The organism is Bradyrhizobium sp. CCBAU 11361, from assembly GCF_028128935.1.
GTDB lineage: Bacteria > Pseudomonadota > Alphaproteobacteria > Rhizobiales > Xanthobacteraceae > Bradyrhizobium > Bradyrhizobium niftali.
Genome location: NZ_LBJZ01000188.1, coordinates 1 through 170,574, shown reverse-complemented (window position 1 = coordinate 170,574; position 170,574 = coordinate 1). Strand labels below are relative to the sequence as shown.

The following is a 170,574-nucleotide window of genomic DNA, read 5'->3' as shown; positions in this document are numbered from 1 at the left end:
CGGCCTGCTGGATGTTGGCGACCGTGGTGCCCCAGGCGCCGGCTGCGCGCAGCGAGCGGGCGAGCTCCGGCGACATCGGGGTCTTGGCGTGCGGCGCGACGCTGACGCCGGCACTCGCGCACCATTTGAGGAAGAGGTCGCGGTTGGCCGCGAAGGCGGCCTCGTCGAGGGTGAGGGCGGGCAGGGCAAGATCGCCGCGCGAAGGTGACCAGCGCTGGTCGCCGATGTCTTCAGTGGCCAGGCCTTCGACCAGGGGAATGCCCCGAATCGTCGTCGAAAGGCGTTGGCTATCCCACCGGGACAAGAACTGCATCGTCGCTCCCTCGGCGGCCCTCGACCGCTGGGGGAACGATATGTTCGAATGACAACGTTGTCATTAGCCAAAATTGGCCAATATGGGGACAAGTTCGAGGCAATGAGGTATTTAGATAGGGATTTGTGCTCGCGAATTGAGCTAGTGCTCGCCGCCCATCTGGAGGAGGACTTCCTCGATATCGATGTCGACCTGGCCGGCGGCCCTGACGTGGCGGACCTCGAGACTGTCGCCCTGGAAGCGGTACTCGACGAGGCCGGTCTCCTTGATCGCGATCCGGTCCTGGCGTGAATCGTTGATCTTGAAACCGACCGACGGCGCCCAGACGTGGCGTGTATGACGGAACGTGAAGTCGCGGCGCTGGTGCACGTGGCCGCTGGCGATGAGGCGCAGATCGACGCGCGCAAACATCTCGATCAGCCGCGCCCGCGCCGGCTGCGGCACGTAGCGGATCGCGGTCTCCGCTGTCTCGGGATCGTCGGGCAGGTTGAGGAACACCGGCTTGTGCAGGAACAGCGCGACCGGCCTGCCGTTCGTGCGTGCAATCTCCTGGGTCAGCCAGTCGAACTGCTCGGCCTCGAACGCGAGGCCCGAATTCATCACCAGCGAGTTGAGGCCGATGAAGCACCAGCCCGCGGTCTCGAACGACCAATGGTCGTCGCCGACGATGTCGCGAAATTGCTGGCGGTGCGTCTCGCTGACCGGCGGCTTCGGCGCCGGCCCGATCGCGGTCGGATTGTCGCCGATGTCGTGATTGCCGGGGAGGTAACGGCAGGCAACGGGCAGGGCGTCGTGCAGGCCTTTGGCGAACACGACATCGTCGCGGCTGGTCGGCCCGTCGAAGGAGACGTCGCCGGTGTTGACGACGAGATCGGGCCTGTCAGCGTCGATGTGCTCGCAGACGCGGTGGAAGTTGGCGATCAGGCCGGGGAAGCGCCGGCCGAGATGGGTGTCGGAAATCTGCGTCAGGCGAAATGCGGACATGGGGCAAGGTGTAGCCCGGCGAAGCGTCGGAACGATGACGGCGCCTGCATCGCCCGCGATCGAACAAAGTTTAAAGCACGCGGTAGCGGATCGTGTAGGCGTCCTGCGGCGCGACGCTGCCCGCCAGCGGCGAGGCGATGCGGTCGGCGAGATGCCAGGGGCCGAACTGCTCGGAGCGATGCGGCTCGGCCGGAAGGCGGAGGCGGAATTCGAACGTGCCCTTGCCGGGAAGGCTCACGACCAGCACGCGGTCGGCCGTGCGGTGGTTGAGCGCCACCGCGCCGCGCAGCAGCGCGCGGCCGTCGGTGAGGTCGCGCACGCCGTCGACCAGCGCCAGCGTCTGGTTGCGGTCGGTGTGAAGCTCGATCTGGGAATCGGACACCGCCGTCAGCGTCTCCCTGGGCATGCGGATCTCGAACTCGACCGCGGGCTTGGACGGGTTGAGGCCGAGATAGGCGAGCGCGGCGTGGCGCATGTCGTAGGCGGCAAAGCCGAACAGGACGATGGCGGCGAGCGTGGCGAGGCCATGCCTGACGACGTCGCGCCAGGTCCGGTAGCTCATGCGGAAATACACCGTCATCGCCAACGCGACCGCGAGCGCCGCCGCGATGCCTGATAGCGCCGACATCAGAATGCCGAGCCGGCCGTCAGCGGATTCGGTCAAAAGGCTGAAGAGGGTGTTCATGGCGCTAGCTCGCCTTGGGCCCGAACGGGCCGAAATTGCTTTAACAATCGCTGGTTGGTCGCAAGAGCGGGAACACCGGTTCAACTCGTTGATTGTCAGCGCCAGCAGTCGCGGCTAATGACGGTCCGCGGTGTTCCGCCTTACGGGAAAGTTCCGATGTCTGCCCAAATGGTCCTGCTGCCTGTCTTCGTGCAGGTCGGTCTCACCTTCGCGCTCCTGATCGGCATGGCGCTGGCGCGCCGCCGCTCGCTGGTCTCGGGCGAGACCAAGATCCGCGACGTTGCGCTGGGCGAACCGAACTGGCCCAAGAGCGCCACGCAAATCGCCAATTGCTATCGCAACCAGTTCGAGCTGCCGGTGCTGTTCTACGCCCTGATCGCGCTGGCGCTCCCCTTGCGCCATGCCGATCTCTTCGTCGTGCTGATGTCCTGGGTATTCGTGGTGACGCGCTTTGCCCATGCCGGCGTGTTCGTCTCCTCGAACGATCTCGGCCGCCGCTCGACGATCTGGCTCGCCGGCGTGCTGGTGCTGCTCGCGATGTGGATCTACTTCGCGCTGAGGATGCTGTTGCTGATCTAGGCGCTTATCCGCCGATCCTGACCTGAAAGATTTTGAAATGACTCCCGCTGCCCGGCTGTCCGCAGCCATCGAACTGATCGACACCATCGAGAAGGACCGCGTGCCCGCGGCCAAGGCGCTGAAGGAGTGGGGCACCGCGCACCGCTTCGCCGGCTCCGGCGACCGCGCCGCGATTGCCGGCCTCGTCTGGGACGTGCTGCGCCGCTACGCCTCGAGCGCCTTCCTGATGGACGCCGACACCGCGCGTGCCAGGCTGATCGGCATGCTCCGCCTCGAGCGCAACATGGATGCGGCCACCATGGCCGCCTTGTTCGACGGCAGCCGGTTTGCGCCGGCGCCGCTGACCGAGGCCGAGCAGGCGGCGCTCAGCCATCGCTCCCTCGAGGACGCACCGGCCGCGATCGCCGGCGACTACCCCGAATGGCTCGATCCGCATCTTGCAAAAGTGTTCGGCGAGGATCGCGCCGCGGAAGCGGCCGCGATGGCGAGCCGGGCGCCGCTGGACTTGCGCGTCAACACGCTAAAATCCAACCGCGACAAGGTGCTAAAGGCGCTTGCTCATCTTCATGCGAAACCGACGCCGTGGTCCGCAACCGGCCTGCGCATCGAGCTTTCCGCCGACGCGCGCAACCCCGGCATCCAGGCCGAGGAGGATTTCATCAAGGGCGCCGTTGAAGTGCAGGATGAGGGATCGCAGCTTGCAGCCCAATTCACCGCGGCAAAACCCGGCGAGCAGGTGATCGATCTCTGCGCCGGCGCCGGTGGCAAGACGCTGGCGCTCGCCGCCATGATGCAGGGCAAGGGCCGGCTGATCGCCACCGACCGCGACAAGCGGCAGCTTGTGCCCATTCACGAACGCCTGTCGCGCGCCGGCGTCCACAATGCCGATATCCGCACGCCCAAGGGCGAGGCCGATCCGCTGGCCGACATCAGTGCCACGGCCGACCTCGTCGTGATCGACGCCCCCTGCACGGGAACCGGCACCTGGCGCCGCAACCCCGACGCCAAATGGCGGATGCGGCCGGGTGCGCTGGAGATCCGCCTGCGCGACCAGGCCGAGGTGCTGGAGCGCGCCGCACCGCTGGTGAAGCTAGGTGGCCGCATCGCCTACATCACCTGCTCGGTGCTGGCGGAAGAGAACGGCGAGCAGGTGAGGGCGTTCATTGGCCGCCATGGCGAGTTCGCCGTGGTGCCGCCGGAGCAGACCGCGAGCGTGCTCTGGGACAAGGCGGAGGATTTCGCAAAAGCCGCGCTGCAATCGCCCGAGGGCTGGCTGATGACGCCGCGCCTAACGCGGACGGACGGGTTCTTCGTCTCGGTGCTGAAGAAGACCGCCTGATCAACGTTGTCATTCCGGGGCGCCCGCAGGGCGAGCCCGGAATCCATGGCGCGGCAGTTTCTGCGGTCCCATGGATTCCGGGTTCTCGCTTCGCGAGCCCCGGAATGACGGAAGGGGCCAAAACAAAAAGCCCCGCAGACCGAATCCGGTCGCGGGGCTTTCTAGTTCTAGCGCTCTGCCGGTACGTCCGTGGTCAGAAGCGCCGGTGCGCGGGCGATTAGCCGACGCGGAGATTGTCAGCCGACGACTTGCCGCTGCGGCGGTCGGCGACGATGTCGAACGAGACCTTCTGACCCTCGTTGAGGGAGGAGAGGCCAGCGCGCTCGACGGCGCTGATGTGCACGAACACGTCCTTCTGGCCGTCGTCCGGCTGGATGAAACCATAACCCTTTTGGGTGTTGAACCACTTCACGGTGCCCATAGCCATGGGAATTTCCTTTAGTTAGTTAGAGAGGATACGCACGCGGACCGGAACGCAGCGCTGCGCCCATAGCCCTGATGAGTCGATGTTTTGGAGAAATCATCTGAAGCGTGCGCGCCTGTCTTAGACGAGGCGAAGCGGCCCAGTCGTTCGGCCAAGTATCGATGATCACAATATAGCGAGAATTTTGGGCCACTTCAAGGCATCACCCGCCGCCCGGTACCTCGCCCGGATTTTCTATTTTGCGGTGCAAATTAACCACTCCGGCGCGTCTCAATCGACGATGAACAGCGTCGCCCCGGTGGCCGTCGAGGACCGGTGCGCGGCGTCGCCGAAGTCCGAAACCTGGTAGCTCATCCCCGCCGTGAGCTTGAACTTGCGGCCGTCGCGCAGCTCTGAGTCGAGCTCGCCCTTCAGCACGTACAGCACGTGGCCGCGGTCGCACCAATGGTCGGCGAGATAGCCCGGCGAATACTCGACCATCCGCACCCGGAGATCGCCGATATTCAGCGTGCGCCACAGCGCCTGGCCGGTCTCCCCGGCATGCGTGGTCGGCTCGACCTTGCTCCAGTCGGTGACGGTGAAGGGGGAGGTGGGGAGTTTCATGGGGGGATCCTGTCTCAGAGCCGGCAATGCCGGTGTTAGCGTAGGCCGTTGCCCCAGTCTCCGTCATTGCGAGCGCAGCGAAGCAATCCAGAAATGCATCCGCGGAGGCCGTCTGGATCGCTTCCGCCTGCGCCAAGGTTTCGGCGGACAAGTCGCGGAGCTCGCAACGACGAGCTTGGGGCAAGAGCGTTCCGCCCTCTCGCTGTCATCGCCCGCGGAGGCGGGCGATCCAGTACGCCGAGACGGTCGTGATTGAATCGACAGCCCGCGGCGTACTGGATTCCCCGCCTGCCGCCTACGCTAAAGCTTCGGCGCCCCTGTACCTCGACCCCGGCGAAGCCTTGGCGTAGCCGGGTCGCGGGGAATGACAGTGGTGTTCGCGGGGAATGACAGCGGTGGGTGGGGCGGCACCGTTCAATACGCGTCACCCCACCAGATGGTTCGCCGACCCCTGCACGATCAGCCCGGCGTCATTCACCCGCAAATACTCGCAGATCCTCTTCCCCCGTTCGTTCGCGTAGAACACCACCATGCTGTCCGGGCTCACGAACACATCGATCAGCGTGAAATGCAGCTCCGGCACAAACCCGAGCGCCTTGCCCCAGTACGCCCGCAACGCGTCCTTGCCGCGCACGGTGCCGCTGGCGTCGAACCCCAGCGCGGGGATGCGGTCCGAGCTCATCACGGCGGTCTCGTCATAGAGCGTGAGCACGCGCTCGAGATCGCGCGTATTCCAGGCCTCGACCCAGGTCCGGCCGAGCGCGGCAAGCGATGATGGCTGATGGTGCTGTGGCATGGCATTCTCCCTGATCGGCCCCTGGTTGAAGGGTGGGGCAAGTTAGGTCAATAATACTTACCTATATCCGTTTGTCCATGCCCAAAGAAGAATGTGGGCGCGCAAACCTGCGCGGTTGCGGGTCGTCGCGCCGTCGCGTATCTGCTTGCCATGACAGCAGCACAGAACGACCGCTCCGCGTCGACGCCATCCGTGGCCTCGGCGCATGACAAGATTCTCATCGTCGACTTCGGCAGCCAGGTGACGCAGCTGATTGCGCGCCGCGTGCGCGAGGACGGCGTCTATTGCGAGATCGTCCCGTTCAACAAGGCCGAACAGGCTTTTCTGGAGATGAAGCCGAAGGCGGTGATCCTCTCCGGCGGGCCTGAATCGGTGCACGAGGCCGGCTCGCCCCGCGCCCCGCAAGCGATCTTCGCCTCCGGCGTTCCCGTGATGGGTATCTGCTACGGCCAGATGACCATGGCGGCCCAGCTTGGCGGGGAGGTCGAGGGCGGCCATCACCGCGAATTCGGCCGCGCCGACGTCGAGGTTAAGGCGCAGAGCAAGCTGTTCGAGGACGTCTGGTCGCTTGGCGGCAAGAACCAGGTCTGGATGAGCCATGGCGATCGCATCACCAAGATGCCGCCGGGCTTCTCGGTGGCCGGCACTTCGCCGAACGCGCCTTTCGCGATCATCCAGGACGAGAAGCGCAAGTACTACGGCCTGATGTTCCACCCCGAAGTGGTGCACACGCCCGACGGCGCCAAGCTGATCCGCAACTTCGTGCGCAAGATCGCCGGCCTCACCGGCGACTGGACCATGCGCGCCTTCCGCGAGGAGGAGATCCAGAAGATCCGCGCCCAGGTCGGCAAGGGCAAGGTGATCTGCGGCCTCTCCGGCGGCGTCGATTCGGCTGTCGCGGCGGTTCTGATCCACGAAGCCATCGGCGACCAGCTCACCTGCGTGTTCGTCGATCACGGCTTGATGCGCCTCAACGAGGCCGAGCAGGTCGTCGACCTGTTCCGCCACCACTACAACATCCCGCTCGTGCACGTGGACGCCTCCAAGCAGTTCCTCGGCGAGCTCGAAGGCGTCACCGACCCTGAAACCAAGCGCAAGACCATCGGCCGCCTCTTCATCGAGGTGTTCGAGGCCGAGGCCAAGAAGATCGGCGGCGCCGACTTCCTCGCGCAAGGCACGCTCTATCCTGATGTGATCGAGAGCGTCTCCTTCACCGGCGGCCCCTCGGTGACGATCAAGTCGCACCACAATGTCGGCGGTCTCCCCGAGCGCATGAACATGAAGCTGGTCGAGCCCTTGCGCGAGCTGTTCAAGGACGAGGTGCGCAAGCTCGGCCGCGAGCTGGGCCTCCCCGAAATCTTCGTCGGCCGCCACCCGTTCCCGGGCCCGGGCCTCGCCATCCGCTGCCCCGGCGACATCACCCGCGACAAGCTCGACATCCTGCGAAAGGCCGACGCCGTCTACATCGACCAGATCCGCAAGCATGGCCTCTATGACGACATCTGGCAGGCTTTTGCGGTGCTGCTCCCGGTCAAGACCGTCGGCGTCATGGGCGACGGCCGCACCTACGACTTCGTCGTGGGCCTCCGCGCCGTCACCTCAACCGACGGCATGACCGCTGACTTCTACCAGTTCGACATGAAATTCCTGGGCGAGACCGCCACGCGCATCATCAACGAGGTGAAGGGCGTGAACCGGGTGGTGTACGATGTGACCAGCAAGCCGCCGGGGACGATTGAGTGGGAGTGAGGGGGAGTACCGTGGAGTGGTATCGGTTAGCAGAGGACACTCGGGCGAATCCTAGGTCATCGATAGTAGCCGATAGATTCTAAGCGACCCGCAGATCTTCCGCTCCGTCGGGCGTCTCCCCGCTCTTCGAACGGCGCCGATACGCCGATTACTGCTCCTTCTTGAACAAATCCTGGAAGATGAGCTGGCCCCAGATGCGGTCGCGTGCGTGCACCAGCGCGCCACCCTCGTTGAGTTTTCCCAGCTTGACGGGTGCGAACCCGAGTTGTTTGGCCAAGGCCACCACGGGAGCGGTCGCTTCCTCGTCGTCGCTCGACAGAAAGACGACCCGGTGGCCACCCTCGACGATCGGATCGGTAGCCAGAGTGGCCGCGATCAGGTGATTGAAACCTTTCACGAGCTTGGCGCCGGTGAACGCCTTCGCGACAAAGGCGGAGGACGGGAGACCGTCCAGCTCCTCAGGGGAAACTAACGCGTTCATTGCGTCGATGGCCGTCTTGCCTTTCCAGCTCGGCAGGGCCTTCGCAACCTCGCGATGCTCCCCGAACGGGACCGCCAAGATGATTATGTCGGCCTCGAGTGCTTCCCGCAGCGACTTGGCGACGACCGTGGGGCCAATCGCCCGAACCTGCGGCGCCAACGCATCGGGCGGCCGGCGGCTCGCGACGGTGACGTCGATGTTCTTGCGGGCGAAGGCGTGGGCGAGGGCCTGGCCTATCTTGCCGAATCCTACAATTGCGTAGCTCATAATGCTTTTCCGATCCGTGTTGGTATTGATTACCCATCCTTCAACGGCGCTGGGTTATCCGTTTCGCTGCATGGCGACCTTCGCGAGAGCTTCGGGCCGCCACACCAGGCGATGCGCGTCATCGGTTCGAATTCCTGAATTGACGCGTAGACGTCCTGCCGTGAACGACTTCCGCGCGGCCGGAGGGTCAGCCACTTCCGGCGATCCGGCGCGAATTCAGATGGCCGAGAAGCCGCCGTCGACAGACAACTCCACCCCATTCACGAAGCTCGAATCGTCTGAAGCAAGAAACAGCGCGACCGCCGCAATTTCCTCAGGACGACCCATCTTTCCCCGCGGGATCAGAGATTCGAACATCCGCTTCGCCTCCTCGGTGAGAACTTGGTCCTGCATCGGTGTGGCGATCGGCCCCGGGCTCAGCACGTTCACGCGGATATTCCTGCCCTTCAGTTCGTTGAGCCAAGTGCGTGCGAATGAGCGCAACGCCGCCTTGCTCGCCGAATACACGCCGTAACCAGGAAAACCTTTCACCGAAGCAACTGACCCGGTCATGAAGATGGATCCGCCATCGTTGAACAGCGGCAACGCCTTCTGAACCGTAAACAGCGTGCCGCGCGTATTCAGGTTGAAGGTCGCATCGAAATGCTGCTCGGTAATCTCGCCCAGTGGGACGGCTTCGCCGATGCCGGCGCTCGCGTATAGGACGTCGATCCTGCCCTTTTCCCGCTTGACCGTGTCGAACAGACGATCGAGGTCGTCGAGATTGGCCGCGTCGCCGCGCACGCCGGTCACGTTCCGGCCGATCAGCCTGACGGCCTCGTCGAGCGTCTGCTGCCTCCGGCCCGTGATGAAGACATAGGCGCCTTCTTCGACGAACCGCCTGGCGCTCGCCAGCGCCATGCCGCTCGATCCACCCGTGACGACTGCAACCTTACTTTCAAGCTTTCCCATGACTTCTCCTTGAGACTCCGTCTTTGGCCGTTCGGGGCTGCCCCCGAGGATCTCGACATAGGTCTGCCGGCGTCAGGCGTTGAGTGCGGAAGCACGCACATCGGTGGTGCGAAATCGATCCGGCTGGACGACAGACGCCGGCGCGACGATCGGTGTCCGCCGTTCGGAGTCGGGCGCTTGTCGGCATGGGCTATGATAATTGCCCCGCACCACCCACGTACGAGATGCTGTTCGATGTGTTGGACACGGGCTTTGGAAGGCGCACCCCAGCGGTGCTAGATTGCACCATGATCGACTGGGATGACGTTCGCTACTTTCTTGCCGTCGCGCGTGGAGGCTCGGTGCGGGCCGCCGCCGAACGCCTCGGGGTGAACCACTCGACCGTGCTGCGACGCATCGCCCAGCTCGAGGAACGGCTCGGGGCGCTCATGTTCGAGAAGCTGCCTTCGGGTTACCGCCTGACGGCTGCGGGGGAGGAGGTCCTCGAGCTCGCGGAGCAGATGGAAGCGTCGTCGCACCAGCTGGAGACGCGCGTCTTCGGCCGCGACCAGAGTGTGCGCGGGCTTCTGCGGGTGACGCTGGCGCCGCCCCTCGCGACACACCTGCTGATGCCGGACTTCGCCGATTTCGCGCGTCTGCATCCGGACATCGAGATGGACATCCTGTCGTCCGGCGAGTTGGTAAATCTGACCAACCGGGAGGCCGACGTCGCGATCCGTGTCGTCTATGACCGCAAAACCCTGCCGCTCAATCTTCACGGCCTGAAGGGACCGGAGCTGTTCGGCGGCGTCTACATGTCCCGGGATCGGCTAGCCGCATGGCGTGCGGGCGCGCCTGATCCCGTCAGGTGGATCGTCATCAGCATTCATGGAATTCCGGATTGGGCCAGCGAGGGTGAGGTTCGCACCGCCGAGGTTCCTTTCAGGGTCACAGATGCCGGAGCGCAGATCGTTGCTGTACGGCAGGGGCTCGGAATGACGACACTGCCGTGCTTCGTCGGAGATGCCGACCCTCTGCTGGCGAGAGTACCAGGCACCGGCCTGCACATGTACGGAACGCTCTGGCTTCTCACGCAGGGGGAGACACGCAAGACGAAGCGCATGCGGCTCTTCACCGAGTTCCTATCCCGCAGGCTCGCCGCTTACGCGCCGCTTCTCGCGGGACTGTCCGTATCGCGCGACTGACGCGTGGCAGGTCGCCGGCGACACTTGCCGCAATCCGGTCGGAAGCTGACCCCATGTTACGGCTGGCAGGAGCGGTAGCGCTCACCCCGGCGCGCTGGTCGGGACTGCGCAGCCGGGGCGAACGCGGGCACGCTAGGCGCGATTCTTGAAGCGCCCAGCTCTCGTGGCCGGTCTCGACGATGTCCCAGTAGTGGGTGAGCCGATCGAGCAACGCCCTCGATCACATCTGCTCCGGGGGAGATCCAAGGCACGGGCCTTCGAGCGAACCAGGACAACGACAGAATGGCCTTTCGCTAGAGCGTCGCGGACGATCAGCCGTGTGTGAACGTCGCGGTTCACGCCGTCACGGCCTTCTGGGCCGCCGCAAAGACGTCGCGTGCGGACGTCGTACCCGCTACGTGCTCCGCACCCTCGACTCCGAGGTCCATCCATCCTGCATTCACGGCCTCAAACATTTCCTCGGCAGCTCCGGTGTGGCCCTTCGGGATGCCGAATTGCTCGAACGCTTCCGCCCACCCAGCACGCGGGACTGCAAAGGCTTTCACCTCGAGATTCAGGACTTCACCCAATTGCTCCGCGACTTCATCCGCGCTGACCATCGAACCAAGCTCGACGACGCGCTGCCCTGACCACGCTGGCCCGGTCAAAAGGGTTGCGACCTCCGCGCCGATGTCGTTGGTCGCGACCATGGTCGATTTCCGGTTTGTCGGATTGTAGTAGACCGGTAGCGTTCCGCCCTGGGCGACCTGCAAGCCGTAGAGGAAGTTTTCGAAGAATCCACCTGCGCGGACAAATGCGATTGGCGATATCAGGTCGCGAAAACCTTGCTCCAGAAGCGACATCGCCGTGATCATGCCAAGCCCGCTGGTCCTGTTCGCACCCATCGACGAAAGCGCTACCACCCGCGGCGGCGCTGTCTTGGTGAGCGCCTCGACATAGTTCGCAATCACGCCCTTGGCTTCTTTGTAATCGGGCGAGGGGGCCCAGACAGCCGGCAACATGACAAACGCGCCTTCGACGCCTTTGAGCGCCCGCTCGATGGCTGCCGAATCATTCCAATCACCGTCAACCAGTTCCACGCCCTTGTTCGCCCAGCTTGACGCCTTCTCGCGATTGCGGACGAGCGCGCGTACTTCCTTGCCGTGCGCCAACAGATGTTCTGCCGTTGCGCCGCCCACTTTTCCCGTGATTCCCATTACTAAAAACATGCGTTTTCTCCTGATCTTGAGGGACAGAGCACTGCCCCCGTTGGTTCACCGGATGAGCGGCAGAATGGCCCGGATTCGGGGATCGCGCGCGTAGAGGCCGCCCCATGTCATCGCGCCGAGAAGCAGGGAAATGATTTCCGGCGGCGCCCCCAACTCACCAATGCGGACATCGGCGCAGATGGCACCTCCCAAAAAGCCCGTCACCAGGATCGCGCCGAGAACGGCGGTGGCCGGGATGGCATAAAGGACGGCGCAGGCGAGTATGATCGGACCCACGACACGGGTCAGGTCCATCGCGAACCCGGTTTCCTGCAACATGCTCGCGATCTGTGCCGGCGCGAAAAGCTGAATAGTGCCGTCTGCCACCAGAGCGATAACGACAAACGCGCTCATTATCCGGCCGGCCCACAGGGCGCGATGCAAGGTCATAGTTTCAGGCACCTGATGCAGGTTCATGGTTTCGGGCACTTGTCATTCTCCGATGGGGGGATCCCATATTCGGAGCTTATTGTGTCTCTTGGGTATGATAAACACCGACAAAGTGAACACACTGTTCTCTCTGTGGCGAACAATGCCGAGGGACGAAAATGCAGAATCTCGAACCCATCCTGATTTTCATAACGGTAGCGGAAATGGGGAGCTTCACCCGCGCAGCCGATAGCCTGGGCATTCAGAAGGGAAGGGCCTCAACGGCGGTCCGGAAGCTGGAAGAAGACGTCGGTGTCAGGCTCCTCCACCGCACGACGCGCAGCGTGCAGTTAACGGAGGACGGACGCGCATTTCATGCCCGTGCCCGCGATCTGCTTGCTGAAGTCGATGACCTACACTCGATGTTCGCAGGCGATCGCGTGGCACTTCGCGGGCGTTTACGGGTCGATCTTCCGACCGAGGTGGCGCGCACAACGATCGTGCCGGCCTTGCCGGATTTCATGGCGACTCATCCCGAGTTGGAGCTGGAGGTGTCCAGTACGGATCGGCAAGTCGATCTGGTTCAAGAGGGGTTCGACTGTGTATTGCGGCTTGGACCCATAGGGGACGAGACGCTGATTGCCCGCCCACTGGGCCTGTTGCGCATGGTCAACGCTGCCAGTCCCGCCTATCTGGCGCGCTTTGGAGTCCCTCGATCGCTAGAAGATCTCCAACGTCAGAAACATCGGACAATTCATTTTTCGACGATGCTGGGCGCAAGACCCTATGGATGGGAATATCCGGACGGCGACAGCTACGCGACGCTTCAGTTGCCAGGGGCGCTACACGTCAACAGCGCGCAGACTTACGAAGCCGCTGCCCTCGCCGGCCTTGGCCTGATTCAGGCGCCACTCTTGGGGATTGGCCGATACTTAGAGAGTGGAGCGCTTGTGGAGATCATTCCCGATTTTCGTCGCCGGGCGCTCGCCGTGTCCCTCGTCGTAGCACATCGGCGCAACCTGTCGCGCCGAGTCCGCGCATTCATGAAATGGATCGAAAATGTACTCGCGCCTTATTTAGAATAGCGAAACGAATTGCTTCGTCCGGCCCTCGATGACTGAGAATAGTTGGCGGTATCAGGCGGAAATCGAGAGCAGCGAAGCGGCGGCCGTTCACACCGAGCACACGTCTACTTCGTCGATTGACTCCGATAGCTGCCGAAGCCGCAATTCCTCCGAGCGAAACAAATTTTCCTGTGAATTCAAGACCAAAAAGTTCGGGCGGGTATACCGTCGGGATTTGACCGTCAGCTTTGAGAATTTGTGCTTACAAATCAACGTGGAATTGTCGTCCTAAATGATTGAGTGGGAGTAGTGCTGCCCGCCGTCCTCGCGTAGTCTAGCGTATCTCGTCGAGTTGTTATCTCACTTCGTTCCTGTTGAGGAATCAGACCGGGCATGAGCTTGGCTTATCCCGGCAGAAGATCAAAACCCATCGTCTCTTCACTCGTAGAGTATTGCAGCGAGTTGGATCGTACAAAACGGCCGGGGACCAAGGTTCGTTCGCGCACCGGCAGGTCTTGGCCAAATCCCCCGAGGATTACTTCGACGAGATCCGAACGACAAAGTGACCCAGTATATGCTGGATGTCGCCAAACAGATGGTCGTGAGATAGGCGGGCCCGTTCGATCCTGGAAATTGGAGATCGCTACGAGGTGTGGCAGTCGATCCGTGAATTGAAGGCAGGCCAGCAAGTCGAACATGACGCAGCGACCCGCCGCAACCAAGGTAGTCGATTTGATGGAGGCTGGCTACGGGGCAGTGTCAGCGTTCACGTGCGCGAGCGTGGGGAGCAAAAACTACAGCCATCCGGCACAGTGCTTGGCTAACTCGGCCGGTAAAGGCGAGGATGGCGTCGCGGGCTTTCTGGAAGCAAGGTGCCCTCCAGTCGCGCTCGCCTTCGCACCGCAGGGCGCACAGTCGGCGAAGAGCCTACCGCCATTTGTCTGCGGTCGATTTTGCCTCCACCTCCGCAGGAGCGGGCGTGATGTACCGCGGATTAAAGGGACGGGATCGCCAGATTGGGCGAACGGACGGGTGTCGCTTCCCTAAACCTCAGCTATCCAAGCGGGTTCCCTTAATGGCCGCGATGCCAGCATGGAATTGGAGAGGCGAGATACCTCGTTAGATTCTGTACAAAATAATACACGAGCTGCTTCTGTCTCGGTGTTCTTTACAAGAGCTGGTCGACTTGACCAAAAGAACTCTCGCGACGATAGTCTCTTTTGCGGAGGGACGAATGGGGCGACCACCAGACGTGTCCGAGGTTGGGCAATTGGCTGCTAGCGCCGATGCTCAATCCCGCATTATTCCGCCCACTCTGACGTTGCCAAAGAGCGGTGGCTCCATTCGCGGGTTAGGAGAGAAGTTCGCAGCCAGTTCGGCGACAGGCACAGGTTCGATGACTGTGCCGCTTCCACTTAGCCCGGGTCGGCAAGGGCTCAGTCCTTCGTTGCAACTAGTATACGACTCTGGAACGGGTAACTCACCTTTCGGATTCGGATGGCAACTCAATCTGCCTTCGATTACGCGTAAGACAGACAAAGGCCTCCCTCGTTATGACGATGTCAGCGAGAGCGATGTGTTCATCTTGTCAAATACGGAAGACCTCGTTCCGATCGAAGATGACATACCTTCGCAGGATACGCGCTGGATCATTCGCCGTTATCGCCCCCGAGTCGAAAGGCTGTTTGCTCGCATTGAGAGGTGGACGAATAGCCACGATCCTACGGATGTCCATTGGCGCTCGATTTCTCCCGATAACGTACTAACAGTCTATGGCGACTCACCTTCGTGCCGCATCTGCAATCCAAGTGAGAACAAGGCGCAGCAAATTTTCTCTTGGCTCGTCGCTTGGTCCATCGACGATCGAGGGAATGCAGTCCTCTATCGGTACAAGCAGGAGAATGGCGACGGAGTTAAACTGGAAAGGCCGTCAGAGGCCAACCGAGGGCAGAAGAACGCGGATCTACGTAAAGCCAATCGCTACATCAAAAGCGTTCATTACGGCAATCGAGTACCGATGTTGGGTGACGATGGCCGACGTTGTCAGGAGTTCCCTGAGACTCAACAGATCGAAAGCGTGATTTCACGCAATTGGTTGTTTCAGGTGGTGTTCGACTATGGCGAGCACGCCTCTGAACCGCCAGCAGTTGAAGAGACGGCTGAGTGGACGTTTCGTGACGACAGTTTTTCCAGTCGACGATCGGGATTTGAGATCCGGATAAGCCGGCTATGCCAGCGCATTCTCATGTTTCATCGCTTCGACGAGCTTGAGGTCGGCAAGGACACGCTCGTTCGGTCCCTCACTCTTACTCACGACACAGGTCCCGATGAAGCCGGGCCTGGGTATTCGCTTGTCCGCTCCGTCACCCAGCGGGGATATCGGAAGCAAGAAAGCAAATTTGTGTCAGCCGATTTGCCGCCGTTGTGCTTTGAATACAGCGAGGCGAAGATCGATCCGCTTGTCCGGTCAATTTCTGCGGAGACGCTCGAGAATGCAGCCGGTGGACTCGGGTCAAACCACCGTCAATGGGTCGACATTGATGGTAGCGGCATCGCCGGGCTTCTGACGGAGGAAGCGGGCCTCTGGCTATTCCAGCAGAATTTGAGTCCGTTGCGCCACCGCTCGGTGGAACTCGCCCCCGTCCGGGTCGTGAGCAACCGTCCCTCGCATGGGATCCTCGATGGTTCGCTGATGGACCTTGAAGGAGATGGCCGACCGGACCTGGTCGTCTTGGCGGCTCCGATCACCGGCTTCTATGAAAACGAGGTCAAAACAGGTTGGAGTTCGTTCCGGTCCTTTCGCCACGGCCTCAATCGGAGTCTGGGGAATGCGGATGTCAACTTCATCGATCTCGATGGAGACGGTCGAGCGGACATCCTCGTTGCCGAGGACAACAAACTAACTTGGTATCCTTCCCTGGGTGAGGACGGCTTCGACGAGGCTCTCGCCGTCGACATCCCTCTCGATGGGGAGATGGGGCCGTGCGTCCTCAAGCGGAGTGAATTCGCATCCACTCATTTCGCCGACATGACGGGGGATGGTCTGTCCGACTTGGTCAGAGTAACGGCCCGGGAGGTCTGTTACTGGCCCAATCTTGGATATGGCCGGTTCGGGCCGAAGGTCACTATGGACAATTCGCCGCCACTCGACCTCGACGGCGGCTTTAAGCCGGATCGAGTCATTTTGTGTGACATCGATGGCTCAGGCACGTCCGATCTTGTTCACCTGACGACTTCAGGGCTCCGAACCTACTTCAATCGCTCCGGCAATGCGTGGAGCGGCTCCGACGAGCCGACAGTCCCTGGACTTCGGGCAAACAACCTCGGCAGTGTCGCGCCGATCGATCTTTTCGGCAACGGAACAACATGTTTAGTCTGGTCGTCGGAACTCGACCATGAGCCGCTCGGTTCGATGCGATACGTCGACCTCATGGGCGGCGCAAAACCGCACCTTCTTACGAAGGTCACGAACGGCATGGGGAGTGAAACGGAAATCAGCTATGCAAGTTCGACGCGCTTCTTTCTCGAAGATCAGCGCTCGGGACGCGGCTGGAGCACCAGCCTTCCATTCCCGGTGCATGTGGTGAGCCGCATCGTCAATCGCGAGCATGTGACGGGAAGCCGGTTTGTCTCTCGATTCGCTTATCACGATGGTTACTTTGATCCCTTTGAGCGGGAATTCCGTGGCTTCGGAATGGTCGAACAATGGGATACTGAAGACTATCCCACTGCGGAATCGGAGACGGATCAAAAGCGGGCACCGGACGAGCGGGCCGCTTCATTTGTTCCTCCGGTGCATACCAAGAGTTGGTTCCATACCGGCCACGCCAACGTCGTCGATCGAGGCCCGGAGACGCTGTCGGACGCTGTCAGTGCGACGCGGACCGCAGATTGGTATCGTGAGCCGGCCCATGAAGAGAGTGCTGCCGCAAGGATGCTTCCCGCGGCCCCGCCGCTCCCTGCGGGCCTCGATCAAAAGGGCAGGAGAGAGGCTTGCCGCGCGCTTCGTGGCCTCCTGTTGAGACAGGAGGTCTATGCCGACGACAAGTCGGACAGGGCGAAGGTGCCATACCTTGTCACGACGCACACATATGCGGTTCGCACGATCGAACGCCCAGCCGTGAAGCGTTACGGCATCTTCATGAACTCGATCTCCGAAACTCTGACCCTCCACTACGATCGCGATACTTCGGATCCACGCGCGTCACACCGGATTGTCATCGAGACGGACGACTACGGGAACGTCCTGAAAGCCTGTGACATTGCCTATGGGCGACGAGCGCGGATCTGGCGTCAGGACGAGGGGGCGTGGCGAGAGGTGCCCAATCCCGGGTTCGACCGGATGTCGGACTGGGACATCGGGCGTCAGCGGGCTGCCAGGATCATTTACAGCGAGCAGAAATACACAGATCCGCTATCCGGCGAGCTATCGTATCGTGGACCGATCGAATGCGAGGCCCGCCGATACGAAATCTTCGAGTTTGCGCCGAGTGCCTCGAGCGGACGTTATGAGGCGTCCGATTTCCGGTGGCCCGCGACCGGTGAGTTGGGCTACCTGCCAGACCTCGACTATTCCGAGCGAAACGGCGCGGCGAAGCAAAGACGTTTGATCGAAATGCGGAGAACGTTGTTCCGCAACGACGTGTTGAGTGGATACCTGCCGCTGGGACACTCGGGTGAACTTGCACTTGTGGGAGAAAGCTACAGGTTAACCTTGACTGGCAAACTGGCGAGCAGCGTCTACGTGCGGTCGAACGAGGGCCGCGAACCGGAAGCACTTCTGCCCGATGCCGAGGCGATCCTCTGTTCGATCGGGACCGGCGGTGCCGGATACGTATCGAGTGGATCGATGAAGCGGCTGGGACTGTTCCCCGCCGATGACGACGACCAGCTGTTCTGGGAGCATTCGGGCCGGTGCTTTTTTTCACCCTGTCCTGAAGACAGTGCGGGCGAAGAACTCTCGTTCGCCCGCTCGCATTTTTTCCAGATCCATCGCTGGACCGATGCTTTCGGCGCAACGTCTGTTGCCACGCTTGATGACCATGTGCTGCTCACGACGCGCGTCACCAACCCGGTCGGAAATTCGGTGCAGGCCATTCATGACTATCGCGTTCTGCTGCCGAGCTCGGTGTCCGACGCGAATGGAAATCGCGCGGAAGTGCGATTCGACGCACTCGGCCTGGTGGTCGCCACCATTGTTTGCGGTAAAGATGCGACTGAAGGGGATTCGTTTCAGGTTTTCAGGGACGATCTTTCGTTTCGTGAAGTTAGAGATTTCTTAAGCTCGCCCGATCCGACCGAGCTCGCCCGAAACTTTCTGGGTACCGCGAGCACGCGCCTGATCTACGACTTCTCGCAGGTCCCGGCGGTGATGGCATCCATTGCGCGAGAAATTCACGCGCCTGATCCCGATGGCTCTGCGACGCCGCTTCAGCTGAGCTTCTCCTACTTTGACGGGTTGGGACGGGAGGCTGGCTCGAAGAGTCAGGCCGAGCCAGGACCCGTGCCCGAGAGAGATTCGTCAGGCGCGATCGTGCTCGGCCCGCTTGGTCTTCCCCGGATGGGGACGTCCATCGTCGCGCGGCGTTGGACAGCACAGGGCTGGATCGTCAGGAACAACAAGGGTGAGACCGTACGACGGTATGAGCCGTGGTTCAGTAATACCCATAGATTTGAGCCCCGACAGCGTGTCGGAGTCAGCGCGGTGTTGTTTTTCGACCCGGTGGGTCGCGCGATTGGGACGCTTAGCCCGGATCACAGCTGGACGAAGGTTGAGTATACGGCTTGGAAGACAACCTTGCACGATTCAGTTGACACATTGGTGGCCGGCGACGGGTCGGATTGCGTAAACGACCCCGTTCTTGGCGCGCATTTCGAACGCCTGCAGCGCAACGAGTACACTCCGGCCTGGTATGCCCTTCGCACTGATCCCGCGTACGCGACCGAGTTTGACAAGCTGTACGCGTCGGCCGAGGAGCGCTTGCGCCAGACGCAGGCGGCTGAACAGGCGATGTCGCTTGCCGGTACTCCGACCGTCCATCATCTGGATTCGATGGGCAGGATATTCCTCAGCCTGTCGGATCTGGGTGGCCCGCCGGGCACGGAACATCGACGACTTCCCCATCGTGTGGAGCTCGACATCGAAGGCAACACACTTACGGCCCGCGACAGTCTCACGACCACGAAGGACGTCACGGGTAAGGAGACCTTTGATCCTCTGGGGCGCGTCGTAGAGCGGTCGCTCTATGACATGCTCGGGAACCGGCTTCGTCAGATCAGCATCGAGGCTGGAGAGCACTGGACCGTTCGGGATATCGCGGGCAATCCCCTGATCTCCTGGACTGGCAGAGGACATCGGGAGAGGTCGGAATACGACGCGATGAGGCGACTGGTGCGGAAACTGGTGGCGGATGACGATTCCGCCAATCATGCTCGGGAGGTTGTGATCGAGCGCACGATATATGGCGAAGAGGCGCCGGACCATGTCAAAAACCTCCGCGATCGAGTCTGGGTTCATCTCGACCAGTCCGGCATCACGGTCAACGAACAATTCGACTTCAAGGGAAATCTGACCCACAGCCGGCGGCGCCTTGTCGCGCGATCGGGATATCGTTCGACGGTTGATTGGAGCCGGGCGCCCATCGCTGGTGCTGCGGTGGAAGACAACGTCGCGGCCTTGCTGGAAGAAGCCTCTTGGTCGAGCAGTCAACTCTATGATGCGCTGAACCGTGTCGTTCAATATGTTCCTCCGTACCGCGACGGTGACGCGATCAGCGCCGTCGGCAAGGACTACAACGAGGCCAACCTCCTCCGCCGCACGCGCGTGTGGCTCAATCTTCGAGCCGTTCCTTTGCAACGCCTGAAGGAGGCGCCTACGATGGTGCCCATCCGCGATATTGTGTACGACGCCAAGGGACAGAAGCTCGTCGTTGAATTCGGGAGCGGGTATGGGCCGGGTCGGAAGGGCCTGACTGCGCAGTACCGATACGATCCGCTCACCTTCCGAACCACCGAGATCAGTGCGTCGCGAGACGTCGAACTGGTGCCGTCCGGCCAGCAGGCTGGCGGCGAGGGTGCCGGACAGCGCCGAGGGCTGCAACGTCTGCGGTACACCTACGATCCTGCAGGAAACATCTCTCATATCGCGGACGACGCGCAGCAGGCAATCTTCTTTCGCAATCGCCGTGTCGAGGCGGGCGCGCGATATTCCTACGATGCGCTATATCGTCTGGTCGAGGCGAGCGGTCGCGAGCATATTGGTCTGGCGCGCGCCGGCTCGCGATCGGCGAAGCCGTACGATTGGGACGATGGTGTCGGTGATGGAAGTCTAGGTGGCGGCACGCTGTTGCCCAGCGACGGGACGGCGCTGGCAAGCTATCGAGAGACCTATTCCTATGACGATGCCAGCAATCTGGTCGAGATGCGTCATTCCTCCAGCGACTCGCGTGTTGCAGGTTGGACGCGGAAGTTCGAGTACTCAGAACACAGCGCCATCGACGAGCCGGTCAGTAAGCCGTCCAACCGGTTGAGTGCGTCCACTGTCGGAAGCCTGCGCGTTAGCTACAACTACGATCCGAATGGCAATCTGCTGGCGATGCCGCATCTTCAAGAGATGCTTTGGAATCATCGCGACGAGCTTCAGATGTCGCGGCGCCAAGCGGTCGGTCAATCGATCGGCGAACGCACATTCTATGTGTACGACGCCGCGGGAACCCGCACACGCAAAGTGACTGAATTCGGCGATGGTCGCCTGAAGAATGAGCGCCTCTATTTCGGTGACCTGGAGGTGTATTGCCAGCACTCAGGCCCAACGGCCGGTTTGGAGCGGCGGACTCTTCATATTCACTTGGGAGATGATCGCGTGGCTTCGATCGAAATTCGTAACGCGGTCGATGATGGCAGCCCGCAACGACTCGTACGCTACACATTGTCGGATCATCTGGGTTCAAATCGAGTTGAACTCGACGAGTTGGCGCGTGTCATCAGCTACGAAGAATACACGCCGTACGGCAGCACCTCATATCGCGCTCCGCGACACAAGGGTTCTGCCCCAAGCCGCTACAGGTTCAACGGTAAGGAGAGGGACGATGAGACCGGTCTTTATTACTACGGTGACAGGTACTACGCTCCCTGGCTGGCGCGATGGATCAGCTGTGATCCAGAAGGCGTGGAAGAAACGCACAATCTGTATCTCTACGTCCGCGCAAATCCGGTCCGCAACGCCGACCCTAGCGGCGGTGGGTTCCTAGACAAGGTCAAGGCATCGGCTACAAATGCGCTCGCTCGCGCTGAAGCGGCTGTAAAACCTGGCGGCTCCGTGTTCGAGGCCGTCGATAATGCGTTCAATCCGCAGAAAAACGAAGTGAGCGCGGGTGTGCTCAACAACCTGGCCAATCGCGGAGAAGCGATGGTGCAGGGTACGATCAAGGAGGTCAAACAGGCAGGCAATGACGTTGGGGACGTCGCGTACTACTCAACTCACCCGACTGAAGCCGGAGCAATCAAGAAACTGTCCGCAGCGACAGATGGCCTCGCCAAGCAAATTCCCGGCGCGAGCGCGCAGCCTTATATTGACAAGGCAACGACCTTCGCCAATCAGGTTGAAACCGTCGGGAAGGCATTGGGCGACATTGCCTATTATGCGAAGAACAACAACGAGCATGGGGCGAATGGAAAGATAGCGAGCGCGATCACCGACATCGCGATCGATGGTCCCCAGATAGCGCTGACCATTGAAGGCGCGGCTAGGGGCGTAAAGGGCCTCGCGCCAAAGCCGGGTCTCAAATCCAAGGTCAAGGTCATGCCCGCGGCAAAGGAAATTGCGGCGCGCGATCTGAAGGCGCCTCGAGGAACGGCGAAGAACCCGATTCCGGTCCACGAATTGAAGACATACAAAATTAAAGTGGATGGTCGGAATTATCCGCCTGCGGTCGTGGAGGACATGCAGCAGAGAATGCAGGGCTACTACGGCAAGGATATGCACCAGGGCAGAAGCAAGACGCCCGGAACGACGTTCCAGGTGGGACATGCCGATACTCCACAGGTTTTTGCCAAGGATGGCACGGAAGTCAGGGTGCGCGCCGAACTTACCGAGATGAACCGAGCGTCAAGCGGTTCGATCAGGAAGGAGGCGGCTCGAGTGCGCAAGCTCAACAAGGTCTTGCCGCCTGACAAGCAAATCTACGTCCGTCCGCCGCAATAGAAATTCATAGTATTTTAAGGTCAAGGTTATGCACGTACCGTTATTTGCTCTTGTCGCACTCGCAATGAATTCTGTCGGAATGGCGGTCGTCCGTCTGCACCGGTTTCTCCTCGCGACACTGCAGCAGTCGGTCCCAAGCGCGGAGTCGCAGCAGCAACTCTACGGTTCTGGAACAGCGGAGCTTGTGGCGAAGCTTCAGGAGGAGATCGGCATTCGTCCCGCGCAGCGCGGCGTGCTGGATGCTGCAACGGCCGATGCGGTAAACCTCTTTTTATTCTCGAAACGGACCTTCAATCGCATCAAGGGACGGGTGACTGATCAATTCGGCCGGCCGGTCCCCTTTGTCGTTGTGCGGGTCACCGATAAGGACAATCTCGGCGGCAGTATCTGCGCGGAGACCGTCACCGACCGGACCGGCGCATACGAGGCTTACTATGACCCGTCATGGTATCAGAACGGAGAAGGCATACTGGTCCCGAAGGATGCCGTCGAACCGGTGGTCACGGCGCATGAACGGAACGGCCGGCAGATCGGGCGATCCGCTGCGCAAAGCACGGAGCGGGATATCGTCGTGGATTTTGTTGCGGGCGCGGCTCTGCCCGGTGAGGTCGTTGAACCCGCGGAGACGTTCGTCGTCCGGGGAACGGTGGTTGACGAGTTAGGCAGGGGAGTTAACGGGCTTTCGGTCCGGGTCGTGGATCGTGACGTGGGTTCGTTCGTTGACGAACTGGGTACGGTGGAAACGGCGGCCCGAAACGGAATCGATGGCGCGTTTCAGCTGTCTTATGATCAGGGCGCTTTTCATCGGGAGGAAGGGCCGATCGGCTCTTCAGCCGATCTGGTCTTCCACCTCGTCCGCGGCGACACGCCGATTGAACTCGTCGGGCTAATTCGGTTGCCCGCAACACCCAGCGACTTGATCGCCGCTCCACTGCCGGTGCCACTGGAAGATTTGTCGTTGGGTATTGTCGCGCGGCGTGACGAGCTGGTTCAGATCGTCGTCAACGGAATTCGCGGACAGGCGGGGATCACCGAGTATCAGCGACTGGTTTCCGCGCTAAAGCCGTTGACGGGGCGCGTTCCCCTTGCTGAATTCGACGAAGCGAAGACTCGCGACATCAGCTTCGCGGCGAGAGAAACCGGCGAGAGTTTCGATAGGATCAATGATATAGTCCAAGCCAACCTGCTCGCAGGCAGCATTGGAGGGGGAAAAGACCCTTCCGTCTTCTATGCTATCGCGCGGCATCTTGGATCGCGAACCAGTCGTGAGATCGGTTCTCGCTCGGTGGCCGAAATTGTGTCGTCAATTACTGCTGCCGTCGATGCCGCGACCATCCCGCCTGTCGAGCGGATCGACAAGGTGGCCGAGGATATCCACAGGGCCGCGGTTGCGGCAGCCATTCGGTCGAAACCGGCGAGCAACGTCGACAGCCTCGGCGATCTGCTGTCCACCGTCATTGATGACGAGCGCGTGCGTGATGAAATCGTTGTCAAGGCAAGGAATGCGGCAAATGCCACGCTGTTCTGGAACTCCGTTGAAGGTAGCGGGCTCGATCGGGATACCGTTGCCGACCTTCGATATACCCTTCAGCTGGGAACGCTGACGTCAAATAATGTCGCCCTCACCAACCAATTGAGGGCTGCGGCGCCTGCGGCAAGGTCCCTGAGGGAGCTAGCGCTTGTTGTCGGGCGTGAGAAGATTGCGGAGCTTGTGGCCGAGAATGGCCGTACGCCTCGGGGCGGCGAGGATGGCTTGGAGCTCTATGCAAATGAGATATCGGGTTTGCTGGAGGGCGCGCATCCAACCGCGGTTGTCGCGCGATTAGCGCGGGATTGGTCCGAGCGTCGGGCAGATGCGGTACTTGCGACCACGGCTGATCTGCTCGGCGCCGCGGTCCGGCAGACCTCGTTCGATATTGTCGTCGACAATCTCGACTCGATTGCCGATGCCAATCCTGGGATATTTCAGGGCATCAACAATCAAGCCGAGCAGGAAGCGGCACTTGAGGGCGCGCGTCGTCTTGTTCGCCTGTTCAAGATAAGCACTGATACGTCCACCTTTGAGAAGATGTCCCTCACTCGGATCAGGGACGGGCGCCTTTTGCGCGGCGCGATGGACGTCTCGCGCTTCAGCAAGAAGACGTTCGTCGATCTATTTCCGGAGGCGACGCCCGACGAGCAGCTTATGCTCGCTTTCGTGCACGACAAGTCGCGTGCCGTGGCGGACAGCGTTTCGACAATTGCGATCGGCGCATACCAGGATCAAAGCGACGTAGCCCCGGCGGGTGCCCTTGGGGCCATAACATCGGCGACAATTCCCTCGGATCCCGTTGAACGGCTACCGCCCCCAGCGGCAACTTCAATCATCGGGTGGGAGGACATGTTTGGCGGCGCCGGCACATGCGAATGCGATGACTGCCGTTCCGTTGTAGGGCCCGCTGCCTATTTGGTCGACCTTTTCGAATTTCTCGACAAGCGCTGCTCGCCGAATTCACTGGGAGTGACCCCGCTCGACGTTCTCATTGGCCATCCAACGAAGTCGCTGACAGTTGGAGGATCTCCCGGCATTACGGGTCGCCGCCCAGACCTCGCGCACATCAAGCTGAGCTGTGCAAATACCAACACCACAATCCCCACGATCGATCTCATAAACGAGATTTTGGAGAGCGTGGTGGCGACGGGGTCTCACGTTCCCCTTAAGCCCTTTGAATCAACACCGGGGATCAGTGGGCCAGAGCTGTCGGCTGCGCCCGAGAATGTGGTCGGCGACGCCTACAATATACTCAGCACATCATTCTATCCGATCTCGCTTCCTTACGATCGTCTGACTGCGACCGCACGTGTGCAATTCGTGCAGGCCGGCACATCGCGGGCCGAGATCATTCGAGCATTCGGTCAGGTTCCGGGAGACGCAGACGCGCAGGACCTTGCGTGGACGATGGAGCGCCTCGGCCTTTTGAGCAGAGACTATCAGGTGTTGGCGGGTGATCTGTCCGCAGTCAGCACCCGGGATTTGTTTGGAGGTGACCAGGGTTGGATCGGCCGCATCAACAAGGTCGGAGAGCTCCTGAAAGAACTGGATATTTCGTTTGAGCAGCTGATCGAACTTCTCCGCACCGCTTATGTGGGTGGAGAAGTTCCTAGCGGCGATCCGGCTGAGTTGATGTCCCGAATATTTCTGGACGTAGATCAGCTCAAGGAACTCAGTCGGCCAGGCTATGTCCCTCAGGTGGACGATCCGATCGGAAAGGCGCTCGAGCTTGGTAACCTCTCTGTCGATGACGTTCGCGGATGGTTGCGCGAGCGGGAAGGAGACCTATCCGAGATTATCGTCCTGCAGCCGCCAGTCGGGTGCGACCCTGAAGAGATGGTTCTGAAGCATCTCGACGGAAGCGCGCTGCTGAAAGAAGCCGAGTGGCGGGCGATACACTGCTTCGTGCGCCTGGCGAAGCGGATGAAGGTACAGTTTGCAGAGCTTGATACAGCCCTTCGTTCGTTGAAGGTCCAGCCGCGAGCAACTCTGAACGGCAAGGTGCTCGCTGATCTTGCGGAATTGGTCGAGCTCAGCAATCTGCTCAAAACCTCCCTCGCGGTGACGTCCGCTGTCGTCGCCGATATCGATACACGTGGTGCCTCGTCGCTTTACGATACGCTCTTCCCGCCGCTTGGGTTCGCCCGCGTCTACCAGGAATTTTCGCGCGGGGCGAATGGCAGTGTCTTCTGGCGGGCGCATGCCTTTCAGGACGGGGTGGCCGGACTGGCCGCGGCGTTCGAGACGGCGACGGATGCAATCGCTGCGATCGGCTCTGTGTTCGGCTTGACCGACCTCAATATCGGCTCCGTCTCCACGGTCTATCGCGTGTTGCTGCTGGCGAAAGCGGTACCATTGGAGCCTGTGGCATTCGCTGGCCTAGCCAGCCGCCCGGGGGAATGCTCGCTTTCGAGACCCGCCACGCTGACACCACGCAAGGTGCTGGATCTGGTCGACGGAATCCGTGCCCTCAAGACGATCGGGGCGACGCCGGCTCTGCTCAACATGCTCGAATGGAAGCCCGGTGTCTCGGCGGTGCTCCCCGATGACCACCTTTTAACACTACTGGACAGGCTGATTGCCGCCATGCAGCCGCTGCATGCAAAGGATGAGCATGAGGCGGCCAAGGCAGCGGGGATGCGTCTGGCGAGGCATGTCGCCGCGCGCGCGGCGGGTCTGGAAACCCCGCCTCGCGATGCCCAAGATGATGCAATGCGGCGTGACCAGAGCAGGCAGCGTCGGACGAGTGCCGCCGTGGCTTTTGTCGTTGATCAATTCGACTTGCCGATATCCATCGTCGAAAAATTGCTAATCAGCACCGAGGATGGTGGCGTCGCGCAACAGGCCCTGCTGACGACGAACTCGGCATCGTCGATCGACGTGCTGATTGCTCCAATCGACAGGGCGAATCCCGCGGCGGTAGCGACTGTTCTGTCAGTCCTTCGAAGCCTCGACCGGGTGAGCGCCGTCATAAAGGCAGCCCAACTTAATCCCGCCATCTTTTCGCTCGCCGCCGGTGATGCGGCGTGCCTGCCCGTTGGCGTGATCGCATCCGCGAAAAGCTCCCCGGATGGCCTGCGATCCATCGAGGCAATGCTGACGACATTGCCTGAGCTGCTGAATTTGGTCATCCGGACGAACAGAGCGAATGCGCTTCAGGCTGTCGTGCACTCGCTGGCTCAATCCGGCTGGTCGCAGGGCACTCTTGATGGCATAGCGGCATGGCTGGACGCGCGTGCAGAGGACGTCGCTTTGATTCCTCGAGACGACGTGCCGGTTCTGGCCGATGCCGCCGCGCGAAAAGCCCCCATTGTGGCGCTGGCATTTTTCTATGATCGGCTCCGTCTGATCCGTCGCGTTGGCGTATCAGTGAAGGCACTTCAAGGGCTCACTAAGGATCGGTTCGACACTGGGACATTGGCCGAACTTACCAGGGGCGTCGCAGCGTCGTTCGCTCGTTCAGCGTGGCTGGAGCTGTCCCGGCAGATGTCGGATCCGATCCGGGAACAAAGCCGGGATGCTTTGGTCGCCTTCCTTCTCCGGCGGGAGAAGCTATCGGTTGCAGAGGAGCTGTTCGACCGCTTCCTGATCGACACAGGCACCAATGCCTTCGTGCTCACGGCGCGTATTCGGCAGGCGATGTTTGCGGTGCAGATATTCGTTCAACGCTGTCTACTTGGGTTTGAGCGCGAGAATGGCGTATGGCCCAATCAGATTGACGCGGAAGAGTGGAAGGTCATTTCCCGTCATCAGGTTTGGGCAGCTCGCAACAAAACGCTCCTCTATCCTGAGGATCTGCTGGATCCGAGTTGGCGTGACAACAAATCTGCCGGTTTCAAGAGCTTCGAGTCCACCTTGCAGCAAGGGGACGCTACGCCGGCGAATGTCGAGCTAGCATTCCGCGGCTTTATGGACGATCTGGTCTCCATCTCTGCTTTAGAGGTCGTCGGGACCTTTCTTCAAGATCGTTTCGACGGAAGGGAGGCCCTTTATTTCAAGTCCGTTGTGCACGTCGTGGGCCGCACTCGCGGCGGGACTGCGCGGAAGTACTATTACCGTCGGCTTAATCGATACGAGCATCATGAGGAATGGACGACTTGGGAGCCGATCGGAGCCGACATCGAGGGTATCGAGCCGGACCGGCAAGGTTCGCGAGAGGAACAGACTGCGCCGGCTTTGCGGGAAGCCGGCGTTCACGTGCTGCCGGTTGTCTGGAAAGGGCAGGTTTATCTGTTCTGGCCGACCTTCATGCAGAAGCACGACAAGAAAGACCCCATGCCCGTCGAGGAGGGAACCTCGCCACGTCCGTCCGATCCTTACTGGGACATCAAGATCTGCTGGACGACCAAGCAGGCAGCCGGCTGGTCCGCGCGGCAACAGTCGGCAGCGCTGTTTGAAACCTGGTGGATCAAGGATGATGTGGTACCGCCAGAATGGGACGGCGTCGACAAGTATGTGCACGGCTGGTCTGATATCGTCGACATGCCACAGGCGCCCGACCCTGCAAATTTCTCGCTGAAGGCTGTTCTCGACGGCGACTCTCTATCCATCATTCTGGCAACACGAAAACGAGCCACCGGACCTTTCGCCCGCGCCCGATTTAGATTTTCCCGATCGGTCGCCGACGTGTCCGTCGAAGCTGCCGACGGTCCCATGGGCAATGATCATTTCCGAATGCTGGGCACCGGGGGGTCTCGCGCCTCCTTCATGGGCGTTGGGGCAAGCGGCGACATCAAGGCGATAACGACAGTCCGCAATCCGGACGGAGACCAGCTCTTCTCCACCGAACACGACATGCGAATCACAACTCTGAATCAGGGTTATCCGGCACCGTTCGTCGCGCCGATGTTCCTTGATCTCGCGGATCGGTCGTATTTTGCCCAGTCGAGTTTGGGCACGGGTATCGTTTGGGAGGAGATCAAGGAGAGCAACGTCCGGCCCGGACTAGGTGTCGAAGTCAATCCGTGGGAGCCCAATATCTTTATCTCGGTGCTGGTGGGAGGAAAAGGGCCTGCGAAAAATCCTTGGGTGGCCTGGCAGCGAGACCAGCTGCAGGCGCTTGCGATGTCGGCAATGACGACCCAGCCGTCGATGGGTCGCTTGGCCCGGTCTTCCGTCACGTCGTTCTTCGACCTGCCTACCCGACCACTCAGCGACCGCCTTGTGTCCGAGGCCTGGAAGAAAGGCATATCCGTCGGCTCCGGATTCCGGGCCGTTGACGTGCCCGCGCTCGATGTGAAAGTGACGTCGTTCTATCACCCGTTCGCCGAGCAGTTCTCGGAGGTCCTCCGGCGGGACGGAATGCAAGCCCTACTGACGCTGCCAATGCAGGCGAGTGAGGTTCCCAGTCAGTTCACGTTCCGGACGCTTGCCAACCCGCAGCCCTCTCGGGTTGACAGCCCTGAAAAGGAAAAGATCGATTTCAATCAATTCTCGTCGTTTGGCAACTACAATTGGGAGCTCTTCTTCCATGCGCCCGTCACGCTCGTGACCAAGCTCATGGACAACGGCCAGCACGACGCGGCAATCGAGCTGCTTCATCAGGCTATCTATACACCGTTCGCCGACAAGCCGGAAGACTGCTGGCGGTTCGAGGGACTCCGCGATATCGAGGCGCCGCGTCTTGATGTCATGCTGTCCTATCTGTCGCTGCCTGATGGCGATCCTCGAAAGGAAAACGTACGCGCACAAGTCGACGTGATGCGGCTTCATCCGTTCCAGGCTCATCGTATCGCAAGGCTACGGCCTCTCGCCTACAAGAAATGGGTGGTCGCGCTCGACGTGAAACTGCCCGTCGCGCTGGGTGACCGATATTTCAAACGCTTCACGCCCGAAGATGTGAACCAAGCCATTCAGTACTACATGATTGCCTATCGCGAGATGGGCAAGAAGCCGGAGGTGGTGCCGCCGCGAACGGTCATTCCTGACATGAGTTATGCCGAATTGCGCCCGAGGCTGGATGCGATGGGCAATGTGATGTTTGCCTTGGAATCGAAGCTGTCCGATGCGTCAGGTAGCAGCGCCAGCGGCACCGGTACATCGTCCCTCGGTATCGTGCAGCGCGGGACGATTGGGTATTTCGGCATACCACAAAACGAGAAGCTGCTTGCCCTATGGGATCTGGTCGACGATCGTCTGTCGAACATCCGCAACGGGCGAAATATCGATGGCGTGCAAATCCAGCTCCCTCTGTACGCCCCCAAGATCGATCCGGCCCTACTTGCAGAAGCGGTGGCCGCAGGCCTGGACATCTCGGCAGTGCTGGACGTCCTAGGGCAGCCTCTCCCCAGCCAGCGTTACGGCGTTATGTATCGGCGGGCCGTCGAATTGGCCGAGCATGTGGCGCGTCTCTGCGATGCGCTGCTGACGGCGCAGGAGAAGTCAAACAACGAAGCTCTCGCCCGCAAGCGCGCCGCGCATGAGAGGGAAGTAGCCACGCTCCTGAAGGAGACGCGACTGCTTCAGGTGACCGAAGCAGAAAAGCAGAGGGACGCTCTGATTCACGAGGAAGATGCTCTCAAGGACCGGTATTTCCATTTCGCCGATCTGCTGGACGCAAGACCGCAGGCGACGATTGCGTTCGTTCCCCAGAAAGTGGTTCCGGTCAGGCAACTGAATCTGGTTGACGCCGACAAGATCAGTTTCGACGCGCTCAACGTCATTCCCGACTTGGTCAAGGTCGGCGCGTTCTTATCCGGTGGCGCCGCTGGCTTTATCGCGACCGTCGCCGACGAGAATGCGCAAGGCGTGAAGTCCCTGACTACGGGCAAGGTGCTGGAAGCGGAGAAGATGGAGCTCGAGGCTTCCTTCGAGGCCGTGAAGGCAACCTTTGATGCCGCGATGCTCGATACCCTCGCGTCGATTTTGGGCCTCATTCCAAACTTTGAAGCGGCGGCGAAGCCGCTCGGCGCCGGTGTCGCTGTTCATCTGGGCGGTCAGTTCTTTGCTGCTGCGGCCGGAGCCAAGGCGCGGAACAAGCGGGCCGCTGGCGAGATGCATACATTCGTCGCCGGCGTTCACCGCAAGCAAGGCGAATTGATTCTGAGGGAGCGCAGCTGGGCGCAGGAAATGAACGATGCGGCGAGCGCGATCCTTCAGGTTCGCAGGCGTACCGTGGTTGCCGATATTCAGCTTGATCTCGCTCACAAGGCCGTTGAGGCCGTCGATCGAGATCTGGCTGCTGCGGAGGACGTCGAAGCATATCTGGTGGACAAATTCAGCTCGATGGAGCTCTATGACTGGAGCGAGAAACGTCTGCGCTCCCTATTCAAAGATGCCTTTGCCCTGGCTCTCGAGACGGCGCAGATGGCGGAGGCATGCTTCAATTTCGAGCGCGAACCCGCGAAGACGCCGTTCCTCAGAATGTCGCCGCCGGCCGACAAGCGGGAGGAACTGATGGCGGCGCACGAGCTAGTCGCCCGATTGCATGCGATGGACCGGGCCTACAATGAAGCACCTAGGCGCGCTGAATTCACCCGCACGGTCTCGCTTCGCCAGATCAATCCGTTCGCACTGGACGACCTTCGCGAGCAGGGCGAGGCGAAATTCCATGTTCCTGACGTTCTGTTTGACTTCGATCATCCGGGCTACTTTGATCGCCGGATAAAGTCGGTCGAGGTATCGATTCCCTGTGTTGCCGGTCCATATTCGCCGGTCACCGGGACGCTGACGCTCGCCGGCAGCAGGCGAAAGAAGAGGCAGAACGGATCGCTTGACGATGATCCGGTCACCGCTGCGTCGATCGGGCTGAGCTCGAGCAGGTCCGACTCCGGCCTGTTCGAACTTTCAATGCAGGACTCGCAGTACCTTCCGTTCGAGGGAATGGGACTCGACTCGAATTGGACGCTCTCGATGCCGGAGAAGGTCCGCAGCTTCGACTACTGGTCGATCGCCGATGTTGCGATCACCTTCAGATACACCGCCAAACGCGGGTCGGACGCGTATCGCAACGAAGTCGCCAACACGTTAAAAGCGGCACTGAATACGTTGGTCAAGGATGGCGATAAGGCCGGAGCCTATCAGCTTGTGAGCGTGCGGCACGATCTTCCGGACGCGTGGCAGGCATTTAAGACAGCGCAGGGCCTCAATATTACGCTGACTGCTGACATGCTCCCCTACATAGTGAAGCAATTGGAGCCTTCACTGAAATCTGTGCGTGGCCGTGTGCGGCTTAGGGGGCAAGATGGCGCGACGGATATTGCGTTTAAAACGCCATCGGGCAATGCAGATGACGGATGGAAAGTCGATTTAGTGAATCCGTCATCCGATGCTCTAGCAACTCCTAAGAACGTCGCGGACATACTGCTTTTTGCTCAGTTCGATGTAGCTTCATAGGCAAAACGGCGAGCGCTAAAAGTGCGCTGCGACTCCTAAGAGATAGTTGCCTAATTTCGGTATGGCCGGTACACACAGCATTGGGAGTTGGGGCGCCGTTCCCAAGGTGCTTTTCTGATCTCTGACGTTATCGAAGGCGCTGCGCCAGTCGGAGCTATGTCAGTCTTATTTGTTCATGCGGCGCGCCATTCCAATCGATGGATCCCGATAGGTAGTAGAACGGCCAACGTTTCGTGAGGAGCAATTTTTCCTCTGGATACAAAGTCTGAAAAAAGTGGCGGATATGCCGTCGGCAGTTGTCCGTCGGATTTGAAAACTTGTGCTTGCGAAACAACGGCGAAAGGTCGTTCGAAATGATCGAGTGGGAGTAGGGCTAGCGGCGGCCTTCGCGTAGTTTGGCGTATTTTGGGGCGCGTTCTCGTTCTCTTTTTTCGACGTCGAGGTGGTCGGCCGGAGTTGCATGCTTCGATTTAATCCGGCCGAAGCCGATATCCCAGTGTTCTTACGCGGACGGCGTACTGCTGCGCATTTTAGCGTGCGGAAAGGCGAGCGCGTCTTCATCGCGAACTCGATCTCGTCACAGACATCGCGCTAGCTTTGGACAGGGCGTAGCCGCATTCGTTGCGTCCATGTGCCTCAGACGCGAAACCTGGCCTGTCAGACTGGTCTTTTTGCTCATCGACCATGGGTTTCCTCGGGGATGTCGAGGACGACGTTTCCTACGACATCTCCGCTTTCTATCATGTCGTGGGCTTCGGCGATCGCTTCGAGTGGCAAGTGGCGCGCTATGGCGTGGACCAACCGTCCTTCGCTCAGGATCTTGGTCAATTCGGCGATGCCGGCCAGTCGATCCGCGTCAGAAATGTCATAGATCAGAAACAGGCGCAGCGTGATCGAGTTCTGCATCAGCCAGAGGCTGGGCAGAGCCGACTCGTTGGCCGACATGCCATACACCACGACCGTGCCGTGTGGACGAAGCAGTATGGGATACAGCTTCGCGTTCGACGTCAGGTCGAGCTCAATGATTGTGTCGACGCCGCGCCCCTGGGTGATGTCTCTGACGCGCGCGCCAACATCCTCGGTCTTGTAGTTGACGACGTGATCCGCGCCGCCGCGCTTTGCATGCTCCGCCTTGGCGTCCCCGCTGACTGTTGTGATGACCGTGGCGCCGCGCAGCTTGGCTAACTGGATTGCATAGTGGGCGACCGATCCCGCGCCGCCGGCAACCAGCACGGTCGCGTGTTGATCGATGTTGGCAAGCCGAACGGCCTGGACCGCGGTCAGGGCAGGGATGCCGAGGCAGGCACCCTCGTCGTAGCCGACATTGGCCGGCAACGGCACCGCCTGCGCGCTCGGCAGCACGATATATTCGGCCGCGGTGCCGTGCGGACGCTTCCATTGGCCGTTCCAGACCCAGACGCGTTCGCCGACGCGATTGGCAACGCCGGGACCGACGGCGTCGATATCCCCGGCGCCGTCGCTGTGCGGAATCACCAGCGGTGCGGCAAGCCCGCGGCCAAATCCACCACGGCGAACCTTCCAGTCGGACGGGTTCACGCCTGAGACCCGCAGCTTGACGCGGACTTCTCCCGGTCCCGGTGCTGGGGTCGGCTGTTCGCCGATCTGCAGAACCTCATGGGCCGGACCCTGCCGTGTATAGAACGCTGTGCGCATCGCCAGTGCCTTTCAATTGGATGATTAAGGTGAAAGCACGCCTCATTGCGCCGTCGCGCCGCCGTCGACCTTGAGGCTGGTGCCGGTGACGAGCCGGGCGGCGGGTGAGGCGAGGTAGACGACCGCTTCGGCGACGTCTTGCGGCTCGGCGACCCGCTTCAGCGGAATGGTGTCCATCGCAAACTGCCGATACGACGCATCTTGCAGGAATGGCGCAGTCATCGATGTCTCCACAATGGTCGGGGCGACGGCATTGACCCGGATGTCATGTGCGGCGAGCTCGATGGCCATCGCCTTGGTCAAGCCTTCGATGGCATGCTTGGTCATGCAATAGACGCTGCGTTTGGCGGCTCCGACGTGACCCATCTGAGACGAAATGTGGATGATCGCGCCACCGCGTCGCCGTGCAATCATGGACCTGGCGACCGCCTGCGAAGTCTTGAACGCCGAGCGGACGTTGAGCATGAGGAGCAGGTCGAGTGTCGCATCGTCGACTTCGTCGATGGCCTGAAGCCGATTGGTACCGGCATTGTTGACGAGTACGTCGATGTTGGAGTTCGACTCCAGCTCGCGCCAGAACGCCTGCTCGGTGACATCGGCCTGTCGGGTCTCGAGCCGGGGGCCTGCTTCCTCCTTGAGATCGTCGAGGTCGCGCCGGGTCCGGGCAACGGCCACGACGCGGGCGCCGGCCTGCGCGCTGGACAGCGCGCAGGCGCGGCCGATGCCGCGGCCGGCACCGGTTACCAGCACAGTCAGGCCATTGAGTGGTGATGCACGGTCCATCAGAGGTCTCCTTGATTCATTCGGGGGAGTGCGCAGGCGTCTGTTGCTTGCCGCACCGCGCTAGAACGCCACGCGCGCCGCACCTTTGAGCGCGAGCATGTCCCTGGCTTCGTCGGCGCTTGCGACCTCCAGTCCGAGGCCCTCGATGATCTTGCGGGCGAGGGTGACCTGCTCGGCATTGGATCGCGCCAGGCGGCCTTTGCCGGACCAAAGCGAATCCTCAAGCCCTACGCGGACGTGACCGCCCATGGCGGCGGCCATTGCCGCAATTCGCATTTGTGCGGATCCGGCACCCAGCACCGACCAACGATACTGAGCGCCAAACAGCCGGTCGGCTGTCCGCTTCATGTGCATCACGTCTTCGGGGTGGGTGCCGATGCCGCCGAGAATGCCGAACACCGACTGCACGAACAGCGGCGGACGCACCAGCCCACGGTCAAGAAAATGCGCGAGATTGTAGAGATGCCCGATGTCGTAGCACTCGAACTCGAACCTTGTGTCGCTGCCGTAGCAAGTCTCTAGGATGTATTCGATGTCCTTGAACGAATTGCGGAACACGAGATCGCGCGTTGCTTCCAGATGCTGGCGTTCCCATTCGAATTTGAAGTCGTTGTAACGGTCAAGCAGCTGGAAGAGTCCGAAATTGATGGAGCCCATGTTGAGCGAGGCGACTTCCGGCTTGAGGCGGGCCGCAGGTTGCACCCGCTCCTCGACCTTCATGTAGGGGCTGCCGCCCGTGGTGAGGTTAATCACCGCACCGCAGCGCTGCTTGAGGCGGGGCAGGAACCTGGCAAAGCCTTCCGGGGTCTGATCGGGCTTTCCGGTTTCGGGATCGCGCGCATGCAGATGCAGGATGGCGGCTCCCGCCTCGCTGGCGGCGACGGCCTCATCGATGATCTGATCCGGCGTGATCGGCAAATGGGGCGACATGGAAGGGGTGTGGATCGCCCCTGTGATGGCGCAGGTGATGATGACTTTCGACGTCATGGCGCGGTGTTCGCTTTGGCTGGCACGATCGGCACGAGCAGGTGTGAAGGGCAGGCGGGTCCGGCGTGCAAAGTCACCCTGCCGCCGAAGATGGAGGCCGGCCGATCGCGGGGATCGTCGTGCAGGAACGGTCCGCAGCCGCGCATCTCGTTGCGGATATTGGAAAGGCGGGCCGATGGGCCGGAATACTCGTAGTCCTTGCCGCGCACGGTGAGCGCCAGCCGGTAACCCGCCGGCACGACGATCGAGGTCGGCCAGATCTCGATGTCGAGCTCGTAGATGCGGCCCGGTTGCAGAGGCTCGATCTCGTCATGCGGATGATAGGGCCGATAGACCGTCGATTGCCGTGGATCGAGCTTGCGATGCGAGGCGCGCAGCCAGCCTTGCGCGATCGGCGTGTGCGGATCGAGCGCGCCCTGGAATACCACCTCCTTCATGTCGGGCGAGAACAGCCGGAGCACCAGGAAAAGGTCGGCGTCGGTGGTCTCAGAAGAGACGAACAGCTTTGCCGCAAGCGGGCCGGTGATCTCCAGCTCGCGATCCTGCGCCGGGAGCAGGAATGTGGCACCGTCGCCCAGCCCGGCGTAGCTGTGGCTTGCCTGCAGCTCGGGTTGATAGGGGAGCAGGACCAGGTTGCTGCAATTGAGGAACAGCTTGCGCCACTCGGTGCGCGCAATCGGCCATTGCTGTTCGCTGCGCGGCTCGAAGCGATCGACGTGGCGCACCCAGAGCCGGACCGGCGGCTCCTTGTCCCATCCATTGGCTTCGCCCTTGAGGAAATGGTCGAAGAAGCGCTTTTGAACGTCTACGCCGTAGTTCGTGTAGAACTCGGTCCAGTGCTCGCGGCCGTGGACTTCCAGCCATTTGTGTTTGGACGCAGCGCGGAGGAACCCCTCGACATTGCCGCGCAGGTGCAACCCGTTGCCGCCCCAATTGGCTGCGGACAGCAAGGGCACATCGATCTGGTCCCACTGCGCGGACCGCTCCTGGTAAAACAGATCCCAGAGCGGACGGGAATAGACGTCTTCACCGAGATCGCTACAGCGTGCCGCGAGTTCATCGGCGTCCAGCGTCTCCGGACCGCAGACCAGATCGCCGGTGACGACGCTGCGTGGGCCGCGGCGACCGAGGCCATGCTGGACCGACGTGACCTGCTGGCGGTACCAGTTGGCGAGGAACGTGCAATAGATGCCGCCGTGATGGCTGACGTCGCGATAGAAATCGGCCGCGCCTTCCCAGACGCAGATCGCCGCGAGGTGAGGCGGGCGCAGCGACGCCACCTGCCATTGGTTCATGCCGTAATAGGAAATGCCGTTGAGGCCGACCTTGCCGTTTGACCAGGGCTGCGCCGCGGCCCACTCGATGCAGGCGTAGAAGTCGCGGCTCTCGCGTCCTGACCAGGGCTCGATGTGACCGGGCGACCGCCCGGCACCGCGTCCGTCGACCCTCACGCAGGCGTAGCCATCCGGCACCCAACGTTCGGGATCGACGACTTCCCAGTTTTGATAGAGGCCGCTCGATCCATGCGTGACCTCCGGGAATTGCTCGACCATCTGCTGCCACGCCGAGGGATAGCCCTGCTGAAACGACAAACCCTTGGCGTAAGGCCCGTAGCTCATGATGACCGGGCAGGCGGCGCTGCCCGGCGGGCGAAACACATCTGCCCGCAGCACGACCCCGTCATCCATCGCGATCGGCAGGTCCCATTCGACGATCATGCCGTCCCGCCGCTCGACCCGGTGAGGATCGGCTGCAACGGGCTGCTCCATCAGCGACATCTCTTCACTCCCTCGCATTCGATTGTCCTTTCCGGTCTATTGCGGCAGCGCGTCGTCCCTGGTCTCGCGGCCGATGGTGACCGCGAGCAGGCTGAGCAGCGCAAAGCAGGTCATCACGCCGGCCGCCTTGCTGAAATTTCCGCCGAACGGCGCGACCAGCAGGCCCGCGACAAGCGGTCCGAAGCTCGTAATGATGCGTCCGGTCCCGTTGCAGAACGACAATGCAGTGGCTCGAACGTGCGTCGGGAAGAGCTCCGGCACGTAGATGGCGTGGCCGGAGAACACGCCCCAGACGAAGTAGCCGAACAGCGGCAGCAGGTAGGGATAGAGGGCGTGGTGGTCGACACCGAAGTAGAGGTAGAGGCCGACGGCCAGCGTTCCGAGGTTGTAGAAGGCGATGGTGGCGCGGCGGCCGATCCGGTCGGCAATAAAGCCGAATGTCGCGTAACCGAGGATGCCCCCGATGCTCCAGAGCTGCATATTATGGCTGACGATCGCGATCGCCTCGGCGCCGTTGATCGCGTCCTTCTCCAGCATCAGGCTCTGGATCGTGGGCAGCCAGATCAGGCTCGTCCAGATCGACAGTAGCGTGCCGAGGCAAAACATCAGTCCGATGATGGTGTTGAAGATCAGCTTGCGTCCAAAGAGCTGCATCGGAACGAACCGAAGAAATTCGCGATCCGCATCCGACACGCCGGCTCCGGCGAGCCTGGCGCGCGAGCGCCGCGCCTGCACCGCGGCAAACGACTCCGGTTCGGCCACGCCGCGGCGGAGCAGGAACAGCAGCAGTGCTGGTGCGATGCCCGCTGCGAACACGTAGCGCCAGCCGAGAGGCGCGAGCAGGCCGTACACGGATGCCCCGAGCAGGCTGCCGAACGCGCCGCCGGTCATCATGATCCCGGTGACCTTGGCGCGGTGAGGCCCGGACAGCGCCTCCGCGAGCAGGGGGATTCCGACGATAATCTCGGCGCCTGCGCCGACGCCGGCGAGAAAGCGGTAGATACCGAGCTGTAGCGGTGTCTGTGCGAACCCTTGCAGGCCGGTGAACACGCTGAAGATCAGGATGCTGATGGCCAATGTCCGCAGCCGGCCGGCATAGTCAGCCACGATCCCGAACACGAAGCCGCCAAGGGCCCAACCCAACAGGCCGACCATGCTGAGCAGACCGCCGATTCGGCCAAGCTCGGCAAGGTTCGCTTGGTTGCCGAGCAGCTCAGAGAGCGCCGGGCGCAACACGAAGGAGAACAGCCCGAAATCGGTGGAATCGAGAATCCAGCCCAGCCACACCACCGCAAAGACGCGCCATTGATACGGGGTGATGTCGCGGACCCAGTCCAGCGGGCGCGCATCTACCGTGGTCGTCTCAGCTGCCGAAGGCTGCTTCATGGCCGGTCTCCCTGTCGGACGAATTTCTTGACGTCGTCTCGAGCGAGGGGATACCGGTCCGCAGCTTGCCGCAGGAAATACTATCTCGGCATGACGGTCATAACGCGATGCTGACCACGGCGGTCAGGGCAGCAGCTTCGCCATTGTCCAGCTGCCGGAGGCGATCTGGGTGGCGATGGTCTCGCGCAGCGTCGCCTTCAGCTGCTCTCCGGCCGCCGACAAGGGCTGTTCGCGCGACTGGACGAGCGCCCACGACACATCGAGGTGCCGGATCGGTGCGAGGCTGACGCGCCCCTCGCGGAGGAAGCGGTAGGCCGAGCAAAACGGCAGAGTGGCGAAGCCGAGCCCGGCTTCGACCGCGAGCATGATCAGGGTCGGAGAGTTTCCCTCGAACGCGACATCAAGCGGGATTTTCCGCTCGGCCATTGCTGTTTCAAGGATCAGCCGAAGGCTGTTTGGTCGTCCGGGGACGATCAACGACTTCGTCGCCATCTCCTCGAGCGCAACCGGCGCAGCCGGATCGAGACCGGCGGATCTGGGGCCAATCAGGCACAGCGGCTCACGCAGGAACTCCGTGCTATCGAGTGTTGCCAGCGGCTCGACATTGGTCACGACCGCCAGGTCAGCCTTTCCGAGGTGAACCATCGACCAGGCATTCAGGACGCCGCTGATGCCCTCGATGACGCGCAGCAGCACGCCCGGGTGACGCTCCCGATATCGGGCGACCGACGGTAATGTCACGAGTTCGAGCATGGATGGCGGCATCGCCACCGTCACCTCGCCGCTCGGCTCGTTGAATTCGTCGCGCACCTCCTGCCGCACCCGGTCAACGTGCTGCAGGAGGCCAACGGCGCGATCGCGCAACAGCATCCCGGCGCTGGTCAAGGCAACTCCGCGATCGGAGCGCTGGAACAGCGCAACTCCGAGTTCTTCCTCAAGCTGGCGCACATGACGGGACAGCGCAGGCTGTGCGATGTGCAGCAAGGTCGCCGCACGCGTCACACTTCCAAGCTCGGCGATCTGAAGAAAAAAGCGAAGCTGCTTGATGTTCATGATCAAGAGGGCGTGTCACTATCCAGTCATCGGCCAATCGCGGATGGACGCCGAGAGTTGCTCATACAATCCGTTCCTGGGCCCCTGCCGCGTACCTCCTACAGCTTCGGCGTTTCGCTTGAAAATGTCTACTCGTTATGATCGGAAACGCGCCAACATTGGCCTTCGGTCTCGCCATCTCAGACGGTATCAGATTGGGCTCATCGGCGAGTGACGACATTTCACCGAAGAATTTGATGAAGCTAGCCACAACGATGAAAGATGTGGCCGTTCCTGGGCTGATTCCCGGTATCACCGTTAGCTCAAGCCCTGACGACTATCGCCTGATCAAGGCGCTGAGGCCGCAACGTTTCGACGGCGAGCGCTGGATTCCGACGTTAGGCGCGATGGGGGCTCGATAGGGGCGCCGCAATTCCCTGGGGCCCATGTCGGAGGTCCTCGGCCGCGCGTCGGAGGATTTCATGAAGCCAGTCGTGCGATGGTTCACCCTCGACGCGTTCATGCCACAACAGCCGGGCTTCGACAGGGGTTGTGGTGTAGGGCAGCTCGTAGGTCGCAATCGAATGATTTTGCTCGAGCGCCCTTGCCAGCGGACGCGGGACAATGGCTGCCAGTTCGGAATCCTGGAGCAGCGCGGGGAGCGCAAGAAAATGCGGCAATGAGACCGCGATCCGCGGCGGGCGGTCGCTTTCCGAGAGCGCCCGCTCGAGCGCCGCGCGGTCATACATTTCCGAGCGCCGGGCGAGACCTCGCTCCGAGATGAATCCGCCGATGGCGCCCTCCTGCTCGCCGCCAAAGGAGACGACGACCAGCGACAGGCGCGCAAGCTTTGCTTTGTCAAGCCGGCCGAGTTTACGCTTTCCGCCGACAATGAGCACGTCGTCATATTCGAATAACAGCGACGTGCGGAAGCGGCTCGGAGGGACCGAGAAGACGCCGATAGCCACGTCGATGCGACCGAGATCGATCTGCTCGGCAAGGTCGATTCGGGTCACGGGCTTGATGGTCAGGTCAATGGACGGCGCCTCTCGGCCGAGTAGTTTCAGGAGCGGAGATGCCAGGACCATCGTCGTGAAGTCGTTGGCGGCGAGCGTGAACTGCTTGGTGGACGTTGCCGGGACGAAGGTCGGCAGCTCGACCGCGGCCTCAAGGGTTCGCAGAGCCTCACGAACCTGCGGCGCCATCGTCAGCGCGCGCGCCGTGGGTTGCATGCCCGTGGCCGTGCGCACGAAGAGTTCGTCCTCCAGCATCTCGCGAAGTCGGGCAAGCGAATGACTCACGGCGGACTGGGTCAGCGCAACCTTCTGGCTGGCGCGCAGCACGCTGCGTTCCTCCATAACGGCGTCGAACACCTTGAGCAGATTCAAGTCCAATGTCTTGAAAGAAACGGGCACGACGAGGATCCTGTTGGCAGCCAGCCGCGTGCGCGCATGCCGCGGTGGAATCCAGTTAAAGCCAGGTACACGCTGGACGCAACCGCGGAGCTAACGGAGACATGCTGTCGCCGGTGCGACCAATCTGAAGCCGGTTCAGGACAGATCTGCGAAGGTTTCACTTCCGTCGCTGTCCGATCCCGTCATTATTCCCGTCGCCTGTCTGGAGGAGGGTCGCAATGAGATCCAGCGAGATGTCGGGTGTCAAACGCAAGATGGTCGTTGCGATGGTTGCGTCGGCGCTTCTTGGGACATCGGCAGTTGCGCAGGATGCTCCTGTCAAGCTCGGTGTCATGACCGACATGTCCTCCCTTTACGCCGACAACGGCGGCCAGGGGTCGGTGGTCGCGGCGCAGATGGCTGTTGACGATTTTGGGGGCAAGGTGCTCGGGCGATCGATCCAGATCGTCGCCAGCGACCACCAGAACAAGGCGGACGTCGGTGCGGCGATCGCACGGCGCTGGCTCGACAACGAGGGCGTCGAGGCGATCCTTGACGTGCCGAATTCCGCAGTTGCGCTCGCGGTCCAAGGCATTGCGCGTGACAAGAAAAAGCTGTTTCTCGCCACAGGCGCGGCAACGTCGCGCCTGACAGGTGACGAGTGCTCGCTGACGGGTATTCACTGGACCTACGATACCTATGCTCTGTCGCAGGGCACGGCCAAGGCGATCTCACGTCTTGGCGCAAAGAGCTGGTTCTTTCTCTCGGCAGACTATTCGCTCGGCGCGCAGCTCGAGGCCGACAGCCGCAAGGTCATCGAGGCGACCGGCGGCAAGGTCGTCGGCGCAGTCAAGCATCCAGTCAACACGCCCGATTTCTCTTCCTTCCTGCTGCAGGCGCAGTCTTCAAACGCGGACGTGATCGCACTCGCCGATGCTGGGGGTGATTTCATCAACGCGGTCAAGCAGGCCGGAGAGTTCGGAATCACGCGTCAACAAAAGCTTGCCGGCCTGATCGTCTTCATTGCCGACATCCATAGTCTTGGATTGCAGAATGCCAAGGGCCTGATGCTCAGTTCGGCATTCTATTGGGATCTCAACGATGGGACGCGGGCGTGGTCGAAGCGTTTCATCGAGAAGACGCAGAAGGTCCCGACCATGATCCACGCCGGCACCTATGGTGCGGTGATGCACTATCTGCGGGCAATCGAAGCGGCAGACACGCTGGATGGACCGACGGTGGCCGCCAAGATGCGCGAAATGCCGGTGAACGATTTCATGACGAGGATCGGCCGCATTCGCGAGGACGGACGGCTGATCCGCGATATGTATCTTTTCCGCGTCAAGTCGCCGGAAGAGTCGAAATACAGGTTCGATTACTACGAGTTACTCGCGACCATTCCTGGGGAAGAAGCGTTCAGGCCGATGGAGGAGGGAGGATGTCCGCTCCTGAAGAAGCCGTGACCGGCGAAACCGTAGTGCCCCTTGCCCATAGAAGCATCGACGAGATCATGATGGGCCGAACCGCGTGCCGCGAATTCTGCGACGATCCGGTCCCGCGGCGGACCGTCGAGCAGATTCTCAGCGCAGCCCGGTTCGCACCAAGTGGAGCGAACATCCAGCCCTGGCACGTCTATGTGCTCACGGGCGCGGTCAAGGACAGGGTGTCGGCGGCGCTGCTGGAGGCGCACCAGACGTCGCGCGATGAGCACGTGTCGGAATACAAATATTACGCCAGCGACTTGCCCGAGCCGTACCTCAGGCGGCGACAGCAGTTCGGTCAATTGTTCTACGGCGCACTCGGGATCGCGCAGGCCGATTCCGTGGCCCGGGCACGGCAGACCGCGAAAAACTACACATTCTTCGGCGCGCCGGTAGGACTGATCGTAACCATCGACCGTCGTCTGGAGGTCGGAAGCTGGCTCGACCTCGGAATGTTCGTGCAGAACGTAATGCTGGCAGCGGCAGGGCGTGGGCTTCAGTCCTGCCCGCAGGAGACGTTCTCGAAGTATCACCGGATCCTCCGTCCGCTGCTGTCGATCCCGGCGGAGCAAATGGTGGTGTGCGGCGTTTCGATCGGCCGTGCCAGGGTTGTGGGGGCGGAAAGATTGATGCCGCGTGCGGACGTCGACGAGTTCGCCACGTTTGCGGGATTTGAAGCGTGAGATCCAATCGAGAAGGAGGACAGGACCATGGGAAGCCGGGAAGAGCTAATTCAGGGCAGTATTCCGTTCTTGCGGGAGATCAAGGATATGACGCCCGGCGCCGAGATGGAGCGCTGGCTCAACGAGAAATATGGCGAGCAAAGCTCGCTCTACCAGGATCTGAGCCGGCTCATCAAAATCGGAGTTGAGGAGGGCTGGGCGGCGAACCAGGAGGTCGAGGGCCCGAATTACCGGCGCAGCCGTATCCTGGAGCCAACTCCCGAGACGTTCCAGTTCAGCATCACCGCCGTGTACATGAACAGCGCCGATCCGCGTCGCTTCAAGGACGAGGATGATAGCGACGTGCTCCGTGGCCAGTATCACGGCCACCCCTATGGCGAGCTCAACCTCGTCGTGCCCCTGAACAAAGGCGCGGAGTTGAAGGGATTGCAGGGTTGGCAAGGGCCAGGCTGGACGGCGCCCGACCCTGGCAGCCGGCACTATCCGGAGGTGAGAGGTGGCGCTGTCATCGCTCTGTTCTATCTGCCAGCCGGACGCATCTCGTACGATTTCAAGGCTCCGGCCTGACGGCCGAGCCATCGTTCGCTGCCGGTGTACGACAAGGATGGCCGCGGTGCCGAACACGCTCGTCTGGATCTGCCAACCGAAAGTCCATGGACGCTACGTGGATGTCTGGGACCAGTATCCGATTCCGCGCGATCCGAATTCTAGCCAGCCGGCCGTCCGAAAGCGGCCGGGGGCTATCGGTCAGAGCCGGGCCCATCGACCGGCGTTGTCGGGAAACGACGTACGCCTGTCCTGATCCAAAGGATGCTGTTTGTTGTCCCAAGCAGGATCGATTGCGACATATGGGGCAGAGCCATCCGCCAATCCGATTGGCGATAGGCTCCGCCCATTGCACTCTTCAGGACGAGCGCGGGCGGTAGTCATGGCGAGCGGAAGGGAGCGAGTGAGATGGACCCGGCATCGTCAATCCTCAGGCCAGTCACGAGCGAGCTCGTTCAACAATGATGGCCTGGCGTGTCCACGAGTTTGGGCCACCTGAGGTCATGAAATTGGAGCACGTCCCGCGGCCGGCACCCGGCCCTGGCGAAGTGCTGGTTAAGGTTGAAGCCGCAGGGGTCGGGCCGTGGGATGGATGGATCCGGGCCGGAAAGAGCGCTTTGCCGCAACCGCTCCCTCTCACGTCGGGCTCTGACCTTTCGGGTGAAGTCGTCGGCGTGGGCCCAGGCGTTTCCGATCTGCGCGTGGGAGATCAGGTTTATGGCGTTACGAATTCGAGGTTTGTCGGGGCCTACGCCGAATACGCTTTGGCTTCTGCCGGAATGGTCTCCAACAAGCCCGCTTCGCTGACCCACGTTGAAGCCGCTTCTGTTCCTGTCATTGCCGTCACCGCATGGCAGGCGCTGTTTGATCAGGCCCAGCTTAAGGGAGGCCAAAAGGTGGTCATCCACGGAGCGGCAGGGAACGTCGGGTCCTATGCGGTTCAATTGGCGCGGCGCGCGGGTCTCCAGACCATCGCGACCGCCGCAGCTCATGATATTCCATTGGTGCGCGGGCTGGGCGCAGATGCCGTGATCGACTATCGCGCTCAACGGTTTGAGGAGCAGGTTCGCGAGGCGGACGCCGTCATCGATCTGGTCGGCGGTGAAACGCAAAGCCGTTCGTTCGAGGTCCTCCGCCGCGGCGGCAAGCTGATCTCCGCGGTTTCCAACCCGAATCAGGATCTTGCAAAGCGCCACGGGGTTGAAGCGAGGTTCTTCCTCGTCAACATCACGAGCCGATATCTGATGCAGATCGCCCGTCTTGTTGATGATGGAAAGCTGCGAACAAAGGTAGGGGCTGTCCTGCCCCTCGCGGACGCGCGTGAAGCTCATTTGATGCTGGAGCGCGTACGGTCCCAGCCGAAAGGAAAAATCGTGCTCGCGGTTACTTCGAGTTGAACCACCAGGCGTTGGGCTCGCGAGCCATTGTGTGTCGCCTGCACTTCGGCCGCTCTTGAAAGGAAACATCAAATGACCACGCGAAATCTCGCCCGTGCTCCCCTCATTCCCGATTCCTTTCTCGCGAAAGAGGCGACAGATGTCCTACGTGAGAATTCAACCGATCTGCTGTTTAATCACTCGATCCGCGTCTATCTGTTCGCGGCTGAGCAGGGGCATCAGAGAAAGCTCCGCTTTGACCCTGAACTCCTTTACATCGCCGCAGCATTTCACGATCTCGGTCTCATCAAGAAGTTCTCGAGCCCGGACGAGCGCTTCGAAGTTGATGGCGCAAATGCCGCCCGTCAGTTCCTCAGCACCCACAATATCCCTGAAGATCAGGTGCAGACCGTCTGGGAGGCAATCGCGCTGCACACCACGCCCGGCATCCCGAAGTATATGGGCCCGGAAGTTGCGCTCCTCAATTCAGGTGTTCTTCTCGATGTGATCGGGGTGGGCTTCGAGCAGTTTCCCGCGGAAGTCCTTCAGGACATCATCGCCAGGTACCCGCGAACGAATTTCAAAAATGGCTTTATTCAGGAGTATTTCGCGGGCTTTGCGCACAAGCCCGCGACCACCTACGGCACGGTCAACTCTGCCGTCTGCGAGCGTTTTATCCCGGACTTCAAGAGCCCCAACGCGTGCGATCTGATTGCTGCATCTCCCTTGCCGGATTCTCCATGACGACGCTCAACATCAAAAAAGGGTACATGCCATGCCCCAGGAACTGACATCCGCCTACGGGCGAATTGCCGGCGTCCAGGCACCTGCCTTTCTTCGCTGGCTAGGTCTGAGCGCCTTTTCGATCGACACAAAGGGTTACGAGATCACCGGGCTGCTAACCAGAAGAGCACTGCGATCGGCCGCCGTCCCACTGCTAGCAACAGCGATCGTTCTGGCAGCCTCTCCCGCGATCGCCCAGGACCGGGAGCAAGTGAAGGTTGTCTTCGAGCACGCACTCCCGAACGTCGAAGGAAAGAGATTGGTTTCTGTCCTTGTGAGTTATCCGCCCGCGGCTAAATCGCTGCCTCATCACCACGCAGCGTCGGCATTTATCTACGCTTATGTGCTCTCGGGGGCCATCCGCAGCCAGGTCGATAATGACCCGCCAAAGGTCTACCATCAAGGCGAGGCGTTTTACGAGATGCCGGGTTCACATCACACGATTAGTGAGAACGCGAGCGAAACGGAGCCCGCCAGTTTACTCGCGGTTTTCGTCGTCGATGCCAAGCACGATGCCTTGACGACGCCAGACAAGGCGCCAGGGTCGCGATAATTGGTTTGTCCCAGATCGCACCAGACCCTTTGCAGTGTGCGGACGACATGCATAATGAGGCGCCAGACTGGAGAGGCAGTAAGGAGTGCCGGTACAAGCTGTCGCGATCGTCGTCTACGAGGGGGTCCAGGCTTTGGACGTGGCCGGGCCCCTCGATGTGTTCAGCGAGGCGAACACGTTTCTCGACAATTCCGATCGCTATGAAACAGTGTTAATCGCCGCTCACCGCAATCCGCTGCGGGCATCGAATGGCCTAAGGCTAATGGCGGACCTGACCTTCGAGGAGGCGACAGGCGGTTTCGACATCATATTGGTGGCGGGTGCGCCGACGCCACCGGAAGCGGAACCAGAGCCCTCCCTGGTCGAGTGGGTCAAGCAGTTGCCGTGGCGCTCAAGCGTGTATGGATCGATCTGCACCGGGGCCTTCGTGCTTGGCTATGCCGGTCTTCTCGACGATCGGCGTGTCACAACCCATTGGCAGGATGCGCAGTCGCTAGCCGCGAGATTTCCCAAGGCAAGAGTCGAACCTGACTTGATCTATGTGCGGGATGGACGGTTGATCACCGCCGCCGGTGTGACTGCCGGGATAGATCTGGGTTTGGCGCTCGTGTTGCAGCGGCACGGCCCGGAAACAGCGCTCAAGGTCGCCAAGCGGCTGGTCGTGGTGGCCCAGCGCCAGGGCGGACAGTCGCAGTTCAGTCCCTATCTGACGGCCCCCGCCGATCCGGAATCACCAATCGCACGCATCCAGGACCATGTCATGGCCAGAATCGGGGATCGTCACACGCTGGAGTCGCTTGCTGCTGTCGTCGGGATGAGTCCCCGGAATCTGGCGCGGCATTTTGTGCAGGTGACCGGTATCACACCGCACGAGTTCGTCGAGCGCGCACGTGTCGACGCGGCTCGCATGATGCTGGAAGGAAGCGACCGGCCGCTGAAGGCAGTCGCCTTCGATTGCGGCTTCGGGTCGGCGGACCGGATGAGAATCGTCTTCAGCACCCGCCTTGGCGTCACACCGGTGCAATATCGCGCGAGCTTCCGGCGGACAGAGACGGCATAGAGCGTGACCGCTCCGAGGAAGCCACTGCCGTTGCAAATGGTCTGACCGCTTGTTGGCAGCAAACAAGGTGCGGCTGTCCTGATCCATAGGATCGTGTGCGTTGCCCGCCGCGAGGCTCCTCCGCAAAATACGCACAACCAGGGCGCTCGGACTTACGCCGATGGATGTCGCCGCCGAATAGCGACAGCCACCCATCCTCGATCCGCAGCCATCACTTGGCGATTTACGCCACCCGATTCTGATCCAACGAAGGAGAGCATCAATGTCGGAGATCATTGCCGGTATCCGCGTGCCGGACAGCGCCATCACCCGCGCGGCGACCCAGCTCGTGCGCGACACCGAAGACGATTTGCTCTACAATCACAGCCGCCGCGTCTTCTTTTGGGGGGCGCTCACAGGCGCGCGCCGCGACTTGAAATACGACCCGGAACTGCTCTACCTGGGCGCCATGTTCCACGACATGGGGTTGACCGAGAAGTATTCGAGCCCCGACCTGCGCTTCGAGGTGGACGGGGCCAACACCGCACGCGACTTCATGAAGAGCTACGGCGTGCCGGAACGCGACGTCGAGGATGTCTGGACCGCCATCGCGCTGCACACGACGCCCGGCATCCCCGAGCACATGCGTCCCACCATCGCGCTGGTGACCGCCGGCGTGGAAATGGACGTGCTTGGTATCGCCTACCACGACTTCACGCACGAGCAGCGGGACCATGTCTGTGTCCATCATCCGCGGGAGGCCAACTTCAAGGAGAACATCATCGATCACTTCGCCAACGGCATCATCAAGAAGCCTCTTACGGCATTCGGAAACGTCAAAGCCGACGTACTGGCGCTGAAGGACATGGACTATGTGCGCGGAAACTTCTGCTCGATCATCCTCGGCTCGGCATGGCCGAACTGAAGGTCGTTGCTGCCAGCGCAGCAAGGTCGCGGATCGTAGCTCTCGGTTGGGGCACCACAGAATCGGACTGCGACTGCCGCTCGGCTGACCGCCGCCCGACCCAGCTTCGCGCGCGGAGAATAAAAGACGGCGGCCTCTGCCGCGGCCGATATTCGGGTTGAGCGTCATTTCCAACTGAGGGTGTCTTGCGGAAAGTGGCGACAGGCCCAGAAGGGGCCGTGCCGACCCCGCCGAACGATTTCGAGAGAGTTCAAGCAGCTTGAAACATCGGGAGGGAAGTTGCTGCCGTTGGGAAGGAGCCCGGTCGTCATGCAGCATGCCATCGGACCTCCTGCACGTGCCCTGAGCACCCCATATCCAATGTGGATATTGATGATGACTGAACTCACGGCCGATATGGAGACAATCAGCAAGTGCGTCCTGGCCTTCGCCGCGGCGGAACGTCAAGCCTTTCGCCGAACGCGTCGCTAACTTGATATCCTATGCAGGCAATTCACGTTCTCGAGGGTCTCATGTCTCAAGTCGATTGGTTGAGTCATCTCCTGCAAATCATAACCGTTACCGGCCAGCTCGAGGTCCGCTGCGCGTACGGCGCACCATGGCGTGTGAACTGGCCCAAGGCTGGGGCGAACGAAATCCCCTACCATGTCATAGTCAAGGGCCGGGCCATTTTCGAGGATCCCGACTCGCGAACGGTGCAGGAGCTTGGGAGCGGCGATGTCGTGCTGCTCCCTCACGGTTCGGCGCATGTTCTGCACGACGGCAGCGGCAAAAAACCAATCGGCACACACGAAAGCAGGGGCTCCGCAGGATGGATGTTGAGCGAGAACGATGGACCGGGCGAGCGATTGGATCTGTTGTGCGGGCGGTTTTTTGTGGTGCCGCCCCATGACCGGTTGGTCCGCAACTACCTGCCGGCAAATCTGGTGGTGCGGGCTATGAAAAGCGATCGAGGAGAGGACACCGCGTCGGCATCGAGTCAACTTTCCGGGCTGGTCGGCCTGATGCGGATGGAGTCTGCAGCCGACAGGGCTGGAGGACGCGCCATTCTCAACGCGTTGTCTTCGGTCTTATTTACGCTAGTCCTCCGCGCCGCGAGCGAAGCCGGAAAATCCTCCGACGGCTTGTTGGCCCTTGCTGGGCATCCGAGATTGGCATCGGCCATGGCCGCGATGTTCGCTGATCCGGCGAGGCAGTGGAAGCTTCCCGAGCTGGCCGAGTTATGCGGCATGTCACGCGCTACATTCATGCGCCACTTTCAGGACAGGTTAGGTCGCTCCGCCCTCGACCTGCTGACCGATCTTCGCATGAGTATGGCCGCGAACGAGCTCAAGAAGCCAAAGATCAGCACGGAAGCTGTGGCCGAGGCGGTTGGGTATCAATCGATATCGGCTTTTCGACGTGTCTTTGCTGAGAGGATGGGGATGACACCAGGGGAATGGCGCCATCTGGCGCACGCCGCCGAGCAGTCGACGAGCAGCGCCACAGCACCAGAATGATCCTTTCGAGCATCATTTTGAGTTAATTGAGGCTCGAAAATACCAGCGTCGGCGGTATTTGTGGCTCCGTAATCACTTGATGAGGGAGCCACCCGATGACCTACAACGCTACAACTGCTACCGCGACGGCGGCCGAAACTTCCCGTTCGCTCGCGCGGCCGCTGCCGACGAATCCCGTGATCGAAACCATACTGGCCCGCAGGGCTGCGAAATATTACGACGCCACGGCCGTGCTCAGCGACGATCAGATCCGTGAACTCGTGCGGATCGGTACATCGGCGCCGACGTCCTTCCATCTGCAGAACTGGCGCTTCATCGCCGTGCGCTCGCCCGAAGCAAAGGCGAGGCTGCGTCCGATCGCCTGGAATCAGCCCGCAATCACCGAAGCAGCCGTTACGTTCATCATCATCGGCCAGTTGGCCGATGCCAGCACTGTCCCTGACCGACTCGCGCCAGTCGTGGAAGCCGGAATCATGTCGGCACATCTAGTGCCGGAATGGGAGGGGCCTGCGCGCGGCCTGTACGACAATCAACCGCAGCGGCAGCGCGACGAGGCCGTACGCTCCGCGACCTTCGGCTCCGCGGCCATCATCTATGCAGCCCGCTCGCTTGGCCTGGGTTCGACTCCGATGATCGGTTTCGATGCGGAGACCGTCCACAGAGAGTTCGCTCTGGCCGAAGACGAGATCCCGGTCATGCTGCTGACGGTCGGGCCGGAGCGGCCTGGCAACTGGCCGCAGAAGCCGCGCCTGCCCGTGGCCGATGTGCTGCACTTCGCATAATCAACCCTGAAATCGATCATTTAGGAGAAGTATCATGGCCAGAGCTGCCGCTCTGAAGTCGGAAAACTTGCCGGCCGATTCAAAACCGACCCTCGATATGTTCACCAAGAACATCGGGTTCACTCCAAACATGATGGCGACCTTCGCGCAAAGCCCGATCGCGTTCAACGCATGGGCCACTCTGCTCGGCTCGTTGAGCAAGGCGCTCGATGTCAAGACACGCGACAGCATCGGCCTCGCGGTCTCCGAAGTGGACGGCTGCAACTACTGCCTGACGGTGCACAGCTTCACGGCGGAGCGTATGGCCAAGCTGCCGGCCGAGGACATTGTTCTCGCCCGAATGGGTCATGCCATTGACCCGAAGCGGGATGCCGCCGTCCAATTTGCACGCAAGGTCATCGAGAGCCGAGGCCATGTCACGGATGTCGATGTGCAAGCCGTCCGCAACGCCGGCTACACGGATGCGAACATCATGGAGATCGTCGCGCTTGTGGCAATGTACTCGCTGACGAACTTCTTCAACAACGTCTTCCATCCCGACCAGGACTTTCCCGCGGTGGCATCCGCCGGCTCGATCTGAGCAGCGAGAGTGAATCTGAAAACGACGCACAGAAAGGAAATTCAAGATGAAAGCGATCATCGTGACGGACCAGGCTGCCGGATTTGCCGGCATGAAGTTGGCGGAACGGCCCGAACCTCGACCTGCGATAAACGACGTTGTCGTGGAGGTTCGCGCATCGGGCTTCGTTCCGACGGAATTGGAGTGGCCATCGACGTGGACCGATCGTCGCGAACAAGACCGAACTCCATCGGTTCCTGGGCACGAATTTGCCGGCATAGTCACTGCTGTTGGCTACGGCACTACGGGACTGTCAGTGGGGCAGCGCGTATTCGGCCTTGCCGACTGGTATCGGGATGGCACGCTCGCTGAATCTATTGCGATTGAGGCGCGCAATCTCGCGCCATTGCCGGGTGATGTTGATTTCAAGGTGGGCGCGAGCCTTCCGATCTCTGGCTTAACCGCGTGGCAGGGGCTCTTTCAGCACGGCCGTCTTCAGGCAGGCCAGAGCGTGCTTGCGCATGGCGCGGCGGGCGCGGTTGGTTCCATGGTGGTTCAGCTCGCGCGAGAGGCCGGCGCCTATGTCATCGGAACAGGACGCGCGGCCGACAGGCAGAAAGCGCTCGACTTCGGCGCGAATGAATTCGTCGACCTGGAGAGCGATGCGCTCAAGGATGTCGGTGGTGTCGATCTCGCATTCGACGTCATCGGCGGCGACATCCAGAAGCAGTCTGCAGCCCTCGTCAGGGCAGGAGGGACGCTGGTGACTGTCGTCGGTCCTGCGGAGGCTAGGCCGCTGGACGGTTTGGCTATCGACTTCGTTGTGGAGGCGGATCGTGGTCAATTGATCGAGATCGTCCAGAGGGTGCGGGACGGGAGACTGCGGACAAACATCGGAAAGGTCTCCTCCCTCGACGATGCTGTCGCCACCTTCAACTCGCCCCAGCGACGCCAGGGCAAGACGATTATTCAGGTGCGATCGTGAGCGCTTAGTAGGACGAGGAGGGCCGCCCTCTCCAGCGTGTTATCGCTCCGCTTCTGGATCGTGGCGAGTGTCTTGGCACGATCCAGGCGAAGTATGCGATTGTGCGATAGTTAGCCCACCAGCTGGTCGCGTTCCTGTCGCACGATGGTGGCGACGGCACGTGGGCCATCGAACGACCGGACCAGCGCGCTCCTGATCTCTGACGGTATTTGAACATACGCCCGGCCAGGGCGGTAGCGGCGGTCTTGACCACGCAGGTAGCGCTGATCAGTCGATTGACTCCGATAGGTGACGAAATCGCCGAGAGTGCGAACGGCCCAAATTATTCTGTGAATTCAAGACCGAAAATTTGCGGCGGGTATGCCGTCGGCATTTGTCCGTCAGACTTGAAAATTTGCGCTGGCAAATCAACGACGAAAAGCCGTTTGAAATGATAGAGTGGGAGTAGTACGGCCGGCTGCGATCGCGCACTTTAGCGTGGTTTGGCGAGACTGATCTCACTTCCTCTCATATCAGAGCGCCGCCCCGAGTTGTGGACTCCACTTAACCCCTTTCAGTGCGTGAATCCCACAGGCTTCCGCGAGCAGCGTATTGTGGCGCGCTGCAGCGTGCAGAACGGCTCGAGCCCGCCCTGACCTTTTGGTGGAGCTGGTGCAAATTGGCCCATCTTCGAAAATCGAGATCCCCAGCAGGGCCGATTCCTAATTCTAGCTCAGTGCTGGAGAACGGAGGTCGGCATAGATGACGTGCCCCAATTCGGAAGACCTTCCCGAGCCAGACCTGGATCAAGACCAACATGGCGCCATTGCGCAGTTCGGTCCGAGTGGACAGCGGCTCTAAGCGTCCGTCGTCCCTTTCGGCCACTGCAAGACCATGCCTTTCATCGCAGTGCTACGGCACGACCAGATCAGCGCACCTTTCAAACTCTTGGCCCGCTATGCGAGGCGCCAATTTCGTCAAGGACGGCCTCCACGAGCTCAAGAGGTGTTTTTGTTCTGATGAACCGATCGCACGTTGCGGCTTCGCGCACCGATCGGTGTGGGGATTCTTCGCCGATTAATAGCTAAGCGGCCATTCGCAGCAGATCGAGGATGTCAGCTTCGCTCTTGAATGGCCGCGGATTGGCTTGGACGAAGCGGTGATTGATGGCTATCTTGCTGATCTGATCGAATTTGTCTTCACCGATCCCGACGTCAGCGAGGCGGCCGGGTAGTCCAAGTTTTTTGGTGAATTCTGCAAAGGCCTCTGCAGCTTCGATACCGGGGGCGCCAAGAGCCGTTGCCAACCGCTTCTGCGCATCCTCGGTGAATGGCTTGTTGTAGCGAAGAAGGCTCGGCATGATGACAGGTGTGCAGTAGTAGTGAGGAACGCCGAAGGTCCCCCCAAGCACATGGCCAATGCCGTGACTGGCTCCCATTGGGACCCGCGCCTGGAGGCCATAAGACGCGAGCCATGCGCCGTATTGAGATAGTCGACGCGCCTCCAGATCATCGGGTTGCTCCAACGTCCGGAGCATTCCCTCACGCAGGGTGCGGATGCCTGCCAGGACAACTTCGTCAGCCAGCGGGGTACCGGCCGGCGAGCACAAAGCTTCGATACCGTGGTCCATCGAGCGCGTTCCCGATCCCATCCATAGCTTCGCAGGCGTATGAAGGGTGAGGGCAGGATCGAGAATGATCGCCACTGGCATCATCCGGGGATGGAAGAAGATCTGCTTTAACTTATTGCGCTCATCGGTGACGAGCGCTGCCGCATTGTATTCGCCGCCATTCAGCGTGGACGGCACCGCGATCTGTCGGACTTTAGGCGCCCGGAACGGGGAGACGGTTACGCCCGGGCCCATAGGGAATGGATCGAAACCCGCTTCATCGCGGATGTCATGTTCCATCGCCATGATGACAATCTTGGCGAGGTCGATCGCAGAGCCTCCGCCGACAGCGACGACCAGATCAGCTCGAGCGTCGTTAGCTTGACGGGCAACCTTGGCAGCCTGCTTGCGCGTGGTGTGCTCCGCGATTCCATCGAACGTCGCGACATGCCGGCTCCCGAGCGTATGCCGAATCTTTTCGATCTCGTCGGTCTTCGTGTTGAGGGTTCGACTGACGATCAGGAAGACGCGCTTGGCGTCCAGTCGCACCGCTTCATCGTTCAAGGCGTCGGATGCAGCCTTGCCGTAAACCACACGATCGATTGCTGGAAAATTATGTATCCCTGCTTTGCGCATTTCTTTCTCCCTGTGAGTTATGAAGCACCGATCCTCAAGCGGCGACAGCGTCGCGAATCTGTCGGGACGCCGTTTCCAGAAAGGCCTGAGCGAGATCGGGATCGTTGACCACGCGTGAGAGTGTCAACGCCCCGACCATCGTCGAGAGAATGGCCATGGCTTTGCCCTTGGATTCCTCGTCGCTGGCCTCGGCGATCAGGCGGCTGAGGATCTCGATATGGGCTTTGATCCCACCTTCGAACGATGCTTTCACGTCGCTGCTCTGCCTGGCCACATCCGAGCCGAGCGCCACGATCGGGCAGCCGTCCGTCTTTTCGTCGCGATGGTCCGTGCTCAGGTAGAACGCCATCACGGCGCCAAGCGGATCGTCAGGTTGTGCCTCGATGGCGTCCGACCATCGGAGGGTCGCGCTCTCCAGCGCACGCGCCGACGCCTTCGCGGCCAAATCCTCCTTTGACGCGAACTGCTTGTAGAAGGCGCCTTGGGTCATGCCGGCGGCCGCCATCAGATCCTTAAGGCCGATCCCATCAAATCCGCGCGACCGAAACAGCCGGCTTGCGACATTGATGACGTTTTGCCGGTTTTCCTCGGCCTGAATGCGACTGACGCGCATCGTGGACCTCCACATTTAGATTGCAATCGACATCTATTATCAGATATAGAGTTCGAACGCAATCTATCTGGCATGAGGCGATGGCATGAAAAAACGACCCCTTATCGTGCTGGGAAGCATCCTGGTCGCAGGATGCACGGTGGCTTTGTTCTTCGCGCTTCGCCCGCCGGCAGCGTCGGCCGTGAGCGATCCGAGGCAGGAGCCACCGATCGTCAGGGTATCGGCCGCGGCGCGGGTCATCGGATCGGAGCGTGGCTTCACGGGCATCATAGGGGCGAGGGTGCAGAGCAGCCTCGGTTTTCGCGTTCCCGGCAAGATCGTGGAGCGGCTTGTCAATACCGGTGAGCAGGTCAAAGCCGGCCAGCCTCTGATGCGAATCGACGAAACCAACCTTCGTCTTGCGGTCACGGCGAAGCGCAACGCCGTTGCTGCCGCGCGCGCGTCTGTCGTTCAGACCGAAGCGGACGAACAGCGATACGCCCAGTTAGTGAGCAACGGCTGGGCTTCCCGACAGCGCTACGAGCAAGCGAAGGCCGCACTGGATACGGCCGAGGCGCAGCTTGCGAGCGCTGAAGCCGATGCGCGGGTTGCCGAGAACGAGGCGACGTACTCGGTCCTGGTCGCGGACGCGGACGGAACGGTGGTCGAAACACTTGGCGAGCCCGGGCAGGTCGTCTCGGCCGGCCAGACGGTCGTTCGGATTGCAAAGGCCGGTCCTCGCGAAGCGGTGGTCGCGCTTCCCGAAACGATCCGGCCGGCGATCGACTCCGTGGCCGAGGCCAGCGTATACGGCGCAGCCGAAGGACGGCGTTATACGGCGCACCTGCGGCAATTGTCGGATGCCGCCGATGCCCAGACCCGCACCTATGAGGCCCGTTATGTCCTCGACGGTGAGGCCGCGGCCGCACCACTTGGCGCGACGGTCACCATTCGGCTGGCCAGCCAGACCGGCGAGCCGGAAGTCCAGGTGCCGCTCGGAGCTGTGCTCGATGATGGCCGCAAGACCGGAGTTTGGATCCTGGACGCCGCCACCTCAACCGTAAGCTTTCGGCCGATCAAACTTGTTCGGGTGACCGACGAAACCGCCGTGATCTCCGGCTTGAGCTCTGGTGATGCGATTGTTTCGCTCGGCGCTCACCTCCTGCAGGAGGGCGCTCGCGTCAGGACCGCTGCTGAAAGCCGGAGCAACTGAAGAGTCTCATCCTTCCGCGCCAGCCGTTGGAGAAGCACATGTACAGCTACATCGTCGAGCAGGAAATCCGAAAGACCTTCGACCATGTCAACAACCATCGCTGGGATGAAGCGGTGAAGGCGGTCGCGTCGCACATTCATCACCGTGTTTCCGGCAACCACGCGCTTGGTGGGGAGCGCCACGACAAAGCGGCCCTGCGCCGCTGGTTCGAGCGGCTCGGACGCGTCCTGCCCACTCTCCATATCACGGTCAACAACGTCTGGGTGAAGGGCTGGCCCTGGAACACCACCGTGTTTGTCGAGTGGGACGGCACGGCAAAGCTGCTCGACGGCGACGGCTCGTACGTCAACCGCGGTCTCCACGTGTTCACGCTGCGGTGGGGCAAAGTCCATGCACTCGAGGAATTTCAGGATTCGCAGGAAGCGGCCCGTGGGCTTGCCGCCCAAGCGGCAGCTGGCCTCAAGGAAGCTGCCGCCCAACCAATTGTAAGTTAGCAGATGAACCTCAATCTTTCCGCGATCGCCGTTCGCGAACGGGCCGTCACCCTGTTCTTCATCCTCCTGCTGGCTGCCGCAGGTGCCTACGCCTTTCTCATGCTCGGACGAGCTGAGGATCCCTCTTTCACCATCAAGACCCTGACGGTCACGACGGTATGGCCGGGCTCAACGGCGCGCGAGATGCAGGATCTCGTCGCCGAACCGTTGGAGAAGCGGATTCAGGAACTGACCTGGTATGACCGGGTGGAGACGACCACGCGGTCGGGTTACGCGTATTTGACGGTTACGCTGAAGGACAGCACACCCCCATCTGCCGTGCAGGAGGAGTTCTACCAGGCCCGCAAGAAACTCGGGGACGAAGCGCGCAACCTGCCGCCCGGCGTGCTCGGGCCTTTCGTCAACGACGAGTATTCGGACGTGAGCTTCGCCCTTTATGCGCTGAAGGCGAAGGGCATGCCGATGCGGGAACTTGCGCGGCAAGCCGAGATCATTCGTCAGGACCTCCTGCACGTGCCCGGCGTCAAGAAGATCAACATCCTCGGCGAACGTCCCGAACGCATATTCATCGAGTTTTCCTATGCCAAGCTCGCAACCCTCGGCGTGTCGGCACAGGATATCTTTGCCGCCTTGCAGCGGCAGAACACCGTCACACCGGCTGGCTCGATCGACACTCAGGGGCCGCAGGTGTTTATCCGGATCGACGGCGCCTATGACAGTGTCCAGGCGATCGGCGACACGCCGATTGTCGCTTCGGGACGGACGCTGAAGCTCTCCGATATCGCGGGTGTCCGCCGCGGCTATGAGGATCCTCCCACCTACCTCATCCGACATCAGGGTGAGCCCACGATCGAGCTCGCGGCGGTGATGCAGGAGGGCTGGGACGGGCTCGCACTCGGCAGGGCGCTGAAGGACAAGGCGGCGTCCATCGCAAAGACGCTGCCGCTCGGGATGACACTCGACAAGGTGTCCGACCAAGCCGTCAACATCACCTCGGCCGTCGACGAATTCATGATGAAATTCGCGATGGCGCTCGGCGTGGTGCTGCTGGTCAGCCTGCTCAGCCTCGGCTGGCGAGTCGGCATCGTTGTAGCGGCTGCGGTCCCCCTCACGCTTGCGGTCGTGTTCCTCATCATGCTGGAAACCGGGCGGTTCTTCGATCGCATCACGCTCGGTGCGCTCATCCTGGCGCTTGGTCTGCTCGTGGATGACGCCATCATCGCCATCGAGGTGATGGTGGTGAAAATGGAAGAGGGCATGGACCGCATCGCAGCGGCCGCCTACGCGTGGAGCCACACGGCGGCGCCCATGCTGTCCGGAACACTGGTGACGATCGCCGGATTCCTTCCAGTGGGCTTCGCGCGCTCGACCGCGGGCGAGTATGCCGGCAATATTTTCTGGGTCGTGGGCTTTGCGCTGATCGTCTCCTGGATCATCGCGGTGATCTTTACACCCTATCTTGGCGTCAAGATGCTGCCGGCGATCAAACCGATCGAAGGCGGTCACGAGGCGATCTACGGCACGCCGAATTACCGGCGCCTGCGAGCGCTCATCACCTTTGCCGTGCGCCACAAATTCGTAACCTGCGGTATCGTTGCCGTCGCTTTCGCGCTCTCCGGCGTCGGCATGGGCGCGGTCAAACAGCAGTTCTTCCCGACGTCCGACCGTCCCGAAGTGCTGGTGGAGGTCCGCCTGCCGGAAGGCACCAGCATCGAGACGACGGCCGCCACAGTCGAGAAGCTCGAACGCTGGCTGGGCGAGCAACCGGAAGCCAAGATCGTCACGAGCTATATCGGGCAGGGGGCTCCACGCTTCTTCTTCGCGATGGCGCCGGAGTTGCCCAATCCGGCCTTCGCCAAGATCGTCGTACTTACGCCCGACGCGGAGGCGCGCGAGGATTTGAAGCACCGGCTCAGACTGGCCGTGTCGGAGGGGCTCGCACCCGAAGCGCATTTGCGCGTCACGCAGCTCGTGTTCGGACCCTACACGCCGTTCCCAGTCGAATTCCGGGTGACGGGGCCTGATCCCGCGCAATTGTACGCCATCTCCGATAAAGCACTCGACATCATGCGGAGCGTTCCTGACGCGCGGCAAGCGAACCGCGATTGGGGCAATCGCACACCCGTGCTTCGCTTCATCCCGGATCAGGATCGACTGAATCTCATCGGCCTCTCGCCAGCCGAGGTGGGCCGCCAGCTGCAGCTCCTCCTGACCGGTGTCGCCGTGACGCAGGTTCGGGAAGACATCCGCAACGTCTCTATCGTAGCCCGCAGCGCGGGCGGCGAGCGGATGGATCCGACGCGTCTGACCGATTTCTCGCTAATGAGCCGGGACGGCCGCGCGATTCCGCTCGATCAGATCGGCCATTCGGGGGTGCGTCTGGAAGAGCCCATCCTGAAGCGCCGCGACCGCATCCCGGCCGTCACGATCCGCTCGGACATCAACGAGGCGACCCAGCCGCCAGAGGTATCAAAGCAGATCATGACGGCCCTTCAGCCGCTGATCGCGTCCCTTCCAGCCGGCTATCGCATCGAGTTTGGTGGATCGATCGAGGAAGCGACCAAGGCCAACGACGCCTTGGGGAAGGTCTTTCCGGCCATGATCGCCGCCATGCTGATCGTCATCATGCTCCAGGTGCGGTCGTTCTCGACCATGGCCATGGTCATGCTGACGGCACCGCTTGGCCTTGTCGGCGTCGTTCCGATGTTGCTCGCCTTCAATCAGCCGTTCGGGTTCAACGCCATTCTCGGCCTGATAGGACTGGCGGGCATCCTGATGCGCAATACCCTGATCCTGACCGAACAGATCAAGGAGAACCGTGCTGCCGGCCTCGATGACTATCACGCCGTCATCGAAGCCACCGTGCAACGCACAAGGCCGGTGATCCTGACCGCACTTGCCGCCGTGCTGGCCTTCATTCCGCTCACGCATTCGGTGTTCTGGGGATCGATGGCCTATACGCTGATCGGCGGCACGGCGGTCGGAACGGTGCTGATCCTGCTGTTCCTTCCTGCGCTCTATGTCGCCTGGTTTCGGATCAAGCCGGCCTCGGACGAACTCCATCGGGATTCTGCGAACGAATCGGAATTGCGAGCAGCAATGGCTGCCGAGTAGGGCTCTCTTGGGAGAGGAAGCGCTTGAAGTTCTCGCCCGCTCGGTACGCTCGACGATGCGCGAACCGGCTGCATGATCTTGCCGTTTGAACCTCGGCGTCCAGAATCCTCTCAACGGCTCATCGCAAGCATCTTCCTGAGTGCGGCGATACGCCGCCCCTCGCTCGAGACTGAGTGGGCCGTTAGTTCAAAAATAGAATGAAGTGAACGGCCATTCCTAACGCACAAGGGTGCCTACGGCCCCCGCGCGAGATCGTCTTCGAGATCCACATTTGTGCGGCTTCTCGACGGCGTCACTTGTCGCGCAGCGGAGCATTCCACTCGGTCACGGTCCCATATGATTATCTAACTGCTTGACGAGTTCAAAAAAAGAACTGTAGGCTGCATCGAGAAGATGGCCGAGCTCAACGGCCGCGAAGTGCCGGATTACGGCTCGACCGGTTCAGCGCGCGATGCGTCTTCGCAATCAAGCGCGACGTGCGGCCGCCGGCAACAAAACAAAGCCACGCACCCGAACGGGTGCACGTTTGGGAGGACGAGCAATGTTGGTGAGATGGAAGTTCGTTGCGGCTCTCGCTCTATCTTTGAGCGGTCCGGCACTCGCCGCCGAGGAGCCGGGAATCTCTGCCACCGAGATCAAGATCGGCGGGGTCTTTCCCTTCAGCGGACCGGCATCATCCATCGGCCTCGTGGGCAAGGGACTCATGGCCTACATTCAGGCCTTGAATGACCGCGGCGGCGTCAACGGACGCAAGATCAACTACATCGCCTATGACGACGGATATAGTCCTCCCAAAGCGGTGGAGCACGTCCGCAAGCTCGTTGAAAGCGACGAAGTGTCGTTCATGTTCGGCCAGCTCGGCACTCCCGGCATTTCAGCCACTGCAAGATACCTGAAGGCCAAGGGGGTGCCGAGCGTCGCCATCGTCAGTGGCTCGTCCAAGTTCACGGACGTCGCCAATTACCCGCTGATCACCACGGGTCTTGTCAGCTACGACACCGAAGGAAAGATCTACGCCAAATACCTGATAAAGACACTGCCGAACGCCAAATATGCCATCCTCTATCAGAACGACGATCTCGGCAAAGATTACGTCGGGGCCTTCAAGGCATTTCTCGGCAAGGATTTCGATCGCAAGGTCGTCAGCGCGTCCTATGAGGTTACCGAACCGACGATCGATTCGCAGATCACCAATCTGAAGAGCTCGGGTGCGGAGGCCCTGGTGATCGCCGGGACGCCGAAGTTCGCAGCCCAGGCCATCCGGCAAGCCTCGGTGATCGGCTGGAAGGCGACCGTGATCATCAATTTTCCCTCCGCCTCGGTCGGAGGCACGCTTGCGCCGGCCGGCCTCGACAAATCGGTCGGCGTGATGGTCGGGACGATCAACAAGGACATCCTGGACGAGACCTGGAAAGGCGACCCGGGCATGCAGGCCTACCGGGCATTTTTCGACAAATATCTGCTGGGCGCCGACATCACCAACGGCAGCTATCTGACCGGCTATCAGCAAGGATTCCTGCTCGAGCAGATCCTCAGGCAATGCGGCGATGATCTGTCGCGGAAGAATATCCTGGCGCAGGCGAAGAACCTGAAAAATGTCGTCGTTCCGACTGCACTGCCCGGGATCAAGGTCAACACCAGCGAGACCGAGAACATGATCTGGACGCAGATGCGGCTGCAGCGCTGGACCGGCACGACGTGGCAAGCCTTCGGAGAAGTCCTGGATGCCAGGTCCGAGTGAGCTGGCGTAGCCCGCTCGCCCTATCCACCCGCGGTAATTCAGGAGATCGCTTTCGATGTCGACGAAGCCACTGACATTTGCGCCAAGGGAGCTCTCCATCGAGCGTCGGGCCGACGGCACGCTCATATTGAGGTCGCCGCTTGATTTGGGGCCATGCGACTGGCGCGTCACCGACTTTCTCCCGCGTTGGGCAAACGCGGCTCCAGAGCGAATATTCCTCGCACAACGCAATGCCAGGGGGGGATGGGACGAGATCACCTATAGCGAGGCATGGTCGCAGGTCCAGGCGGTCGGCCAGAGCCTGATCGATAAGGGCGCAAAGCCGGCTGACAGGCTGGCCGTGCTTTCTGGGAACTCCATCGAGAACGCGGTGATTTCCTTTGCGGCGATGTCGATAGGGGTCATTCTGGCGCCAATATCGCCGAACTATACGCTGATGCCCGGCGGTCTTGCGCGCCTCAAGGACATCGCGCAGGTGCTGCGGCCCAACTTCGTTTTCGTTCAGAGTGGACGCGACTTTTCCGCGGCTCGGTCCATTCCCGAATTGGCAGACGCTGCCTGGATCAGTGTCGATGGTGCGCCGGACACGACGCCCTTCCGTGTCCTGACGGATCGAACCGAGTGGGAAGGATTCGCGCGAGCTTCGGGTGCGGTACCCAGCGACGCCGTTGCGAAAATTCTTTTCACCTCCGGCTCGACCGGTCTGCCGAAAGGAGTGCTGAATACGCACCGCATGATGGCGAGCTCCCTGCAAATGGGAAGCCTGCTCGTGTCGCCTCCGGAGGCGCCGGTTCAGGTCGAGTGGCTGCCGTGGCACCATACGATGGGCAGCAACGTCATTCTTCACGGCATTCTCAAGAACGGCGGGACGCTTTACATCGATGATGGCCGGCCGCTGCCTCAGCTCTTTCACAAATCGGTGGCGAACCTCAAGGAGATCTCGCCGACGGCGATGTTCAACGTTCCCGCCGGTTACAACCTCTTGTGTGACGCCATCGAGAATGACGCTGCCCTCGGCGCGAGCATCTTCAAACGAATGGACAGATTGAGCTACGCGGGAGCTGCAATTTCGCAGGGCACGCTTGAAAAGCTCTATCGGCTGACATCATCGATCACGGGCCGGCGGATTCCAGTGATGTCGGGCTATGGGACGACCGAAACCGCGCCGACAATCAGCACGACCCACTGGGCAACGGATCGGCCCGGGGAGATTGGTCTGCCCGCGCCGGGTGTGCAACTGAAACTGGTCCCCGTTTCGGATACATACGAGGCCCGGGTCAAGGGTCCCAACGTCACCCCCGGTTACCTCGGAAGGCCAGATTTGACGGAGAAGGCCTTCGACGAGGAGGGGTTCTATCGCATCGGCGATACCGTGTCGTTTCTTGATCCCGAGAAGCCGGAGCTCGGTCTTCGTTTCACGGGCAGAATTTCCGAGAACTTCAAGCTCGCGAACGGCACCTGGGTTGCGATCGGTAATATGCGTGCCGCCATCCTGGCCGCAACGCGCGGCGTCTTGCTCGACATTGTCGTTGCCGGAGAAAACCGTGAAGCCTGCGCGCTGCTGTGCTGGCTGAACCCGACCGAGGCGGCGCGGATTTCGAACGCGCCCACTGCGGATTTGACCTGCGAGCCCCGAGTGATCGAATTCCTGAGACATCGTTTGCAGGAGTACAATGAGACCGTTGGAAGCAGCGAGAAAATCTGCTCGTTCACCCTGCTGAAGGATCCGCCCTCATTGGCCGCGGGAGAAATCACCGACAAGGCCTATGTCAATCAACGTGCTGTGCTCAAGCATCGGGCTGAACAAGCGGAGCGTCTCCACTGCAACGAACCCGACGCAGCTGTGATTCGAGTCTGAGGATGCGTTCGGTGGGTGATGCCGTGGCCAGCTCAGGCGGCGCTACGGCGCGCCTTTGCCTTCGGCTTGTCAGGTACCTCTACCACCAGGGGGCTTTGGGCGCCTGGGCCCGGGTGGGTATGAACCTCCTTGGCCAGGAGCGGCTCGCCGCATTCTGAGCACACCATGACGGGGTCGAAGTTCTTTCCGCACTTGCGATGCTGGTGCAGCAGCGGCCGGCCGCGCTCGTCGACCATGTGGGTGTCGCCCCAATGCACGAGCGCCATCATGATGGGATAGAGATCGAGGCCCTTTTGGGTCAGGATATATTCGTGACGCTTGGGCGCTTCCTGGTAGGGAATGCGGCGCAGGATGCCCTGCCGGACCAGCTTCTTCAGCCGTTCAGCAAGCAGATGGCGTGTAATTCCGAGCGCCGACTGAAATCCTTCGAAGCGCCGAGTGCGCAGAAAGCATTCGCGCAGGATGAGAAGGGTCCACCGATCGCCGATCACGCCGATGGTTCGGGCCATCGAACACGGCTCTTCCTCGAGTTCCTTCCACTTCATCCGTACTCTCCAGTCATACCGGTATGGCCGTCTCGAATCGTGACGGAGGCCGGTGCATTCCGTTGCATTCTAGATAGGTACTGAATTCCAAACAATACCCGGCCAGATAGGCCAAACTAGCACAAATCCGGCCAGATTTGACAGTTCAATTTTAGAACTGTATGGATGGAGCCAGCCAAAGCATGCGATTGGATCGCCGGTCCCAGGCCATCCAATGAGCTCTCCGGGAGAAGGCGGTCATGACCCTGAAGGTTGAATTCCAGTTCGATTTCGGTAGCCCGAACGCTTATCTAGCGGAAGTCGCCATTCCCGGGATCGAACGCCGGACCGGCGTGAAATTCGAGTACGTCCCGGTCCTGCTTGGCGGTATCTACAAGGCGACTGGCAACATGTCGCCGTTCGATTCGCTTCGCGGAATCAAGAACAAGCCGGAATACCAGGCGCTCGAGACCCAGCGGTTTATTCGCCGCCACAACATCACGAAATTTCGCCAGAATTCGTTCTTTCCGGTCAATACGCTGATGCTGATGCGCGGCGCCGTGGCGGCCCAGTTCGAAGGCGTGTTCGAGCCCTATTTCCGCGCCGCTTATCATCACATGTGGGAAGAGCCCAAGAAAATGGACGATCCCGAAGTCTTCCGGAGCGCGTTTGCCGCCTCCGGGATCGACATCGACAGGCTGGTGGCGCGCGCGCAGCAGGATGATGTCAAGAAGAAGCTGATCGATCTGACCAATGACGCGGTCAGCCGCGGCGCATTCGGTTCACCGACGTTCTTCGTCGGCAAGGAGATGTTCTTCGGCAAGGATCAGCTCCGTGACGTCGAGGATTCGATCGTCGAACAGACCCGGCAACCCGTTCCGAAAACCGCCTAGGTACGCACTTGCGGTCCGGGCGTGTCGTGACGAGGGCATGCGCGCGGATGTAAATCTGTCTGCAGCCCGTTTGGCAGAAAAAAATCCAGGGAGAGTGCAATGGCTGGCCCGCTTGACGGCGTTCGTGTCCTCGATCTGACCGGCGTGGTGTCGGGCCCGTTTGCGACCATGTTTCTGGCGGATCAGGGCGCCGACGTGCTCAAAATCGAGCCGATTGGTGGCGATATCACCCGCCGCAGCCGCGCCACCATCGACAAGGATGGCGAGTTCTCCGCGCTGTTCATCTCGTCAAACCGAGGCAAGCGTTCGCTCTCGATCGACGTCAAGAGCGACGCTGGGCGCGAGGTGCTGGCCAAGCTGGTCGCGCAAGCCGACGTCCTGGTGCAGAACTTCCGGCCCGGCACCATGGAGCGCCTCGGTCTCGGCGTCGAAGAGCTGCGCCGGCGCCTTCCGCGCCTGATCTACGTCTCGATCAGCGGGGTCGGCGAGACCGGACCCTATGTCAAGAAGCGGGTCTATGATCCGATCATTCAAGGCCTGTCGGGCTTTGCCGATATCCAGTCGCAGCCGATCACCAATCGCCCGCAGATGATCCGCACCATCGTATGCGACAAGACGACCGCGGTGTTCACCGCGCAGGCCGTGGCGGCGGCGCTCTATGCGCGCGAGAAAACCGGGCAGGGGGACCACATCCAGGTCGCGATGCTGGATGCGATGATTTCCTATCTCTGGCCGGAAGGCATGATGCAGTACACGGTGGTCGGAGCCGAGGCCGCCGCCGCCGATCCCAACGACCGGCCGGATCTCGTGTTCAAGACCAGCGACGGCTACATCACGGCCGGCACCATTTCGGATTCCGAATGGCAGGGGTTTTGCCGAGCCTCCGGCGATCCTGAGCTTGCCGGGGATCCTCGGTTTGCGACCCCGTCGGCGCGTTCGGTCAACGCTACGGCGCGCATCAACAAGATGGCGGAGTATATTGGCCAGCACACCACTGCCGAATGGCTGGAGCGCCTGGACGCCGCGGATGTGCCTTGCGCGCCAATCCTGCGGCGGGGCGAAATCATTCACAACGAGCAGGTGGTGGCGCGCGGCATCATCGCGGAATTCGATCAGCCGAAGGTCGGCCGGGTGCGGCAGCCCAAGCCCGCAGCCCGCTTTGAGGTCAACCAGGCTGCGATCGGTGGACCGGCCCCTCGCGTCGGCGAGCACTCGCGCGAGGTGCTGCGCGAGCTGGGGTACGATGATGGCGCCATCGACAACATGGTCGCCGCGCGCACATTGCGCGTGGCTGTGTAGAGCCGGAGCGCTCTGGCGACCAGCGAGCCTCTTTCAGACCTTGGTCTGCTCCGGCGTAATCGGTGCTAGAGGGACATTGGCCGCGACCGCTCGCTGATAAGTCTCCCGCCCTTGGATGCGGTCGAGGTACGGCCGCGCATTGTCGCAAATGCCGACGCCATAGGCGATGGCCCAGTCGAGGCACGTCGCGAGGAGGATATCGGCGCTGCTGAAGCGGTCGCCCATGAGGAAATGTCGGCCGTCACCCAGCGCGACTTCCACATGGCGCAACTGCGCACGAAAATATTCCGCGGCTTGAGCGACGACCTCAGGCGCAACGCCATAAATCGGGCCGAGCGCATCGGCCCGGTGGCGGCGCATCACGTACAAGCTCGTGGAGTCGAGCTCGGTGACGATGAAGAAGCACCATTCCAGCCATGCGGCATAGTCGCGGGTGGATTCCGGAATCAATGAGCGCTCCGGCGTGGAGTACATGCGCGACAAGTATGCAACGATCGCGGCACTTTCGCCGATGCGGAAGTCGCCATCCTGCAACAGCGGGATCTTCTGACGCGGATTGAGTTTCGTGTATTCGGCGGTCTTGGTCTCACCCGTCCGCGGGCCGATCGGTTTGATCTTGTAGGCCAAGCCCAGTTCGTGCATCGCCCAGTGTGGTCGAATGGTGCGGCTTGTCCCAACTCCCCACAGGGTGAGGTCTGGATTGCTGCTCATGTCACCACTTCTCTACAGCGGGGCGAAGATCGAGTTCATGGGTCCAGCCGTCGCGGCTTTGCTGATGGGCAAACCAATATGCTTCGGCAATCGAGGAGGTCCTGGTCAGGCTGTCGGGAGGGATTTCGCTGGCCTCGATCCCCTTTGCCGCTTTCATGCGTTGATGAATGGCCTCGCTATCGACGCCGGCGTCGATGATGAGATGGACGACATGTATGTTCTTTGGCCCGAGCTCGCGCGCCATGGTCTGGGCCACCGCGCGAAGCCCGAATTTTGCAGATGAAAACGCGGCAAACCCCTTGCTACCGCGGATGCTTGCGGTCGCACCGGTGAAAAAGATGGTGCCGCGTCCGCGCGGCAGCATGACGCGGGTGGCTTCGCGTCCGACCAGGAAGCCGGCATAGCACGCCAGCTCCCAGGCCTTGAAGAACAGTTTCTCCGTGGTGTCCAGCAGTGACTTGTTGACGTTCGATCCGGCATTGAAAAGGCATATCTCGATCGGCCCGATCTCGCGTTCGACGTCCGCGAACAGCTTCTGGACTTCGATTTCCTGGCGGGCATCGACGCTGAAGGCGTGGATCCTTTGACCTGCAGCCGTGAGCTCATCGACGAGCGCCTGGGATTTGGCCGCATCGCGCCTGCAGATGCAGACAGTATAGCCGCCGCTCGCAAACCGCCGCGCAACGGCGGCGCCGATGGCATCGCCCGCGCCCACCAGCATCGCAACCCCGCGAGTTTCCGCCATGACGTTCTCCCATAAGTTCTTATTTGATACGTTATGGGTATCGGCCGGACGTCTCGTTGTAAATGACGTTCTCGCCGGACGCTAAATATGGCAGCGAAGTTGTCGCTTCCTGATCCGGTAAGGAATATAAAATAGCGATTGACTAGTTCTAAAAAAGAACTCATGTTCGGTTACAGAACGCGCGATGTTGAAAAGCGCGGGTGATTTTCAGGCGGGAGGTGATTGGTCGTGGTGAAACTGTCGCAAGCGCTCGGTCTCGATGAGATTGCTTTCGGGTGGCCGAGCTGCCTCAATCAGTCGGTAGCCAGCCGGTTCACCAAAGCCCGCGTTGCGCCCTACATTCCAGCGCCGACAGAAATAGCTTCGCACACAGCGAACCTAACCTAACTGGGAGAAGACCCTTGCAAAAGCGAAACGCAACTGTCGCCGTGATCGGTGCCGGCGATTTCATCGGCGGCGAGATCGCCAAGAAGTTTGCCTCCGAGGGCTTTACCGTCTTCGCCGGCCGCCGCAACGGCGACAAGCTGGCGCCGCTGGTCAAGGAGATCGAGGCTGCCGGCGGCGAGATCCAGGCGCGTTCGCTCGACGCACGCAAGGAGGAAGAGATCATCTCCTTCCTCAATGACGCCGACAAGCACGCGCCTTTGGATGTCTGCATCTTCAACATCGGCGCCAACGTCAATTTCCCGATTCTCGAAACGACCGAGCGTGTGTTCCGCAAGGTCTGGGAGATGGCCTGTTACTCCGGCTTTCTCGCTGGGCGCGAGGCGGCCCGACTGATGCTGCCGCGCGGTCAAGGCAACATCTTCTTCACCGGCGCGACCGCGTCTCTACGCGGCGGCAGCGGCTATGCCGCCTTTGCCAGCGCCAAATTCGGACTGCGCGCCGTGGCGCAGGCGATGGCACGCGAGCTGGGCCCGAAGAATATCCATGTCGCCCACCTCATTATCGATTCGGGTGTCGACACCGAGTGGGTACGGCAGCGTCGCCTCGAAGCGCTCGGCCCCAATGCGCTCGACGATCCCGATCTGCTGATGCCGCCGGCTTCGGTCGCGACGTCCTACTGGCAGCTCTACCAGCAGCCGAGGAGCGCCTGGACCTTTGAGCTGGAAATCCGCCCCTTCGGTGAGAAGTGGTAGGACGCGCACGATGGAGCTCGCGCTGTCGCCCGAAGACGCAGCCTTCCGTGATGAAGTGCGCGCCTTCATCGCCGAGAATTATCCGAAGGAAATGCGTGTCCCTAATCCGGAGACCGACCTGACCAAAGAGCAATCGTTGCTCTGGCATCGCATTCTCTACAAGAAGGGCTGGGTCGCGCCGCTCTGGCCCAAGGAATATGGCGGCCCTGGCTGGTCGATCACCCGGCGTTTCATCTTCGAGCAGGAAACAAGCCGGGCTGGTACGCTCCCGCCGTTGGCGTTCAGCGTCACCATGGTCGGTCCGGTCATCTACTCTTTCGGCAACGACGCGCAAAAGCGGAAATTCTTGCCGCGCATCCTTTCCGGTGAAGACTGGTGGTGCCAGGGCTATTCCGAGCCCGGCTCCGGCTCCGACCTGGCCACCGTCCGCACCAAGGCCGTGCGCGACGGCGACCACTACATCGTCAATGGCCACAAGACCTGGACAACGTTGGCGCAGCACGCCGACTGGATCTTCTGCCTGGTGCGTACTGACCCGAGCGCAAAGCCGCAATCCGGGATCTCGTTCCTCTTGATCGACATGAAATCGCCCGGCGTCACCGTGCGTCCGATCATTACGATCGACGGGTCGCACGAGGTCAATGATGTCTTCCTCGAGGACGTCCGAGTCCCCGTCGAGAACCTGATCGGCGAGGAAAACAAGGGCTGGACCTACGCAAAATTCCTGCTGGGCAACGAGCGCACCAGCATGGCCGGCATCGGCCGCTCGACCCGTTATCTCGATCGGTTGAAGAAGATTGTGAAGGCGGAGATTGCGGCGGACGATCCGGCGTATCTCGAATTCAGCAAGGAGATCGGCCGGATCGAGCTCGATGTGCTTGCGCTCGAGGCCACCGAGTTGCGCATCATTGCGCAGATGGCACGCGGCATCGATCCGGGTCCTGCTGCCTCTCTGTTCAAGATCCGCGGCACCGAGATTTTCCAGGGGATTACCGAGCTCACACATCGTGCGATCGGCAATGACGGGCTTGCACTTCGCGAGCAACCGTTGAGCGCAAACCAGTTCATGCCGGGTCCCGATTACGGCCACACCGCATCGGAAAAGTACCTGAATTCGCGCAAGCTCAGCATCTACGGCGGATCGAACGAGATCCAGCGCAACATCATCGCCAAAGCGGTGCTCGGTCTCTAGCAACAGTGCGACAAGAGGATCGGATGGATATTCAGTTCACGGAAGAGCAGGAACTGTTGCGCTCCAGCGTACAGCGGATGCTGCGTGACCAGTACAGTTTCGAGGCGCGTCGCAAGATTGTTGCCAGTGAAGAGGGCTGGAGCCGCAAGCAGTGGGGGGCCTTTGCCGAGCTCGGCCTGCTTGCCGCGCCGTTCTCCGAGGAGAGGGGCGGACTCGGTGGCGGCCCGCTCTCGACCATGATCATCGCCCAGGAATTCGGCCGTCACCTTGTCGTCGAACCGTTCGTGGAGACGGTCGTGCTCGCAGGCGGCCTGATCGAGCAGGCAGGGACCGAGGGGCAGAAGCAGGCCTTCATCCCGAACATCATCGCCGGACAGAAGACCTGGGCGTTGGCCTGGACCGAAACAGGGTCGCGCTTCGACCTTGCCAATGTCGCGACCACGGCGCGGCGCGACGGCAAGGACTACATCCTCAGCGGCGGGAAGACCGCCGTGATCGCGGCGCCATGGGCGGACTATCTCATCGTCTCCGCCCGTACCGCCGGCAAGCGCCAAGATCACTCGGGCGTCAGCTTGTTCGTCGTCGATGCCCGGGCGGCCAATCTCGAGCTGCGGAGCTTCAAGACCATCGACGGCCGCCGCGCTGCGGAGATCACGTTGCGCGACGTTCGCGGCGAGTTGCTGGGCACCGAAGGCGAAGGTGTCGCCCCGCTGGAAGCCTGCCGCGATCGCGCGATCGGCGCGCTCTGCGCCGAGGCGGTCGGCGCGATGGCCGAATTGAACTCCGCGACGCTGGAGTTTTCCAAGACCCGCAAGCAATTTGGCGTCACGATCGGCAGCTTCCAGGTGCTGCAACACCGGATGGTCGACATGTTCATCGCCCATCAGGAGGCGCTCTCGCTGATGCAGCATCTCAGTCTCAGCCTCGGCGCCGGCGAGGCCGGTAACTCGCGTCTCGCCTCTGGCGCCAAGTCGAAGATCGGCTATGCCGGCAGGTTCATCGCCGACCAGGCGGTGCAGCTCCATGGCGGCATGGGCATGACCGACGAATTGAATGTCGGCCATTACTTCAAGCGAATCTCTTCCATCAACATCCAGTACGGCGATCCCGCTCACCACTTGCTGCGGTATGTGCAGCTCGACGCGGCCGCCTGATCAAAGAGGCAAGCATGACGACAGAGGCAGTTATCGTTTCCACCGCGCGTACCGGCGTCGGCAAGGCCTATCGGGGCGCGCTGAACAATACCGAAGGTCCGACCATGGCCGGCCACGTGATGGCCGAAGCAGTCAGGCGCGCGGGCATCGAACCGGGCGAGGTCGAGGACGTGGTGATGGGTTGCGCGATGCAACAGGGCACCATGGTGATGAACGTCGCCCGCAAGGGTGCGATACGTGCCGGCTTGCCGGCAACGGTCGCGGGTACCACGATCGACCGGCAGTGCGCGTCCGGCTTGCAGGCCATAGCGGTCGCCGCACGCTCCGTCATGCTGGACGGCGTCGAAATCGCGATTGGAGGCGGTATCGAATCGATCAGCCTGGTGCAGAACGAGCACATGAACAGGTTCCACGCCGTCGACGACGAACTGATGGCGATGAAGCCGGACATGTACATGTCAATGCTCGACACCGCCGAGGTCGTCGCCGAGCGCTACAAGATCGGCCGCGACCGGCAGGATGAATACAGCCTTGAATGTCAGCGCCGCATCGGTGCCGCGATGCAGGCCGGCCGCTTCAATGACGAGATCGTCCCGATCACGACCCGGATGGCTGTCGTCAACAAGGACACCAAGGAGGTCACCTATCAGCAGGTGATCCTGTCGAAGGATGAAGGTCCGCGCCCCGAGACCACGGCGGAAGGACTTTCGAAAATCAAGCCGGTGTTCGAAGGCAAGACCATCACCGCGGGCAATGCCAGCCAGCTTTCCGACGGCGCGTCGGCCTGTGTGATCATGAGCGACAAGATCGCCGCGAAGAAGGGCCTGAAGCCGCTCGGCATCTTCCGCGGCTTCGTCGCGGCCGGTGTCGAACCGGACGAGATGGGTATCGGTCCGGTCGCGGCGATCCCACGTCTTCTGAAGCAGTACGGTCTGAAGATCGACGACATCGATCTCTGGGAGCTGAACGAGGCCTATGCCGTCCAGGTGATCTACTGCCGGGACAAGCTCGGCATCGATCCGAACAAGCTGAACGTCAACGGTGGCTCGATCGCGATCGGCCATCCCTATGGCATGACCGGCGCGCGGCTTGCGGGTCACATCCTGATCGAGGGGCGGCGGCGCAAGGCGAAGTACGGCGTGGTGACCATGTGCATCGGCGGCGGCATGGGCGCGGCGGGCCTGTTTGAAATCGTCAACTGATCGGAAAGCGGAGAATCGCACGTGAAGACAGCCATTACTGAACTGTTCGGCATCCAGCATCCGATCATCCAGGGCGGCATGCACTATGTCGGCTTCGCCGAACTGGCCGCAGCGGTGTCGAACGCCGGCGGTCTCGGGATCATCACCGGCCTCACGCAGAGGACGCCGGAACTGCTCGCAAAAGAAATCGCGCGCTGCCGCGACATGACCGACAAGCCGATCGGTGTGAATCTGACCTTCCTGCCGAGCTTCACATCGCCGCCCTATCCGGAATACATCGCCGCGATCAAGGAAGGTGGCGTCAAGGCGGTGGAGACCGCCGGCCGCAGCCCAGAGCAGTACATGCCGGCACTGAAGGCGGCTGGCATCAAGGTTATTCACAAATGTACGTCGGTGCGCCATTCGCTGAAAGCCGAGAAAATCGGTTGTGACGCGGTCAGCGTCGACGGCTTCGAATGCGGCGGCCATCCCGGCGAGGACGATATCCCGAACATGATCCTGCTGCCGCGCGCGGCGGATGAATTGAAGATTCCGTTCGTGGCCTCGGGTGGCATGGCGGACGCGCGGAGCCTCGTTGCCGCGCTGTCGATGGGCGCGGCCGGCATGAACATGGGCACCCGCTTCGTCGCGACCAAGGAAGCCCCCGTCCATGCCAACGTGAAGCAGGCCCTGGTCCAAGCCACCGAACTCGACACCGTGCTGGTGATGCGTGCGCTGCGCAACACCGAGCGCGTGCTGAAGAACAAGGGCGTCACCCAGCTGCTCGAAGTCGAGCGCGAGAGGGGGGCGAGCCTCAAGATCGAGGACATCCATGAGCAGGTAGCGGGTGTCTACCCCAAGGTGATGGTTGACGGCGAGATGGACGCGGGCGCCTGGAGCTGCGGCATGGTCGTCGGACTGATCCACGATATCCCGACGGTGAAGGAGCTGATTGATCGCATCATGACGGAGGCCGAACGGATCATCCGGCAGCGGCTGACTGGATTTCTTGACGGTACTGTCGCCAATGCGGCCACGCGCGCCGTTGCATGACAAAGACTTGCGAGCGAACGCTTCAGTGCCGAGAGCAATACTCGCTGATCGGATTCAGCGCCCGTCTGCGTGACCTGTTATCAATTTGAGCGCGGCATGGCGGTTTGCGAGCTGTTGATCGAAGGAGGATGCAAGGTGAGGGCCGCCGCCATTGCCGCAAGCCCGCATCCCGCCCCCGGATCATCGCGGTGTTAGTTCGACACGTAATGACGCACGAACGACTCCAGGGATCATCGCTCGCTGCCATGCGGCTCGCGATATCCTCGCTCATATCGTCGTAGACCCGCCTGACCGCCTGAACGATAAGGTCGTCCTTGGACCCGCGAACCAGGCTGACAATCGAGCGGAAATGTCGTTTTCACCGAGGAGCGACCAATGAAGTACTATCTCTGCAAGTACATTCCGCCCCGGGCGGAGTTTCTGGCGACCATGAGCGCCGATGAGAAACAATGGATGAAGCAGCACGGTGCGTTCCTGGATGATTTGCTCGCAAAGGGGCAGATCGTCGCGCACGGTCCTGTCATGGACCCGAGCGGCGGTTATGGCGTGTCGCTCTACCAGATCGCGGATGATCTCGACATCGAGGCGATCACCTCGGAAGACCCCATCGTGAAGAATGGCGCCGGCCACTACGAGCATCACCCGATGCTGCATCTGAAGGCGCGGGGCTGACATCCTTGTCTGGACCAGTGTGGCAACACTCATTGAGAGCATATCTACGACGACAGCACTCATTACCGGCGTCTCGAGCGGCATCGGCGTCGCCTATGCCCGCCGACCGGCCGCGCGAGGCCACGGTCGGCCTGCAAAGCCCGGCGAGACTGTCGGATCGTCGAGCAACACAATCCGAACCTGGATCAGCAGGTCCGACATCAAAGGACTGGCAATCAACAAGAGCCAGCCGGTTGCGGGAATATCGGTGTTATCGGTGGATGACTCTCTCGACAGCGATGGCTGTCGCTTCACCGCCACCAATGCAGAGTGCCGCCACGCCCCGTTTGAGATTTTGGGCTTCGAGGGCATGCAACAATGTGACGATCAGCCGCGCGCCGGTGGCGCCGATGGGATGACCGAGCGCGCAGGCGCCGCCGTTGACGTTCAGCTTCTCCCTGGGAATGCCGAGGTCTTTCTGCGCCGCCATCGCGACCACGGCAAAGGCTTCGTTGATCTCGAACAGGTCGACATCGCCGACACTCCAGCCGACCTTGTCGAGCAGCTTGCGGATCGCCGGGATCGGCGCCGTGGTGAACCATTGCGGCTCCTGGCTGTGGGTGGCATGACCTTTGATCTCTGCCAGCACGGGTAGGCCATCGCGATCGGCGAGGGAGCGTCTTGCAAGAATGAGAGCCGCAGCGCCGTCGGCATTGGCGGAGGAGGCCGCCGGCGTAATAGTGCCGTTGACGCGGAACGCTGCCTTCAATCCGGGAATCTTGGCGGGATCCACTTTCAGCGGATGCTCGTCGTTCGCGATGATCCGCTGTCCGGCCTTTTCTGTGAGCGTGATCGGCGCGATCTCGGCCCTGAACGCGCCACCTTCGACCGCGTTGCGCGCGCGGGTCAACGTCTCGATCGCGTAGGCGTCCTGGTCCTTGCGGGTGAATTGATAAGCCTCCGCTGTTGCCTCGCCGAAATCGCCCATCGAACGCCCGGTCTCATAGGCGTCTTCCAGTCCGTCCATCATCATGTGATCAATGATCCGGTCGTGCCCGGCGCGATATCCACTCCTCGCTTTCGTCAGCAGATAGGGTGCATTGCTCATGCTTTCCATTCCGCCGGACAGCACGATCTCCGCTGACCCCGCCTTGATGATATCATGGCCGAGCATAGTCGCCTTCATGCCGGAGCCGCAGACCTTGTTAATGGTCGTGGCGCCCGTCGCGTCGGGCAGTTTGGCGCCGCGCGCAGCCTGGCGCGCCGGTGCCTGACCCTGTCCCGCCGGCAACACATTGCCCATGAACACCTCGCCGATCTTCTCCCGTGACAACGTCGCTCGCTCAAGCGCAGCGCCGATCACGTGGGAACCGAGCTTGTTGGCGCTCAGAGGCGACAACTCGCCCATGAAACGGCCGAGCGGCGTGCGGGCGGCGGAAAGGATAACGACAGGATCTGAAGCAACGGCCAAGGCGAACTCTCCTGTTGATTGCTGTTGTTATATGACGATTATCATATAAGATGGTCAGCATTGCAATGGAATGTTTGCCGACCCTGTCCTCAGGGCTGTGCGGCACCAGAAATGTCCAGGGGGAGGGGAGCGGTTGGGACAGCAGGTCGTCCTGGAAGCTCGCACGGAGTAGCGATGCGATACGTAGAAAGCCACAGACGTCAGACCTACAGACGGATCGTTGAGAACGCGTCTCTTGGCTTGCGCCAAAACGGTACCAAGGGGATCAGCGTCGTCGGCTTGATGAAGCTCGCTGGTCTGACGCATGGTGGCTTCTACAACCATTTCGGTTCCCGTGCAGAGCTTGTTGGCGAAGCGATCGCTTTTGCCATGGACCAGATGGTCGCGCGTTGGAAAAATCTGGCAAACAAGAAGGCAAATGGGGAGCGCTTCGAGGCGTTGATCGCTGACTATCTTAGCCCCCGCCATCGGGATAATGCGAAACAAGGGTGCGCGCTTCCGGCTCTGGCAGCCGATGTCGCCCGATCGGGCCCGAGTGAACGGCGAGCCCTTGCTTCGAAGCTGGAGGAGATGATCGAGGTTCTTGCCGAGCTGATTCCGGATGAAGCCCCTCAAGAAGCCCGCCAAATCGCAACAGGAGCTATCGCCACGATGGTCGGGTCTATCGTGCTGTCGCGCGCGGTTGGCACCGGAAAGCTTTCCGACAGCATTCTCGAGACTGGACGCCTGACGGCCGAGGGCCGGGTTCGAAAGCCACCGCGAAGAGCAGTAGAGGCGATCGACTGCAAAAAATCATAACCTTCGGGAGGTCCCCATGACGGCCGGCAGATGGCTCAAGACAGCCTGCAACTTGTGTTACATAAACTGTGGCATTGAAGTCTCGGTGAATGATGGCCTCATTGAGAAAGTTCGGGGCGACCGTTCAAGTCCGAGATCGCGGGGCTACCTGTGCAACAAGGCGACCAGGATTCCATATTACGCGCACCACAGAGACCGGCTTACCACTCCGCTGCGTCGTCGCGCCGACGGCGGTTTTGATGAAATCGAGTGGGACGTGGCGATCGCAGAAATCGCGGAGCGGCTGCGAGGTATCGTCGACAGGTATGGTGGCAAGAGTATCGCTCTTTATGGTGGGGGCGGGCAGGGAAACCACGCTGGCGGCGCCTATGCCGCTGGATTGTTGCGTGCGCTCGGTTCGCGTAACGTCTTCAACGCTCTTTCGCAGGAGAAGACCGGCGACTTCTGGGTCAATGGCCACATGTTCGGCAGCCAGACGTGCCACACCACCGAGGACGTCCATCATTGCGATCTCCTGCTTGTCATCGGTGCAAATCCCTGGATTGCGCACGGCTTTCCCAATGCGCGCGATCATCTCAATCAAATCCGCAAGGATCCAACACGCAAGCTGATCGTCATTGATCCCCGGCGAACCGAAACCGCCGAAATGGCGGATCTGCATCTCGCGGTCCGTCCCGGCACGGACTCGTTTCTCCTTGGCGCGCTGCTGGCCACGCTTGTTCGGTCTGACCGGATCGACCACGCCTTTATTCAGGAGCACACGATCGGCTTCTCGGAAGTGAGGCAGGCGCTATTGGATATCCCCGTAGGAGAATGGGCCGCCGCCGCAGATATCTCGATCGCGGATCTGGAGCGTTGCGCCGCGATGATCGCCGCGGCGAAGGCCATGGTGGTTCGGGTTGAGCTCGGTATCCAGCAAGGCATTAACTCGACGCTCAACTCCTACCTCGAAAAGCTCCTGATCATGCTTTCCGGGAATTTCGGCCGTAAAGGCACGAACCAATTGCATAGCTGGCTTCAACCGTTGTGGGGCAATTCTCCGAACCAGACATTCGTGCCGACTGGCGATGCGATTATCGGCGGCCTGCTGCCGCCGAACATTTTTCCCGAGGCCGTGCTCAATGACCATCCCGACCGGCTACGTTGCGCCTGGATCGACAGTTCCAACCCCGCCAACACGGCAGCGAATACGGAGGCCGTAGAACGCGCGCTGCGCTCGCTCGAACTATGTGTGGTGGTCGACGTCGCGATGACTGAAACCGCCCAGCTGGCGCATTACGTTCTCCCGGCGTCATCGCAATACGAGAAGACCGAGTTCACGCTCTTCAACTTCGAGTTTCCAACCAATTTTTTCCATGTGCGAGCCGGCGTATTACCGCCGTTTGCCGGCACCTTGCCGGAGCCTGAGATCTACACGCGGCTTGCATCCGCCCTGGGGCTTCTTCCCGGCGACAATGCGCTCGCACCGCTGCTCGATGCGGCACGGCGCTCGCGACCGGAATTCGCAGCCGCCTTTCGTGCCTTCACTGCAGAGAATCCAAGGGCAGTAGCTGCCCTTGTGCTCTATCACACGCTTGGGCAAACGCTTCCGGATGGCACGGCGGCCGCGGCTCCGTTGTGGATCGCGGCGCTGGCTTGCGCAAAGCGAACACCGCAAGCGGTGCGGCGGGCGATCGGCGCATCCGACGAGGTGGCGGATCATCGGCTCGGCGACCTCCTGTTCGATACGATCGTGGCAGCCAGGCAGGGCACCGCAGTGACCCGCCACGAGTATGAGGAGGTCTGGTCGTTGATCGGTCATTCGGATCGCAAGGTTCGGCTGGCGGTGGCGGAAATGCTGGATTGGCTGGCGCGTCTCGATCCGCAAGCCGCGGGCGCTCCAAAGGAGTTTCCCTTCATGCTAGCCGCCGGCGGCCGCCGCATGTTCAACGCCAATCAGATCTTTCGCGATCCCGCGTGGCGTCGCGAGGATCCAGACGGCGCAATGTTGATCAATTCGAGCGATCTGAGCCAGTTGGGTGCGCAAGATGGCGATTGGATCGCAGTCGAGTCGGTGGTTGGCCGGCTCGTCGTGCGCTGTAAGGTCGATAACGCCATGCGAAACGGGCAATTGGCGCTGCCGCACGGCTACGGTCAGGCCTATCCTACGCCGGACGGAGAGCGCTTGATCAATGGGCCCCGAATCAATCTGCTCACCGAGAGCGGCAACCGCGATCCTATCGCGGGCACGCCCTACCACAAGAACGTCGCGGTTCGTCTGGCACTGGTGTCCCCGCGCGAGGCCGCCGCCTATCAGGCGCGGTCCGAGCGAATTCATATGAGAGCCGCCGGACAATAGCTGGAGGGGAAGCGTTAAATGACCGAGAAACCGATCGCGATCGTAACCGGGGTAGGGCCAGGCACCGGAGCTGCCATCGTCAGGCGGTTCTCCGCCGGCGGGTTCCGTGTCGCAGCACTTGCGCGCTCAGCGGAGCTCATCAATCGCCTCGCCCAAGAGCTCCCCGACGTGCACGCGATGACCTGCGACGTATCAGATGAGAGCCAAGTGCACACCGCGGTCAGCGATATAAAGCACCGCTTTGGCGCGGCCGAGGTTCTCATCCACAACGCAGTAGGAGGTGGCTGGGGGAGTTTTCGCGAGATCGATCCGAAGATGCTGAAGGGCAATTTCGAGGTCAACGTGATGGGCTTGTTGTACCTCGCGCGCGAAGTGGCTCCTGACATGGTCAACCGAGGCAGGGGCGCGATCCTGGTGACCGGAAACACATCTTCGATCCGAGGCAAGGCGAATTTCGCCGGCTTCGCCCCGACAAAGGCAGCGCAGCGCATTCTGGCCGAATCCATCGCGCGTGAGATGTGGCCTCTCGGCGTGCACGTCTCCTATGTGCTCATCGATGCCGTGATTGACACGCCTCGGATGCGCGCGCGGATGAGCGACAAGCCCGACGAATTCTTTATCAAGCCTGCTGCCGTCGCGGACGAACTCTATCATCTCTATGGGCAAAACAGGTCGGCCTGGTCGTTCCTCACGGAGCTGCGGCCATTCGGCGAGAACTGGTGACGCCCGGCTCGCTGGAAGCACGGTCACAGCGGGTTCCGTGCCACCTCGTCTTGGAGAGCGCCGTAGCGCAGGACTTGAAGGTCAAGATGATTAATAGAGGGACGAACGGCCGTGTACGGACGAGGATCGCGTCACCGTGACTACCCTGAACCGACCGGAGGTCCGAAATTCGCTGTCCGATGTCATCTCACGCCGGCGTTGCGCCGGATGATCGAACGCAACGGTGAGGATCCGGATTTCGGAGTAAACCCACCATCGCTGCCTTGCCGCGCCAGGCGTAGCGAAGGCGCGGGGAAGAAATCTCTTCACGAAAATTGTGGCGGGGACCGTGCCGGTCACCCAAATGCAGCCGAGGGGCAACATGACTAAATCCGACCGCGGTATCCAAAGTTCCGTGCACGAGATTGCGGTTATCGTCGGGGGCGGTCCGGGCATCAGTTCGAGTTGCGCCAGACTGTTCGAGGACAACGGCATGCGTGTCTGCGTCGCAGCCAGGAATCCCGAAAAGCCGGTCCTTGAAGCCTTGGAGAAGACGCATGGTGTGCTTCGATACGCCTGCGATGCAAGTGACCCGGCGGCGGTGGCACAGCTGTTCGGGAACGTCGTTCAGGACGTAGGCACGCCAAGGCTTGTCGTTCATAACATCGATGGCCGGGTTCCCGGCATTTTCCGCAAGAACGTGATCGAAGCCGACCCGGTCATGGTGCTCGAAACCCTTCGAAACTCTGCGTTCAGCGCGTTTCTGGTCGGTCAACAAGCAGCTCGGCTCATGCTCGGAAACGAACCCGACGCGAACGGCGCGAGGGGAACGATCATCTTCACGAACGCCAGCGCAGCGCTCAAAGGCTTCCCGTCAAGTGGCGCGTTTGCAATGTCATGTCATGCCAAGTCCGGACTCGCGCAAAGCATGGCGAGAGAACTGATGCCTCAGGGTATCCACATAGCAAATGTGCCGATCGACGCTGCGATCGGCTGGACTCAGGAGGACGGCACTCGCGCGCACCGTCTGGCGGGGACGACTGTCGAGGACAATATGGCCGACCCCGACCATATCGCGGAAACCTATCTGCAACTGCATCGTCAGCATCGATCGACCTGGGCGTTCGAGGTCGTGCTCCGGCCGTGGGCCGAGAAATGGTGAGTAGCAGCGTTGGAGCGCAACTACGTCTGAGCAATCTTTGAGAGGCTCGCCGACGTCCATCGAGCTGTTATTATGAACCAAAGCAGGCGCGCTCAGACTCCCGCTTTCGTCTTGCGCTTGCACGAGGAAATTCCAGGTTCGACGGACAGATCGAAAGTCTCCATGGATATCTGATCCGCCAGTTCACGCAGCTTCGCCGTTTTCGCGCTTCCCATGATCTTTTCGACGTGACGGTTGGCGATCGCCCAATGCTCTACCGCCTTGGCGAGGCGCGCTCTACCTCTGGACGTCAACAGCGCGTGCTTCACGCGCGCGTCGAGCGTGTCCTGCACCAGCTCGACCAGCCCGTCGCGGACCAACGGCGCTAGAGCGTGCGTGATGCCGGAGACGCGCAGAGACAGCTGGGATGCCAGCGCCTGAAGCGTCGGCCCGGCAGCATTGCCTCGATTCGTCGGCAAAGTCATTGCATCGATCTGCGTCAGCAGGCTGACCTGTGTGCCGCGCAATCCGGTCGGAGCCAATGCTTCGTCGTAGAGTTGACCGAGGCGGCGCGACGCGCGCCGCAACGCCGTGTTCGTGCAGGCGACCTGCTGTAGGTCCGTCAGTGCCTCGCTGACGTTCTGCCTTTCGGTCGATTTCCTGGTTGTCGTGCCCATGACACCTAAATGCCCTTCTGCCGCAGTCGCGGCAAGATGCGGCTCCTCGACACCGTTTGCGGGAGGAGCGTTCCGGGAGCCGCATTCATCACCGGAACGGCAGGGTACTTGATGCGGGCGAGGCCCGGCCCGGACCTGTCAGTTCACGCCGTAACGGGATGCGGGCTGTCCCGTCTGCGAGGCCGCGACAAGGCCATGTCCTGAGCCGGCTGGCTCCTCTCAATATTGCGTACGTTCACATGATCGAAGCCCGCGACACCGATGCCGGTGAAGCCGGCGCGCCGCTCGCGATCCATGATTTGCGTCGGTTCTGGCCCGGAACATTGATTCTCGCGGGCGGCTTCGTCGGTCCGTCGGCCGATGCTGCGATCCGCGCTGGCCAGGGCGACGCCGTCGCTTTCGGCAGGCACTTCATTGCCAATCCGGACTTACCGCGCCGTCCCCAACTCGGCGCGGCGCTCAATCCCTACAATCGCGCTACGTTCGCAGGTGGCGGCGTCGCCGGTTACACCGACTATCCAGTACTGCAATCGGCTGAAGCGGTGGGGTGAGTCCAATCATAGTCGGGCGATTGCCCGAATACGGGCGGTCCGGACCGTCAGGCAGGATCGGCAAACCCGCGCGAGCGCCGGACCGCGATGAAGCACGTCAACGAGCACTGCGCTTCCTCAGGTCCCATCTGATCGATCTCTCGAGCGTCCTGCATCCGAATAATTCCAAATAGGAATTGTAGAAGAGGGACGATGCTATTCGCCAAGGCTACTGTGATGCAATTGTCAGAACTTGACAGTTCTATTTTAGAACTGTTTACTCAATGTGCCGATAGACTGAAAGGACGGACCTGCCTCGTTTGAAGGCGGCCGCAGCGCTTCCGAAAAGGGGGCACCAGGGAGGAATGGCATGAGTAGCGTGGACGCATTCACCGCGGCCGAATTGCTGAACGGCCTGCCATCCAGGGTACACGAAGTCTACGGGCCGTTCGTGCGGGACATGCCCGATCAACCAGCCTTCGTGGAAGGAGGTCGTCCGTGGAGCTACCGGCAGTTCTCGGATGCTGTCGACGCGGCGACGAAGGATCTTGCCGGTTTGGGCATTGGACCCGGCGATCGTGTGATAATTGCGAGCGAGAACAGCGTTGCTCTTGGAGCGATGCTCTTCGCGGCGAGCAAGCTCGATGCCTGGGGTATTCCAGCCAATCCCCGCCTTTCGCCCCGAGAGGTCGACTTGATTGCAATGCACAGCGGCGCCAAGCGCGTGCTGTTCAACTCAGCGCTATCGAAGGAAGCGGCCGATCATGCCAATCGCGTCGGTGCGAAAATCGGCGCTGTGGGGCCATTCGGTGGAATCGGTATCGGTTCTCTCAATGCAGTTGCGCAAGCTGAGCCGGTCGAAGAGGACGGCGCCCGCCAGGTCGCGGGCCTTTTGTACACCTCGGGTACGACCGGTGCGCCGAAGGGAGTCATGCTGAGCCACCGCAACCTGCTCTTTACCGCGAAGACTTCGGGAGTGCTTCGCCAAAGTAGGCCGGGTGACCGCATCTACGGTGTGCTGCCGATGTCGCACATTGTCGGGTATTCGATCCTGCTGATCGCGACGCTGATGCACGGCTGCACGTTACATGTCGTAGCCAAGGCCGATCCCGCCGCGCTGGCTCATTCTATCGCCGAGGAGGGGATTACGAGCCTGTTTGGCGTGCCTGCCACATATCAGCGTCTGCTCGAATACAAAGCGGTCAAGGGCATCCAACGGCTCGAGCGGGGCAGTCTGCGGGTCATGGCGGTCGCCGGCGCTCCGCTCGACCTCGATCTCAAGAAGCGGATCGAGGACGAGTTCGGCATCCCACTGTTGAACAACTACGGCATAACCGAGTGTTCGCCGGGGCTATCGGGGGTCCGTTCGGAATACCCTGTCTCGGATGAGTCGGTCGGCCCATTTCTTCCCGGCATCGAGCACCGGATCGTGGATGGGCAAAGCAAAAAAGTGGCACCGGGCGAGGTCGGCGAATTACACGTTCGGGGTCCGAACGTGATGCTCGGCTACTACCGCGCGCCGGACCTGACGGCCGCGGCGATCAATAGCGAGGGATGGTTCAACACGGGGGATCTCGCTCGCGTGAATGCTGACGGGCATCTCTACATCGCTGGCCGGACCAAGGAATTGATCATCCGCTCCGGGTTCAACGTCTACCCCGCCGAGGTGGAGGCAGTGCTGAACGCGCACGACCAGGTCGTTCAATCGGCCGTAGTCGGACGAAAGTCGAGCGGCAATGAGGAAGTGGTCGCATTCGTGCAGCTTCTCCCCGGCGCCAGCGTCAACGCCGAAGACCTGAAGGCGTACACGTCCCAACTGCTCACTTCCTACAAGCGTCCGACCGAAGTGATCGTGCTTGACGTTTTGCCCTCGGCCTCCACCGGCAAGATACTGAAACACAAGTTGCGGGAGATGGCGAACGCGCGGGTAAGCGCAGAGACCTCCAGCGCGACGGCTGCAGGCTGACGGACGCGGGAAACGGCGAGGCGTCCCCAATCGAATTGATCCGTCAAAGGAAAATGGCGCGCGACGCGGTCGTCGCCGAAGGGAGATGGCAATGTTCGGAAGGACCATGATTGTTGCGACGCTGGCGGCATCGATCGCCGGCGCGGCCGCGCGCGCGGAGACGCCTGGAGTGACGGAGTCCGAGGTGAAGATAGGGGCGACCTTTCCGTTTAGCGGCCCCGCTTCGCCGCTCAGTAACACTGGAAAGGGCCTGATTGCATACGTCAATTCGATCAACGAGCGGGGTGGCATCAACGGACGAAAGATAAACCTCATCACCTACGACGATGCCTACAGTCTCCCCAAGACGGTCGAGCAGACCCGTAAGCTCGTAGAAAGCGACGAGGTCGCCTTCCTGTTCGGTCCGCTGGGTACCCCCGGCATCAGTGCCACCATAAAGTACGTCAACGCCAAGAAAGTGCCTCATCTTTTCGTGGTGAGCGGGGTCACCAAATTCACCAATTTTGCTGAATTTCCCATGACCACGACGGGGTTGCCGAGCTACGATACGGAGGGACGAATCTACGCGAAGTACATCACGCAGAGCCGCCCGGACGCGAAGATAGCGATCCTCTATCAGAACGACGATTTGGGTAAGGACTTCGTCAATGCATTCAAAGCCTACCTGAAGGACGATTTCGACAAGAAAGTCGTCGTGTCCTCTTACGAGGTGACCGAGCCGACGATTGATTCCCACGTCGTGTCGCTGAAGGCGTCCGGCGCCGAGGCGTTTTTGGTCGCGGGCACGCCGAAATTCGCGGCACAAGCCATCAAGAAAACCGACGAGATCGGTTGGAAGCCTCTCTTCCTGATCAACTTCGTTTCGAGCTCTGTGTCTTCGACCATCGTTCCGGCGGGGCCGGAGAAGGCCATAGGCATCATCGCTGCGACGATCACCAAGGATCCGAACGATAAGAAATGGGCCGACCATCCGGGCATCAAATGGTATCGTGACCATTTCGCCAAATACCTTCCTGGCGCCGATATCGGCGATGCCAATTATGTGTTCGGGACGCAGCAGGGACAGATTCTGGAGCAGCTACTCAAGCAGTGCGGCAACGATCTCTCGCGCGAGAATATCGTCAAGCAATCGCGGAGCATCCGCGGGCTGTCGCTGCCCACCGTCATACCGGGCATTACGATCAACACAGGTCCCGAGAATAGCATGGCCTACACGCAGCTTCAGCTCCAGCGTTGGTCCGGAAGTTCGTGGGAGCAGTTCGGGGACGTGCTCATTGCAGGCCAAAAATGAGCTCAATCGTTGAGGCCGGAGTCGACGGCGCGGTTTGTTGAGTTTGCGTCGGAAAGTGCGAAGTTCGAATTCACGGAGTGCAGATAGTGACCGACGTTCTTTTCCGGCCTTTTAAGCTGAAAGGGCTGAACCTGCCAAACCGGGTCGTGATGGCGCCGATGACGCGCTCATTCTCTCCGGGTGGAATTCCAACCGAAGACGTCGCGCAGTATTACCGCCGCCGTGCCGAAGGAGCGGTCGGGTTCATCATATCGGAGGGGACGGGCGTGGATCGTCCGGCATCCCTGAACGATCCGAATGTTCCCCGCTTTCATGGCGAGAAGGAGTTGGGCGGGTGGCGCCGCGTGGTTGACGAGGTGCATGGCGCGGGGGGCCTGATGGCGCCGCAGCTATGGCACGTCGGAGCCGTCCGCACACGTGCTCAGAATTGGTCTCCGCCCGGAGCCTACGACAGCCCGTCTGGTCTGTCTCGACCCGACAAGAAGTTCGGCGAGCCGATGAGCGAAGAGGATATCGCGGACGCTATTCGCGCGTTCGCCGATGCGGCGCTTGCCGCGAAGCGCTTGGGGTTCGATGCCGTCGAATTGCATGGCGCGCACGGCTATCTGATCGACCAGTTCTTTTGGGAAGGTACCAATCGCCGCGAGGATGCCTATGGAGGCAAGGATCTGCCGGGCCGGGCCCGGTTTGCCGCTGATATCGTCCACGCGGTGCGCAAAGCGGTGGGACCAGACTATCCGATATTGCTGCGGATCAGCCAGTGGAAGCAGCAGGACTATGAGGTAAAGCTCGCCGACACACCTCGGGCGCTGGAAGACTGGCTAAGACCATTGGTCGACGCCGGAGTTGACGTTTTGCATTGCTCACAACGGCGCTTCTGGGAGCCGGAGTTTGATGGCTCGGATTTGAACTTCGCGGGATGGGCGAAGAAGGTGACGGGCGTGCCGACGATTTCAGTCGGATCGGTCGGCCTGACCGGCGAGTTCATCGCAGCGTACGGCGGAGAGGGCTCCCGTCCGGCATCCCTCGACGAGCTGATCCGCCGCCTCGATCGCGAGGAGTTCGATCTCGTCGCGGTGGGGCGGGCGCTGCTTCAGGACCCGCAGTGGCTGCTGAAGGTACGCGATGGCCGGACGGAAGAACTGATGGCTTTCGAACGGACTGCGTTTGCGGCGCTGAGCTGAGCTATGAACGGTTTTGACACCGCGCGTCGCCGCTGCAAGCAAATCGGAGACTAGCAAATGAGCGAGAAGACGCAGGCCGGTCAGATCCGTACCGAGGTGCATGGGCATGTGTTCAAGATCGTCATCGACAACGTGGCGAAGAAGAATTCTTTCAGCCCGCAGATGATGGCGCAGATGTCGGATGCGATGACGCTTCTCGACCGCACCGACGACTATTGGGTCGGGGTTCTTTGCGCCGAAGGCCCGGATTTCACGGCCGGGTTGGATATGCCGAAGTTCTTTGGACCGACGGCCGAGAACACCGAGCTCAGGCCCGGCAACATCGATGCCTTCGCGTTGAAAAGCAGATGCCGTAAACCGGTTGTGACGGCGGTCCAGGGGATATGCTTCACGATTGGCATCGAAATGATGTTGGCCGGCGACATTGTTGTGGCTGCCGACGACGCCCGGTTCTGCCAAATGGAATCCAAGCGCGGGATCGCGCCGCTCGGTGGCGCCCATTTCCGGTACTTGACCCGGGCCGGCTGGGGGGACGCGATGTACCACCTATTCCTGTGCGACGAGTTCAGCGCAGCGCGGGCGTACAAAATCGGGTTTGTTCAGGAAGTCGTCGCTCCTGGTCAGCAGATTCCGCGCGCGATGGAAATTGCCGGTCTGATCGCCAAGAACGCTCCGATCGGCATTCAGGTAACCAAAGAGGCCGCGCTGAAGTACATCGAGGCCGGCGAAAGAGCGGCGATCGACTATATCCCGAAGATCAAGGATCGCGTTTTCAGCAGCGAAGACATGAAAGAGGGCATCCAGTCTTTCGTGGAACGTCGCTCGGCAGTGTTCCGCGGGAACTAGATCCGGCTGGCACCCGATAGACGTTCGTTTGCGGGTCGGGGGAAGCGACAAAGAGAAGCATCAAGAGAATATTCATCCCCTCGGCAAGAACGCCTTTGTCTGTGCGGACCGAGCGAGGGGCCAAGCACCCTCCCGATCTCTGACGGTATTTGAATCTACACCGCACCAGTGCGCGCACGGCGATCTTCGCTACCCTGGCAGCGCGGATCAGTCGATTGACCCCGATAGGTACCGGAATCGCCAGCGTTGCGAGCGGCTCGAATTTTTCTGTGAATTCAAGACCGAAAAATTGCAGCGGCTATATCGTCGGAATTTGTCCGCACACGTGAAGAATTGTGCTTGCAAATCAGCGGCGAAACGTCGTCCGATATGATTGAGTGGGAGTAGGGGGGCGCTCCCGACGCCAAGGCGCCGGGAGCAGGTTCGTCACTTGGCGAGCGCTGCCTTTTCGATGACCTCGGCGACTTGCTTTGCATGGACCACGAGCGAAGCATGGCTGCCGGCGACTTCCGTCGTCTGGGCCTTGATCCTGGCTGCGAACGATTTCTGGGCCTCGGGCGCGATGACTTTGTCCTTCGTGCTGATGACGTAGAAATTCGGCTTGTCGTGCCAGGCGGCAATGTCGACCGGGGCCTCGAACGCAACGTGGTTCAGCGGCAGTTGCGAGTTGGCGAGGTGCTCGGCGATCTCCGGAGGAAGGTCGGCCGCGACGGCCGACGGAAACACCTTGGGGTCGATGTACAGATTGCCCTTCGCATCGGGATGGATCGCGCTGCCGCCTTCGGTCGGCGGGCCGGCTTTGGCGAGCGACGCCAGGGATTCACCGACCTCGGGTGCGAAGGCGGAGACATAGACCAGCGCCGAGACCTTGGGATCGTTGCCGGCTTGCGTGATCACCACGCCGCCCCATGAATGGCCGACGAGAACGGTCTTGCCGTCCTGCTTCGCGAGCGCCTGCTTGGTGGCATCGACGTCGGCGGCGAGTGAGGTGAGCGGATTTTCCACGAGCGTGACGCGGTAGCCTTTCTTCGTGAGAATATCGGCAACGGGCTGCCAGCTCGTCTGGTCCACGAACGCGCCGTGCACGAGCACGATGTTGTGGGCTGCGCCCTTGGGCAGTTCAGCGGAATAAGCGGAGCCGACCAATGTCGTTCCGGCCAGGAGCACGGTGGCGGCTGAGAGGAGGATATTTCGCATTGAATGTTCCTGTTGGCATGTCGGACGGAAATGAGGTCCGGGGGGAATGGACAGGCGTTTCCAGGTCGCGGTTCTTCCATCCGCCGTTGGCGAAATGGTTGCCGCACGTGATGTCGGCCCGCTGCGGGATGACCTAGTCCGTGGACTTTTCGGACGATAGGGATCAATCGTCCGGATGTTGTGTCCGATCGTCCATCGGATTAGCTTGGGCGGCATGGATATCCTCGCCCAGGTGCTCGATCGCGTTCGTCTCGGTGGGACGTTGCTCTTCCACTTCGAGCTCGGCCACCCCTGGAATCTGGAGCTGCCGGCGCGCCCCTACGCGCTGTTTCATTACCTCAGCCGGGGCTCGGCGACCCTCGCCCTCGAACACGGACAGGAAATCCAGATGACCGAGGGCGATTTCGTCGTCATCACGCGCGGCGAGCCCCATGTGTTTTATTCGGATCGCCGGGCCAAGCCTTTGCAGATTGTGGACCTCGATCGATCGTCGGCACGTCTTGGCGTCGTTCGTCACGGCGGCCGTGCAAAGCCGCTCTCGACCATGATCTGCGGCAATTTCACCGTGTCGCGGCCCTCGTTCGGCAGCGTGCTCGAGCTACTTCCGCCCGTGCTCCTGCTGAAGCCGACGGCGGACGGTGGCTGGCTCGAAGCCATCCTGCGCCGCATGGTCAGCGAGTCCGCGCTCGAGCGTCCCGGGCAACGCGTCGCGCTTTCACGACTGACGGAAGTGCTCTTTGTCGAGGCGCTCCGAAGCTGGATCGCGTCTCTCAGTCCCGGACAAGGTGGCTGGCTCGGGGCCATATCGGACCCGCATATCGGACCGGCGCTCAAGCTGATCCACGAAAACCCGGAGCGGCCCTGGACCCTGAGCGACCTCGGTCAGCGCGTGGGGCTCGGCCGCTCGGTATTTTCAGCGCGCTTCACCAGGCTCGTAGGTCAGTCCATGCATCGTTACGTGATCGAACGCCGGATGGCGGAAGCGGCGTTCCTGCTTGAAACCAGCGACGAGCCCATCGCCCGGATTGCGAGCCGGGTCGGTTACGAGACAGCGGCGGCGTTTTCAAAACTGTTCCACCGACATCACGGCCTGTCGCCCGGTCGCTACCGGGCCGCTCAGCGTCTTGATGGAGACCACGCGCAACCGAACGGTTCGGAAGTGAAAGCATCCGATTGACCTCGACCTTGCGCGCCGTCACCTCCACCGACGGCATGACAGCGGACTTCTACCAGTTGACATGAAATTCCTTGGCGAGACCGCCACGCGCATCATCAACGAGGTCGCCGGTCGCTCCACGGGTCGGTTTCGGCCGCGACAATTGCTGTTGTCGCGGCTCGGTCCTTATCCAGGAGATCGTAGCGCATTCACGAGCGCAGATAGCGCGGCTGGCTGATGGTGACGGCTCGGGTAATACAAAAAGAAGCCGGGGATCGGCGGGGTCCAATCTTCCAGAACACGAATAAGTCGACGCTTCGCAATATGCCCGGCCACCTGCTCTTCATAGGCTAGGCCGAGGCCAACGCCAGCCAGCACCGCTTGCATCACCAGGTGGGTATCGTCGATGATCAGTGGTCCGTTCACGTTGATCGTGACCGACTTTCGTCCCTGCTGGAACTCCCATCGATACGGACCACCCGTAAGACGCAATGTAATGCACCGATGGTCGTTGAGATCCTTCGGCTTTAGGGGGATGCGCCTTGAAGCGAAATAGCGAGGCGAGCCCACCACCGCCAATCGCAATTCCGGCGTGACGCGGACCGCGATCATGTCCTTTTGAATGTACTCGCCCAGCTGGATACCGGCATCGTACTCGCCCGCTACCAGGTCTACGGGGCCGGTGACGGTGACGACGTCAAGAACGATGTCAGGGTAGGCCTCCGTGAAGGCCGCGAGCCTCGGCAACAACACCATGACGGCAGCTGACCGAGACATTACAATTCGCAGGCGCCCTGCAGGTTGATGGCGAACGCTTCGGGCTCGGTCGACCGCACGAGCGATTTGCTCGAGCGCGGGGGACAGATCATTCAACAAGGCAGCCCCGGCAGCCGTTGGTGCGACGCTCTTGGTGGTCCGAGCGAGCAGCTGCAATTCAAGCCGTTCCTCGAGCCTCCGGATTGCATGGCTCAGTGCCGATTGAGACACGCCCAATTTCACCGCGGCGCGCGTAAAGTTCCGTTCGCTGGCGACGATCGCGAAAGCAGAAAGTTCGTTGAGCTCGTTCGTCATGATTTATGAATATTGCTCATGATGCTTTGCCATGCAAGACGGCTATCGTCATAAAAGACTTTGGCCTAGTTTCGCAAACACGGCGTGAGGCGTCCGTCTCACGTTTGGCCAAAACAACTTCAGGATTACCATGGACACGGATGTTCCCGCCTTGCGATCTCTGGCGCAGACATATTTCGACGCCGCTTACGAAATGGATGCGGAGAAATTTGCGTCCATATTTCATCCTTCAAGTTCGGTAACAAAGGTCGGAGAGGACGGGGATGTGGCTGTAACGCCAATTGCGGCGTGGCTAGCATCGGTCCGCAACATGAATGCTCCGAAGCAACATGACTTCGAGCGTGACGACCAGATCTTATCGATAGATGTTGAACGAGAGCTCGCGCTCTTGAAGGTGAAATTGCAGATACCGCCGCGTACCTTCACGGACCTGTTGTCGTGCCTGAAGGTAAACGGGACATGGAGGATTGTGCAGAAAGTGATGACATCGAAAGTCTGAGGTTTGGGTGCTCAATTGTTGCACCCATGCTGTGAAGCATCTCACACGCGTCAATGCTGCGCAGGCGCTGCAATCGCAGTGGCCGCGCTCGAAGTGATCAGAACCATTCGGCCGGATCCGATCCAAGCGGGCGCGCCGGCGTCTCCCAACGCATCGATATGTCATCGATGCGAACCGGAGGGAGGACACGCTGAGCCTTGCCCCAGAAGGTCGTTTCGATGTCTTCTGTCCGATCGGAGAGTCCCTCAGGAGCGAGCGGGCCCTCAGCCTCGTCAAGAGGGTGTGCGATAAGGGTTTGGGCGGTGCGCGCGAGCGAGAGCCGCGCGTCACAACCGCAGCCCTTCTGCAGCCTGCGCGTCACGCCTCGAATGGCGGCCGCCGCCAGGAGATAGCCGGTCGCGTGGTCAAGCGCCTGAACAGGAAGTGGCACAGGCTTATTCGCTTGAGCCCTTTTCATTCCGAAGTCGGCAATGCCAGTGCTCATTTGGACGAGACTGTCAAAGCCGCGGCGATCGGCCCATGGGCCGGACCATCCATAGGCATCCAGGCTGACATCGACCAGGCCCGGGGACAGCTGCCGCCGAACCTTGGAGGAATAGCCCAACCTGTCCAATGCGCCAGGACGATAGCCGTGGATGACGACGTCGGCACGCGACAGCAATTGCTCGAAGACTTTGCGATCCTCCACGGTATGAAGATCCAATCGCGCGCACCTCTTGCCCAGCGTTGTTTCGGGAACGATGGCAGGTTCGTCCCAGTCCCTGGAGTCGATCCGCAATACGTGCGCACCAAAACCTGCCAGAAAGCGGGTCGCGACCGGCCCAGCCAGCACGCGCGTGAGATCCAGAACGCGCAGCCCGGCGAGTGGACGCACCGGGTCGAGGCTCCATTTCGGCAACGAACCCGGTTCTGCCGTGGCGAGATGTGCCAGCGGCTCCCGAGATACAGCGCGTCCCTGTGGATGCTCAGACCATTCGGCAATCGATCGCATTTCGGCGGCGCAGCCGCCCGCTTCAATGATTGCGGTCTCAAGCGCAGTCTTCGACCAGGTTCCGACCGCTTGAGCTATCGCCGCCTTGTCTCCTTCGAGTCCCAACACGCGTTGGACGGCAGCCCGATGGTGCGGAGCATTGGTGTGAAGTCGTATCCACCCATCGCTGGTGGGATAATCCCCAGCGATCGGATCCCAAGCGGGCAGGGGCTGCCAACCGATCGGTCTGATCGAGGCCCAGAACCAGATTGAGCTCAATCTCCGATCAACGCGAATTCGCGCTTGTTTGCCGCTTAGGACATACGACAGTTCGGCGAGCGATAATCCAGCAGCCGCAATCGTGGCGCTGGCCAGATCGGTTACGGCAAAGACGGAGGGGAGTCCCCCCGGGCTTTCAAAAGCAACTTGATCAAGCGCTTGGGAGGAGCCGCCCAAAGCAGCCCAGCATTCTTTCGTCAAAGTAGCGGCAAACCCCGTCATGCCAAGCATCCTTCACCGTGAGCACCGGGGATGTGCGCATCCGACCTGGCTGGCGCCGCCCACTGCTTTCGAAGTGAATTGAATTTCGCCGCGTGATGGTGTTGACGTCAATCTTGATCGATCACATCAATATAAAGGTGGCTCGGTGACCTGGATCACATCGTCGGAGGCGATTGCTATCCTCGGCGTTCGGCCGCAAACGCTCTATGCGAACGTGAGCCGCGGCCGCATCCGGGTTAAACCTGACCCTGCTGATTCACGGCGCAGCCTCTATCATCGTAACGACGTGAAAGGCCTCGCTGGCCAGCGTTCCGGCCGGAGGGCCGCAGCAGCCGTCGCCGCATCGACGATCGACTGGGGCGATCCAATCCTGCCTTCGGCGATTTCCACCATTCAGGATGGACGTCTCTACTATCGGGGAAATGATGCCGTAACGCTTTCAGAAACGGCGTCTCTTGAAGATGTTGCCGCATTATTATGGGAGACCGACTCCGTTCATTTTCACCAGGCCCGGAGTCACGATGTTGTTTCGGTGCCCGCGCGCTCTCCCTTGAATGCAGCACTTGAACTCCTCGCCGAACAGATCGGAGAAGCGCATCCCACGCTTGGCCTCTCTCGTGCCGTCCTGGTGGGACAGGGTACGCGTCTATGCAGTAACCTCTACGACACGATGATCGGTCGGCAAGCCGCTGAAGCCCAACCAGTTCACATCCGATTGGCGGCAGCATGGTCCTCGCCAGAGGCCGAAGATATCCTTCGGCGCGCCCTGGTTCTCTTAGCGGACCACGAGCTCAACGCCTCCACGTTCGCGGCTCGAATTTGCGCCTCGACCAGGGCGCCGCTTTCAGCATGTGTCCTTGCCGGCCTTTCGACCCTCACGGGGCCAGTTCATGGCGCAGCTTCGAAAATGCTGCTTATGCTCATGCAGGATGCGAAGAAGATCGGGTCGAAACAGGCGGTGAGCCAATGGCTATCACGAGGTCAACCGCTCCCGACATTTGGCCAGCCGCTCTATCCCGAAGGTGATCCGCGCGCGGCGTCCCTTTTGGCGCAATTCCGACCGAGCGACATGTTCGCGGAGATCTGCTCAGTCGCCGAGGCGATGACCGGAGAACTGCCCAACATCGACTTTGCACTTGCAGCGCTTGCGGACGCTTATGCTCTCCCGGCTGACTCGCCTTTCATCATTTTTGCACTTGGCCGCGTCGTCGGCTGGATCGCGCATAGTCTTGAGCAGATTGAGACAGGACGATTGATCCGCCCCAGAGCGCAGTATATCGGACCGAAGCTAAGGAAGTAGCGCAAGCTACGGCTTGATCGGAGCGATCTGCGTCCTCTGGCGATAGTGCTCCGTCTCACCAGATGAACGGAATCAGGCGCCGGCGCACACGGCGCGCGTAGTCGTCATAGCCCTCGAGGCCCGCGCGCAGCGTCTGCTCCTCGATGCCGATCCGGATGCCAAACAAGAGGGCGAGGATGGGGACCGTCGCAAGTCCCCACCACGAGCCGAGCACGAGCGATGTCCCGGCGATGTAGAACAGCGTGCCGAAATACATGGGATGGCGGACGATGGCATAGGGGCCTGTCGTGATGACCGCCTGCCCGCGGTCCCTTTGCAGTTTCACGACCGGCGCCGCGAAGCTGTTCGTGCGCATGGTCCAGAAAATGAACAGCATCGCCGCCAGGAGGAGCCCGCAGCCAGCCCACTGCACGGAAGATGGCATTGCCGACCAGCGCCAGCGCGCCGCATCTGCCGCCATGAAGCCCATTCCTCCAAATATGAGGAGCAGGATTGGGATGAGAATCAGCTTGTCCGCGAGCGGCTGATCTTTCTGCACGGGCGGCTTGAGGCGCTCTCTGAGCAGGCTCGGGTCGGCGCGCGCCATGGTTGTCCCAAACACGACGGAGAGCGCGACCATCAAACCGAGATAGAGCCACCCGCCGGTGTAGTCCGTCGTGCCTGCAGCACCAAAGATGATCGCGCCCATGAAGGCGAACCAGACGATCGTTTGAACGATGAGATTTAGTACGAGACCCATCTTTCTGCCTTTCCCGTCGAAGGTTCGGATTCTTCCGCACGGTCAGCGCCGCTGCGGGATTCCTCATTGCCGTCGTCGGCCACGCGTCCAGCGGCTGATGGCGTCTTCCATGGCGCCGCGCATGCCCCGATAGAAGTCGGCCATCTCCCTGAGACGCGCGCTTGCCGCCTTGGACGCAGCTATTTCAGCCCCGGCGTTCAACTGCCCGGCCAACGCGTCGAGCAGACGATTCTGCTGCCGGACCATGGCTTCGTAGTCGTCTGCTACGGCATAAAGCGCGCGTTTTGTCCCAGCTTCGCTATGGCGGCGCGCCAGCGTGTAACTCTCCAACAGCCGAGCGGCGACGCTTGCGCTGCTCTTGCTGATCTCGAGGTCTTCGGTGATCTGATCGAGGCTGACGGGGCGAGGGCAGAGAAGCAAATAGCCATAGAGACGGGCGGCGACGGGCGGTACGCCCCAGGGCGTGAGCAGCCGTGCCACGTCCTCCGTGAACCGCTGCTCGTCCCTGCTGGTTTTGTTTGACATATTCGGCATATACCGAATATATAGAAATAAAGGCTGACTGCAAGCGTCAAGCGGGGGCTCATGCCTCTCTGTCAGTGCGCTGCGGCTTGTGGATCGGCATCGTGTCGCCGGAGTTCACGCTTCGGCGGGAGCCATAGCACCATGACGGTCGTCGAGCAGAAAACCGTGGCGTGCCTCGGATCGAGCAGCACGGCAGGCAAAGGGCCGGCCTTTGACTGGATCGCCGCGCTGCGCACCCGGCCGCGCAATGCGCAAGTTGAATTCGAGAACTTCGGTGTCGGTGGTGACCTGGCCTACAATGCGCTCAAGCGATTGCCTGCGGTGCTTGCCTGTCGTCCCAGCAAGGTCGTCGTTTGGGTTGGTGGCAACGATGTCCTCGCCCTCGTGTCGAGGCGGGCGCGGCGCTTCTTCTCGATTTCGAAGCACCTTCCATGCGCCCCGTCGCCTGGCTGGTTCCGGGAGAACCTCACCGAACTGGCCCGTCGGCTGAAGAACGATGCGGCTGCAGATGTCGGGCTTTGCTCACTCTGCCCGATCGGCGAGAACCTGGATTCGGAGGACCCGTTCCAGAAGGAGCTCAACCGCCGGGTCAGGGAATATTCCGATATAGTGGCTGCCGTCGCGGGTGAGGAAAACTGCCGCTACATCAATCTCTATGAAGCGATCGCGGAGGAGCTTCGCACTTCACCCGGTCAGGCATTCACATCATTCAATTTTTTACCGTTCTATCGTGATGCGTTCCGGGTGCTCGTGCTGCGGCGAAGCATCGACGAGGTCGCGCGCATAAATGGATGGCGTTTCCATACCGATGGCGTGCACCTCAACAGCCGTGCGGGACGGATCGTGGCGGATCGCATTCAAGAGTTCATCGACGCCTGCTAGGGTGATCCTCGCCTCTGTTCGCACGGTCGCCGTAGTCGTGCCAACTCCATGTGCGATGTCGAGGTCACGAGCAAGGCACGAAGTGCAATCATTGCATGATCTTCAACGGAGCAGCGCCATGGACGAGCGGCAGACATCGAGCGTGGTCGCAATTATTCCCTGCAACGACCTTGATGCAGCGGAGCGGTGGTGGAACAGGCTCGGCTTCTTCAGGCCGGTCGATCAAGGCTACGAAGAATATCGGATGCTGTCGGATGGTGTTGGTGGCGAGGTGCACCTGCAGCAGGCCGTGGAAGGCTGGCTCACGCCGGGGAGCAACCCGTTTGGCGTCTACGTCTACACGCCCCGGGTCCGCGGCCTGGCCGCGGCGATGAGCCCGGAGATCGCCGAGCCGAGCCGCGTGGCCGAGCACAAGCCGTGGGGCATGTATGAATTCGCGCTCAATGGCCCCGACGACCTCCTCGTCCGCGTGGGCTGGCCGAGCCGGCTGATGACGGAGTAGGTCCAGCGTTAACGCAAGCCTCTTCGGCGCTCAATTGTCGCACCTTCATGTGAAGCATCTCACACGCACGCTTGCGTCACTGCTGCGATAAAGTACCTGCTGTGATTGTACGTGGTGAATTGGGTTTATTGATAGGCCCGCCGCCACGCCGGCTTGAAATGAGCTGCACACGCCAGAACGACATGTTGAAATAGCCATCAACCGGCCGATCGTGCCGGTTGATGAGAGCTATGGAGACACTATGGCTGACAAACACGAACAGAGCATGGTTGGAACGTGGACCAAAACCACGGCGGCTGCGTGTGCGGACAAGTATCCCGCCACCCTCACATTCTCGACCGGCACCTACCGCGGCATGCGCGGCGAGGGGCAGGGCATGGTGTGGTGGGACGCGGGAATCTACCGTCTCGAGGATTCCAACACGCTCGTCGTCGGGACGGCGACTGATGAACTTGTGACGTATCACGTTTCACTTGAGGCCGACCGATTTGAGTTTACGGATTCAGAGGGCTGTCTTGTGACTTATCGGCGCGCGTAGGATTGCGCACGCCACAGCTGACCAAAAAATTACCCGCTTCAACCGTAAGCGAGCCCGCTCACGTCGATCGTCTCACCCTTTCAACGAGGAGAAGACGACATGTGCAATTGCTCAGAGCATGAAACGAGTGGCAGCCTTGCGAAGATGACCGGGGCATCGGTCGAGCCGGCGATGAAACCGCAGGTACCGCTGTCGCGGCAGATCAGCTTCAGCGATGACGACACCGGCGACCAGCCGGCCTCGACCGATCTGCAGCCCTTTCCGCCCTTCAAGCTGTGCAGGCTCGACTTTCGCGAAGGCTGCTACCAGATCAACTTCAGGCCGACGGCCGGCTTCGTGTCCTTCGAAGGCACGCTGCGCGTCGATCGCTCGGCGCCCGACGGCGGCGCGGACCATCTGATCGTCAGCGGCGATCTCTACTCGAAGCGGCCGGTGATTGGCCCGCTCCCCCATCCGTTGCCGCCCGTGGGGAACAAGGACGACGATGAAGCCGCAGCGGACTCGGGATTGACGAGCGTGGCAGGTTCGCTCAGCGCGGTCGACGAGCCAGCTATTCCGTTCCCGATCCGCAGGCCGAGGATCCCCATCTTCCCCCGCGCGCGCTATCACTCCTACCTCAGGGTGACCAGCGTCTCCGCGCCCATCGCGGTCCCGATCCCTAGGAAGTGCGAGCTCACCATCGTCGCCGAGCAGTTCAATTACACGCGGCCGCCGGTCGGCCAGTTCAAGGGCACGTTCCCGGCGACGCCGTCACGCACCGTGACGATGAAGCTTTCGAAGGTGCCGGCGCCGTTCCCGTTCTCCCTGACCGGCGGGCCGTTCTACGAGGGCCGGCTGTTCGAGGGCGGTGTGGACAAGGGCAGCGTCACGCTCGCCTGGGTGTCGAAGTTCTTCCGCAGAGCGACGCTGGAGATCGATACGCTGGTCGGAGCCGTGCGGCCCGCGCCCGTGCCCGACGGCGCCGGCGGCACGGAGTTCTTCGACACGATCTTCGCCAGGACCGGCTGGCAGCTGACGGTCGCGCAGGACCAGCTCAACGTCCCGGTGCCATCAGGCGTGGTGGCGACCAATTGCTGGAGCTCGGCGGATCTGCACGCGCTGATGACCAATGTGCGGAATCCGGCGACGAATCTCGACACCGAATGGCGCGTGCACATGATCGTCGTGCCCGCGAAGCTCGGCTGCTCGCGCGGCATCATGTATGACCAGATCGGCGTTCCCCGCGAAGGCTGCGCCAGTTTCTCCGATGACGGCTATCCCACCTCGGACTCGTCGAACTTCGGTCTTGCCGCGAACAGGAAGCAGCGCGACGTGCCGCGTGCGTTCCTGCGCAGCGCGACCCACGAGCTGACGCACACGCTGAACCAGATCCATCAGGAGCAGGAAACGGCGGCCGACAACTCGATCATGACCACGACGCCGAGCGTCGCAGACGTGCTCGGCGGTCCCGCGACGGGCGAGCCCGGCGTGTTCCCGGATCAGATCAAGCTCGCGCATAACACCAACGTCCGTCATCACCTGAACCACATGCCGGATCCGGTCATTCGTCCGGGTGGATGGCCGTTCGCAAGCTGGTTCCCGACCGGCGCGCCGCAGGCCGTCGACCGGCACGACTTCGAACCTTCCGAGCTGGCGCTGACGGTGACGGCCACAACCGACCGTGTGGCCCTCGGACAGCCGCTGGATCTGTCGTGGACGATGACGAATACCAGCGGCGTCTCGCTGCGCGCGCCGAACGACGTCAGCACCGAGGCCCTGTTCGCATCGATCACCGTCACCGATGCCGAGGGCCGCGAGCGGCCGGTGAGGCCCTTTGTCATCCTGTGCGAGCACGCGAAATTGAGCGAGCTCGAACCCGGCAAGAGCGTCACGGCCTCGGCGAAGGTGTTCTGGAGCACGGCCGGCTTCGCCTTCGAGCGGCCGGGCCGCTACCGCGTCGACGTCGCCGTGTCGTGGTCGGCGCAGGGCGTGATGGTGGGCGTGCAGTCGGGGATCGACGTGTTCGTCGATTATCCGTCCAGCGCGACCGACAACCAGTCGGCCAATCTCGTGCTGCATCCCGAGGTCGGCAAATGGGTGGCGCTCGGCGGCGATGCCTATCACCTCGGTGAGGCGTGCCGGCGGTTGCAGGCTCTCACCCAGACCGCGGCGCCGGCAGGCGAGCAGGCCATCGCCGGCGACGGTGCGGCCGCGCCGCGCGTGCTCGACGGCTTCGCGGACATGCTGCCGGACCGCGCCAAGCTCGCCAGATTGCGTCCCGAATTGACCGCCGACACAGGCGGCCGTACGGAACGCGGACCCGCGCGAGCAGCCCCGGGCCGCAAACGCGCAGCGAAGGCGAAGCGCCGGACGCGGCGGAAGGGGTAGGCCGTTTCGCCGGACCCGATAAGGACAGTCGTGACACGGGTGACGGCTGCACGCGCGGCAATGTCGTCGCAGTGCGCCGTCACCCTCACGGCGCACCCGACCACGCCATCGCCTGCCTCAATCCCCGTTCTGAATGATCCTGACGAGCGTTCCGTCGGGATCGATGACGGCACCCACCAGTCCTCCACGCCTCTCGCTTCGGCCGGTGGGCGCGGGGCCAGCCGGTCGTCGTCTCGGGCACACCGGCGGCGAGAACCGCCGCGAAGAATGCGTTGACGTCATCCAGCCGGAGGCAGCAGCTGAACCAGCTCGTTGCGGGGTCGAGATCGGCGTGCGGGAAGAACTCCAGCGTCACATCGCCTCGCTTCAGGATCATCCACTCCGTGTCGCGCCAGGTCTGTCCGAAGCCCAGCGCGGCGTAAAACCTCGCCGTCGCCGCGAAGTCTCGCGAAGGAAGATTTGGGGTCGCGCTGTCGGTCATCGGGGTGCTCCACGCCGGTCTTCCTGCCAGTCGCTTGATCAGCCCGCAAGAGAGCGGCAGGGCCCGGTTCCGCGGTTAAATTAAGTATTGACTTATATAAGCCTATACCGATATTCATCCGCGAAACGACAAGGGAGAACCGGAATGGAGATCGACGTCGCCAGGGTGTTGGGGCTCGCCACGCGTTCGGTGCGCAATTTCGAGAAGGACGGGAGAGCGGCCAGCGCGGTCACGTTGACGCGGCTCTACGACACGAGCGTCGATGATCTCTGGGACGCGCTGACGAGCAGGGAGCGCATCCCGCGCTGGTTCCTGCCGGTCGAGGGCGACCTCCAATTGGGAGGAAGATACCAGCTCAAGGGAAATGCGGGCGGCACCATCACGGCTTGCGCGCCGCCAACTCATTTTGCCGCGACGTGGGAGTTCGGTGGCGCCACAAGCTGGATCGATGTCGCGCTGGCGGCAGAACGCAGCCAGGCGCGCTTGACGCTTGAGCACACCGCGATGATCGAGGATCATTGGAATCAGTTCGGTCCGGGTGCGGTGGGGATCGGTTGGGACCTTTCCATTGCGGGACTCGAGCGATATCTCGCGACGGGAGCGGCAGTCGACCATGAGACGGCGGAGGCGTGGATGGGCTCTCCCGAGGGCAAGGAGTTCATGACGAGGAGCGGGGAGTATTGGCGCGCAGCACATGTCGCGAGCGGGGTCGATCCGGCCTTGGCGAAGGAGCGCTCAGACCGCACCATTGCCTTCTATCGCGGCGAAATGCCGCCCGATGTCGCGCATCCTGGTACAGGAAGCTGATGCACATCTTCGAAGTCCTCGCCGATCCCGTGCGTCGTCGCATCCTCGAACTGCTCGTACCGAGGGAAATGGCGTCCGGAGAAGTCGTGGAGGCGATCGGGGCCGAATTCGGGATCACGCAGGCCGCCGTGTCGCAGCATCTGAAGGTGCTGCGCGAGAGCGGCTTTGCGACGGTTCGGGCGGAGGCGCAAAGACGGTTCTACGCGGTCGACGTGGCGGGACTTCAGGCGGTGGATGCGTGGATCGGTCAGTTCAGGAATTTCTGGGAGCCGAAGCTGGACGCGCTGGCGACGGAGATCGCGCGCGGCAAGCGGGAGCGGCGTAACGCGCCGATGACGAAACGGAGCGGCAAGAGGGCCTGATCGGGGAGACCAGCGTGCCCCGCTCATTGCCAAGCGCACGGCGACGGTCACCTCGGCACAAATGCTGGATGTTGACCACGAGCCGCCATGATAGGAGCGAGCTCTTCATCCGCTTCCGGAGCTTGCTTGCATGTCCGTCGCCGCCGCCGCCAACCAACAACCCGCATCCGCGACCGAAACCGACCCGGAAGCCCTCGGCTGGATGAAGGGATTCCCGCCCGCGCCCGACCGCACCATCGCCTTCCAGGACGGCTCGTTCCGCAGCTTCCCCGAGCTGCGCTGGGCCTGGAGCAATGTGCGCCAGCTGGTGCCGACGGTGAACGTCTGGCGCGGGGCAGGGCCCGCGTCGGTGTTGCCGCGCGAGGACCGCGACATCGGCGCGCTCGCCTCGACCACCATGGACGGCCGCCCCATGACCTTCGCGAAGATGCTGGAGGAGACCTACACCGACGGCATCGCGGTGCTGCACCGGGGCAAGCTGATCTATGAGCGCTACTTCGGCGCGTTGAAGCCGCACAAGCCGCATATCGGGATGTCCGTGACGAAATCCTTCACCGGCGTGCTGGCCGGCATTCTGGTCACCGAGGGCAGGATCGATCCGCAGGCGCCGGTGACCGACTATGTGCCGGAGCTGAAGGCGAGCGCGTTCGGGGACGCGCGCGTGCACGAGGTCATGGATATGACCACGGGGCTCGAATACACCGAAGTCTACACCGACAAGAACTCGCATGTGTGGGGCCTGCGGCGCGCCAACGGCATGGCGCCGATTCCGCCTGACTATGACGGCCCGGCCACCATCTTCGATTTCCTCGTCGCGCAGAAGAAGCAGGGCGAGCACGGCAAGGCCTTTGCCTACAAGACCGTCAACACCGACGTGCTCGCCTGGATCATCAGGCGTGCGAGCGGCATGACGCTGTCCGATCTTCTCTCCGAGCGGATCTGGACTCAAATCGGCGCGGAGGAAGACGCGCATTATCACGTCGACCGCATCGGCACCGAGAGCGGCGGCGGCGGGCTGTCCACCACGCTGCGCGATCTCGCCCGTTTCGGCGAGACCATGCGCAATCACGGCCGCTTCAACGGCCGCCAGATTGTCCCGTCAACCGTTGTCGAGGACATCGCGCGCGGCGGCGACCCCGAAAAGTTCAAGCCGGCCGGCTACACCACGCTGCCAGGTGCCTCCTATCGCAATCAATGGTGGGTCACCCACAATGCCCATGGCGCCACCATGGCGCGCGGCGTCCACGGCCAGGGCATCTACATCGATCCCAAGGCCGAGATGGTGATCGCGCGCTACGCCTCGCACCCCGTAGCAGGCAACGCCGCCAGCGATCCCGTGACGCTGCCGGCCTATATGGCGCTGGCGAAGGCGCTGATGGCGGGCGGGTGAGCGGGACCGGGAGGCATAGTCGTGAATTCGCCCATGGCGGCACAGAGCTGACGCCGCATTGACTGGCTGGAAGGCAATCTCTTGAAACGGTCCGTCCTGTGGTTTGGGTTGATGGGGCCGGCGGTCGGATTCGCGATGATGTTTGCCGTCTCGCTCGTGGGAATCTTCTGGCAGATGGTGATGAGGTCAAGCGACGCCGTTCTGCCGAATGGCTCGCTGGTCGCGACCGCGCTTGGTGTGCTGACGCTCATCCCTGTCCTTTTGATCGGGGCCTATGTCGTCGGGGGGCCCGCCGCCTTTGCCGTCGGCGCGGCGACGCGATGGATGTCGAACCGCGCCTTCTCGAAGTCATGGATCGTCGCCGCCAACCTTCTCATCGGAGCCGGGATCAGCATGGCGACGATCTATTGGCTCGATGAATTCGTGATCCCGCATCCCCATTTGGGTTCGGCGCCGATGTTTGGTCCGCGCATGTGGGTCATCGTCGGAGGCGTCGGCGCAGCGTCGGCGGTGATGTGCACGCTGGCCGCCATGCGTCGCTAGCTTTCGCTCTACCTGGCTATCGTCAACGCGATCCCGGATGCCATTCCGGCAGCTTGGGAATCTCCGGATCGAGATGATCCCATGCATAGCCGCGCGAGCAGAACAGGGCGACCGCCGGTTTGAACGTGCTGGCATCGTCCAGCGTGCCGACATAGATGCCGATGAATTCGGGTTTCTCGTCCGGTTTGTTGTAGATCGGCGAACCGCAGTTCGGACAAAATCCTTTGCGCTTGACCGCGCCGCCGTCTGCCGTGCGGGCGAACTCGCGCACTTCGCCGGTGACGGAGAGAGCGTTGCGCGGGAATACGAAGACGGAGCTGTGACCGGTCCCCGTATCGCGCTGGCAGTCGCGGCACTGGCATTGGAAGCCGCGGATCGGCGGCTCAGAGATCGAATATCGAACAGATCCGCAAGAACATCTGCCTGTGAGAGTCATTGGCACCGGCCTCCACAAATTGATCCGAACGGAATGTCAGGCGTTGTTTCTGACCAGCCTCATCTCTTCGTCTTGACCCGGCGGGGCAATTTTTCGGGTGTTGGGGTGACATCTTTCTGTCCAGTGACCGCCTTCGCAAAGGCAGCCTGAAGCTTCGCGATGACAGACGGCCCCTTCATCGGACGTCCGAGGTGGAGACTCCGCAGTTCATCCATGAAGTCCGACCAAAGATCCGGCCCTCCTTCCTCCAGGAGTTGCGCGCGAACCGAAAGAGCGCGTGTGGCTGGCGTATGCCGGCGTCCCCAGGCCCCCATCATGGCGAGCAGGGGGACAAGCTGAATTGCCGGCTCCGTCAGGCTGTAGACCGCTTTCTGGCGATGCGTTGGATCGTCGGATCTTGAGAGCAGCCCGGCATCGACGAGGCGATGCAACCGATCCGCCAGAATGTTGGACGCGATCCCTTCTTCGGATTGCGTCAGCAACTCACGGAAATGCCGGCGATTGCCGACCAAAATGTCGCGGATGACGATAAGGCTCCACCTGTCGCCAAGCATTTCCAGAGTGAGATTGATCGGGCAGCCGGACCGATGTGGCTCAACCATTCGCAAAGTCCTCATTGGAAGCTAATTGACAAAACTGATCCCATTATGCAAGTAGTTTTAAAGTGCAATCAGTTTGAGGCGAGGCGCCGATGCTGTTGGAGGGCAAGACTGCCGTTGTATACGGCGGCGGTGGAGCGATTGGCGGCGCGGCCGCGCGGACATTCGCTCGCGAAGGAGCAAGGGTCTTCATCGCTGGAAAGACGCTCTGCAAGCTTCGAGAAGTCGCTGCGGACATTGAAAGGAGGCGTTGTCGACATCGCTGAAGTCGATGCGCTGGATGCGTCCTCGGTAGACCGGCACTTGGAACATGTCCTGGCCGCTGCCGGGCGCGTCGATATAGCCTTGAATGCCATCGGGATGTTTCACGTCCAGGGCGCGCCTCTTGCCGAGCTCTCGCTCGAAGATTTCTTGTTCCCCGTGACAGCCTACATGAAATCGAACTTCATTACGGCCAAGGCTGTAGCACTCCAGATGATCCAGCAGGGTTCAGGCGTCATTCTCACCCTTTCAACCCCGGGGGCACGCGCAACCGGTCCGGGCGTCCTGGGATTTGGTGTGACGTGTGGAGCGATAGAGACCTTTTCACGGCTTCTCGCCGCCGAACTGGGATCAAGTGGAGTCCGCGTCGTGTGTCTTCGCCCGGACGCAATTCCGGAAGCATTGCCGGCATCGCACGCGCAGGCGGTATTTGAGGGCTTCGCCAACCGCGCAGGCGTGACAGTGGAGACCATGCTCGACGATTGGGTGCGCAAGGGCGCTCTCCTTCAGCGTCCGCCGAAACTGGCGGAGGTGGCGGAATTCGCTGCCTTTGTTGCATCGGACCGCGCCGGCGCAATGACCGGCGCCATCGCGAACCTCACTTGCGGTTCAGTGCTCGACTAGGCGCAAAATGTTCGGACCCGTTCGAGACGCTTGGCAGCGAACACCACCGAGAGTGTTGGCGGCTGTCCATAGGATGCCTCACGATACGAGAGAGGTGCTTCAATGACTTCGCAGGTTGCGGCGTTTCGGTGGGTTCCACCGTTTGCCCAAGGATATGCCCTGGATCATCGGGTCCGTTGGGCGCTCGAAGAGGCTGGCTTGCCGTATGACGTCATCCTGGTCGATCGCGAAATTCTGGACGGGAGCGAATACCGCGCTTGGCAACCATTCGGGCAGGTGCCAGCCTATCGCGATGATCAAGTTGAGCTGTTCGAGTCCGGAGCGATTGTATTGCACCTTGCCAGGCAGTCGGAGGCGCTGGCGCCCACGTCAGCCGCAGGTTTCGCACGCGTGACCGCCTGGGTCATCGCCGCATTGAATTCCGTCGAACCCCACGCGAAGAGCTTTGCCGGACTGGAGACCTTCCATGCAGGTGAACCCTGGGTGAAGGACTATCGCCCGGTCGCGGAAAGCGGTCTGCGGCGGAAACTGACGGGCTTGAATGTCTGGCTCGAGAACAGGGAATTCCTCGAGGATCGGTTCACGGCCGGTGACATCGTGATGAGCACTGTCCTCAGGGAACTCACCGACAGCGGCATTTTGAACGACTATTCGGCAACCAGATCGTACGTTGAGAGATGCGTAAGCCGACCAGCGTTCCAACGCGCGATCCAGGCCCAACTGGAAGACTACAAGCGGAATACGCCGCCTGGCATCGGCGACTAACTGGAGCCGCCACGGGGACGGTGAAGTCGCGCATCAAAACTATCGGGACCGGGTGCGGCGGGTGCTGGAGCGCGTCCTGCGATCTGCCAAACCGCAAGATCGGTCGAGCAAATCATGGCCGTCAGCGACTAACTGGAGCCGCCACGGAGGAGGGACGATGAAGGGGGCGCTGCAAAACTATCAGGACCGGATGCGGCGGGTGCTGGAGCATATCGACCGGAATCTCGACAGCGATCTGGACCTGGAAAGCTTAAGCGCTGTTGCGGCCTTCTCGAAGTTTCATTTCCACCGGCAGTTCACGGCGACCTTCGGGTTGTCGGTGCATCGCTATGTCCAGTTGGCCCGTATGAAACGCGCATCCTACCGGCTGGCCTACGCGGACGCCCAAAGCGTCACGGACATCGCGATGGATGCCGGTTACGATGCCCCGGATGCCTTCGCCCGCGCCTTTCGGCAACGGTTCGGGCAATCGCCGTCGTCGTTCCGCAACTCTCCCGACTGGGAGCCGTGGCTTGTGGCCTTCGGGCCTCTCGACAACGCGAGGAGCAAGCTCATGAAGAGATTTACCACCGACGACGTGACGATACGCGATGTGCCCCCGACGCGGGTGGCGATCATGGAGCATCGGGGCGACCCGGCAACGCTCGGCGACACCATCCGGCGGTTCATCGCGTGGCGCAAGGCAGCGGGCCTGCATCCGAGGATAAGTCCGACCTTCAATGTCTGGCGGTCCGAACGGCGTCCTGACTCGCCGGCCGCTTACAGCACGGATCTTTGTGTCGGGACCGACCAGCCGATCGAGGCGAATGGCGAAGAGATCAAGGCCGGCGAGATCCCCGGCGGGCGCTGCGCGGTGCTGCGGGTCGTCGGCTACACCGACAATCTGGAGCCCGCCGCGCTCTACCTCTATCGCGACTGGCTTCCGGCGAGCGGCGAGGAGGCCCGCGACTTCCCGATCTATTGCCAGCGACTGAACTTCTTCCCGGAGGTGCCGGAGCATGAGACGGTTGCGGAAGTGTTTCTGCCGCTGAAATAGGGATCGCAAGGGTTGTGGGGCGGATGAGCCGCAAGGCGCAATCCGCCTTCTTTCCTCGTTGCGCGCTCAATACGGCGGATTACGCCGGCCAGGCGGCAGACGTGCGCGACCACGGTCGGCCGTCATGCGTCACATGTATCGTCTCACGCTGTCGAGAAATCGTTGCTTTTCGCCCGGCGCATAGCCTTGGGAAGCTCCATAATATGGTTCATTGAATTGATTGTACGGCGCCGCCCGGTAGCCGATTGGCGGCTTGGGCGGCGTGTACGTTTGGCGATAGTTACGCCGATTGCTCCCTCTGGCCGTCGCACCGGCGTAATACGGATTGAGGACGCACATCTGACCGTTGGCTGACGCCCTGCATTGGTCCATCGTCGTGTAGCTGCATCTGTAATATGGGGTGATGCCGCGAGAGACGACGTTCAAGCAAACGGGGTAAGCCGGATCATATCTTTGAGCCCGGGCATGCCCTGCCGTTAAGGCCATGCTCACTGCCAAAATCGTCAAAGCCCATTTGCGCATTGGAACCTCCTCCAAGTCCGCACGACACGGGGTGCACCCAGGCCGCAGTCAGTATTGATCTAAGTCAATACTCACGGAATTGGTTCATCTTCTCGAACTTCTTCACCAGCCGTTCCCGCTTCAGCCGCGACAGCCGCTGGATCCAGAACATCCCGTCGAGCTGGTCGATCTCGTGCTGGTGGCATACGGCCCGCAAGGCTTCCGACTCTTCGGTCTGCATGGTCCCGTCGAGATCCTGATAGCTGATCCGCACGCGGGCGTGACGCTGGACCTCGTCGTTGACGCCGGGCATCGAGACGCTGCCCTCCCGGTGCATGATCATCTCCGGCGAAGCCCATGTGATCTCCGGATTGACATAGGTCCGCGCGCCGTCCTTGGCGTCGAGCTCGAGCACCACGACGCGCAAGGGCACGCCGATATGCGGCGCCGTGATGCCGATGCCGGGCGCTGCGCGCATCGTCTCGAGCAGGTCCGCGGCAAGCTCGCGGAGCTGGTCGTCGAATGCGGTGACGGGGCGGGCAGGCATCGCGAGCCGGCGGTCGGGGTAGCGGACGAGGGGGCGGATGGTCATACACGCTCCTACCACTCACGGATGGTTGAAGCACCCGGTTCTTGACGCCCTACCAACTGGAAGGTAGCTAGCTGGTCATGACCAATGTTTCCTCGACCGCCGACGACATTCTGGCCTGCGCCCGCACGCTGATCATTGCCGGCGGCTATAACGGCTTCAGTTACGCCGACATCGCCGATGTCGTCGGAATTCGCAAGCCGAGCATCCACCACCATTTCGCCAGCAAGGTCGATCTGGTCCGCACCCTCGTGTCGCGCTATCGCGAGGAGGCCGCGGCGGGACTCTCCGCAATCGAGCGCAACATCCCTGACCCGAGCGGACAGCTCAAAAGCTATCTCGCCTACTGGGAGGCGTGCATCAAGGACGCGACGGCTCCCTTCTGTGTCTGTGCGCTTCTTGCCAGCGAGCTCCCGCTGCTGCCCGAGGAGGTGGCGCTTGAAGTCCGCGCGCACTTCCGCGCCTTGGCGTCCTGGCTGACCTCGGTGATGGAGCGCGGCAAGCGGCAGGGGCGACTCCAGCTCGCCGGCACCGCGCGGGTCGAGGCTGAAGGATTCATGGCGACTGTTCATGGCGCGATGCTGTCGGCGCGCGCCTATGGCGATCCCAAGATGTTCGGTGTCATCACCCGGCCGCTGCTGGAGCGGCTGTCCGCGACGCGCTGAGATTCATCTGAAGAGCCTGACAATCACACAAGCCTGCGAGACATCTGCGTCGCGGCGAGTCCGCTTCGCTCAAAAAACTACCAACTAGTAGGTAAGGAGACGATTATGAAAGACCATCATCAACTGGATTCCGCCCTGGCCGATCAGGCGCAATGGCTGAGGCTGTACTACTTCGCGCGCGCGGGGTTTTCCGTCGCCTGGGTCGTCGCAGCGTTTGCCGTCGGCCAGTCGTCCGCGCCGATCGCCGCGGTTTTGCTCATCGCCTATCCGGCGTGGGACGCCGCGGCCAATTGGCTCGACGCGCTGCGCAGCGGTGGGCTCAGCCAGAACCGCACGCAGGCTCTGAACGTCCTGGTCAGCCTGGCGACCACCGTCGCGGTCATCCTTGCCTTGCAGGTCAGCATGAACTGGGTGCTCGGCGTGTTCGGTGCATGGGCGATCTTGTCCGGATTGCTTCAACTGGCGACGGCAATCCGGCGCTGGAGGCGTTTTGGCGCGCAGTGGGCCATGGCGCTCAGCGGCGGCCAATCGGCACTGGCAGGCGGCTTCTTCATCGCTCAAGCCGCGATGCCCGCGGCTCCGTCGATCACGAATGTCGCCGGCTATGCTGCGGTCGGCGCGCTCTACTTCCTGGTCTCGGCGATCTGGCTCACCGTCAGCGCGTGGCGGCGCGGCGCCAGGCGGGCTCAGTTGGGGTGATGCGATGGCGTTGGCCGCAGGAACCCGTGGGCGCAAGTGCTTTCCTCGGTATGCGCTCTCCTTGAAAATTGCATGGTCGGCTGATCGATAGTTGGTTTATGACCTACAGGCGATGATCCAAAACGCGCGAGGGCTTCTCCTCGTGCCAGAACATGCGCCAAGCATGCCTCATGTCTGACGATCTGAACTGGCTTTCCGCTCGTGAACTGGCCCGGCGCTTCGCCGGAGGCGATCTGTCGCCGGTCGATGTGCTGGACGCGACCCTGGCGCGGCTGCATGCGGTCGATTCCGTCCTGAACGCGGTGTGCTTGCAGTCCGCGGATCGCTGGCGTCGCGGAACGCCGCTCGGGCCGCTCGACGGCGTGCCCGTCGCGATCAAGGATACCGCGCAGGTCACGGGCTGGCCGATGCGCATCGGCTCCCTCGCCACTGCGGCCGCGCCCAGCACGCAGGATACGCCCGGTGTGGCCCGGCTGCGCGAGGCCGGGGCCGTGTTCTTCTGCAAGACGACGACCCCCGAATTTGGCTGGAAGGGCATCACGCATGGCCCGCTGACCGGCATCACCCGCAATCCCTGGGATATTTCCCGCACGCCCGGCGGCTCCAGCGGCGGCTCGGCCGCATTGGTGGCGGCCGGAGTGGTCTCGCTCGCCACCGGAGGCGATGGCGGCGGCTCCATCCGCATCCCGGCGGCGTTCAGCGGCGTGTTCGGATTGAAGCCGAGCTATGGCGTGGTGCCGAACCTCCCCGGCGTCATGGGAACGCTCGCGGTCTATGGCGGCCTGTCGCGCGATGTCGCCGACAGTGCGCTGTTGTTGAACGTACTCACGCGCCCGGACCCGCGTGATTCCTTTGCCATTCCCCATCGCGGCATCGATTATCTCGATGGCCTTGACCGCGGCGTTGCGGGCCTGCGGATCGCATGGTCGCCCGATCTCGGCTTTGCGGTCGCCGACCCTGCCGTGGTGGCCGGCATGCGGCCGGCGATCGACGCGCTGGTGGAGGCAGGCGCCGACGTGCAGAATGTTGCTCTCGATCTGTCCGGCGCGCAGCATGCGCTGGAAGTGATCTGGGGCGCGTCGCATGCCGCGCTGGTGCGTGACTTCACCGGCGCGCAACTGGCAGCGCTCGATCCGGGCCTGCTGCGACTGATCATCGCCGCCCAGGATCTGTCCGCGCGCGAATTGCAAGCCGCCCATGTCGAGATGCGCGCGCTGAGCCAGCAGATGCAGGCGTTCCATCAGGACTACGACCTGCTGCTGACGCCGACGGTTCCCATCACCGCTTTCGCGGCCGGCATCGATACGCCCGACGCCGCGCGCTTCCCGCAATGGTTCGACTGGACGCCGCTGACATGGCCGTTCAACCTGACGCGCCAACCCGCCGCCTCGGTGCCGTGCGGATTTGTCGAGGGGCTGCCGATCGGCCTGCAGATCGTGGGGCCGATGTTCGCCGAGCAGAATATCCTACGCGCGTGCCGGTGCGTCGAGCAGGCCTGCGCCACCGCCGCGCGACCAGGCCTGGTCGATGGCGCCGCGCGGACGTCTCTGCAAGGACGATGACCTCCAATCGATCGGCGTTAAGGCGCGAGCAGGCCGCACCGGAGGCGGCGCTTGCGGAACCGCGCGCCGGCGGCGCGGTCGCCGGAAAATTAAAGTACCGTCGCCTGTCGGCCGGCGTCGATCCCATTCGTCTTTCACTCAGACAAACTGACTGGAGACAAGGATTATGAACTCGTCCCCCTATCGCTGGGTGATCGTTGCCGCCGGCGGCCTGCTTGGCTGCGTCGCGATCGGCGGCATGTTTTCGCTGCCGGTGTTCCTGCAGCCGATCGCCAAGGACACCGGCTGGTCGGTGACCGGCATCTCCAGTGCCATGACGATCGGCTTTCTGGCGATGGCCTTCACCAGCATGGCCTGGGGTACGGCGACGGACAGGTTCGGGCCGCGGCCAGTGGTGCTGACGGGATCGACCGTGCTGGCGCTGAGCCTGTTCGGGGCCAGCCATGCGACCTCGCTCATTGCGTTCCAGTTCGTGTTCGGCCTCTTGGTCGGCGCCTCCTGCGCGGCGATCTTCGCGCCGATGATGGCGACCGTCACCGGCTGGTTCGACACCCATCGCAGCCTCGCGGTCTCGCTGGTGTCGGCCGGCATGGGCATGGCGCCGATGACGATGTCGCCGCTCGCGGCCTGGCTCGTCTCCAGCCATGACTGGCGCACCTCGATGCAGATCGTGGCGCTGGTGGTCGGCGCCATCATGATCCCGGTGTCGCTGCTGGTGCGCCCTCCGCCCGCGCTCGCGCAGGCGATGCCCGTGCCGTCTGGCGAGGACGCCGCGCAGGCGGAGATGTCGCTGGGCGAGGCGCTGCGCTCGCCGCAATTCATCATCCTGCTCGCGACCAATTTCTTCTGCTGCGCCACCCATTCCGGCCCGATCATCCACACCGTCAGCTATGCCGTGAGCTGCGGCATCCCGCTGATCGCGGCGGTGACGATCTACAGCATCGAGGGGTTTGCCGGCATGGGCGGCCGCATCGCCTTCGGGCTGCTCGGCGATCGCTTCGGCGCCAAGCGCGTGCTGGTCACGGGCCTCCTGTTGCAGGCGTTCGGCGCGCTCGCCTACGTCTTCGCACATCAGCTCGCGACCTTCTACGCGGTCGGCGCCATCTTCGGCTTCATCTATGCCGGTACCATGCCGCTCTACGCGGTGCTGGTGCGCGAAAACTTTCCGCTGCGCATGATGGGCACGGTGATCGGCGGCACCGCGATGGCCGGCAGCCTCGGCATGGCGACGGGACCGCTCGCCGGCGGCCTGATCTACGACGCGTTCTCGAGCTACGCCTGGCTCTACATCGCCTCCAGTGCGATGGGCCTCGGCGCCTTCCTGATGGCGATGACTTTCCGCCCGTTCGCGAAACCGCAAGGGCAGGCGGCGGCCGTAGCGGCGTGAGGCTCAACCGCGCCGCTGTACGTGCTCGATCAGCGCGCGCAGCTTCGGTGCAAGATTCCGGCGGCTCGGGTAATAGAGATAAAAGCCGGCGAAGGAGGGGCAATAGTCTTCCAGGATCGGCACCAGCTCGCCGCGATCGATCGCGGGGCGAAAGCTCGCCTCCATGCCGAAGGTGATGCCGGCGCCGGCCACGGCGAGCTTGATCATCAGCGCCATGTCGTTGGTCGTGATGTCAGGCGCGACCGCGACGCTGAACTCCTTGCCCCTATCCGCAAACTCCCAGCGATAGGGCACGACATTTGGCGCCGGCCGCCAGCCGATGCAGCGAAAGGACGCCAGCTCGGACGGGTGCGCGGGCTCGCCGAAGCGGTCGCGGAATGCCGGTGCGCACACCGCGAGCTGGCGTTCGTTGCCGGCGATCGGCACCGCGATCATGTCCTGCTCGATGACCTCGCCGAGGCGGACGCCGGCGTCATAGCCGGCGGCGACGATGTCGAACTCCTCGTCGGTCACGGTGATATCGAGCTGCACCTCCGGATTGGCTTCAGCGAAGCCGGCGAGAAACGTACCAGACAGAAAATGCTCGGCGATCGAAGAGACCGCGAGCCGCAATCGTCCGCGCGGCCGCCCGCGCAGCGCCTCGGTGCCGTCGAGCGCAGCGCGCATGTCCGCGATGGCCGGGGCGACCTCCGCGTGCAGCCGCTCGCCGGCTTCTGTCAGGCTGACGCTGCGCGTCGTGCGCTGGACCAGCGCGATGCCGAGAGTTTCCTCCAGCCGCCGGATGGTCTGGCTCACCGCCGAGCGGGTCACGCCGAGACGGTCCGCGGCGGCACGAAAATTCCGCTCTTCGGCGACCAGCGCAAAGACGGCGAGGGCGTTGAGATCAGGTTCCATTGGTTAGCATAGCTTATCACCATGGTGAGGCATTGTCGTCTTATCACAGCGACGGCGCCGGTCCATCTTCCCGCCATCACTCCGAAAACAACGGGAAGATCCACATGCCAATCGACAAAGTCATTCTCATCACCGGCGCATCCAGCGGGATCGGCGCAGGGATCGCGCGCGAACTCGCTGCCGCCGGCGCAAAGGTCATGCTGGGGGCGCGGCGTGTCGATCGCCTGAAGGAACTCACCGCCGAACTGAACGGCGCCGGCGGAACGGCATTGGCGCATCCGCTTGATGTGACCGACCACGCCAGCGTCGCCGCCTTCGCAGGCGCCGCGCGCGGCGTCTGGGGCCGCATCGACGTCATCGTCAACAATGCCGGCGTGATGCCGCTGTCGCTGATGGCCTCGCTCAAGGTCGGGGAGTGGGACCGGATGATCGACGTCAACATCAAGGGCGTGCTCTACGGCATCGCCGCCGTGCTGCCGGAGATGGTCGCGCGCGGTTCGGGCCAAATCATCAACATCGCCTCCATCGGCGCCTTGAGCGTGTCGCCGACGGCGGCCGTTTACTGCGCCACCAAACATGCGGTGCGGGCGATCTCGGATGGCCTGCGCCAGGAGCACGACAACATCCGCGTCACCTGCATCCATCCGGGCGTGGTCGAAAGCGAGCTCGCCCACACCATCACCGATCCGGTGGCCGCAGAGGCGATGAAGACATATCGGGCCGTTGCGCTTCAGCCGGATGCCATCGCCCGCGCGGTGCGCTTCGCTATCGCGCAGCCCGATGACGTCGACGTCAACGAGATCGTCGTGCGCCCAACGCGAACGACCTAAAGCCGCTTTTCGAAGAACAGGTCCGGATAGGGATCGTCATTGAAACGCGGGATCTCGCTCCAGCCCGTGCTGCGGTAGAGCTGGCCGGCCTCGGGGAGGGCGCTGTTGGTGTCGAGCCGCAGCAGCTCGACGCCGAGCCCGCGCGCCGCATCCTCGGCCGCGTCCATCAGGCGCCGGCCGAGCCGCAATCCGCGCGCGGCGGGGGCGACCCACAGCCGCTTGATCTCGGCATAGAAGTGATCGGTTCCCTTCAGCCCGACACAGCCGATCGGCAGCGTATCCGACATCGCGACGATGAACGCGCCGCGCGGGCGGCGCATGTCCTTGGCATCGGGGTCGCGCGACAGCGAAACGTCAAAGCCCTGTTTGAAGCGGCGGCCGAGCTCCGCGTAATATTCGCCGAGGCAATAGCGTGCCTGTTCGGATCGTGGATCCATCTCCTCCAGCGCAACGCGCTCGCGCGTCAGCGCGGAGGCGATCATGTCCATCGCCGCGAGCAGCGCCTCGCGCTGCGAATGCTGCACAAGGAAGCTCTCGGCCTGCGTATTCGACAGCGTCTCGTAGGCTGCGAACTCGCGCCGGCCCGTGCGCGTGAGTTTCGCCACGCGGCGGCGGGCATCGTCCTCATGCGCCGTGGTATCGACCAGCCCTTCGTCCTCGAGACTGCGGAGCAGCCGGCTCATCAGCCCGGAATCGAGGCCGAGATAGTCGCGGATCTCCGCGACATCTGTGCGCCCGTGCCCGATCGCATTCAAGACACGGGCCGCGCCGAGCGGCCGGCCGCGCCCCAGGAACGAAGTATCGAGCGCGCCGACGGCAGAGGTGACGGCACGGTTGAAGCGGCGGACGCGGGAGACGGGATCGAGCATATATCTGACTTTAGTCAGATATATCGATCTGGTCAATCGAAGATGGCCGGTCTCACTTCGCCAGCATCAGCAGCGGCTTGTCCTTCGCGACGATATAGGTCGCAAGCTCGCTCGCGGTCGCGTTGCCCACGTTCTTCGCCGCATGCACCGTGCCGGCCGGGATGAACAGCACGTCGCCGGCCTTCAGCGTCACCGGCGGCTTGCCTTCGACGGCGTATTCGATGGCGCCCGACAGCACGTAGATGATCTCTTCGCCCGGATGGGTGTGCCGGCCGAACGCAACACCGGGGGCGAGGTCGACGCGCACCTGCACGGCCTCGCGGCCGGGCGCGCTGAGATCGTGGCGCTGGAGGTCGGTGCGCGTGACACCGGCCGGCTGCGCCGCTGCCGGCAGGGTGAACAGGTTTGCGGCCAGTACGGCGGCGCTGGCGAGGATACGCACGGCTGGGAAAAGGCGATGGCTCATGGTCGGCTCCGTGTGTTCGCTGGATTGATCGCACCGCGCGGGCCCGGCCGACGTTCGGCCGGATCCCGCGTCGTGGCGCTTCAGACGAGGGTCGTGGTCACCTCGATGTTGCCGTGCACCGCCTTGGAGTAGGGGCAGATGCCGTGCGCGGCTTCGATCAGCTCCTGCGCAACCGCGCGGTCGACGCCGGGGACGCTGACGTCGAGGCGGGCGCGCAGGAAGAAGGCGCCACCGGCGTTGTTCAGGTCGATCGCGGCGTCGACCGACGGCTCGCTCGGCAGCTTGACCTTGCGCTGGGCGGCGGCGAGCCCGAGCGCGCCGAGGTAGCAGGCCGACCAGGCGGCGGCGAACAGGTTTTCGGCGGCCGGATGCGGCTGCGCCAGCTTGATGTCGAGGAAGCCGTCGCTGGAGCGCGCGGCACCGTCGGAGCCTGAGGTGACGTGGGTCTTGCCGGTGAAGAGAAGCTTGGCAGCGGATGACATGGCGGGGTCCTTTCGGGATTGAGATAGATCGTATCCGATCTAATCGGATGCGCGTTGAAATAAACCCGCCGCATCCGCCGGTCAAGCTCTTCCGATTTAATCGGATGCGATTTATATCGGTTGGCAGATCACGAATTGCGGAGGTTCCCGTGGCCCGTTCCCCCAAAGTCGCCGGCAAAGGCCGAAAACTGTCGAATTTCCTGTGCTTTGCGGTTTATTCGGCCAATCTCGCCTTCGGCCGCGCCTACAAGCCCCTGCTGGACAAGGTCGGCCTGACCTACACCCAATACATCGCCCTGGTGGCGCTGTCGGAGGAGGACGAGCAGACGGTCAGCGCGCTCGGCGAGAAGCTGTTCCTGGAATCCAACACGCTGACGCCGATCCTTAAGAAGCTCGAGCAGACGGGCTACATCAAGCGCCACCGCGATCCCGCCGACGAGCGGCAGGTGCGGGTGAGCCTGACGGCGGCCGGCCGCAAGTTGATCGAGCAGGACCTCGGCGCATCCGTGATCGAGGCGACCGGCCTCGGCGACGAGTTTCCGGTGGTGCAGAAGACGGTGAGCCGCCTGCGCGACAATCTGCTGCGCCACACCGGATCCGAACAGGAGCGGTCCTGACGTGCGACGCGCCGGCGCTGGCGTTCAGTCGAGCCCCAGCATCTTGCGCGATTTGCGCGTCAGCTTTGCCACGATCAGCGCATGGGCCTGCGCCAGATAGGCGGTGAGTTCGGCATCCGGCAGGGCGTTGTTGCTGACGAGCTGCACCCATTTGGCGCGGGCCAGATACGGCGCCGGACGAGCCACACCGTGCTCGATCAGCATCGCATAGGCCATGTCCGAGACCTTGAACATGTAGCCGCCGGAGCCTGCGGCAAAGCCGCCGCCGAGCGCGAACATCTTGCCGCCGACCTTGAACACGGAGGTGCCCTCCCACTGAACCACCTTGGTGGCGGCGGGCAGGCGCAGGCAACGCGCTTCGAAGCTTTTTGGAGTCATGACGCGAGCGATAGCACGCCGCGTGCGGCTTGCAATGCGCGCGCTTGCTGCTTGCAATGCGCTAGCGGCCGAGCGCCGCGAAGGCGGCAATGGTGCGGTCCACCGCCGCTTCGTCGATGTGGCGATGGGTGACGAGCCGGAGCTGCGAGGGGCCGCTGGCCTGCACCAGGATGCCGTGCCGCTTCACGCCCTCGGCCCATGCGGCGGCCTCACGCGCGCTTGCGGCGACGTCGATGCGCAGAATGTTGGTCTGCACCTGGTCGGGATCGGCGAGCGCCGGGTCGAGCCAGCTCAAGGCCGCGGCGAGCCGCCTCGCTGCAGCGTGATCATCGCGCAGGCGCTCGATCATCGTCTCCAGCGCGACGAGGCCCGCGGCTGCGACGATGCCGGACTGGCGCATGGTGCCGCCGACCAGCTTTCGCAAGGCCCGCGCCCGCGCGACGAACGCCGCGCTGCCGCACAGCAGGCTGCCGACCGGCGCGCTCAGTCCCTTGGACAGGCAGATCATCACGCTGTCGGCATGCTCGGCGATCCGTGCCGCCGGCACGCCGAGCGCGACCGAGGCATTGAAGAGGCGGGCGCCGTCCAGATGCACGGGAATCCCGTTGCTTGGTCCGAGCGCATGAATTCGCATCATGTGCGGCAGGGGCAGCACGGTGCCGCCGGCGCCGTTATGCGTCGTTTCCATCGCGATCAGGCCGGGACGTTCCGAGCCGCGGATCGCGTCCGCAAGCGCTACTTCGTCCATCGCGCCGCGATGGCCCGGCATCGGCCTGGGCGCCAGCCCCGCGATCGTCACGACGCTGCCGAGCTCCGAATTGAGCAGATGCGCGCCGCGATCGGCGAACACATCCGCTCCGCGTTCGGCATGGGCAAGCATCGCCAGGAGATTGCCCATCGTGCCGCTCGGCACGAACAGGGCAGCTTCCTTGCCGATCAAGGCAGCGCCGCGTTCTTCGAGCGCGCGGACGGTCGGATCGCCCTCGCGGCCGTCGTCGCCGAGCGGGGCGCGCTGCATGCGCTCCAGCATCGCCGCGGTCGGCAGCGTGACGGTGTCGCTGCGCAGATCGACGATGCCGTCGCCGCCGTTCTCCTGTGCGGCCATCAGGCGTCCTGCATTTGCAGGCCGGCCGCCGCCGGCTGCGCCTCATCGGCGGCCATGTCGCCGGCAAACTTCTCGACCAGCTTCACCGCGACCGTGTTGCCGAACACGTTGATCGCGGTGCGGCCCATGTCGAGGAAGGCGTCGACGCCGGCGATGACCGCGAGCGCCTCGATCGGCAGCCCGATCGCCGACAGCACCATGGCGATGGCGACGAGCCCACCGGAGGGGACGTTGGCGCTGCCCTTGCTCGCGATCGTCGTGACCATGACGATGGTGAACAGCGTCGACCAGGTCAGCGTCACGCCGTAGGCTTCGGCGAGGAAGGTGACGGCCAGCGCGAAATACATGATGGCGCCGTCGCGGTTGAAGGCGTAGCCGAGCGGCAGCACCACCGAGACGATGCGCTCGGAGGCGCCCATCGCCCGCAGCTTCTCCATGTGCAGCGGCAGGGTCACTTCCGAGGAGCGGGTGGAGAAGGCCAGGATCATCGGCTCCATCACCGCCCTTGTGACGGCCAGCGGCTTCTCGCCGATCGCAAGCAGCATCAGCCAGAAGATCGCGACCATGATGGCGAGGCCCAGATACATCACCCCGACGAGCTTGGCGAGCGCGAGCACGGTGGCGAGGCCTTGGGTCGCGAACAGCCACGCCATCACCGCGAAGATAGCGATCGGGGCGAGCGAGGTGATCCATTTGGTGATCTTGAACATCGCCGCCATCACCGCCTCGAGCACGGCGACCATGGGCTCGCCGACCTTGCCCACCGAGGCGAGGGCCAGGCCGAACAGAATGGCGAAGACGAGGGTCGGCAAGATCTTCTGCTCGGCCATCGCCGCGACGATGTTGGAGGGGATCATGTCCATGAAGAACTTGATCCAGTCCACCGACACCGCGAGGTTTTGCGGCACCTTGCCGGTCGCGGCCAGCGGCGCGCCGGCGCCGGGATGGAAGGCGGCGTTGAGGAGGAGGCCGATCAGGATCGAGACCACGGTGGCGAGGTAGAAATAGCCGAGGCTGATCGCGGCGACGCGCCCCAAGACCTTCAGCTCGCTCCCCATGCGATAGAGGCCGAGCGTGACGGCTGCGAACACCACGGGAATGACGATCATCTTCACCGCCTCGACGAAGGCGGTGCCGACCGGGCGCAGGCTCGCGCCGAAATCCGGCCAGAGCAGGCCGACGCCGAGGCCCAGCACCAATCCGAGCAGCATCTGGAACACGAGCGGCAATCTGAACAGCGACCGGATCATGCGTGGTGGTCTCCTTGTCCCGGATATTGCGCGCGGATCGCGCCCAGCGCGGTGAGGCGGGCCTCGAATGCGGATGACAGATGCCGCCACATGCGCTGCTGCGCGGCGTCAGGATCGTGCGCCTCGATGGCCGCGTAGATATCGAGATGCTCGCTGACGGCCTGGCGCGTGCGCTCGACGCTGTATTGCCGCATCTTCTGGAGGGCGAGGCCGCTCTGCGCGCGCAGATTGTCGTAGGATTGCGCCAGCCGGCCGTTGCCGGTCGCGCGAAACAGTTCGTCGTGGAAGGCCCAGCCGATCTGCTGCGCCTCCTCGACATCGAGGTTTTCGCGCGACTGAATGCTGCGCAACTCCCCGGCGCATTGGCGCAGCGGCTCCGTCGGCCCGCGCGTCGCGGCGAGATAGGCGGCCATGCCTTCGAGCGCGAGCCGCAATTCATGAATCTCGCGCAGATCGTCGAAGGACATCTGGCGCAGGAAGGTGCCGCGCATGGGATGGATGGTGAGCAGGCCGTCCTTGGCGAGCGCCTTCAGCGCCTCACGGATCGGGGTGCGGCCCAGCGCCAGCCGGCTCGACAGGCTGCGTTCGGAGAGGGGTTCGTCAGGCGCAAACTCGCCTGACATGACGAGGTCGCGGAGCAGCGAATAGGCGCGGTCGCGGTCGAGGGAGGCGGTGGGCATAACTGACATACCAGCGGCATGTCAGAGGAATGTCAAGCTGGCCTGCTGATTTTGCTGGTGAAACGAGCCTTGAGACAAAGTCACGGACTCGTGCCTTGCGTATCGCATCTCAAAACATATCTTACGATATATCTAACAGAGGAGATGTAAGATATGTTTCGAGACAAACACCACGGCAGGCACGGCCGGGATGATCATGAATTGCGCTTCGCCTTCGCCATGGGCCGGCACGGCGGCGGGCGGCGCTTCGGCCGCGGTGGGCACGGTTTCTTCGGGCGCGGCGGCGACGATTTTCCGGGGGCGCGACGACTCTCGTCGCAGGACCTTCAGCTGGTGATCCTGGCGCTGCTGGCCGAAAAGCCGGCGCATGGCTATGAGCTGATCAAAATCGTCGAGGAACGCTCCGACGGGTTCTACACGCCGAGCCCCGGCGTGATCTATCCGGCGCTGACCTATCTCGAAGAGGTCGGCCACGCCGGCGTCGAACAGGATGGCGGCCGCAAGCTCTACAGCATCACGCCGCAGGGCGAGGCGTATCTTGCCGAGCAGCGTGCGACCGCGGACGCGATCCTGCAGGCGCTGTCGCGAATCGGGCGCCGCATGGACGAGGTGCGCGAGGCCTTCGCCGGCGTCAGCGATCTCGACGGCGGTGCCTCGGACGAGCTGCATCGGGCTCGCCACAATCTCAAGCGCGCGCTGCGCAGCATGCAAGGCAGCGATTCCGCTGAAGCACGCCGCATCGCCGCGATCCTTGACCGCGCCGCCGCGGAAATCCTCGGCAAGTGACGGACCCCCAAAACGGCTTCGTCTCGATGACGCTGCCGCTCAAGTGCGGCACCGAGCTCAGCCTGAAGCTGGCGTGACGGCGTCGCGGGCGCGCCAGGCGTCGGGAACAACGAACACCTCGTCGGCGCGGCCGTAGCCGCCGTCGGGGACTTCCTCGATCAGCACCATCGTGTGCGGCCGCGCCGCTTCGCCGAAATAGTCGACGAACAGCGCGGTGAGGCGATGCACGATCTCCGCCTTCTGGGCACGAGACAGCGCGGCTTGCGGAATCTTGATGTTGGCGAAAGGCATGATGGGTCTCTCCGTGTGATGTGATCGTGCCGTGCGTCAGACCACGCCGCCATTGGCGCGGATGACCTGGCCGTTGATCCAGCCGCTGTCGCGAGCGGTGAGGAAGGCGACGATTGCTGCGATGTCGTCGGGCTGGCCGAGGCGGCCGAACGGGTTCATGGCGGCAATGGCGCGCACCTGCTGCTCGCTCTTGCCTTCGAGGAAGAGCCGGGTCTCGACCGGCCCGGGCGCCACCGCATTGACGGTGATGCGCCGGCTGCCGAGCTCCTTGGCGAGGATGTGCGTCATGGCTTCGACCGCCGCCTTGGTCGCGGCGTAGACGCCGTAGCCGGGTTGGTAGAGACCGATCACGCTGGAGGAAAAGCTGACGATGCGGCCGCCGTCGCGCAGCCGCCGCGCCGCCTCGCGCAAGGACCGGAACACGCTTCCGAGATTGATCGCTGTCTGCCGCGCGAACGCTTCATCGCTCACCTCGGCGAGCGGCCCGAGTTCCATGACGCCGGCATTGTTGACGAGGATGTCGGCGCCGCCGAAGGCATGCTCTGCCGCATCGAACAGCCGCGAAGGGGTTGCCGGATCGGCGAGGTCGGCCTGCACGGCGATGGCCTGTCCGCCGGCGGCCTCGATCTCGGCGACCAGCGCGTCGGCAGCCGCGCGGCCGCTGGCATAGTTGATCGCGACCGCAATTCCGTCCTGTGCCAGCCGGCGGGCGATCGCTGCGCCGATGCCGCGGGAGCCGCCGGTCACGATGGCTGCGCGCTGATGTTGGTGGGTCATGGCAGGTCTCCTCGTTGTCTTCGGCCGGAGATTTAGCTGATCGCCGTGGCCGGATAATCGCCCGAGACTTGTCATCACTTGTCGGCTGTGGTGAACAATCGGCCATGGACCGATTTGACGCCATGCGTCTGTTCGTTCGCCTCGTCGAGCGGCGGAGTTTTACGGCCGCGGCCGCCGATCTCGGCATTCCCCGCTCGACGGCGAGCGAGGTCCTGCGCGGCCTCGAGTCGCGCTTGGGCGCGCGCCTGCTCGAACGGACGACGCGGCACGTCATGCCGACGCTCGACGGCGAGGACTATTACCGCCGCTGTGTCGCTATCCTGGCCGAGGTCGAGGAAGCGGAAACCGCGATGCGCGATGCACGGCCGCGCGGCCTGCTCCGCATCGACGCCCATCCCTTGCTGACCCGCACCTTCATCCTGCCGCACCTGCCTGCATTCCTGGCGCGCTATCCGCAGCTCGAATTGCAGATCGGGCAGGGCGACCGCCTGGTCGATCTGGTGCGCGAGGGCGTCGATTGCGTGATCCGGTCGGGCGAGCCGGAGGACAGCGGGATGATCCTGCGCCGTCTCGGCACGATCGCGGAAATCACGGTGGCGAGCCCGGCCTATCTCGCCGGCCACGGCATGCCGGCGACGCCGGATGCGCTCGACGGCCATCAGATGGTCGCCTTCGTATCCTCGCGCACCGGCGACGTGCTGCCGCTGGAATTTTCGGTTCCCGGCGCGTTGCGTCACGTCGTGCTGCCGAGCCGGGTTCGCGTCAACAATTCCGACACCATGGCCGATCTCGCGCGGCTCGGCTTCGGCCTCGCCCAGGCCCCGCGCTATCGCTTCGCGGATGATCTCGCCAGCGGCGCGCTGGTCGAGGTGCTCGCCGACTATCCGCCGTCGCCGACGCCGCTCTCCGCGCTGTATTTGCAAAACCGCCAGCCCGCGCTGCGGCTGCGTGTCTTCCTCGACTGGATATCCGGCATTTTTGCCGAGGCGAATCTGTGAGGGAGGCCGCAGAGTCGTAGCCCGGGTGAGCGAAGCGATACCCGGGACCGCCGCTCGCACGAATCCCGGATATCGCTTCGCTCATCCGGGCTACAAGAGCTTGCGTTGCCCGACGGGCAAAACACACAAAAAACAGGTCAATCCGCTCAAGCGAAAATATTCTCCTTTACCGAAATTCGGCTTTGGCGTAGTCATGCGCCACCTCATCCCGGTCAGAGGGGCGTATCGCGATCGTCACGACATGCGGGGTGAGCTGCGGTGGACGCTAGTCACATCGGCGCGAAGAGCTTCGCAGGGCGGGTAACCGTGAGCGAAAGGCCTTCGCGCACACGACCGGTGTGATCTGCGTACGGCAAAACCGTGTCGTCCTGGCGCCCGGGGTCTGTGCGCCAAGTCTTGCGGTGATGTGGCGGCCCGACCGGGCACGCGCATCAGCGATCCGCAAGGCGACGGGGGCAATAGTGCATCGCTCCCCGGGGAGAACTCGGCATAAGCCGTCAAACCACTGCGCAGGGAAGGCCGTGTGTTGGGCTTCACCTGTATGCCGCTGTGCAGATTTTTGTTGCCACCTTTCGCACAGTGGACCGTGGGTGCCCGGCCGGCACCCGGTCTTCCCTGCGCCCTCTGACATCGGAGGGTGTCGCAACGAAGCAAAGCTCGGGCGAGATGAGCCGCGAGGATGCGAAGGTGCGTCTGCGAGGCGAGATGCGAGTTGAGCAAGCGCGGCGACGCCCCTTGCTCCGTCATTGCTTCGCTGCGCTCGCAATGACGATGCAAGTCGAGCTGCGCGCCACATTCTCAACTGTCATCGCCCGACTTGATCGGGCGATCCAGTATCCAGAGACAGCAGTGAGTTGACCGAGAGGCCGCGGCGTACTGGATGCCCCGGTCAAGCCGGGGCATGACAGCGGAGGATTGAGGACGCACCGCACATCACAGACCACGCCGCATTGTGAGTTGTGCCTGCGCCGCAGACCGCTACCATGCGCGCGCCCGGAACACGGGACCAGAACAGCGAGCGGAGGCGACATGAGCGGGCAGGAACGCAAGGTGAAGGGATCGGACCTGTTTGTCGCGGCGCTGGAGAACGAGGGCGTCGACCGCATTTTCGGCGTTCCCGGCGAGGAAAATCTCGATCTCGTGGAATCGCTCCGCACCTCCAAGATCGAGCTGATCCTGACCCGCCACGAGCAGGCGGCCGCCTTCATGGCCGCCACCCATGGCCGGCTGACCGGCAAGCCCGGCGTCTGTCTCTCGACGCTCGGCCCCGGGGCGCTCAATCTGTCCACGGGGGCGGCCTATGCGCATCTCGGCGCGATGCCGATGATCCTGATTACCGGCCAGAAGCCGATCATGAGCAGCCGGCAGGCGCGTTTCCAGATCGTGGACGTGGTCGCGACCATGAAGCCGCTGACAAAGCTGTCGCGGCAGATCATCAGCGCATCGAGCATCCCGACCGTGGTGCGCGATGCCTTTCGCGTGGCGATGGAGGAGCGGCCGGGGCCGGTGCATCTCGAACTGCCCGAGGACATCGCGGGCGACGAAGTGCCGGCCGTTCCCGTGATCCCGGTCCATCCGATCGAAATTCCGGTCGCCCATCGCGCCGCACTCGATCGTGCGGCCGAGATGATTCTCGCGGCAAGGCATCCGCTGGTGATGATGGGCGCTGCGACCAGCCGGCCACGATCGACCCACGGCATCGCGAGCTTCGTGCGGCGAACCGGCATTCCCTTTTTCACCACGCAGATGGGGAAGGGCACCGTGCCCGGCGGCACCAATCTCTATATGGGCACCGCGGCGCTGTCGGAGCGCGACTATGTCCATGACGCGATCGACGCCGCCGATCTGATCGTGGCGATCGGTCATGATCCGATCGAGAAGCCGCCCTTCATCATGGGGCCGTCGGGCCCGAAGGTGATCCACGTCAGCTACACGTCGGCCAGCGTCGAGCAGGTCTATTTCCCGGATGCCGAGGTCGTCGGCGACGTGGGCCCGAGCCTGGAGCTGCTGGCGGACCGCCTCGAAGGCAAGTTGCCGCAAGCCGCGGCGCTGCTGCCACTCCGTGAGGAGATACTCAGGCATATCGCCGACCGCGCCACCGAGGCACGCTGGCCGCCGACGCCGCAGCGGATCGTGCACGACATCCGCCAGGTGATCCCGGAGAACGGCATCGTCGCGCTCGACAACGGCATGTACAAGATCTGGTTCGCGCGCAACTACCGTACCCGCGTCGCCAACACGCTCTTGCTGGACAACGCGCTGGCGACGATGGGCGCCGGCCTGCCGTCGGCGATGATGGCGGCGATGCTCTTTCCCGACCGCCGCGTGCTCGCGGTTGCCGGCGACGGCGGCTTCATGATGAACAGCCAGGAGATGGAGACCGCCGTCCGTCTCAAGCTCAACCTGGTCGTGCTGGTGCTGGAGGACAACGCCTACGGCATGATCCGCTGGAAGCAGGCCGTCGATCATTTCGCCGATTTCGGCATGACCTTTGGCAATCCCGATTTCGTCCTCTACGCGAAGGCCTATGGGGCCAAGGGCCATCGTATCGCGAGCATCGACAGCTTCGGTCCGACGCTGGATGCCGCCTTCAAGGAGGGCGGCGTGCACCTGATCGTGATCCCGATCGACTATTCGGAGAACGTGCGGGTGCTCGTGGATGAGCTGCGGGCTCACGAGAAGTCGAAGGCGTGATGTGCTCGTCACTCTCGCCACACCCGTCATTGCGAGCGTAGCGAAGCAATCCAGAGTGTTTCCGCAGAGGCAATCTGGATTGCTTCGTCGCTGCGCTCCTCGCAATGACGGAGTATGCCGATCAGCCAAAATGCGATAACACCTTGCGTCAACGTAATCCAACCAACCACAGGATTCTGAAATGACTCGCGTTCGTTGTGTCACCGAGATGGGCATGGGCGTCGACGTCCACGGCAGGGACGCCACCAAGGCGGCGAAGCGGGCGGTGTCGGATGCGATCAGGCATTCGAGCCTGGGTTTCTTCCGGATGATCGGCAAGACCGCGAACGACATGTTCGTCGATGTCACGATCGGGGTGCCCAACCCTGAGGCGGTGGACAAGGAAGCCGTTGCAAAGGAGCTGCCCTACGGCACCGTGACCGTGACTGCGATCAAGGGCGGGCTGGAGATTCCCTCGGCTACGGAAGTGGCCAACGACCCCATCCTCATCGCCAATGCGGCCGTCATCGTCAGCTTCGACAAGGATTAGGCCGGTGTCCGACAGCAATGAGGCGCTGCTGGATCGCCCGATCTGGAGCGCACTGACAACGAGCCAGAAGCATCTGGCGGAGGGCGGTCCGCGAGCGCGGCGCTATCCCGTGGACATGACGCCGTTTGCCGACATGGTCGACATGTCGCCGGCAAGTTTTGCTGCGCTCCATGATCTCCTGTCGGGCTCGCAGGTTGCCGCGCTGTTCACGCCGGAGCCGGTCGAAATGCCCGCCGGTTTCAAGGTCGTGCTGGCCGAGACCGGCGAGCAGATGATCGGCTCGCCTGCCGACAGTCCGCTCCGCGATGCCGAGATCGTCACATTGGGCGCCGGTGACGTTCCCGCCATGATGGCGCTGACGGAGCTGACCAAGCCCGGGCCATTCGCGCTGCGCACCCACGAGCTCGGCACGTTCCTCGGCATCCGCGCCGGCGGCGAGTTGGTCGCGATGACGGGCGAGCGGATGAAGCCGGGAAAGTTCGTCGAGATGACGGCCGTCTGCGTGCATCCGGAATATCGGGGGCGTGGCTACGCGCAGGCGCTGCTCGCGGCGGTCGCGCGCCGGATCGAGGCGCGCGGCGAGATTCCGTTCCTGCACGTGTTCTCGAACAATACATCCGCGATCGCGCTGTACCAGCGACAGGGCATGCGGATTCGGCGGCGCCTGTACGTCACTGCGTTTATGAAGGAGGGATAGGCTCCCTCAGGTGCCGCCCTTCATTTCCTTCGAATTCACGCTATATCCGTCCCAACCACAATTGGGGGAAACACATGGACGCCAGGACAACCGATTTTTCCGCCGTACGGACGGCGATGCAGCGCTACGTCGATCAGGAGATCGTTCCCGGCGTGTCCTGGGCGGTGCTGCGCGGCGGCGAGGTCGTCGACCAGCAATGCGTCGGCTTCGCTGATCGCGAGGCCAACACCGCGCTGCGGCCCGACCACATTTTCCGCGCGTTTTCGAATACCAAGATCTTCATCACGTGCTCGATCATGCTTCTGATGGAAGAGGGGCGCATCGGGCTTGACGACGTTGTCGAAAAATTCCTGCCGCAGCTCGGCAATCGCAAGGTGCTGAAGCAGGGCGCGTCGGGTCTTGCCGATGTCGAGCCCGCGAAGGGGTCGATCACGATCCGCCAGCTCCTGACCCACACCTCCGGCCTCAGCTACGGCATCTTCGATCCCGGCGCGGTGCTGTTCAAGGGCTATAACGACGCGCGCGTGCTCAATCCGCTGACGCCGCTGACCGACATGATCGACCAGCTTGCCGATCTGCCGCTGTCCTATCATCCCGGCAGCGGCTGGGAATATTCAGTCGCGACCGACGTGCTCGGCCGCGTCGTCGAGGTCGCCTCCGGAACATCGCTCGATGCCTTCCTCAAGGCGCGCATTTTCGATCCGCTCGGCATTACCGACACCGGATTTTACGTGCCCGAAGCGCAGCAGGGCAGGCTGGTCGCGCTCTACACCGGCGCCGACGTGCTCGACCCGATGAAGCCCGGCCTGACGCGGGCCGACAATCTGCCTTATCCGCAAGCCTATCGCCGCCCGTTCCCGCGGCTCTCCGGCGGCGGAGGTCTGGTCTCGACGCTGCCGGACATGCTCGCGCTGGCGCGCGCATTGGTGCCCGGGTCGGATACGCTGCTGAAGCCGGACACGCTGCGGCAGATGATGACGAACCAGCTGCCCGCAGGGCAGACCATCCGCTTCGCCAATCTCGGGCCGATGCCCGGCAAGGGTTTTGGTCTCGGCGGTGCCGTCACCTTCGCACCGACGCCGTTCGATCCGCCGAATTCCACCGGCGAATTCCAGTGGGGCGGGCTTGCCGGCACCCATTGGTGGATCTGCCCGCAGGCCAATACCGCGGGTGTCCTGATGGCCCAGCGGCACATGGGCTTCTGGAATCCGTTCTTCTTCGAGTTCAAGCGCCTGGCCTACCAGGCGGTCGGAGGCTGATCGCAAAAAAATTGCAGGCCTCCGCGAATCCTTTTCGCCCGTCGTGCCCTCCTTGTCGTCGAGGCATTCCGCCTCGGCTCGTGTCGGAGGATGTGATGGGATTTTACAGGAAGAACATCGGTGGCCTGCATCAGGCGGTGCGGGTGGCGCTCGGACTTGCGGTCGTGATTGCCGGGTTCGCGTATCTGTCCGGGCTTGCGGCGTGGCTGGTCGCGCTCGGCGGCGCAGGCGTCGCGCTGACCGGCCTCGTCGGCTACTGCCCGATGTGCGCGATGGCCGGGATCGGACGAGGAGGCGTGTCGTGAGTGCGGCTGCGATCCCGCCCAACCTGTTCGAGGCTGCGCGCCTCGGCGATCCCGAGGCGATCGCCTCGCTGCTGGCGACGGCGCAGCCGGATATCCGCCGCTACGCGCGCGCGAGCTGCCGCAGCTCGGCGGATGCCGAGGATGCGACGCAGGAGGCGCTGTGGATCCTGTTCCGCCATGTCGGCAGCATCCGATCGCTGCTGGCGTTTTCCGCCTGGCTGTTCAGCGTGGTCCGCCGCGAATGCCTGCGGCTTGCGCGCAAGGCCGGCCTTGTGCCGGCCATCGATTTCAGTGAAGCGGAGGCCGCACTGCTGTCGCGGCCGGAGGCGGATCTGCGGCTCGACGTAGCCGCGGCTTTCGAAGCGCTGCCGCCGCACTATCGCGACGTCGCGCTGATGCGCGACGTCAAGGAAATGACCATCGACGAAATCGCCGTCGCACTCGGTGCGTCCAGGCAGACCGTCAAGGCCCGCCTGCATCGCGCCCGCGCCTTGATGCGCGAATATCTGACGAGATGAGACATGACCGATTATCAAAATCCCGATGACCTGAAATCCGTCCCGGCCTTCATTGCGCTCGCGCCGGTCGAGGCCAACGCCTTCCTCGCCTTCAATCATGCCGTCGAGCGCAAGGACGGCTTGATCCCGCCGAAATATCGCGAGCTGATCTCGCTCGCGGTCGCGCTCACCACGCAATGCGCTTATTGCCTCGACGTGCATACGGCACAGGCGGCGAAGGCCGGCGCGACGCGCGAGGAAGTCGCGGAAGCGGCGTTGATCGCCGCCGCGGTCCGCGCCGGCGGCACGCTCGGCCATGCGCTGTTGGCGCAACGCCTGTTCGAGCGACATCGAGGCGAGGGGGCGGGATGAGCTGCATCGGTCGGTGACTGGATCGTGCGCGTGAGCAACTACCTCGGCCTCGACGGATTTCGTTACGGCTGGGTCGCGGCCTGGATCGACGAGCGCGGCGATCACGGCTTCGACTATTCGCCGGGGCTGACGCGATTGCTCGCGGTGCCGCATGCGCGCGCTATGATCGACATGCCGATCGGATTGAATCCGAGCGGCTATCGAACGTGCGACCTGCGCGCTCGCGAACTGGTTGGCCCCGCCGTGTTTCTCGGTGCGCGCCGGGACCTCTGGACATTTCCCGACATGGCGACAGCCAATCGTCACTACTGGAAGCGCGAGGGCAAGGGCAGGGGCGTGTCGGCGCAGCTCTGGAACATCAGGGACAAGATCAGGGAGGTCGACGAGATCATGACGCCCACGCGGCAAGCAACGATCGGCGAGGCGCATCCGGAGTTGATCTTCTGGAATCTCGCCGGCCGCCTGCGGCTCGACAGCAAGACGTCAGCGCAAGGCCGCGAACAACGCATTGCGCTGCTGGAGCGACGCGGCTTCACGCGCCTGCGGAAATGGCTGACGCAGCGCCACGGCACCGGCATCGGCCGCGACGATCTCATCGACGCCTGCGCCTGCGCGATTGCAGCGCGCGACAGCACGCAGTCGGTCGGCGATGGCGAGATCGATCCGCGCGGATTGCGGATGGAGATCAATTATTGAGGCGGCGCCAAGGTGCACTCGGGATAAAGCGGCAATTTATTTGACAGATATAGGAACTGCGGGTGGTCGGCCCGCGTTCCCCGTGCGAAGGGATTACAGAGAACTTTCGCGATGAATGATACCAGTCAATTCGCGACCGCGCTGCTCGCGCTCGTCTTCATCGGAGCCCTGCTCGTCACCGGGCAGCTCTTCATCAAGCAACGCGCGCAGCGCGACATCGCGTATGCGACAAGTCACTTGCTGCCGCGGCTGTGATCCAACTTCGGTGCGAAAAGATCGTGTGATCTCTGCATCGGCCTTGTGCCGTTCGTCCGCTCGCCTAGATTAGGCGACAATCTCACGAACGATGCCGGGGTCCCGATGTCCGATCTCTCTACCTTTCCCATCACCAAGCGCTGGCCGGCCGAGCATCCGGAGCTGCTTCAGCTCTATTCGCTGCCGACGCCGAACGGCGTCAAGGTTTCGATCATGCTGGAGGAGATCGGGCTGCCCTACGAAGTCCATCTCGTCGACTTCAACAAGGACGACCAGAAGACATCAGAGTTTCTGTCGCTCAATCCGAACGGCAAGATTCCCGCGATCCTCGATCCCAACGGTCCCGGCGGCAGGCCGCTGCCGCTGTTCGAATCCGGAGCGATCCTGCAATATCTCGCGGAGAAGACCGGCAAGCTGCTGCCGCAGGATGCGGCGCGCCGCTACCAGACCATCCAGTGGTTGCATTTCCAGATGGGCGGGATCGGGCCGATGTTCGGCCAGGTCGGCTTCTTCCACAAATTCGCCGGCAGGGATTTCGAGGACAAGCGGCCGCTCGAACGGTACGTGGGCGAGTCCAGGCGTCTGCTCGGCGTGATGGAGATGCATCTGGCCGGCCGGCAATGGTTCATGGATGACGACTACACCATCGCCGACATCTCCATGCTCGGCTGGGTGCGCAACCTCATCGGTTTCTACGGCGCCGGTGACCTCGTCGAATTCACCCGGTTCAAATCGGTTGCTGCCTGGCTCGAACGCGGCCTGGCGCGTCCCGCCGTGCAGCGCGGGTTGAACATCCCGAAGCGTCCGTGAAACTAGCTGAGCGCCTTGTGGGTCATGTAGAGCGCCATCAGCGAGACGAGGGCGATCATGACCCGGCGCAGCACCAACTTGCTGACACCATTCGCCATGCGTGCGCCGAGATCGGTGCCGACCCAGAGGCCGATAACAATGCCTGTTATGGCCGGCCAACCGACCATGAGCCCCTTGCTCCAGTAGATCCACGCCGCTGGAATGTTGGTCGGGATCACCGAGAAGACGAGGCTGACGAGCTGCGCCTGATGTTGCGGCACGCGCAGGCCCGCGGCGAGGCCGACGGTGATCGCAAGGCCGCCGCCGATGCCCATGAAGCCGGAGGAAAAGCCGGCCAGCGTGCCGATGAGGAACAGCGGAAGCCAGGGCAAATCGGCGGGATCGCCGGCCGCGCCAGCGCCGTCCTTGCGGTCACGGCGCAGCAGCAGCGCCGCGATCAAGAGAGCGAGGTAGACGACGTAGGTCCATTGCAGGACTGCATCGGACACGGAGGCCGCGGCATAGCCGCCGCCCGCGCCACCGACAAGAAATCCGATGCCGATCCAGACGATCCATTGCAGCGGACTGCGATTGCCACTCTGCCAGTAGCGGCGCACACCGGCGAGACCGGTTGGCGGGACCTGCGTGATCAGCGACGTACCCTGGGCGACATGTTGCTCGGCCCCGAGCAGCAGAACGGAAAAGATCACGAGGCCGCCACCCGGGCTCGTGCCCATGAAGCCCGATGTCACGCCGCCGACGAGCCCGACGCCGATGCCTGCGAGCAGTTCGACAATCCAGGACATGGCTCAAGCCCGGGTTCGTCGCTTGACGTCCGGCTTCATCGTGCGGAAGCCGTCGATCACGGCATCGACTGTCGCCATGCAGGCATCGACGTCAAAGTCCTCGCCCCAGCATTTTTGCAGCACAAAGCCCTGGAAGATCGCGATCAGCACGCGCGCGATGGCGTCGGCGCCGAGGTCGCGCTTGACGAGGCCGTCGTGCTGGGCGCGCTCGACCAGCGCCACGATCAGGGCACGCGGCATCTCGATGCCCTCGACGACGCTGGTGCGGACGCGGCGGTTGCGCAGCGCTTCGGCCCAGCCATGGATGCCGACGCGCCGCCGCGCTTCGCCGGCGGGATCGATGAGCCATTGCGCGTAAACGCGGACCAGGGCGTGAAGGCCTTCGATCGGATCGCCCGATCCCTGCGCGACCGAGTCGAGCACGGCCTCACGGCGATGCCGGTCGTCAGCGAGCGCCTCGATCAGGTCGTCCTTGCTCTGGAAGTAGAGATAGACCGCGCCATGGCTCAGCCCCGACCGCTTCACGATGTCGGCCATGCCGGTCTGATGAAAGCCGTTCTCGGCGAAGCAGGCGAGGGCGGCCTCGAGGATCTGCTGCCGCCGGCCTTCACGCTGCTTGTCGCTGATCTTGGGCATCAGGGCGTCCATAACTGACTGATTGATCGTTTTAGTGATTCGTCAGGAGCGACGTGAATGTCAGCGCAGAATAATAAAAAACGATCGATCAGTCAGTTTTAAATGAACAAGGGGCTTTGGTCAAGTCCGGATGGCCCCGGGCCGAGGAACAGGAGGAGTAACGGCTGGCGAGCCGAAGTGACGGCTTGGCTCGCGATGATGTGCCGCTAGAACAGCCGTCCGCCGTTCGGCACGGGCTTGCCCGGCTGCACCAGCACGACCTTGCCGTCGGCATCGGGGAAACCGAGCGTCAGCACTTCCGACACGGCGGGCCCGATCTGGCGCGGGGGGAAATTGACGACGGCCGCGACCTGTTGTCCCACCAGCGTTTCCAGCGGATGGTTCTCGGTGATCTGCGCCGAGCTCTTGCGCACGCCGATGGCCGGACCGAAGTCGATCCACAGCCGCCAGGCCGGCTTGCGTGCCTCCGGAAACGGCTTGGCATCGACGATGGTGCCGACGCGGATATCGACCGCGAGGAAGCTGTTGAAGTCGATGGTCGGCGACGGGGCCGCGGCGGGATCGTGAGTGACGTGCATGATGTGTCCGTTGACAGAGTTCGAAAGCATCGCTCGCAATATTGTCGCGCGAACCGGAGTTTCGTACAACGCCGCAGCCGAAGCATCACGCATGCGCGAGGAACGTCTTGCCCAACATCATCTACGGCATCAAGAACTGCGACACCATGAAGAAGGCCCGCGCCTGGCTCGACAGCCATGGCGTTGCCTATGAGTTTCACGACTACAAGGCGGCCGGCGTCGAGAAGGACAAGCTCAAGCAGTGGAGCGACAAGCTCGGCTGGGAGACGCTGCTCAATCGCGCCGGCACGACCTTCAAGAAGCTGCCCGACGCCGACAAGGAAGGCCTCACCGAGAAGAAGGCACTGGCGTTGATGCTAGCGCAACCATCGATGATCAAGCGTCCGGTGCTGGAAGTCGGCGGCAAGCTGCTGGTCGGCTTCAAGCCGGACATCTACGCCAAGGACGTCAGGACGAAGTAGGCCGGCGCCAAATCGCGCTGAAGGCTAGTTCAGCTCGATGATCTCGGTGGCGTCGGCGGGACCGGACCGGTCCGCGAACTCGACGACGTCGGCGGCCGCGATACGGCCGGGGGCGCGATGAAAGAGATCGCGATCGATCAAGGCGCGCAATTTCGGGCGCGGCAGCGCGTCATTTCCGCGCATCAGATTCTTGATCTCGAAGCCGCCGTCCTCGCAGAAGGTCTTGAGCGAGGCGATGATGTGACAGACCTTGCCGTCGGTCAGGAACGGCAGCAGCAGTCGCTCGTAGGCGACGATGCGCCCGTAGATGTCGTCGACATCGGCAACGCTGTAGACCGGAAGCCCGCGCGCGACGCATTCGTAATAGATGGGCATCACGGAGGGCACGAGCTGCGGCCCGATATATTCATCCAGCGGCACGCCCTTGCCGGTATGTCCATAGGCGCGCGAAATCCGCGTGCCTTCGCTCTGGATGACGAGACGCGGCACCGGAATCGAGGTGTCCACCGTGTAATAGATGAGATCGGACAGCTCTTCCTCGAGCCGCGCAGGCTGGTACTCCCAGATCGCCGGCGCGATCCGCTGGCGCGCATAGAGGCGCAGCCACGTGTTCAGGAGATCACGTTGCCTGATCGACTTGACGACGGAGGGCGCGGCGCTTGCGAAATCCAAAACAATATTCCCGGCAGATCGAAACCCGCGCATCATCCACGTTGCGGGAAAATATTCTATGAAGGCTGGCGCGCCGGACGAAAGACCGTTAACGACGGCTTGATGACCGGTGCTTTCGTGAACCGGAAGGCCGGGCAGGCGTGACATCAAAACATCTCCGACTAAGGGAGCATTCGTATCCCAGCCGGAGACCTGATCTGCTCAGCTTTCCGCCTTGCCTAACCCCCGTCACCTCCGGCATATTCCGCGCCCGGAGGCGGCGTTCCGGGAAGGCTCCAAGGCCTCCTGAAAGCCGAAGCAACAAGGACAGCCACGCGGGTCGCGCGGGCAGGGGGAAATCTGTTTGGCCGATGAGTTCATTCTCGAGACGGAAGGCTTGACCAAGGAGTTCGCGGGCTTCTTCGCTGTCCGCGACGTTGCGCTCAAGGTCCGCCGTGGGAGCATTCACGCGTTGATCGGCCCGAACGGCGCCGGCAAGACGACGTGCTTCAATCTTCTGACCAAGTTCCTCAAGCCGTCCGCCGGGAAGATCCTGTACAAGGGCCAGGACATCACTGCGATGGCGCCGGCCGACGTGGCCCGCATGGGACTGGTGCGATCGTTCCAGATCTCGGCGGTGTTTCCGCACATGACTGCCCTGGAAAACGTTCGCGTCGCGCTTCAGCGCCAGCACGGCAGTTCCTTCGATTTCTGGCGCTCCAAGTCCGTGCTCAACCGCTTCAACGATCGTGCACGTGATCTGTTGAACGATGTCGGCCTCAGCGAGTTTGCCAATACGCCTGCGGTCGAGATGCCCTACGGGCGCAAGCGCGCACTCGAGATTGCAACTACGCTCGCACTCGACCCCGAGATGATGCTGCTGGACGAGCCGATGGCCGGCATGGGCCACGAGGACATCGACAAGATCGCGGCGCTGATCAAGCGCATCTCCGCGAAATACACCATCCTGATGGTCGAGCATAATTTGAGCGTCGTGGCCAATCTCTCCGACATCATCACCGTGCTGACGCGCGGGCAGGTGCTTGCGCAGGGCCATTACAGCGAGCTCACCAAGGACGAGCGCGTCAAGGAAGCCTACCTGGGAGCCGGTCATGCCTGACACTGCGATCGCCGAGGCTCCGGCAAAGGCTGCGAGCGGCGGAAACATCCTCCAGGTCCGTAACCTCGAGGCCTGGTACGGCGAGTCCCACATCCTGCATGGGATCAATTTCGACGTGAACGCGGGCGAGGTCGTCACCCTGCTCGGGCGCAACGGCGCCGGCAAGACGACCTCGCTGAAGTCGATCATGGGCATCATCGGCAAGCGTACCGGCTCGGTGAAATTCAACAACCAGGAGATCATCCGCGCGACCTCCGACAAGATCGCGCGCATGGGCATCGCGTTCTGCCCGGAAGAGCGGGGGATCTTCGCCAGCCTCGACGTACGGGAGAATTTGCTATTGCCGCCAGTGGTCCGCGAAGGCGGACTGCCGCTCGAGCAGATCTTCGACCTGTTTCCGAACCTGAAGGAGCGGCTCAACAGCCAGGGCACCAAGCTGTCCGGCGGCGAGCAGCAGATGCTGGCGATCGCGCGGATCCTGCGCACCGGCGCGAGCTTCCTGATGCTGGACGAGCCGACCGAGGGCCTTGCGCCCGTCATCATCCAGCAGATCGGCCACACCATTGCGCGGCTCAAGAAGGAGGGTTTCACGATCCTCCTCGTCGAGCAGAACTTCCGCTTCGCATCGACCGTGGCCGACCGCTATTACATCGTCGAGCACGGCAAGGTGATCGACGGTTTTTCGAACTCGGAACTGTCTGCGAACATGAACAAGCTGCATACCTATCTCGGCGTCTGACGCCCCGAGGCATTCAATAGAGGATTTTCCGGAGGAAATATGAAACAGCATTTTTCTGCGCTTCTTCTCGGCATGGCGTTGGGATTCGTCGCAAGCGGCGCGTCGGCACAGGACAAGACCGTCAAGATCGGCGTGCTGACCGATAATTCCGGTCTCTATTCCGACCTCGGTGGCGCGGGCTCCACGCTGGCAGCCCAGATGGCGATCGAGGATTCCGGGCTTGCCGCCAAGGGCTGGAAGGTCGACTTGATCTCCGCCGATCATCAGAACAAGCCCGATATCGCCACCACCATCGCGCGCCAATGGATCGACGTCGAGAAGGTCGACATCTTCATGGATGTGCTGAACTCCGGTGTCGCGCTCGCGGTCAACAACGTCGTCAAGGAGAAGAATTCGATCCTGATCGACACGGGTGCGGCGACGTCGGATCTGACGAACGCCCAATGTTCGCCGAACACCATCCACTGGGTCTATGACACCTACATGCTGGCCAACAGCACCGGTCAGGCGCTGGTGAAGGCTGGCGGCGATTCCTGGTTCTTCCTGACGGCCGACTATGCGTTCGGCGCGGCGCTGGAGCGCGACACGGCGGCGGTGGTGCAGAAGGCGGGCGGCAAGGTGCTCGGCAGCGTCAAGCATCCACTCAATTCCTCAGACTTCTCCTCGTTCCTTTTGCAGGCACAGGCATCGAAGGCAAAGATCGTCGGACTTGCGAATGCCGGTGGCGATACCACCAATTCGATCAAGCAGGCCGCCGAGTTCGGCATCGTTGCGGGCGGGCAGAAGCTTGCCGGGCTGCTGTTGTTCATCACCGACGTTCACTCGCTCGGCCTGAACGTGGCACAAGGGCTCAATTTCACCGAAACCTTCTATTGGGATCTCAACGACGGAACGCGGGCCTTCTCCAAGCGCTTTTCGGAGCGCATGAAGAACAAGGCGAAGCCTTCGATGGTGCAGGCCGGTGTCTATTCGGGACTGATCCATTACTTCAAGGCACTGGAGGCGACGGGCGGCAATCCGCACGACGGCGCCAAAATGGTCGAGAAGATGAAGTCGATGCAGACCGACGATCCGCTGTTCGGTCAGGGCAGTATCCGGGTCGATGGCCGCAAGATTCACCCTGCTTACCTGTTCGAGGTCAAGAAGCCTTCGGAATCGAAGGGGCCGTGGGACTACTATAAGCTGGTGGGCACCGTTCCCGCGGACCAGGCGTTCCGGCCGCTCTCCGAGAGCGTCTGTCCGCTGGTGAAGAAGTAACTCTCGTGGCCCGCCGGGCGGTCGTGCCGCCGGCGGGCTTTCATTTTGGTGGCGGAAGCTAATCCTGATGCAGGCTCTCTACGCACAGCTACTGGTGGGACTGATCAACGGCTCGTTCTACGCGCTGCTCAGTCTCGGTCTTGCCGTGATCTTCGGCATGCTCAACATCATCAATTTCGCCCACGGCGCGCTCTACATGATGGGCGCTTTCGTCGCCTACTTCCTGCTGAACCTCGGCGGCATCAACTACTGGTGGGCATTGCTGCTGGCGCCGATCATCGTCGGCATCTTCGGCATGATCCTGGAGCGGACCATGCTGCAATGGTTGACCGGGCTCGACCATCTCTATGGCCTGCTCCTGACCTTCGGCATCGCGCTGATCGTGCAGGGCCTGTTCCAGAACTATTTCGGCTCCTCCGGCCTGCCGTACGCCATTCCGGACCAGCTCAAGGGCGGCATGAATCTCGGCTTCATGTTCCTGCCGATCTATCGCGGCTGGGTCGTCGTCTTCTCGCTGGTCGTGTGTCTGGCGACCTGGTTCCTGATCGAGAAGACGCGGCTCGGCGCCTACCTGCGCGCCGCCACCGAAAATCCGACGCTGGTCCGCGCCTTCGGCATCAACGTGCCGCGCATGATCACGCTGACCTACGGTCTCGGCGTTGGCCTTGCCGCGCTCGCGGGCGTGCTCTCGGCGCCGATCAACCAGGTCCGGCCGCTGATGGGCGCCGACCTCATCATCGTCGTGTTCGCCGTGGTGGTGATCGGCGGCATGGGATCGATCATGGGCTCGATCATCACCGGTTTCGCGCTCGGCGTGATCGAGGGCCTGACCAAGTATTTCTACCCCGAGGCCTCCAACACCGTCGTGTTCGTGCTGATGGTGCTGGTGCTCTTGGTGAAGCCAACGGGATTGACGGGAAGGGCGGCCTGATATGACAGCCTTGACGGACGATACGCTGCGGGCGACCCCGCGCGCGATGCGCGACGAGATGATCGTGTTTGTGGTGATGGCGCTGCTGCTGGCGTCGGTCCCGTTCACGGGGGTCTATCCGTTCTTCGTGATGCAGGCGCTGTGCTTCGCGTTGCTCGCCTGCGCCTTCAATCTTCTGATCGGCTATGGCGGCCTGTTGTCGTTCGGCCACGCGATGTTCCTGGGGACGGCGGGCTATTGCAGCGCGCATGCGCTGAAGGTGTGGGCGTTGCCGCCGGAGCTCGGCATTCTAGTCGGTATCGCTGCGGCTTTCGTGCTCTCGATCATCACCGGCTACATCTCGATCCGCCGCCAGGGCATCTATTTCTCGATGATCACGCTGGCGCTGTCGCAGCTGCTGTACTTCATCTACCTCCAGGCGCCGTTCACCCATGGTGAGGACGGCATCCAGGGCATTCCGCAGGGGCGCATGTTCGGCGTCCTCGATCTCACCAAGCCGACGGTTCTGTACTATGTCGTGCTGGTCGGCTTCCTCGCCGGCTTCCTGTTGATCTTCCGCATCATCAACTCGCCGTTCGGCGAGGTGCTGAAGTCGATCCGCGAGAACGAGCAGCGCGCGATCTCGCTCGGCTACCGGACCGACCAGTACAAGTTCATGGCCTTCGTCCTGTCGGGCACGCTGGCCGGCTTCGCCGGATCGCTGAAGGTGTTCGTGGCGCAGAATGCCTCGCTCACCGACGTGCACTGGACGATGTCGGGCGAAGTCGTGCTGATGACGCTGGTCGGGGGGCTCGGCACCATCTTCGGACCGGTGGTCGGTGCCTTCGTGATCATCGCCATGCAGCAATATCTGGCGAGCTTCGGCCAGTGGGTGACGGTGATCCAGGGCTCGATCTTCGTGATCTGCGTGCTCACCTTCCGCCGCGGCGTCATCGGCGAAATCGCGCATTACTTCCGGCGTTCGCTCTAAGTAATTGATTTAACGTCAGTTTGCTGGTTGAGTGAAAGCGGTGGATGATCCCGGTTCCGCGGGCGTGAGGTAGTGCGCGCGCGGATCGAAAATGGTCTATGACAGTTTCGTGACGGCCCTCCCGGGCCGGGCCATTTCCAACCGGTAGTCTATCCCCATGATGCGATGGTTTCGCGCTTTCCTGCCCAAGGAAGAACGGTTCTTCGACCTGTTCGACCGCCATGCCCAGACCGTGATCCAGGGCTCGATCGCGCTCCAGGGCATGCTCAACGGGGGCGAGGAGACGCCGGTTTATTGCCAGCGCGTCAACCAGTTCGAGAACGATGCCGACAACATCACCCGTGAGGTGCTGACGGCGGTGCGCCGCACCTTCATCACGCCGTTCGACCGCGGCGACATCAAGAACCTCATCACCTCGATGGACGACGCCATCGACCAGATGCAGCAGACCGCTAAGGCCGTGATGCTGTTCGAGGTCCGCGCCTTCGAGCCGCCGATGCGCGAGATCGGCGCGCTGCTGATCGAATGCGCCAATCTGGTCGGCCGTGCGCTGCCCCTGATGCAGCAGATCGGCAAGAACGTCGCCATGCTGACCGCGATCACCGAAGAGCTGACCAAGCTCGAGGGCCGGGTCGACGATCTCCACGACATCGGGATGAAGGAGCTGTTCCTCAAGCATCGCGACGGCAGCGCGATGGATTTCATCGTCGGCGTCGAGATCTACGACCATCTCGAAAAGGTCGCCGATCGCTTCGACGACGTCGCAAACGAAATCAACAGCATCGTCATCGAGCAAGTTTAGGGCAGGGGCCTCGCCGTGGATGCTGCGTTGGGTCTTCCCGTCCTGGTCGGACTGATCGCCGTCGCGCTGCTGTTCGACTTCCTGAACGGCCTGCACGACGCCGCCAATTCGATCGCGACCATCGTCTCGACCCGCGTGCTGCGGCCGCAATTCGCGGTGGTCTGGGCCGCGTTCTTCAATTTCGTCGCCTTCATGGTGTTCGGGCTGCACGTCGCCCAGACCATCGGCACCGGCATCATCGATCCCTCGATCGTCGATGCCCAGGTGATCTTCGCGGCCCTCGTCGGCGCCATCGTCTGGAACCTCGTGACCTGGGCGCTCGGCATTCCGTCCTCGTCGTCCCACGCGCTCATCGGCGGCCTGATCGGCGGCGGCATGGCCAAAGCGGGGATTTCGGCGGCGGTCTGGAGCGGATTGACCAAGACCGTGCTCGCCATCGTGCTGTCGCCGCTGGTCGGCTTCCTGCTGGCGATGATGCTGGTTGCGATCGTGTCCTGGGCCTCGGTGCGCTCGACGCCGTTCGCGGTCGACCGCGCCTTCCGCATCCTGCAATTCGCCTCCGCCTCGCTCTATTCGCTAGGCCATGGCGGCAACGACGCGCAGAAGACCATGGGCATCATCGCCGTGCTGCTCTATTCGCAGGGCCACCTTGGCAGCGAATTCTCGGTGCCGTTCTGGGTGGTGCTGTCCTGCCAGGCGGCGATGGCGCTGGGCACGCTGATGGGCGGCTGGCGCATCGTCCGCACCATGGGCCTGCGCATCACCAAGCTGACCCCGATGCAGGGCTTTTGCGCCGAAACCGGCGGCGCCGTGACCCTGTTCATGGCGACCTTCCTCGGGGTTCCCGTCTCGACCACCCACACCATCACCGGCGCGATCGTGGGCGTTGGCGCGGCCCGCCGGGTCTCCGCGGTGCGCTGGAACGTCGCCAGCTCGATCGTCTATGCCTGGGTGATCACGATCCCGGCCTCCGCGATCGTGGCGGCGCTGACCTGGTGGGCGGTCAAGATCTTCGTCAGGTGACGAATTTCAGCCCGGCGATGCCGGCGACGATCAGCCCGATGCTGGCAAGCCGGAATGCCGTGGCCGGCTCGCCGAACAGGATGATGCCAAGTGTCGCGGTGCCGACCGCGCCGATGCCGGTCCACACCGCATAGGCGGTTCCGACGGGCAGCGATTTGAGGGCGAGTCCGAGCAGGATGACGCTGCCGGCCATCGCCGCGAGCGTGATGACGGACGGAACAAGCCTGGTGAAACCCTCAGTATATTTCAGGCCGATCGCCCAGGTAATCTCGAGCAGACCGGCGACGAACAGGATGCTCCAGGCCATGACGACCCTCCGTGCAAGGCAGGGTCGTCCCCGCGGCTGATATGCTGATGAAAAGGAAGGCCGTCCTCCCCAGGGGCGATATGGGGCTGGCCGAAGGGCTCCGCAATCACCAAATGAGGCTTGATCAGGCCCATTTTCCCTGCCAAACGCTCCCGCCATGTCCGACATCGCCATTCCAGCCGAATCGCCGGCCCGTTCCCCGCTTGCCGCTGAAGTGGCGCGGCGGCGGACCTTTGCGATCATCTCCCACCCCGACGCCGGCAAGACCACGCTGACCGAAAAGCTGCTGCTGTTCGGCGGCGCCATCAACCTCGCCGGTCAGGTCAAGGCCAAGGGCGAGCGGCGCAACACGCGTTCGGACTGGATGAAGATCGAGCGCGAGCGCGGTATCTCGGTCGTGACGTCCGTGATGACCTTCGAGTTCGAGGGTCTCGTGTTCAACCTCCTGGACACGCCGGGCCACGAGGACTTTTCGGAAGACACCTATCGCACGCTGACGGCCGTCGACTCCGCCGTCATGGTCATCGACGCCGCCAAGGGCATCGAGGCGCGCACCCGAAAACTGTTCGAGGTCTGCCGCCTGCGCGACATTCCGATCATCACCTTCATCAACAAGATGGATCGCGAGAGCCGCGACGTCTTCGAGCTGCTGGACGAGATCGAGAAGACGCTGGCGCTCGACACCACGCCGATGACCTGGCCGGTCGGCCGCGGCCGCGACTTCCTCGGCACCTATGACGTTGTCAATGGCGGCGTGCGCCTGCTCGAAGGCGGCGGCGCCAAGACCGGCGCGGCGCAGCAGATCGAGATCGAGGAGCTCGCCAAGCTCAACGCCAATCTCGACGTCTCCGCGGTGAAGGACGAACTCGAGCTCGTCACCGAGGCGTCCAAACCGTTCGAGCTGGAGGCGTTTCGCGAGGGCCATCTGACGCCGGTCTATTTCGGCAGCGCGCTGCGTAATTTCGGCGTCGGCGATCTCCTCGAGGGCCTTGGCAAGTTCGCGCCCGAGCCGCGTGCGCAGGAGAGCGACCAGCGCAAGGTCGAGGCGACCGATCCGCGCATGAGCGCCTTCGTGTTCAAGATCCAGGCGAACATGGACCCGAACCACCGCGACCGTATCGCCTTCGCGCGCCTGTGCTCGGGCAAGCTCAGCCGCGGCATGAAGGCAAAGCTGGTGCGCACCGGCAAGAGCATGCCGCTGTCGAGCCCGCAATTCTTCTTCGCGCAGGACCGCTCGGTGGCGGATGAGGCCTTTGCCGGCGACGTCGTCGGCATTCCCAATCACGGCACGCTGCGCATCGGCGATACCCTGACCGAGGGCGAGGATTTCAACTTCGTCGGCGTGCCGAGCTTTGCGCCGGAAATCGTCCGCCGCGTGCGTCTCACCGACGCGATGAAGGCGAAGAAGCTCAAGGAAGCGCTTCAGCAGATGTCGGAAGAGGGCGTCGTGCAGGTGTTCCGCCCGCGCGACGGCGCGCCGGCGCTGGTCGGCGTGGTCGGTGCGCTCCAGCTCGACGTGCTGAAGGCACGGCTGGAGGCGGAATATTCCCTTCCGGTCGAGTTCGAGGTCAGCGAGTTCCAGCTTGCGCGATGGGTCTCGTCAGACGATCGCAAGAAGCTCGACACCTTCATTGCCGCCAACACCTCGAGCATCGCCGACGACGTCGATGGTGATCCCGTCTATCTGGCGAGGAACGAGTTCTATCTCGGCTACACCAGGGAACGCGCCGAGGGCATCGAGTTCACCAACGTCAAGGATGTCAAGAAGAAGGGGTAGAGTGGTCAAGCGCTGCGCTGTGCGGCCACATCCTCTACCGTCATGCCCCGCGAAGGCGGGGCATCCAGTACGCCGCGGCTTCTCCATTCAATCACAAACGTCTCGGCGTACTGGGTCGCCCGGTCGAGCCGGGCGACGACACCGCCCTTGAACGCGGGCATGTGAACGTCCGCAGGCTTGACGTTGTCGGCGGCAATGCCACGTTCCAGATATGTGGCCTTGCGAGCTCGCATCATGTGGCGCGGCATTCTCGTTCTCATATTGCTGGCGATCTCGACGGTCGCCGCCGCCGACGAACGGCCCCGGCAGATCAATCCGATCCCGTTCTCGCACGAGCCGTGCAGCGTGCTCGACTATCGGCCCTGCACGCCGTCCTATTGCAGCCCGCTCGAGCCCGGCCCCTGCATTCCCGAGATCGACTACCCCTACGGCCAGAATCTCCAGCTCACAATCGAGAGCATGCCGTCCGAGACCGACCGCGCCAAATACCAGAAGCCGGATCACGATCTCGACACGATCGGCGATCTCTTCGCCGCTCTGCGCACCTGCTGGTCGCCGCCATCGGACAATGCGCGGGCGGGCATGCAGATGTCGGTGCGCTTCAGCTTCAACAAGGCGGGCGGCCTGATCGGCCCGCCACGCCTCACATTCGCCACCGCGGGCGTTCCGGCGGACACCCGCACGACCTATCTGAACGCCATCAATGCATCGCTGAAGGCCTGCCTGCCGCTGAAGTTCACCAGCGATCTCGGCGGCGCCCTGGCGGGGCGGCCGATCGCGATCCGCTATGTCGATAATCGCGAGCTGGGCAAGTAGCGCATCAGTTGCGACCGGCGGCCAATCGATGATACCTCAGAGGCGGGGCTGCTTGAGGGGAGGACGTCGTGGGTCTGCTGGTCATGATCCTGGGGCTGGTGCTGTTTTTCGCGGCCCATGTTTTCACGACGAAACGCGAGGTGCGCGCGCAGGCGATCGCGAGGCTGGGCGAGGGGACCTACAAGATCCTCTATTCGCTCGTCTCGCTTGCGGGGCTCGCGCTGATCATCTGGGGCTTTGGTCATTACCGTGCGGCCGGCTGGATCGACGTCTGGTATCCGCCGAAGGCGATGAAGCACATCACGCTCGCGCTGATGCTGCCCGCGGTCATCCTGGTGGTCGCCTCTTATCTGCGCGGCCGCATCTATGCGACGCTGAAACATCCGATGTTGGCCGGCATCAAGCTGTGGGCGGCCGCGCATCTCCTCGCAAATGGCGATCTCGGCTCCATCATCCTGTTCGGCTCGTTCCTGGGCTGGGCGGTGTATGACCGCATTTCGCTGAAGCATCGCACCGACAGTGGCGGCCCGCCGATTCCGGTGGGCGGCGCCACCAACGACCTGATCGCGGTTGCTGTCGGCGTGGTTGCGTATCTGGCGCTGGCGTTTGCGTTCCATCCTGTCGTGATCGGAGTTCCCGTCGTGGGGGTCTAGCCGATCGGCACAAGACACGACCCGCATGTCCATGCGCGGAAGTAACAAGAGCAACAAGCTTAGGACATTCCGATGGACTGGTCGCAATCTCAGATCCCGCCGATGCGGTTCGAGGCGCGCTTTGGCGATCGGGTTGTCCCGGCGTTCTGCGACAGGCCGGCCAGTCTCTGGGCGATGATCGCAGAGGCCCGCGCACGCAACGGCGACGGCGAAGCGCTGATCTCAGGCAATGTGCGGCTGAGCTGGCGGCAGGTGGTGGAGCAGGCCGCGCGGATCGCGGCGGGCTTTCGCAAGCTCGGCTTGCAGCGCGGCGATCGTGTCGCGATCCTGCTCGGCAACCGCATCGAGTTTCCGCTGCTGCTGTTTGCCGCCGCGCATGAGGGCCTCGTCACGGTGCTGCTCAGCACGCGCCAGCAGAAGCCGGAGATCGCCTATGTGCTCACCGATTGTGGCGCCAAGATCCTGATCCACGAGGCCGGGCTCGCCGGGCGGCTGCCGGATGCGCTTGATGTCCCCGATGTGATCCACCGCGTTGCCGTCGACGACGATCCGGATGTGTCGCGCTTCGCGGTGCTCGCAGACAACGCCGCAGCCGCCGCGCCCGCCGACGTGAACGAAGAGGACACAGCGATGATCCTCTACACCTCGGGCACGACAGGCAAGCCGAAGGGCGCGATGCTGGCCCATTGCAACATCGTCCATTCCTCGATGGTGTTCGTGTCCTGCCTGCAATTGACGGAAAGGGACCGTTCGATCGCGGCGGTGCCGCTCGGTCACGTCACCGGTGTCGTCGCCAATATCACGACCATGATCCGCTGCGGCGGCGCGCTGATCATCATGCCGGAATTCAAGGCCGCCGATTATCTCAAGCTCGCCACGCGCGAGCGCGTCACCTACACCGTGATGGTGCCGGCGATGTACAATCTGTGCCTGCTCCAGCCCGATTTCGCCAGCTACGATCTGTCGAGCTGGCGCATCGGCGGTTTCGGCGGCGCGCCGATGCCGGTCGCGACCATCGAGAAGCTCAAGGTGACGATTCCCGGCCTGAAACTGATGAACTGCTACGGGTCGACCGAGACGACATCGCCCTCGACGATCATGCCTGGCGAGCTCACGGCAAGCCATATCGACAGCGTCGGCCTGCCGTGTCCCGGCGCGCGCATCGTCGCGATGGGGCCGGACGGGCGCGAGCTGCCCCATGGCGAGATCGGCGAGCTCTGGATCCAGAGCGCATCCGTCATCAAGGGCTACTGGAACAACCCGAAGGCGACGGCTGAAAGCTTCACTGCCGGTTTCTGGCATTCAGGCGATCTCGGCTCGGTCGATGCGGACGGTTTCGTCCGCGTGTTCGACCGGCAGAAGGACATGATCAATCGCGGCGGACTGAAGATCTATTCCGCCGAGGTCGAATCCGTGTTGGCGGGCCATCCCGCGGTGATCGAGAGCGCGATCATTGCCAGGGCATGCCCGGTGCTGGGCGAGCGCGTCCATGCCGTGGTGGTGACGCGGACCCCGGTCGCCGCCGACGCCCTGCGGGCCTGGTGCGCGGAGCGGCTGTCCGACTACAAGGTGCCCGAGACCATGGCGATCACCACCGAGCCGCTGCCGCGCAACGCCAATGGCAAGGTGCTGAAGCGGCAGTTGCGGGAGCACTTGGGAACCTGAGCCGGGCAGGCGCTTCCTCCGGGCTCTTCCGGGTGGTTAACGCCTTGATCGGGCTCGCTTTGCCTTGCCACCGCCATATCGTTAGGCTACCTCGCCGCCACGTGGGGGACGGGATTCCTGACGCGAACGCTGAGGCGCGCGCACCCGGACGGGCATGGGATTAGCATAAGTGTCTGAATTATTTGACGAAGTCGACGAGGAAGTACGTCGCGAACAGCTCAAGAAGCTGTGGGATAAATATTCGATCTACTTCATCGCCCTGATGGTGCTGATCGTGGCCGCCGTCGGCGGCTGGCGCGGCTACCAATATCTGGAGGCCAAGAAGGCCGCCGAGGCCGGCGCCGCCTTCGAGAAGGCCGTCGAGCTGTCCGAGCAGGACAAGCATGCGGAGGCCGAGACGGCCTTCACCGAGCTCGCCGCCAAGGCTCCGTCGGGCTATCGCACCTTGGCGCGGCTGCGTGCTGCGGCCGAGGCCGCTAGCCGCGATCCCAAGGCGGCCGCCAAGATGTACGACGACATTGCCGCCGACCGCGGCGTCGGCAGCGAGTGGCAGGATCTGGCGAAGATGCGCGCCGCTGGCCTGCTGATCGACAGCGCCAGCTACGCCGACATCCAGCAGCGGCTGGAGGCTTCCGCTGCGCCCAAATCGACTTTCCGCCACAGTGCCCGTGAGATGCTGGCGCTGTCGGCCTGGCGCAACAACGACACGACCGCGGCCCGCAAATGGCTCGACGCGATCGCCGAGGACGGCGAATCGCCGGCGAGCCTGCGCTCGCGCGCCGAGGCGCTCCAGGCACTGCTGCCGCCCGTCGCCAAAAGCTGACGGTCCCGAGAGCTGAGACGAGACACCGATATGCGCCGCACGCCTCGCCTGATCGCAGCCGCCGTCCTGATCGCCTTCACGGGCGTCCTGGGCGGCTGCTCCAGCTTCGATCCGACCGACATGCTCGATTTCCTCGACACCAAGAAGAAGCTGCCGGGTGACCGCAAGCCGGTCTTCCCGGAGGGCGTGCCGGGCCTCGAGCAGGGTGTGCCGAAGGATCTGTACAAGGGCGCGCAGCAGCAGCCCGATCCGAATGCGCCTGCCGTTGCGGCTTTGCCCGCGGAGCCGCCGCCTGAACAGGCCAAGCCGGGCAAGGGTGCCAAGGCGAAGAAGACCAGACAGCCGGCTGCCGGCGCGGCCGCGCCCGCCGATGCGCCTGCCGGCGAAGTCGATGGCGAGGCCCAGCCGGAGGCCGCGCCGCCCACCGCCGCTCCGCCGCCCAAGCAGAAGATCGTGCGCAAGCGCACCACCGCGCCGCCGCCCGATCAGCCCGTCCAGCAGGCCCAACCGACCCAGACCACGCAGCAGCAATCGCAGCAGGGCGGCTTCCCGGCGCCGCTGCCGAGCGGCAGCTTCTCGCGCTAGAGCATGACCCGGAAAAGTGCGAAGCGGTTTTCCCTCGCGACAAACGCGGAACGCGTTTGCGCGGAGATCATGCTTAAACAACAAGCTGAAGCGCGATGGGGATTCATCCCGGCCTCATCGCGCTTTAATAATTTCATTGCATTGACAGGCGCGGCCTTCGCAGCGCACGAATGACCGATGTCCTTCACGATCGCCATTATCGGCCGGCCCAATGTCGGCAAATCGACGCTGTTCAACCGCCTGGTTGGGCAAAAGCTCGCGCTCGTCGATGACTTGCCGGGCGTCACCCGCGACCGCCGCGAGGGTGAGGCCAGGCTCGGCGACCTCGAATTCACCATCATCGACACCGCCGGCCTCGACGAGGGCGCCAAGGGCTCGCTGACCGCGCGGATGCAGGAGCAGACCGAGGCCGCGATCGCGCAGGCCGACGCGCTGTTCTTCGTCGTCGATGCCCGTATCGGCCTCACGCCGACCGACCGCGCCTTCGCCGATTTTGCCCGCAAGGCCAACAAGCCGGTGCTGCTGGTCGCCAACAAGAGCGAAGGCAAGCATGGCGATGCCGGCGCGATGGAAGCCTTTGCGCTTGGTCTTGGCGATCCCATCCAGATCTCGGCCGAGCACGGCGAGGGGATGGGCGAGCTTTATGACGCCCTCGCCAAGCTGATGCCCGAGCCCGTCGACGAAGATGAGGACGAGGACGACGCGCCGCTCTCCGAGGAAGAAGCCGCGACGCGCCCGATCCGGGTCGCCATCGTTGGCCGGCCAAATGCCGGCAAGTCGACGCTGATCAACCATTTGCTCGGCGAGGAGCGCCTGCTGACCAGCCCGGAGGCCGGCACCACGCGCGATTCCATCGCGGTCGAGATCAACTGGAAGGGCCGCGATTTTCGCGTGTTCGACACCGCCGGCCTGCGGCGTCGCTCGCGCATCGAGGAGAAGCTCGAAAAGCTCTCGGTCGCCGACGCGCTGCGCGCGGTGCGCTTTGCCGAAGTCGTCGTGCTGATGATGGATACGCAGAACCGCTTCGAGGAGCAGGATCTGCGTATTGCCGATCTGGTCGAGCGCGAGGGCCGCGCGCTCGTGCTCGCCGCCAACAAATGGGACCTGATGGAGACCAAGGGCGGCGGCGCGATCTCGGGCCTGAGCCGCGACGCCGACCACTGGCTGCCGCAGGTCAAGGGCGTGCCGATCGTCGCGGTATCGGGCCTGATGGGCGAGGGCATCGATCGCCTAATGCAGGCGATCCAGGACGCCTACGCGGTCTGGAACAGGCGCGTGTCGACGTCCGCGCTCAATCGCTGGTTCGAGCAGGCGGTCCAGGCCAATCCGCCGCCCGCCGTGTCCGGCCGCAGGCTGAAGCTTAACTACATCACGCAGACCAAGGCGCGGCCGCCGAGCTTCGTGCTGTTCTGCTCGCGGGCCGACGCGGTGCCGCAGTCGTACTTGCGCTACCTGACCAATTCCATGCGCGAGACTTTCGATCTGCCGGGCACGCCCGTGCGCATCACCTTGCGCGAGAAGGCCAACCCCTTCGCCCACAAGCGCAAGCGGCCGTCGTGAACGGAGAGGCGGGCGAGGCGATGGCGCAGGGCGCTGCGCCGGTCCGGCGCGGCGCGGTCGCCTTCATCTTCGTCACCATCCTGCTCGACATGCTCGCGCTCGGCGTGATCATGCCGATCCTGCCAAAACTCATCGAGAGTTTCGTCGACAACGACACCGCGCACGCGGCCCGCATCTTCGGCCTGTTCGGCACCGCCTGGGCGCTGATGCAGTTCGTGTTCTCGCCGGTGCTGGGCGCGCTGTCGGATCGTTTCGGACGGCGGCCGGTGGTGCTGCTGTCGAATTTCGGGCTCGCCGCCGACACGTGCTGATGGCGCTCGCGCCGTCGCTGACGTGGCTGTTCATTGGGCGCGTGATCTCCGGCATCACCTCGGCCAGCATCTCGACGGCGTTTGCCTATATCGCCGACATCACGCCGCCGGAGCGGCGCGCGGCGGTCTTCGGCAGGATTGGTGCGGCCTTCGGCGCCGGCTTCATCCTGGGCCCGGCGCTCGGCGGCCTGCTCGGCGACATCGATCCGCGCCTGCCGTTCTGGGCGTCGGCGGCTTTGAGCTTTGCCAATGCGCTCTATGGGCTCCTGGTCCTGCCGGAATCGCTGGCGCCCGACAAGCGCGCGCCGTTCCGCTGGACCAGAGCCAATCCGGTCGGGGCGCTGCATCTGCTGCGTTCCAACGCGATGCTGGCCGCGCTGTCGATCGTCAACTTCATCGCGCAGGTCGCGCATGTCGTGCTGCCGTCGACCTTCGTGCTCTATGCGACCTATCGCTACGGGTGGGATTCCAAGACGGTCGGGCTGACGCTCGCGATGGTCGGCATCTGCGCCATGGTGGTGCAGGGGCTCGCCATCGGCCCGATCGTGCGCGCGCTGGGCGAGCGGAATACATTGTTGCTGGGCCTGTGCTGTGGTGCGATCGGCTTCGTGATCTTCGGCGCTGCGCCGACCGGACCGCTGTTCTGGATCGGCATTCCCGTGATGTCGCTGTGGGGCATCTCGGGTGCCGCGATGCAATCGCTGATGACGCGGCTGGTCGCGCCCGATCAGCAGGGCCAGTTGCAGGGCGCAACCGCGAGCGTGCAGAGCGTGTCGCAGCTCGTCGGGCCGTTCCTGTTTACGCTGACGTTTTCATACTTCATCGGGAGCAGCGCGCCGCTGCATCTGCCCGGCGCGCCATTCCTCCTCGCGGGCGCGCTGATGGTGGTATGCGTAGCCATCGCGATGCGCACGCTGGCGACGGTCGCATCCGCTCGCCAGACTGGTGGCCGCGGATAGGACGGTTGCGACTGTCGCCAATTCGCAACAGAGATTCCGATTCGTCAGAATCTCGCCAGACGTCCGTACATGGAGCCTTTCGGCGGCGATACTTAACCTGTTCAATAAATCTGTTGATTCGTTCTTTTGCAATTGAAGGCCGGGGCCACCGACACCTCGGAAGCAAGCCATTCAAATGACGCGCCTGCCGGTTCGGATATGGTGTTTCCCTCGGCAGCGCTTGCTGGTTTGGCGGGCTGCCGCTGCAATTGCGATCACAGCTTCCGTCACGCTGGCTCTGATGGGCGGGGCGTACGCGGCCTGTTCGCCGGCGGCCGACAATAGCCCCAATCCTCCGCCAGGCACCACCGTTACATGCTCGGGCGTGACGACCGATCAGAACGGGACCAACGGTTACGGGACAGGCAACCAGACCGGCATTGTCATCAATGTCGGTGGCGGTGCCTCGATCACGGGAAGCGCGAATAGCGGAATCAATATCGGCAGCGCTACGGTCAGCAATTCGGGAAGCATCACGGGCGCAACGAACGGTGTCTTCTCTCAAAATGACGTCACCGTCACCAACAACACCGGCGCCACCATCACCGGCACTGCCTTATCCGGCATCGGCTCGAACAATGGCAGTGTGACCGTCGTCAACTCCGGCACGATCACGGGCAATGCAAACATTGGCGTATTCGCCTTCGTCAACGCCACGGTGACCAACAATGCGGGCGGCACCATCGCCGGCGATCTCGGCGTTAATTCCGGCTTTTCCGCTGTCGGCAATGTCACCAATGCCGGCAATATCATCGGCACCTCTTACGGTGTCATTGCCTACGGCACGGGGATCGTCTCCAACGCTGCGGGCGGCCTGATTTCCGGCGGGACAAGCGGTGTCCAGGCCAACCAATTGTTGAATGTCACCAACGCCGGCACGATTGCCGGCACCGCCAATTATGGTCTGGAGGCAACCGGCAACATGGACGTCACCAACGCGGCCACCGGAACCATTACCGGTGCCGCGGTTGCCCTCCGTACCAACAGCGGATCGATCACGGCGACAAATTACGGCACAATCTCGAGCCCCACCGGCGTCGCTGCCTCTGCGAATGCCAATCTGACAATAACGAACGGCGCCACTGGAAGCATGACCGGCGGCATGGCTGCCAATTTGGGCTTTGCTCACGTTACCAATCACGGGACCATTTCCGGTCTCAACAATATTGCCATCCTTGCCTTCACCGACGTCAATGTCACCAACGGCGTTGGCGGGCAGATCACGAGCCTGATCAACAACGGGATCTATGCCAGCAATGGCGTCGCAACCGTCGTCAATTCCGGAACCATAAGTGCCGGCGGCTTTGGCTACGCCATTCGCGCCCAGACGAGTGCGGTGGTGACCAACAATGCCGGCGCGCAGATCAGTGGCGGCGATACAGGCGTCCGCGCCAGCCTCGGGTCCGTCTCAGTCATCAACTACGGCTCCATTTCCGGCCTCACGGGTAACGGCATCTATGCGGGCACGAGCGGATCGGCCGTGTTCAATGCGGGGACGATCACTGGAGGAACGGCCGCGATCCAGTTCGCCGGTAGCGGCAACGTTCTCACGCTCGCGCCGGGATCGGTCATATCGGGCAACGTGCTCGCCGGGGGCAGTGATACGTTCCAACTCGGGGGCAGCGGTGCCGCGACCTTCGATGTCAGCACGTTGGGTGCGGCCGCCCAGTATCGGGGGTTCACGACCTTCAACAAGGTCGGCGATTCCGTCTGGACGCTGACCGGCACCGGCTCCTTCTCCGGCGACGTCAATGTCGGCGGCGGTGCGCTGATCGTGAACGGCAATATCGCGTCGGCCAGCAATCTCGTTGTCAATGCCGGCGGCACGTTGGGCGGCAACGGCATCGTCGGCAATACCGTCGTCAACGGCGGCATTCTGTCTCCGGGCAACTCGATCGGGACCATCAACGTTCAGGGCAGCCTCGTATTCACGGCTGCTGCGACCTACCTCCTGCAAGTGTCGTCGGCGGCTTCCGACCTCACCAATGTGACGGGGGCGGCGACGTTGGCCGGGACGGTTCGGGTCGCGCTCGCCAACGGCACCCTGCGGTTCAATTCGCCCTATACCATCCTGACCGCGGGGACCCTGAACGGTTCGCGCTTTGATTCGGTGGCGACGCCGACGGGAATTTCCGGTTCGCTGACTTATTCGGGCGGCACAGTGCAGCTTGTTCTGGGCTCGGGCCTTGGGGAGATTGCCGGCCTCAACATCAACCAGCGGGCCGTTGCCACCGCGCTCGACAAGGCGTTCAATTCCCTCGGCAACGTTCCTTCGGCGTTTGGCGGTGTCTTCGCCGGCAATGTCCCGGCGAACCTGACACAGGCTTCAGGCGAGCTGGCGACAGGTTCGCAGCAGACAGCGTTCGACGCGATGAACCTCTTCGTCAATTTGCTGGGCGATCCGTTTACCTCGGGCCGCGACGGGACCGCACCGACGGCCGCTTCATTCGGGAAAGAGGGAGCAACCGATAGCTATGCCGGCGGTCGCCGCCGACCCGGTGCCGAGCGTGACGCCTACGCCATGATCGCCAAGACGCCGGGCGGGATCGGTTTCGGCCAGCGCTGGAGCGTGTGGGGCGCGGGCTATGGGGGCTCGCAGACCACCGACGGCAATGCCGTACAGGGATCGAACACGTCCACCAGCCGCATCGGTGGCACGGCCGTCGGCGCAGATTATCGGATCTCTCCATTCACCCAGGTCGGGTTCGCCTTGGCCGGCGGCGGTACCAACTTCGTCGTCGCCAACGGTCTCGGTTCGGGGCGTTCCGACCTGTTCCAGGCCGGTGCATTCGTTCGTCATACGGCCGGCGCCGCGTACTTCTCCGGCGCCCTGGCCTATGGCTGGCAGGACGTCACGACGAACCGGACGGTCACGATTGCGGGCAGTGACCAGTTGCGTGCGCAGTTCAACGCCAATGCGTGGGCGGGGCGTATCGAGGGTGGCTATCGATTCATCTCCCCGTGGGCCGGCATCGGCCTTACGCCCTATGCGGCCGCGCAATTCGCGACCTTCGAGCTGCCGGGCTATGCCGAACGGGCCATTGTCGGTGCCGACACCTTTGCGCTGGCCTATGCGGCCAAGACCGCTACCTCGCCGCGCTCCGAATTGGGATTCCGCACCGACCGATCGCTGGCATTGCCGGGAGCGATCCTCACCCTGCGCAGCCGCTTCGGCTGGGCACATGATTACAATATCGATCGCGGCATCGCCGCCACCTTCCAGGCGTTGCCGGGCGCATCCTTCGTCGTCGGCGGTGCATCGCCTGCGCGAGACGCGGCGCTCACCTCGGCAACCGCCGAGGCGAAATGGCTGAACGGTTTCTCGCTCGCCGGGACCTTTGAGGGCGAGTTCTCGAACGTCACCACAAGCTACTCCGGAAAGGGCGTGGTGCGCTACGCCTGGTAGGAAGCGCGCGTCCGCGTTGTAGGAGACGCGACGTAGAGAAATGGCGCGAGCGGCGCCTTGCACGCCGGTACCTTCGTCCTTTGTGCAGGCCCCAAACGCAAATGCCCGGGACATCCAGCGCGAAGACGCGCTTCGCGCTTTTGCCCGGGCATGGCGTCGTGCAGCGCCGCTACGCGGTTACTTCTTCACCAGCGGGCACTCGCTCGCCTCGAGCGGCTTGGCCGCATCTTCCGGCGCGATGGTGGCGACCAGCTTGTAGTAATCCCACGGCCCCTTCGACTCTTCCGGCTTCTTCACCTCGAACAGATAGGCCGGGATGAGGCGGCGGCCGTCGGCGCGCAGCGGGCCCTTGCCGAACAGCGGATCGTCGGTCGGGAGCTCCTTCATCTTGGCGACGACCTTGGCGCCATCATGCGGATTAGCGCCGAGCGCGTCCATCGCCTTCAGGTAATGCAGGATTTCCGCATAGAGGCCTGCCACCGTCATCGAGGGCATCGCGCCCTTGGGCGAGACCTTCTGGAAGCGCTTCGACCATTCGCGGGTTTGGTCGTTGAGATCCCAGTAGAAAGATTCGGTGAAGGTCAGGCCCTGCGCGGTCTTCAGGCCGAGCGAGTGCACATCGTTGATGAACAGCAGCAGCGCGGCGAGCTTCTGACCGCCGGCGACGATACCGAACTCGGCGGCCTGCTTGATCGCGTTGGTGGTGTCGCCGCCCGCATTGGCGAGGCCGATGACCTTGGCCTTGGACGACTGCGCCTGCAGCAGGAAGGACGAAAAATCGGAGCTGTTGAGCGGATGCTTGACGCCGCCGAGCACCTTGCCGCCGTTGGCGGTGACGACCGCCGAGGTGTCGCGCTCGAGGGCATGGCCGAACGCATAGTCGGCGGTCAGGAAGAACCAGCTGTCGCCGCCGGCCTTGGTCAGTGCCTTGCCGGTGCCGTTGGCGAGCATGTAGGTGTCGTAGGTGAAGGAGATGGTGTTGGGCGTGCAGGCTTTGCCCGTCAGGTCGGCGGTGGCCGCGCCCGAATTGAGCAGCACCGAGTTCTTATCCTTGACGAGGTTGCTCACCGCAAGCGCAACGCCGGAGCTCGGCGTGTCCGCGATGGCATCGACCTTGTCGGCATCGATCCACTGCCGGGCGATGTTGACGCCGATGTCGGGCTTGTTCTGGTGATCACCCGAGAGGACCTCGATGGTCCAGCCCTTGGCCTTCAGGCCGGAATCCTCGACCGCCATCTTCACCGCGGCGACCGAGTTCGGGCCGCCGATGTCGGCATAGAGGCTCGACATGTCGTTGAGCACGCCGATCTTGATGGTCTTGTCCTGGGCGTAGGCGGATGTGGCAAAACCGAAGGCGGCGCAGGCCAGAAGGGCCGCTGAGCGGCGCGCGAACGTCGTCATGAAAAGTCTCCTCCATTGTCAATATGCGGACGGCTCTCTTGCGGAGCCTTGTTTCCGGCTGATGGCTCTAGCCTGTCCCACGGCCGGCGGCAATGCGCCTAAAGCCGGATGACGCTGCGTCGTTACGTCATCCGTCGGTTAACTTTTGGGCAAAATGCGTCAAGGCGCTATTTGAGCGCGTCCGACGTCAGCTTGAATTTCTGGATGCGCTTTCCGGTATCGACCTCGGCGGTATAGACGTTACCCTTGGCGTCGATCGCCATGGCGTGCACCCAGTGGAATTGACCGGCATTGCGGCCGTTGTGCCCGAAGCTGCCGACCACGCTGCCGTCCTCGCGCCTGATCACCCTGATCTCGTTGTTCTCGCCGTCGGCGCTGAGCAGCCAGGTCTGCTTCGGATCGGGCCAGATCGCGACGTCCCACACCGCGCCGTTGCCGAGCGTGTTCTTCTCGAAGAAGAACTCCTTCACGAAGGTGCCGTCTTTCCGAAACACCTGGATACGGTTGTTGATGCGGTCGCAGACATAGACCAGCCCGTCATTGGCGAGCTTCACGCAATGGACGGGATTGCCGAACTGCTGGGCAACCGGCGCCTTGGGATCGTAGGGCGCCTGCTTGTTGTCATCCGGCTTGTTGCCATAGGCGCCCCAGTGCCGCTTGTAGGCCAGCGTGCTCGCGTCGAACACGATGACGCGACGGTTGCCATAGCCGTCGGCGACGTAGATTTCGTTGGCGTCCTTGTCGATGGTAGTCTCGGCGGGCTTGCCGAGCTGCGTCGTGTCGTTGCTGCCGAGGCTCGGCGCGATCTTGCCGATCTGGGCGACGAACTTGCCGTCGAGCGTGAACTTCAGAATCGCGTTGTCGTTGTCGGCGTTGCCGCCGACCCAGACGAAGCCGCGCTCGTCGACCTCGATGCCGTGCTCGCGGCCGACCCATTCGTAGCCTTCGCCCGGACCGCCCCATGAGCGCAGCAGATTGCCATCGGCGTCGAATTCGAGCACGGGCGGCGCGGAGACGCAGCATTTCGAGCGTGGCGGGTTGAGGCTCGCGCCCTTCTCGTCATCGGTGAGCGAGCGTGGGCGATGGATCACCCAGATGTGGCCCTGCCAGTCGACGGTGATGCCGCCGACCTGGCCGAGGATCCAGTTGTTCGGCAGCTGTTTAGGCCAGGTGGGATCGACGGCGAATGTCGGGACATCTCCGGCGGTCGCAACGCCCGGAAGCGCAAAGGCGAGTGCCGCGATCAGGATGGAGAAGGCGTGAGAGACCCGTGCGAGCGCACGGCCAACGCGTACGCGATCATGCCATGGTGCCATGGCAACCTCCCTTTTTTGGCCTGCGGCTTGCTGCCGCTTGAGCGCGGGCAGTCAATCGCGGGGAGGGGGCCAAGTCAATTGGCCGAGCCAACTGGTCAAGTCAATCAGGCCGGCGAGCGGAAGCTCATCAGGCTGCGCGTCTTGTAGTCGTAGAACTTGCCGGTCTCGGTCCAGTCGGGCGCGCACATCGGCACGATGAATTCGGCGACCTGCTCGGCGGTGTCGAGCGTCGCGGGATCCTCGCCCGGCATCAGGGTGGCACGCATGCGGGTGCGGACCGGGCCGGGGTTGAACAGGTTGACGCGAAGAGGCGTGTTCGCGGTCTCCTGCGCCCAGGCGCGCGCCAGCGTTTCCAGCGCGGCCTTGGAGGCGGCGTAGGGGCTGACATAGGCGGTCGCCTTGTTGGCAGCGCCCGAGGTGATGAACACGGCGCGGCCGGCGTCTGACTGCTTCAGCAATGGCTCCATGCAGCGGATGAGCTGGAAGTTCGCGGAGACGTTGACGGCCATGACGTCGTTGAAGGTCTTCAGCTCGATATGGCCGATCGGCGAGGAGGGCCCGAGCACGCCGGCATTGCCGACGAGGATGTCGAGCTTGCCGTAGCGTTCGTGCAGGCCGGCCCCGAGCCGCGCGATGCCGTCGGAATCGGTGAGGTTGAGCGGCACCAGCGTGGCGCTGCCGCCCTCCTTCCGGATCTCGTCGTCGAGCTCTTCCAGCCCGCCCTGCGTGCGCGCCACCGCGACGATGTGCGCACCGGCCTTCGCCAGCGCTTTGGCCGTGGCGAAGCCGATGCCGCGCGAGGCGCCGGTGACGAGAGCGATGCGGGCGGCGAGGGGATTTGTCATGGCCGCGTTTTACAGGCGTGAACGGCTGGGGCAAGCCCCCGCCTGGTCGTCATTCCGGGGCGATGCGAAGCATCGAACCCGGAATCCAGAGGTTATGATACGACTTCGAGATCCCGGGTTCGCGCTATCGCGCGCCCCGGTATGACGCCTTCGGCGTCAGCTCGCCTCCGCCAGCAGCGACAATTGCCGGGGCTGCTGCTCGGTCTGGGTCTGGTCGGTGAGGTGGGTCGGATACGCCCCGGTGAAGCAGTGATCCGAGAATTTCGGATTGGCCGGGTCGCGGCCGGGCTCGCCCATGGCGCGGTACATGCCGTCGATCGACAGGAAGGCGAGCGAGTCGGCGCCGATGATCTCGCGCATCTCCTCCAGCGAATGCGTCGCCGCCAAGAGGCCGCCGCGGTCCGGCAGGTCGATGCCGTAATAGTCGGGATAGAGGATCGGCGGCGAAGCGAGGCGGAAATGCACTTCCTTCGCGCCCGCGTCGCGCATCATGCGCACGATCTTCTTCGAGGTGGTGCCGCGCACCAGCGAGTCGTCGATCAGGATGATGCGCTTGCCTTCGATCGCGGCGCGGTTGGCCGAATGCTTCATGCGCACGCCGGATTCGCGGATCGCCTGCGTCGGCTGGATGAAGGTGCGGCCGACATAGTGGTTGCGGATGATGCCGAGCTCGAACGGCACGCCGGAATGCTGGCTGTAGCCGACCGCGGCGGGCACGCCGGAATCCGGCACCGGCACGACGACGTCGATCGGCACGTGGCTCTCGCGCGCGAGCTGTGCACCGAAGGCCTTGCGCACCTCGTAGACCGAGCGGCCGTGGACGATGGAATCCGGACGGGAGAAATAGATGTATTCGAAGATGCAGGGACGCGGCGCTATCGGCGGGAACGGCTTGTGGATGTCCTGGCCGTTCTCGTCGAACACGATGACTTCGCCCGGCTCGATGTCGCGGATGAAGCGCGCGCCGATGATGTCGAGTGCGCAGGTCTCGGAGGTCAGGATCGGGCAGCCGTCGAGCTCACCGAGCACCAGGGGGCGGATGCCGCGCGGGTCGCGCGCGCCGACCAGCTTCTTGTTGGTGAGCGAGACCAGCGCATAGGCGCCCTCGATCTCGCGCAGCGCGTCGATGTAGCGCTCGATGAAGCGGGTGCGCCGGGAGCGCGCGACCAGGTGCAGGATCACCTCGGTGTCGGTGGTCGACTGCATCATCGCGCCGCTCTTCACGAGCTCGCGGCGCAGCGTCAGGCCGTTGGTGAGGTTGCCGTTATGAGCGACCGCAAGGCCGCCGGCATTGAGCTCGGCGAACAGCGGCTGCACGTTGCGCAGGATGGTGGCGCCGGTGGTGGAGTAGCGGACATGGCCGACGGCCATGTTCCCGGGCAAGCGGTCGATCACCTCGCGGCGGGAGAAGGTGTCGCCGACGAGGCCGAGGCGGCGTTCGCTGTGAAAGCGGCTGCCGTCATAGGAGACGATGCCGGCGGCTTCCTGGCCGCGGTGCTGAAGAGCGTGGAGACCGAGGGCAGTGATGGCGGCCGCCTCCGGGTGGCCGTAGATGCCGAAGACGCCGCATTCCTCGCGGAGCGTATCCCCTTCCAGATCGTCCTGAAGCTCCAGCGCGGCCGGGCTCAGACCGGCTTTGGGATCGAGATCAAGTTGGGCGTCCTGGTCAGGGTGTCGCATCTCGTCTCCGCGCCTCTCTTTAGGGCCTAATCAACGCGCCGCAGGTTTCTCGATCAGCTTTTTCAGGCTGTCACGAGCAGGTTTACTGTATCCGTCGCCACTGCCCGAAGGCTGCTGCTCGGAATCAGCTTGATCATCATCTGGTTTGTTTTTCTTGAATCTCTTCAAGATGGTGTTCTCGGGGTCATCCGGCAAGAGCGCCATCAGCCAATCGCCGGTTCCCTGGAGCACCACGCGGGATTTCGCCCCCGTCACCCAGTCCGGGCGCTGCTTGTCCGGCACCAGCCAGGTGAAGAACAGGAAGGCGACCACGACGATCAAAAGCCCGCGAGCGAGGCCAAACAGGAAGCCGAGTGTGCGGTCCAGCGCACCGATCCGCGAATCCAGGATCATGTCGGAGATCCGGACGGTGATCACGGAGACCACGACCAGGGTACCGACGAAGACGCCGGCGACCACGACCACGCTCGCGACCGTGTCGTTGTTGAAATAGGTCTTTGCGGTCGGCAGCAGCTTGGAGAAGGAGTACAGCGTCACGATCGCCGCCGCGCCCCAGGCTGCGATCGACAGGATTTCGCGCATGAAGCCGCGGACCATGGCAAGCAGGCCCGAGATCAGCATCACACCGAGCAGGATCAGGTCGAGGAGTGTTACTGGCATCGGCTGGTCTGGTCCGCTCGTACTCTCAAAGGTGCTCAGCGAATCGGTGTTTGGCCGCTGCCCTAAAAGAGGGGCAGACGGCGTTCCCGGCAAGGCCGCAACCACGCAATCCCGTGCTGCTTTTGTGACGGCTGTATAGCGGCGGGGGCCGGGGACGTCACCTCCGGCTACCCCTCTCCACGGCGGAATCTTGCCGGTGTGGCATTTTTCTCTGCCGATCCGCTGGATTCGCCCCGACGAGAGCCGCGGGCGGCGATCTCGGCCACCAAAGTCGTCAGGCTGTTCACGGCATTGAGCGACAGTCCGGCGTCGCCGCCGGCTTCGCCCCGGGCCGATTCGGGCAGCACGGCACGCTGGAAGCCGAGTTTTGCCGCTTCCTTCAGCCGCGCCGGGGTCTGTGCCACCGGCCGGACCACGCCTGAGAGCGAAATCTCGCCGAAATAGACTGCGTCCGTGGGTAACTGGGCGTTAACCAGCGAGGACACCAGCGCCGCCGCCGCGGCCAGGTCCGCCGCCGGCTCGTGGATGCGCAAGCCGCCTGCGACGTTCAGATAGACGTCGTGGCCGGACAGCTTGACCCCGCAATGGGCCTCCAGCACCGCCAGCACCATCGAGAGCCGGCTCGGGTCCCAGCCGACCACGGCCCGGCGCGGGGTGCCGAGCGAGGTCGGAGCGACCAGTGCCTGCAATTCGACCAGGACCGGCCTCGTGCCCTCGATGCCCGCGAACACCGCGGTGCCCGGCGTGCCGAGATCGCGCTCCGACAGGAACAGTTCGGAGGGATTGGTGACTTCGCGCAGACCAAGGCCGGTCATCTCGAACACGCCGATCTCATCGGTCGGGCCGAAGCGGTTCTTGACGGCGCGCAGGATGCGGAATTGCTGCGAGCCTTCGCCCTCGAACGACAGCACCGCGTCGACCATGTGCTCGACCACGCGGGGGCCGGCGATCTGGCCGTCCTTGGTGACGTGGCCGACCAGGATGATGGCGGCGCCGGTCTTCTTGGCGAAGCGGATCAGCGCCTGCGCGGAGGCGCGCACCTGGGTCACCGTGCCAGGCGCGGATTCCACGGTGTCGGTCCACATGGTCTGGATCGAGTCGATCACGATCAGGCGGGGAACCGCGCCCTCCGACAGCGTGGAGACGATGTCCTCGACCGAGGTCTCGGCCGCAAGCTGCACCGGGGCGTCCGACAGGCCGAGCCGCTCGGCGCGCAGGCGCACCTGTGCCACCGCCTCTTCGCCGGAGATGTAGACGATGCGGTGGCCGGCGCGCGCCATCATGCTGGTGGCCTGCGTCAGCAGCGTGGATTTGCCGATGCCGGGATCGCCGCCGACCAGCAGCACCGAGCCGCGGACGAATCCGCCGCCGGTGACGCGATCGAGCTCGGTCATCCCTGAGGAGAGGCGCGGCGCGTCCGGGCTCTTTCCGGCGAGGCTCTCCAGCGCGAACGTCCGGCCCTTGCGCTTGGAGCGGATCGAGACCGGCACGCTACCGCTCGTGTCTTCCTCGGCGAGCGTATTCCACTCGCCGCAGGACTCGCATTTGCCCTGCCAGCGGTTATAGGCCGCGCCGCAGTTCTGGCAGACGAAGGAAAGCGTGTTCTTGGCCATGGGGACAGGTGAGTCGGTTGTCAGGGGGATTGTGTGGCATTCCATAGCATGGAGAGACCCGCCGCCACCATGATGGCATCCATCACCAGTCGGAACACATCCGCCTTCAAATGCAGCACGAAGCGCTTTGCGATGAAAGCGCCTGACATCAGCGAAGAGCCCGCGATCAGGCCCTTGATGAAGACGTCGCTGGTCAGCGCGCCGAAACGTTCGAAGGTCACGGACTTCGCGAAGTAGAGGCCGAGCGAGGAGGCCGCCTCGGTGGCGAGGAAGGCACCCTTGGACAGGCCGTAGAACAGGAACAGCGGCACGCTGAGCGGGCCGGTCGAGACCACGATGCCGGTGAGATAGCCGATGACGGCGCCGCCGATCGCCATATGCCAGAGATTGGCCTTGAGGTCGTGCCGCGCCAGCCAGTGCCGGACCGGCACCATCGCGATCAAGAAGATGCCGATAGCAAGATCGACGGTGTGGGATGGGAGCGCGAGCAGCGTGCGCGCGCCGAGCGCTGCGGCCGGAATGCCCGTCACCGAATAGGCAGCGCAGGCCCGCCAGTCGACCTCGCGCCACCAGGCCACAATCCGCGAGAAATTCGCCATCACGGAGGCCACGGCCATGATCGGTACGGCTTCCTTCGGCCCGTACGCATAGACCAGCACCGGCATCAGCATGATCGACGAGCCGGTGCCGACGATGCCTGAGATGGTGCCGGCGACGAGGCCGACGGTGAGGACGAAGAGGAAGGCCAAGGGCGGGGCTCCTGGAATCGGCGCAGTGTAGCTGGGGGAGGCGCACAGGGCGAACGATCGGGCCGCATGTCTCGTAGTTAATCGGCGGTGTTGCCGGAACCGCCAATCCGATCTGCTCGGCGGCCTGATCCTTAGAATTTGAAGCGTATTGATCGGAGCCTTCGCTCAAAGAATTTGAGGTCCCGCGATGCCTTCTCCGCCCTCGACCGCCATGCGGTGCTCGGCGGATCCGACAACGGTTTTCCCTGGTACGCCGGCGCGATGCTCGCGGTCGAAGCGAGTGAAGTGGTGCGGCTGCGCTGCGAGAAGCTCAGCCACGGCGATGAGGCCGCCGGGCAGGAGGCCGTGCTGATGGTGAGCGAGAAGATCGCCGCAGCCTTCGAGGCTGCCGTGGGGCTGCTTGCGGGGGCAACGCCGGCCGCCATCGTCCAGCGCTATCGCGAGCATGTGGCCGCGAATGCCAGGCGGTTGTCCGCCAACGAGACTCCATGACGAATTCTGCTGCTGACAGCATGTTGGCAGCAGGGGCCGGCTACGACCGTCTCCTGACAAAACGGAGAGCGGGTCATGCCGATCGAGGCAAGCTGTCATTGCGGTGAAACGGTGTTCGAGGTGACGGAGGCGCCCTCGAGCGTGACGCGCTGCACCTGTTCGCTCTGCGCCAAGCGCGGCGCGTTGTGGGCCTATTACAAGCCGGCGCAGCTCCGCCTGCTGTCGCCGCCGGAAAACGTCGCGACCTATCTCTGGGGCAGCCGCACCGTCAAACACCATTTCTGCGCAAACTGCGGCTGCGGCACCTATTCGGAGTCGCCGGACTGGTCGACCGGCAAGCCGGACTTCGACAATCCCAGGGTCGGCGTCAACGCGCGCCTGTTCGATGATTTCGATCTGGACGCCGTGCCGGTCAACGTGATCGACGGCAAGAATTTGTGGTGAGAATGCTGCCTCCCGTCCTCTTGAGGCTGCCGGAGAAAGCTGATCTGTTTCCGGCCTCGGTGAGCAGAAAAGGGGAGGAAACCCATGATGCGTCTTTTGACGCGAGCGATGCTCGCAATGTGTCTGGGCGTTGTAGCCGGCTTCAGCGCGGCGCAGGCGCAGACCAGGCCGAAGGTCACGACGCTCGGACCTGACTTCCCCAAGGCGGCGCTGTTCGTCGGGAACAGCTTCTTCTACTACAACAACGGCATGCCCGGGCATCTCTCCTTCATGGAGCGGGCTGCGGATGCGGCCAACAAGGCGGCGTATCGCAACACCATGGCCACGATCGGCGGCTCCGGCCTCGACTGGCACGACATGGACAATCTGCTGCGGCCGGGCGGCATCGGCGCCTACTCCTTCGACGAGCAGAACGTCGTGATCTTCAACAAGCCCGGCAAGCAGTTCGACGCGGTCGTGATGATGGATTGCAGCCAGTGCCCGATCCATCCGCAATTGAAGGACGCCTTCGCCGCCTTCGCCAAGAAGGACAGCGAGATCGTCCGCGCCCACGACATGCGGCCCGTGCTGTTCATGTCCTGGGCCTACGCCGACAAGCCTGACATGACCGAGGGACTGGCCGAGGCCTATACGGTCGCCGGCAATGCCAATGATGCGCTGGTCATTCCCGCGGGCCTTGCCTTCGCGCGCGTCCGCAAGCTTCAGCCCGAACTCAACCTCTATGCGCCGGACAAGCGGCATCCGAGTCCGGCCGGCACGTATCTGGCGGCCTGCACGACGCTCGCCGCACTGACAGGTCGCTCGCCGGTCGGCAATTCCTACATCATGGGGCTCGATCCCGAGATGGCGCAGCTGCTGCAAAAGGCGGCGTGGGACACTGTGCAGGAATATTACGGCCGCTGATCTAGCGCAGGACGATCCAGGCCGGCGCGTGATCGCTCGCGCCGTCCTCGCCCCGAACCGTCTTGTCGACACCGGCCTTGGCCAGGCGTGAAACGAGGGCAGGGCTGAGCAGCAGATGATCGAGCCGCAGGCCCGCATCGCGCGGCCAGCGGTTCCGCTTGTAGTCCCAGAATGTGTAGATGCGCTTGTCCGGATGAAGCTCGCGGACCGCGTCGCACCAGCCTTGCGTGACCAGCGAGGCAAAGGCCGCGCGGCTCTTCGGCTGGATCAGCGCATCCTTGTCCCAGGATCTCGTCGGATAAATGTCGATCGCAGTCGGCGCCACGTTGTAGTCGCCGGCGAGCACCACGGGCAGGTCCTGCTTGATGAAGGTCTTGGCGTGGCGCTTCAGGCGCGCGAACCAGTCGAGCTTGTAGTCGAATTTCGGCCCCGGCTGGGGATTGCCGTTGGGCAGGTAGATGCTGGTGACGATGATGCCGCGCACGGCGGCCTCGATGTAGCGCGCCTCGTGGTCGTCACGGTCGCCGGGCAGGCGGTCGCGGGTGAGAACGGGCTCGGCATTGCGGGCGAGGATGGCAACGCCGTTCCAGGTTTTTTGTCCACGCCATACTGCGCCATAGCCGGCCTTTTCGATAGCGCCCGCCGGAAATTCGCCATCACTTGCCTTCAATTCCTGGAGCGCGACGACATCAGGCTTCGCCGCGCGCATCCATGCCAGCAGATTGGGCAGGCGGCGGTTGATGTTGTTGATGTTGAACGTCGCGATCTTCATGTAGAGCTGCTGGCTCCTGCCTTCCGACCACCGGAGATACAATGTCCAAGTTGAGCTTTGCTGCCATCGTCGTCGTTGCCGCGTTCTCCGGTGCGGCTTCGGCACAATCGGCCGATCCGCGCGGCGCGTGCAAGGCGGATTACGACAAATTCTGCGCCGGCCTCGCGCCGGGCGGCGGCATCGTCGCCTGCCTCAACGGCAAGCGTGACCAGCTCAGCGCGACCTGCAAGGCGGCGCTCGACAGCAGGAAGAAGAAGTAAGCGGGCTGACAGCTCAGCTCGGTAGCGGCGGCGGGCTCGCCGGCTGCTCGACCGGCGGCGGCGAGGGCGGGTGCTCGGCCGCCTGTGCGGAGGACGGCTGTGTCAGCGGCTCCTCCACGTTGCCGCCCTTGTAGACGCGGGCATAGCGGTGGCCGAGGCTGGTCAGCACCTCATAGCCGATCGTGCCGAAATGATGCGCGAGCTCGTCGACGGTGATGCCTTCGCCGATCAGCGTCACCATGTGGCCGCGCCGTGCCGCGTTCGGCGGCAGATCGGTGATGTCGATCGCGATCAGGTCCATGGAGACGCGGCCTGCGACCGGGCAGCGCTTGCCGGCAACGATCACCTCTGCGCCGCGCGTGCCGTCGTTTGAACTGGCGGCGCGGAAATAGCCGTCGGCATAGCCGACCGCGATGATCGCAAGCTTGGTCGGCCGGCGCGCGGTCCAGGTGCCGCCATAGCCGACGCTCTCGCCGCGCTCGACATTTCGGGTCTGCACGATGCGCGCCTTGAGGTCGACCACCGGCTGCATCGGATTGTCGGCCTCCGGCGTCGGGTTGACGCCGTAGAGCGCGGCGCCCGGCCGCACCAGGTCGAACTGGAAGGGGGCGCCGAGGAAGATTCCGGACGAATTGGCGAGCGCCGCCGGCACGCCGGAGAATTCGCTGGCGATGCCGCGGAAGGCGGCGAGCTGTTTTGCATTGACCGGGCTGTTGAGCTGCTCGGCCGAGACCAGATGGCTCATCACCAGCGTGATGCCGTGATCGCCGGCATTGATGCGGGGAATGATGGCCTGGGCTTCCGCAAGCGTCAGCCCCAGTCGGTTCATGCCGGTGTCGATGTGAACAGCGGCGCCTCCGTTCCAGCCGGTGCGGCGGCAGAACACGTCCCATTCGGCGAGCTCGTTGAGATCGCCGATCACCGGACGGCAATTGATCTGGGCGTAGTGCTCGCCGGTGTTCTGGAAATAGCCGCCGAGCACGTAGATGGTCGGCTCCGGTACGGCGGCGCGCACCTTGCGCGCCTCCTCGATGGTGGCGACGAAGAAGGTCTTGCAGCCGGCCTTGCTCAGGGCACGCGCGACCTGCGCGGCGCCGCAGCCATAGGCATCGGCCTTGATCACGGCTGAGCATTCGGCCGGCACCGCCGTCTTCTCGAGCTTGCGCCAGTTGGCGATGATCGCGTCGAGGTCGACGGTGAGCACGCCGCCGAAGGTTGCGAGCGCGGCGGCCTCGTTGGCCTCCGCAGAGGGAAGGCCGGATTGCGGGATCATTTTCGGGTCGGACGCAATTGTCATGGCGCCGTTTTACGCAAGAGACCGGTCTGGTTCAAGGAACTCAGTAGTCGTTGCCGCTGCGAGCTGGCAGCTGACTGTCAGGCGCGAGGTCACCGAACCGCGTGACCGAGGCCTCGAAGGCCAAGTCAACGGTGCCTGTCGGGCCGTGGCGCTGTTTGCCGATGATGACTTCGGCCTTGCCGTGCGCAAGACTCATGTCAAGCTGCCACTTCTCGTGTTCGGGCGTGCCTGGGCGGGGCTCCTTCATCGCGAGGTAATATTCCTCGCGATAAACGAACAGGACGACGTCGGCGTCCTGCTCGATTGATCCGGATTCACGCAAGTCGGAAAGTTGCGGCCGCTTGTCGTCGCGCGATTCCACCTGGCGCGAGAGCTGCGACAGCGCGATCACGGGAACGTTGAGCTCCTTCGCCAGTGCCTTCAGGCTGGTCGTGATCTCCGTGATTTCCTGCACGCGGCTGTCGCTGGCGCGCTTGCCCGAGCCCGACAGCAGCTGGATGTAGTCGATCACGAGGAGATCGAGGCCCTTCTGACGCTTCAGGCGGCGCGCGCGCGCCATCAACTGAGCGATCGACAGGCCGCCGGTGGCGTCGACATAGAACGGCAGCGACTGCAGCTCGATCGAGACCTGCCGGATCTTCTCGAAATCGGCTTCCGTGATGCCGCCGCGGCGGATGTGGGAGGAGGGGATGCCGGTGCGCTCGGCCACGATACGGGTGGCGAGCTGGTCGGCCGACATTTCGCACGAGAAGAAGCCGATCACGCCGCCATTGGCGGCCTTCGTGGTGCCGTCGGCCTGGAGCTCGGCGACATAGGCCTGCGCGACGTTGTAGGCGATGTTGGTGGCGAGCGACGTCTTGCCCATGCCGGGGCGTCCAGCGACGATGATGAGATCGGAGTGCTGCAGGCCGCCCATCTTGGTGTCGAGGTCGCGCATACCCGTCGAGATGCCCGACAGCTTTCCGTCGCGCTGAAACGCTTTCGCGGCAAGATCGACTGCGACCGTCAGCGCCTGCGAGAACTTCTGGAAGCCGCCGTCATAGCGGCCGGACTCGGCGAGTTCGTACAGCTTTCGCTCGGCGTCCTCGATCTGCGCGCGCGGCTGGAAATCGACCGGGGCGTCGTAGGCGACGTTGACCATGTCCTCGCCGATGCCGATCAGGTCACGCCGCAGCGACAGGTCGTAGACGGTGCGGCCGTAATCCTGGGCGTTGATGATGGTGGTCGCTTCGGCAGCGAGGCGCGCCAGATATTGCCCGATGGTCATGCCGCCGACATCGGTATCGGCGGGCAGGAACGTTTTCAGCGTGACGGGCGTGGCGATCTTGCCCATCCGGATCAGGCTGCCGGCGGTGTCGAAGATGGTCTGGTGCAGCGGCTCGAAGAAATGCTTCGCCTCCAGGAAGTCGGAGACGCGGTAGAAGGCATCGTTGTTGACCAGGATTGCGCCCAGAAGGCTCTGTTCCGCCTCGATATTATGCGGCGCGCTCCGATAGGTCGGAGTTCCTGCGTCAGGCGCGAGTTTGAGAACGTTCGAATCAGTCAGGGCCATGGTCGGACGTGCTTAGCAATTTTCTTGGGCGGATGCGGGGCCGGGATAAAGCGCCGCCTGCGCCCAAAGCGGAAGCAAAAGCTGACCGCTATCAACCGCTCAGTTAAAATGGTGGATGACTAGCAGCCGCAGCATGCACCGCGCTTGACGGATTTTTCCGGAACTCGCCCCGGCCCGGAAGCGGCCGCGACCGCGCCATGGAAATATCCTGGAAGCGTGAACCTATTGGATTGGCGTGCAGACGTATGAAGAGCGCGCGAAATGACGCACGCTGGCCGTTTTCGGCTCGGGCTCAGACCAGCAGGAGGTAGACCAGCGCAACCAGGGCCGCCCCGACGCCGGTAGCGATCAGGGCGTAGTCGGTGCGGAGGTCGTCCTGCACGTCGAATGAGGTTCGGGTCTCTTTGCTCATGGCGACGGTCTAGGCCAGGCCCGACCAGACTTATGTGAAGCAGATCACATCTCTCCGGATTCTTTCGGGGTAGCGCCGGAACAGGCGGGCAGACAGGGGATTGTCCCCGGTAACCCGCCATCAGGGAGACGAGGCAAGCGATGCGGCCAGAACGGCAGCACCAGATCTGGCGAAGCGAAGCAGGCAGCCGCCTTTGGCTGTCCGGGCTGATCGCGGCCATGCAGCACGCCGAGCGCCCCGAAGTGCGCCGCCAGCCGGTCGCGCCCGAGATCCTGGTGGAACTGCGGGCGCAGTTGGCGTTAACGGCTTCTTTCCGCTCGTCCCCGATTTCGACCCTGCGTCACTAGCCCCTATTCACCAGCCAGTTTCAGCCGTGGCCTCGCGCCGCCTTCGATGGCCCGCAGGCGGGCTTCTTCGTGCCCGACGTAGTCGCGGGTCATCGGTACCACGCCCTGACGCTTGGTGAGCTGGATCTGGAAGTTCATCATGTGCTGCTTGCGGAACGTCATCTCGCTGGCCGCCAGATAAAATTCCCACATCAGGGCGAAGCGCTCGTCGTAAAGCTGCACGGCCTCCTCGCGCCGCGCCATGAAGCGCTCCCGCCAGGCCTTCAGCGTCTCGGCGTAATGCAGCCGCAGGATCTCGATGTCGCAGACCAGGAGGCCCGCACGCTCGATCGCCGGCAGCACCTCGGACAGAGCGGGGATGTATCCGCCCGGGAAGATGTATTTGGCGATCCAGGGATTGGTGGAATCCGGGCCCTGCGAACGGCCGATCGAGTGCAGCAGGATGACACCGTCCTCGCTCAGGAGTTCGGCGCAGCGCTGGAAGTAAGCGTCGTAGAACCTGACCCCGACATGCTCCAGCATGCCGACCGAGACGATGCGGTCGAACGGCCCGTCGATGTCGCGATAGTCCTGGAGCAGGAATTTGGCCGATCCGGTCAGGCCCTTTTCGGCCGCGCGCGTATTGGCGATCTGCAACTGCTCCGTCGACAGCGTGATGCCGGTGACGTCGGCGTCTGCGATCTCGGCGAGATAGAGCCCGAGCCCGCCCCAGCCCGAGCCGATGTCGAGCACGCGCTGGCCAGCCGTGACGCGCAGCTTTGCGGCGATGTGCCGCTTCTTGGCGAGCTGCGCATCGTCGAGCGTGCTCTCCGGCATCTCGAAATAGGCGCAGCTATATTGCTTGTCGGCGTCGAGGAAGAGCGAATAGAGCCGGGCGTCGAGATCGTAGTGATGCGCGACATTGCGACGCGCGCGCGAGCGCGGATTGAACTGCTTCAGGTGCCGCGTCAGGTAGCGCAGGTGCCACCAGGGCTTTGCCCACTGCGGCAATAGGTCGGGTTGATCGAGCAGGATCGCGAGGGCATCAGCTATGGTGCCGCGCTCGACGACGAACTCGCCGTCCATATAGGCCTCGCCAAGCCCGAGCTCGGGATTGATGAGGATCTTTCGTTCTGCGTCCGCAGTGACGAAACGGACTGCGATCGGCTCGCCCGAGCCGTCGCCGACGGTGAACTTCGCCCCTTTCGCCGTGGTCACCGTCATCGACCCGCGGCGAATGAATTGAGACAGGAATTGACGCAACAAACGGTCCATCGACCCTTTCCTCTCGAGCGAACCCGAAAAGATGCGACTAACCCGGCTTTCACATCAGACGCTCAGGTCCCGCTCCGGTTCCTATGCGTTTGCATCCAAATCTAGGGATGGTCGTCCCCTCCCGCTATTGCGCTGTATTCAAAGCCGATATTCCAAAAGCGCTTAATCACATCCTTGCGCGCGGGGCCTGCTTCCATTCGCGGCTCAATCGGCTAAAAGGTGACCGCCGCCGCACCGGACGCCGGCTGCATTCGCGGAAATTCAATGGAGAAGATGGGAATGTCGAGCCGAGCGCTCAGCCTCGCGACGGTAGTGCTTCTGATCGGCTTCGGCGCGACCGATGCCGTTCTTGCGCAGGCAACGAACCTCGAGGCCGGCAAGGCCCCATCCCAGCTCTTCGCGCAGACCTGCAATGCCTGCCACAAGAGCCCGAGGGGACTGCTGAAGACTGTTGCGCCGGGTTCGCTGCCGGGTTTCCTGCGTCAGCACTACACCACCAGCTCCGACATGGCCGGCGTGCTGGCCTCCTACCTTGTTTCGAACGGCGCCACCGACACGCGCTACCAGGCCAAGGATGGTGGCAAGGACGGCAAGGACAAGAAGGACGGCGCCAAGGACAAGGAAGCGAGCACCAATCCTGCGCAGTCGCCTGAGCATCAGGGCCGTCGCCAGCGCTCCCAGGAGGCCGCCAAGCCGGAAGGTGAGGCTGCAGCTCCCGCGACCGAGGGCGCGCGCCAGAAGCGCGCCGCGCGGCCTGCCGAGGAGGGCGGTCTAAAGCCCGAGGGCCAGGCAGCGCCTGAGGGGCGCAAAGCCAAGCGTCGCGGCAAGCCCGGGACCGAGGAAGCGCCGAAGGTCGACGCCGCCGCGCCGGCCACTGAAGAGAAGAAGAGCGAGCCGAAGGCCGAGTCCAAGCCGGAGTCCAAGCCCGAGAGCGCCAAGGTCGAACCCGGTCGTGATGAGTCCAAGCCAGAGAAGGCGACTGAGAAACCCGTCGAGCCGAAGCCGGAGAGCGCCAAGGTCGAGCCGCGCAGCAGCGACGCTCCGGCGCTGCGGCCCGATCCGGTGCCGGAGGTGACGCCGGCCCCGCCGGCGGCCGCCACGAAGCCGGCCGAGCCGGTCGCGCCCAAGGCGGCGGAAGAGGCGGCTCCCAAGCCTGCCGCGCC

Annotated in this window: 155 protein-coding genes and 5 pseudogenes; 99 read left to right on the top strand and 61 right to left on the bottom strand. The window is 62.8% G+C overall.

Features of this window, described 5'->3' with window-relative positions; genetic code table 11:
* The 3 genes and pseudogenes from XI08_RS29070 to XI08_RS29060 form a co-directional block, all read right to left on the bottom strand.
* Window positions 1-313 (bottom strand): annotated as a pseudogene (locus tag XI08_RS29070) (amino acid deaminase); the annotation flags it as partial.
* A 141-nt stretch (window positions 314-454) separates the two neighbouring features.
* Window positions 455-1,297 (bottom strand): metallophosphoesterase family protein, encoded by an 843-nt coding sequence (locus XI08_RS29065; RefSeq protein ID WP_271577016.1) that lies wholly within the window; start codon window positions 1,295-1,297, stop codon window positions 455-457.
* A 70-nt stretch (window positions 1,298-1,367) separates the two neighbouring features.
* The gene (locus XI08_RS29060; RefSeq protein ID WP_271577015.1) at window positions 1,368-1,982 is read right to left on the bottom strand and encodes an acriflavin resistance protein; all 615 of its coding nucleotides are present in this window, start codon (window positions 1,980-1,982) and stop codon (window positions 1,368-1,370) included.
* A 156-nt stretch (window positions 1,983-2,138) separates the two neighbouring features.
* Between XI08_RS29060 and XI08_RS29055 the strand changes: the two genes are divergently transcribed.
* Both XI08_RS29055 and XI08_RS29050 read left to right on the top strand, forming a co-directional pair.
* Entirely contained in the window at window positions 2,139-2,561 is a 423-nt protein-coding gene (locus XI08_RS29055; RefSeq protein ID WP_271577014.1) for an MAPEG family protein, read from the top strand.
* 37 nt (window positions 2,562-2,598) lie between these two features.
* Window positions 2,599-3,900, top strand: a complete 1,302-nt coding sequence (locus XI08_RS29050) for an RsmB/NOP family class I SAM-dependent RNA methyltransferase (RefSeq protein ID WP_271577013.1) — start codon at window positions 2,599-2,601, stop codon at window positions 3,898-3,900.
* A 217-nt stretch (window positions 3,901-4,117) separates the two neighbouring features.
* Here XI08_RS29050 and XI08_RS29045 read toward each other — a convergent pair whose 3' ends face one another.
* From XI08_RS29045 to XI08_RS29035, 3 genes are all read right to left on the bottom strand, one after another.
* Complete coding sequence (locus XI08_RS29045; protein ID WP_008141931.1) at window positions 4,118-4,327, bottom strand: cold-shock protein; 210 nt, start codon at window positions 4,325-4,327, stop codon at window positions 4,118-4,120.
* 267 nt (window positions 4,328-4,594) lie between these two features.
* On the bottom strand, window positions 4,595-4,927 hold the full coding sequence (locus tag XI08_RS29040) for a DHCW motif cupin fold protein (protein WP_027543080.1): 333 nt from the start codon (window positions 4,925-4,927) through the stop codon (window positions 4,595-4,597).
* A gap of 424 nt (window positions 4,928-5,351) precedes the next feature.
* Entirely contained in the window at window positions 5,352-5,723 is a 372-nt protein-coding gene (locus tag XI08_RS29035) for a nuclear transport factor 2 family protein (protein WP_271577012.1), read from the bottom strand.
* A gap of 150 nt (window positions 5,724-5,873) precedes the next feature.
* Between XI08_RS29035 and guaA the strand changes: the two genes are divergently transcribed.
* Window positions 5,874-7,472 carry a glutamine-hydrolyzing GMP synthase gene (guaA, locus tag XI08_RS29030; protein ID WP_271577011.1) on the top strand — a complete coding sequence of 533 codons (1,599 nt, stop codon included), beginning with the start codon at window positions 5,874-5,876 and terminating at the stop codon, window positions 7,470-7,472.
* 148 nt (window positions 7,473-7,620) lie between these two features.
* Here the strand turns inward: guaA and XI08_RS29025 are convergent, their stop codons facing one another.
* Window positions 7,621-8,220, bottom strand: a complete 600-nt coding sequence (locus XI08_RS29025) for an NADPH-dependent F420 reductase (RefSeq protein ID WP_333928449.1) — start codon at window positions 8,218-8,220, stop codon at window positions 7,621-7,623.
* 216 nt (window positions 8,221-8,436) lie between these two features.
* On the bottom strand, window positions 8,437-9,171 hold the full coding sequence (locus XI08_RS29020; protein WP_271577010.1) for an SDR family NAD(P)-dependent oxidoreductase: 735 nt from the start codon (window positions 9,169-9,171) through the stop codon (window positions 8,437-8,439).
* A gap of 287 nt (window positions 9,172-9,458) precedes the next feature.
* Between XI08_RS29020 and XI08_RS29015 the strand changes: the two genes are divergently transcribed.
* The gene (locus XI08_RS29015; protein ID WP_271577009.1) at window positions 9,459-10,355 is read left to right on the top strand and encodes a LysR family transcriptional regulator; all 897 of its coding nucleotides are present in this window, start codon (window positions 9,459-9,461) and stop codon (window positions 10,353-10,355) included.
* A 335-nt stretch (window positions 10,356-10,690) separates the two neighbouring features.
* On the opposite strand, the gene XI08_RS29010 is transcribed toward XI08_RS29015, so the two are convergent.
* Window positions 10,691-11,563, bottom strand: coding sequence for an NmrA family NAD(P)-binding protein (locus XI08_RS29010; protein WP_442869871.1), 873 nt, complete (start codon window positions 11,561-11,563; stop codon window positions 10,691-10,693).
* Window positions 11,564-11,608: 45 nt separating this feature from the next.
* Window positions 11,609-12,031, bottom strand: coding sequence for a DoxX family protein (locus XI08_RS29005; RefSeq protein ID WP_271577007.1), 423 nt, complete (start codon window positions 12,029-12,031; stop codon window positions 11,609-11,611).
* Between the two features lie 119 nt (window positions 12,032-12,150).
* On the opposite strand from XI08_RS29005, the gene XI08_RS29000 reads away from it, so the two are divergent.
* From XI08_RS29000 to XI08_RS28990, 3 genes are all read left to right on the top strand, one after another.
* Window positions 12,151-13,056 (top strand): LysR family transcriptional regulator, encoded by a 906-nt coding sequence (locus XI08_RS29000; RefSeq protein WP_271577006.1) that lies wholly within the window; start codon window positions 12,151-12,153, stop codon window positions 13,054-13,056.
* A 1,213-nt stretch (window positions 13,057-14,269) separates the two neighbouring features.
* Window positions 14,270-22,237 carry a SpvB/TcaC N-terminal domain-containing protein gene (locus XI08_RS28995; RefSeq protein ID WP_271577005.1) on the top strand — a complete coding sequence of 2,656 codons (7,968 nt, stop codon included), beginning with the start codon at window positions 14,270-14,272 and terminating at the stop codon, window positions 22,235-22,237.
* Between the two features lie 79 nt (window positions 22,238-22,316).
* Window positions 22,317-32,102, top strand: a complete 9,786-nt coding sequence (locus XI08_RS28990) for a neuraminidase-like domain-containing protein (protein WP_271577004.1) — start codon at window positions 22,317-22,319, stop codon at window positions 32,100-32,102.
* A 675-nt stretch (window positions 32,103-32,777) separates the two neighbouring features.
* Here the strand turns inward: XI08_RS28990 and XI08_RS28985 are convergent.
* The 7 genes from XI08_RS28985 to XI08_RS28955 form a co-directional block, all read right to left on the bottom strand.
* Window positions 32,778-33,776 carry an NADPH:quinone reductase gene (locus XI08_RS28985; protein WP_271577003.1) on the bottom strand — a complete coding sequence of 333 codons (999 nt, stop codon included), beginning with the start codon at window positions 33,774-33,776 and terminating at the stop codon, window positions 32,778-32,780.
* Between the two features lie 42 nt (window positions 33,777-33,818).
* Window positions 33,819-34,559 carry an SDR family NAD(P)-dependent oxidoreductase gene (locus XI08_RS28980; protein ID WP_271577002.1) on the bottom strand — a complete coding sequence of 247 codons (741 nt, stop codon included), beginning with the start codon at window positions 34,557-34,559 and terminating at the stop codon, window positions 33,819-33,821.
* Between the two features lie 60 nt (window positions 34,560-34,619).
* Window positions 34,620-35,546: a 3-keto-5-aminohexanoate cleavage protein gene (locus XI08_RS28975; RefSeq protein ID WP_271577001.1), complete on the bottom strand. Its 927-nt coding sequence runs from the start codon at window positions 35,544-35,546 to the stop codon at window positions 34,620-34,622.
* On the bottom strand, window positions 35,543-37,342 hold the full coding sequence (locus XI08_RS28970) for a CocE/NonD family hydrolase (RefSeq protein ID WP_271577000.1): 1,800 nt from the start codon (window positions 37,340-37,342) through the stop codon (window positions 35,543-35,545). Before XI08_RS28970 ends, XI08_RS28975 begins: the two co-directional genes overlap by 4 nt.
* 18 nt (window positions 37,343-37,360) lie before the next feature.
* Complete coding sequence (locus tag XI08_RS28965; protein ID WP_135173339.1) at window positions 37,361-38,710, bottom strand: MFS transporter; 1,350 nt, start codon at window positions 38,708-38,710, stop codon at window positions 37,361-37,363.
* A 123-nt stretch (window positions 38,711-38,833) separates the two neighbouring features.
* Window positions 38,834-39,763 carry a LysR family transcriptional regulator gene (locus tag XI08_RS28960; protein ID WP_235885527.1) on the bottom strand — a complete coding sequence of 310 codons (930 nt, stop codon included), beginning with the start codon at window positions 39,761-39,763 and terminating at the stop codon, window positions 38,834-38,836.
* A 377-nt stretch (window positions 39,764-40,140) separates the two neighbouring features.
* Window positions 40,141-41,157, bottom strand: coding sequence for a LysR family transcriptional regulator (locus XI08_RS28955; RefSeq protein WP_271576999.1), 1,017 nt, complete (start codon window positions 41,155-41,157; stop codon window positions 40,141-40,143).
* 218 nt (window positions 41,158-41,375) lie between these two features.
* Between XI08_RS28955 and XI08_RS28950 the strand changes: the two genes are divergently transcribed.
* The 12 genes from XI08_RS28950 to XI08_RS28895 all read left to right on the top strand — a co-directional run bounded on the left by XI08_RS28950 (window position 41,376) and on the right by XI08_RS28895 (window position 52,347).
* Complete coding sequence (locus XI08_RS28950; RefSeq protein WP_271576998.1) at window positions 41,376-42,599, top strand: ABC transporter substrate-binding protein; 1,224 nt, start codon at window positions 41,376-41,378, stop codon at window positions 42,597-42,599.
* Complete coding sequence (locus tag XI08_RS28945; RefSeq protein WP_271576997.1) at window positions 42,575-43,300, top strand: nitroreductase; 726 nt, start codon at window positions 42,575-42,577, stop codon at window positions 43,298-43,300. The genes XI08_RS28950 and XI08_RS28945 overlap by 25 nt, the downstream gene beginning before the upstream one ends.
* A gap of 27 nt (window positions 43,301-43,327) precedes the next feature.
* Window positions 43,328-43,867, top strand: a complete 540-nt coding sequence (locus tag XI08_RS28940; protein ID WP_271576996.1) for a 4-hydroxylaminobenzoate lyase — start codon at window positions 43,328-43,330, stop codon at window positions 43,865-43,867.
* Window positions 43,868-44,307: 440 nt separating this feature from the next.
* The gene (locus tag XI08_RS28935; RefSeq protein WP_271576995.1) at window positions 44,308-45,243 is read left to right on the top strand and encodes an NADP-dependent oxidoreductase; all 936 of its coding nucleotides are present in this window, start codon (window positions 44,308-44,310) and stop codon (window positions 45,241-45,243) included.
* A 72-nt stretch (window positions 45,244-45,315) separates the two neighbouring features.
* Window positions 45,316-45,966 carry an HD domain-containing protein gene (locus XI08_RS28930; RefSeq protein WP_271576994.1) on the top strand — a complete coding sequence of 217 codons (651 nt, stop codon included), beginning with the start codon at window positions 45,316-45,318 and terminating at the stop codon, window positions 45,964-45,966.
* A gap of 31 nt (window positions 45,967-45,997) precedes the next feature.
* On the top strand, window positions 45,998-46,558 hold the full coding sequence (locus XI08_RS28925) for a cupin domain-containing protein (RefSeq protein ID WP_442869870.1): 561 nt from the start codon (window positions 45,998-46,000) through the stop codon (window positions 46,556-46,558).
* An 85-nt stretch (window positions 46,559-46,643) separates the two neighbouring features.
* On the top strand, window positions 46,644-47,618 hold the full coding sequence (locus XI08_RS28920) for a GlxA family transcriptional regulator (protein WP_271576993.1): 975 nt from the start codon (window positions 46,644-46,646) through the stop codon (window positions 47,616-47,618).
* Window positions 47,619-47,880: 262 nt separating this feature from the next.
* Window positions 47,881-48,522 carry an HD domain-containing protein gene (locus XI08_RS28915; RefSeq protein ID WP_271576992.1) on the top strand — a complete coding sequence of 214 codons (642 nt, stop codon included), beginning with the start codon at window positions 47,881-47,883 and terminating at the stop codon, window positions 48,520-48,522.
* 512 nt (window positions 48,523-49,034) lie between these two features.
* A complete protein-coding gene (locus XI08_RS28910; protein ID WP_271576991.1) occupies window positions 49,035-50,021 on the top strand; it encodes an AraC family transcriptional regulator in 987 nt (328 codons plus the stop codon).
* A gap of 95 nt (window positions 50,022-50,116) precedes the next feature.
* Window positions 50,117-50,803 (top strand): nitroreductase family protein, encoded by a 687-nt coding sequence (locus tag XI08_RS28905; RefSeq protein ID WP_271576990.1) that lies wholly within the window; start codon window positions 50,117-50,119, stop codon window positions 50,801-50,803.
* A 34-nt stretch (window positions 50,804-50,837) separates the two neighbouring features.
* The gene (locus tag XI08_RS28900; protein WP_271576989.1) at window positions 50,838-51,383 is read left to right on the top strand and encodes a carboxymuconolactone decarboxylase family protein; all 546 of its coding nucleotides are present in this window, start codon (window positions 50,838-50,840) and stop codon (window positions 51,381-51,383) included.
* A 46-nt stretch (window positions 51,384-51,429) separates the two neighbouring features.
* A complete protein-coding gene (locus XI08_RS28895) occupies window positions 51,430-52,347 on the top strand; it encodes an NADP-dependent oxidoreductase (RefSeq protein ID WP_271576988.1) in 918 nt (305 codons plus the stop codon).
* A gap of 1,063 nt (window positions 52,348-53,410) precedes the next feature.
* Here XI08_RS28895 and XI08_RS28890 read toward each other — a convergent pair.
* Together XI08_RS28890 and XI08_RS28885 are read right to left on the bottom strand one after the other, a co-directional pair.
* Complete coding sequence (locus tag XI08_RS28890) at window positions 53,411-54,571, bottom strand: iron-containing alcohol dehydrogenase (protein ID WP_271576987.1); 1,161 nt, start codon at window positions 54,569-54,571, stop codon at window positions 53,411-53,413.
* 34 nt (window positions 54,572-54,605) lie between these two features.
* Window positions 54,606-55,184: a TetR/AcrR family transcriptional regulator gene (locus tag XI08_RS28885; protein WP_271576986.1), complete on the bottom strand. Its 579-nt coding sequence runs from the start codon at window positions 55,182-55,184 to the stop codon at window positions 54,606-54,608.
* An 85-nt stretch (window positions 55,185-55,269) separates the two neighbouring features.
* On the opposite strand from XI08_RS28885, the gene XI08_RS28880 reads away from it, so the two are divergent.
* From XI08_RS28880 to XI08_RS28860, 5 genes are all read left to right on the top strand, one after another.
* Window positions 55,270-56,376, top strand: a complete 1,107-nt coding sequence (locus tag XI08_RS28880) for an efflux RND transporter periplasmic adaptor subunit (protein WP_271576985.1) — start codon at window positions 55,270-55,272, stop codon at window positions 56,374-56,376.
* 38 nt (window positions 56,377-56,414) lie between these two features.
* Window positions 56,415-56,870 carry a nuclear transport factor 2 family protein gene (locus tag XI08_RS28875; RefSeq protein ID WP_271576984.1) on the top strand — a complete coding sequence of 152 codons (456 nt, stop codon included), beginning with the start codon at window positions 56,415-56,417 and terminating at the stop codon, window positions 56,868-56,870.
* A 3-nt stretch (window positions 56,871-56,873) separates the two neighbouring features.
* Complete coding sequence (locus XI08_RS28870; RefSeq protein WP_271576983.1) at window positions 56,874-59,984, top strand: efflux RND transporter permease subunit; 3,111 nt, start codon at window positions 56,874-56,876, stop codon at window positions 59,982-59,984.
* 541 nt (window positions 59,985-60,525) lie between these two features.
* Window positions 60,526-61,725 carry an ABC transporter substrate-binding protein gene (locus tag XI08_RS28865; protein ID WP_271576982.1) on the top strand — a complete coding sequence of 400 codons (1,200 nt, stop codon included), beginning with the start codon at window positions 60,526-60,528 and terminating at the stop codon, window positions 61,723-61,725.
* Between the two features lie 55 nt (window positions 61,726-61,780).
* Window positions 61,781-63,583, top strand: a complete 1,803-nt coding sequence (locus XI08_RS28860) for an AMP-binding protein (RefSeq protein ID WP_271576981.1) — start codon at window positions 61,781-61,783, stop codon at window positions 63,581-63,583.
* Between the two features lie 32 nt (window positions 63,584-63,615).
* Here XI08_RS28860 and XI08_RS28855 read toward each other — a convergent pair whose 3' ends face one another.
* Window positions 63,616-64,128 carry a winged helix-turn-helix transcriptional regulator gene (locus tag XI08_RS28855; protein WP_271576980.1) on the bottom strand — a complete coding sequence of 171 codons (513 nt, stop codon included), beginning with the start codon at window positions 64,126-64,128 and terminating at the stop codon, window positions 63,616-63,618.
* A 239-nt stretch (window positions 64,129-64,367) separates the two neighbouring features.
* Here XI08_RS28855 and XI08_RS28850 point away from each other — a divergent pair, with 239 nt between their 5' ends.
* Together XI08_RS28850 and XI08_RS28845 are read left to right on the top strand one after the other, a co-directional pair.
* A complete protein-coding gene (locus XI08_RS28850) occupies window positions 64,368-65,000 on the top strand; it encodes a 2-hydroxychromene-2-carboxylate isomerase (protein ID WP_271576979.1) in 633 nt (210 codons plus the stop codon).
* 99 nt (window positions 65,001-65,099) lie between these two features.
* Window positions 65,100-66,299: a CaiB/BaiF CoA transferase family protein gene (locus XI08_RS28845; RefSeq protein ID WP_271576978.1), complete on the top strand. Its 1,200-nt coding sequence runs from the start codon at window positions 65,100-65,102 to the stop codon at window positions 66,297-66,299.
* Window positions 66,300-66,332: 33 nt separating this feature from the next.
* On the opposite strand, the gene XI08_RS28840 is transcribed toward XI08_RS28845, so the two are convergent.
* Entirely contained in the window at window positions 66,333-67,010 is a 678-nt protein-coding gene (locus tag XI08_RS28840) for a glutathione S-transferase family protein (protein WP_271576977.1), read from the bottom strand.
* 1 nt (window position 67,011) lies between these two features.
* Window positions 67,012-67,755, bottom strand: a complete 744-nt coding sequence (locus XI08_RS28835) for an SDR family NAD(P)-dependent oxidoreductase (protein WP_271576976.1) — start codon at window positions 67,753-67,755, stop codon at window positions 67,012-67,014.
* Window positions 67,756-68,156: 401 nt separating this feature from the next.
* On the opposite strand from XI08_RS28835, the gene XI08_RS28830 reads away from it, so the two are divergent.
* The 6 genes from XI08_RS28830 (at window position 68,157) to XI08_RS28805 (ending at window position 74,146) form a co-directional block, all read left to right on the top strand.
* The gene (locus XI08_RS28830) at window positions 68,157-68,894 is read left to right on the top strand and encodes an SDR family oxidoreductase (protein WP_271576975.1); all 738 of its coding nucleotides are present in this window, start codon (window positions 68,157-68,159) and stop codon (window positions 68,892-68,894) included.
* A gap of 10 nt (window positions 68,895-68,904) precedes the next feature.
* A complete protein-coding gene (locus tag XI08_RS28825; RefSeq protein ID WP_271576974.1) occupies window positions 68,905-70,086 on the top strand; it encodes an acyl-CoA dehydrogenase family protein in 1,182 nt (393 codons plus the stop codon).
* Between the two features lie 23 nt (window positions 70,087-70,109).
* Window positions 70,110-71,240, top strand: a complete 1,131-nt coding sequence (locus XI08_RS28820) for an acyl-CoA dehydrogenase family protein (RefSeq protein ID WP_271576973.1) — start codon at window positions 70,110-70,112, stop codon at window positions 71,238-71,240.
* Window positions 71,241-71,254: 14 nt separating this feature from the next.
* Window positions 71,255-72,442 (top strand): acetyl-CoA C-acyltransferase, encoded by a 1,188-nt coding sequence (locus XI08_RS28815; RefSeq protein ID WP_271576972.1) that lies wholly within the window; start codon window positions 71,255-71,257, stop codon window positions 72,440-72,442.
* A 21-nt stretch (window positions 72,443-72,463) separates the two neighbouring features.
* Window positions 72,464-73,474, top strand: coding sequence for an NAD(P)H-dependent flavin oxidoreductase (locus tag XI08_RS28810; RefSeq protein ID WP_271576971.1), 1,011 nt, complete (start codon window positions 72,464-72,466; stop codon window positions 73,472-73,474).
* A gap of 375 nt (window positions 73,475-73,849) precedes the next feature.
* Window positions 73,850-74,146, top strand: a complete 297-nt coding sequence (locus XI08_RS28805; protein ID WP_271576970.1) for a YciI family protein — start codon at window positions 73,850-73,852, stop codon at window positions 74,144-74,146.
* A gap of 250 nt (window positions 74,147-74,396) precedes the next feature.
* On the opposite strand, the gene XI08_RS28800 is transcribed toward XI08_RS28805, so the two are convergent.
* Window positions 74,397-75,596, bottom strand: a complete 1,200-nt coding sequence (locus XI08_RS28800; RefSeq protein WP_271576969.1) for an acetyl-CoA C-acyltransferase — start codon at window positions 75,594-75,596, stop codon at window positions 74,397-74,399.
* 174 nt (window positions 75,597-75,770) lie between these two features.
* On the opposite strand from XI08_RS28800, the gene XI08_RS28795 reads away from it, so the two are divergent.
* The 5 genes and pseudogenes from XI08_RS28795 to XI08_RS28775 all read left to right on the top strand — a co-directional run bounded on the left by XI08_RS28795 (window position 75,771) and on the right by XI08_RS28775 (window position 80,596).
* Window positions 75,771-76,394, top strand: coding sequence for a TetR/AcrR family transcriptional regulator (locus XI08_RS28795; RefSeq protein ID WP_271576968.1), 624 nt, complete (start codon window positions 75,771-75,773; stop codon window positions 76,392-76,394).
* A 16-nt stretch (window positions 76,395-76,410) separates the two neighbouring features.
* Window positions 76,411-78,732, top strand: coding sequence for a molybdopterin-dependent oxidoreductase (locus tag XI08_RS28790; RefSeq protein ID WP_271576967.1), 2,322 nt, complete (start codon window positions 76,411-76,413; stop codon window positions 78,730-78,732).
* A gap of 18 nt (window positions 78,733-78,750) precedes the next feature.
* Window positions 78,751-79,455, top strand: coding sequence for an SDR family NAD(P)-dependent oxidoreductase (locus tag XI08_RS28785; RefSeq protein WP_271576966.1), 705 nt, complete (start codon window positions 78,751-78,753; stop codon window positions 79,453-79,455).
* A gap of 112 nt (window positions 79,456-79,567) precedes the next feature.
* Window positions 79,568-79,698, top strand: a pseudogene (locus tag XI08_RS28780) (enoyl-CoA hydratase); the annotation flags it as partial.
* A gap of 118 nt (window positions 79,699-79,816) precedes the next feature.
* Window positions 79,817-80,596, top strand: a complete 780-nt coding sequence (locus XI08_RS28775; RefSeq protein WP_271576965.1) for an SDR family oxidoreductase — start codon at window positions 79,817-79,819, stop codon at window positions 80,594-80,596.
* Window positions 80,597-80,688: 92 nt separating this feature from the next.
* On the opposite strand, the gene XI08_RS28770 is transcribed toward XI08_RS28775, so the two are convergent.
* Window positions 80,689-81,252, bottom strand: coding sequence for a MarR family winged helix-turn-helix transcriptional regulator (locus XI08_RS28770; protein WP_271576964.1), 564 nt, complete (start codon window positions 81,250-81,252; stop codon window positions 80,689-80,691).
* Window positions 81,253-81,410: 158 nt separating this feature from the next.
* On the opposite strand from XI08_RS28770, the gene XI08_RS28765 reads away from it, so the two are divergent.
* From XI08_RS28765 to XI08_RS28745, 5 genes are all read left to right on the top strand, one after another.
* Window positions 81,411-81,803, top strand: a complete 393-nt coding sequence (locus XI08_RS28765; RefSeq protein ID WP_271577020.1) for an oxidoreductase — start codon at window positions 81,411-81,413, stop codon at window positions 81,801-81,803.
* 349 nt (window positions 81,804-82,152) lie between these two features.
* Window positions 82,153-83,748, top strand: coding sequence for a class I adenylate-forming enzyme family protein (locus XI08_RS28760; RefSeq protein WP_271576963.1), 1,596 nt, complete (start codon window positions 82,153-82,155; stop codon window positions 83,746-83,748).
* A 91-nt stretch (window positions 83,749-83,839) separates the two neighbouring features.
* A complete protein-coding gene (locus XI08_RS28755; protein WP_271576962.1) occupies window positions 83,840-85,039 on the top strand; it encodes an ABC transporter substrate-binding protein in 1,200 nt (399 codons plus the stop codon).
* 83 nt (window positions 85,040-85,122) lie between these two features.
* Window positions 85,123-86,223 (top strand): NADH:flavin oxidoreductase, encoded by a 1,101-nt coding sequence (locus XI08_RS28750; protein ID WP_271571484.1) that lies wholly within the window; start codon window positions 85,123-85,125, stop codon window positions 86,221-86,223.
* 57 nt (window positions 86,224-86,280) lie between these two features.
* Window positions 86,281-87,069 (top strand): crotonase/enoyl-CoA hydratase family protein, encoded by a 789-nt coding sequence (locus XI08_RS28745; RefSeq protein WP_271576961.1) that lies wholly within the window; start codon window positions 86,281-86,283, stop codon window positions 87,067-87,069.
* 426 nt (window positions 87,070-87,495) lie between these two features.
* On the opposite strand, the gene XI08_RS28740 is transcribed toward XI08_RS28745, so the two are convergent.
* The gene (locus tag XI08_RS28740) at window positions 87,496-88,266 is read right to left on the bottom strand and encodes an alpha/beta fold hydrolase (RefSeq protein ID WP_271576960.1); all 771 of its coding nucleotides are present in this window, start codon (window positions 88,264-88,266) and stop codon (window positions 87,496-87,498) included.
* Window positions 88,267-88,480: 214 nt separating this feature from the next.
* Between XI08_RS28740 and XI08_RS28735 the strand changes: the two genes are divergently transcribed.
* Together XI08_RS28735 and XI08_RS28730 are read left to right on the top strand one after the other, a co-directional pair.
* Window positions 88,481-89,443 (top strand): AraC family transcriptional regulator, encoded by a 963-nt coding sequence (locus XI08_RS28735; protein WP_271576959.1) that lies wholly within the window; start codon window positions 88,481-88,483, stop codon window positions 89,441-89,443.
* A gap of 8 nt (window positions 89,444-89,451) precedes the next feature.
* Window positions 89,452-89,660: pseudogene (locus XI08_RS28730) on the top strand (GMP synthase (glutamine-hydrolyzing)); the annotation flags it as partial.
* On the opposite strand, the gene XI08_RS28725 reads toward XI08_RS28730, so the two are convergent.
* On the bottom strand, window positions 89,609-90,493 hold the full coding sequence (locus XI08_RS28725) for a LysR substrate-binding domain-containing protein (protein ID WP_442869869.1): 885 nt from the start codon (window positions 90,491-90,493) through the stop codon (window positions 89,609-89,611). The pseudogene XI08_RS28730 and the gene XI08_RS28725 sit on opposite strands and share 52 nt — an antisense overlap.
* A 130-nt stretch (window positions 90,494-90,623) precedes the next feature.
* Between XI08_RS28725 and XI08_RS28720 the strand changes: the two genes are divergently transcribed.
* On the top strand, window positions 90,624-90,992 hold the full coding sequence (locus XI08_RS28720) for a nuclear transport factor 2 family protein (RefSeq protein WP_271576958.1): 369 nt from the start codon (window positions 90,624-90,626) through the stop codon (window positions 90,990-90,992).
* Window positions 90,993-91,089: 97 nt separating this feature from the next.
* On the opposite strand, the gene XI08_RS28715 is transcribed toward XI08_RS28720, so the two are convergent.
* Window positions 91,090-92,463, bottom strand: a complete 1,374-nt coding sequence (locus tag XI08_RS28715; protein WP_271576957.1) for a CoA transferase — start codon at window positions 92,461-92,463, stop codon at window positions 91,090-91,092.
* Between the two features lie 145 nt (window positions 92,464-92,608).
* On the opposite strand from XI08_RS28715, the gene XI08_RS28710 reads away from it, so the two are divergent.
* Window positions 92,609-93,763, top strand: coding sequence for a citrate synthase (locus XI08_RS28710; protein WP_271576956.1), 1,155 nt, complete (start codon window positions 92,609-92,611; stop codon window positions 93,761-93,763).
* A gap of 55 nt (window positions 93,764-93,818) precedes the next feature.
* Here XI08_RS28710 and XI08_RS28705 read toward each other — a convergent pair whose 3' ends face one another.
* Complete coding sequence (locus XI08_RS28705) at window positions 93,819-94,502, bottom strand: methyltransferase family protein (RefSeq protein ID WP_271576955.1); 684 nt, start codon at window positions 94,500-94,502, stop codon at window positions 93,819-93,821.
* A 63-nt stretch (window positions 94,503-94,565) separates the two neighbouring features.
* Window positions 94,566-94,982 carry a GbsR/MarR family transcriptional regulator gene (locus XI08_RS28700; protein WP_271576954.1) on the bottom strand — a complete coding sequence of 139 codons (417 nt, stop codon included), beginning with the start codon at window positions 94,980-94,982 and terminating at the stop codon, window positions 94,566-94,568.
* Window positions 94,983-95,168: 186 nt separating this feature from the next.
* Here XI08_RS28700 and XI08_RS28695 point away from each other — a divergent pair, with 186 nt between their 5' ends.
* From XI08_RS28695 to XI08_RS28680, 4 genes are all read left to right on the top strand, one after another.
* The gene (locus XI08_RS28695) at window positions 95,169-95,909 is read left to right on the top strand and encodes an SGNH/GDSL hydrolase family protein (RefSeq protein ID WP_271576953.1); all 741 of its coding nucleotides are present in this window, start codon (window positions 95,169-95,171) and stop codon (window positions 95,907-95,909) included.
* A 118-nt stretch (window positions 95,910-96,027) separates the two neighbouring features.
* Window positions 96,028-96,411 (top strand): glyoxalase, encoded by a 384-nt coding sequence (locus XI08_RS28690; RefSeq protein WP_271576952.1) that lies wholly within the window; start codon window positions 96,028-96,030, stop codon window positions 96,409-96,411.
* Between the two features lie 241 nt (window positions 96,412-96,652).
* The gene (locus XI08_RS28685; protein ID WP_271576951.1) at window positions 96,653-96,949 is read left to right on the top strand and encodes a hypothetical protein; all 297 of its coding nucleotides are present in this window, start codon (window positions 96,653-96,655) and stop codon (window positions 96,947-96,949) included.
* A gap of 171 nt (window positions 96,950-97,120) precedes the next feature.
* The gene (locus XI08_RS28680) at window positions 97,121-99,316 is read left to right on the top strand and encodes a hypothetical protein (RefSeq protein ID WP_271576950.1); all 2,196 of its coding nucleotides are present in this window, start codon (window positions 97,121-97,123) and stop codon (window positions 99,314-99,316) included.
* 117 nt (window positions 99,317-99,433) lie between these two features.
* On the opposite strand, the pseudogene XI08_RS28675 reads toward XI08_RS28680, so the two are convergent.
* A pseudogene (locus XI08_RS28675) lies at window positions 99,434-99,797 on the bottom strand (bleomycin resistance protein).
* Between the two features lie 144 nt (window positions 99,798-99,941).
* Between XI08_RS28675 and XI08_RS28670 the strand changes: the two are divergent.
* From XI08_RS28670 to XI08_RS28655, 4 genes are all read left to right on the top strand, one after another.
* Window positions 99,942-100,604: an SRPBCC family protein gene (locus XI08_RS28670; protein ID WP_271576949.1), complete on the top strand. Its 663-nt coding sequence runs from the start codon at window positions 99,942-99,944 to the stop codon at window positions 100,602-100,604.
* Window positions 100,604-100,966, top strand: a complete 363-nt coding sequence (locus tag XI08_RS28665) for an ArsR/SmtB family transcription factor (protein WP_027543061.1) — start codon at window positions 100,604-100,606, stop codon at window positions 100,964-100,966. The genes XI08_RS28670 and XI08_RS28665 overlap by 1 nt, the downstream gene beginning before the upstream one ends.
* Window positions 100,967-101,096: 130 nt before the next feature.
* Window positions 101,097-102,356 carry a serine hydrolase domain-containing protein gene (locus XI08_RS28660; RefSeq protein ID WP_271576948.1) on the top strand — a complete coding sequence of 420 codons (1,260 nt, stop codon included), beginning with the start codon at window positions 101,097-101,099 and terminating at the stop codon, window positions 102,354-102,356.
* 81 nt (window positions 102,357-102,437) lie between these two features.
* Window positions 102,438-102,899, top strand: coding sequence for a hypothetical protein (locus XI08_RS28655; RefSeq protein ID WP_271576947.1), 462 nt, complete (start codon window positions 102,438-102,440; stop codon window positions 102,897-102,899).
* A gap of 22 nt (window positions 102,900-102,921) precedes the next feature.
* Here the strand turns inward: XI08_RS28655 and XI08_RS28650 are convergent, their stop codons facing one another.
* Both XI08_RS28650 and XI08_RS28645 read right to left on the bottom strand, forming a co-directional pair.
* A complete protein-coding gene (locus XI08_RS28650) occupies window positions 102,922-103,335 on the bottom strand; it encodes a GFA family protein (protein ID WP_271576946.1) in 414 nt (137 codons plus the stop codon).
* Between the two features lie 59 nt (window positions 103,336-103,394).
* Window positions 103,395-103,937, bottom strand: coding sequence for a winged helix-turn-helix transcriptional regulator (locus tag XI08_RS28645; protein ID WP_271576945.1), 543 nt, complete (start codon window positions 103,935-103,937; stop codon window positions 103,395-103,397).
* An 89-nt stretch (window positions 103,938-104,026) separates the two neighbouring features.
* Between XI08_RS28645 and XI08_RS28640 the strand changes: the two genes are divergently transcribed.
* The 4 genes from XI08_RS28640 (at window position 104,027) to XI08_RS28625 (ending at window position 106,620) form a co-directional block, all read left to right on the top strand.
* Window positions 104,027-104,200 carry an SDR family NAD(P)-dependent oxidoreductase gene (locus XI08_RS28640; protein ID WP_271576944.1) on the top strand — a complete coding sequence of 58 codons (174 nt, stop codon included), beginning with the start codon at window positions 104,027-104,029 and terminating at the stop codon, window positions 104,198-104,200.
* Window positions 104,172-104,819, top strand: coding sequence for an SDR family NAD(P)-dependent oxidoreductase (locus tag XI08_RS28635; RefSeq protein WP_271576943.1), 648 nt, complete (start codon window positions 104,172-104,174; stop codon window positions 104,817-104,819). Before XI08_RS28640 ends, XI08_RS28635 begins: the two co-directional genes overlap by 29 nt.
* A gap of 102 nt (window positions 104,820-104,921) precedes the next feature.
* Window positions 104,922-105,584: a glutathione S-transferase family protein gene (locus XI08_RS28630; RefSeq protein ID WP_271576942.1), complete on the top strand. Its 663-nt coding sequence runs from the start codon at window positions 104,922-104,924 to the stop codon at window positions 105,582-105,584.
* A gap of 157 nt (window positions 105,585-105,741) precedes the next feature.
* The gene (locus XI08_RS28625; RefSeq protein WP_027543054.1) at window positions 105,742-106,620 is read left to right on the top strand and encodes an AraC family transcriptional regulator; all 879 of its coding nucleotides are present in this window, start codon (window positions 105,742-105,744) and stop codon (window positions 106,618-106,620) included.
* 129 nt (window positions 106,621-106,749) lie between these two features.
* On the opposite strand, the gene XI08_RS28620 is transcribed toward XI08_RS28625, so the two are convergent.
* Both XI08_RS28620 and XI08_RS28615 read right to left on the bottom strand, forming a co-directional pair.
* Complete coding sequence (locus XI08_RS28620) at window positions 106,750-107,142, bottom strand: DUF3551 domain-containing protein (RefSeq protein ID WP_135173389.1); 393 nt, start codon at window positions 107,140-107,142, stop codon at window positions 106,750-106,752.
* A gap of 64 nt (window positions 107,143-107,206) precedes the next feature.
* Window positions 107,207-107,713 carry a peptide deformylase gene (locus tag XI08_RS28615; protein WP_271576941.1) on the bottom strand — a complete coding sequence of 169 codons (507 nt, stop codon included), beginning with the start codon at window positions 107,711-107,713 and terminating at the stop codon, window positions 107,207-107,209.
* A gap of 77 nt (window positions 107,714-107,790) precedes the next feature.
* Here XI08_RS28615 and XI08_RS28610 point away from each other — a divergent pair, with 77 nt between their 5' ends.
* The 4 genes from XI08_RS28610 (at window position 107,791) to XI08_RS28595 (ending at window position 112,023) form a co-directional block, all read left to right on the top strand.
* Window positions 107,791-108,375, top strand: a complete 585-nt coding sequence (locus tag XI08_RS28610) for a TetR/AcrR family transcriptional regulator (protein WP_271576940.1) — start codon at window positions 107,791-107,793, stop codon at window positions 108,373-108,375.
* Window positions 108,376-108,480: 105 nt separating this feature from the next.
* A complete protein-coding gene (locus XI08_RS28605) occupies window positions 108,481-109,074 on the top strand; it encodes a DUF308 domain-containing protein (protein WP_271576939.1) in 594 nt (197 codons plus the stop codon).
* A 170-nt stretch (window positions 109,075-109,244) separates the two neighbouring features.
* Window positions 109,245-110,636 (top strand): amidase, encoded by a 1,392-nt coding sequence (locus tag XI08_RS28600; protein ID WP_271576938.1) that lies wholly within the window; start codon window positions 109,245-109,247, stop codon window positions 110,634-110,636.
* A gap of 166 nt (window positions 110,637-110,802) precedes the next feature.
* Window positions 110,803-112,023 (top strand): MFS transporter, encoded by a 1,221-nt coding sequence (locus XI08_RS28595; RefSeq protein WP_271576937.1) that lies wholly within the window; start codon window positions 110,803-110,805, stop codon window positions 112,021-112,023.
* A 3-nt stretch (window positions 112,024-112,026) separates the two neighbouring features.
* Here XI08_RS28595 and XI08_RS28590 read toward each other — a convergent pair whose 3' ends face one another.
* On the bottom strand, window positions 112,027-112,917 hold the full coding sequence (locus XI08_RS28590) for a LysR family transcriptional regulator (RefSeq protein WP_271576936.1): 891 nt from the start codon (window positions 112,915-112,917) through the stop codon (window positions 112,027-112,029).
* Window positions 112,918-113,021: 104 nt separating this feature from the next.
* Between XI08_RS28590 and XI08_RS28585 the strand changes: the two genes are divergently transcribed.
* Window positions 113,022-113,747, top strand: coding sequence for an SDR family oxidoreductase (locus XI08_RS28585; RefSeq protein WP_271576935.1), 726 nt, complete (start codon window positions 113,022-113,024; stop codon window positions 113,745-113,747).
* Here XI08_RS28585 and XI08_RS28580 read toward each other — a convergent pair.
* The 3 genes from XI08_RS28580 to XI08_RS28570 form a co-directional block, all read right to left on the bottom strand.
* Entirely contained in the window at window positions 113,744-114,616 is an 873-nt protein-coding gene (locus XI08_RS28580; protein WP_271576934.1) for a bifunctional helix-turn-helix transcriptional regulator/GNAT family N-acetyltransferase, read from the bottom strand. The genes XI08_RS28585 and XI08_RS28580 overlap by 4 nt on opposite strands.
* Window positions 114,617-114,668: 52 nt before the next feature.
* The gene (locus XI08_RS28575) at window positions 114,669-115,082 is read right to left on the bottom strand and encodes a cupin domain-containing protein (RefSeq protein WP_271576933.1); all 414 of its coding nucleotides are present in this window, start codon (window positions 115,080-115,082) and stop codon (window positions 114,669-114,671) included.
* 80 nt (window positions 115,083-115,162) lie between these two features.
* A complete protein-coding gene (locus XI08_RS28570) occupies window positions 115,163-115,564 on the bottom strand; it encodes an Ohr family peroxiredoxin (RefSeq protein ID WP_271576932.1) in 402 nt (133 codons plus the stop codon).
* A gap of 149 nt (window positions 115,565-115,713) precedes the next feature.
* Here XI08_RS28570 and XI08_RS28565 point away from each other — a divergent pair, with 149 nt between their 5' ends.
* Complete coding sequence (locus XI08_RS28565) at window positions 115,714-116,181, top strand: MarR family winged helix-turn-helix transcriptional regulator (RefSeq protein WP_271576931.1); 468 nt, start codon at window positions 115,714-115,716, stop codon at window positions 116,179-116,181.
* A 24-nt stretch (window positions 116,182-116,205) separates the two neighbouring features.
* Here the strand turns inward: XI08_RS28565 and XI08_RS28560 are convergent, their stop codons facing one another.
* From XI08_RS28560 to XI08_RS28545, 4 genes are all read right to left on the bottom strand, one after another.
* Complete coding sequence (locus tag XI08_RS28560; protein WP_135173400.1) at window positions 116,206-116,559, bottom strand: MmcQ/YjbR family DNA-binding protein; 354 nt, start codon at window positions 116,557-116,559, stop codon at window positions 116,206-116,208.
* 61 nt (window positions 116,560-116,620) lie between these two features.
* Window positions 116,621-117,664 (bottom strand): threonine aldolase family protein, encoded by a 1,044-nt coding sequence (locus XI08_RS28555; RefSeq protein WP_271576930.1) that lies wholly within the window; start codon window positions 117,662-117,664, stop codon window positions 116,621-116,623.
* The gene (locus XI08_RS28550) at window positions 117,664-118,914 is read right to left on the bottom strand and encodes a dicarboxylate/amino acid:cation symporter (protein WP_271576929.1); all 1,251 of its coding nucleotides are present in this window, start codon (window positions 118,912-118,914) and stop codon (window positions 117,664-117,666) included. The genes XI08_RS28555 and XI08_RS28550 overlap by 1 nt, the downstream gene beginning before the upstream one ends.
* A complete protein-coding gene (locus XI08_RS28545; protein ID WP_271576928.1) occupies window positions 118,911-119,594 on the bottom strand; it encodes a GntR family transcriptional regulator in 684 nt (227 codons plus the stop codon). Before XI08_RS28545 ends, XI08_RS28550 begins: the two co-directional genes overlap by 4 nt.
* A 153-nt stretch (window positions 119,595-119,747) precedes the next feature.
* Here XI08_RS28545 and XI08_RS28540 point away from each other — a divergent pair, with 153 nt between their 5' ends.
* Window positions 119,748-120,380: a PadR family transcriptional regulator gene (locus XI08_RS28540; RefSeq protein ID WP_027543039.1), complete on the top strand. Its 633-nt coding sequence runs from the start codon at window positions 119,748-119,750 to the stop codon at window positions 120,378-120,380.
* Window positions 120,381-120,437: 57 nt separating this feature from the next.
* Here XI08_RS28540 and XI08_RS28535 read toward each other — a convergent pair whose 3' ends face one another.
* Both XI08_RS28535 and XI08_RS28530 read right to left on the bottom strand, forming a co-directional pair.
* Window positions 120,438-120,671, bottom strand: a complete 234-nt coding sequence (locus XI08_RS28535; protein ID WP_060911705.1) for a tautomerase family protein — start codon at window positions 120,669-120,671, stop codon at window positions 120,438-120,440.
* Window positions 120,672-120,707: 36 nt separating this feature from the next.
* Complete coding sequence (locus tag XI08_RS28530; protein WP_271576927.1) at window positions 120,708-121,448, bottom strand: SDR family oxidoreductase; 741 nt, start codon at window positions 121,446-121,448, stop codon at window positions 120,708-120,710.
* A 104-nt stretch (window positions 121,449-121,552) separates the two neighbouring features.
* On the opposite strand from XI08_RS28530, the gene XI08_RS28525 reads away from it, so the two are divergent.
* The 11 genes from XI08_RS28525 to XI08_RS28475 all read left to right on the top strand — a co-directional run bounded on the left by XI08_RS28525 (window position 121,553) and on the right by XI08_RS28475 (window position 130,560).
* Window positions 121,553-122,446, top strand: coding sequence for a LysR family transcriptional regulator (locus tag XI08_RS28525; protein ID WP_271576926.1), 894 nt, complete (start codon window positions 121,553-121,555; stop codon window positions 122,444-122,446).
* Window positions 122,447-123,475: 1,029 nt separating this feature from the next.
* Window positions 123,476-125,140: an acetolactate synthase large subunit gene (locus tag XI08_RS28520; protein WP_027543035.1), complete on the top strand. Its 1,665-nt coding sequence runs from the start codon at window positions 123,476-123,478 to the stop codon at window positions 125,138-125,140.
* 181 nt (window positions 125,141-125,321) lie between these two features.
* Window positions 125,322-125,669 (top strand): Lin0512 family protein, encoded by a 348-nt coding sequence (locus XI08_RS28515; RefSeq protein WP_271576925.1) that lies wholly within the window; start codon window positions 125,322-125,324, stop codon window positions 125,667-125,669.
* Entirely contained in the window at window positions 125,635-126,366 is a 732-nt protein-coding gene (locus XI08_RS28510; RefSeq protein WP_442869868.1) for a GNAT family N-acetyltransferase, read from the top strand. Before XI08_RS28515 ends, XI08_RS28510 begins: the two co-directional genes overlap by 35 nt.
* 74 nt (window positions 126,367-126,440) lie before the next feature.
* On the top strand, window positions 126,441-127,625 hold the full coding sequence (locus tag XI08_RS28505; RefSeq protein ID WP_271576923.1) for a serine hydrolase domain-containing protein: 1,185 nt from the start codon (window positions 126,441-126,443) through the stop codon (window positions 127,623-127,625).
* A gap of 95 nt (window positions 127,626-127,720) precedes the next feature.
* Window positions 127,721-127,930, top strand: coding sequence for a YgaP family membrane protein (locus tag XI08_RS28500; protein ID WP_271576922.1), 210 nt, complete (start codon window positions 127,721-127,723; stop codon window positions 127,928-127,930).
* Window positions 127,927-128,448: an RNA polymerase sigma factor gene (locus XI08_RS28495; RefSeq protein ID WP_271576921.1), complete on the top strand. Its 522-nt coding sequence runs from the start codon at window positions 127,927-127,929 to the stop codon at window positions 128,446-128,448. The genes XI08_RS28500 and XI08_RS28495 overlap by 4 nt, the downstream gene beginning before the upstream one ends.
* Window positions 128,449-128,451: 3 nt before the next feature.
* Window positions 128,452-128,799, top strand: a complete 348-nt coding sequence (locus XI08_RS28490) for a carboxymuconolactone decarboxylase family protein (RefSeq protein ID WP_271576920.1) — start codon at window positions 128,452-128,454, stop codon at window positions 128,797-128,799.
* Between the two features lie 30 nt (window positions 128,800-128,829).
* Entirely contained in the window at window positions 128,830-129,495 is a 666-nt protein-coding gene (locus tag XI08_RS28485) for a DUF429 domain-containing protein (RefSeq protein WP_271576919.1), read from the top strand.
* Between the two features lie 111 nt (window positions 129,496-129,606).
* Window positions 129,607-129,750 carry a hypothetical protein gene (locus XI08_RS28480; RefSeq protein ID WP_198033706.1) on the top strand — a complete coding sequence of 48 codons (144 nt, stop codon included), beginning with the start codon at window positions 129,607-129,609 and terminating at the stop codon, window positions 129,748-129,750.
* Window positions 129,751-129,855: 105 nt separating this feature from the next.
* Entirely contained in the window at window positions 129,856-130,560 is a 705-nt protein-coding gene (locus XI08_RS28475; RefSeq protein ID WP_271576918.1) for a glutathione S-transferase family protein, read from the top strand.
* 2 nt (window positions 130,561-130,562) lie between these two features.
* On the opposite strand, the gene XI08_RS28470 is transcribed toward XI08_RS28475, so the two are convergent.
* From XI08_RS28470 to XI08_RS28460, 3 genes are all read right to left on the bottom strand, one after another.
* Complete coding sequence (locus XI08_RS28470) at window positions 130,563-131,345, bottom strand: sulfite exporter TauE/SafE family protein (RefSeq protein ID WP_271576917.1); 783 nt, start codon at window positions 131,343-131,345, stop codon at window positions 130,563-130,565.
* A 3-nt stretch (window positions 131,346-131,348) separates the two neighbouring features.
* On the bottom strand, window positions 131,349-131,981 hold the full coding sequence (locus XI08_RS28465) for a TetR/AcrR family transcriptional regulator (RefSeq protein ID WP_271576916.1): 633 nt from the start codon (window positions 131,979-131,981) through the stop codon (window positions 131,349-131,351).
* Window positions 131,982-132,187: 206 nt separating this feature from the next.
* Window positions 132,188-132,559, bottom strand: a complete 372-nt coding sequence (locus XI08_RS28460) for a tRNA-binding protein (RefSeq protein WP_271576915.1) — start codon at window positions 132,557-132,559, stop codon at window positions 132,188-132,190.
* Between the two features lie 107 nt (window positions 132,560-132,666).
* Here XI08_RS28460 and XI08_RS28455 point away from each other — a divergent pair, with 107 nt between their 5' ends.
* Window positions 132,667-133,020 (top strand): ArsC family reductase, encoded by a 354-nt coding sequence (locus XI08_RS28455; RefSeq protein WP_027543025.1) that lies wholly within the window; start codon window positions 132,667-132,669, stop codon window positions 133,018-133,020.
* 24 nt (window positions 133,021-133,044) lie between these two features.
* Here the strand turns inward: XI08_RS28455 and XI08_RS28450 are convergent, their stop codons facing one another.
* A complete protein-coding gene (locus tag XI08_RS28450) occupies window positions 133,045-133,725 on the bottom strand; it encodes a hypothetical protein (protein WP_271577018.1) in 681 nt (226 codons plus the stop codon).
* Window positions 133,726-134,035: 310 nt separating this feature from the next.
* On the opposite strand from XI08_RS28450, the gene XI08_RS28445 reads away from it, so the two are divergent.
* The 7 genes from XI08_RS28445 (at window position 134,036) to XI08_RS28415 (ending at window position 140,513) form a co-directional block, all read left to right on the top strand.
* Window positions 134,036-134,791, top strand: a complete 756-nt coding sequence (locus XI08_RS28445; RefSeq protein WP_027543023.1) for an ABC transporter ATP-binding protein — start codon at window positions 134,036-134,038, stop codon at window positions 134,789-134,791.
* Window positions 134,784-135,530, top strand: coding sequence for an ABC transporter ATP-binding protein (locus XI08_RS28440; protein WP_271576914.1), 747 nt, complete (start codon window positions 134,784-134,786; stop codon window positions 135,528-135,530). Before XI08_RS28445 ends, XI08_RS28440 begins: the two co-directional genes overlap by 8 nt.
* Before the next feature lie 39 nt (window positions 135,531-135,569).
* A complete protein-coding gene (locus tag XI08_RS28435) occupies window positions 135,570-136,787 on the top strand; it encodes an ABC transporter substrate-binding protein (RefSeq protein WP_027543021.1) in 1,218 nt (405 codons plus the stop codon).
* Window positions 136,788-136,854: 67 nt separating this feature from the next.
* Window positions 136,855-137,718 carry a branched-chain amino acid ABC transporter permease gene (locus XI08_RS28430; protein ID WP_271576913.1) on the top strand — a complete coding sequence of 288 codons (864 nt, stop codon included), beginning with the start codon at window positions 136,855-136,857 and terminating at the stop codon, window positions 137,716-137,718.
* A gap of 1 nt (window position 137,719) precedes the next feature.
* A complete protein-coding gene (locus XI08_RS28425) occupies window positions 137,720-138,688 on the top strand; it encodes a branched-chain amino acid ABC transporter permease (RefSeq protein WP_271576912.1) in 969 nt (322 codons plus the stop codon).
* 157 nt (window positions 138,689-138,845) lie between these two features.
* Complete coding sequence (locus tag XI08_RS28420) at window positions 138,846-139,490, top strand: DUF47 domain-containing protein (protein ID WP_027543018.1); 645 nt, start codon at window positions 138,846-138,848, stop codon at window positions 139,488-139,490.
* Between the two features lie 15 nt (window positions 139,491-139,505).
* The gene (locus XI08_RS28415; protein WP_135173424.1) at window positions 139,506-140,513 is read left to right on the top strand and encodes an inorganic phosphate transporter; all 1,008 of its coding nucleotides are present in this window, start codon (window positions 139,506-139,508) and stop codon (window positions 140,511-140,513) included.
* On the opposite strand, the gene sugE is transcribed toward XI08_RS28415, so the two are convergent.
* Entirely contained in the window at window positions 140,506-140,820 is a 315-nt protein-coding gene (sugE, locus tag XI08_RS28410; RefSeq protein WP_027543016.1) for a quaternary ammonium compound efflux SMR transporter SugE, read from the bottom strand. The genes XI08_RS28415 and sugE overlap by 8 nt on opposite strands.
* 157 nt (window positions 140,821-140,977) lie before the next feature.
* Between sugE and XI08_RS28405 the strand changes: the two genes are divergently transcribed.
* Window positions 140,978-142,597 carry a peptide chain release factor 3 gene (locus XI08_RS28405; RefSeq protein WP_025576802.1) on the top strand — a complete coding sequence of 540 codons (1,620 nt, stop codon included), beginning with the start codon at window positions 140,978-140,980 and terminating at the stop codon, window positions 142,595-142,597.
* Between the two features lie 5 nt (window positions 142,598-142,602).
* Here the strand turns inward: XI08_RS28405 and XI08_RS28400 are convergent, their stop codons facing one another.
* Complete coding sequence (locus XI08_RS28400) at window positions 142,603-142,845, bottom strand: hypothetical protein (RefSeq protein ID WP_271576911.1); 243 nt, start codon at window positions 142,843-142,845, stop codon at window positions 142,603-142,605.
* On the opposite strand from XI08_RS28400, the gene XI08_RS28395 reads away from it, so the two are divergent.
* From XI08_RS28395 to XI08_RS28360, 8 genes and pseudogenes are all read left to right on the top strand, one after another.
* Complete coding sequence (locus XI08_RS28395; RefSeq protein WP_271576910.1) at window positions 142,832-143,413, top strand: hypothetical protein; 582 nt, start codon at window positions 142,832-142,834, stop codon at window positions 143,411-143,413. The genes XI08_RS28400 and XI08_RS28395 overlap by 14 nt on opposite strands.
* 68 nt (window positions 143,414-143,481) lie before the next feature.
* Window positions 143,482-144,066: an NnrU family protein gene (locus XI08_RS28390; RefSeq protein WP_271576909.1), complete on the top strand. Its 585-nt coding sequence runs from the start codon at window positions 143,482-143,484 to the stop codon at window positions 144,064-144,066.
* Window positions 144,067-144,138: 72 nt separating this feature from the next.
* On the top strand, window positions 144,139-145,731 hold the full coding sequence (locus XI08_RS28385) for a class I adenylate-forming enzyme family protein (protein WP_271576908.1): 1,593 nt from the start codon (window positions 144,139-144,141) through the stop codon (window positions 145,729-145,731).
* Between the two features lie 169 nt (window positions 145,732-145,900).
* Window positions 145,901-146,554 carry a tetratricopeptide repeat protein gene (locus XI08_RS28380; RefSeq protein ID WP_027543011.1) on the top strand — a complete coding sequence of 218 codons (654 nt, stop codon included), beginning with the start codon at window positions 145,901-145,903 and terminating at the stop codon, window positions 146,552-146,554.
* A gap of 30 nt (window positions 146,555-146,584) precedes the next feature.
* Complete coding sequence (locus XI08_RS28375) at window positions 146,585-147,139, top strand: hypothetical protein (RefSeq protein ID WP_027543010.1); 555 nt, start codon at window positions 146,585-146,587, stop codon at window positions 147,137-147,139.
* 177 nt (window positions 147,140-147,316) lie between these two features.
* Window positions 147,317-148,699, top strand: coding sequence for a ribosome biogenesis GTPase Der (gene der / locus XI08_RS28370; protein WP_027543009.1), 1,383 nt, complete (start codon window positions 147,317-147,319; stop codon window positions 148,697-148,699).
* A gap of 20 nt (window positions 148,700-148,719) precedes the next feature.
* Window positions 148,720-149,969, top strand: a pseudogene (locus tag XI08_RS28365) (TCR/Tet family MFS transporter).
* A 175-nt stretch (window positions 149,970-150,144) separates the two neighbouring features.
* Window positions 150,145-153,414, top strand: a complete 3,270-nt coding sequence (locus XI08_RS28360) for an autotransporter outer membrane beta-barrel domain-containing protein (RefSeq protein WP_271576907.1) — start codon at window positions 150,145-150,147, stop codon at window positions 153,412-153,414.
* 177 nt (window positions 153,415-153,591) lie between these two features.
* Here XI08_RS28360 and XI08_RS28355 read toward each other — a convergent pair whose 3' ends face one another.
* The 7 genes from XI08_RS28355 to XI08_RS28325 form a co-directional block, all read right to left on the bottom strand.
* A complete protein-coding gene (locus tag XI08_RS28355; RefSeq protein WP_027543007.1) occupies window positions 153,592-154,815 on the bottom strand; it encodes an ABC transporter substrate-binding protein in 1,224 nt (407 codons plus the stop codon).
* Between the two features lie 167 nt (window positions 154,816-154,982).
* Window positions 154,983-156,131, bottom strand: a complete 1,149-nt coding sequence (locus XI08_RS28350; RefSeq protein ID WP_271576906.1) for a hypothetical protein — start codon at window positions 156,129-156,131, stop codon at window positions 154,983-154,985.
* 104 nt (window positions 156,132-156,235) lie between these two features.
* Window positions 156,236-156,976 carry an SDR family NAD(P)-dependent oxidoreductase gene (locus tag XI08_RS28345; protein ID WP_271576905.1) on the bottom strand — a complete coding sequence of 247 codons (741 nt, stop codon included), beginning with the start codon at window positions 156,974-156,976 and terminating at the stop codon, window positions 156,236-156,238.
* Between the two features lie 156 nt (window positions 156,977-157,132).
* On the bottom strand, window positions 157,133-158,656 hold the full coding sequence (purF, locus tag XI08_RS28340) for an amidophosphoribosyltransferase (RefSeq protein WP_271576904.1): 1,524 nt from the start codon (window positions 158,654-158,656) through the stop codon (window positions 157,133-157,135).
* Between the two features lie 30 nt (window positions 158,657-158,686).
* Window positions 158,687-159,316, bottom strand: coding sequence for a CvpA family protein (locus XI08_RS28335; RefSeq protein WP_011086837.1), 630 nt, complete (start codon window positions 159,314-159,316; stop codon window positions 158,687-158,689).
* Window positions 159,317-159,483: 167 nt separating this feature from the next.
* Complete coding sequence (radA, locus tag XI08_RS28330; RefSeq protein ID WP_271576903.1) at window positions 159,484-160,929, bottom strand: DNA repair protein RadA; 1,446 nt, start codon at window positions 160,927-160,929, stop codon at window positions 159,484-159,486.
* Between the two features lie 20 nt (window positions 160,930-160,949).
* Window positions 160,950-161,678 (bottom strand): sulfite exporter TauE/SafE family protein, encoded by a 729-nt coding sequence (locus tag XI08_RS28325; protein WP_271576902.1) that lies wholly within the window; start codon window positions 161,676-161,678, stop codon window positions 160,950-160,952.
* A 174-nt stretch (window positions 161,679-161,852) separates the two neighbouring features.
* Between XI08_RS28325 and XI08_RS28320 the strand changes: the two genes are divergently transcribed.
* From XI08_RS28320 to XI08_RS28310, 3 genes are all read left to right on the top strand, one after another.
* Entirely contained in the window at window positions 161,853-162,170 is a 318-nt protein-coding gene (locus tag XI08_RS28320) for a hypothetical protein (protein WP_442869867.1), read from the top strand.
* Between the two features lie 75 nt (window positions 162,171-162,245).
* Window positions 162,246-162,614, top strand: coding sequence for a GFA family protein (locus XI08_RS28315; RefSeq protein ID WP_027543002.1), 369 nt, complete (start codon window positions 162,246-162,248; stop codon window positions 162,612-162,614).
* 84 nt (window positions 162,615-162,698) lie between these two features.
* On the top strand, window positions 162,699-163,517 hold the full coding sequence (locus tag XI08_RS28310) for a DUF4886 domain-containing protein (RefSeq protein WP_271576901.1): 819 nt from the start codon (window positions 162,699-162,701) through the stop codon (window positions 163,515-163,517).
* Window position 163,518: 1 nt separating this feature from the next.
* On the opposite strand, the gene XI08_RS28305 is transcribed toward XI08_RS28310, so the two are convergent.
* The gene (locus XI08_RS28305; protein ID WP_271576900.1) at window positions 163,519-164,289 is read right to left on the bottom strand and encodes an exodeoxyribonuclease III; all 771 of its coding nucleotides are present in this window, start codon (window positions 164,287-164,289) and stop codon (window positions 163,519-163,521) included.
* Window positions 164,290-164,330: 41 nt separating this feature from the next.
* Here XI08_RS28305 and XI08_RS28300 point away from each other — a divergent pair, with 41 nt between their 5' ends.
* Entirely contained in the window at window positions 164,331-164,549 is a 219-nt protein-coding gene (locus tag XI08_RS28300; RefSeq protein WP_025576279.1) for a hypothetical protein, read from the top strand.
* A gap of 13 nt (window positions 164,550-164,562) precedes the next feature.
* On the opposite strand, the gene alr is transcribed toward XI08_RS28300, so the two are convergent.
* Together alr and XI08_RS28290 are read right to left on the bottom strand one after the other, a co-directional pair.
* Window positions 164,563-165,840 carry an alanine racemase gene (gene alr / locus XI08_RS28295; protein ID WP_442869872.1) on the bottom strand — a complete coding sequence of 426 codons (1,278 nt, stop codon included), beginning with the start codon at window positions 165,838-165,840 and terminating at the stop codon, window positions 164,563-164,565.
* A 46-nt stretch (window positions 165,841-165,886) separates the two neighbouring features.
* On the bottom strand, window positions 165,887-167,398 hold the full coding sequence (locus XI08_RS28290; RefSeq protein WP_025576283.1) for a replicative DNA helicase: 1,512 nt from the start codon (window positions 167,396-167,398) through the stop codon (window positions 165,887-165,889).
* A gap of 552 nt (window positions 167,399-167,950) precedes the next feature.
* Here XI08_RS28290 and XI08_RS28285 point away from each other — a divergent pair.
* Window positions 167,951-168,157, top strand: a complete 207-nt coding sequence (locus tag XI08_RS28285; protein ID WP_027542996.1) for a hypothetical protein — start codon at window positions 167,951-167,953, stop codon at window positions 168,155-168,157.
* 3 nt (window positions 168,158-168,160) lie between these two features.
* Here the strand turns inward: XI08_RS28285 and XI08_RS28280 are convergent, their stop codons facing one another.
* On the bottom strand, window positions 168,161-169,411 hold the full coding sequence (locus XI08_RS28280; RefSeq protein WP_271576898.1) for an SAM-dependent methyltransferase: 1,251 nt from the start codon (window positions 169,409-169,411) through the stop codon (window positions 168,161-168,163).
* Window positions 169,412-169,690: 279 nt separating this feature from the next.
* Here XI08_RS28280 and XI08_RS28275 point away from each other — a divergent pair.
* A partial coding sequence (locus XI08_RS28275; protein ID WP_271576897.1) for a hypothetical protein occupies window positions 169,691-170,574 on the top strand: 884 nt, incomplete at its 3' end.

Coding starts and splice junctions, on each gene's coding strand:
- XI08_RS29065 (WP_271577016.1), bottom strand. CDS start 1,297: ATGTCCGCATTTCGCCTGACGCAGATTTCCGACACCCATCTCGGCCGG.
- XI08_RS29060 (WP_271577015.1), bottom strand. CDS start 1,982: ATGAACACCCTCTTCAGCCTTTTGACCGAATCCGCTGACGGCCGGCTC.
- XI08_RS29055 (WP_271577014.1), top strand. CDS start 2,139: ATGTCTGCCCAAATGGTCCTGCTGCCTGTCTTCGTGCAGGTCGGTCTC.
- XI08_RS29050 (WP_271577013.1), top strand. CDS start 2,599: ATGACTCCCGCTGCCCGGCTGTCCGCAGCCATCGAACTGATCGACACC.
- XI08_RS29045 (WP_008141931.1), bottom strand. CDS start 4,327: ATGGCTATGGGCACCGTGAAGTGGTTCAACACCCAAAAGGGTTATGGT.
- XI08_RS29040 (WP_027543080.1), bottom strand. CDS start 4,927: ATGAAACTCCCCACCTCCCCCTTCACCGTCACCGACTGGAGCAAGGTC.
- XI08_RS29035 (WP_271577012.1), bottom strand. CDS start 5,723: ATGCCACAGCACCATCAGCCATCATCGCTTGCCGCGCTCGGCCGGACC.
- guaA (WP_271577011.1), top strand. CDS start 5,874: ATGACAGCAGCACAGAACGACCGCTCCGCGTCGACGCCATCCGTGGCC.
- XI08_RS29025 (WP_333928449.1), bottom strand. CDS start 8,220: ATGAGCTACGCAATTGTAGGATTCGGCAAGATAGGCCAGGCCCTCGCC.
- XI08_RS29020 (WP_271577010.1), bottom strand. CDS start 9,171: ATGGGAAAGCTTGAAAGTAAGGTTGCAGTCGTCACGGGTGGATCGAGC.
- XI08_RS29015 (WP_271577009.1), top strand. CDS start 9,459: ATGATCGACTGGGATGACGTTCGCTACTTTCTTGCCGTCGCGCGTGGA.
- XI08_RS29010 (WP_442869871.1), bottom strand. CDS start 11,563: ATGTTTTTAGTAATGGGAATCACGGGAAAAGTGGGCGGCGCAACGGCA.
- XI08_RS29000 (WP_271577006.1), top strand. CDS start 12,151: ATGCAGAATCTCGAACCCATCCTGATTTTCATAACGGTAGCGGAAATG.
- XI08_RS28995 (WP_271577005.1), top strand. CDS start 14,270: ATGGGGCGACCACCAGACGTGTCCGAGGTTGGGCAATTGGCTGCTAGC.
- XI08_RS28990 (WP_271577004.1), top strand. CDS start 22,317: ATGGCGGTCGTCCGTCTGCACCGGTTTCTCCTCGCGACACTGCAGCAG.
- XI08_RS28985 (WP_271577003.1), bottom strand. CDS start 33,776: ATGCGCACAGCGTTCTATACACGGCAGGGTCCGGCCCATGAGGTTCTG.
- XI08_RS28980 (WP_271577002.1), bottom strand. CDS start 34,559: ATGGACCGTGCATCACCACTCAATGGCCTGACTGTGCTGGTAACCGGT.
- XI08_RS28975 (WP_271577001.1), bottom strand. CDS start 35,546: ATGACGTCGAAAGTCATCATCACCTGCGCCATCACAGGGGCGATCCAC.
- XI08_RS28970 (WP_271577000.1), bottom strand. CDS start 37,342: ATGCGAGGGAGTGAAGAGATGTCGCTGATGGAGCAGCCCGTTGCAGCC.
- XI08_RS28965 (WP_135173339.1), bottom strand. CDS start 38,710: ATGAAGCAGCCTTCGGCAGCTGAGACGACCACGGTAGATGCGCGCCCG.
- XI08_RS28960 (WP_235885527.1), bottom strand. CDS start 39,763: ATGAACATCAAGCAGCTTCGCTTTTTTCTTCAGATCGCCGAGCTTGGA.
- XI08_RS28950 (WP_271576998.1), top strand. CDS start 41,376: ATGAGATCCAGCGAGATGTCGGGTGTCAAACGCAAGATGGTCGTTGCG.
- XI08_RS28945 (WP_271576997.1), top strand. CDS start 42,575: ATGTCCGCTCCTGAAGAAGCCGTGACCGGCGAAACCGTAGTGCCCCTT.
- XI08_RS28940 (WP_271576996.1), top strand. CDS start 43,328: ATGGGAAGCCGGGAAGAGCTAATTCAGGGCAGTATTCCGTTCTTGCGG.
- XI08_RS28935 (WP_271576995.1), top strand. CDS start 44,308: ATGATGGCCTGGCGTGTCCACGAGTTTGGGCCACCTGAGGTCATGAAA.
- XI08_RS28930 (WP_271576994.1), top strand. CDS start 45,316: ATGACCACGCGAAATCTCGCCCGTGCTCCCCTCATTCCCGATTCCTTT.
- XI08_RS28925 (WP_442869870.1), top strand. CDS start 45,998: ATGCCCCAGGAACTGACATCCGCCTACGGGCGAATTGCCGGCGTCCAG.
- XI08_RS28915 (WP_271576992.1), top strand. CDS start 47,881: ATGTCGGAGATCATTGCCGGTATCCGCGTGCCGGACAGCGCCATCACC.
- XI08_RS28910 (WP_271576991.1), top strand. CDS start 49,035: ATGTCTCAAGTCGATTGGTTGAGTCATCTCCTGCAAATCATAACCGTT.
- XI08_RS28905 (WP_271576990.1), top strand. CDS start 50,117: ATGACCTACAACGCTACAACTGCTACCGCGACGGCGGCCGAAACTTCC.
- XI08_RS28900 (WP_271576989.1), top strand. CDS start 50,838: ATGGCCAGAGCTGCCGCTCTGAAGTCGGAAAACTTGCCGGCCGATTCA.
- XI08_RS28895 (WP_271576988.1), top strand. CDS start 51,430: ATGAAAGCGATCATCGTGACGGACCAGGCTGCCGGATTTGCCGGCATG.
- XI08_RS28890 (WP_271576987.1), bottom strand. CDS start 54,571: ATGCGCAAAGCAGGGATACATAATTTTCCAGCAATCGATCGTGTGGTT.
- XI08_RS28885 (WP_271576986.1), bottom strand. CDS start 55,184: ATGCGCGTCAGTCGCATTCAGGCCGAGGAAAACCGGCAAAACGTCATC.
- XI08_RS28880 (WP_271576985.1), top strand. CDS start 55,270: ATGAAAAAACGACCCCTTATCGTGCTGGGAAGCATCCTGGTCGCAGGA.
- XI08_RS28875 (WP_271576984.1), top strand. CDS start 56,415: ATGTACAGCTACATCGTCGAGCAGGAAATCCGAAAGACCTTCGACCAT.
- XI08_RS28870 (WP_271576983.1), top strand. CDS start 56,874: ATGAACCTCAATCTTTCCGCGATCGCCGTTCGCGAACGGGCCGTCACC.
- XI08_RS28865 (WP_271576982.1), top strand. CDS start 60,526: ATGTTGGTGAGATGGAAGTTCGTTGCGGCTCTCGCTCTATCTTTGAGC.
- XI08_RS28860 (WP_271576981.1), top strand. CDS start 61,781: ATGTCGACGAAGCCACTGACATTTGCGCCAAGGGAGCTCTCCATCGAG.
- XI08_RS28855 (WP_271576980.1), bottom strand. CDS start 64,128: ATGAAGTGGAAGGAACTCGAGGAAGAGCCGTGTTCGATGGCCCGAACC.
- XI08_RS28850 (WP_271576979.1), top strand. CDS start 64,368: ATGACCCTGAAGGTTGAATTCCAGTTCGATTTCGGTAGCCCGAACGCT.
- XI08_RS28845 (WP_271576978.1), top strand. CDS start 65,100: ATGGCTGGCCCGCTTGACGGCGTTCGTGTCCTCGATCTGACCGGCGTG.
- XI08_RS28840 (WP_271576977.1), bottom strand. CDS start 67,010: ATGAGCAGCAATCCAGACCTCACCCTGTGGGGAGTTGGGACAAGCCGC.
- XI08_RS28835 (WP_271576976.1), bottom strand. CDS start 67,755: ATGGCGGAAACTCGCGGGGTTGCGATGCTGGTGGGCGCGGGCGATGCC.
- XI08_RS28825 (WP_271576974.1), top strand. CDS start 68,905: ATGGAGCTCGCGCTGTCGCCCGAAGACGCAGCCTTCCGTGATGAAGTG.
- XI08_RS28820 (WP_271576973.1), top strand. CDS start 70,110: ATGGATATTCAGTTCACGGAAGAGCAGGAACTGTTGCGCTCCAGCGTA.
- XI08_RS28815 (WP_271576972.1), top strand. CDS start 71,255: ATGACGACAGAGGCAGTTATCGTTTCCACCGCGCGTACCGGCGTCGGC.
- XI08_RS28805 (WP_271576970.1), top strand. CDS start 73,850: ATGAAGTACTATCTCTGCAAGTACATTCCGCCCCGGGCGGAGTTTCTG.
- XI08_RS28795 (WP_271576968.1), top strand. CDS start 75,771: ATGCGATACGTAGAAAGCCACAGACGTCAGACCTACAGACGGATCGTT.
- XI08_RS28790 (WP_271576967.1), top strand. CDS start 76,411: ATGACGGCCGGCAGATGGCTCAAGACAGCCTGCAACTTGTGTTACATA.
- XI08_RS28785 (WP_271576966.1), top strand. CDS start 78,751: ATGACCGAGAAACCGATCGCGATCGTAACCGGGGTAGGGCCAGGCACC.
- XI08_RS28775 (WP_271576965.1), top strand. CDS start 79,817: ATGACTAAATCCGACCGCGGTATCCAAAGTTCCGTGCACGAGATTGCG.
- XI08_RS28770 (WP_271576964.1), bottom strand. CDS start 81,252: ATGGGCACGACAACCAGGAAATCGACCGAAAGGCAGAACGTCAGCGAG.
- XI08_RS28765 (WP_271577020.1), top strand. CDS start 81,411: ATGCGGGCTGTCCCGTCTGCGAGGCCGCGACAAGGCCATGTCCTGAGC.
- XI08_RS28760 (WP_271576963.1), top strand. CDS start 82,153: ATGAGTAGCGTGGACGCATTCACCGCGGCCGAATTGCTGAACGGCCTG.
- XI08_RS28755 (WP_271576962.1), top strand. CDS start 83,840: ATGTTCGGAAGGACCATGATTGTTGCGACGCTGGCGGCATCGATCGCC.
- XI08_RS28745 (WP_271576961.1), top strand. CDS start 86,281: ATGAGCGAGAAGACGCAGGCCGGTCAGATCCGTACCGAGGTGCATGGG.
- XI08_RS28740 (WP_271576960.1), bottom strand. CDS start 88,266: ATGCGAAATATCCTCCTCTCAGCCGCCACCGTGCTCCTGGCCGGAACG.
- XI08_RS28735 (WP_271576959.1), top strand. CDS start 88,481: ATGGATATCCTCGCCCAGGTGCTCGATCGCGTTCGTCTCGGTGGGACG.
- XI08_RS28725 (WP_442869869.1), bottom strand. CDS start 90,493: ATGACGAACGAGCTCAACGAACTTTCTGCTTTCGCGATCGTCGCCAGC.
- XI08_RS28720 (WP_271576958.1), top strand. CDS start 90,624: ATGGACACGGATGTTCCCGCCTTGCGATCTCTGGCGCAGACATATTTC.
- XI08_RS28715 (WP_271576957.1), bottom strand. CDS start 92,463: ATGACGGGGTTTGCCGCTACTTTGACGAAAGAATGCTGGGCTGCTTTG.
- XI08_RS28705 (WP_271576955.1), bottom strand. CDS start 94,502: ATGGGTCTCGTACTAAATCTCATCGTTCAAACGATCGTCTGGTTCGCC.
- XI08_RS28695 (WP_271576953.1), top strand. CDS start 95,169: ATGACGGTCGTCGAGCAGAAAACCGTGGCGTGCCTCGGATCGAGCAGC.
- XI08_RS28690 (WP_271576952.1), top strand. CDS start 96,028: ATGGACGAGCGGCAGACATCGAGCGTGGTCGCAATTATTCCCTGCAAC.
- XI08_RS28685 (WP_271576951.1), top strand. CDS start 96,653: ATGGCTGACAAACACGAACAGAGCATGGTTGGAACGTGGACCAAAACC.
- XI08_RS28680 (WP_271576950.1), top strand. CDS start 97,121: ATGAAACCGCAGGTACCGCTGTCGCGGCAGATCAGCTTCAGCGATGAC.
- XI08_RS28670 (WP_271576949.1), top strand. CDS start 99,942: ATGGAGATCGACGTCGCCAGGGTGTTGGGGCTCGCCACGCGTTCGGTG.
- XI08_RS28665 (WP_027543061.1), top strand. CDS start 100,604: ATGCACATCTTCGAAGTCCTCGCCGATCCCGTGCGTCGTCGCATCCTC.
- XI08_RS28660 (WP_271576948.1), top strand. CDS start 101,097: ATGTCCGTCGCCGCCGCCGCCAACCAACAACCCGCATCCGCGACCGAA.
- XI08_RS28650 (WP_271576946.1), bottom strand. CDS start 103,335: ATGACTCTCACAGGCAGATGTTCTTGCGGATCTGTTCGATATTCGATC.
- XI08_RS28645 (WP_271576945.1), bottom strand. CDS start 103,937: ATGGTTGAGCCACATCGGTCCGGCTGCCCGATCAATCTCACTCTGGAA.
- XI08_RS28640 (WP_271576944.1), top strand. CDS start 104,027: ATGCTGTTGGAGGGCAAGACTGCCGTTGTATACGGCGGCGGTGGAGCG.
- XI08_RS28630 (WP_271576942.1), top strand. CDS start 104,922: ATGACTTCGCAGGTTGCGGCGTTTCGGTGGGTTCCACCGTTTGCCCAA.
- XI08_RS28625 (WP_027543054.1), top strand. CDS start 105,742: ATGAAGGGGGCGCTGCAAAACTATCAGGACCGGATGCGGCGGGTGCTG.
- XI08_RS28620 (WP_135173389.1), bottom strand. CDS start 107,142: ATGCGCAAATGGGCTTTGACGATTTTGGCAGTGAGCATGGCCTTAACG.
- XI08_RS28615 (WP_271576941.1), bottom strand. CDS start 107,713: ATGACCATCCGCCCCCTCGTCCGCTACCCCGACCGCCGGCTCGCGATG.
- XI08_RS28610 (WP_271576940.1), top strand. CDS start 107,791: ATGACCAATGTTTCCTCGACCGCCGACGACATTCTGGCCTGCGCCCGC.
- XI08_RS28605 (WP_271576939.1), top strand. CDS start 108,481: ATGAAAGACCATCATCAACTGGATTCCGCCCTGGCCGATCAGGCGCAA.
- XI08_RS28600 (WP_271576938.1), top strand. CDS start 109,245: ATGTCTGACGATCTGAACTGGCTTTCCGCTCGTGAACTGGCCCGGCGC.
- XI08_RS28595 (WP_271576937.1), top strand. CDS start 110,803: ATGAACTCGTCCCCCTATCGCTGGGTGATCGTTGCCGCCGGCGGCCTG.
- XI08_RS28590 (WP_271576936.1), bottom strand. CDS start 112,917: ATGGAACCTGATCTCAACGCCCTCGCCGTCTTTGCGCTGGTCGCCGAA.
- XI08_RS28585 (WP_271576935.1), top strand. CDS start 113,022: ATGCCAATCGACAAAGTCATTCTCATCACCGGCGCATCCAGCGGGATC.
- XI08_RS28580 (WP_271576934.1), bottom strand. CDS start 114,616: ATGCTCGATCCCGTCTCCCGCGTCCGCCGCTTCAACCGTGCCGTCACC.
- XI08_RS28575 (WP_271576933.1), bottom strand. CDS start 115,082: ATGAGCCATCGCCTTTTCCCAGCCGTGCGTATCCTCGCCAGCGCCGCC.
- XI08_RS28570 (WP_271576932.1), bottom strand. CDS start 115,564: ATGTCATCCGCTGCCAAGCTTCTCTTCACCGGCAAGACCCACGTCACC.
- XI08_RS28560 (WP_135173400.1), bottom strand. CDS start 116,559: ATGACTCCAAAAAGCTTCGAAGCGCGTTGCCTGCGCCTGCCCGCCGCC.
- XI08_RS28555 (WP_271576930.1), bottom strand. CDS start 117,664: ATGGCCGCACAGGAGAACGGCGGCGACGGCATCGTCGATCTGCGCAGC.
- XI08_RS28550 (WP_271576929.1), bottom strand. CDS start 118,914: ATGATCCGGTCGCTGTTCAGATTGCCGCTCGTGTTCCAGATGCTGCTC.
- XI08_RS28545 (WP_271576928.1), bottom strand. CDS start 119,594: ATGCCCACCGCCTCCCTCGACCGCGACCGCGCCTATTCGCTGCTCCGC.
- XI08_RS28540 (WP_027543039.1), top strand. CDS start 119,748: ATGTTTCGAGACAAACACCACGGCAGGCACGGCCGGGATGATCATGAA.
- XI08_RS28535 (WP_060911705.1), bottom strand. CDS start 120,671: ATGCCTTTCGCCAACATCAAGATTCCGCAAGCCGCGCTGTCTCGTGCC.
- XI08_RS28530 (WP_271576927.1), bottom strand. CDS start 121,448: ATGACCCACCAACATCAGCGCGCAGCCATCGTGACCGGCGGCTCCCGC.
- XI08_RS28525 (WP_271576926.1), top strand. CDS start 121,553: ATGGACCGATTTGACGCCATGCGTCTGTTCGTTCGCCTCGTCGAGCGG.
- XI08_RS28520 (WP_027543035.1), top strand. CDS start 123,476: ATGAGCGGGCAGGAACGCAAGGTGAAGGGATCGGACCTGTTTGTCGCG.
- XI08_RS28515 (WP_271576925.1), top strand. CDS start 125,322: ATGACTCGCGTTCGTTGTGTCACCGAGATGGGCATGGGCGTCGACGTC.
- XI08_RS28510 (WP_442869868.1), top strand. CDS start 125,635: ATGCGGCCGTCATCGTCAGCTTCGACAAGGATTAGGCCGGTGTCCGAC.
- XI08_RS28505 (WP_271576923.1), top strand. CDS start 126,441: ATGGACGCCAGGACAACCGATTTTTCCGCCGTACGGACGGCGATGCAG.
- XI08_RS28500 (WP_271576922.1), top strand. CDS start 127,721: ATGGGATTTTACAGGAAGAACATCGGTGGCCTGCATCAGGCGGTGCGG.
- XI08_RS28490 (WP_271576920.1), top strand. CDS start 128,452: ATGACCGATTATCAAAATCCCGATGACCTGAAATCCGTCCCGGCCTTC.
- XI08_RS28480 (WP_198033706.1), top strand. CDS start 129,607: ATGAATGATACCAGTCAATTCGCGACCGCGCTGCTCGCGCTCGTCTTC.
- XI08_RS28475 (WP_271576918.1), top strand. CDS start 129,856: ATGTCCGATCTCTCTACCTTTCCCATCACCAAGCGCTGGCCGGCCGAG.
- XI08_RS28470 (WP_271576917.1), bottom strand. CDS start 131,345: ATGTCCTGGATTGTCGAACTGCTCGCAGGCATCGGCGTCGGGCTCGTC.
- XI08_RS28465 (WP_271576916.1), bottom strand. CDS start 131,981: ATGCCCAAGATCAGCGACAAGCAGCGTGAAGGCCGGCGGCAGCAGATC.
- XI08_RS28460 (WP_271576915.1), bottom strand. CDS start 132,559: ATGCACGTCACTCACGATCCCGCCGCGGCCCCGTCGCCGACCATCGAC.
- XI08_RS28450 (WP_271577018.1), bottom strand. CDS start 133,725: ATGCGCGGGTTTCGATCTGCCGGGAATATTGTTTTGGATTTCGCAAGC.
- XI08_RS28440 (WP_271576914.1), top strand. CDS start 134,784: ATGCCTGACACTGCGATCGCCGAGGCTCCGGCAAAGGCTGCGAGCGGC.
- XI08_RS28435 (WP_027543021.1), top strand. CDS start 135,570: ATGAAACAGCATTTTTCTGCGCTTCTTCTCGGCATGGCGTTGGGATTC.
- XI08_RS28430 (WP_271576913.1), top strand. CDS start 136,855: ATGCAGGCTCTCTACGCACAGCTACTGGTGGGACTGATCAACGGCTCG.
- XI08_RS28425 (WP_271576912.1), top strand. CDS start 137,720: ATGACAGCCTTGACGGACGATACGCTGCGGGCGACCCCGCGCGCGATG.
- XI08_RS28420 (WP_027543018.1), top strand. CDS start 138,846: ATGATGCGATGGTTTCGCGCTTTCCTGCCCAAGGAAGAACGGTTCTTC.
- sugE (WP_027543016.1), bottom strand. CDS start 140,820: ATGGCCTGGAGCATCCTGTTCGTCGCCGGTCTGCTCGAGATTACCTGG.
- XI08_RS28405 (WP_025576802.1), top strand. CDS start 140,978: ATGTCCGACATCGCCATTCCAGCCGAATCGCCGGCCCGTTCCCCGCTT.
- XI08_RS28395 (WP_271576910.1), top strand. CDS start 142,832: ATGTGGCGCGGCATTCTCGTTCTCATATTGCTGGCGATCTCGACGGTC.
- XI08_RS28400 (WP_271576911.1), bottom strand. CDS start 142,845: ATGCCGCGCCACATGATGCGAGCTCGCAAGGCCACATATCTGGAACGT.
- XI08_RS28385 (WP_271576908.1), top strand. CDS start 144,139: ATGGACTGGTCGCAATCTCAGATCCCGCCGATGCGGTTCGAGGCGCGC.
- XI08_RS28375 (WP_027543010.1), top strand. CDS start 146,585: ATGCGCCGCACGCCTCGCCTGATCGCAGCCGCCGTCCTGATCGCCTTC.
- der (WP_027543009.1), top strand. CDS start 147,317: ATGTCCTTCACGATCGCCATTATCGGCCGGCCCAATGTCGGCAAATCG.
- XI08_RS28360 (WP_271576907.1), top strand. CDS start 150,145: ATGACGCGCCTGCCGGTTCGGATATGGTGTTTCCCTCGGCAGCGCTTG.
- XI08_RS28355 (WP_027543007.1), bottom strand. CDS start 154,815: ATGACGACGTTCGCGCGCCGCTCAGCGGCCCTTCTGGCCTGCGCCGCC.
- XI08_RS28350 (WP_271576906.1), bottom strand. CDS start 156,131: ATGGCACCATGGCATGATCGCGTACGCGTTGGCCGTGCGCTCGCACGG.
- XI08_RS28345 (WP_271576905.1), bottom strand. CDS start 156,976: ATGACAAATCCCCTCGCCGCCCGCATCGCTCTCGTCACCGGCGCCTCG.
- purF (WP_271576904.1), bottom strand. CDS start 158,656: ATGCGACACCCTGACCAGGACGCCCAACTTGATCTCGATCCCAAAGCC.
- XI08_RS28335 (WP_011086837.1), bottom strand. CDS start 159,316: ATGCCAGTAACACTCCTCGACCTGATCCTGCTCGGTGTGATGCTGATC.
- radA (WP_271576903.1), bottom strand. CDS start 160,929: ATGGCCAAGAACACGCTTTCCTTCGTCTGCCAGAACTGCGGCGCGGCC.
- XI08_RS28315 (WP_027543002.1), top strand. CDS start 162,246: ATGCCGATCGAGGCAAGCTGTCATTGCGGTGAAACGGTGTTCGAGGTG.
- XI08_RS28310 (WP_271576901.1), top strand. CDS start 162,699: ATGATGCGTCTTTTGACGCGAGCGATGCTCGCAATGTGTCTGGGCGTT.
- XI08_RS28305 (WP_271576900.1), bottom strand. CDS start 164,289: ATGAAGATCGCGACGTTCAACATCAACAACATCAACCGCCGCCTGCCC.
- XI08_RS28300 (WP_025576279.1), top strand. CDS start 164,331: ATGTCCAAGTTGAGCTTTGCTGCCATCGTCGTCGTTGCCGCGTTCTCC.
- XI08_RS28290 (WP_025576283.1), bottom strand. CDS start 167,398: ATGGCCCTGACTGATTCGAACGTTCTCAAACTCGCGCCTGACGCAGGA.
- XI08_RS28285 (WP_027542996.1), top strand. CDS start 167,951: ATGCGGCCAGAACGGCAGCACCAGATCTGGCGAAGCGAAGCAGGCAGC.
- XI08_RS28280 (WP_271576898.1), bottom strand. CDS start 169,411: ATGGACCGTTTGTTGCGTCAATTCCTGTCTCAATTCATTCGCCGCGGG.